The sequence below is a fragment of the Castellaniella sp. MT123 genome, from assembly GCF_039614765.1.
GTDB lineage: Bacteria > Pseudomonadota > Gammaproteobacteria > Burkholderiales > Burkholderiaceae_B > Castellaniella.
The window spans coordinates 2,397,085-2,622,523 of record NZ_CP154879.1; the positions used below are offsets into that span (position 1 = coordinate 2,397,085).

Genomic DNA, 225,439 nt, shown 5'->3' on the forward strand with positions numbered 1-225,439 from the left:
GCACTGAACGGTCCCGCTCCCGGGGTGCCCTCCCCGGATCCGGATTCCCGGACCGCGAACGGCCGGATCTGGTCAGTGCATACCCTTGACTGACTGTATTCCCCCTGGCGGATCAATACAGCGTCAGTGAAATTGTGGCAACATATGATGTTGAGTGGGTCGATGTCCGGCCCCATCCCGTAGAACCCCATGAGCCACGATTGTCTGTTCTGTAAAATCGCCCGGCACGAAATCCCTGCCCGCATCGTGCACGAAGACGACGAATTCCTCGCCTTCCACGACATCAACCCGGCAGCTCCCGTGCACCTTCTGCTGATGCCCAAGCATCACGTGGCGTCGCTGGCAGCCGTCGGGTCCACCGATGACGCCTGGCTGGCCCGGATGCTGCTGCTGGTCCCGAAGCTCGCCTTTGCCAACGGCTGCAATCCGCTGCCCGACGGCGGGTTCCGGCTGGTGGCCAATGCCGGCACCGAAGGCGGCCAGGAAATCGACCACCTGCACTTTCACATTCTGGGCGGCGCACGCCCCTGGTCAAAACGCGCGGCACCCGCCGCCTAAGGAGAACTCATGGGTAGCTTCAGCATCTGGCACTGGCTGATCGTATTGGTCATCGTGGCGCTGATCTTCGGCACGAAGAAACTGCGCAACATGGGCGAAGACCTTGGCGGTGCCGTCAAAGGCTTCAAAAAAGGCATGAAGGACGCACAAGACGAGGCGGCCGAATCCAAGCCGGCCGTCACGCAGAAAGTCCAGGATTCCAACACGGTGGATGTCCAGGCACGCGAGAAGACCGACGCCTGATCCCGCGCACTGAACCGGAACCGCCATGTTCGATGTCAGCTTCAGCGAACTGATGCTGATCGGCGTGATCGCGCTGATCGTCATCGGTCCCGAACGCCTGCCAAAGGTCGCCCGCACCGTCGGACACCTGCTCGGGCGCGCCCAACGCTATGTCAACGAGGTCAAGTCCGACATCCAGAAGGAAATGGACCTGAAGGAAATCGGCGACATCAAGAACCAGATGGAGGACGCCGCCCGTTCGGTGCAGTCCTCCATGACCTCGTCGGTCGAGGATCTGAAGGCAGCTGTCACCCAACCGACGCAGGCGATCAAGGATTCCCTCGACGAAGCCCGTCAGGCGCTGGACATCAAGCAGCCGGTCACCGAAGAGGCTCCGGTGAAAACTGACGCGCCGTCCCTGCCTGCGCAGGATCCGGCTGCCGGCATACCCGCCCCGGCGGACGGCAACCCGGCCCCCGCGGCGCCGCTTGGCACCACCGTACCGACGACATCCGTCCCCAGCGGCACGCCCCAGCCTGTCCGGGCGCCAGCCCCCACCGAATCCAGCCACTGAATCCCGGCATGACTGACGCATCCGACGCCTCGTCCCAGGACACCTTCATCTCGCACCTGATCGAGTTGCGCACCCGTCTGCTGCGCGCCGTCATGGCTGTGCTGGGCATTTTCGTCGTGCTGTTCCTCTATCCGGGGCCGTCCACGATATACGATATCCTGGCCCAGCCCATGCTGGCGTCCCTGCCCACAGGCACACGCATGATCGCCACCGGGGTGATCACCCCCTTCATGGTGCCGATCAAGGTCACGCTACTGGCCGCCTTTGTCCTGGCGCTGCCCGTCGTGCTGTACCAGGCCTGGGCCTTCGTCGCGCCCGGTCTGTACCGTCATGAACAGCGCCTGGCACTGCCGCTGATCATCTCCAGCACCTTCCTGTTCCTGCTGGGGATGGCCTTCTGTTATTTCGTGGTGTTCCACACGGTCTTTCGCTTCATCGCGAATTTCGCGCCGCATTCGATCACACCCGCGCCGGACATCGAGGCCTACGTCAATTTCGTGCTGACGATGTTCATGGCCTTCGGGGTCACCTTCGAGGTCCCGGTCGCCGTGGTTCTGCTGGTCAAGACCGGCATCGTATCCGTGAAGAAACTGCGCGAGGTTCGCGGCTACGTGGTCGTGGGCGCTTTCGTACTGGCGGCCGTGGTGACACCGCCCGATGTGCTCAGCCAGGTGCTGCTGGCCACGCCGCTATGCGTGCTCTATGAAATCGGAATTCTGGCGGGGGCCGCGATCGAGAAACGGAAAGCCGCGCCTGAAACCGAAGACCCGGCAGCCGACACCAACGCCCTGGTCTCCCAGGACGATCCCCCTCAGGACAAATGATCAGTCGGGCAGGTCGTGCGGTGCCGGTTGGCGGCCGCATCGGCCACCGACTTGCACCGTCATGAAGCGCCCAGTACCCGGTCCTGGATCCGCAGGAAGGCATCAGCCTTCTTGAATCCCACGACCCGGGCATCCGCCAGGAACCGGCCCTGGCCGTCAAAAAACAGGATACCGGGCGGGCCGAACAGATCGAAGCGGGCCAGAAGCGCCTTGTCTTCGGCGGTCATCCGGGTGACATCAGCCTGCAGCAGCTTCATTCGGCCCATTCGGGCCGCCACCCGAGGGTCGCTGAAGGTGAATTTTTCCATTTCCAGGCAGGACACACACCAGTCCGCGTAAAAGTCCAGCATCACCGGCCGGTCAGTGGATGACAGCTGCGACTCGAGTTCAGCCAGCGACGCCACGCGAGTGAACTGCGCCTGGATCGCCTGCGGACCTTGTCGGGCACCGGCGATGCCTGGCGGAGGCGCGAGGGCGCCAGAGGTTGTCGCCAACCCGGAACCGGATACCACCTGGTTCAAGGCCCCGCCGGCGGCAGTGAACGGCGCCAGGGGCCGCAGCATGTCGTGCCCCCCCGCCAGCAGCCCCGCCCCCTGGGCCAGCCCCCACAGGGCCAGCATCGAGGCCAGGGCGCGGGTCAGAAGACGCAGAGGGCCGGCATGTGCGGCGTTCGCCGTCAAGACAGCCTCCCCGGCGCCGGATGACGCCGTTGGCGCGCGACCGCCATCCGTCGCCCCCCATAATAGCAGCGCCGCCCAGATCGCCAGCAGAATCCAGCCCATGACATACAAGGTATCCGGCAGCAGCGGTCGCGCCATCCACCAGGCGGTGGCCAGCAAGAGCAAGCCGAAGGCGGCCTTGAGCGGCGTCATCCACGCCCCGGCGCGCGGCAGCAGGGCGCCGGCGCCCGCGCCGACCACGAGCAGCAGCACACCCTCGCCCCACGCCATCGCGAACAATGCCGAACCGCCTGTCACGAGATCCCCAGTCTGGGAGATGAACAGCAGCACCCCGGCCAGGGGCGCGGCCACGCAGGGGCCGACAATCAGGGCCGACAACATCCCCATCAGAAAGACACCGCCCACCTGGCCGCCAGGCAGGCGCTGCATCCATGTCTGCACCCGTGACTGCAGGCCAACCGGCGCCTGCAGCGCGAAGACATCCAGCATGGCCAGCGCGAACGCCGCCAGCAACACGGCAAAGGTGCCCAGCACCCACGGCGACTGCAGCCACGCCGCCAGACCCGCCCCCAACAAGCCGGCGGCCACCCCCAGTACGGTATAGACCAGCGACATGCCCAGCACATAGACCGCGGCCAGCCCAAAGCCGCGCGCACGACTGACGGACTGATGGTCGCGTCCCGCAATGACCGCCAGCAGAATCGGCACCATCGGCAGCACGCACGGTGTAAAGGACAGCAGTAATCCGAATATCAGGCTCAGTCCCAGGATCTGCCACAAGGGCGCCTGATGCAGCCAGGCCGCCATCCCCACGTCCCCCAGATCCAGCCAGGAGCTCCCGGACCCGGCTTGCGAGGGATCCCGCAGCGCCGGCGCTTGGCCGGCGACAGCGGACGTTGCACCCGCCAGCAGGTCCGGGCGCCCGGCCTGCCCTGCGCCATTCGACCGGACCGAGCCGTTGACCGCGGATGTGCCGATCTCGTCCTGCGGCGCCGGCACGCTGGCGCGGACCAGAGGACCCTGCGCCTGATAGCCATCCCCACCGCCAGCCAGTGTGAGTGTCCGGGTCATTGGTGGATAGCACAGGCCCTGGTCCGAGCAGCCCTGCCCCGTGAGTGTCACCTGCAGTGGAGCCGACGCTCCTGCCTGCAGCGGCACCCGCAGCGTGACCCCTTTGTGAAAGACCTCCATGTCGCGCTCGAAGGTCGGGTCGTATTTGACCTGACCCTTGGGCAACTGCAAGGTCCCGGGCCAGGCCGGCGTGCGGGTTTCAGCGTCGGCGGGGGTCAGATCCGAGCGGCGAAAAAACATCAGTTGGCCCGACGCATCCTCGACACGCACTTCGAAACGATCCTGGTACATGTAGTAGCCCGGTGCGATCGCGTAATGCACGTCCAGCGTCCGCGGATCCCGCATCGCCACCGTGGTGACGAAGGCCTGCTCGGGCTCGAGGAAATCACCGGCGGCCTGGACCGTACCCACCAGGCCCAGCCCCGCCGTGACCGCGAGCAGCAGCCCCATGAGTGCCTGCACCATCTTCCTGCCTGTTGCCGACAGCCCCATCCGCACATCAACCCCCTTCTGACGGGACCGGGATTGAAGAAACCAGACCGGAATCAGCGGACACGGGAAATTCATCATCGGAACATTACTCGAGTGAGGACTGGACATCGGGCCGACCCGGTGTCGATTCGCGGGCCGATTCGGCGACCCAATCCAGATAGGCGGTGCTGCCGGCCGCCACGCCCAGCACCAGGAACTCGGGGATCTCATACGGATGCAGCTCGTACAACCTCGCATACAACGCCGGCAGCTGTGCGGCCGTTGTCTTGAGGCAAAGTGGTGATTCTTCCGTGCCTTCGAGCTGCCCCTGCCACAGATACATGGACGTCACCAGGGGCCCGACCTGGGCACAGGCCACCAGGGACTCTTCCACCAGCAGATGGGCGATGCGCTTGGCTAGCAGGACATCGGGCGCGGTACTGAGCACTACGACCGTATCGGTGGGCGCGCCGCCCTGCCGCCGCAATCCCGGGATCGACCCCGAGCCCTCCTGCGAGACAGGACGGCCTTCTGTGGGGGCGTGGTCTGACATGACGGATCCGGGAAGAGAAACTCTTTGATTTTACACGGTATTTGAAATGCTGCGAGCCAATGGCGGCACGCATGAAAAAGGTCCGGACGCGTGAGCGCTCCGGACCCGGCAGACTCGATCACTGGAAGGCGTCACATGCGTCCGCCCCGGTGTCAGTCTTATTCAGCAGCGGCGCCTTCCACTTCAGGACGGTCCACCAGTTCCATAAAGGCCATGGGGGCGTTGTCACCCTGGCGGAAACCCATCTTCAGCACGCGGGTGTAACCCCCATTGCGGGCCTGGAAGCGCGGGCCAATTTCGTTGAACAGCTTGGTGACCGCGTCGCGGTCGCGCAGGCGGGCGAACGCCAGACGGCGATTGGCCAGCGTGGGGTTCTTGCCCAGCGTGATCAGGGGCTCGACCACCCGGCGCAGTTCCTTGGCCTTGGGCAGCGTGGTCTTGATGGCTTCGTGCGTCAGCAGGGATACCGCCATGTTGCGGAACATGGCCAGACGATGGCTGCTGGTGCGGTTCAGTTTGCGAAGGCCGTGACGATGGCGCATTTCGATTTCCTTATTGAATCTATTGAAACCCAGATCTTCTATCGGCAGCTGACAGGCAGACGCCGCGGTCCGGATGTTGGCGTAAATCCCGGCCGAAGAATCGACCGGGTCGGAATGTTACCACGCTATCGGCGCCTTTCAGCCCGGCAACGGGTAACATGCCCGGTATCCCGGCGACGACACCCGATCAGGCATTCGTCGCACGGGATACCGGATGCGATCAGGGACGCTCCAGCCCCACGGGAGGCCAGTTCTCGAGCTTCATGCCCAGGGTCAGGCCACGCGCAGCCAGAACTTCCTTGATCTCGTTGAGCGACTTGCGACCCAGGTTCGGGGTCTTGAGCAGCTCGTTTTCAGTGCGCTGAATCAGATCGCCGATGTAGTAGATGTTCTCGGCCTTCAGGCAGTTGGCCGAACGCACCGTCAGTTCCAGATCGTCCACCGGGCGCAGCAGCACCGGATCGATCGGCGTGGACTGGCCGCCCATCGGCACGCTGGTGGTCAGCTGACCGGCATCCTTGTCGGCGAGCGACACGAACACAGCGACCTGATCCATCAGGATGCGGGCCGACTGGCGCACCGCTTCTTCGGGGCTGATCACGCCATTGGTCTCCACGTCCAGCACCAGCTTGTCCAGATCGGTCCGCTGTTCCACACGGGCGTTCTCGACGGCGTAGCTGACGCGGCGCACCGGGCTGAATGAGGCATCCAGCACGATCTGGCCGATCGTCGCCGAACGGTCGTCCGCCAGCGCGCGCACATTGCCCGGAACGTAGCCGCGGCCCTGTTCGACCTTGATCTGCATTTCGATGCGGCCGTTGTCGGTCAGCGTGGCGATCAGGTGATCCGGATTGACGATCTCGACGTCATGCGGCAAATCGATGTCGCGCGCCCGGACTTCACCCGGCCCCTGCTTGTTGAGCTGCAGCGTGACTTCCTCGCGATTGTGCAGCTTGAACACTACACCCTTGAGGTTCAGCAAGATGTCGACGACGTCCTCGCGAACACCGGCGATCGTGGAGTACTCATGCACGACCCCGCTGATCTGGACTTCCGTCGGCGCGTAGCCTGTCATCGAAGACAGCAGGATGCGGCGCAGCGCGTTACCCAGCGTATGGCCATAGCCGCGCTCGAACGGCTCCATGATGACCTTCGCGTGGTAGGTGCCCACGGATTCCACCGTGATCGAACGCGGTTTCAGAAAACTTTGTGCAGACATGAACTTTCCTTTTCAATACCCTCGGCTCGTTACACCGATAAGGCTGATGGGAATGGCGAACCGGCGGCAAACCGGGACATGACCACAGCCCACCCGGCCAGAAGGCCTGCGGTGGGCTGGCTTGCGCAGCCTTGCCACCAGGGCAAAGGCAGCGCGATGGCGCGAAGCCAGATGAATCGATCAGCGGGAATACAATTCCACGACCATGGATTCGTTGACGTCGTGAGCAACGTCCGCGCGATCCGGGGCCTGCTTGAAAACACCCGACAGCTTGGTGGCATCGACCTCGACCCACTGGGGCAGGCCGTTGCCGGTCGCCAGATCCAGCGATTCCTTGATGCGAATCTGGCTCTTCGCCTTTTCGCGCACGGCCACGACGTCACCGGCCTGCACCAGCAGCGAGGCGATGTCGGCCGTGTGGCCGTTGATCTCGATGGCGCGGTGATTCACCAGCTGGCGCGCTTCGGCACGCGTGGAGCCGAAGCCCATGCGATACACGACGTTGTCCAGACGGGATTCCAGCAGCTGGATCAGCGTTTCGCCCGTGTTGCCACGACGACGCTCGGCTTCCTGGAAGTAGCGGCGGAACTGCTTCTCCAGCACGCCGTACATGCGCTTGAGCTTTTGCTTCTCGCGCAGCTGCAGACCGAAGTCGGAGGTGCGCATGCCCGAGGTACGGCCGTGTTGGCCGGGCTTGGATTCAAGCTTGCATTTGGAGTCCAGCGAGCGGCGGGCGCTCTTCAGGAACAGGTCGGTGCCTTCGCGACGCGAAAGCTTGCATTTGGGTCCGATATAACGAGCCAAGATGTTCCCCTTAGATACGACGACGCTTGGGCGGACGGCAGCCGTTATGCGGCACCGGCGTGATGTCCGAAATGCTGGAGATCTTGATCCCCAGGGCATTCAGCGCACGCACGGAAGACTCGCGGCCGGGGCCGGGGCCCTTGATGCGGACTTCCAGGGTCTTGATGCCGTATTCCTGCGCCACACGTCCCGCGGACTCGGCGGCGACCTGGGCGGCAAACGGGGTCGATTTGCGCGAACCCTTGAAGCCGGCCCCACCGGACGTGGCCCACGACAGGGCATTGCCCTGACGGTCGGTGATCGTGATGATCGTGTTGTTGAAGGACGCGTGGACGTGAGCGATCCCGTCGGACACGTTCTTCTTGACTTTCTTGCGGACGCGAGCGGCGCCGGCTTGTGCTTTGGCCATGTTGATTCCTCGTTATTTCTTCAGGGACGCTGCTGCACGACGCGGGCCCTTGCGGGTACGCGCATTCGTACGGGTGCGCTGACCGCGCACCGGCAGGCCACGCTTGTGACGCATGCCACGATACGTGCCCAGGTCGATCAGACGCTTGATCGACAGTTGTACTTCGCGACGCAGATCGCCTTCGACAGTGAAGGAGTGAACCTGCTCGCGGATCTTCTCCAGATCAGCGTCGCTCAGATCTTTGATCTTCTTGGAATATTCGATGCCGGTCGCTTCGCAGATCTTGCGGGCGCGCGAGCGTCCAATACCGAAAATCGCGGTCAAGCCGATCTCGGCGTGTTGGTGCGGCGGAATATTGATGCCAGCAATACGGGCCATGACTGTTCCTCGTGAAATCCGTGATGCCCGGCCTTAGCCTTGGCGTTGCTTGTGACGCGGGTCGGTGCAAATGACGCGCACCACGCCGTGACGTTTGATGATTTTGCAGTTGCGGCAGATCCGCTTTACCGATGCCATTACCTTCATGGTGATCTCCTGGTTTTTGACCGGCCGCCTATTTGGAGCGGAAAACTATCCTGGCGCGCGACAGGTCATAGGGCGTGAGCTCCACTGTGACCTTGTCGCCCGGAAGGATCCGGATATAGTGCATACGCATCTTGCCCGAAATATGGCCCAGCACCATGTGACCATTTTCCAGCTTGACACGAAACGTTGCGTTGGGAAGGTTCTCGATGACCTCCCCTTGCATCTGGATGACGTCGTCCTTGGACATGATTGTTAACGCATGGGAAGACCCGCACCCTTGAAGTTGGCCTTCCTGAGCAGCGAATCATACTGTTGAGACATCATGTAGGCCTGGGCCTGAGCCATGAAATCCATGGCGACGACGACAATAATCAGCAGCGAAGTACCGCCAAAATAAAACGGCACATTCCAGCGCATCTGCATCAGCTCGGGCAACAGACAGACCAGCGTGATATAGACCGCCCCTGACAGCGTCAGCCGCATGAGGATCTTATCGATGTAGCGCGCCGTCTGTTCGCCGGGACGGATCCCCGGCACGAAGGCACCGCTCTTTTTCAGGTTGTCCGCCGTCTCACGGCTGTTGAACACCAGAGCCGTATAGAAGAAACAGAAGAAAATGATCAGACCGGAATACAGCGTCACGTACAGCGGTTGTCGCGGCGACAGGGCCGCGGCCAGATCACCCAGCCAGCGCATGTTGGGATTGCTGGCGAACCAGCTCGTCACAGTGGCCGGCAGCAGGATGATGGACGACGCGAAGATCGGCGGAATCACCCCGGACATGTTCAGCTTCAACGGCAGATGCGAGGACTGGCCACCATAGAGCTTGTTGCCCACCTGGCGCTTGGCGTAGTTCACCGTGATGCGACGCTGGCCGCGCTCGACGTAGACCACGAAATAGGTCACGGCGACCACCACGGCCAGGATGAACAGCACCGACAGGATGGACATCGAGTCGGTCCGTACCAGATCCAGCATCCCGCCCAATGCATTGGGCAGACCGGCAACGATCCCGGCGAAAATCAGCAGGGAGATGCCATTGCCCAAGCCGCGTTCGGTGATCTGCTCGCCCAGCCACATGAGAAACATGGAGCCGGTGACCAGCGTCACGATCGTGGTGAAGCGGAACAACAGGCCCGGATCGATGACCAGCCCCGGTTGCGATTCCAGCGCGACGGAAATACCCACCGCCTGAAACAGTGCCAGGAAGACCGTGCCGTAACGGGTGTACTGCGTGATCTTGCGTTGGCCGGACTGGCCTTCCTTTTTGATGGCTTCCAGACTGGGCACCACCACCGCCAGCAGCTGCATGATGATCGCTGCCGAAATATACGGCATGATCCCCAGCGCGAGCACGGAGAACCGCTCTAGCGCGCCGCCCGAGAACATGTTGAACAGCCCCAGGATACCGCCCTGATTCTGCTGGAACAGTTGGGACAGCGCGTCCGGATTGATGCCGGGCACAGGGATGTGCGTCCCCATGCGGTAGACGATCAGGGCCAGCACAAGGAACAGGATACGGCGCTTCAGATCGCCATATCCCGCGCTGGGCTTGTTTGCCTGAGCTTTGGCCACTGCTGCCCCTTAAGCCAGCGAACCGCCGGCGGCTTCGATCGCGGCACGCGCGCCGGCCGTCGCATTGAGGCCCTTCAGGGCGACCTTGCGGGTCAGCTCGCCGGTCTTGATGATCTTGGCGTAGCGCACCAGATCACCGACCAGGCCGGCGGCCTTCAGCACCTGCAGGTCGATTTCATCGACGGGCAGGGCCTGCAGGTCCGACAGGCGGATCTCGGCGTACAGGTGACGGCCCAGCGGCGTGAAGCCGCGCTTGGGCAGACGACGCTGCAGCGGCATCTGGCCACCTTCGAAGCCGACCTTGTGGAAACCACCGGCGCGGGACTTCTGACCCTTGTGGCCACGACCCGCGGTCTTGCCCAGACCGGAACCGATGCCACGGCCCACGCGGCGACGCGGGCGCTTGGCGCCTTCGGCGGGAGCGAGCGTATTCAGTTGAGTTTCGGACATCTGAATTCCTTTGTTCAGGCTTCCGAGACGGCGACCAGATAATCCACTTTGCGGATCATCCCACGCACCTCGGGAGTATCGATCAGGACGCGGCTGCTGTTGACCTTGCCCAGACCCAGACCGCGCACCGTGGCGCGGTGGGACTTGTGCGTACCGATCACGGAACGCACGAGCGTGACTTTGATTTGCTTCTGTGCCATGTCTTACCCCAGAATTTCTTCGACGGTCTTGCCGCGCTTGGCAGCGATTTCCGACGGGGTGGAGCAGGCGCGCAAACCGTTCAGCGTGGCGCGCACCATGTTGTAGGGATTGCTCGAGCCGAGGCTCTTGGCCACGACGTTGCGCACACCCATGACTTCGAAGATCGCGCGCATCGGGCCGCCGGCGATCACACCGGTACCTTCGGCGGCCGGCGAAATCAGCACCGTGGAGGCACCGTGTTTGCCAACCACCGTGTGGTGCAGCGTACCGTTCTTCAGGGCGACCTTGAGCAGACCGCGACGGGCCTGTTCCATGGCCTTCTGAACGGCGACCGGCACTTCGCGGGCCTTGCCCTTGCCCATACCGATACGGCCGTCGCCATCACCGACCACGGTCAGTGCGGCGAAGCTCATGGTGCGACCACCTTTGACGACCTTGCTGACGCGGTTGACCGCGATCATCTTTTCGCGCATGCCGTCGTCGCGTTCCTGCTCGGCGGCGTGCTTGCCTTGTGCTTTAGCCATGTGATTCCCTTAGAACTTCAAGCCGGCTTCACGCGCGGCTTCGGCCAGCGCCTTGACGCGGCCATGGTAACGGAAGCCCGAACGGTCGAAAGCGACGAGTTCGATACCGGCAGCCTTGGCCTTCTCGGCCACACGCTTGCCGACCAGGCTGGCGGCGGCGGCATTGCCCCCGGTCGCGTTCTGGCTGGCGAGTTCCTTGCGAACTTCGGGCTCGAGCGTGGAAGCGCTGACGAGCACACGATCGCCTTCCGGCGAAATGATGTTGGCGTAGATGTGCAGATTCGTGCGATGCACCGACAGGCGGTGCACACGCAGTTCGTGAATCTTGCGGCGGGTGGCCGCAGCACGACGCAAACGGGAGAGTTTCTTGTCCATGATTCGTCCTTGCCTGCGTGCTTATTTCTTCTTCGTTTCCTTCAGGATGACGCGTTCATCCGCGTAACGCACGCCCTTGCCCTTATAGGGTTCGGGTTCGCGATAGGCGCGAATGTCGGCAGCCACCTGACCGACGGCCTGCTTGTCGGCGCCCTTGACCACGATTTCGGTCTGAGACGGGCACTCGATCTTGATCCCCTCGGGGATGTCGTGCAGGATGTCGTGAGAGAAACCCAGCTGCAGTTTCAGTGCATTGCCCTGCAATTGAGCGCGGAAACCCACGCCCACCAGCGTCAGACGACGCTCGAAACCCTTGCTGACCCCGGTGACCATGTTGTTCACCAGGGCGCGCGTGGTACCCGACATGGCATTGGCCTGGCGGGAATCGTTGGCGACGCCAAAAGTCAGCTGGCCGTCTTCCTGAGCAACGCGGACGTTGCCGTCCAGTGCCTGGGTCAATGTGCCCAGTGGGCCCTTGACGACGATCTGACCGGCGCTGATCGTGGTTTCGACGCCCTTCGGCAGCGCGACGGGGTATTTTGCGATACGTGACATAGTGTGATACCCCCTTATGCCACGTAGCAGAGCACTTCGCCGCCGACGCCGGTGGCACGGGCCTTGCGGTCCGTCATGACGCCACGCGGAGTCGATACGATCGCCACGCCCAGGCCGTTCATGACCTGAGGAATGGAGGCGCTGCTCTTGTAGATACGCAGGCCGGGACGCGAGACGCGGTCGATGCGCTCGATCACCGGACGGCCGGCATAGTATTTTAGGGTGATTTCCAATTGCGGCTTGGCGGCTTCGCCGGCCAGACGGAAATCCTCGATGTAGCCTTCGTCCTTGAGCACGGCCGCGATGGCGGCCTTCAGCTTCGAGGAGGGCATGGAAACCGACGTCTTGTTGACCATCTGCGCATTGCGCACGCGGGTCAGCATATCGGCGATGGGATCGCTCATGCTCATGTGTAATTCTCCTACCAGCTGGCCTTGGTCATGCCCGGGACTTCCCCGCGCATGGCCATTTCACGCAGTTTATGACGCGTCAGCCCGAACTTGCTGTACACGCCGCGGGAACGGCCCGTCACCACGCAGCGGTTGCGCTGGCGAGTGGGGTTGGCGTTGCGCGGCAGTGCCTGCAGGGCCAGGCGGGCCTGATAGCGTTCTTCGTCGGATTTGGACTGATCGGCAATGATGGCCTTCAGTGCAGCACGCTTGGCGGAGAATTTCTCGGCCAGTTTGGCGCGCTTGATGTCGCGATTGATGAGGGAAAGTTTTGCCACGTCAGCCCCTTAGTTGCGGAAGGGGAAGCTGAATGCGCTCAAGAGCGCCTTGGCTTCCTCGTCGGTCTTTGCGGTGGTGGTGATGCTGATGTTCATCCCGCGCACGGCATCGATCTTGTCGTATTCGATTTCCGGGAAGATGATCTGTTCCTTCACCCCGATGTTGTAGTTGCCACGGCCATCGAAAGCACGGCCGGACACACCACGGAAGTCGCGCACACGCGGCAGGGCGACGGAGATCAGACGATCCAGAAATTCGTACATGCGCTGACCACGCAGCGTGACCATGCAACCGATCGGATAGTCTTCACGGATCTTGAAGCCGGCGATGGCCTTGCGGGTCTTCGTGACCACGGGCTTCTGGCCGGCGATCTTGGTCAGGTCGCCCACGGCATTTTCGATGATCTTCTTGTCGGACACCGCCTCGGACACACCCATGTTCAGGGTGACCTTGGTGATGCGCGGCACTTCCATGATCGACTTGTAGCCGAACTGCGCCTGCAGGTCGGCGGCGACCTTGGTGCGGTAGAAATCTTGTAAACGAGCCATTTCGCTTCGCCCCTTATGCCTTCGCGCCAACGACAGCGCCGTTGGAGCGGAAAATGCGGACCTTGGCCCCGTCGACGACCTTGACGCCGACGCGGTCGCCCTTGCCGGTTTCGGGGTTGTAGAGCGCGACATTGGAGATGTGGATCGGCAGGGTCTTGTCGACGATGCCACCAGGCGTGCCGGCCATGGGATTGCCCTTGGCGTGTTTCTTCACGACATTGATGCCTTCGACCAGCACGTGATCGTCATCGACACGAGCGATGACGGTGCCGCGACGGGTGCGGTCACGACCGGACAGCACGACGACTTCGTCGCCTTTGCGAATGTTTTGCATGATCTGTTCCTTACAGCACTTCGGGCGCCAGGGACACGATCTTCATGAACTTTTCGGTGCGCAGTTCGCGCGTGACCGGTCCGAAGATACGCGTGCCGATGGGCTCGAGTTTGGCGTTGAGCAACACGGCCGCGTTGCCGCCGAAGCGGATCAGCGAGCCATCTTTGCGGCGCACGCCCTTGGCAGTACGCACCACCACGGCGTTGTAGATTTCGCCTTTTTTCACGCGCCCGCGAGGTGCTGCGTCCTTGACGGACACCTTGATGACGTCGCCAATGGCGGCGTAGCGGCGCTTGGAGCCGCCCAACACCTTGATGCACATGACGGAACGTGCACCCGTGTTGTCGGCCACGTCCAGCGTGGTCTGCATTTGGATCATGATTTTTCCTGTTCCAACTTAACAACGAAACCCCGGGGCCTTACCCCGCGGCTGCGCAGCCAGTTTTGGTCCCGTCAAGCCGGCGCGGTGAACCACGCACAAGCTCTGGGTTGAAATTCCTGTTAGTGCGAATGATCCGCACATAAACGAGATTACCAACTCAGCCCATCCATATGAACCACATGCGATCCGGCTGGAAGCGCAACTGCAGCTGTCTTGGATGGACCAAGAACGCAATTATATACACAACCGCCCGACATAAGCAAACGTTTTCAGTTCACGGCTCGCGAGGCAAGGCGCCGTACTCGACGACCATCCGGCGCGTGGCTTCGTCATCGGCATCGTCCACGTAGACACGCATGCCCATGCCGATGGCGGTCTCGGTCACTGCCACCATCATCTGCACCCCCCCCGGGCTGGAGAGCAGTTCGCGCACGAAGGCGCCCCCCAGCTTCACGTACGCGAAATCCACCTCGTGAATCTTGCGCAGGGCGTCGGGCTGCTGGTCCAGACCACGCAGTCCCACCGCCATGCCGGTCTCGATGAGCCCTTCGCAAAAGGCCTTGAAGGCGTCCAGGTGGCGGCTCAGGCCATAAGCATCGAGCTCGACCACGACCCGGCACAGCAGTGCCCGGTCCGCGTATTCGCACACCCGGCGCACCTCGGCCAGATACTGCGCATCCAATAGAGAGGACATCGACATGCGCACCACCAGGACCCCGGGGTGCTCGCCCAGCCAGCTCAATGCCAAGGCCAACGTGCGCATGTCGCAATCGGAGGACAGACCCAGCCGCGACGCGGCCGGCATGAACAGGTACCCCGACATCGGCGGCTGGCCGGGGTCGTCTTCCTGCAGACTGAGGGACGCCTCGTAGCGTTCGGCAATGTCGTCGCCCTCGTATCCTACCCTGCGCACGTCCAGCGACAGCCGGTCATGATCAAGCGCCTGGGAAATCAGGGTGCGCCAGGATGCTTCCCCCATGCGCAGATCGCCGGTTTCGCGATCGGCATGCGACAGGAATTCGACTTCCGAGTGTCCGGCGCTCTCGGCGCACATGAGCGCCAGATCCAGCCGCGTCAGCACGTCCTTGGGTGTGCACTGCACGGTATAGTCGGTCAGGGCGAAAGCCCAGCGCGACAAGTTATGGCTGTCGAGCTTTACCCGCAGGGTCTCGAACAATTCATGCAGCCGCTGGACCGGGCGCATGACCTCCGGCCCGCCGCCCACGGGAAACAGAATCGCGAAGTCCGCGCCAGTCAGACGCGCCGGCAAAGCGCGCGCCTGAGGGTAATCGGCCAGCACTTCGGTCAGGCGCCCCCCAAGGAGACGCAGCCAGTCATCGATTTCCTGGCGATCGCTCTGGTTTTGCAGACGCGCCATGTCGCGCTGGCGCACCAGCAGCACGTAGCCGCTGACAGCCCCCTGCCGGGAATCGTCGCGCAGCACGCGTTTGAGTTCATTGAGAAAGTAAGCGCGGTTGGCCAGGCCAGTGACCGGGTCGCGGTTGAGCTCGATCTCCAGTTGCTCGATGCGAGCCATCTGTTCGTCCATGGACGGAGACACCCGCTCGCGGACCTCGTCGAGCAATTCGGTGTTCTCGACCGTCTCGGTCTGTTTGACCTTGATCTCGGGTGCCTCGTCGGCCGGCGCTTCCCGCAGCACCCGACGCAGCCGCGACAGCAGAGCCGCCAGAAACAGCGCCCAGAACGCCCCGATTCCCAGAGCCAGCCAGAGCCACTGCATCACATGCGCCCAGAGCGCGTCGCGCGCGGGCGTGGCATCCAGAACCAGAGCCAGTTGACCAACATCGGGAATCTGGCGCTGAGCCCGGTGCGGCTGAATATCGGACCAGGCGCTGAACCATGCGGGGGCATCGGCCACGGACGATACACGGCGGCGCGCCTGGAACAACGTGCCGCCATCCGCGGAATGCAGGGCCAGCTCGGCAAAGCGCCCCTGCTGAAACGCCGCGTCCAGGACCCGCTCCCGGGCAGCCGGATCCGGCTGGGCGCTGACCAGCAACGCCAGAGTGGCAGCCGCATTCTCGCCATCGATCTGCATCTGGGCATCGAGCTGACGATCCATCAGACGCGTTCCGACCGCCAGCATGCCCACCAAAATGCAGGCGATGACCAGAGACGAGATCACCAGCAGCTGCCGCACGGATGCCATCATGCCCTCATTTATCACTTTGAAACGAATGCCCGAAGTGTATCCTTTACCCAGCAAATCCCCAAGAAACGCACAGATCACCGTCCTCCCGGACATCCGGCCGCAGCACAACAGATCGCAGGGCTCAGCACCCCTCCGGAAACACGAGCACCTAGGGGTAACACGGATGTCGGGTCCCGATCCTTTGTGTATAGTTTTAAAACAAACGTTTGAATTACACATGACCATATCCCGTTCGACCCTCACCCGCGATGCCATCCTCGATGCCGCCGAACGTCTGTTCGCCGAGCAGGGGCACGACAAGACCTCCATGCGCCAGATCACCCGGGCAGCGCAGGTCAACCTGTCCGCGGTCAATTACCACTTCGGCTCGAAAGACGCGCTGATCGAAGCCGTCTTCGAGCGACGGCTGGATGCCCTGAACGACGAACGTCTGCGCATCCTGGACACGCTGGAATCCGAGGCCAAGGGTCAGGCACTTAAACCCTCGGCCATCGTCGAGGCCTACTTCGGCCCGCTGGTGCGCCACGCTTGCAGCGCCGGCGCCGAACGGCGCGCGTTCATGCCGCTGCAGACCACCAGCCTGTCCGATCCGAATGGCGCCATCAGCGCGCTATTCCAGGCAGAACGTTCCATGGTTGCCCATCGTTTCACACGCGCCCTGCTCACCTCGTTGCCAGGGGTTCCAGAAGCCGAGATCGTCTGGCGTTTTCACTTCATGCTGGGCGCCACGGCCTACGCGATCATGGGCGCCGAGAGCTCCAGCCAGGTCCTGAACCTGCAAGGCGACAGCAGTCCGACCGCCGACGCGCTGCTCAGCCGCCTGATGGCGTTCCTGCTGGGCGGCCTGCGTGCTCCATTGCCGACTCAGACTCCATCTCTGCCCGACCTTCCGGACGGACAGAGCCAATCGCAGACCGGACGCGTCGGGGGAATGACGGCCGGCCGCAACTCAGCCGTACCGGCACAGGGGGACTTATGACACCAGACGATGGGTAACCCGATTCCCGCGCCGGACTGATCCCGGCCCTTTTCTGATCTTCGTCCAACGCTGTGCCTCGTGGCACAGCGCGGGTTTTTGCACGCCTGAATTTTGCGGGGCTCCAGGCCCCAGTCCGTTTCATCCAGGAGGAGACATAATGAAATTGCACCACCCGATCAAGACTCTGTCGGCCGTGATCGTCGGCCTTGGCACCGTCGGCGCAGCCCATGGCGCCGGCTTCCAGCTGCTGGAGCAGAACGGTAGCGGCCTGGGCAGCGCCTACGCCGGTTCGGCCGCTATCGCCGAAGACGCCAGCACGGTGTATTACAACCCCGCCGGCATGACGCTGCTGCCTGGCATGAATGCATCCGCCGGCGCCGTGGCGATCAAGCCAAGCTTCAAATTCTCGAATGGCGGCAGCACCAGCCCCACCGGTCAGCCCGCGACCGGCGGCAACGGCGGCGATGCCGGTTCATGGGGCGCGGCTCCGAACGCCTATTTCACTTGGGAAGTCACCCCGCGCTGGTGGCTGGGCCTGGGCGTGGGTGCGCCCTTTGGCCTGATGACGGACTACCAGCAAGGCTGGGCCGGCCGCTATCATTCCGAGAAATTCTCGATCGAAAGCATCAACATCAACCCGTCCATCGCCTTCAAGGCCACCGACACCCTGTCCATCGGCGCGGGCCTGAACTGGATGCAGCTGGATGCGGACTATCGGAAAGCAGTCCCCGGAATCATGCAGCCTGGCGGCGGCGGGGTACCAGGTTACTACGGTGACCTCAGTGCCCGAGTCAAGGCGAAAGGGGATGCCTGGGGCTGGAATGCCGGGATCCTCTGGCAGGCTACGCCAGATACCCGTTTCGGTTTGTCCTATCGATCCAAAATCAAGATAGATGCGGACGGCACGACGACGATCGCCAACCGGAACATCAACCCAGCGGCAGGCTTTGGTACCGGCGGCGGCATCATCAACGCCCTGAGCGGCGCCTATTACGCGGAAACTTCCGTTGAACTGCCTGATACCGCCATTCTTAGCGTGGTACATAGCCTGAACGACCGCTGGACGTTGCTCGGTGATGTCTCCTGGACCGGATGGAGCAGCATCCCCAATCTGACGATCGACACCGCGCATCCAAATCCCGCCGCTCAGAAGAGCAAACTCGACCTGCGCTTCAAGGATGCCTGGCGCGTGGCCCTGGGCGCCCACTACAGGTACAGCGACAGCTGGACCTTCAAGGGCGGCGTGGCTTGGGATCAGTCGCCCGTGCAAAGCGACACCTATCGTCCCGCATCCCTGCCGGACAACGACCGCTACTGGGTCTCGATCGGCGCGAAATACAACTTCAGCAAGAGCACGAGCATCGATCTTGGCTACGCCCACCTGTTCGTCAAGAGCACCTCGGTGAACAACACGTCGGCGCCGACAGCCGGTACGCTGAGGGGCGACTACAAGAGCAGCGCCGATCTGATCGGCCTGCAGTTCTCGCACCAGTTCTGATGAATCGGGCGGGACACTAGCATGAAGTTGTCGCAGCTGTCCCGCCTGCCGCCCCGGTGGCGGGCCCGGGCCATGCGCGCGGGCTACAACCTGCATCCGGCCTTTCGCGCCACGGGCGGCCGGGTGATTCATGTCTCCCCTGATCTGCTGCACATTCGCGTGCGCCTGGCGCTGACACGGCGCACGCGCAATCTGGTGGGCTCCATCTACGGCGGATCCCTGTTCGCCGTGACCGACGGAGTCCATGTCGGCATGCTGATGGCACGACTGGGACGCGAGGCCATCATCTGGGACAAGGCCGCCACGATCCGCTACCGCAAACCGGCATTCTGCACGCTGACCGGCGATTTCACGCTATCCGAGGCCGATCTGCAGGACATCCGCGAGGCACTGGACCGCGACCATGAGACCGAACGCACCTACCCCGTCGAGCTGAAGGGACCGGACGGCACGGTCTACACCGAAGTGTGGCGCACCATCTACCTGGCCGACAAGGCCTGGTACAAACATCACAAGCTGCGCCTCGGCGCGGCAGGAGACGCATCATGATGACTTATTTGAAAACGCGGGCGGCGGGCGCCGCACTGGCCGCGATCGGCCTGTGCACGGTCCCGGCCACCCAAGCCATGACGGTCGGCAAGATCAATGTGCCCGAGCAGCAGTCCGTGGCCGGCCAGAACCTGGTGCTCAATGGTGCCGGCCTGCGCCAGCGCTTCGTCTTTCAGGTCTACGTCGCCGCGCTGTATCGTCCGCAACCGACCCACGATGCCCAGGCGATCGTGAGCAGCCAGGAACCGCAGATGCTGCGCCTGACGCTCTTGCGCGACATCAACAGCAAAGCGCTGACGGACGCTCTGAACGACGGGCTGAAAGCCAATAATACAGAGATCGAACTGGCCGCAATGGGCGGCACGATCAAGGCGTTCGAAACCTTCATGGCAACGGGCGGCGAAGGGAAGTCCGGCGACTTGGTGGACATCACGTTCAATCGGGGCAAGGTCTCGGTATCATTCAAGGGCAAGGCATTAGGCGAGGTCGACGACCCCCGCTTCGCCGCTGCGCTCCTGAAAGTCTGGCTGGGTTCCTCCCCGGCGCAGGAATCGCTGAAATCGGCCCTGCTGGGCCAAAAAACCACAAACTGATTTTCCCCGATTGGCTATAAGGAACCGCATCATGGAACGCATCTGGCTGGAACATTACCCGGAAGGGGTGCCGGCTGACATCACGGATCAGGCCGCCGCCTATTCATCGCTGGCCGACCTGTTCGAGACAAGCTGCCGGCAGTACGCCAGCAACACGGCATACATCAGCATGGGTGCGTCCATGACTTATGCGCGGACGCACCAGAAGGCGCAGGCCTTCGCGGCCTGGCTGCAATCCCAGGGCGTGGTCAAGGGCGATCGGGTCGCCCTGATGATGCCCAATCTGCTGCAGTACCCGATCTGCCTGTTCGGCACGCTGATGGCCGGTGCAGTCGTGGTCAACACCAACCCGCTGTACACCACGCACGAACTGCACCATCAGCTGGCGGACTCGGGCGCCACCACCGTTGTCGTGGCGGAGAACTTCGCCCATACGCTGCAGGAGGCCCTGCCGGGCACGGCCGTGACGCGCATCGTAGTGACCTCGCTGGGCGAGATGCTGGGCTTTCCGAAAGGCTCGATCACCGACCTGGTGGTCCGTCACGTCAAGAAGCTGGTGCCAGCCTGGCAGATTCGCGGGGCGCTGCGCCTGCGCGACGTGCTGGCCGCCGGTGCGCAGCAGGCCTATCGGCGCCCGGCACTGGCGCACAGCGACCTGGCGGCACTGCAATACACCGGTGGCACCACGGGCGTGGCCAAGGGCGCCATGCTCAGCCATGGCAACCTGATTTCCAATGTCTGCCAGGCCTACAGCTGGGTCAAGCCCTTCTGCCAGGGCGAACGCGAATGCGTGGTCACAGCCCTGCCCCTCTACCATATCTTCGCGTTGACGGCGAACTGCCTGACCTTCATGAAACTCGGCGCAAGCAACCTGCTGATCGTCAACCCGCGCGACATCCCCGGCTTCGTCAAGGAACTGGGCACGGTGAAGTTCACGGCACTGACGGGGGTGAACACCCTGTTCAACGCCCTGCTGAACAACCCCGACTTCGCCCGGCTGGACTTCAGCAGCCTGCGGATCGCGCTGGGGGGCGGCATGGCGGTCCAGGAAGCCATCGCCACCCGCTGGCTGCAGGTCACGGGCAAGCCCATTGCCCAGGCTTATGGTCTGACAGAAACGTCACCGGCCGTCACCATCAACCCGCTGGACAAGATCGACTTCAATGGCTCCATCGGCCTGCCGGTGCCATCCACCCTGGTCGCCGTGCGCAACGACAACCGCACCATGGCCATTGGCGAATCCGGCGAGATCTGCGTGAAAGGCCCGCAGGTCACCGCCGGCTACTGGAACCGCCCCGAGGAAACCGCACAGGTTTTCGATGCCGACGGCTGGCTGCTGACGGGCGACATCGGCTACATGAACGACAAGGGCTACGTCTTCCTGCTGGATCGCAAGAAAGACATGATCCTGGTGTCCGGTTTCAACGTCTACCCGAACGAGGTCGAGGCCGCCGCCATGGAACACCCCGGCATCCGCGAGGCCGCCGCCATCGGTGTTCCCAGCGAGCATTCGGGCGAAGCAGTCAAGCTCTATGTGATTCGCAAGGATCCCGCACTGACGGAGGCCGAGGTCATCGCCCATTGCCGCACGCTGCTGACGGGCTACAAGGTGCCCAAGTTCGTGGAGTTCCGCGATGATCTGCCGCGCAGCAACGTGGGCAAGATCCTGCGCAAGGAACTGCGCAACGAGGTGCTCGGCCAACAGACGACACACCAGAGGACCGCCCGGAAGGCCTGATCCGGCCCGCCGGACACAGGCCGTTGTGTCCGGCGAAAGCCCGGCCAGGGTGATCAATACCCCAGCGTGCGCCCGTCGGGGTTGCGCGGATCCGATGCGCCATACAGCACACCATCACGCACCTGGATGGTCTGGGTACGACCCATCGTGGGCTTGAGCGCAATGTGATGACCGTAGCTGCGCAGCAGTCTCAGCGTATCCGGACTGAAGCCCTTTTCCACCCGCAGCTCGTCTGGCCACCACTGGTGGTGAAAACGCGGTGTCGCGGCGGCCTCGGCGGGATTCATACCAAAGTCGATCGCATCGGTCACGGTTTCCAGCACCGTGGTGATGATGCGCGCGCCGCCCGGACTGCCCGTCACCAGCCAGGGGCGCCCGTCCTTCAGCACCAGGGTCGGGGTCATCGAGGACAGTGGCCGTTTGCCCGGCTGGATGGCGTTGGCCTCGCCGCCGATCAGTCCGTAGACGTTGGCCACCCCAGGTTTGGCCGAGAAATCGTCCATCTCGTTGTTCAGCAGGATCCCGGTGCCATCGGCCACAATGCCGGACCCGAAATTGGTGTTCAGCGTGTAGGTCACGGCCACGGCGTTACCGGCGGCGTCCACCACGGAAAAATGCGTGGTCTGGTCGCTTTCGTAAGGTTGCGGCTTGCCCGGGTGGATCTGTGACGACGGCCGCGCATGGGTGGGATCGATGGTCGCCGCCAGATGGCGCGCATATGTCTTGGAGGTCAGCCCGGCCACGGGTACCTTCACGAAATCGGCATCGCCGAGATACTCCGAGCGGTCCGCATAGGCCAGCTTCATGGCCTCGGCCATGTGATGAATCGTCTGCGCGCTGCCAGCCCCCCAGTCGGCCATGGGCCAGCCTTCCATCATGTTCAGGATCTGCACCAGATGGATACCGCCCGAGCTGGGTGGGGGCATGGTCACGACCCGGTAGCCACGATACGTCCCGACGATGGGTGCGCGTTCGACGACACGGTAATTGCGCAGGTCATCGGCCGTGATGAGGCCGCCGTGCTTGCTCATCTCGGCCACGATCCTGTCGCCGATCGACCCCCGGTAGAAAGCATCCGCCCCCTGTCGGGCGATCAGACGCATGGAGCGGGCGAGGTCACGCTGCACCAGCGGGGCGCCCTCGGGTAGCGGCTTGCCATCACGCCAGAAGATGGCCCGCGTCGCCGGCCACTGGCCCATGGATTTTTTCGTATGCACCAGGGTTTCCGCCAGCGTCTGGCTGACCGGATAGCCGCGTTCGGCCAGGGCGATGGCCGGCGCCATGACGCGAGACAGCGGCAGGCTGCCCCAGCGTTTCAGCGCGTGAGTCAGACCCGCGACCGTCCCCGGGACGCCCACCGCCAATGGCGTGTAGAGCGATCGGCCTTCCACCACTTTGCCTTTGGCATCCAGATACATGTCGCGGCTGGCACCGGCCGGTGCCATCTCGCGGAAATCCAGGGCGAAGTCCTGGCCGGTACGGGCTTCGTGGACCATCATGAAACCGCCGCCGCCCAGGTTGCCCGCATTGGGCAGTGCAACCGCCAGCGCAAAACCCATCGCCACCGCCGCATCCACCGCATTGCCCCCAGCCTGGAGGACCTGAAGCCCTGCCTGGCTGGCCAGCGCCTGTTCGGATGCGACCATGCCGCGCCGCGCAACGACCGGATGGAAGATATCCATGTCGAAGTCGTAGGCTGCCGCGGCGGCCCGGTTCACGGCCGTGGTGGCCGGGGCCGCTGCGGGCGCCGGCGCAACCGCGGTGTTTTTGGGGGGAACGGCGGCGCACGCCGTCAGCAGGCTCAGCGCAAGCAGGACCGCATGTAATCTGAATTTCATGGCGTCACGCAGCCCCGAATATCAACGGATCGCCGTCGCGATCGAAGGCCAGCAGGGACCCGATCGTGCCGTATTTGATCATCTGGGTCATGCGCTGAAAGGCCAGATCGACGTCCTTGTTGTCAGGCAGATAGGCGGACTGATCGGCCATGGCCGCGACGAACACGACCTGCCAGTCCTGCCCGGTCCGTTGCGATTCCTGGACCAGCGTCGCGAAATCGATGAGTTCGGCAGGCGTCTTGTCCACACACAGGATCGGCGCTAGTTCACCACCCTCGCCGCGTGCGTGGCTATCCTTCTGCGCCGCTGTCGCATCGTCCGGCACACCGCTGGACGCGAAAACGAACAGCAGACGCTGCGGTTCCGGCTGCTGGCGCGCCGCCTGGAGCAGATCATCAAAACAGGTGATTTCCATGGATCGGGATCTCGCAAATGAGGTTGGGCTTCATCCTAACCCATCTCCGCGCCCACTGATGTGCAGGCCGGCGGCACGACGCAGCACGGAGGCAGCGGGCCGCTACCCCCGATGTCTCTTTCATGGTTGTCTCCCGGAGAATGTTTGTTGATCCGACGCCAGTACAATCCGCCGTATTTCGACGTCCGCGATAAAGCGCCAAAACGACAAACCCCGCCGGATGGCGGGGTTTGAGAACCACGGCGCGAACCGTGGCCAAGACTATGTGGCATCCGACTGGGATGCCACCCGCATCATCAGATGACGCGCACGGCCTCGATCAGGCGAACCACGGTCCAGGACTTGTCCTTGGAGATGGGACGGCCTTCGGCGATCTCGACGGTGTCGCCCTGGTTGTACTGGTTGGCTTCGTCATGCGCCTTGTACTTCGCGGTGCGGTTGACGAATTTCCCCAGCACGGGGTGCTTCACGCGGGTCTGGACGCTGACCACGACGGTCTTGTCCATCTTGTTGCTGACGACCTTGCCGACCAGCGTCCGCTGACGCTTGGTGGTGTCTTTCTGGGTTTCGGTGGTCATGTTACTTTCCTGCGTTCTCAGTCATGATGGTGCGGATGCGCGCGATGTCGCGGCGCACCTTGCCCAACTGGCTGGTGTTGGAAAGCTGCTGGGTGGCACGCTGCATACGCAGGTTGAAATGTGCCTTCAGCAGGCTCTCGAGCTCGGTCTGGAGCCCGGCGGCGTCTTTTTCGCGCAGTTCACTGGCTTTCATATCGACTCCTAGGCGCCCACGCGGCGCGACACGAAGGTCGTGCGCAGGGGCAGCTTGGCGGCGGCCAGACGGAATGCTTCGCGTGCGACTTCTTCGGACACGCCTTCCATTTCGTACAGCACCTTGCCAGGTTGAATTTCGGCGACCCAGAATTCCGGGTTGCCCTTCCCGTTACCCATCCGGACCTCGGCGGGCTTCTGGGAAATGGGCTTGTCCGGGAAAATCCGGATCCAGATACGGCCACCGCGCTTGATGTGACGGTTGATGGCACGGCGGGCGGCCTCGATCTGACGGGCCGTCAGGCGGCCGCGATCGGTGGCTTTGAGGCCGAACTCACCAAAGGACACATTGGCGCCGCGCGTCGCCAGGCCGGTATTGCGGCCTTTCTGCTCTTTGCGGTATTTCCTGCGAGAGGGTGACAGCATGGTTATTCTCCTTCAGGCGCCGGCGCTGCCGAAGCGGCGTCACGACGCGGGCCACGGCCACGGCCACGGTCACCCGGGCGGCCCGGGCGATCGCCACGCGGGGCGCGACGAGGACGACGCTCTTCGTCACGTGGGGCGGCGGTTTCCGGGGGCATTTCGCCGTTGGGCAACATGTCGCCCTTGTAGACCCAGACCTTGATCCCGATGATCCCGTAGGTCGTCTGGGCTTCGGAAAAGCCGTAGTCGATGTTGGCGCGCAGCGTGTGCAGAGGCACACGGCCTTCGCGATACCATTCGGTACGGGCGATTTCGATGCCGTTCAGGCGGCCGGAGGACATGATCTTGATGCCCTGGGCACCCAGGCGCATGGCGTTCTGCATTGCGCGCTTCATGGCGCGGCGGAACATGATGCGCTTTTCGAGCTGCTGGGCGATCGAGTCGGCGATCAGCTGAGCGTCGGTTTCCGGCTTGCGGATTTCCTCGATGTTGACGTGCACGGGCACGCCCATCAGGCGCTGCAGATCAGCCTTCAGCGTTTCGATGTCTTCGCCGCGGCGACCGATCACCACACCCGGACGGGCCGAGTAGACGGTGATGCGGGCGTTCTTGGCGGGACGCTCGATGATGACGCGACCGACGGAAGCCGATTTCAGTTTCTTCTTCAGGTATTCGCGCACACGGATGTCTTCGGCCAGCATGCTGCCGTAGATCTTGTCGTTGGCGTACCAGCGGGAAGTCCAGTTGTGGTTGACCGCCAGGCGGAACCCGATTGGGTGAATTTTCTGTCCCATTGCGACTCCTTAGGCCCCGACCTTGACCACGATGTGGCAGGTCTGCTTTTCGATGCGGTTGCCGCGGCCCTTGGCGCGAGCCGAGAAACGCTTCATCGACTGTGCCTTGTCGACATAGATCGTGGTGACCTTCAGTTCGTCGATATCGGCCCCGTCGTTGTGCTCGGCATTGGCGATGGCCGATTCGAGCGCCTTTTTCAGGATGCCGGCAGCCTTTTTGGGGCTGAACGTCAGGGTGTTGAGTGCGTGCGCCACGGACTTCCCGCGGATCAGATCCGCCACCAGGCGGGTCTTCTGCGCAGAAATATGGACGCCGCGAATGACTGCGGTGGTTTCCATGGCTTACCTCTTGGCCTTTTTGTCCGCCGCGTGACCCTTGAAGGTACGCGTCAGCGCAAATTCACCGAGCTTGTGGCCGACCATGTTCTCGTTGATGTACACGGGAACGTGCTGGCGGCCGTTGTGCACGGCAATCGTCAACCCGATGAATTCGGGCAGGATGGTGGAACGACGCGACCAGGTCTTGATCGGCTTCTTTTCTTTGCCCCCGACGGCGGCATCGACCTTCTTGATCAGATGCGCGTCGACGAACGGGCCTTTCTTGACAGAACGTGACATAGTGCTCGCCCCTTATTTGCGCTTGCGGCGCGAGACAATCATATTGTCCGTGCGCTTGTTACGACGGGTCCGATAGCCCTTGGTGGGAGTCCCCCACGGGCTGACGGGTACGCGGCCTTCGCCGGTGCGGCCTTCACCACCACCGTGCGGGTGATCCACCGGGTTCATGGCAACGCCACGAACCGTCGGGCGGATACCGCGCCAGCGCACGGCACCGGCCTTGCCGATCTGGCGCAGGCTGTGGTCACCGTTGCCGACTTCACCGATGGTGGCGCGGCAGTCGATGTGCACGCGGCGGACTTCGCCGGAGCGCAGACGAACCTGCGCGTAGACACCTTCGCGGGCCAGCAGCACGGCGGAAGCGCCGGCCGAGCGGGCCAGCTGGGCACCCTTGCCCGGCTGCATCTCGATGCAGTGGATCGTGGCACCGACGGGGATCGCACGGATCGGCAGCGTGTTGCCGGAGCGGATCGGGGCATCGGAACCGGAGACGACGGTGGCACCGACTTCCAGGCCGCGCGGCGCGATGATGTAGCGACGCTCGCCATCGGCATAGCACAGCAGGGCGATGTGCGCCGTGCGGTTCGGGTCATATTCCAGACGCTCGACCTTGGCGACGATGCCGTCCTTGTTGCGACGGAAATCGACGACGCGGTAGTGCTGCTTGTGACCGCCGCCACGGTGGCGGACGGTGATATGGCCGTTGTTGTTACGGCCCGAGCCGCGCGACTGCTGCTCGAGCAGGGGCGCGTAGCCAGGACCTTTGTGCAGTTCGGGGTGCACGACTTTGATCATGCCCCGACGGCCGGCGGACGTGGGTTTGACTTTAACCAGCGGCATCTTAGTTCACCTCCGTAAAGTCGATTTCCTGCCCAGCCTTCAGCGAGACAAAGGCCTTGCGCTCGTTATTGCGACGGCCCATGAAACGGCCGAAGCGCTTTTGCTTGCCCTTGCGGTTCGTCACCTGGACGGACTCGACCTCGACCTTGAACAGCAGCTCGACGGCGGCCTTGATCTCGGGCTTGGTGGCGTCGGCGACGACACGGAAAGCGACCTGGTTGTTCTTTTCGGCGATCATCGTGGCCTTTTCGGTGACCACGGGCGCCAGAATGATTTGCATCAGACGTTCGGCATTCATCCCAGCAACTCCTCGAGTTGGGCGACCGCCGACTTGGTGATCAGCACTTTCTTGTAGTGGACCAGCGACAGCGGATCGGCGTAACGCGTTTCAATGACCGCCACATTCGGCAGATTGCGCGTTGCGAGATAGACGTTCTCGTCCAGGGCATCGGTGATGATCAGGACGGACTCGGCAATCCCCAGATCCTTCAGCTTGGCCTGGGCCAGCTTGGTCTTCGGGGCCTCGAGGGAGAAGCTTTCCACCACGGCCAGACGGTCTTCGCGGACCAGCTGCGAGAAGATGGCGCGCAGACCGGCGCGATACATCTTCTTGTTGACCTTGTGGCTGAAGTTCTCGTCGGGCGAGTTCGGGAACGCACGACCACCCCCACGCCAGATCGGCGAGGAAGTCATCCCGGAACGGGCACGGCCGGTGCCCTTCTGGCGCCACGGCTTCTTGGTGGAGTGCTTGACGGATTCGCGATTCTTTTGTGCGCGGTTGCCCATGCGAGCGTTGGCCTGGTAGGCGACAACGATCTGGTGCACCAGCGCTTCGTTGAATTCGCGACCGAAGATATCGTCGGTGGCGGCAACGGTGGCCGTGGACTGACCCTGATCATTCAGGAGCTTGAGTTCCATGATTAGGCTCCTTTCTTGGGCGTCGCCTTGATGGCGGGAAGCACGACGATGTCGGCGTTCTTGTGGCCGGGGACGGCGCCCTTGACCAGCAGCAGACCACGTTCGGCGTCCACGCGCACCACGTCCAGGTTCTGGACGGTACGGGTGACGTCACCCAGATGGCCGGACATGCGCTTGCCGGGGAAGATACGGCCCGGATCCTGTGCCTGGCCGATGGAGCCGGGAACACGGTGGGACCGCGAGTTGCCGTGCGAGGCGCGCTGCGAACCGAAGTGGTGGCGCTTGATCGTGCCCGCAAAGCCCTTGCCGATGGTGCTGCCCGTGACGTCGACCTGCTGGCCGACCTCGAATACGGATTCCACGGCCACGACGGCGCCGGCCGTAAATTCGGCTGCGCGTACGGGATCCAGACGGAATTCCTTCAGGGCGGAGCCGGCTTCGACGCCGGCTTTGGCGAAATGACCGGCCTGAGCCTTGGTCACACGCGAAGCGCGACGCTCGCCATAGGCAAGCTGCACTGCCGCATAGCCGTCGATTTCAGGCGTCTTGACCTGGGCGACGCGGTTGTTGGACACGTCCAGCACCGTGACCGGGATGGATTCACCTTCCTCGGTAAAGATGCGGGTCATGCCGACCTTGCGTCCCACGAGCCCGAGGCGCCAGGCCGCGGGCGTAGGTGTCGAATTCGACATTGTTTTCTCCGGGGTATTGAAACCCTCAGTTTTCATTCCCGACTGCGATTGGCCGGGGCTCGGGTACCGCGTATCACGCGGGTTGGCCGCCACACAACTGCATAGACGGCCATTCGCCATCTGAAGATACAAATGGCGAAGCTTTGCATTCTAGCATGAAAAAGCCGCCCTGCCTAGAAGGACAGGACGGCTTTCAGGCAAGACACCCCGTCAGGGGTGCCAGCCGGATTACTGCAATGCGATCTCGACGTCCACGCCAGCCGGCAGATCCAGACGCATCAGAGCGTCCACGGTCTTGTCGGTGGGATCGACGATGTCCATCAGGCGCTGATGAGTGCGCATTTCGAACTGATCGCGAGAGGTCTTGTTGACGTGCGGCGAACGCAGCACGTCATAGCGACGGATACGGGTAGGCAGCGGCACCGGGCCACGAACCACGGCGCCCGTGCGCTTTGCCGTATCGACGATCTCGGCAGCGGACTGATCGATCAGCTTGTAGTCGAACGCCTTGAGGCGGATGCGGATTTTCTGGCTTTTCATGGGTATCCCTAAAGAACGAATCTCGGCGGGGGCTCGCGCCCCCGCGCATCAGCAATTACTTGATGATTTTGGCGACGACGCCGGCGCCCACGGTACGGCCGCCTTCGCGGATGGCGAAGCGCAGACCTTCTTCCATGGCGATCGGAGCAATCAGGTTCACCGTCATCGAGACGTTGTCACCCGGCAGCACCATTTCCTTGTCGGCCGGCAGCTCGATGGTGCCCGTCACGTCGGTCGTGCGGAAGTAGAACTGCGGACGATAGCCCTTGAAGAACGGCGTGTGACGACCGCCCTCTTCCTTGGACAGAATGTAGACCTCGGCCGTGAAGTTCGTGTGCGGATGGATCGAGCCGGGCTTGGCCAGCACCTGGCCGCGCTCGACTTCCTCGCGCTTGGTGCCGCGCAGCAAAATGCCCACGTTATCGCCCGCCTGACCTTGGTCGAGCAGCTTGCGGAACATCTCCACGCCCGTGCACGTCGTCTTGACCGTGTCGTGGATCCCGACGATTTCGATTTCCTCGCCGACCTTCACCACGCCGCGCTCGATACGACCCGTCACCACCGTGCCGCGACCCGAGATCGAGAACACGTCCTCGACGGGCATCAGGAACGTGCCGTCCACGGCGCGCTCGGGCGTCGGGATGTACGTGTCCAGCGCCTGCGCCAGCTGCATGATCGCCTGCGCACCCAGCGGACCTTCGTCGCCTTCGAGCGCCAGCTTGGCCGAGCCCTTGATGATCGGCGTGTCGTCGCCCGGGAAGTCGTACTTCGACAGCAGTTCACGCACTTCCATCTCGACCAGCTCGAGCAGTTCCTCGTCGTCGACCATGTCGCACTTGTTCAGGAACACGATGATGTAAGGCACACCCACCTGGCGCGCCAGCAGGATGTGTTCGCGCGTCTGGGGCATCGGGCCGTCAGCGGCCGACACCACCAGGATCGCGCCGTCCATCTGCGCCGCGCCCGTGATCATGTTCTTCACATAGTCGGCGTGGCCCGGGCAGTCAACGTGCGCATAGTGACGGTTGGCCGTCTCGTATTCCACGTGCGAGGTGTTGATCGTGATGCCGCGCGCCTTTTCCTCGGGCGCGTTGTCGATCTGGTCGTAGCCCTTCGCTTCGCCGCCCGATGCCTTGGCCAGCACCGTCGTGATCGCCGCCGTCAGCGTCGTCTTGCCGTGGTCAACGTGCCCGATCGTCCCCACGTTCACGTGCGGTTTGGTCCGTTCAAACTTGCCTTTTGCCATGATGATTCCTGTAATTTCCTAGGAAATAAAGAGGGAGTGGTCCGGCCTTCCGGCCGGACCGTACTGATTACTTGCCGCGTGCGGCGATGACTTCTTCGGCCACGTTGCGCGGGGCCTCGGCGTACTGCTTGAATTCCATCGTGTAGGTGGCGCGACCCTGGGTCTGCGAACGCAGGCTGGTCGCATACCCGAACATCTCGGCCAGAGGAACCTCAGCCTTGATGACCTTGCCACCGCCCGGGAGGTCGTCCATACCCTGCACCATGCCACGGCGGGACGACAGATCGCCCATCACCGTTCCGGCGTAGTCTTCCGGTGTTTCGACTTCCACGTGCATCATGGGTTCGAGCAGCACCGGGCTGGCCTTGCGCATGCCGTCCTTGAACGCCATGGAAGCAGCCATGCGGAACGCGTTTTCATTCGAGTCCACATCGTGGTACGAACCGAAGAACAGCGTGACCTTGACGTCCACGACTGGATAGCCCGCGACCACACCGGCCGGCAGGGTTTCCTCGATACCTTTGTTCACCGCGGGGATGAACTCGCGCGGCACCACGCCGCCCTTGATGGCATCGACGAATTCGTAGCCGCCGCCCGGTTGCAACGGTTCGAGCTTGAGCACGACGTGACCATACTGGCCGCGACCGCCGGACTGCTTGACGAACTTGCCTTCGACTTCCTCGCAAACCTTGCGGATGGTCTCGCGGTAGGCCACTTGGGGCTTGCCGACGTTGGCTTCGACGCCGAATTCGCGCTTCATGCGATCCACCAGCACTTCCAGGTGCAGTTCGCCCATCCCGGCGATGATGGTCTGGCCGGATTCTTCGTCGCTGCGCACGCGGAACGACGGGTCTTCAGCGGCCAGGCGCGACAGGGCGATGCCCATCTTTTCCTGGTCAGCCTTGGACTTGGGCTCCACGGCCTGCGAAATCACGGGCTCGGGGAATTCCATCTTTTCCAGCAGAATGTGATCGCCCACATCGCACAGGGTTTCACCTGTGGTGACTTCCTTCAGGCCCACGACGGCGGCGATGTCGCCCGCAACCACTTCCTTGATTTCGGAGCGGTTGTTGGCGTGCATCTGCAGAATACGGCCGATGCGTTCCTTCTTGCCCTTGATCGGGTTGTAGACGGTCTCGCCGGACTTCAGCACGCCGGAATACACGCGGATGAAGGTCAGTTGGCCGACGAACGGATCGGTCATCAGCTTGAACGCCAGCGCCGACAGCTTCTCGCTGTCATCGGCCTTGCGGATGATCTCGTTGCCTTCGTCATCCGTGCCATGCACCGGGGGAATGTCCACCGGCGACGGCAGGTAGTCGATGACCGCGTCCAGCATGCGTTGCACGCCCTTGTTCTTGAAGGCGGTGCCGCACAGCATCGGCTGGATCTCGCAGGCGATCGTGCGCAGGCGGATGCCCTTGTCGATTTCCTGTTCGGTCAGCGAGCCAGTCTCGAGGTACTTGTTCATCAGTTCCTCGTTGGCCTCGGCGGCGGCTTCCATCAGATTTTCGTGCCACTTATCGGCATCGGCTTGCAGTTCGGCCGGGATTTCGTGGTATTCGAACTTCATGCCCTGGGAAGCCTCGTCCCAGATGATGGCCTTCATCTTGGTCAGGTCCACGACGCCCTTGAAGGTGTCTTCCGCGCCGATCGGGATGACGATGGGCACGGGATTGGCCTTCAGGCGCAGCTTCATCTGGTCATAGACCTTGAAGAAGTTCGCGCCGGTGCGGTCCATCTTGTTGACGAAGGCCAGGCGGGGTACGCCGTACTTGTTGGCCTGGCGCCATACGGTTTCCGACTGCGGCTGCACGCCACCCACAGCGCAATACACCATGCAGGCGCCATCGAGCACGCGCATGGAACGTTCGACTTCGATGGTGAAGTCCACGTGTCCCGGGGTGTCGATGATGTTGATGCGGTGCTCGTCGTACTGGTGTTCCATCCCGCGCCAGAATGCCGTCGTGGCAGCCGACGTGATGGTGATGCCGCGTTCCTGTTCCTGTTCCATCCAGTCCATGGTGGCCGCGCCCTCATGGACCTCGCCGATCTTGTGGCTGACACCGGTGTAGAACAGGATGCGCTCGGTCGTGGTGGTCTTGCCGGCATCGATGTGCGCGGAAATACCAATGTTGCGATAGCGCTGGATAGGGGTTTTGCGGGACATTTTGTGAGTCCTAATGAATAGCCGGCCGGATTACCAGCGGAAGTGGCTGAATGCCTTGTTGGCTTCCGCCATCTTGTGGGTGTCTTCACGCTTTTTCATGGCGCCGCCGCGGCCTTCGGCTGCGTCCATGAGCTCGCCTGCCAGGCGCAGGTCCATCGATTTTTCGCCACGTTTCTTGGCGGCTTCACGCAACCAGCGCATGGCCAGGGCCAGGCGGCGCACGGGGCGCACTTCGACCGGCACCTGATAGTTGGCACCACCCACGCGGCGGGACTTGACCTCGACCACGGGCTTGATGTTGTTGATGGCGGCGTTGAAGACTTCGATGGGCTCCTTGCCCGTTTTGGCCTGGATCTGGCCCAAAGCGCCGTACACGATGCGTTCCGCCACGGCTTTCTTGCCGGACAGCATGACGACGTTCATGAATTTGGCCAGCTCGACACTGCCGAACTTGGGATCAGGGAGAATTTCGCGTTTCGGTACTTCGCGACGACGAGGCATTTTGAATTCCTTGTGACGATTCAGTTGGGCCGCCTGGGCGACCTCGGCCTCCGATCAGGAGAGCCACTTACCTGCCAAAGCCGGACGACTTTGGCTGCACGTTTCCGATCGACGAGCGATCGAGGGGGTACTGCGACAAAGCGGTCGATTACTTCTTCGGACGCTTGGCACCGTATTTCGAACGGGATTGCTTGCGGTCCTTGACGCCTTGCAGGTCGAGGGAACCGCGAACGATGTGATAGCGCACACCCGGCAAGTCCTTCACACGGCCGCCACGCACCAGAACCACTGAGTGTTCCTGGAGGTTGTGGCCTTCGCCGCCGATATACGAGATGATCTCGAAACCGTTGGTCAGGCGCACCTTGGCGACCTTACGCAGTGCGGAGTTCGGCTTTTTCGGGGTGGTGGTGTACACACGGGTGCAAACGCCGCGGCGCTGGGGGCAGTTTTCCAGCGCCGGGCTCTTGCTGTTCTCGCGACTGACTTGGCGCGGTTTGCGCAGCAGTTGAGCAATGGTAGGCATGACCTTTACGCATCCTTTGTACTTGCGTACGTTTACGTCGGTGTTCAGGTGACATGTACAAAATCCGCCTGAAACGAGTGACGTAAAAGAGCGGGTCTTGCACGAAATATCGGGCAGCTTGGGGTTCGATGACTTGCCGCCCGATGACTTACCCGCGATGAATCAACAGCGCATACTGTGACCCACCGCTTTTATCCGGTAAGCTCTTGAGTGTAGCATAGGCAGCTTTTCATGGGCAAGAGGCCCCGCATTCAGGCCCAATCAGCGGGCAGCGGTGAAAGCAAGGGGCCAGCTAATTTCCCTTTCGGGACAGCGAAAATAGAACCGCATTCGGTTATCATAGTTTCTTTCTCGATACCCTTCGAATCCGAACCTCAAGAGGGCGACTGGCCATGACCCGTGAAGGCGTTGCTGCAGTGGATCGCGCACTGACCATACTGGATGTATTCATGGAAGGGGGGGAAAGCCTGACCCTGACCGATATCTCGAAACGCTCGGGATTCTACAAAAGCACGACACTGCGGCTGGCGGAATCCCTGGAAAAGTTCGGCTATCTGCGCCGCCTGGAAGACGGCACCTACCGGCTCGGCCCCAAACCCCTGTATCTGGGGTCGCTCTATCAGCGGCATTTCCGCAGCGCGGACATCGTCGTGCCGGTGCTACGCAAGATCGTGGACGAACTCCAGGAAGGCGCGTCTTTCTTCATTCAGGACAACAACGCCCGGATCTGTCTGCACCGGGTCGATGCGCCGCGCTCCGTACGGGACTCCGTCCACGAGGGGGACGCACTGCCGCTGGGGGTAGGCGCCTCGGGTCACGTCATGCGCGCATTCGCTGGCGAGACCGGCGAGAAATACGACCGGATCCGACAGTCTCTTTATTCGATTTCCCTGGGCGAACGCGATCCCGAGATCGGCGCCGTCGCCTGTCCGGTGTTCGGCATCGGCCAGAAACTCGCCGGCGTCGTGTCCACCTCCGGTCCGAAATACCGCTTCAGCGACGAAAAGGTCGCCCAGATCATCCCCATCCTGAAACACCACGCCGCCGACCTGACCCAGGCCTTGGGCGGCCGCTGGCCCGATGACGGCGCGGGACCCGCGGCATGACCTCCCAGGCCCCCGACACCGAGGCCAATCCGCTGGCAATCCGTGGGATCGAATTCGTGGAGTTCGCCTCCAGCCGCCCCGAGGAACTGGGGGCCGTGCTGACCCGGATCGGATTCCAGCTGCTAGCCCGGCATTGTTCTCGCCAGGTGTTCCTGTACCGGCAGGGCGACATGAACATCATCGTCAACGCCGACCCGACCACCCTGAGCGGCATGTCTCGGGACGATGAAGACCATCAGATCAGCGCCCTGGCCCTGCGGGTCGATGACGCCAGCCGGGCCTACGACCGCTGCCTTCAATGGGGCGCATGGCCCATTCCCACCCGGGCGGGCGCAATGGAATTGAACATCCCCGGCATCCACGGCGTCGGGGACACGATCGTTTATCTGGTCGATCACCGCCGGCTGTTTCCCATCTACGACGTCGATTTCGTTTACCTGGGCGCCCAGCGTCAGGTGGCCCCCATCATCCCCGGCCTGCATTTCTTCGGTCTGGTGCAATACGTCGGCCTCGGGCGCAGCGCCGAATGGATCGACTTCTATGGCCAGCTATTCGGTTTCAAGGCACTGCCCACAGCAACCCATTTCGGCATTCTTCCGCACGGCACCATTCTGGCCAGCCCCTGCGGCGGTTTCTACCTGCAATTGGTCGAACCGATGGGCGACGCTCTGTACGACACTGAATGGTATGAGCAGTTCGCCAGGCTGGCCTTCGGCGCGCCGGACGTCCTTGAAGCCGTGCGCGCCCTCGCCGCGCGGGGTGTCCCCTTCCAGGACAATGCCTTCATCCACACGGATGCCCACGGCGCCATCACGGCCGCCATGTCTTATGACGTGACATTCGAACTGGTGCGCCACGTGGCCCCCCGCCAGGATGGCGCTGAGGCGGCGCCTTGAACCGGGAACGCTTCAGCATCGATCTGGCCTGCATGGCGGGCCCCCTGGAAGAACGCCTGGCGGCCGCTGAGGCCGCCGGGTTTTCCCAGGTAATGCTGTGGGCCCGGGATCTGGCCGATCACCCCCGGGGCTACGAAGCAGCGCTTCGCCTGGTGCGCGACAGCCGGCTGGAAGTCACAGGGCTGCAGCTGATGAGCAACTACGAGGGCATGAGCGGACCGGCGCACGAATACAAACTGGATATCGCCAAGGCCCTGCTGGACGTCTGTATCGACGTCGGGGCGCCGTTGCTGGTCGTTTCCGCCCGCGCCGATATTTCGCACGAACAGGATGCCCGCCAGCAGGCCGTACACGACCTGCGCAAGCTCGCAAACCTGGCGGTACCGACCGGGGTGCGCATCGGCTTCAAGGCCATCCCGTGGGGCGGCGGCATCTCGGATGACCAGGGCGCATGGGATCTGGTCATCCGCGCCCGCCATGCCAATCTGGGGCTGGTGCTCGATGCCTTCAATTTCATCGCCAGCGGCCACTCGCTGGATTCTTTGGATGAAATCGCGCCGGACAAGATCATGCTGGTTCAACTGGCGGATTTCAGCTCGCCGGCCTTCCAAGAACTCCGGCGTCACGACACCGACCCAATGCCGGTGTTTCCCGGCAGCGGCGTATTCTCCGACCAGGTCGCGGCGTTCGTGCGGCATCTGGACCGGATGGATTACGACGGGGACTACAGTCTGCAGGTTGCCAACGAGGACTACCGCCAGCTTCCGGCGCGGGCTGTGGCCGCGCTGGGGGCGCGATCGATGGCCTGGGTGCACCAGCAGATACTGCGCCGCCGCCTGCCGATCCGCCGGACTTAGCGCCGGATGAACGGATTGGGAACGTCCAAATCCGTGGAGATCCAGACGCTCTTGGTGTTCAGGTATTCGTGGATGGCGTCCGAACCCGACTCGCGCCCGATGCCCGAACGTTTATAGCCACCAAATGGCGTCGTGAAACTGGTGGCGCGATAGTTGTTCACCCAGACCGTCCCGGCTTTCAGGCGTTCGGTCACATACATCGCTCTATGCAAGCTGCGCGTCCAGACAGCGCCGGCCAGGCCATACAGAATGTCGTTGCCGATGCGGATGGCGTCGTCCTCGTCCTTGAAAGGAATGATGCACACCACAGGACCGAAAACCTCTTCCTGGGCGATCCGCATGCGATTGTTCACGCCCGTGAAAATCGTGGGCTCGACAAACTGACCAGCCCCCAGATCGCCACGGGCCTTGCCGCCCATCACGCAGCGGGCGCCCTCGTCGCGCGCGATCTGGATGTAATCGAGGATCTTCTCGAACTGAGGCCGGGTCGCGATCGGGCCGATCTGCGTATCCGGCAAGGTCGGATCGCCCAACTTGGCCTGGCTGACGAAATCGACCAGCCGTCGCACCAGTTCGTCGTGGATATTTTCCTGTACCAGCACGCGCGAGCCCGCCTGGCAACTCTGGCCGGAAGCGGCGAAGACACCGGACACCACGCCCTTGACTGCCTGATCCAGATCCGCGTCGTCGAAAATGATGTTGGGCGATTTGCCTCCCAGTTCCAGCGTGACGGTTTTCAGATGGCGCGCCGCCGCTTCATAGATGCGCTTGCCGGCCAGTTCACCGCCGGTGAATCCGACGTGGGCCACGTCGGGATGCGCAACCAGCGGTTCCCCGACCTCGGGACCGAAGCCGGTCACGACATTGACCACCCCCGGCGGAAAACCGGCCTTTTCAAACAACGCGGCGAATTCCAGCATCGAAGCCGACGTGAATTCGGAAGGCTTGATCACGGCGGTGCAACCGGCGGCCAGGGCCGGAGCAAGCTTCCAGCTGGTCAGCGTCAGAGGTGAATTCCAGGGGGTGATGATTGCCACCACGCCCTTGGCCTCGTAGCGGGTGTAGGTGAACACACCCTGTTTGTCCGTAGGGATGACCTTGCTTTCAACCTTGTCTGCCAAGCCCGCGTAATAGTGGAAATAATCCCCCATGTAGCGCACCTGCGCCACGACCTCGGACGACAGCTTGCCGTTGTCGCGCTGCTCGACTTCCGCCAGGCGCGGCGCCTGCTCGATGATGAGATCGGCCAGGCGGCGCAGCAACTGGCCGCGCCGCGTCGCGGTCAGCCCGCCCCAGGGGCCTTCGAAGGCCGTCTTCGCCGCCAGCACGGCGGCATTCACGTCCTGGGCATCGCCCCGGGCGATACGGGCCCAGGCCTGGCCGGTGTAGGGATTGTCGGTATCGAAATAGTCGCCGCGGGCCGGGGGCGCATAGGCGCCGTTGATGAAGTGATCGTAATGGGGAAGAGACATGATGGTATCTACTCTTTGGATCAAAAGGTCGGGAATCTCAGACGGGCAGCGGAATGCTGACGGACCGGCCGCTGGCGGAGGCCTGGCGAATAGCTTCGACGACGCGCAGGTTCTGCACCCCGTCGCGCACGCCGACCAGCGGCCGGACCCGGCCCCGGATCACGGCGGCGAAATGCTCGATCTGGCGGGCCAGAGGATCGGCCCGCCGCAGTTCCAGGACCTGCGTGCGGAACGGCTTCCACCAGGAACGGTCCGCATCGTTTTCATAGAACCGCAGACGCATGGTCGGGATGGACAGGGACCCGACCGTACCCGCCAGCACGTAGCAATCCTCGTCGGGATACGTGCTGTAGGCCTCGTTTTCCTGGGAGGTCTGTTCCCAGCTGCGCGGTGACGCAGCGGTATCGGACAACAGGAAGGTTCCCAGCGCGCCGCCCTGGAATCGCAGGCCGAGCGCGACGGTGTCCTCGACCGGGAAGCCGCGAGCGGCATTCGAGGCTATGGCCTGGACCTCGACGATCTCGCCGCACAGGGCGCGCAGATTGTCGATTTCATGGATCATATTCAGCAGAACCGGGCCACCGCCCGGCTGGGTTCGCCAGGGCGCCTCGGTGAAGTATTTATCTGGCTTGCAGAACATGGCGCTGCCCATGACGGCCACCACCTTGCCCAGGCGGCCTTCGCGCACGACACCGCGCGCCAGCGCCATGATGGGGCTATGCGCCCGGTGATGACCGACCAGGAACGGGACAGCGGACCGCTCGACGGCGTGGAGGAGCCGTTCGCCGTCTTCCAGGATGTGGGCCACGGGCTTTTCGATGAGCGCGGGGATCCCGGCGGCCAGGCATTCCAGCGCCTGATCAACGTGCATGGCATTGGGCGTGCCGATGATGACGCCGTCCGGTCGGGCCGTCTCGAACAACTGCGTCAGACTCTTAAAACAAGGGACGCCCGCATCGGCGGCCACTGCCTGAGCGGCTGGGGCGGGATCAACCACTGCGGAAAGGGCGCACGAGGCACTGGACTGAAGGCGCCGGATATGCTGACGCCCGATAAGACCAGCGCCCAGCACGGCGATCTTGAGTTTTTGAGTCATGGTCGGTCAGCCATCAACTATGGTTCTTTCTGACAGAATCGTATTCTATTACGCAGAATATCACAAGCTCGGGTAAGTCCCTAGGGAATTTTGTTTGACGTCACATGAAACAGGATTCTATTCTATTCATACCTAATATGTACTAAACGGTACATAACACACGGAATGACCCCGCATGCGCCCCAAATCCGAAACTCCCGCTTTGCTGCTTGGCCTGATCGGCGAGGGCATTGGCGAATCCCTCAGCCCGACGCTCTATGAGAACGAGGCCGCCCAGCACGGCATCCTCTGCATCTACCAGCGGATCGATCTGGACGAGCTCGGCCTGACCGCCGAACACCTGCCTGAACTGCTTACCGCCGCCGAACGTTTCGGCTTCGCTGGCCTGAACATCACCCACCCCTGCAAACAGGCCGTAATCCCTCATCTGGACGAACTGTCCGACGAGGCGCGCGTCCTCGGCGCAGTCAACACCGTCGTCCTGCGCAACGGCCTGCGCATCGGCCACAACACCGACCACTACGGGTTCTCGCAAAGCCTGCGCGAAAAGCTGGGTACCCGTGAACCGGGTCACGTGGTTCAGCTGGGCGCGGGCGGGGCCGGCGCCGCGGTGGCCGACGCCATTCTTCGCCTCGGCGCCCGCAGCCTGATACTGTTCGATCAGGCGGCCGAACGCGCCGAACACCTGGTCCGGTCGCTGCGGACGCGCTTCCCCGGCATCCCGATCCAGGTCGGCACCGACGCCGCTCAGGCCATGCGCCAGGCCGACGGTCTGATCAACGCGACGCCGGTGGGCATGCGCAAGCATCCCGGCACACCGATCCCGCCGGCACTGCTGGAAACGCGCCACTGGTTCTCCGAAATCATTTATTTCCCGCTGGAGACGGAATTGCTGCACATCGCGCGCGAAAAGGGCTGCCACACGATCGACGGATTGGGCATGGTCGTGCACCAGGCGGCCCGGGCCTTCGAACTGTATACGGGCGGCCTGACGGCGGATGCGCGGCGCATGACGGCGCACGTGGCCGACGTGCTGCGGCAACGGGCCCAGGCCTCACTGGGCGGATGAATCCCCTACTCATGACAAAACGAACACATCATGAATAATCTCCTCGATCCATTCACGAAGTTCCTGGGCTTGCTACTGGTCGCCATGATGGTGGTCATGGTCGCCCTGGTCTTCGGCAACGTCGTCCTGCGCTACGGCTTCAACTCGGGAATCATCCTGTCGGAGGAAGTCTCCCGCTCGCTGTTCATCTGGGTCACGTTCCTGGGCAGCATCATCGCCATGCACGAGAACGGCCACCTGGGCTCGAATTTCATCGTCCGCCGCTTCCCGCCCTCGATCCGCCGCCTCAGCCTGTTCGCCGGGCGCCTGGCGATGCTGTACATCTGCTGGCTGGTGTTCTCGGGCGCCCTGACCCAGACGCAGATCAATCTGTCCGTGGCAGCCCCCATCACGGGCATGTCAATGGCCTGGTTCTACGCCAGCGGGGTCGTCTTCAGCGCCGCGGGCGCGCTGATCCTGCTGGGCGACCTGTACAGAATCGCCACCGGATCCATGGAAACCGTGGACCGCTTCGTGGACGGCACCGGAGAAGACGCATGATCCTGACGACCTTCCTGGGAGCCCTCCTGGGCGCCATGGCGATCGGCATTCCCATCGCCTTCGCGCTGCTCATCTCCGGCACCGCCCTGATGTGGCAGCTGGACATGTTCGATCCGCAGATCCTGGCGCAGAACCTGATCAACGGCGCTAACAGTTTTCCCCTGCTGGCAGTACCCTTCTTCATGCTGGCCGGCGAGATCATGACCGTGGGCGGCCTATCCCGGCGCATCGTCGACTTCGCGCTGGCCCTGGTGGGCCACGTCAAGGGTGGCCTGGGCTACGTCACCATCATCACCGCCTGCGTGATGGCGGCACTGTCCGGGTCGGCCGTCGCCGATGCCGCGGCGATGACGGCCCTGCTGCTGCCCATGATGACGGCGGCGGGCCACGACCGCCGGCGCTCGGCCGGACTGATCGCCTCGGCCGGCATCATCGCCCCGGTGATTCCACCCAGCATCGGACTGATCATTTTCGGCGTCGCGGCCAACGTCTCGATTTCCAAGCTGTTCCTGGCCGGCATCTTCCCCGGCCTGATGATGGGCACGGCGCTCTGGATGACCTGGGCTTACGTCGTCCGCAAGGAAGACGTCAAGCCACTGCCCCGCAAGAACCGTCAAGACATCCTGCGGGCCGCGCGCGAAAGCATCTGGGCGCTGGGCATGCCGGTGATCATCGTCGTGGGGCTGCGCTTCGGGGTCTTCACTCCCACCGAGGCCGCTGTGGTGGCCGCGGTGTACGCGCTGTTCGTCTCGACGGTCATCTACCGTGAAATGACGTTGAGCAGTCTCTATCAGGTCTTCTTCAACTCGGCGAAGGTGTCCGCGATCATCATGCTGCTCGTGGCGGCCGCCATGGTCAGCGCCTGGCTGATCACCGTCGCCGGTCTTCCGGACATGGTCATTGACCTGCTCGAGCCGCTGATCGACCAGCCATTCCTGCTGATGCTCGTCACCATGGCCCTGATCGTCCTGGTCGGCACGTCCATGGACATGACGCCGACCATCCTCATCCTGACCCCCATCCTGATGCCGGCCATCAAGGCAGCCGGCATCGACCCGGTGTATTTCGGCGTCATGTTCATCATCAATACCGCCATCGGCCTCATTACGCCACCGGTCGGAACCGTGCTAAACACCGTGGCCGGCGTCGGCCGCCTGAGCATGGACGACACGGTGCGCGGCGCCTTCCCCTTTCTGCTCGCCCAGCTTGCCATCCTGGCTCTGCTGATCCTGTTTCCCGACCTGGTCCTGGTACCCGCCAAATGGCTCTACTAGCTCACCTCCAAAGGAGAAAACCATGAAACGCCGTCTCGTACTATCCACCCTCGTGGCCCTGGGCCTCTCGTCGCTGGCGCCCGCTCACGCGGCCGACATCCGCGAGCATTCCATCAAGTTCGCCTCACAGAACAATAAGGGCCACCCGCAGGTCATGGGCATGCAGAAGTTCGCCGACCTGGTGGCCCAGAAGTCCGGCAACAAGATCCGCGTCCGCCTGTTCCCGGGCGGCGTGCTGGGCGGCGATCTGGAAACCGTGTCGTCCCTGCAGGGTGGCACGATCGAGATGACCGTGCTGAATTCCGGCATTCTGCAGGCGCAGATCAAGGACTTCGCAGCCTTCGACTTCCCCTTCCTGTTCAACAACGACAAGGAAGTCGACGCGCTGATCACCGGCCCCTTCGGCCAGGCGCTGCACCAGAAACTGCAGGACAAGGGCCTGGTGGGCCTGGCGTACTTCGACCTGGGCTTTCGCAACATCACCAACGGCAAGCACCCCATCACCAAGCCCGAGGACATCGCGGGCCTCAAATTGCGCGTGATCCAGTCCCCGATCTACGTGGATGTCTTCAAGGCGCTGGGCGCCAACCCCACGCCCCTAGCCTGGCCCGAGGTCTACAACGCACTGGAGCAAGGCGCCGTCGACGGCCAGGAAAACCCCTTCACCGTCATCCTGAACGCCAAGCTCGACGAAGTGCAGAAAAACCTCGCCATCACGCGTCACATCTACAACCCACAGTCCGTGCTCATCAGCAAGAAATTCTGGGATAAACTCAATCCGGACGAGCAAAAGCTGATTCAGGATGCCGCCACCGAAGCGGCGGCCTATCAGCGCCAGGTCTCGCGCGATGCCGCCACCACGGCCCTGGCCACTCTGAAGAAGCACGGCATGCAGGTCACCGAACTTTCGCCCGCGGATCTGGACAAGATGCGCGCCATGGTCAAACCGGTGGTCGAAAAATATACCCAGGAAGTCGGCGAAGACACCGTCAAGTCGATGTACGCGGAAATCGACAAGGTCCGCCATCCTTCTTAATCGCGTCCGGCGCGGGCCGCCCCCCGGCCCGCGCCAGCCCTCTGATCCAGACCACAACTCAAGACAGGAAGCGTCGTATGAAAATCCTCATGTTGCATGGCATCAACCACAATATGTTCGGCAAGCGCGACCCCAAACAATACGGGACGATCACGCTGGAGCAGATCGACGCGCAACTGGCCGGCCTGGCCAAGGAGCTGGGCGTCACGATCGACAGCTATCAGACCAACTGCGAAGGCGCGATGTGCGAACGGATCCACCAGGCCTATCAGGACGGTGTGGACGCCGTCCTGATCAACGCCGGCGCCTGGACGCACTACAGCTATGGCCTGCGCGATGCCCTGGCGATCCTGACGGTGCCCATCGTCGAACTGCACATGTCCAACATCCACGCCCGCGAAGAATTCCGCCACAAGTCCGTCTTTGCAGAAATCGCGCTGGGCCAGATCTGCGGTTTCGGGGTGGACAGCTATCTGCTCGCCCTGCGCGCGGCCGTATCCGCCGCAAAGGCGAAGTAGGACTGAATCCGAACCACGTCCCGGACGGAAGCCGGGCACATCGAAAGGGGCGCCTCACGGCGCCCCTCGTCTTTCCGGCATGGCCGCCGCGCGGGCGCACCGCCTCAGGTCTCCCGGCCAGCGACGGCGGCTTCCTGGTACAGCACACCGTCCCGCATCATGGCATCGATGTCTCCAGACTCGTAACCCAGTTCCTCCGCGATCCACCGGTTGTGCTGACCCATGAGGGGCGCCGCTTCGTGGATAGTGGTGTCGCAGCCCGAAAACCGGAACGGCGTATTCAGCAGCTCCACGTCGCCCAGAATCGGGTGATGCTGGCGCACCAGCATGCCGCGCGCCTGGATCTGCGGATCATTGAGCACGTCCTGGATATCCTGCACCTTGGCGCACGGCACGTCGACGGCGTCCAGCGCAGCCAGACACTCGGCCACCGTGCGGACCTCGGTCCACGCCCGCACCACCGGAAGGATGTCCAGGCGATGTTCGTTGCGGCCGGCCGCCGAATGGAAACGGGTGTCGGCCGCGAAGGCCTCTCCGCCCACCAGCGGCGCCAGACGCTTCCAGGCGGCATCCACCTGCGCCGCGATGACCAGGTAGCCGTCCGTGGCGGTGAAGACCCCATAGAGCGTCGAATCCGGCAGGTCGTGGCCCGTCTGCCTGGGAACGACGGTCCCGCCCGACAGGGTATAGCATTGCGCCGCGTACTCATGCATGGAGACTAGGCAGTCATACAGGGACAGATCGATATGCTGCCCGAGGCCGGATTTCACGCGCCCCAGCAGCGCGGCGTTGATGGCGGCCACGCCGTGGATGCCCGTGTACATGTCGCCCAATGCAATGCGCAGCAAGGGTGGCGCCTCTCCCGGCATGCCGACCATGGCCATGATGCCGCTCTTGGCCTCGGCGATCAGCCCGAAGCCGGCCCGGTGGGATTCCGGGCCGGTGTGGCCATACGCGGACACCGAGCAATAGACCAGGCCGGGGTTGGTCTTCGACAGATTCTCGTAGCCCAGCCCCAGGCGGGTCAGGGCGCCCGGACGATAATTTTCAACGAAGACATCCGCGGTCGCCACGAGTTTCCGCATCAGTTCCTGGCCGCGCGCATCCTTCAGATTCACGCACAGCCCCTTCTTGCCCATGTTCTGCTGCAGGAAGTAGCCGCTCTGGCCTTTGATGAAGTAGGGGTGATGCCGCCCGGCGTCGCCTTCTGTGGGACGTTCGACCTTGATGACCTCGGCCCCCAGGGCGGCCAGACAGCGCGACAGATAGGGGCCGGCCAGGAAATGGCTGTAGTCGATGACCCGGATGCCTTCCAGGGGGCGTGCTTGCATCGTCATGTGGAGCCTCTTTTGGTCAATGCGTGAAATCGGGGCCGCAGGGGATCATGAGCCGGTGTTCACCGCGCTGCACGACCTCGCCATGCTGATTGCGCAGTTCGGAGGGCAGCACCAAAATGCCCCAGCCCGGCCGGCTGCGCGACAGCCGGGCGCTGGACACGTGGAAGCGCACCTGCACGATGTCGTCGATCTTGATCGGGCCAACGAAATCCCAGGTCCATCCCAGTGACATGCCAGGCACGAAACGCAGGTCGGACTGGCTCTTGAGGCCGTCGGTCAGGGACAGGCCGAGCAGGCCGTGGGCCACGCGCGTGCCGAAAGGTGTCGTGCGGGCATAAGCCTCGTCGGTATGGACAGGGGTGTGATCTCCGGTCAGATCGGCAAATGTGTTGATGTGGGCCTCGGTCACGGTCAGCATGGGCGAGACGCCTCGCACGCCGACCTCGACCTCGTCGAAATAGAGTTCTCTCACAGCGCGATCCCCTTCAACAATCCAACAATTCGAGCGCGATGCCGTCGGGCGTGCGCAACCAGTTCGGCCCCTGCGGCAGGACGGTCACAGCCCAATCCGCAGCCCTCGCGAGCGCCGTTTCCAGATCCCGCACGCGGATCGCGACGTGAGCGATCCAGGGCCGGGTCCGGGCGTCTTCGGCGGCTACGCCGGGCGTATCGATGAGCTGGATTCCGCCTTGCAACCAGACCTGACGGGGTGCTTCGCGCGAGCCATCGACCTCGCGCACCGGCATGTCCAAAACTTCCTGGAAGAAACGGATGTGCCAGCCGATATCCGCCACCCGCACGGCGACATGATCGACGCCGGGCTGGCATGCCGGCGCGGTCTTGCCCAGCATGGCTTCGAGTCCCTTCACGCAGGCGGCCAGGGTGGCATTGACCGGTGCCGCGATGCCGAGCCCCAAGCCACGCTCGACCACGGCGCCATTGATGTAATCGATCTCGGTCACACTCCCCTTGTCGAGACTCTGCAGCATCGAGGCGCGGAAATCGGCCGGCAGGCCGGCACCCGCCTTGCGCCAGGCCTCGACAGGATCGGTGATGGACAGACGCACACCGCAGGCATGGGCGATTTCCATTGCCTCACGCACCGCCGCCACGCCCACAGCTTCCAGGGGCCCGATCTCGAACAAGGGCCCGTAGGGCATGCGCGTGATGGCGCTGACTGCCCCGGTGGCCACATTGATCAGCAGCTTGTCCCAGATCGTGCCCATGATGTTGTCGCTGACCTCGATCAGCATGCCGGCGCGCTCGAACTCGCGGGCGACCACGCGCACACGGTCGGTGACGCGGCCGTCGAGTTCGCCGATCACGGTTTCCTTGCCCCGCACACCCGAGATGATGTGGCCCGGGCCCAGCAGCGTGCCGCCAACATAGGTCTTGCCGGCCAGTACGCGGCCACGCCCCACATATTCGGCCAGGACGTCCTCGTGGCCCAGGCCGTTTTGCAGGGACAGCACCAGCGTGCGCGGCGCCAGCAGCGGCCCGGCCTGTTCCATCGCTTCGCGCGTATGGAAGGACTTCACCAGCACAATGACCAGATCCACCGGACCGACCCGCGCCGCCGAGAGTGCCGCCCTGATGCGCACCCGGCGTTCGCCACCGTGGTCGCGCAGCCGCAGACCCTCGGCATTGATGGCATCGACGTGGGCGGTATTGCGGTTGAGCAGCGTCACATCGGCGCCGCCCTCGGCCAGACCCGCACCGATGGCGCATCCCAGCGCCCCCGCCCCCAGTATGCAGATCCTCATGAGACGCGACTCCTTGTGCCAATACAGTCCATGGCCATCATTCTAGGCAGGAGACAATCTAAATTAAATGCAATAATCCAAATTCAATACATTGTCTATTTCAATACTATGCCGGATCCCCTGCTCGAACGGCTGCCGGAAACCAAGCTCCTGAGGCTGTTCGACGCCCTCTATGCCCAAGGCAGCGTCACCGCGGTGGCGCAGCTGCTGGGCCTCAGCCAACCCACCATCAGCATCTGGCTGGCCCAGTTGCGGGAACAGTTGGGCGATCCGCTGTTCGTCCGCACCTCCGGGGGCATGAGCCCGACGCCGCGCGCAGAGGCGCTGATCGGCCTGGTGCGCGAGACGCTTGACGCCCTGCGACAGATCGGCGGGGCCGCCCCCGACTTCGATCCGATGCGATCGGAACGCCGATTCTGCGTCGCCATGAGCGACGCCAGCCACGTCAATCTGCTTCCCCACCTGCTGGGCCACTTGCGCCGCACGGCTACCGCCTGCGGCCTCAAGGCGGGCCCCATCGACAGCACCCTCGCCGAGCGCCTGCAATCCGGTGCCGCCGACCTGGCCCTGGGCCTGATTCCGGGGCTGGGCGCGGGCTTCTATCAGCAGACCCTGTTCACCCAGGACTGGGTCTGTCTCGCCCGGGCCGGCCACCCCCGCATCCGCGCCGCCCTGGATCTGGCGGACTATCGGCGGGAGGGGCACATCGAAATCGCATCCGGAACAGGCCACGAGCTGCTGGAAAACGCCCTCCGGCGTGCCCGCCTCACACGCGAGGTCGTGCTCGAGCTGCCCGGTTTCCTGGGTCTTTCGGCTGTGCTCGAAACAAGCGACCTCCTCGTGACCGTGCCGCGCCAGACGGGCGAGACCCTGTCCAGCCGCAAGACCATCCACCTGCACGCCTGCCCCTTTCCGATCGCGCCCTTCAGCGTGAAGCAGCACTGGCACGCCCGCTTCCACCAGGATCCGGGAAACCGCTGGCTGCGCCAATCCTGCATGGCCCTGTTCGGCGATCCCCAGGCTCCGACACACCCCGCCACGACGAACCCGACATCATGACCGCCAAAACCCCTACCCGCAGCCGCAGCAACGATCCAGCAGCCACCCGCCGGGACATCCTCGAGGTGGCCATCCGTGAATTTTCCCGGAATGGTCTGGCGGGCGCCCGCATCGACGAGATCGCGGCCCGGACAGCCACCAGCAAGCGGATGATCTACTACTATTTCAAGAACAAGCAGGGGCTGTATCTGGCCGCGCTGGAGAAGTCCTATCACGACATCCGCCAGATCGAAGGCACCCTGCGCCTCGAAAGCATGTCGCCGACGGAGGCCGTACGCACGCTGGTCGGCTTCACCTTCGACTACCAATCCAGCAATCCGGACTTCGTGCGCCTGGTGATGAACGAGAACATGCTCCATGGTCAATACCTGGCTCAATCGGCGTCGATCAAGGAACTGAACATTCCCGCCATCACCGGCATCCGCGAGATCTACGCGCGCGGCTGCGAACAGGGCGTGTTCCGCAAGGGCCTGGACCCGATCGACCTGCATGCGTCCATCAGCGCGCTGTGCTTCTTCAATGTCGCGAACCAGCACACGTTCTCGCTGATCTTCAAACGCGACATGACCGCGCCGGAAACCTATGCCCAGCGGCGCCGCAACGTGATCGACATGATCCTGCGCTACATGCTGGCCTGACTCAGACCGCGGCCGGCTGCGTCTCCGCCGGCAGCCCGGCCCCCAGGAACAACCGTTCGATATGGGGATCGAGCAGCAGCTCCGCCGCCGGCTTGTGCAGGACGCAAGTCCCCGAGGCCAGCGCGATCGCGTCATCCGAGATCTTCAGCGCACTGTTGACGTTCTGTTCCACCATCAGCACGGTCATGCCCTGCGACACGAGCTGGCGCAACAGATCGAACACGCCTGCAATGATCTGCGGCGACAAACCAATCGAAGGCTCGTCGATCAGCAACACGCTGGGGCGCAGCAGCAAGGCCCGACCGATTTCGAGCTGCTTCTGCTCGCCGCCCGACAAGGTGGACGCCTGGGAATGAAGACGTTCCTTGAGCCTGGGGAAACGGTCCAGGACCTCCGGGATGCGTTCATGGGTCGTCTTCATGCCCAGCGTGATACCGCCCAGTTCGAGGTTCTGGAAAACCGTCAGCTGGCCGAACAGATTGCGCCCCTGGGGCACGAAGGCGATCCCGCGTGCCAGCAGCGAGCGGGCGCCCGCGTTCGTGATGTCCTGACCATGCAGCAGAATCCGGCCCTGGCGCACCTTCAGCAGGCCGAACAGGGTCTTCAGCACGGTGGACTTGCCGGCCCCATTGGGCCCCAGTAGCAGGGTGATGGCCCCCTTGCGCGCCTTGATGGACAGCTCGTTCAGGATCATGAGGTCCTTGTAGCCCGCCACGACCCCCTGAAATTCAATCGCAATTTCGGACATTTCTTTCAGCTCCCCAGGTAGGCGTCGAGCACGCGCTTGTTGGACCGGACCTCGGCGGGCGTGCCCACCATCATCACCTCGCCTTCGACCATCACCAGGATGCGATGGCAGAGGTCCATGACGAAGTCCATGTTGTGCTCGATCACGACGAACGAACTGCTGCGCTTCTGGTTCAATTCCTTCAGCATTCTCGAGATGCCGCCCACGAGCCGCGGGTTGACCCCCGCGCAGGGTTCATCCAGAAGGACGAGCGCCGGGTCGCTCATGAACGCCATGGCGATGTCGACCAGCTTCTGCTGGCCGTAGCTGAGCGAGCCCGCAAGCTTGTCCTTGACGTGGGTGATGTTGAAGAATTCCATCAGCTCGTCGGCCTTGGCCCCCAATCCCGAATCGGTCGGCGCGAACAGCCGGCTCAGCATGGAGCCCTTGTGTTCCTGCGCCGCCACGATCAGGTTGTCGCGCACCGTCATGTTGCCGAACACCTGCAGGGTCTGGAACGTGCGTCCCACGCCCTGCATGCTGAGCTGCTGAGGATTCAGGCCGGTGATCCCCCGGCCATCCAGGAAAACCTGGCCATCGTCCGGCCGGATCTGTCCCAGCATGCTGTTGAACATTGTGGTCTTGCCCGAGCCGTTGGGCCCGATCACGCCGAAGATTTCGCCCGGCATGACCTCGAAGGACACTCCGCGCACGGCCTGGATCGCTCCATAGGACTTCCGGAGTTCCTTGACGCTCAGGATCGGATTCATGCGCATCTCCTTTGAGTCGCCGCCGTGACACGCGCCGCCTCGTGCGCCCTGGCCTCGCAGCGGGCACTCAACGCCCGGCGTAGGGACAGCAGCCCGCCCGGCAGCCAGACCATCAACACCACGATCACGGCGCCGAACAACAACAGATACCAGCCATCGGTGAAGCGCAGCCACTCCGGCGCGAACACGCCGATGAAGGAACCAAGCACCGGTCCCAGCAGATAGCCCGGCCCCCCGAGGATCACCATCAGGAACATCAGAATGGAGATCTGCACGTCGAAGGGCGCCGGATCGATGAACTGCACGAGCGAGGCGAACAGCACCCCGGCCACGCCCGCATAGACCCCGCCGACGGCAAAGGCGACGAGCGTGTAGCGCTGGATATTCACACCCAGGCTCTCGGCGCGGATCGGATTGTCGCGCAGCGCCGTGAATGCCTTGCCCCAGGGTGACCGGATCAGCCACCACGACAGGGCGAATGCGATGAGCGCGAACACTAGCACGAAGTAGTAATACGGGATCGCGCCCTTGAGGGCATAGCCGAACAGGCTGGGCCGCGCGATGTTGGAAATCCCGAAGGTGCCACCGGTGAGCCATTCCTCGTTGCGCAGGATGAGGGTGATGATCTCGTTCAGTCCCAAGGTGGCGAAGGCGAGATAATGCATCTGCACGCGCAGCGCGGGAAAGCCCACCAGCAAACCGAGCGCGAAGCACAGCACCATGGCCACCGGCAGCGCCAGCCAGAAGTTCACGCCCGCCTGCATGAGGATGGCGGATGTATAGGCGCCGATGCCGAAGAAGGCGGCGTGACCGAGGGCTTTCAGGCCCGCATAGCCGACGATCAGGTTCAGGCCCAGGTTCGCCACGACATAGACCAGCCAATACGTCAGCATGTAGACGCCGTAGGTCTTGAAAAAATGTGGCGCGACGATCAATGCGACCACACTGACGGCCACCAGGATCAGATGGATTTTTTTCATGTCGGCCTCCTCAGACCTTGCGCTCGGTGGGCAGCCCCAGGAGACCGTTGGGTTTGAACAGGATCACCAGCAGGAACAGGGCCAGCGCCACCCCGTCCCGGTAGGAGGAAGACACATAGGTGCCGGCGAGGTTCTCGCTCACGCCGATGATGATGCCGCCCAGCAGCGCGCCGCGGGAATTGTTGAATCCGCCAATGATCGCGGCCAGAAAGGCCTTCAACCCCAGGGAGATGCCCATGTCGAACTTGGCCAGGTACAGCGGCGTGACCAGCAGGGCGGCCAGGCTGGCAAGAATGGCGTTGATCGCGAAGGTGTAGAAGGTCATCCGGCTGACGTTGATCCCCAGCACCTCGGCCGATTCGGTGTTCTGCGCTACGGCCTGCATGGCCCGGCCCGTGACGGTCCGTTGCAGAAACACCTGCAGACCGAACACGACGACCATGGCCACCACCAGCGTGCCCAGGTCGCTGGCCGAAACCTTGACCCCGGCGAAATCGAACACCTCGTAGCCGAAGATGTTCGGAAACGGCAGCGCCTGCGCGCCGAACGCGATCTGCGTCCCGCTGCGCATGATCAGGGAGAGGCCGATCGTCGCCACCACCAGCGGCATGACGCCGAACTTGCGCATCGGGTCCACAATCGTGCGCTTGAAGCCCCACCCCAGCACGAGCGTCGCGACCGCCAGGGTCAGAAAGAAGCTGAGGATCAGGGGAGCGCCCAGCGACATGAAGGCCAGCATCGAAAACGCGGGCAGCATCACGAACTCGCCCGTGGCGAAGTTGATCGTGCCCGAGGCTTGCCACAACAAGGTGAATCCCAATGCCGCCAGGGCATAGATAGACCCCGTTGCCATCCCCGAAATGACTACTTGAAAAAAATCAACCATGTTGGCTACCGCCCGTCGGTCATATGCGCATCTTGGAACCCCCGGCGTCCCCCACTGCGCAGTGACGGACGCCGGACGGACAGCGTCTTACTTGTGGGACAACGGCGGCAGCACGCCGATGACTTTCTGCTTGCCGTCCACCACCTGGACGAGGAAGCTCTCGCGGTCCAGGTCGCCCTTACCGTCGATCGTGACGTCCATCAGCACGCCCGGGTGCTCCTTGGCCGAAATGTGCATGCCGTGCAACGCGGCGGCAACGGCCTGGCGGTCGAATTTGCCGACTTTCTCGATGGCGGCCTTGAGCATGTACACGCCCGTGTAACCCTTGATGCCATTGTGATCGGGCGCATAGCCATTGGCCGCATGGAAGTCCTTGCCGAACTTTTCCATGCCGGGGACCGGCGCACCCACGGTCAGGCCGACGTGCGCGATCGCGCCATTGGCGGCTGGCCCGGCCAGTTCGATCACCTTCTGGCCGGCGATGGTCGTCTCCCCGATGATGGGCTTGTCCCAACCCTGCTTTTTCAGCTCGCGCAGCAGGCGGGCGGACTCTTCTTCGTTCGTGTAGGAAAACAGTGCGTCGGCATGGCTCTGCTTGAGCTTCACCACGGCCGAGCTGAAATCCACCTGGCCGGAAGCCGTGGAGATGTCTTCGACGACCTTGACGTGGGTGCTCTTGAGCGCCTTGAGGATGGCATCGCGCCCCCCCTTGCCGAAGTCGTTGTTCACGAACAGCACGGCCAGCGTGTTCACGTCCTTGCGGCCATCGAGATAGCGCGCGACCTTGGGCATCGCATCGGTCTGCGTCAGGCTGGTGCGGAACACATACTTGTTGCCCTGCTGGGTGATTGCCGCGCCCTCGCCGCCCACGAAGTTGGGGACTTTCGCGTCCTCGGTCACAGCCATGCTCACCATGATCGAACCGGTGAACACCGGACCGAACACGGCGAAGACGTCATTGTCGACCGCCTTCTGCACCAGGCCCTTGGCAATGCCCGGGTTCGACTGCGTGTCCACCACCGTCGTCTCGATCTGGCGCCCCAGGATGCCGCCAGCGGCGTTGATTTCCTTGACGGCCAGATTCACGCCGTCCTTGAAGTTGGTGCCGGACGTCGTGCCCGGACCGGTCAGCTCCATGATTTCAGCGATCTTCACGGTGTCGGCCGCGACGGACGGCACCGCGAAACCCACCGCTGCCGCGCCCAGCGCGGCAGCCAGGGCGTACTTCTTGAAAATGTGCGCCTGCATATTGTCTCCTTGGACGAAACTCCGAGACTGGAGCTCGATTTGTTTTATAAATGAAATAGATGTCGTCAATCCACGACTACGTGTGACACGTTTCCTCCTGGCGAATAAATGTCCAGAATATTCCAGAATCCCGAAGTGGGCACCGGGCTGTTGCGCATGGCGACGTCCAGCACGAACGGCCGCCCGCTGCCGATCGCGCGTTCGAGCGCCCCCTTGAACTGGGCGGCCGATTCGACGCGCTCGGCTTCCGCGCCATAGGCCCGAGCCACCGCAGCATAGTCCGGCGTGTAGGGCTTGCCGTCCTTGGCGAATACCGTGCCGGTAGTCGTGCCGTAGTGGGCCTTCTGCAATCCCGCAATTGTGCCAAAAGCGCAGTTGTTCATCACAACCCACACCACCGGAATGTTTTCTTCGACCGCGGTCGCCAGAAGGGCGGGATTCTGGCCGAAGCCACCGTCCCCGACCAGGGACACCACCACGCGGTCCGGGCAGGCCAGCTTGGCGCCCAGGGCACCGGGCGCGCCGAAGCCCATCGTGGCGTAGCCGCCGGGTGTCAGGATGCTGCCGGGCACGTAAACGGGGAACTGCTGCCCCACGCCGTTCTTGTTCCAGCCCACGTCGGTCGTGATGATGGCGTCGCGCGGCAGCACCTCGCGCACCTCGGCGAGAATGCGCTCAGGCTGCATGGGATAGCGGCGCTCATGGATGAGCGCCTGGTTGCCGGCGGCGAATTCCTTGCGATATTGGGCGATCCGCCCGCGCATCGCCTCGTTGCGGCGCGCTTCCGGCAGCATCTCCCGGGCGACCCGGTTTAGTGCGACCAGCGCCTGACGAAGATCCGCAACCGCGCCGATCTCGGCCGGATAGTTCCGGCCGATCTCGCTCGGGTCAATGTCGATGTGGATCAGACGCGTCGGGGGAAAGCTGAAGGTATAGCGGTTGTCCCAGGAACTGCAATCCGCCTCGGCGAAACGCGTGCCCAGACCGATCACCACATCCGCGGTGCGGCACATGTCGTTGACGAACTGCGTGCCCCAGAATCCCGTCATGCCCAATGTCAGGTCATGATCGTCGCGCAGCACGCCCTTGCCCATGAGGGAGTGGGCGACCGGGATCCCCAGATGGTCGACCAGATCCTCCAGTTCGCGCGCCGCGTCGGCCAGCATGACGCCCCCGCCCGCGTAAATCACGGGCTGGCGCGCATCGATCAGGGTCTGGATGATGCGTCGCGCGACGTTCTCATCCAGGGAGGGCTTCTCCAGGCGCCGGGTGTGCGGACGCAGGCGATCGAACAGCGCGGTATCGATTTCCTTGGAAAAAATGTCCATGGGCACGGAGACCAGCACCGGTCCCGGACGGCCGCTTTCGGCCAGTTGAAAGGCCTTCTCGATGATTTCGGGAAACAGGTCCGGACGCTCGACGCGCCAGGCTCGTTTCACGAAGGGGCGGTAGACCTCCCACTGCGCGGCATCGGCATGCAGATTGATTTCCTGGTGCGGATGTTTGCCGTAGTAATGGCTGGGGATGTCGCCGGCGATCACGACCATGGGAATGGAGTCGAGCGAGGCGTTTGCGACGCCGGTCGCGGCATTCGTCAGACCGGGGCCAAGATGGCTGAGGACCACCGAGGCCTTTCTGGTCATCCGCGCGTAGCCATCCGCCGCATGAGCGGCAATCTGCTCATGACGCGTATTGACGAAGCGGATGGAGCTTTTGCCCAGTTCCGTCAACACAGCGATGTTCGTATGACCGCACAGGCCAAAGACGTGCTCGACCCCTCGTTCCTCGAGGTAGCGGACCAACTGCCGGGAAATGAGTTCTTGCATGAGACTTGTCTCCTGAGTGTTCATTCGGGAAGTTCGGCGCGGGCCGGACCGGTGTAGGCGTACGGGATGGAGGGCGGCATCGGCCCCTTGATCCGTCGTCCCTCGCGCATCTGTTCCCAGGCATGGGCCAGGATGCCGACCGAACGCGACAGGATGAAAATCCCCCGCCCCAGTTCCGGCGCAAATCCCAGCTCGGAATAGATCACTGCGGTCGCACCATCGATATTCATGGGAATGTGGCGGCCTTTTTCCTGTTCCAGAACGACCTCGACCTGGCGCCCGATCCGGGCGAATTCCCCCGAAACGACCCCCTGGGACACCGCCTCGTCGACCAGGGCCAACAGTCGTTTGGCCCGCGGATCGCGTGGATGGAAACGATGTCCGAAGCCGGGCACGATCTTGCCGTGTTCGGCCCGATACGCGTCCAGTGCGGCTTGAACCGGTTGCGGCTCGCCACGTCCGCCCCGCGCGCGGCTGTCCTGGTAGATCTCCATGCACTGCTGGCCCGCGCCGCCGTGGATGTCACCCAGGACGTTGACCGCCGATCCCATGGCGCCGTTCAGGCCCACGCCGCAACTGATCGCCATGCGCGAGATCGCGATGGACGGCGCGTGTGGACCATGATCCACCGAAGAGACCAGAGCCGCTTCGAGCAGCGCCGCCTGGGCCTTACCCGGCAACTCGCCCCGCAGCATGAGCCAGATCATTTCCGGAAAGGAGATCCGGCCGATCAGATCCTGGATCGCATGCCCGCGAATGCGGATCTCGCCGGGATGAATGTCGATGATGCTGGTGGACCACCACTGGCTGGCCTGGTCCAAACGATCGTCGCGCTGTGCCGTCATGATCCCCATCCCCCTCTTTCTATACCACATGTTCATCATGCATCCTGGCGATCTCGGCTTGCGTATAGCCCAGATCCGCCAGAATCAGATCCGTATGCTGGCCCAGCACCGGCGGCGGTGCTTCGACGTCGGGGCTGCCCCCGGCCATCTTGAATCCCGCCCGGGCCAGTTTGATCGGCCTGCCTACACCCGGCACGTCGTCGAACTGCCGGAGCAGCGCCCGTTCGATGATCTGCGGATGATCGAGCGCATCCGGCACGCTCAGGACCCGCCCGGAGGGGACGCCGATCCCGGAAAGGACGGTCTCCCAATCGCGGGCCGATTTCCGGCTCAGGGCCTGTTCGATCTCGACTGTCAGCGCGGCCCGGTTCTGCTTGCGGCTCTCGCGTCCGGCGAACCGTGGATCGGCCTTCAGTTCGGGCCGGCCGATCGCATCCATCAGCGCTTCGAACTGCTCCTGCTTGTTGGCGGCGATATTCAGCGGGCCATCACCCGTCCGGAAAGTGCCAGAGGGCACGGCGGTGAAATTTTCGTTTCCCATGGGGCGCGGGGCCACGCCCGCGATCAGGTAATTGGAAACGACCCACCCCATCGTGACAATGGTGGAATCCAGCATGGACACGTCGATGAAATCGCCCTCGCCGGTGCGCTGCTGCCGTACCAGGGCGCTGGCTACCGCGAATGCCGCGGTGATTCCGCCAATCGTATCGGCCATCGGATAGCCCACCCGCAGCGGCGCCGAGTCTTCGGTGCCGGTGATGCTCATCACCCCCGACAGCCCCTGGACGATCTGGTCGTACGCGGGCGCATGGCGCATCGGCCCTCCCTGGCCGAATCCGGAGATCGCACAGTAGACGAGTCTGGGATTGACCTTCTTGAGAGCATCGTAGCCGACGCCCAGACGGTCCATCACGCCAGGACGGAAGTTCTCGATCAGGGCATCCGCGGATTCGACCAGCCGACGCAGGACGTCCCGGCCGGCTGCGGATTTCAGGTTCAGGGTGATGGAGCGCTTTCCGCCGTTCTGAGCCAGAAAGGACGCCCCCATGCAGCGGCTGTTCAGCTCGGCGTCGGCGCCCAGCTGGCGCGCCAGATCCCCCGACCCCGGCACCTCGACCTTGATGACGTCGGCGCCGAGCAGCGCGAACTGATAAGCGCAGAACGGCCCTGCCAGGACATTCGTCAGATCCAGTATGCGGATACCCGCCAGGGCCTTTGCCATTCTGTTCCTCGCCTCATTCTGGTAATAGAATGACTATACAAAATATCAGAACAGAATTCTATTGTTCATAACTATTTTTTAGAATTCGGTTTTATTTATTGCGCAGTAATTCCATTGTCTCGGAGATGTCCGGGCGCACGCCCCGCCACAGCAGGAAGCCCTCAGCCGCCTGGCTCACCAGCATGCCCAATCCGTCGGAGATCCGCGCCGCGCCGCCCTGCGTGGCATCCTCCATGAAAGCGGTATGTCCCTTGTTGTATGCCAGTTCGTAAGCCAGGGAGCCCTCGGCGAAGATCCCCTCGGGTAGCGGCAGGCGGTCGCCCGTCAGGCTGACCGAGGTGGCGTTGATCACCACATCGAATCGCCCCCCCTCGGCGAGCCGGATCGGCCCGGCCTCGACCTTGCCCGGCGCGGCATGGTCGCCGACGATCGCGCGCGCCTTGCAATCCGTGCGATTCACCACGAGGAAATACGCCGGCCCGGTCTCGAGCAGAGGCAGGAAAATGCCCCGGGTCGCTCCCCCTGCGCCGATGATCAACAATCGCCGGCCTTTCAGGGGAAAACCCAGGCGCTCCTGGATGTCGTTGACCAGCCCCGCGCCATCCGTGTTGTCACCGTACACGCCCGCATCGCCGAATTTCAGCGTGTTGACGGCCTGCGCGGCCCGGGCGCGGTCGGACAGCGTGTCGACCAGATCGAGCGCATCGAGCTTGAAGGGCGCCGTGACATTCATCCCCTTCCCGCCCTCGCGGATGAACCGGCGCACCGTCTCATGAAACGTATCGGCGGTTGCGAGAATGGTCTCGTAGCTCATGTCCTGCCCCAACTGGCGCGCAAAGGCCATTTGCAGGATGGGGGACTTGGATTGCGCCACGGGGTTGCCGATGATGGCATAACGGTCGGTCATGACAAGGCCTATGAGTATGAGGGAAGGAGGCCTAATCTTAAGATGGTTTTCTATCCAACACAACAGAGTTCTATTATTTCGATCTATGCATCGTCAGCTTCCGAACCCGAACAACCGGAGTGGAGTTTCCCACATGACCCGGCGCCGCACCTGGGAATCGGGCATCAGGTCCTGCGCAAGCAGGAGCAGAGGACCGTAATCCAGACGCTCGGGGGCCTTCAGGTGTGGCCAGTCCGAGGCCCACAGACACCCTTCGGGACCGAAGGCGTCGAGCAACGCCCGCTGATAACGCTGCGCATCGGCGAAGGGATAGGCCATGGTGGAAAACTTGGACATGCCTGAGAGCTTGACGAACGTCCGCCCGGTGTCGGCCAGGCGCAGCAGCGCCTGAAACCCGGGCTGATTCAGGCCCGCCGCGGCGTCCGGGCGCCCCGAATGATCGATGAGCAGCCGGACGCGGGTGCGTCCGATCAACGGCAGCAATCCGACCAACTGGTCTTTTTCGTATTGGAGCTGGGCGAACATGTCCAGGTCCGCCAGTCGATTGAACAAGGTATCGGCATGACTGAAATACTCGACCCCCTCGATCGAGACATTGACCGTCACCCCAAGAACGCCCTGCGACTTGAGGTCGGCGAGCCGTGCCGCCGATACATCGTTGGGGACGACCCCGATCCCCTTGAACCTGCCCTCGCCATGGGCGATCGCATCGAGCATGCAGCGGTTGTCGAACCCATAGCCAGAATTCGGACCCACCAGCAGCGCATGCCGCACACCATACGCCTGCATCACGGCGCGAAACTGGATCGCGGTGCCGATTTCCTGGCCGGCCGGCCGATAGGGCGTATCCTCGCGATAGGGGAAACGCTGTGGATCGATGATGTGGTTATGGCAATCGATCTTGGGTTCGTCGAAGATGGTCACGGCGTTTCGCCCTATTTCAGAACTGAGTTCTGATAGTGTATGGGGCGGCGTGAAACCACGCAAGACGACGGAGCCAGGCGAGCCCCTTCTACCTCAGCATGGCGATGACCGGCCCCACATCGGGCCGGCATCCGAACCACAAACGATAGGACTCCGCCGCTTGCCCCACCAGCATGCCCAGGCCGTCGGATATCCGGCCGGCGCCCAGGCGCCGCGCGTCGCTCATGAACGCCGTGTCGCCTCTGCCATACACCATGTCGTAGGCCAGGGCGCCCGGGGCGAAGGATCCGCGCCCCAGCGGCAGGTGAACATCGCTCAGGCTGGCGGAGGTGGCATTGATCACGACGTCGAACGCGCCTTCCGCCATCGCGTCCAGCGGACCGGCTGCGGCGCCCGCCGCCGGCCCGCACGCGTCCAGCAATTCATGCGCCTTGCTCTCGGTGCGATTGACCAGCAGCAGATGGGCCGGCCCGGCCTCGATCAGCGGCTGCAGAATGCCGCGCGCTGCGCCGCCCGCGCCGATGATGAGGATGCGACGATTCTCCAGGACGACTCCCAGGTGGTCCCGGATGTCGCTGACTAGTCCGACGCCGTCCGTGTTGTCGCCCTGGACGCCACCGGGCCCGAACTTGAGGGTATTGATGGCTCGGGCAGTCCGCGCCCGGGCTGACAGCGTGTCCGCGAACGCCATGGCGGCGAGCTTGAACGGCGCCGTGACATTCATCCCCTGGCCGCCCTCGTCGATGAACCGCCGCACGGTCTCGACGAAGTTTTCATGTGTGGCCAGCAATTTCTCATACTGCATGGCGTGACCGAACTGGCGCGCGAAAGCCGTGTGCAGGACCGGAGACTTGGATTGGGAGATCGGGTTGCCGATGACGGCATAGCGGTTGGTCATCGCGGATTCCTGCGAGTGCGGAAAGGGACCAAGGATACGGTGCCTGCTTCCCGGTGTAAACCTGGCCTCTTTAACAGAACTTGATTTTATTTCAACGTTGCATCAGTCAGAATATAGTTCTATATTAATTGGAATTTGGCTTTCAGGACTTCCGCAATGGCCCTCCAGTTCTCACTTGCCCACCTCACGGTGCTGACCTGCTCGCCCATGGACATGATCCACATCGCCCATCGCACCGGTTATAACTTCGTCAGCCTGCGCCTGACCGCCGTCACACCCAAGGAACACGTCTTTGCACTGCAGAACGACCGCGCCATGATGACCGAGGTGAAGGCGCTGCTGAAGGACACCGGGGTGCGCGTGCTGGACATCGAGCTTGCCCGCATGCCGCCCGAGGTCGAACCCGAAACCTATGCCGCCATCCTCGACGCGGCGGCGGAACTGGGTGCACAGCACATACTGGCCCAGTTGCCGGATCCCGACCGCGCGCGCGCCACGGCCCGTTTCGCGCGCCTGTGCGACATGGCCCTGCCCCTGGGCCTGTCCATCGGACTGGAATCCCCCACCTGGACGGCGACTCCGGATCTTCGGTCCGCGGCGGATGTGGTGCGCGCGGTCGGCCGATCCAATGCGGGCATTGTTGTCGATACCCTGCACTTCAACCGCTCCCGCGACAGTATCGACGAATTGCGCACGATGCCTCGCGAATGGTTTCGCTTCGCCCAGGTCTGCGACGCGTCGGCCGGGATTCCGGATACCACCGAAGGCCTGATCCACACTGCGCGCAGCGAGCGCCTGGTCCCGGGTGAAGGTGGCATCGACATCCGCGGGATCCTGGACGCCTTGCCAGCCATCCCCTATTCCCTCGAGATCCCCAACGACCCGCAGGTCCAGACCCTCGGCCACGAGGAATGGGCGCGCCGCTGCATCGAGGGCGCGCGCCGCTACCTGGCCTGAGGCCCCTCCGGGCCCGCCGGCATAGGGCGCCCGCAATCCTCAAGCCGTACCGTACAGCACTTCACCCTGCTTGCGCAGGGCGCGCGCCACGACGCTTCGGTGAACCTCCGAGGTGCCGTCGAAGATCCTGAAAATGCGGGCATCCCGGTACAGACGCTCGACCGGCAGGTCCGCACAATAGCCCATGCCGCCATAAACCTGGACCGCACGGTCGGCCACACGGCCCAGCATCTCGGACGCGTAGACCTTCGCCATGGAAATCTTTTCCCGGGGATCCTTACCGTTGTCGATGTCCTGGGCCGCATCCCAGACCATCCAGCGGGCCGCATTGATCTCGATGGCGCTGTCGGCCAGCATCTGCTGGATCATCTGGAAATCGCCGATGGCCTGGCCGAACTGTTTGCGCTCGTTGGCATAGGACACCATCAGGTTCAGCAGGCGCGTCGCCTTGCCGACGGCCCGGGCGCAAACCTGCGCGAGCCTCACCCGGCCGAGGGTCTGGAGAATCTGTCCGAAACCGGAACCTTCCGCACCCAGCAGGCTGTCCGGATCCAGGATCACTTCATCAAAATGCAATTCGACGTGGCTAGTGCCGGTCAGTCCCATCATCTTCTGATTGCGGCCCACTATCAGGCCGGGCAGATCCTTGTCCACCAGGAACAGGGATATTCCGCGCCCGCCCGCGGCTGGATCGGTCACGGCCGACACGACGAAAAAGTCCGAAAATTCCCCGTCGCTGATGAAGTGCTTGTTGCCGCTGAGCATCCAGCCTTCACCGCGCCGCACCGCGCGCGTCCGAATCGATGCTGCATCCGAGCCCGCACCCGGCTCGGTGATCGCGAGCGAGCAGGTCCGATCGCCTCGCACGGTCGGCAACAGCCAGCGTTCGCGCTGCACTGCATTGGCGCCCAGAAGGACCTCGTACACATTGCCGAAGGCGCGCCGGATGAGGATGTCCTTGGCGTGTCCGAACTGTTCCTCCACCAGCATGGTGTCCAGCGCGGAAAGCCCTCCGCCGCCGAATTCCTCCGGGATGTTCATCGCGTACATGCAGTTGTTCCGCGATTTTTCGAACAGCGCCCGCGCCAGCCCGGGCTCCAGATGGCCCTTTTCCTCGATGCCCTCCTCCAGTGGCAGGAGTTCCTGCTCGACGAACTTCCTGACGGTATCGACGAGCATGACCTGCTCGGGACTGAGATTTAGATCCATTGGAGCTCCTTGAAGGTATACAGAGGATCGACGCCCATGACTGCACCGGGATAATCCATTGATAGAGTCGGGGAGAGACTTACCTACAGAATAGAACTCAGGTCTATTTATTGACTATGCAATGAAGTCTATTGCATTTATTTATATTTTCAATACGACAAGAATACGCACTGATCGGCACACCGAAAAAAAGCCCGTTCCCGGACAAATCCGGAACGGGCTTTTCAATGCGCCGGGCGGAGTGCCAGGCTATCGGCCTGGCACTCCGCCCCCAGCAACCGCTTACTCGTCGGTCGGCTTATCCGCATCCGCCGCAGGCGCGGCATCCGCATCGCCTCCATCGGAGCCGACATGCGCCACTTCCGACGAATCGCCGAAGGGGTTGGCCTGTTCACGCGCCGCTGCACGCTCGGCGGCCTCGAAGACCTCTCGGTCGTGCCGCGCCAGGTGGTAGGCCATCCCGGTACCGGCCGGGATCAGACGACCCACGATCACGTTTTCTTTCAGACCGCGCAGCTCGTCGCGCTTGCCCATGATGGCAGCCTCGGTCAGCACGCGGGTGGTTTCCTGGAAGGAAGCCGCCGAAATGAACGAATCGGTCGACAACGATGCCTTGGTGATACCCAGCAACACGTTCTCGTAGTTGGCGGGGATCTTGCCTTCGGCCTCCATGCGGTCGTTCTCGTTCAGCAGTTCGGAGCGCTCGACCTGTTCGCCCGTGATGAACGAAGTGTCGCCGGCGTTGGTGATGTTCACCCGGCGCAGCATCTGGCGAACGATGACCTCGATGTGCTTGTCGTTGATCTTCACACCCTGCAGGCGGTAGACGTCCTGCACTTCGTTGACGACGTAGGACGCCAGCGACTCGATGCCCTGCAGGCGCAGGATGTCGTGCGGATCGGCCGGGCCGTCGACGATCAGTTCGCCCTTGTTGACCACCTGACCATCGTGGACCAGCACCTGTTTTTCCTTGGAAATCAGGAACTCGTGGCCCACGCCATCCATGTCGGTGATGACCAGGCGCTGCTTGCCCTTGGTGTCCTTGCCAAAGGACACGGTCCCCGTGATTTCGGCGAGCACGCCGGCGTCCTTGGGGGAACGAGCCTCGAACAGTTCGGCCACGCGAGGCAGACCGCCCGTAATGTCGCGGGTTTTCTGCGATTCCTGTGGAATCCGGGCAAGAAAATCGCCCACGCCGACCGCCTGACCGTCGCGCACCGTGATCAGCGCGCCGACCGGCAGCGAGATCGCCACCGCGTGGTCGGTGCCGGCCACCTTGATTTCCTGACCCTGCTCGTCGAGCAACAGAATCTGCGGACGCGCGGCGGCACCCTTCGTACCACGCGTCTTGGGCGTGATGACGACCAGCGTCGACAGACCGGTAATCTCGTCGACCTGACGAGCCACCGTGACGCCTTCTTCGACATTGGCGAAGCGGATGGCGCCCGAGTACTCGGACACGATCGGGCGCGTCAGCGGATCCCAGGTGGCGAGCTTCGTGCCGGCCTTGATGGCATCGCCATCGCCCACCAGGATCGTGGCGCCGTAGGGCACCTTGTGGCGCTCGCGCTCGCGGCGGTTATCGTCATAGACGACGATTTCGCCGGAACGGGACACGGCAATGCGGTCGCCCTTGGCGTTGGTCAGATAACGCAGACCGATGGCAAAGCCCACTGAACCGGCGGACTTGGTCTCGACCGAACTGGCCAGGGACGCACGCGAGGCCGCACCGCCGATGTGGAAGGTCCGCATCGTCAGCTGCGTGCCGGGCTCGCCGATGGACTGGGCGGCAATCACGCCGACGGCTTCGCCCTTGTTCACCAGAGAACCACGGCCCAGGTCGCGGCCGTAGCAATGTGCGCAAAGGCCGTGACGGGTCTCGCAAGTCAGCGGCGTGCGGATCTTGACCTCGTCGATGCCCAGCTCGTCGATGAGCTCGACCTTGTTTTCATCCAGCAGGGTGCCCGCCGGAATCACGGTTTCCTGAGTTTCCGGGTTGACGAGATCGATCGCCGTCACGCGGCCCAGCACGCGGTCGCGCAAGGCTTCGACGACTTCGCCGCCTTCGAGGAGGGCCTTCATCACATAGCCGTGCGACGTGCCGCAATCATCGGTGGTGATGACCAGATCCTGCGTTACGTCGACCAGACGACGAGTCAGGTAGCCCGAGTTTGCCGTCTTCAGGGCGGTATCGGCCAAGCCTTTACGCGCACCGTGCGTCGAGATGAAGTACTGCAGCACGTTCAGGCCTTCACGGAAGTTTGCCGTGATGGGGGTCTCGATGATGGAGCCGTCCGGCTTGGCCATCAGGCCGCGCATCCCCGCCAACTGACGGATCTGGGCTGCGGAACCCCGGGCGCCGGAATCGGCCATCATATAGATGGAGTTGAACGATTCCTGACGCACTTCCTTGCCGTGACGGTCGATGACCGGCTCGGTGGACAGCTGTTCCATCATGGCCTTGCCCACGCGGTCGCCAGCCTTGCCCCAGATGTCCACCACGTTGTTGTAGCGTTCCTGGGAGGTCACCAGACCGGAGGAATACTGCCGATCGATTTCCTTCACTTCGCTGGAGGCCTGCGCCAGAATGTCGCGCTTGGCGTCCGGCACCACCATGTCGCCCATGGCGATGGACACGCCCGCACGCGTCGCCAGACGGTAGCCGGACTGCATCAGCTTGTCGGCGAAGATCACTGTGGCACGCAAGCCGCAGCGACGATAGGACAGGTTGATGAGCTTGGAGATTTCCTTCTTCTTCAGCGCCTTGTTCAGCACCGTGAAGGGCAGTCCCTGCGGCAGGATCTCGGACAGCAGCGCGCGGCCCACCGTCGTTTCATAACGCTGGATCCGTTGCTGCCATTGGCCGCCCTCGCCCATCACGTAGTCAGGCACGCGGGTCGTGATGCGGGTCTGCAGTTCGACTTCGTGGTTGTCGTAAGCGCGCTGGACCTCGGCCAGATCGGCCAGGAACATGCCCTCGCCCTTGCCGTTGACGCGTTCGCGGGTAGCGTAGTACAGACCCAGCACGATGTCCTGGGACGGCACGATGGCCGGCTCGCCGTTCGCGGGGAACAGCACGTTGTTGGACGCCAGCATCAAGGTGCGGGCTTCCAGCTGGGCTTCCAGCGACAGCGGCACGTGGACGGCCATCTGGTCGCCGTCGAAGTCGGCATTGAACGCGGCGCAGACCAGCGGGTGCAGCTGGATGGCCTTGCCCTCGATCAGTTGCGGCTCGAACGCCTGGATCCCCAGGCGGTGCAGTGTCGGGGCGCGGTTGAGCATCACCGGATGTTCGCGGATCACTTCTTCCAGGATGTCCCAGACCACCGGTTCCTGGCTTTCGACCAGTTTCTTCGCGGCTTTGATGGTCGTAGCCAGCCCCATCATTTCCAGGCGATTGAAGATGAACGGCTTGAACAGTTCCAGCGCCATCAATTTCGGCAGACCGCACTGGTGCAGGCGCAGCTGCGGGCCCACCACGATCACGGAACGACCCGAGTAGTCGACGCGCTTGCCCAGCAGGTTCTGACGGAAGCGGCCGCTCTTGCCCTTGATCATGTCGGCCAGGGACTTCAGCTGGCGCTTGTTGGCGCCCGTCATGGCCTTGCCGCGACGACCATTATCCAGCAGCGAATCCACGGCTTCCTGCAGCATGCGCTTTTCGTTGCGCAGGATGATGTCCGGGGCCTTCAGTTCCAGCAGGCGCTTGAGGCGGTTGTTGCGGTTGATGACCCGACGGTACAGGTCGTTCAAATCGGAGGTGGCGAAGCGCCCGCCATCCAGCGGCACCAGCGGACGCAGGTCCGGCGGCAGCACAGGCAGCACTTCCATGATCATCCAGTCGGGCTTGATGCCCGACTTCTGGAAGCCTTCCAGGACCTTCAGACGCTTGGAGATCTTCTTGATCTTGGCGTCGGAGCTGGTCGCCTTCAGTTCGGCGCGCAGCTTCTCGACTTCGGAATCGATCTCGATGGTGCGCAGCAATTCGCGCACGGCTTCGGCGCCCATCAGGGCGTGGAAGTCGTCACCGTATTCCTCGGTCTTGGCCAGGTAGTCGTCGTCGGACATGATCTGGCCGCGCTTGAGCGGCGTCATGCCGGGTTCGATCACGCACCAGGCTTCGAAGTACAGCACGCGCTCGATGTCGCGCAGCGTCATGTCCAGCACCATGCCCAGACGCGACGGCAGGGACTTCAGGAACCAGATGTGCGCGACCGGGCTGGCGAGTTCGATGTGGCCCATGCGTTCGCGGCGGACCTTCGCCACCGTGACTTCCACGCCGCACTTTTCGCAAATGACGCCGCGATGCTTCAGGCGTTTATATTTGCCGCACAGGCACTCGTAGTCCTTGATCGGTCCGAAGATCTTGGCGCAAAACAGACCATCACGCTCGGGTTTGAACGTGCGGTAGTTGATGGTCTCGGGCTTGCGGACCTCGCCAAAGGACCACGAGCGGATCTTTTCGGGCGAGGCGATACCGATCTTGATGGCGTCGAACTGCTCGTCCTGGGAGACTTGCTTGAAGAGATCGAGTAGCGCTTTCATTATTTACGCTCCAGATCCATGTCCAGGGACAGGGATCGAATTTCCTTGACCAGCACGTTGAAGGACTCGGGCATGCCCGCGTCGATCACATGATCGCCCTTGACGATGTTCTCGTAGACCTTGGTACGGCCGGAGATATCGTCGGACTTCACCGTCAGCATTTCCTGCAGGGTGTAGGCGGCGCCGTAGGCTTCCAGGGCCCAGACTTCCATTTCCCCGAAACGCTGACCGCCGAACTGGGCCTTGCCGCCCAGCGGCTGCTGGGTGACCAGGGAGTACGGACCGGTCGACCGGGCGTGCATCTTGTCGTCCACCAAGTGGTGCAGCTTCAGGAAGTGCATATAGCCCACCGTCACCGGACGTTCGAATTCCTCGCCGGTGCGGCCGTCGGTCAGCCAGGCCTGGGTGCGGCCGCTGGTGAGCTTCAGACGCTCGGCGACCTCATCCGGATAGGCGATCTCCAGCATGCGGGTAATGTCTTCCTCGGCAGCCCCGTCGAACACCGGTGTAGCCAGCGGCACGCCGCGACGCAGGTTGTTGGCCAGCGACATGATCTCGTCATCGGTCAACTGATCGAGCTTGACCACGCTACCGCCGGAGTTATAGACGGTTTCCAGCGCCTTGCGCACGGACTTCACCTGCACGCCGCGTTCTTCGTCGAGCATGTCGGCGACCCGCTGGCCCAAGCCCCGGGCGGCCCATCCCAGGTGGACTTCCAGCACCTGGCCGATGTTCATCCGTGATGGCACGCCAAGCGGATTGAGCACGATGTCCACAGGTGTGCCGTCGGCCATGTGAGGCATGTCCTCGATCGGGGTGATGCGCGAGACGACACCCTTGTTGCCGTGACGACCGGCCATCTTGTCGCCCGGCTGCAGGCGACGCTTGACGGCCAGATAGACCTTGATCATCTTCAGCACGCCCGGCGGCAGTTCGTCGCCCTGCGTGAGCTTCTTGCGCTTTTCCTCGAAGGCCAGATCGAACTGGTGGCGTTTCTGCTCCAGCGCGTCCTTGACCTGCTCCAGTGCGACGGCGGCGTCCTCGTCGGCCAGGCGGATGTCGAACCACTGCCAGCGATCCAGATCGTCCAGATAGTCGGCTGCCAGCTCGGTGCCCTTGGCCAGCTTGCGCGGACCGCCGTTGGCGGCCTTGCCCAGCAGCTGCTTGCGCAGACGGTCGAACGCGTCGTTCTCGACGATACGCAGCTGGTCGTTCAGGTCCTGGCGATAGCGGCGCAGTTCGTCGTCGATGATCGACTGGGCGCGCTTGTCGCGCTCGATGCCCTCACGCGTGAAGACCTGCACGTCGATGACGGTGCCGACCATACCGGACGGCACGCGCAGCGACGTGTCCTTCACATCGGAGGCTTTCTCGCCAAAGATCGCGCGCAGCAGCTTTTCTTCCGGCGTGAGCTGGGTTTCGCCCTTGGGCGTGACCTTGCCCACCAGCACGTCGTCGGCGCGGACTTCGGCGCCAATGTGCACGATGCCGGAATCGTCCAGACGGTTGAGCTGAGTCTCCGCGAGGTTGGAGATGTCGCGTGTGATTTCCTCGGGTCCGAGCTTCGTGTCGCGCGCAACCACCGTCAATTCCTCGATGTGGATCGAGGTATAGCGGTCATCGGCCACGACGCGTTCGGAAATCAGCACCGAGTCTTCGAAGTTGTAGCCGTTCCAGGGCATGAACGCGATCAGCATGTTCTGACCCAGCGCCAGTTCGCCCAGATCACTGGAGGCGCCATCGGCCAACACATCGCCGCGCGCGACGATGTCGCCGCGCGACACGATCGGACGCTGGTTGATGTTCGTGTTCTGGTTGGACCGTGTGTACTTCTTCAGGTTGTAGATGTCCACGCCCACTTCGCCGGCGACGTTCTCGTCGTCATTGACGCGAATCACGACCCGCTCGGCATCGACGAAATCCACCAGCCCGCCGCGCACGGCCTGCACGGTCGTGCCCGAGTCCACCGCCACGGTGCGCTCGATGCCGGTACCGACCAGCGGCTTTTCCGGCCGCAGGCAGGGCACGGCCTGACGCTGCATGTTGGCACCCATCAGGGCCCGGTTCGCGTCGTCGTGCTCCAGGAACGGGATCAGCGAAGCCGCCACCGAAACGATCTGCGACGGCGCCACGTCCATGTAATGGACATTGGCGGGTGCCGTCATGATGGTTTCGCCGGCCTCGCGGCAGGCCACCAGGTCGTCGACGAAATGGCCGTTATCATCCAGATCGGCATTGGCCTGCGCGATCACGTATTTGCTTTCCTCGATGGCCGACAGGTATTCGATCTGGTCCGAGACCCGCCCGTCGACGATCTTGCGATACGGCGTTTCCAGGAAGCCGTATTCGTTCAGACGCGCGTACAAGGCCAGCGAATTGATCAGACCGATATTCGGGCCTTCCGGCGTTTCGATCGGGCAGACGCGGCCGTAATGGGTCGGGTGCACGTCACGGACTTCGAAGCCCGCGCGCTCTCGCGTCAGGCCGCCCGGTCCCAGTGCGGAGACACGCCGCTTGTGCGTGATTTCCGACAGCGGGTTGGTCTGGTCCATGAACTGCGACAGCTGGCTGGAACCGAAGAATTCCTTGATGGCAGCCGAGATCGGCTTGGAATTGATCAGGTCGTGCGGCATCAGGTTTTCGGTTTCCGCCTGACCCAGACGTTCCTTGACGGCGCGCTCGACACGCACCAGGCCGGCGCGGAACTGGTTTTCCGCCAGTTCGCCCACGCATCGCACACGGCGATTACCCAGGTGGTCGATGTCGTCGATCTGGCCACGACCATTGCGCAGATCCACCAGGATCTTGATCGTATTCAGGATGTCGTCGTCGGTCAGTGTCAGCGGGCCGGCGTTGCCTTCGTTGAGGCCCAGGCGGCTGTTGACCTTCATCCGGCCCACGCGCGACAGATCGTAGGTTTCCTCGGAATAGAACAGACGCTGGAACAGAGCCTCGACCGCTTCTTCGGTCGGCGGCTCGCCGGGGCGCATCATGCGATAGATGGCGACGCGCGCAGCCATCTGATCGGTCGTCTCGTCGGTGCGCAACGTCTGGGGGATGTAGGCGCCTTCGTTCAGCTCGTTGATGTAGAGCGTTTCGATGTCGCGGATCCCGGCGGCGCGGAATTCGGCCAGTACGGATTCCGTGATCTCGTCGTTGGCCTGGGCCAGGACTTCGCCGGTGTCCGGACTGACGACGTTTTTCGCCAGTACGCGGCCCAGCAGGAAGTCTTCCGGCACCGAGATATGGTCGACCTTCGCGTTGGTCAGGTCGCGCAGATGCTTGGCATTGATGCGCTTGTCCTTCTCGACGATGACGTTGCCTTGCTTGTCGCTGATGTCGAAGCGGGCGACCTCGCCTTTCCAGCGCTCGGGCACGAACTCCAGCATGCCGCCTTCGCCGTGCAGGGCGATGTGGTCGAAACTGGAAAAATACGCCAGAATCGCCTCGGGCGTCATGCCCAGGGCCTTCAGCAGGATCGTCACGGCCATCTTGCGGCGGCGGTCGATACGGAAGAACAGGACGTCCTTCGGATCGAACTCGAAATCCAGCCACGAGCCGCGGTAAGGAATCACACGGGCGGAAAACAGCAGCTTGCCCGAACTGTGGGTCTTGCCGCGGTCGTGTTCGAAGAACACACCGGGCGACCGGTGCAGCTGAGACACGATGACGCGCTCGGTCCCGTTGATGACGAAGGAACCCGTGTCCGTCATGAGCGGAATCTCGCCCATGTAGACTTCCTGTTCCTTGACTTCCTTGACCGTCGGTTTGCTGACCTCGCGATCCATCAGCACCAGACGCACCTTCGCGCGCAACGGCGAGGCATAGGTCAGCCCCCGCAGCTGGCATTCCTTGACGTCAAAGACCGGCGTGCCCAGTACATAACTGACAAATTCCAAACGGGCCATCTGATTGTGGCTGACGATTGGAAAAATCGAATTGAAGGCCGCCTGCAGACCTTCGTCCTTGCGTTTCGCTGCGGTGGTGTCTGCTTGCAGGAAGGTCTTGAACGAATGCAGCTGCGTCGCCAGCAAGTACGGCACGTCCTGGACGTCCGCTCGCTTGGCGAAGCTTTTGCGTATGCGCTTCTTTTCGGTGTACGAATAAGGCATGAGCACTCCGACTCGAGGGTTACTTAGGCCGTTCACCACGGCCATGGTTTACGACTCCAGAAAACCCGGCTCCGGATGATGCCTCGGGGACATCGAACGCGGGTTTTCTGGAAACGCAAAAGCCCGGGAAGGCTCGATGGCTTCCCGGGCGCGGCGTACCGGGTCTTACTTCAGTTCGACCTTGGCGCCGGCTTCTTCCAGCTTCTTCTTGGCGTCTTCGGCACCAGCCTTGTCCACGCCTTCCTTGACGGGCTTCGGGGCGCCATCGACCAGGTCCTTGGCTTCCTTCAGGCCCAGACCGGTGATTTCGCGGACAGCCTTGATGACGCTGACCTTGTTGGCGCCGACTTCGGCCAGAACGACCGTGAACTCGGTCTGCTCTTCAGCAGCGGCGGCAGCGCCACCAGCGGCGGGGGCCGCAGCCACGGCGACAGCGGCCGCAGCGGCGGACACGCCGAATTTCTCTTCCATTTCCTTGATCAGCTCGGACAGTTCGAGCACGCTCATGGCGGCGATCGCGTCCAGGATTTCAGCTTTGGTTGCCATTTTTAAGAACTCCAGATAATTAAATAAGCCAGGTTTGGTTGTCGCTCGTCACAACGGACGCGCCGACAGGACGCTTACGCGGCCTGCTTCTGGTCGCGAACGGCCGCCAGGCCGCGCACGAACTTCGTGGGCACTTCGTTGAGCGTACGCACAAACTGAGCGATGGGCGCCTGCATGGTGCCCAGCAGCTTCGACAGCAATTCCTCGCGCGACGGCATGGTGGCCAGAGCCTTCACACCGTCCTGGTTCAGCAGGCTGTTGGGCAAGGCCCCGCCTGTGATGACCAGTTTGTCGTTGGTCTTTGCGAAATCGGCAAGCACCTTGGCGGCGGCCACCGGATCAGCGCTGATCCCATAGATCAGCGGACCGGAGAGCTGCCCCGACAACCCCTCGAAGGGGGTGCCGGTCAAGGCACGGCGCACCAGCGTGTTTTTCAACACACGCAGGTACACACCCGATTCACGCGCAGTTTTGCGCAATACGGTTACGGAGGCGACGTCCAGACCACGGTACTCGGCGACGATGATCGATTGGGCGCGGCCGATCTCGGCAGCGACTTCTTCGATGACGACCGCCTTTTCTTGGCGATTGAGACTCATGGTTGAACACTCCTTCTAACGATGCCGGGGAGACCCCCAACATCAACCGAATGCGGCGCACCTGGTCGAGTTCATGAATGAAATCTTCCTGGGCGCCGTCTACGCTGGATCCGGTGCACTACCCGGGATTAAGCCGATCCTTCGGTGCGGCATGAAGGATCGGCTCCAGCGGTCTTTGACAGCGGCGTCCGGCAAAAAAACCGGACACAGCCCAAAGTTCTGTATGCCTCAGGCAGCCAGCGAGGCCACTTCGACGCGCGCACCGCCACCCATGGTGGAGGACACGGCGACTTTGCGCAGATAGATGCCCTTCGCGGCAGCGGGACGCGCCTTGTTCAGGGCGTCGATCAGGGCGCTGAGGTTGGTTTGCAGTTTTTCCACGTCGAAGGACGCGCGGCCGATCGTGGCGTGGATGATGCCGGCCTTGTCGGTCCGGTACTGAACCTGACCTGCCTTGGCGTTTTTCACGGCGGTGACAACGTCCGGCGTCACGGTGCCGACCTTGGGATTGGGCATCAGGCCGCGAGGACCCAGCACCTGACCCAGGGCGCCGACGACACGCATGGTGTCGGGCGAGGCGATGACCACGTCGAAATCGATGTTGCCGGCCTTGATGCTGTCGGCCAGGTCTTCCAGACCGACGATGTCGGCACCGGCGGCCTTGGCGGCCTCGGCCTTTTCGCCCTGGGCGAAAACGGCCACGCGGACGGATTTCCCGGTACCGGCAGGCAACACGACCGAGCCGCGAACCAGCTGGTCGGATTTTTTCGGGTCGATACCGAGCTGGACTGCCACATCGATGGATTCATCGAATTTGGCGGTCGCGGTTTCCTTGACCAAGGACAGAGCCTCGACCACCGGATAGAGCTTGGTGCGATCGATCTTGGCAGCGATGGCTGCGGAGCGTTTGCTGAGCTTTGCCATGATTAAACCACCCCTTCCACGTCGATACCCATGCTGCGGGCGCTGCCGGCGATCGTGCGCACGGCGGCGTCCATGTCAGCCGCGGTCAGATCGGGCTGCTTGGTCTTGGCGATTTCCTCGGCCTGTGCACGGGTCAGCTTGCCGACCTTGTCCGAGTTCGGGCGAGCCGAAGCCTTCTGGATGCCTGCGGCCTTCTTGATCAGGATCGTGGCCGGCGGAGTCTTCATGATGAACGTGAAGCTCTTGTCGGCGAACGCGGTGATCACCACCGGAATCGGCAGACCGGGTTCCATACCCTGGGTCTTGGCGTTGAACGCCTTGCAGAATTCCATGATGTTCAGGCCGCGCTGACCCAGCGCCGGACCGATCGGGGGAGAGGGATTGGCTTTACCAGCTGGCACTTGCAGCTTGATGAAGCCGACGATTTTCTTCGCCATGCGATGCTCCTGTCGGGTGATTGCGCCAGCCACGGATGCGGCCGGCTCCCCGGGTTAAGAATGCCACCGACCGTCGCGCGGCCAGGTGGTCATGAAATCAGACCTTTTCGACCTGACTGAAATCCAGCTCGACCGGCGTGGCGCGACCGAAGATCGTGACCAGCACCCGGACCTTGCTCTTTTCGTAGTTGACTTCTTCGATGTTGCCGTTGAAGTCGGCAAACGGACCTTCCTTGACGCGGACGGTCTCGCCCACTTCGAAGAGGACTTTCGGGCGCGGCTTTTCGACGCCCTCTTCCATTTGCGATAGAATCTTTTCGACCTCGCGCTCGGAAATCGGAGCCGGCCGGTTACCCGACCCCCCCAGAAACCCGGTAACGCGGTTGGTGCTTTTCACCAGGTGCCAGGTCTCGTCCGTCAGATCCATCTCGACCAGGACATAGCCCGGGAAGATCCGGCGTTCGGAAATGGACTTGCGGCCGTCCTTGATCTCGACGACTTCTTCGGAAGGCACGAGAATACGGCCGAAGGCATCCTGCAAGCCTGCGCGATCAATGCGCTCTACCAAAGCCTTGTGAACGCTTTTTTCCATGCCCGAATAGACATGGACGACATACCAGCGTTTGCTCATGCGGAGTTTATTCCTTAGTTCCAGCCCAGCAGCAGACCGTAGATGATCCAGCCCAGCAGCTTGTCAGCTACCCACAGCAGAACCCCCATGGCAACCACAAAGGCGAACACGACGGCCGTCATGCGCGTGGTTTCCTGGCGCGTGGGCCAGACGACGCGCCGCGTCTCGCTGTAGGATTCGCGACCGAATGCCAGCGTACGCCGCCCTGTTTCGCTGAACCAGACGATAATGGCTGCGATGACCAGGCCGGCGACAAAGGCACCGACCCGTACATAGCCTGGCTGATTGACCAGAACCGAATACGCGACGATACCCGCGGCGACGACCACCACAGCCAGACCGAGCTTGACCCGATCGGCGGTTCGGTTGACTGTTTCTACGTTCTGATGCGACATAATCTGGCGGCTGACGCCGCAACCGCGGCGATGAAATCGGTGGCAGGGGCAGAAGGAATCGAACCCTCAACCTTCGGTTTTGGAGACCGACGCTCTGCCAATTGAGCTATACCCCTAAACCCGGAAGCGGTGGTGTGTTGCCACACCCCCGTTTTTGAAAACGCAATGGCGGACAACTAGCCCACCATTGTACATCAATTACTTGATGATTTTGGCGACGACGCCGGCGCCCACGGTACGGCCGCCTTCGCGGATGGCGAAACGCAGGCCTTCTTCCATGGCGATCGGAGCAATCAGGTTCACCGTCATCGAGACGTTGTCACCCGGCAGCACCATTTCCTTGTCGGCCGGCAGCTCGATGGTGCCCGTCACGTCGGTCGTGCGGAAGTAGAACTGCGGACGATAGCCCTTGAAGAACGGCGTGTGACGACCGCCCTCTTCCTTGGACAGAATGTAGACCTCGGCCGTGAAGTTCGTGTGCGGGTGGATCGAGCCGGGCTTGGCCAGCACCTGGCCACGTTCGACTTCCTCGCGCTTGGTGCCGCGCAGCAAAATGCCCACGTTATCGCCCGCCTGACCTTGGTCGAGCAGCTTGCGGAACATCTCCACGCCCGTGCACGTCGTCTTGACCGTGTCGTGGATCCCGACGATTTCGATTTCCTCGCCAACCTTCACCACGCCGCGCTCGATACGACCCGTCACCACCGTGCCGCGACCCGAGATCGAGAACACGTCCTCGACGGGCATCAGGAACGTGCCGTCCACGGCGCGCTCGGGCGTCGGGATGTACGTGTCCAGCGCCTGCGCCAGCTGCATGATCGCCTGCGCACCCAGCGGACCTTCGTCGCCTTCGAGCGCCAGCTTGGCCGAGCCCTTGATGATCGGCGTATCGTCGCCCGGGAAGTCGTACTTCGACAGCAGTTCACGCACTTCCATCTCGACCAGCTCGAGCAGTTCCTCGTCGTCGACCATGTCGCACTTGTTCAGGAACACGATGATGTAAGGCACACCCACCTGGCGCGCCAGCAGGATGTGTTCGCGCGTCTGGGGCATCGGGCCGTCAGCGGCCGACACCACCAGGATCGCGCCGTCCATCTGCGCCGCGCCCGTGATCATGTTCTTCACATAGTCGGCGTGGCCCGGGCAGTCAACGTGCGCGTAGTGGCGGTTGGCCGTCTCGTATTCCACGTGCGAGGTATTGATCGTGATGCCGCGCGCCTTTTCCTCGGGCGCGTTGTCGATCTGGTCGTAGCCCTTCGCTTCGCCGCCCGATGCCTTGGCCAGCACCGTCGTGATCGCCGCCGTCAGCGTCGTCTTGCCGTGGTCAACGTGCCCGATCGTCCCCACGTTCACGTGCGGTTTGGTCCGTTCAAACTTGCCTTTTGCCATGGCTGACTCCTGACTGTGGAATGAGATCCGGTCTAGAAAATTGTGGTGCCCATGATGCGGATCGAACGCATGACCTCTCCCTTACCAAGGGAGTGCTCTACCACTGAGCCACATGGGCGGTATTCGTATGACACCGTCAATAAAAACCCGCTGGAGCGGGTGAAGGGAATCGAACCCTCGTCGTAAGCTTGGAAGGCTTCTGCTCTACCATTGAGCTACACCCGCGATTCGGTATCCCTATCGACCTGATCCCCGTCATTCAGCCAGGGGAAGTGTCGTCGCTTGGTGGTGGGGGTTGGATTCGAACCAACGTAGGCGCAAGGCCAACAGATTTACAGTCTGCCCCCTTTAACCACTCGGGCACCCCACCGAAGCGAATTTCGAATTATGAAGATGTTTTAGGATGATGTCAAGCGTTCTGGTCCTGCTGGTCCATGACCCGCCCCATTCCCTGGCGATCCAGCAGCGCGTCCAGGTGTTCCCAGTCGACGAATTCGATGATCAACTGGCCGCCCTTGCGCGCCGCCGCCTTGATCCTGACTTTCGTCGCCAGATGGTCGGACAGGCTCTTTTCCAGACGCTCCAGATCGCCGTGACTGGGCTTGGGCTCGGCCTTGGCGACACGGCCGGCGGGCGTGGCCACGGTTTCGTCGTCCTCGCGCAGGGCCCGCGCGACCCGCTTCTCGGTTTCGCGCACCGACAGGCGGCGGGCGACGACTTCGTGGGCCAGCAGAATCTGACGCGCGGCATCGGTCGCCAGCAGGGCTCGGGCGTGGCCCATGTCGATGTCGCCAGCCAGCAACATCGTCTGCACCGGACCCGCCAGATTCAGCAGGCGCAGCAGGTTGGTGGTCGCGGATCGGGACCGGCCGATGGCCGAAGCGGCCTGTTCGTGCGTCAGGCCAAACTCATCGAGCAGACGGCGCACACCATGCGCCTCTTCCAGGGGGTTGAGATCTTCGCGCTGGATGTTTTCGATGAGCGCCATGGCGGCCGCGTTTTCATCGGCGACCTGACGCACCATGACGGGGATTTCATCCAGCCCGGCGATCTGCGCAGCGCGGAAACGGCGTTCGCCGGCAATGATCTCGTATTGCCCGGGATCCGTCTCCAGGGGACGGACCAGGATGGGCTGCATGACGCCCTGCGCGCGGATCGAATCGGCCAGGTCATTGAGGGCGCCCTCGTCCATGCGGGTACGTGGCTGATAGCGACCAGCGCGCAGGACCTTGATCGGAAGATGACTGGGCGCGTCATGCGCACCGCGGGCGCCCACCGCATCGAGGGCGCCATGATCGGCGCCCAACAGGGCGTCCAGGCCGCGGCCTAAACCCTTCTTTCGTGTTGCCATGAGGAAATTCCTTTTCGTTGACGCGGGGCCGGATCAGGCGGCCCGCCGACGGGCTTGCCCGCCAACCCGGCGGATCAGCTCTTCGCCGAAGTGCAGATACGCCTTGGCGCCACGCGACGATTTGTCGTAGACCACACCTGGCATCCCGTGGCTGGGGGCTTCCGCCAAACGCACGTTGCGGGGCACGATGGCCTTGAAGACTTTGTCCCCGAAGTGGGACTCGAGCTGGGCCGAGACCTGTTGCTGCAGTGTGACCCGGGTGTCGAACATGACGCGCAGCAGGCCGATGAGTTCCAGATCCGGATTGAGGTTGCGATAGACGCGTTTGATCGTATTGACCAGATCGGACAGCCCTTCCAGCGCGAAATATTCACACTGCATGGGAATGATGACCCCATGCGCACCCGCCAGGCCATTGAGGGTCAGCAGGGACAGGGTCGGCGGGCAATCGATCAGAATGAAATCGTATTCCTGGGCAACCTGTTCCAGTGCGCTTTTCAGCTGGGTTTCCCGGCTTTCCATGCCGACCAGGTCGATTTCCGCACCGGATAGTTCGCGGTTCGAAGGCAGCACGTCGTAGTTGCCGGAATCCGAGTGGATTCTGGCATCCGCTACCCGGGCTTCACCAATCAGCACCTGGTACAGGTTGATCGTTGCGCCGTTTTTGTCGATCCCGCTACCCATGGTGGCGTTACCCTGCGGATCCAGATCCACCAGCAGCACGCGCTGGCCATGCATGGCAAGAGATGCGGCAAGGTTGATCGCGGTGGTCGTCTTGCCGACACCGCCCTTCTGATTCGCAATACAGAACACGCGGGCGGATGGCTTTGGGCTATCGACAGTCATGGGATTCCTTCAATCCGAGTTCCAACAGACAACGCTGCGCGGTCATTTCCGGCACCCGCAGTTCCACATGGGATTTGACGCGCCAGTCCGTGGAGGATTCCAGCGCGGTTCGTTCGTCTTGCGGGTATTGACCTTTCATGGCCATCAGGACACCTTCTGGCGCCCGATGATGCGCGGCGACCCGGACGAAATCGCTCAGTGAAGCGAAAGCCCTGGAAATGACGATGTCGGCCTGCAAACTGTCCATGGATTCGATTCGACCATGGACGGCCTGTACGTTCGTCAGCCCCAGCACCCCGGCCGCCTGGCGGATGAAAGCTGTTTTCTTCCCAACGGCATCCACGCAAAAGACCGTCCAGTCCGGCTGGCAGATAGCCAGAATAATACCCGGTAAGCCTGCCCCCGAACCCATGTCCGCGATCCGGGTGTCACGCCCGGCTCGTCGAGCCCGCAGGGGTGGGACGACCGAAAGGCTGTCGAAGACATGTTGGACCAGCATGTCTTCGGGATCACGGATGGCAGTCAGGTTGTAGGCTTTGTTCCAATGCTGCAATTGCTGCAAATAAGCCAGAAGGCTATCCACGAGACGCGGATCCTGGGTTATTCCAAGCATCTGGAGCGCAGAGCCAAGCCGATCCCGAAACTGTGGAAAATACCCGTTCATGCGGTTCTACGCCCCCGTTGCACCCGCTTCAGGTGGACCAGCAACAGCGAGATCGCGGCAGGCGTAATACCGGAAATCCGCCCGGCCTGACCAACTGTGGCCGGGCGCGCAGCGCCCAGCCGCTGGCGGACTTCCGCCGACAGGCCGGGAATTTCGGTGTAATCGAAATCATCAGGAATGCTTTGCCCTTCCTGGGCTCGCTGACGTTCGATCTCCAGCCGTTGGCGTTCCACATAGCCGGCGTATTTCACCTGGATGCCCAATTGTTCGACCCGATCCGCTTCCACGAGACCGGGACCCGCAAGGAGTGACCCCTGCGCATCCTGCAGACGCATAAGCTGTTCATAGCCCACGTCCGGACGCTTGAGCAAATCCAGCAGACTGGGATGGCGATCCTGATGCTGCAAAGCCAGGAGTTCACGGTCATGAGCTCCCAGTACGGCAGGATTGATACGTGTTTCCTGCAGGCGTTGGATCTCCGTGGCCACAGCATCGCGTTTGCGACTGAACGCGTCCCATCGTATGTCGTCGACCAGACCGAGCGCACGGCCAATGTCGGTCAGACGCTGATCCGCGTTGTCTTCGCGAAGACTGAGTCGATATTCCGCCCGCGATGTAAACATTCTGTATGGTTCTGTAACACCTTTTGTTACAAGATCATCCACCAGAACACCTAGATACGCGTCCTGCCGGGGAACGATCCAGGGTTCCTTTCCCTGGACACGCAAGGCAGCATTGGCTCCGGCAAGCAAACCCTGAGCCGCTGCCTCTTCGTATCCTGTTGTGCCATTGATCTGCCCGGCGAAGAACAACCCGTGAATGGATTTGGTTTCCAGCCAGGCATGCAGATGGCGCGGATCAAAATAATCATATTCGATCGCATAGCCTGGCCGCATGATGCGGGCATTTTCTAAGCCAGGCAGACTTCGCACCAACGCAAACTGAATGTCAAAGGGCAAACTGGTAGAAATACCATTGGGATAAATTTCGCACGACGAGGCCCCTTCCGGTTCTAGAAAGACCTGATGACTTGTCTTGTCGGCAAATCGATGAATCTTGTCTTCAATGGAGGGACAATACCGAGGACCGACCCCTTCAATAGTCCCTTCGTCGCTATACAAGGGAGAACGATCCAGACCGGATCGGACAATATCATGGGACCGTTCGGTCGTGTGGGTAATCCAGCACGGCACCTGACCCGGGTGCATGTCCGCCCGTCCCAGAAAGGAAAAAACCGGCACAGGATCCAGATCGCCTGGTTGTACCTCTGTCTTCGAAAAGTCGATGCTCTTGGCATCGATGCGCGGTGGCGTCCCTGTTTTCAGGCGCCCCTGAGGAAGATTGAGTTCCTTCAGCCGTTGCCCGAGACTCGTGGCTGGCGGGTCCCCCGCGCGACCTGCCGCGTAATGAGACAAACCAACATGCATCAGACCATTGAGGAAGGTTCCGGCCGTCAAGACAACCGTCTTGGCACGAAATACCAGACCGATTTGTGTTTTCGCACCGACTACCAGATCCCCGTCCAGAATCAAATCTTCTACTGCCTGTTGAAAGATCAGCAGATTTTTCTGTTCCTGCAGAATCATCCGGATCGCCCGGCGATAGAGGGAACGATCAGCCTGAGCGCGCGTAGCGCGGACAGCAGGTCCTTTCGACCGATTTAGAATCCGGAACTGGATGCCGGCGTGATCAGTTGCCCAAGCCATCGCACCACCCAAGGCATCCACCTCTTTGACCAGATGCCCTTTACCAATTCCTCCGATCGATGGATTGCAGGACATCTGACCCAAGGTATCCATATTATGGGTCAGGAGTAGCGTTGAAGCACCCATCCGGGCCGCTGCTAATGCGGCTTCAGTTCCCGCATGGCCGCCGCCAATCACGAGAACGTCGAATTCATCGGTATAGTTCATGAGAAATAACAAGAGGGAATCTGGACATTATACGTCTCGCCCGGTCACCGACCGGATGTTCCACGTGAAACATCCATTCTGAATGTGACCGGTACAGCAAGCCAAAAGCTAGACGCAGTCGCATTCAATGTAAAACGATTGACGATGACATCGGCCCCGGCAATCCCGGCCATAATCACCCAATCATGTCGTAATTTCTGTCATATCCTGGCCCCCGGCGTGATCAGTCGCAACATCAGTTGTCGCTGACGAAAACACCGTATGAAGGACGCCTACCCAGGGGACTGGGCAAATGGACAGATGTTCGAATTACACTGACTCGACCACAGACACCGAAGACGATCATTGCTGTTCTGAAGCAGCACCACGCATGACCAACGAAACCCCTAACTCCGCCGTCTCACATTCAGCGATGCCAAAATTTTAGGGAACACTGGCGCGCCACCAGAAACCGGATAGGCGCACTATCGTGATAGACGAAACAATACCAGACGGGAAACGGCGATGCCAGTATGAACTAGCCTCAACAGAAGAGGAGGGTAGGCAAGCTTGGTTGGAAGTTATGATGTTTCACGTGAAACATCCAAAATGTAGCTTTCAACCCTGAATGGGGACAACCCTGTGGACAACATCGGGAAAACCACGTACAACGTATCCGATGTCAGACGTCTCTGTGCTCACGGAAAACACGCATGCAATTTCACAGCCGCATGACGGATATGAAAAAAGGCACTCTACGAGTGCCTTTTTGATCAGCCATGCACCTTACAGCGGGCGGATCTCGGCAGCCTGAGGACCCTTAGGGCCGTCTTTGACTTCGAATTGCACCGCCTGGCCTTCGTTCAGGCTGCGATAACCGCGGCCCTCGATGGCGGAGAAATGCGCGAACACATCGGAGCCACCAGCGTCCGGTGTAATGAAGCCGAAACCTTTTTCAGCGTTGAACCACTTGACTTTGCCCGTTTGAGCCATGATCAGGAACGTCCTAATAAATGTGAGAAAACAACAATGAATCAAGAACGCGGAAACGAAACAGATCGTGCCTGAGTAGCGGAAAGCGACAGGGCAAGCCTACTGCGAGACGTGCGTACTGCTTGAATTGCATTGCAACAAAGAGAATAACCATGCCCGGATAAAAGTCAAATCATAGTTTTCCCTTAGATTCGATTGTATCCACAGCGGCAATTTTGTGCAGAACAATTCAACAAAAACAAGCCAAAACACCCTTTAAACAACGAAAAACATGATCAATCTCATATCCAAACTTCCGCTGGTCGGCGACACCATCTTCAATGAAATGAGCACACTGGCCCGGGAACACCGGGCCATCAACCTGGGACAAGGCTTTCCAGACTACCAGCCACCTGATGGTTTGATCCAGGCGGTGTGCAACGCCATGCAAGAAGGCCCGAATCAATACGCCCCTATGGAAGGCATTCCAGCATTACGCGGGGCCATCGCGGATAAAGTCCAGGGACAGCACGGCCGCGCCTATGACGCCAATACCGAAATCACCGTGACCTCGGGCGCAACAGAAGCTCTGATGAGCAGCATTCTGGCGCTCGTTCATCCGGGGGACGACGTGTTGTTGATTGATCCGGCTTACGATCTGTATGCGCCGGCGATCACCCTGGCGGGCGGCACGCCACAGCGTGTCGCGTTGCGGACATCCACCAAACCGCACTCTGGATTCCTGCTGGACTGGACTGCCGTTGAAGACGCGCTGACGAAAAAAACACGTCTGATTGTCTTGAATTTTCCGCACAATCCAACCGGCCTGACCCTGAAGGAGGCGGATCTGGATGCACTGGAACAGATCGTCGCTCGTCACGATATGTTGCTTTTGTCGGATGAGGCGTACGAGCACATTGTCTTTGACGGCGATACCCATCGAAGCCCGGTTTCGCGCCAGATTCTGGCCGAGCGTTGTGTCCTGATCTCGTCATTCGGGAAGACCTTTCATGCCACAGGGTGGAAGGTCGGCTACTGCTGCGCTCCGGAAAAAATCAGTCGCGAGATCCGGAAGGTGCATCAATACACCGTCTACTCGGTCAACACCGCCGTCCAAGCCGGCATTGCGACGTATCTGAAAACCGAAGCGTCCCTTGGGGCGTTGTCAGGGTTTTACCAAAAGAAACGAGATCGGCTCGTCGAAGGTTTGAACCAGACGGTGCTAAGACCGCTGCATTCCGAAGGGACGTTTTTTCTGCTGGTGGACACCCGTGCCCTGGGAAAACACCAAGAAAAAACGCTGGCACTCAGAATTTTGCAGGAATGCGGTGTCGCGACCATCCCGGTATCGGCGTTCTATGCGAACCCGCAAGCGGCTGAAGCCAATCACCAGTTGTTGCGCCTGTGTTTTGCAAAACAAGATTCTACGCTGGATTCCGCAGTCGAGCGATTACAGTCGTTGAAAGCCTGCTGAAAGCGGGCGTGGCTTGCTGGTGATCCTTTTGTTTGTTCCTTATCTTCTATATTTAACTGATAAGAATAATGGGTGCCTGTGGATAACTCGTATAAGTCAGATTTCAATTTAAATTCAAATACTTAACCTATTTTTTGAAGTGTGGATCTCTGTGACTCGAAGGGGGATGATTTGGGGACGGTTTTGGTAACCAGGTTCAAAACCCGCTTTTTGAACAAAACTTCCACAAGTCATCCACATACCCCCACCCAGGGGCTATCCACAGGCCTGGATCCGTTCATCGTGTCGGACATGACCAGTTGGTGATGAACGACGCTCGTTGACCGAGCTTCAAAGTCGGTATCCGATCCAGATCCACAGCATCAGTGATTTGCTCGACCCAAAGGGCGGATTTCAGCCCGCCGCCGCATGGCACTGTCTTTTTTAATAATTTTCTTTATTAAGATAGTAAAGATAATGGAACCTTGTGGATAAGTCTAATAAGTAGTTTTCTATAATGAAATCAAGTACTTGAATCGATAATTTCTGTGGTCTTCAATGTTAAAAGACACAGGATGGATTGTGGACCGATTCCGGGAATTGAACTTCAAGGTGGTTTATCAACATCTTGTGCACATGAAATGCACGCCAGAGATCTCCTGTGCTTGTCCACAGGCGAGGAATCCTCTGAACAAGGTCAGCTTGTCGGAATCTGATCGCCGTTGTCGAACACCAGCTGGCGTTCCGGCCATAACATCGCAGCCAGTCGAAAGCGGATGCCGTCGGATGAACCGTGGGCGGTGCGTTCGCTCCAGCGTGCACCTACGGAATAATCGATGCAGTATGCCTGCCGATGCAATCCGTGCCAGGCGGTGGGGCCAATGCCGCGGAACAGCCGGCTGTAGCGCCAGGTGTTGGGGTTGGCGGGGTTGAACAGGCGCCAGTAGTGGCCGATGATGACCGGGCTGGGATCCGGGTCCTGGTCCCACCAGGCGATCCGGTCCGAATACCGCCAGCGGTGTCCGGAATAAAACGGTTGCGGGCTGCGGGCTTCGATACCGGATGTCATGCGTTTGACGGGATTGAGGCGCTGTTGCAGCGATTCAAAGTCCGCCACTGCATCCAGATAGGGTGGGGGATCATTGGGATCTTCCAGCTGACTGGCCCAGCGTTCGCGTTCTGCGAGATAGCGGGCCCCCAGGTCGTTTCGACGGGCTTCATGCTGTACCTTCAGATCCCAGTCATGGATCAGTTCCAGGATGTGCCCGCAGGGGACGGCCGCCACCGATTCGATACCGGCGGAATCCCAGGCCGCATGCACGATGCGCAGATCCGGCAGGCGGATTGCCAGGGGCAAGCTGGACAGAAAATCGCGGATATCCGGCCGCTGGATTGCCGTGGCGCGCGTAAAGGGTGCATAGTAAGGCGCGTCCGAATGTTCCCGGCTATCGAAGAACCAACCCGATCCGTCCTTGGCGTCGTTGGCCAGCAGATTGATTTCGTGGTTGCCCAGGATGGCCAGGGCGCGCCCTTGATCGATCAGGTCGCGGACCCGCGCAATGACACCCACGCTGTCGGGGCCCCGATCACAGAGATCGCCGATGAAGATCAGAAGGCGGTTGCTCGTGGCCGGGTCGTGTTTCAGTTTTTCCAGCAGTGCATCGAGCGCCTGCAGTTCGCCATGGATATCGCCGATGATCGCCAGCGGCTGTTCCGGAAGGGTATGGACAAGTGTCTGGTTCATGTCCCTATTCTCCTTCCGGACAGGATTGGGGACAATGGGCGCAGACCCGTGGCCTGAATCTCCTTGCAGGAGGGCATCCATGAACCGGTATGACGTCAGCGGATGGCAGAACAGCTACCAGGAGGGCTCTGGCGGCGAGGTTCTGAAGAACAAGCAGGGAATTGTGTCGCGCGACGATATGAATCATGCGGAACTGATGTTGCTGCGCAAGCTTTATGTGTCGGTCCTGCGGGAACGTCTGCCGGCCGGTGCGATCACGGTTGCGCAGATTCGCGAATGGCACCGGCGCTGGCTGGGTAACATCTATGCCTGGGCGGGGCACGAGAGGTCGGTGAACATGAGCAAGGACGGGTTTCCGTTCGCGGCCGCCGACCGTATTCCAGCGCTGCTGAAGGAGTTCGGGCAGCGGTACCTGGCGCGTTATACCCCGTGTTTTGCCATGGATCGGAGGACTTTGATCGAAGCCATCGCCCTGACCCACGTGGAATTCATCCTGATTCATCCGTTTCGGGAAGGCAATGGCCGGATTTCGCGGCTGCTTGCGGATGTCATGGCGGTACAGGCCGGTGTGGGGCCGCTGGACTACAGCGCCTGGGAATCGGGGCGGCCGCGATACATTCAGGCGATTCAGATGGGGCTGACGGGAGACTATGAGCCAATGAAGACGTACGTCGATCTGGCTCTACCCGGCGAGCGCCAGGCAGGCGGGGCATCGGCCCGATGATCAGCCCGGGGCCGGGCCTGCCAGGTCGAGCGCGGGGAAACGGCAGTCGGATTGCAACTGCAGTTCGATTTCCTGGATGGGTTGCCCGGTTTCGATAGCGGTCGAGCTGGCGACTGCCCGAACGATACGCTGCATGTCTACGGCAGGTGCCGCAGCGAGCAGATCAGGGACGATGGGAAGGGTGCAGGAGAGCATGCTCCATTATACTGCGCAGTGGTTCGAAATGCCTGATTTCAGAAGGAAAAAGCCAAGTTTCGCCTGGGTCTGCGGGAATTTGGCGACGTTCTTTCCCCCTGCAGCCGATCCATTGAAATCCGCATCGGGCGGAGCATCCCCTGGATTGGCGGATGCGGATGAAAATTCATTCAAATACTAAGTGATATCTAAGTCTTTCAGTGTAAGCTGTGCGCCACCCGCCATTTTTGGCCTTTGCTTGAACGGAATATCCGTATGTCGCAAACATCTCCCGATCAGGACGCATCGTCCAAATCGTCGCTCGACGCTACCTGGCAGCGCCTGGCAAAGGCGCAGGTTCTGCGACGCCGGGCGCTGGGGGTGCTGGCAGTCGTGGCGGTCTGCGTTTTGCCATGGATCGGTTCGGCCTGGCCCGAGCACGGCTGGGTGCATCAGGGGCTGGAATGGCTTGGTCTGGCGTTGATCGTGGTGGCTTTGCTGGGACGCTGCGGCTGCATGTTGTATCTGGGCGGACGCAAGGGCGCGAACCTGGTTGCCGAGGGGCCGTATTCGATCAGCCGCAATCCCTTATACGTATTTTCCATCCTGGCGGTTCTGGGCATCGGATTGCAAACGGGCAGCCTGACCGTGGGCATTGTGCTCGCGCTGCTTGCGGGGCTGATCTTTCACTGGATCATCGGCGAGGAAGAGCAATTGCTGCGTCAGGCGTTCGGCACATCATTCGACACATATTGCCAACGCGTTCCCCGGTTTTTCCCGAAATGGTCGTTGTGGCAGTCTCCCCAGCACGTCGACGTCGACTTGCAAGGGGTCTGGAAAACGGTGCGTGACGCGCTGCCGTATTTCCTGGCGATCCCTGTTTTCGAGGCCATCGAGATGGTTCAACAGGCAGGTTGGCTGCATGTATACTGGTCGCTGCCCTGACGACCTAAGTCACATCTAATCCTGTCTTTGTAGTCTCTTGATTGTCAGCCAACTGGAGACCCGCATGCTGAAAAACAAAAACATCCATGCAATCCCGCTGGTGCAGAACTTGCGGGGCTACCAGGCCCGTTATCAGGCTGACATTCATCGGCTGGTGGGGTTGGTGCATGGGGCTTCGCCAAGTCTGTTTCTACGGGAACTGGCTATCCGGCCCAAGACCGTAGGGGCCATCTGGCCCAGTTCCCGACAGCTGGCTGGTCATATGGCCGCGGTGGTTTCCGCCCATGGGGATGGACTGGTGGTCGAACTGGGCGCAGGCACCGGTTCGGTAACCCAGGCGTTGCTCGATCGCGGGGTTTCCGCCGATCGGCTTTGGGTGGTTGAACGTTCCCCCGCTTTCGTTCGGCATCTGCGCCGTCGTTTTCCCGGCCTGACAGTCATCAAGGGCGACGCCGCCGATCTGGGATCCCTGCTGCCGGCCAACCGGCCTGTGGACACAATCGTGTCCAGCCTGCCGCTGCGGTCGTTGCCCAGTGATACCGTGACCGACATTCTGGCCCAGTGTCGCCAATGTCTGCGGGCTGACAGCCAATTCGTGCAATTCACCTATGCTGTGTGGGATCGCGATACGGGGATGTTCGACGGTTTCGTCGAAGACGACAGCCGGTGTGTCTGGCTGAACCTGCCACCGGCCAGGGTCCGGGTGTTCAAACGCGCCTTTTCAGCGGAATCCTGACGGTCACCTTCAGCCCTGCGTGGGCTTCGGTGTTCGAATAATCCAGGTGGATACTGGCGCCCAGACGGGTGACGATGGTTTTCACGATGGCCAGCCCCAGGCCGGAACCAATCTGTTCGTTGCCAGGCACCCGATAAAATGGGTCAAAGACCCGTTCCCGCTCTTCCGCAGGGATCCCGGCGCCCGTGTCGGAAATGCACAGTTCGATGGTTTGCGCTGTGGCTCGCGCCGAGAGATCGACATGACCTCCAGCAGGGGTATAGCGGATCGCATTGTCGGCTAGATTCCTGACCAGGGTCGTCAAATCCAGCTCGTTGACATCGATGCGTATGTCCTGCGCCTGTGTCACGCCGATATCGACCTGGCGGGATTCGGCCAGAGGCATGAGGACCTCCAGGGTGCGGCGGTAAAGGTCGAGGATGGAAACCGGCGATGTCTGGGTGTCGGCAGGCGATTGTGCCTTTGCCAGGCTCAGGAGTTGGTCGAGCAGATTGCGGTTTCGCCGGATGCCTTGGCGCAACGCCGCCAACCGTTCCCGCGTCGAAGCGGGCAGATCCGAATCATCGAGGTGTTCCGCCTGCAACGACAGGGCGGTCATGGGTGAGCGCAATTCGTGGGCGGCATCCACCACGAAACGGCGCTGATTTTCCTGGGCCTGGGCAACCCTGGCAAGAAGACGATTGATGGCGATGACGAAAGGGCGGACTTCGGTGGGTAGATGGTGATCGGGAACCGCACGCAGGTCCTCGTCGGAACGCCTGTCGATCTCGCGGGATAATGCCGTGATCGGCTGGAACATTTTCTGCACGAGGTTGGTCACCATCAGCAGCAGGACCGGTACCAGGATCAAAAATGGCATCAGGGTGCGCAGCGCGCTATTGCGAGCGATTTCATCGCGAAAAGCGGTTTCCTGGGCGATGGCGATCCGTTCTCCGGTGGTCGAGGTCCTGATCAGGACACGATACATCCCGCCATTGGACTTCAGGGTATGCAGTCCGTCGGAAAGGCGATCCGGCAGGACCAATGTGCTGTTGGCGTCCCTTCCTGACCCGTCAGGTCGGGTATTGGTCAGCCGCTGGATGAGCACATGGGAATCGTTGTCGCCGTCCACGAGATGAGTGTCGTTGATCTGGGGCAACGGTGACAGGTGCTGCTGATCCACCAGCCCTGCAATCTGGTGCAGCACGTCGTCCTGAAGTTCGTGCGCTTCATCCAGAGCCGAAAAGAAGGAAAAGATCCCTGCGATCACGGCAACGACGATGATCACCACGGAGAGGGTGAAGGACAACCTGAACCGCAGCGAAGTCTTCAGGTGTCTTTTGAGACCATCCATCCCAGCCCCCGGACATTGCGGATTACATCGTGCCCCAGCTTGCGTCGTAGGGCATGAATCAGGAATTCGACGGCATTGCTTTCGACTTCTTTTCCCCAGCCGTAGATGCGGTCTTCCAGGTCGGCGCGTGACAAAATGGCGCCTGGTCGGATCAGCAGCGCCTGTAGCAGTGAAAATTCCCGGTTGGACAACTGTGTGGATGGGCCATCGAGCACCGCCGCTTGTTTTGTGGTCAGGTCGAGACTGACGATACCGTTGCCGAGCATGGAGGCTGCCTGTCCATGCTTGCGCCTGATGACTGCGCGCATTCTGGCGAGCAGTTCGGCCATGTCGAAAGGTTTGAGGATGTAGTCGTCAGCCCCCCCATCCAGGCCGCGCAGACGATCATCCAGACTGTCCCGGGCCGTGATGATCAGCACGGGAATCGGATTGTCGTGGGACCGCAGGGTACCGAGGACGTCCAGGCCGTCCTTGCCTGGCAGCCCCAGATCGAGCAGGATCAGGTCGTAATGCTGGGCAGCTACCGTGGTGAGAGCGGTCTGGCCGTTTCGGACCCAGTCGGCTGCGTAGGATGCGTCCTGCAATGCATCCTGGACGACCTGACCGATCATGGCATCGTCTTCGACCAGTAGTACCCGCATTCAATGTCTCTGTCGTCTGGATGGGATGATGAGTCCAATGATGCCTGAAACTATCGGAACGGTCAGCAGCCGGGACTCCAGGGCCGGCATTCAGGATTCCCCCTGTTCGATGGAGTTGCTGTCCATGCTGAACTGTTCGATGGTCACCAGCATCATGATGACAGCCAGGAACAGGGCGCTGGTCCACATGACGCCCATTCCCAACCCGCCGTCGGCCTTGGCCTGCGTGAGCAGATCACCCAGTGCGGCACCGAAGGGGCGGGTCAGGATATAGGCGATCCAGAACGTCAGGACCGCGTTGCCGCCCAGGCGCCAGGCACCATAGGAGATCGCAATCAGTGTGCCAAACGCGACGGCCCCCCAGACGTAGCCCAGGTTCAGCGCCTCGGTCGCCAGGTCCCCCGCCGCCGTGCCCAGCGCGAAGGTGCACAGGATGGCCGTCCAATAGAACAGTTCCCGGCGGCGCGACACGATGTCGTGGATGGACAGCGTGTGTTCAACCCGGTGCCAGATAACAAAGATCGCGACCAGCAGGACGGCGAAGACCGAGGTACTGAGATATAGACTGACCCCCAGACCATCCGTGAGCAGATCGGTGATTTGCGTGCCGACGATACTGACCAGCACGACGGTGAGCCAATAGATCCAGGGGGTGTAGCGCTGCCTGTGCAGCTGGATGACGAGCGCGGCAATCAGTAGCGCGGCCATGATCGTGCGGGTGACGCTTTGGCCCCATCCGGCGTCGATGGCAAGGAAATCTGCCGCCGTTTCACCGACGGTGGTGCACATGATCTTGACGATCCAGAAAGCCAGCGTGATTTCCGGAACTTTGATGAACCAATCGTCCGATCTGGCCTCGGATGGGTCGAAGGTGGGCTGCATGTTGAATCTCCAGGGATTCGCAGGGATTTGCGTAAAGGAGATGCTACACATGCCGACTTAGAAGAGACTGAGGATGCGCTACAGTGAGTTTTCGTGAACGTGACGGAGAATTTCATGGCAAAGAATATCGTGCTGGCAAGTGATGGGTCCTCGTACAGCCTGCAGGCTGCGCGTTATATCGTCGAGGCGCACCTGCTGCCCGAGGGTGGGGCCGTCCATGTCGTTCATGTCGCCGCCAATCTGCCGAACAATGTGGTGCGCTTTATCGACCAGCAGGTGATCCAGGACTGGTATCGGGAAGAGGCCGACAAGGTCCTGACGCCGACGGTGGGGATCCTGCGCGAAGCGGGGGTCCCTTGCGTCACGGTGCCGCTGACGGGGTTTGCACCCAAGGAAATCGCGCGCTATGCGGACGAAATCGATGCCCATATGATCGTGATGGGCGCGCATGGCCGCGGCGTCCTGTTGGAGGGAGTGTCAGATTTTTTGTGGGCGGGGCGGTTTGACATCGTTTAATCCCTCGCCTCGGTGAACCGTTCACCGAACAGGATGGCGAACTGATTCATGGCTGCTTTCCACGTATGAACCGATCGTGACGGCTTGGCCAGCACGTTTCGCAGCGCCAGCCATAGGAGTTTGACGGCCGCCTCGTCGCTGGGGAATTGGCCCCGGTTCTTGATGATTTTACGCAGCTGCCGATTCATGTTCTCGATGGCGTTCGTGGTATAGATCACGCGCCGGATATCGGGTGGGAAGATGAAGAACGGCACCACATGTTCCCAGGCCCGCTCCCAGGCGGCCACGATCGTCGGATATTTCGTGCCCCAAGGGCCAGCCGCGAAGGCGGCCAGCGCCTCTCTGGCCTGTTGCTCATTGGCGGCGGCATAGATGGGCTTGAGGGCGGCGGCGACCAACTTACGGTCCTTCCAGCCGGCGTAATCCAGGCTGTTGCGCATCAGATGCACGATGCAGGTCTGCACCGTCGTTTTCGGGAAGACCACGTTGATGGCCTCGGGCAGGCCCTTTAAACCATCGACCACGGCAATCAGAATGTCCTGGCAGCCCCGGTTCTTGAGCTCGTTGAAGACCTTGAGCCAGAACTTCGAACCTTCGGTCTGCTCAATCCACAGCCCCAGCACGTCACGCTCCCCGTTAGCGTCGATCCCCAGGGCCAGGTAGACCGCCTTGTTGACCACCAGCCCGTCGGTGCGGATCTTCACGCGCAGGGCATCGAAGAACACGACCGGGTACATGCGCTCCAGGGGCCGATTCTGCCAGGCCACCGTCTCGGTCATGACCTCGTCAGTGACCTCGCTGATGAGCTCGGGCGAGACATCCGTGCCATAGGTCTCAGCCAGGAATGCCTGGATCTCGCGCACGCTCATGCCTCGGGCGTACAGGGCGATGATGCGTTCATCGAACCCGGCGAAATGGCGCTCATGCTTGGGGATCAAGACCGGCTCGAAGGTACCGTCCCGGTCGCGGGGCAACTGAACACGCATCGAGCCGTGTTTGGTCAACAGCGTCTTGGCGCTCACGCCGTTGCGTTCGTCGGCTTGTTGGGCCGGCTTGTCTTCGCCGGCACGGTAGCCAAGGTGGGCGTTCATCTCGCCAGCCATGGCCCGCTCGATCACCGCCTTGCCAAAGGCATCAATCAGATCCTCGACCTCCATGGCCGACATCGGACCTTCGACCAGGCCGTCCAGCAAATGCTCAGGCAGCTTCGGAAATCGGGCCGTACGGGCGGCCGCCTGGGCCGCAATAGATGGCTTCTTGTGTTTCACGGGCATATCCATGATCGTTTTCTCTCATGTTATGCCTCGCCCACAAAATTCTGGACACTCTCCTGTTGGACGCCGTTCTGGGTTCCGTGGCTGGACGGGTGCTGTCCATGACGCGGCGGCCCGTGCTGCTGATTCAGCAGGCGGGGGCCGCCGCCCGGCCCGACTAACGCTCCAGCCCGGCATCCTTTGACCGGTACGTGTTATAAGTCGCTTCGAACGCAGCAACCCGAACAGTCCACCCCACCACACTGCCATGTCCCTACCCGCACGTTCCGCCGGGTCTACCCTCATTTCCCGTATGGGTCAGCGCTACGCTTTCGTGGTGGTCGGCGTCATCTTCTTTTGTCTGCTGTTCTCGGCGGGGCTGCGCGCCACGCCCAGCGTGCTGCTGGACCCGCTAGAGCAGTCCTTCGGCTGGAGCCGGTCCGTCACCTCGCTGGCAGCCGCCATCGGCATTTTCTTCTACGGCATGGCGGGCCCCTTTGCCGCTGCGGCGATGGACCATTTCGGTCTGCGGCGCGTCCTGCTGGCCGCTTTGGCTGTTATGGCGGCCTCTTCCGCCGCCAGCGCCTATATGACTCAGGCCTGGCAGCTCATCGCGCTGTGGGGCGTTTTCTCGGGGATCAGCTCCGGTGCTGTGGCGACGGTGCTGGCCGCCACCATCGCCAATCGCTGGTTCAAGCAGCATCGTGGCCTGGCCATGGGCATCCTGACCGCCAGTACGGCAACTGGCAACCTTATCTTCCTGCCGGTGCTGGCGAGTCTGGCCTCGTCCACGGACTGGCGGCGCGCCGTCTGGGCCGTGGCTGCGGCCATGGTGCTCATGGTGCCGCTGGTCTGGCGGCTGGTGCCTGATCGGCCGGCCGATGTCGGCCTGCGGCCCTACGGCGATGATTCGGCACATACGCCTGCAGCGACCGAGCCGAAGACCGGTCTGCTCGCCGCCGCCTTTGGGGCGCTCAAGCGCGCCAGTCGCACTCGCGCCTTCTGGCTCTTGTTCGCCACTTTCTGGGTCTGTGGGTTCACCACCAACGGTCTGGTGGGCACACACATGATTGCCATGTGCGGTGATCACGGCATCCTCCCCGTCCAGGCCGCGGGCCTGCTCGCGCTGATGGGGGTCTTCGATCTGGTGGGCACCACTGCCTCGGGCTGGCTCACAGACCGCTATGACCCGCGCAAACTGCTCTTCGTCTACTACGGGTTGCGCGGCATCTCGCTGATCGTGCTGCCCTACACCGATTTTTCGTTCTACAGCCTTGCCATCTTTGCCGTGTTCTACGGCCTGGACTGGATCGCCACCGTGCCACCCACGCTGCGCCTGGCCACCGATGTCTTCGGTGATCGCGACGCGCCCGTGGTGTTCGGCTGGATTGTCGCCGGCCATCAGATCGGCGCCGCCACAGCGGCGTGGATGGGCGGCTATGCGCGTGAAATCACCGGCAGCTATCTGACGGCTTTCGTGCTCTCTGGTGCGACCGGCATCATCGCCGCCGTGATCGCGCTGATGATCAGCCGCCAGCGCGCGGCGGGTGCGCTGGCGGCGGTTTGACCCTTTTCCTGCAAGATGGTTTATCTTTGTATGGTGCCGTGCGCGGCTGGCTGGGTATTTCAGCATCTTGGGAATCATCCATGAAACGTATCAAGATTTCTTTCCTGGCCATCCTGATCGTGCTCACGGTGCTGTGGCTGGCGGCCGATACGTTGGTGCCGATCCCATTCACCTATTTTTCGTTCCGCACGGTATTCGTGCAATACAGCGGTGTGATCGGTATTGGCGTGATGAGTATCGCCATGATGCTCGCACTGCGCCCGAGGTGGCTGGAACCTCACCTGGACGGGTTGGACAAGACATATCGGCTACACAAATGGCTGGGCATCACGGCCTTGGTGGTGGCTGCCGTTCACTGGTGGTGGGGGCAGGGCACCAAGTGGATGGTGGGCTGGGGCTGGCTGGAAAAACCCGCGCACGCGTCTGAAGCGACGGAAACCCTGGGCGTTGTCGAGGGTTGGTTTCGCAGCATTCGGGGATTGGCGGAATCCGTGGGCGAATGGGCGTTCTATGCCGTCGTCTTGTTGATCGTTCTGGCGCTGGTCAGACGATTTCCCTATCACCTGTTCGTCCGGACGCACAAATGGATCGCCGTGGCTTATCTGGCATTGGTCTTTCATTCCGTGGTGCTCGCCGACGTGGGTTATTGGGCGCAGCCGGTGGGTTGGCTGCTGGCGGTCTTGCTGGCAGGCGGCTTCGTCGCGGCGCTGTTGACCTTGACGGGGCGGATCGGCGCAGGTCGCAAGGTGCAGGGAACGATCGCCGCCCTGACCGACTACCCGGCGCTGCGGGTGCTGGAAACCACCCTCGTGCTGGAGCCAGGCTGGCCCGGCCACGCGGCAGGGCAGTTCGCATTCGTCACCTCGGATCGCCACGAAGGCCCGCATCCCTACACCATCGCGTCGGCCTGGGATCCAGGCGACCGGCGCGTCGTTTTCATCACCAAGGCGCTGGGCGATCACACGGCCCGCTTGCGGGAACATTCGCGCGTCGGCATGCCGGTGACGGTGGAAGGCCCCTACGGCTGCTTCGACTTTCGCGACGAGCAGCCCAGGCAGATCTGGATCGGTGCCGGCATCGGCATCACGCCTTTCGTGGCAAGGCTGCAGCGGCGCGCCGCCAAACCAGAGGCAAGGGCGGTTGACCTCTTTCACCCGACATCCGAGTTCGACCAGGATGCCATTGGCCGTCTCACGGCGGATGCCGCAGCCGCCGACGTGCGTCTCCATCTGCTGATCAATGGCAAGGATGGACGCTTGAATGGCGAGCGCATCCGCGAGGCTGTTCCGGAATGGCGGACAGCGAGCATCTGGTTCTGCGGGCCGCCGGGGTTTGGTCAGTCCCTGCGCCAGGACTTCCTGGCCCATGGACTGGCCCCCGAACACTTCCACCAGGAATTGTTTCAGATGCGGTGATGATGGTGTGCGGCTGCGCCGGCGACGTTCATCCTGCTTGAACCACGTTGATCATCCACGGCGTGCCGAAGCGATCTTTAGTCATGCCGAAGCCCGGCGACCAGAAGGTGCCGGAAAATGGCATGACGACCTGTCCTTTTTGCGCCAGCGCGTCGAACAGGCGCTGGCCTTCGGCCACGTCGGCGGCCTGGATGGATACCCAAAGTCCTTGCGGTGGCTGATAGCCACCACATGTGGTGTCCGCGCCGGGCATGGCGTCGGAACCGAACAGCGATTGGTCCCCCATCTGCAGATGCACGTGCATGATGCGATGCCTGGCCGATTCGGGGATGGGCGGCGCGCCGGCTGACGGCGGCATCTCGCCGAAGGTACCCTGGTAGACGATCGTGCCGCCGAACAGTTTGGCGTAGAAGGCAAAGGCTTCGGCGCAATTGCCGTCGAAATTGAGGTAGGGGGTGAGCTGCATCAGGATCTCCTGGGGTTGTCGTGAACGATGAACCGGAATGAGGACGCTGTACACTTATCGACAATATGAAAGTTTAAGTGGACACTGTCCACATATAAATTGTTTCCAGATGTCGGATGACTCCTTGCTCCCCGCCCGTCGTGTTCGTCGACGCGGAAACTTGCGCGCCGCGCTACTCGATGCGGGCGTTGCGCTGGCGCGCGAGGGCGGGCCGAGTGCTGTGGTGCTGCGTGAAGTCACGCGGCGCGCCGGCGTGGTGCCGAACGCGGCGTATCGCCATTTCGAGAACCACCAGGCATTGTTCGAAGCGGTGCGCGGGGTTGCCTTGGCGCAGTTGGCGCACGCCATCGAGGCCGAGATCGAGGCGGTGCAATCGGACGACCTGCGCCTGCACGCCCGTGCTACGTTTCGTGGCGTGGGTCTGGGCTATCTGCGCTTTGCGCGCCGGGAACCCGGTCTGTTTCGCACCGCATTCGCCGCCCGGCCGTTTGATGTGAACGAGTCCCACGGAGACCAGGAGTCGGCGCGCGGCGCCAGCGGCATGGATCCATTCCAGTTGCTGGCCAGCGCACTGGACGGGATGGTCCATGCCGGCCTGATGTCCCCCGAACACCGCCCGGGGGCGGAGTGGATGGCCTGGTCGGCGGTTCATGGCATGGCGTTCCTGGTGCTCAACGGCCCCTTGCGGGGACAGGGGGAAGCCGAGTGCCAAGTGCTGGCCGAGCGGCTGGTCGCCATGGTCGAGCGTGGGCTGCTGGCGGAAACCCCTGCTCGTGGGTAGAGGTCAGGAGGGTGTCGGGCGCCGATGTGCATAATGATGAATTTCAGCCATCCATCGCCCGGTGTCTTCCCCATGTTGATCTACGACGCGCATAGTCCCGCCCCCCGCTGCCTGCGGATGTTTTTGCTAGAGAAGCGGCTCGAGATCCCGGCCGTAAGGGTCGATGTGATGACGGGAGAAAATCGCGAACCGGGATATCTTGCGGTCAATCCGACGGGTCAGACGCCTACGTTGCGGCTCGACGACGGTTCCACTCTGTCCGAGGCGGTTGCTATAGCGGAATACCTGGAGGAACTGCATCCGACGCCGGCGCTCGTCGGCCATACTGCCGAGGAACGCGCGCAGACGCGTCAATGGTGGCGCCGTGTGGAGCTGAACGTGACGGAGTTCATCCACAATGCCTACCACTATGCGGAGGGGCTGCCGCGTTTCGAATCCCGTATTCCGGTCGTTCCGGAAGCAGCCGCCGGGTTGAAGCGTGTGGCCCAGGATCGTCTGCGCTGGCTGGATGGCATGTTCGGGGACGGCCCTTATCTGTGCGGTGACCGCTTTACCGCCGCCGATATCTGGCTGTACGTCTGGCTGGATTTCGGCAATGGCGTGGGCCAGGCATTCGATCGCGGCCTGCCCAGGATCGGGCCGTGGTTCAATCGGATGGAAAGCCGGCCGAGCGCTGAAGGCAGCCGGGCGCTCCTGGCCTGAAGCGCAACGGCAAGCATTATCGTGGCGTGGATAATGGCAGGACGGCTTGTTCAAGCACTCGGAACTCGATGCCAAAGTGCCCAGACAATACAAAATCGGCCTTTTCACAAGGAATCAACATGACTATTTCCATGTATGCGGCATCGGTACCGGTGCTGAAGCAAATGCTGCACAGCCTCGATGCCATCCTGAGCAAGGCGGAGGCCCACACCGTGAACAAGAAAATTGATCCGGCGGTGCTGCTGCAGGCGCGTCTGTATCCCGATATGCTCCCCTTGGTCGTGCAAGTGCAAATTGCCAGCGACAACGCCAAGGGCATCGCCGCGCGCCTGGCGGGAGTCGACATTCCATCGTTCCAGGATACCGAGCGCACGTTTGAAGAGCTGCGTGCCCGCATTGCGAAGACGATCGACTTCATCGATACCGTCAAGCCCGAACAGGTGAACGGCAGCGAAGGGCGTGACGTCGTCGTGTACAAGGGTGCGCCGTATGAAATGCAATTGCGGGGGCAGACCTACCTGATTCATTTTGGCTTGCCCAATTTCCTGTTCCACGTGACAACCGCTTATGCCATCCTGCGGCATAACGGCGTTGAACTCGGCAAGAGCGATTTCATCGGGAAATTCTGACGTCGGCACGCTTGGCCATTGCGCCGCAGAACAGGTCGTGCCGCCTTCCCCAACTCGAAGCAAACACGCCAGCTACCGCGATCACTGAGGCGTTGTTGCTGGCGTTTCGGCCGACAGGCGCTGGAGGCGATACAACCGTTCGCGCTGCAAGGTCTCGGACAGCGGCTCGGGCGTGCGTCCCAGCGCAACAGAATCGGCGGCCATGGCCTGCACGGCGGCTTCCAGGCGCGATGATCCTGCCCGCCACCAGTCGGCCAGCAACTGATCGGGGGAATACACATCCAGCCCTTGGCGTCGCAATTCGGATCGATTGAAGTCCTTCAGGTTCCACGTCATCACCTGCACGGTGGGAGAGCCTTGCAAGCCGCAGCGCGCGCGCCGCGCCAGGCCGGTCGCGATCACGTGAAAATCTTTCGGGTCGCTGTAGCGCAACCCGGCTTCGTAGGGGGCGGTGTTGGTCTCCATTGCGCCGGGGAAGCGCTGGTTCATGGCATTCCATTGTGCCGCCAGTTTTTCAGGCGAAATCTGCCACACGCGCGCCGCGTTGCGGCGCCATTCCTCGCCGATGCGTTCGGTCCAGACCGGCTGGAATACACCCTGATCGGCCACACGCAGCAGCAATTGGCGCTGCAGCGTGGACATCAGCACGCAGGCATCCAGGATGACGAAAGAAGGGGTGTGGCAGGACATGGGGGCGGTTTATGCTGGCGTAGCCCGGAGGTGCCGGTCAGATTTTCTGTACAGAATTTTCACGGTCCTTGCGCCACCCGGCCACCGCACTGTATATCGTCGTGCGCGAGACGTCGTACGCCCGTGCAATGTCCTCGATCCGCATTTTTTTTGCGTCGACCTTCGTAACCACTTCTTTGATTTGAGCTGCTGTCAGTTTGGGGCGACGCCCCCCCGTGCGGCCACGCGCGCGTGCCGCGGCAAGCCCTGCCTTCGTGCGTTCGCGAATCAGGTTGCGTTCGAATTCCGCCAAGGCGGCAAACACATGAAACACGAGCTTGCCGGAAGCGCTGCGGGTTTCAATGCGTTCAGTCAGGCTCTCAAAGGCAACGCCCTCGTGTTCAAGGTCGCCAATGATGCGAACCAGATCCGGAAGGCTGCGTGGGAGTGTCAGATTTTTTGTGGGCGGGGCGATTTGACATTGGTTAATCCCTGGCCTCAGTGAACCGTTCACCGAACAGAATGGCGAACTGGTTCATCGCCGCCTTCCAAGTGTGAACGGATCGGGATGGCTTGGCCAGGATGTTTCTGAGCGCCAGCCACAGCAGCTTCACAGCCGCCTCATCGCTGGGGAACTGGCCCCGGTTCTTGATAATTTTACGCAGCTGCCGGTTCATGTTCTCGATGGCGTTGGTGGTGTAGATCACTCGCCGGATATCGGGCGGGAAGATGAAGAACGGCACCACATGCTCCCAAGCCCGTTCCCAGGCGGCCACAATGGTCGGGTAGCGGGTACCCCAGGGGCCATCGGCGAAGGCCTGCAGGGCCTCTCGGGCCTGCTGTTCGTTGGCGGCGGTATAGATGGGCTTGAGCGCGGCAGCGACCAATTTACGGTCCTTCCAGCCCGCGTAATCCAAGCTGTTGCGCATCAGGTGCACGATGCAGGTCTGCACCGTCGTCTTCGGGAAGACCGCGTTAATGGCCTCGGGCAGGCCCTTTAAGCCATCCACCACGGCGATCAGGATGTCCTGGCAGCCTCGGTTTTTCAGTTCATTGAAGACCTTGAGCCAGAATTTTGAGCCCTCGGTTTGTTCGATCCACAGCCCCAGCACGTCGCGTTCCCCGTTGGCGTCGATGCCCAGGGCCAGGTAGACGGCCTTGTTGACCACCAAACCATCAGTGCGGATCTTCACCCGCAGTGCGTCAAATAAGACGACCGGGTACATGCGCTCCAAGGGGCGGTTCTGCCAGGCGACGGTCTCGGCCATCACCTCGTTGGTCACCTCGCTGATGAGCTCGGGCGAAACGTTCGTGCCATAGGTCTCGGCGAGAAAAGCCTGGATCTCGCGCACGCTCATGCCACGGGCATACAGGGCAATGATGCGCTCATCGAACCCGGCGAAATGGCGTTCATGCTTGGGGATGAGCACCGGCTCGAAGCTGCCGTCGCGGTCTCGGGGCAGCTGTACCTGCACCGAACCGTGCTTGGTCAGCAGCGTCTTGGTGCTCACGCCGTTGCGCTCATCGGTCTGCGCGGCGGGCTTGTCCTCACCGGGGCGGTAGCCCAGGTGCACGTTCATCTCCGCACCCATGGCCCGCTCGATGACCGCGCGGCCGAAGGCATCGATCAGGTCCTCGACCTCCATGGCTGACATCGGGCCTTCGACCAGGCCGTCCAGTAGGTGCTCAGGCAGCTTGGGCAGCCGCGCCTCGCGGGCGGCCGCCTGCGCCGCGATGGATGGTTTCTTGTGTTTCACGGGCATATCCATGATCGTTTTCTCTCATGTTATGCCTCGCCCACAAAATTCCGGACACTCTCGGCTGCGTCCGAGCCGGTCCAGCCGCCAGACCACAAGCGTGTCACCGTGGCGCAGTGCCCGGAAGCATGCTTCCAGCCGCTTCCGCTGCACGTTCTTGCCACTGGCGACATCGGTATAGATTCGTTTCTCCGCGACTCCCGCCTTCATGAGCGCGTCGAGCTGTAGGTCCAGGTGTTGTTCTTCTGTGGAAACCCGCGCATAGCCCACGCGCCTCCCAGCCCCTGATGTTGGATGTGTCATAGTGGGCGGCATTGTATGGTAAACGGAGGTTTCCTGTACCTTTCCAGGAAGTCTCAAAATACTAGCATGAAACAGATATTTACAGTGATTTTCGGAGCAATCTGCCACCATCTCGTTATGGTCCCTGAAACCTCCGTTTCATGGACTTCGACACCATGTCACTTCTGCGCACGAACACCGCCACCGACAAACAAGGGTTCGACCGGAAAGAAAAAAAATCACACTTCGGAAAGTCGGGGTTCGGTTCAAACGCACCCGATTGCAAGGAAACGTGGTTCCACGCAGTTTTCAACCAGATGACGGTGGGAATCGCTCTGACCGACATTCGGACGGGACGCTGGCTGCAGGTCAATCAAAGGTACTGCGACATCGTCGGATATTCGCCGGACGAGCTGCGCATCATGAACTTTCAGGACCTGACGCATCCCGACGACCTAGCGGCCGACCTCGCACAAGTGGCGCGGATGCGCGCCGGGGATATCACGAGCTTCTGCATCGAAAAGCGCATGTGTCGTAAGGATGGCCGGATCGTGTGGGTCAGCCTTTCCGCTTCCGCGGCGTGGGACACTGAAGAGCCCTTCGGTTTCTACATCGCCACCATCCAGGACATCACAGCTCACAAGCTCGCGCGGGAACAAGCCAAAGAAAATGAACAGACGCTGCGTAGCAGCCTGGAACATCTTCCCGTCGCTGTTGCCCTGGTCGCGGACAATCAAACAATCATTTATCGCAATCGGCGTTTCGAGTCTCTGATCGGGTATACCGCCAGGGATGTCCCCGATATGGAAAGCTGGTGGCGGGCCGCATACCCCGAGCACACTGCTCGGGATCAGGCCCGCAGGTTCTGGACCCAGCGGCGCGAGCGCGCACGCCAGGGCAATGGCACGATCGAACCCTATGAAAAAAAGGTATTGTGCCGCGACGGAGAGATGCGCCACGTCAAGATCGGCGGTGCGCTGACCGGCGCCGGTTACCTCATGACGCTGGAAGACCTCAGCAGCCACAAGGCGGTTCAGCAGCGCATCGAGCGGCTCTCCTACTATGACCCGCTGACCCAGTTGCCCAATCGCCGCCTGCTCCTGGAACGGGCGCCAAAGACACTGGCGGACAGCCGGTCCAACGACCGGTGGGGCGCCGTATTGCTGCTGGATGTAGACCGTTTCAAGCTCCTGAACGACACGCTGGGACGCGACTATGGCGATGCATTGCTCCAGCAAATTTCGCAGCGTCTGCTGAGCTTTACGGAGAACCGTTACCTTGCCGCTCGTCACGGAGATGACGAGTTTGTGGTTGTTCTCGACAACCTGGCCCAGCGATCAGAAGACGCCGGCTCGGGGGCCGCCGAAAGAGCGCGGCAATTGTTGCGGACCCTGCACGCGCCCTACGAGCTTATGGGCATACCCTACCAGGCATCGGTCTGCGCAGGAGTCGCGCTGTTCCATGGCGAACAGGATGACGTGGACGAACTGCTCAAGCGCGCCGGCCTGGCCGTCAGCCAGGCCAAGGCCTTCGAGCGTGGAACGTTTCGCTTCTATGATCCGCAAATCCAGCTGGCCGTCAACGACCGGGCGCAACTCGAAGCCGACATCCGGACGGCCCTTGAACAGCATCAGTTTGAGATTTTCTATCAACCGCAAATGCATCAGGACCGCGTGGTTGGCGCCGAAGCCCTGGTGCGCTGGCGCCATCCCGAGAAAGGTTGCGTATTGCCGGCCTACTTTATATCGGTAGCCGAGGAGTCAGGCTTGATCCTGCAGCTGGGGACCGAAGTGCTTTACGGCGCCTGCCGACAGCTCGCCGCCTGGGGGCACCAGCCGGTGCTGAACAAACTGACACTATCGGTGAATGTCAGCCCTCGCCAGTTCTACCAGAATGATTTCGTGTCCCAGGTGTTACGCATCCTGGCGCAGACGGGCGCGAAGGCGAAACGGCTGAAACTGGAACTCACCGAGCGCCTTTTGCTGCGCGACGTTGAAGGAACGATCCAAAAAATGGCGCAATTGCACACGCACGGTGTGCGGTTCTCTCTGGACGACTTCGGAACGGGGTATTCGTCGCTTGCCTATTTGAAGCGGCTCCCCCTGGATGAGGTGAAAATCGATCAGAGCTTCGTGCATGGCGTGCCGGGCAACTGCAACGATGTGGCTATCGTGCGCAGCATCATCTCGCTGGCCCAAAGCCTCGGGCTGTCTGTAATGGCCGAAGGGGTGGAAACCGAGGAACACAAGCACTTCCTGGAACAACATGGCTGCGAGAGATACCAGGGGTACCTGTTCGGCCGGCCGGCTCGCGTGGATGTGTTCGAGGCGCTTGTAAAGGACTTGTAGCAGGTTTCATACCGGGCGCGGCGGATGCTCCGGGCGAAGAGGGGGGCATCCGCTGGCTGACCACGCCTTCGTCAATACCCCACCGTGAAACGCCGGCGACTGTGCTTGGGCGTTTCCAGCTCATCGACGAGCGCGATCGCGAAGTCTTCCATCGAGACCCAGCTCTTGCCGTCCGATCCTACCAGCAGCTGGTCCAGTCCCAAGCGAAACTTGCCGGTACGCGTGCCGGGGACGAATTCGGCGGATGGGGAAAGAAACGTCCAGTCCAGTTCCGTCTCTTTGCGCAAGACTTCGAGAAACGTGCGTGCGGCGGTCGCTTCCGGTTTGTAGGCATCCGGAAAACCCGGGGCGTCCAGCGCCTGCACCCCCGGGGCGACTTCCAGCGTGCCCGCACCGCCCACCACCAGCAGGCGGGGGACTGCTGCCTGCTTCACGGCGGCAATCAGCGTCACAGCATCGGCCGTGGCGAACTTCAGGGCGCTGAACACCGCATCGCAGCCTTTCAACAAGGGCACCAGTTGGTCTGGCTGATTGGCATCGGCGTTCTCCAGCACCAGTTCCGGCTGGCGGGGGATTTTACTGACGTCGCGGGCAATGCCCGTGACCTGGTGCCCGCGCCGTAAAAGTTCGGCGAGCAGACGCGAGCCGACGCGGCCCGTGACGCCGATCAAGGCAACTTTCATATCGATCTCCAAAAAATCATTTGCGCAAAGAGGGCCTGATTGCGCCGGCGCCGCCATGGCCCAGTAGGATCAGTGCCAGGGCGGCAACCGCGAGGAACACCGGATATTCGCAGCCCGGCGATCCTGCGCGGCAAAGCACCCAGGATCAGCATAACGCCGCCGAGCAACCGCACATCAAGGAACTTGTCACCTCGCTCAAGGACGGCAACGTGTAGGGTTGGTGTCGAAACGATCGATCTGTTGTATCCGCATCGCGTGGGTCCGAACGTGCCGATTGAGGATGTGGCCGGCACCGTCAAGGCGCTCATCGCCGAGGGTATGTTCGCCGGCAATAATTGGCCCCATCCAGCTGAATCCTTTGCGTTCGTAGAGCGAGACAGAAGTAGGCTTGGCATTCACGACCTTGGGAGGAGAGGAAGTCACTTACTTTTCTTACGTCTGCCACTCAATTGCTTTTCGACCTGCTCCAGTTCCCGCATTTCTGCCAGATCGGCCTCCAGCGCTTCTGTATGGCGTCGCGCCGAATCGAACTGCTCGTAACGCTCGTGCGCAATCGTCGTCATGGCCTGATGGCTCATACGGCCCGAACCCCGCAGTACAGGCTGTTCATTGAAGGTCATGAAGCTGTTCACATAGGCTCGCCAGTCGGCCATGTGTAGATCTTTACGCTGCATGGCACGAAGTTCGGCAAAATCCAGGAACATGCTGACGATACGGTTGAGTTGGTCCAGTTCTTCAGCGTTCAAGTAGTTTTTGGCCACGGTCACATCGCCTTTGCGCACACGGCCACCTTTCCATGAGGTGAGCGCCATATTCGGTTGGGTTGGGTCGGCGCGCTGCACGATCAATTCGGCGGCGGTGTGGCCAGTCACGGCGAAGAACATCTTGTTCTGTACCTCGGCGAAGAAGAGGCCAGTGACCTCGCCGTCGTCCGCGTAATCTACCGACAGCGCAAATAGATCGCGCACTTTTTGGTAGAAGCGCTTTTCCGATGAACGTATGTCGCGGATGCGCTGGAGTAGCTCGTCAAAGTAGTCCCAACGTTCGCTACCCTTCAGGCGTTCGTCATCCATGACGAAGCCCTTGATCAGATATTCCTTGAGATGAGTGGTGGCCCACTGGCGGAACTGCGTACCGCGGGGTGACTTAACCCGATAACCAATGGCAAGGATCATGTCAAGGTTGTAAAGTTTGACCGTTCGACGAACCTGGCGGCTGCCTTCGGGTCGAACTATTAAGTCATCTTTAATAGTTCGAACTTCTTTTAACTCCCCCTCTTCAAGCACGTTTTTTATGTGAATGTTGATGTTTTGGACGGAAGTCTGGAACAGCTCAGCTAGTTCAGCTTGGCTGAGCCAGACAGTACGGTCCTCGGCACGCAAGAAGAACTGCGCCGAGCCATCTTCAGTCGCATAGAGCACTAATTCGGCGTGAGGGAGTGTTGTTGAAGTGGTGGTCGGGCCAGTGGTATTGCGCATGAGCGGTCCTCCTCAATAGGGGGCGATGAGCATCGCTTCGATGAAAAAATGACCGCTGATCAAGCGGCCATTTTTTCTGCTCCTATGACTGGCCAACTTTTCTCGCAACACTTGGCCAACTTTTCCGAAAACTAACAAACCTTATACGTCGATATTTCCCGCCTGCAGCGCATGCGCTTCGATGAAGGCGCGGCGCGGTTCGACGTTGTCGCCCATCAGCGTGACGAAGATCTCGTCGGCGGCGATGGCGTCCTCGATCTGGACGCGCAGCAGGCGGCGCACGGTGGGGTCCATGGTGGTTTCCCACAGCTGCCCGGGGTTCATTTCGCCCAGACCCTTGTAGCGCTGTTTGCTGATGCCGCGCTCGGCTTCGCCGCGTAGCCATCGCATGATCTCGCGGAAATCCGCCACGGGTTTTTCCTTCAGTTTGTCGCCAGTGCCGCGACGCACGACGGCGCCTTCGCCCAGCAGGCCCATGAAGGTCTTGGCGGTGCGGGCCAGGACGGCATAGTCGCCGCCGCGCACGAAGCTGCGATCGAATACGCTGACGCGCATGTTGCCGAAGTGCGGGCGGATGACGGCCAGGCGCCAGCTCTCGTCGGTGTCGTCGAATTGGGCTTCGACGTGCACGCCATGGGGGTCGGCCGGGTCGTGCAGCGCTTGTTCCAGCGCGGCGGCGCTGGCGCGGGCTGCCGGCTCGTCGGCCAGGCTGATCTGCACGCCTTCGGCCATGGCCGACAGGGCCTCGGTGTCGAGTGTGCGTGACAGGCGCGCAATGACGCTGTCGGCCAGGACGTACTGACGGGCCAGGTCCATCAGGGCGTCGTCGCGGATCGGTGTGGCGCCGGCGCGGGGCACGAGTTCGGTGTCCTTCAGGGCCAGCTGCAGCATGAACTGGGCTTCCTCGGCGTCATCCTTCAGGTAGCGTTCGTCGCGGCCAACCTTGACCTTGTAGAGGGGGGGCTGGGCGATGTAGACGTAGCCGCGCTCGATCAGCGCGGGCATCTGGCGGTAGAACAGCGTCAGCAGCAGGGTGCGGATGTGCGCGCCGTCCACGTCCGCGTCGGTCATGATGATGATGCGGTGATAGCGCAGCTTGTCGACGTTGAAGTCGGGGCCGATGCTGGTGCCCAGGGCCGTGATCAAGGTGGTGATCTGTTCGCTGGACAGCAGCCGGTCGAAGCGTGCCTTTTCCACGTTCAGGACCTTGCCGCGCAGCGGCAGGATGGCCTGGAACTTGCGGTCGCGGCCCTGCTTGGCGGAACCCCCGGCCGAGTCACCCTCGACGAGGTAGAGTTCGCACAGCGCGGGATCTTTTTCCTGGCAGTCGGCCAGTTTGCCGGGCAGGCCGGCGCCTTCCAGGATGCTCTTGCGGCGTGTCATTTCACGCGCCTTGCGGGCGGCCTCGCGAGCGCGGGCGGCTTCCACGATCTTCCCGCACAGGGCACGGGCGTCGTTGGGATTTTCCAGCAGCCAGGTTTCCAGGGTGCGGCTGACGGCGTCCTCGACAGCCGGGCGCACCTCGCTGGAGACGAGCTTGTCCTTGGTTTGGCTGCTGAATTTCGGTTCGGGGACCTTGACCGACAGCACGCAGGCCAGGCCTTCGCGCATGTCGTCACCGGTGGTGTCGACCTTGGCTTTCTTGGCCAGTTCGTTGTCGGTGATGTATTTGTTCAGCACCCGGGTCATGGCGGCGCGCAGACCCGTCAGGTGGGTGCCGCCGTCGCGTTGCGGGATGTTGTTGGTGAAGCACAGCACGGTTTCGGCGTAGCTGTCGTTCCATTGCATGGCGACTTCGACGCCCACGCGCACGCCGCCGGCGTCGGATTCTGTAGAGACGGCGAAGACGTTGTCGTGCAGGACGGTCTTGGCGCGGTTGATGTACTGGACGAAGCCCTTGACCCCGCCCAGGAAGGCCAGGTTTTCGTCCTGGCCGGTGCGCTCGTCCACCAGGCGGATCTTCACGCCATTGTTCAGGAAGGACAGTTCGCGCAGGCGCCGGGCCAGGATTTCGTAGACGTAGTCGATGTTGTTGAAGATTTCCGAATCGGCCAGGTACTGGACCCGGGTGCCGGTGCGGTCGGATTTCCCGGTGACGGCCAGCGGGGCGACCCGGTCGCCGCGGTGGAATTCCATCTGGTATTCCTCGCCATTGCGCCAAATGGTCAGGCGCAGCCATTCGGACAGGGCGTTGACGCAGGAAACCCCCACGCCGTGCAAACCGCCGGACACCTTGTAGGAATTCTGATCGAATTTGCCGCCGGCGTGCAGTTCGGTCATGACGATTTCGGCCGCGCTGCGGTGCTGCTCGTCGTCCTTGTGGATGGCGGTCGGGATGCCGCGGCCGTTGTCCGTGACGGAGATGCTGTTGTCCGCGTGGATGGCGACGACGATGTCGTCGCAGTAGCCGGCCAGTGCCTCGTCGATGGCGTTGTCCACCACCTCGAAGACCATGTGGTGCAGTCCGGTGCCGTCGGAAGTGTCGCCGATGTACATGCCGGGGCGCTTGCGGACCGCCTCCAGGCCCTTGAGCATCTTGATCGAATCGGCGCCGTAGCCGGAGGACGGTGTATTCGGGGTAGTGGGTTCTGTCATGAAAATCCTGTCATTGAGTCCGTGGGGCGCAGGTGCGATCAGATGCGCATCGGCATGACGACGTATTTGAATTCGTCGTCGTCGGGCAGGGTGATCAGCACCGAGGCATTGACGTCGGGCTGCACCGACCAGCGGATGTTGTCTGTCTTGACGTTGGCCAGCACATCCAGCAGATAGCTGACGTTGAAGGCCACGTCCAGAGGTTCCTGGGCGTAGTCGACCTCGAGTTCCTCGCGGGCTTCTTCCTGTTCGGCGTTGGACGAGGAGATGCGCAGCAGGTTGTCGCCCAGTTGCAGGCGCACGCCCTTGAGCTTGTCGGTGGTCAGGATGGCGGCGCGTTGCAGGCTGGCCTGCAACGATTCGCGGGAGATCAGGATATGGCGCGTGTAGCCGCTGGGGATGACGCGGCGATAGTCGGGGAACTTGCCTTCGACCAGTTTGGAGACGAGCTCGATCTGACCGAACTGGAAACGGATCTGGCCGGCCGCGAGGTCGATGCGCACCGGGGTGTCGTCATCGGCCAGCAGGCGCTGCATTTCATGGATGGTCTTGCGCGGGATGATCGCGTCGAGCTGCGCATCCAGCCCCTCGACGGCCACGCCACTGTGCGCCAGACGGTGGCCGTCGGTGGCGACGGCGCGCACCAGGCCGGGTTCCAGCACCAGCAGCAGGCCATTCAGGTAGTAGCGGATGTCCTGCTGCGCCATGGAGAAGTGCACCATGTTGAACAGGTGCTTCAGGTCCTTTTGCGGCATGGAAAAGGATGCGTTCCACTGTTCGGCCTGGGATACCGTGGGGTAGTCGGCGGCGCTCAGGGTCTGCAGGGCGAAGCGGCTGCGGCCGGCCTGGACGGAGAGCTTGGCCTCGTCCAGGGACAGCCGGACGTCGCCGAAGTCCGGCAGGGCGCGCAGAATGTCCAGGAACTTGCGGGCTGCGACGGTGGTGGACTGCGTGTCGTCGCCCACCCCGAAGTCAGCCTGCGTGGTGATCTGAACTTCCAGGTCGTTGGCCACGAAGTCCACCCGGTTGCCTTGCTTGCGGATCAGCACGTTGGCCAGGATCGGCAAGGTGTTGCGCCGTTCGACGATCCCCACCACGGTTGTCAGGGGCTTGAGCACGGCATCGCGGGTTGCTTGTATCAGTAGCATGTTTTTATCCTTTGAGGGTTTGCTCGAGTACGTGAAGTGCGTGATTCAGTTCGGTCTGCTTTCCCCGCAGATCGGTGATCTTGCGCACCGCATGCAGCACGGTGGTGTGATCGCGCCCGCCAAACAGGTCGCCGATTTCCGGCAGGCTTTTCTGAGTCAGTTCCTTGGCCAGGTACATGGCGATCTGGCGCGGCAATGCAATATTGGCAGGCCGACGTTTCGAATACATGTCGGCGACCTTGATTTTATAGAAGTCGGCAACCGTCTTCTGGATGTTCTCGACCGTGATCTGGCTATTGGAGACCGACAGCAGGTCCTTCAGGGCTTCTTTGCAGACCTCGACGGTCAGGACTTCCCGGCCGTGGAAGCGTGCATAGGCCGAGACCTTGCGCAGGGCGCCTTCGAGTTCGCGCACGTTGCTGCGCAGGTGTTTGGCGATGAAGAAGGCGACTTCCTCGGGCATGGTGATGCCTTCGGTCTGCGCCTTGCGCAGCAGGATGGCCACGCGCATTTCCAGTTCAGGCGGCTCGATGGCGACGGTCAGGCCCGAATCGAACCGGGAAATCAGCCGGCTGTCGATGTTCGCCAGTTCTTTGGGGTAGGTATCCGAGGTAATGATGATCTGCTTGCGCTGTGCGACCATGGCCTCGAAGGCGTAGAAGAATTCTTCCTGGGTGCGGTTCTTGCCGGCGAAGAACTGGATATCGTCGATCAGCAGCAGATCCAGCGAATGGTAGAAGCGCTTGAAGTCGTCGAAGGCGCGGCGCTGGTAGGCCTTGACCACGTCAGAGACGTACTGGTCGGCGTGGACGTAGCGGATGCGGGGGCTGTTGCCGCCGGCCAGCAAGGCATTGCCGATGGCGTGGATCAGGTGGGTCTTGCCCAGGCCCACGCCGCCATACAGAAACAGCGGGTTGTAGGACACACCGGGGTTCTCGGCCACCTGCATGGCGGCTGCGCGGGCCAGCTGGTTGGCCTTGCCGATCACGAAGTTGTCGAAGGTCAGGTCCAGATTCAGGCGTGAGCGATCCTGGATGGCCTCGTCGGTGGCCGTGTGGACAGGCGACGGCGTGGCCACCGGAGCAGGGCTCGGGACGGTGGTCGAGGGGGCGGTCGATGTAGCGGCCAGCCGGCCGGGTGCGGGTGCCGGTGCCGGTGCCGGCCGCGCCGGCGTGGCGGCCAGTTCGAACTGCACCTGTACCGCCTGGGAGAACCAGTCGGCGGCCAGGGTTTCGAGGCGGGTGGCGAAGTTCTTGCGGACCCAGTCGAGCTTGAAGCGATTGGGCGCGCCGATTCTCAGGATCGCGAGTTCCTCGTCGTAGCCGAGCGGAACCAGCGGTTTGATCCAGGCGCTGATCTGTTGGGGGGGAAGTTCCTGTTCCAGCCGCTGGAGACAGGCCTGCCAGAATTCATTCATAACGGTCATCGTGCGAAACCTCGATTCTACCCTGTCCCGTGGTGAGTTATCCACAGGCCGGCGCGTCGTTTGGGTCACGCAAACGGGGATAAGTCGCCAAGTGATTGACGACACGTCAAAAATTTGTTGAAATAGTGGGCTTTTCGATGCTTAGGGTGAATTGGGTCTGGATGATCCATCCGTGATGACGCCCGACGATCGAGCCCTTTGCGGTGTTGATCCGGGTTTCAGCCCAGGTTTCACCCAGCTACTTTTACCAAAAGCTCTTTTGGATTCGCCATGAAACGCACTTTCCAGCCTTCTGTTACCCGCCGCAAGCGTACCCATGGGTTTCGTGTCCGCATGAAAACGCGTGCCGGCCGCGCCGTCCTGAGCGCTCGTCGCGCCAAGGGTCGCAAGCGCCTGGCCGTCTGATTGCCATCCCCAGAGCCGGATCCTGGATCCGGTCTCGGATCTGACTGCCATGCCCTCCGATTTTCCTTCGGCGGCCCGGCTGCATCGCCCCTCGGAATACGCGGCGGCCCTGAAGGGGCGGCGTATCGCCCGAGGGGCTTTGTTCGTGGTGTCGAGCCCTCGTGAACCCGCCAGCCAGGGTGCCAGGCTGGGTCTGATCGTGCCTAAACGTCACGCACCGCTGGCTGTCACCCGCAATGCCATCAAGCGGGTCCTGCGCGAGGCCTTCCGCCTGCATCGGCAGACTTTGCCGGCGGGCGACCTGGTCTTTCGCTTGGTGAACCGTCCGGCACCCGCCAGCCTGACCGCGCTCAAGCGCCAGGTCCGGGCCGAGGCGGACGCTTTGCTGGGCAGGATTGCCAAATGCTGATCCGATCCTTGTTCATTGCCCCGATCCGGTTCTATCGGTATTTCCTCAGCCCCTGGGTGGGCCAGCAGTGCCGGTTCACGCCGACCTGTTCTGCCTACACGATCGAGGCGATCGAAACCCATGGTGTGTTGCGGGGCGTCTGGCTTGGCATCCGTCGGATTGCCCGATGCCACCCCGGCTGCCCTGGGGGGCACGATCCGGTGCCGCCGGCGGGACGGCATTCGCATGACCACTGACATGCCATGACGCGCGGCTGACCGCCGATCAAGTCCGTGTCAGCATCCCTACGTTAAACTGGTGAGCTTTTGCTCCGACCCTATCCGAAAAAACAGGCGCCAATGGACATTCGACGCACCATCCTCTGGATGATCTTTTCTTTTTCGCTCCTGCTGTTGTGGAACAACTGGCAGGTGTATCAGGGTCAGCCGTCCCTGTTTTCCCTGACGCCGCCGGCTGCCGAGAAGGCCAAGACGGCCAGCGCGCCGACGCCGGCGCCGCATCCGTCCGGCTCGACGACAGTACCTGCCGGTGCCGCCCAGAATGCTCCGGGTGGGGTGGGCGCGCCAGCCGCGTTGGCGGCGGGACAGAAGGTTCACGTCAAGACCGACGTCTTTGACCTGACGTTCGATACGCTGGGCGCGCAGCTGGTCCAGGCTGACCTGCTGGGATACAGAAACCAAGAGGCCACCACCGGCATCCTGCCCTGGTTCAAGGGCCTGATGGGTAAGGCGCCGCCCAAGGACGCGCATGGCGCGATGTACTTGTTGAATGATCAGCCGGGCGACATGTATGTGGCCCAGACCGGTCTGGTGGGCGCGCCCGCGGGCGCCACCTACCCAACGCACCTGACGCCGTTCACGCTGGTGGGCTCGGGGCCTGTGGTCAAGGGCAACACGACCGAGGTCTCGTTCGAGGCAACGTCCGATCAGGTCCGGGTGGTGAAGACCTTCATCCTGACCCAGGGCAGCTATGACATCCGCGTGCGCAACGATATCTACAACCTCGGGGATCAGCCGATCGACCCGTCGCTGTATCTGCAGCTGACGCGCGATGGCCACGAACCGTCCAATACGACGGGCTTCTACAGCACCTTCACCGGCGCGGCTGTCTATTCGGCGGAAGACAAGTTCCAGAAGGTCAAGTTCGACGAGATCACCAAGGGCAAGGCCAGCTACATCACGCAGGCCGACAATGGCTGGATCGGGATCGTGCAGCATTACTTCGCCTCGGCCTGGGTGCCGAAGCAGGGCGTGGTGCGCACCAACCAGGCGCTGGCGCTGCCGGACGGGCTGTTCGCGGTCCGCTCGATCGAGGCAGTGGGGTCGATCGCGCCGGGCGCGCAAAAATCGGTGGAGTCGCAGTTGTGGGTCGGTCCGCAGGACCAGCTGGCGATGAGCGCTGTCGCACCGGGGCTGGACGTGGTGGTCGATTACGGCTGGGTGACGATCATCGCCAAGCCGATGTTCAAGTTCATGATCTGGCTGCACAGTCTGGTGGGCAACTGGGGCTGGACGATCGTGCTGCTGACGCTGCTGATCAAGCTGGTGTTCTACCCGCTGTCGGCGGCCAGCTACCGCTCGATGGCGAAGATGAAGCTGGTGTCGCCGCGCATGCAGCACCTGAAGGAAAAGTTTGGCGACGACAAGGCGAAGCTGAACGCGGCGATGATGGAGATGTACCGCACGGAGAAGATCAATCCCCTGGGGGGATGTTTGCCGATGGTGGTGCAGATTCCGGTGTTCATCGCGTTGTACTGGGTGTTGCTGGGCAGCGTTGAAATGCGCGGCGCGCCGTGGATTCTGTGGATCCATGACTTGTCGGTGGCCGATCCGTGGTTCATTCTGCCGGCCTTCATGATGCTGACGATGTTCCTGCAGATCAAGCTGAATCCGACGCCGCCGGATCCGACGCAGGCGAAGATCATGATGATCATGCCGCTGGTGTTCGGGGGGATGATGTTCCTGTTCCCGGCGGGGTTGGTGCTGTACTGGTGCGTGAACAATACGGTGTCGATCATTCAGCAGCGGGTGATCATGCGCCGGCTGGATCGAGAAAAGGCGGCGTCGGCGTCGAGCTGAGCGATTCTGCTGATGTGATCGGACGGCGCTCTTTCTGGGGCGCCGTTTCTTTTTTGCGGCTTGAGTTTGTTGGGTTCTTGAGGGGCGCGCTGGATGAAGGTGCCTGGGCGAGCAGTCGGCCGGTGCCGGATGCTGCCGAAGGGAAGGCGGAGGAAGTCGGCGGGCACTGTCTGAGGCGCGAAGCGCCGAGTTTGCCCGCCGTCCGCCTGGACGAGGCAGATCCGGGAAGCCCGAAGGGCCACCGGCTGGCGAGCCCAGGCACCTTCATCCAGCGCGCCCTGGCGCTGGTGGACCAGAGGCCGACGCCGTCGAGTCATGTCTGGCGTGATTTCCCGATATCATGCGAATGGATCATTTCCGCAGTGCCTCGATCGTGTCGCACTGCCTGTTCATCTGATTTCTTCACATTTTCCGAAATGAGCGCACTGTCCACCGATCCCATCATTGCCATTGCCACCGCCCCGGGCCGGGGCGGGATCGGGGTGGTCCGCGTGTCGGGGCCGGATCTGCTGGCCTGGGCGCAGTCGCTCTGCGGGCAGGCGCTGCGGGCGCGCCATGCGCACTATCTGCCGTTCCGGGATGGGCAGGGTGAGGTGCTGGACGAGGGGCTGGCGCTGTTCTTCCCCGGACCGCATTCGTACACCGGCGAGGACGTGCTGGAGTTGCAGGGGCATGGCGGGCCTGCCGTGCTACGGCGCGTGCTGGAAGACTGTCTGGCGCGTGGGGCGGCCATTGGCTTGCGGCTGGCGCAGCCGGGGGAATTCACGCAGCGCGCGTTTCTGAACGAGCGGCTGGACCTGGCGCAGGCGGAAGCGGTGGCGGATCTGATCGAGGCCAGTTCGGCGGCGGCGGCGCGTAGCGCCATGGCATCGTTGTCGGGGGTGTTCTCCGCCGAGATCGATGCGCTGAGCGAACGGATCGTGCAGCTGCGCATGCTGGTCGAGGCAACGCTGGATTTTCCGGAAGAGGAGATCGATTTTCTGGAAAAGTACCAGGCGGCCGATCGCCTGGATGCCGTGACGGCGACGCTGGATGGCGTCTTGCGCACGGCCCGCCAGGGGTTGGTGCTGCGCGAAGGCCTGCACGTGGTGCTGGCGGGGCAGCCGAACGTGGGTAAATCTAGTCTGCTGAATGCGCTGGCGGGCGAGGACGTAGCCATCGTGACGCCCATCGCGGGCACGACGCGCGACCGGGTGATCCAGCAGATTCATATCGACGGCATCCCGCTGCATATCGTGGATACGGCGGGCTTGCGGGAAACCGAGGACACGGTCGAGCGCATCGGTATCGAGCGCAGCTGGGCGGAAATCGCCCGGGCGCAGGTGATCCTGCACCTGCAGGATGCGCGGCATCCGGATGATCCGCTGGATGCGGAGATCGTGCGGCGCCTGCCGGCGGGGACGCCGGTGCTGCGGGTGTTGAACAAGGTGGATTTGATTGGGGATCACACCGCTGCGTTGGGTGATCCGGCCCGTGTTCCAGCTGGAGTCCTGGCCTCTGGCGGGGCCGGACATGCCGAGGTGTTGCGGATTTCCGCCCATACGGGCGCGGGGCTGGACGCCCTGCGTGCCCGGCTGCTGCGGATCGCCGGCTGGACACCCGGGGCCGAGTCCCCCTGGCTGGCTCGCGAACGCCATGTGCGGGCGCTGGAAGCCACCCGTGAGCATCTGCTGTTGGCGCGTGAACATGCGTCGCACAGCGACCAGGTGCTGGACCTGTTCGCGGAGGAACTGCGGCTGGCGCATGAGGCGCTGTGCGAGATCACCGGACAGTTCACCAGCGATGATTTGCTGGGAGAGATTTTCTCGCGGTTTTGTATTGGGAAGTGAATCGATGTCCAAGGACATCCACTGACGTCTTCAGAATGACTTTAAGTTAGCGTAGATAAAGGAATTTTTGTCTACTGACAAGTTCGGTGATACAGTCGAAGCCACTCACTGATATGTCCAAGTTTGGTACCAAGTAGCGGGATTCTTGCTCTCCATCCCTCTGCTTGGACATACGGAGGATGAGATGGCACTGACCGACACTGCGCTCAAGGCACTCAAGCCCAGGGACAAGACCTATACGGTCACCGACGACCGGGGGCTGTATGTGGAGGTCTTCCCGACCGGAGGCGTCGTCTGGCGCTACCGCTACCGGTTGAATGGCAAGTACGAGAAGCTGACGCTGGGCAAGTACCCGGCGCTGACGCTGAAGAACGCGCGCCTGAAGCGGGACGAGGCGGCCCACCAGGTGGCGATGGGGGAGTCACCGGCAAAGAAGAAGCAGCAGGAGAAGGTGGCCGGCGCAGAAGACGCCACCGTGGCCGACTTCGCCGAACGCTTCTTCAAGGACATCCAGTCACGCGACCGCAAGAACGTGACCATGCCGCGCCGCTACCTGGAAAAGGACATCCTGCCGCACATCGGCAGCAAGCCGATCAGGGACATCACCGCTGAGGACGTGCGCAGCGTCATCTGGCGCAAGAAGGAGCAAGGCTTCGATGCCGCCGCCGGCCAGGTGCGCGGCCTGCTCAAGCGCATGTTCGACTACGCGCTGACCTGCGGCCTGATCCAGGCCAACCCGGTCATGGCCCTGCCCATGCGGCACGTCTACCGCGCCGCCGCCCGCGACCGGGCGCTGACGCCGGACGAAATCCGGCAGTTCCTGCGCGCCATGCAGACCTCCAACATCCGCCGCCAGTTCAAGATTGCCTTCCAGTTGATCCTGATGACCCTGGTGCGCAAGTCGGAGCTGATGCTGGCGCAGTGGAAGGACGTGCATCTGGACGAAGGCGAATGGCACATCCCGGTCGAGAACTCCAAGACCGGCAAACCGCACATCGTCTATCTGTCCACCCAAGCGCAGACGCTGTTCAAGGAACTCAAGCCGCTGGCCAGCAGCAGCGTCTGGGTGTTGCCGGGCCGTGGCGCCCTGGCCAAGCCCTTCGCCAGCAACGCGCTGAACCAGGCGCTGAAGGTGTCATTGCAGGGGCAGGAGATCCCCGCCTTCACCATCCACGATCTGCGGCGCACCGCATCGACGCTGCTGCACGAGCAGGGCTGGCCTTCGGATGTGGTGGAAAAGGCGCTGAACCACACCATCGGCGGCGTGCGAGGCGTCTACAACAGGGCCGAGTACGCCGAACAGCGGCGGGAGATGTTGCAAGCGTGGTCGGACTACATCGACAGGCTGGCGCCGTCGGGGAATCTGGTGATCGGTGCCGGCTAGACGTGACGGTGGCCTTTTCCTTTTCCGGGTAGGGCCATTGTCCCTCGGGCACCATTCCCTTATCGCCTTTTCATCTTCCCTTTGGCCGGGCCAAGCCCGGCAATTCATTTTCTCTTCCTGCTGCTTTTGCCCGGCTTGGGCAGCGCCTTGGCGGCGTCCTCCAACGCTCGCACATTGGCATCTGCACCTTCGGCCTCCAACAAGGCCCGCCGCTGGACGGCGAATTGCTCATATTGGTTCTCAGCGTGGGCGTCGGCCTGCTTCTTGGAGATGCGGCCTGCGCCGGTGAGCACATCGCGTTCGTTGAAGGTCAGGAAGGCATCGAGCCGCTCCGCCCAGTCCTTCAGGAACACCTCCTTGCGCCGACGAGCCTGATCCTCGGCAAAGTCCAGCCACATCGTGACGATGCGGTTGAGTTCGCTGATTTCCGATTCCCGCAGGTAGTTCTTGGCAACGGTCACATCGGCCTTCTGTACGCTGCCGGATTTCCAGGTCGTCAGCCCCATGTTGGGCTGTCGGCTGTCGGCACGCTCGGCAATCAGTTCGGCGGCGGTCTTGCCTGTGACGGCGAAGTGCAGCTTGTTCTGGATAAAGCGGAAGAACTGGGTGGTTTCCGGCAGCGTGGGCGAATAGTCCGCTGCCATCGAAAATATCTCGCGCACTCGCAGGTACATCCGGCGTTCGCTGGCCCGGATGTCGCGGATACGTTCGAGCAGCTCGTCGAAACGGTCGGGAACGGCGGAACCGGCGACGGGCGGATTCTTCAGGCGTTCGTCGTCCAGCGTGAATCCCTTGACCAGGTACTCAGCCAGGCGCTCCGTAGCCCAGCGGCGGAATTGGGTGCCGCGTGGCGAGCGCACCCGGTAGCCGACCGCCAGAATCGCTTCCAAGCTGTAGTAAGCCACCCGGTAGTTCTTGCCGTCAGAGGCAGTTGTCAACCATTGGTTGACAACTGCCTCGGGCCGCAACTCCCCCTCGGCAAAGATCGCCTTCAGGTGCTTGGCGACGTTCTGCTTGCTGGTCTGGAACAGCTCGGCCATGCCCGCCTGCGCCAGCCACAACGTATCGGCCACGAAGCGGCATTCGACGCGGGTACGTCCGTCTTCGGTCTCGTAGAGCAGGAATTCGCCGGGTAGAGGCTGAAGTTGATCGGTCATGAGCAATACCCGTGCGAAATTTGCAGGAGAGCAGGAAGATCCGTCATCCATCTGCTCCCTAAACCCACCCGGCCGACAGTGCTTCCGCCTGCTGCAACACTGTCTGGACGGCGGCATCCTGCAAATCAGGCGGATAGCCATACTTGCGCAAGATACGCTTGACCAACACGCGCATCCGGGCGCGCGCCGAATCGCGATGTGCCCAGTCAACCGAGACATTGCTTTTCAGGCTGACCAGCAATTCATGGGCGATTACTTTGAGATTGTCATCGCCAATTACTTGTACTGCCGACTCATTTTCAGCCAGCGCGTCATAAAAGGCGATTTCTTCGTCGCTGAGCCCGGACTCCTCTCCGCGCTGTCGCGCCGCTCGAATGTCTTTCGCCAACTGGATGAGCTGCTGCAACACCTCGGCGGTGGTGATGGCGTTAGCGTGGTAGCGCGCAACGGCCTGCTCCAGCCGTTCCGAGAAGGTCCGCGTTTCGACAATGTTGGCCTTGCTACGCGAACGGATGCCATCGTTGATGAGCTTGCGCAGGGCTTCAAGCGCAAGGTTCTTCTTCTGCATCTGCTGCACTTCGGCAAGAAACTCGTCGGACAGAATGGAAATGTCCGGCGACTGTATGCCTGCCGCTTTCAGGATGTCCACGATCTCGGTGCTGACCACAGCACGGCTGACGATCTGCTGGATGGCGAAGTCACGCTCCTGCGAGGTCACACCGGAGCCAGTACTCGACTTGACCAGTGCGGCGCGAATAGCTTGGAAGAAGCCGACTTCCTCGCGGATGCCGCGCGCCTCGTCGGAGGCCGATGCCAGCGAATACGCCTTCGACAAGGCCAGCACGGAGTCCTGATAACGCCGCTGAGCGTTCTTCTTGCCTTCCTCAGTGGTCTCCGCCGCCGCCCATTGTTGTTGCTTACCCAGAATCCACTCGATGGCTCCGGCCATCATCGTCAGACGTTGCTGAGGTGTGCCGTTCAGAGCCGTTGCGTAATCGAAGCCGTGGTACATGTCATGCACCACTTCGTACTTCTCCAGCAGCACGGCCACAGCCTGGGCTTCATCGACGCCCGTGGTTTCCTGGTCGCGCGCCGAATACTGCGCCAGTGCCGACTTCAAACTCTGAGCAATGCCGATGTAGTCCACGATTAGACCCGCAGGCTTGTCACGGAACACACGATTAACGCGAGCGATGGCTTGCATGAGCCCGTGGCCCTGCATCGGCTTGTCCACATACATCGTGTGCATGCACGGGGCGTCGAAGCCGGTCAGCCACATATCGCGCACGATGACCAGCTTGAGCGGGTCTTTGGCATCGCGGGCGCGCTTGGCGAGTAGGTCGCGTCGCGTCTTGTTGCCGATATGCTGCTGCCATGCGGGCGGGTCGCTTGCCGCGCCCGTCATCACGATCTTGATAGCCCCGGCATTGTCATCGGTGCTGTGCCAGTCCGGCCGCAACTTGACGATCTCGTCGTACAGCGCCACGCAGATGCGGCGGCTCATGCACACTACCATCGCCTTGCCATCTAGCGCTGCCAGCCTGTCTTCGAAGTGCGCCACCAAGTCCTTCGCCACCAGCGCGACGCGCTTTTCGCTGCCGACCAGTTGTTCGACGGTCGCCCATTTCGCCTTCAGCTTTTCCTGTTCGGTGACCGCCTCGTCCTCAGTCAGTGCTTCCACCTCAGCATCGAGCTTGGGCTTCTCGTCCTCGTCCAGTTCAATGCGCGCCAGCCGCGATTCGTAGTAGATCGGCACAGTCGCGCCGTCCTCCACCGCGCGGCTGATGTCGTAGATGTCGATGTAATTGCCGAACACCGCCGGGGTGTTCACGTCGGTGGCCTCGATGGGCGTGCCCGTGAAGCCGATGAAGGAGGCATTGGGCAGCGCATCGCGCATGTGCTTGGCGAATCCGTAGGAGAATTCGCCGGTCTTGGCATCCACTTTGGCACGAAAGCCATATTGCGAACGGTGCGCTTCGTCGGCGATGACCACCACGTTGCGGCGTGTGGTCAGCGGCTCATTCACTTCTCCAAACTTCTGCAAGGTGGTGAAGATCACGCCGCCCGAAGCCCGAGCCAGAAGTTGCTGCAAATGTTCGCGGCTTTCGGCCTGCACCGGCGTCTGGCGGATCAGGTCGCGGCACATGGAAAAGGTGGCGAACAACTGGTCGTCCAGGTCGTTGCGGTCGGTCAGCACGACAAGCGTCGGGTTCTCCATCGCCGGGTGTTTCACCAGTCGCCCGGCGTAGAACGCCATCAGCAGACTCTTGCCGGAACCTTGCGTATGCCAGATCACCCCCGCGCGCCTGTCGCCCTGGGGCTGCGTCGCCACACTGGGCAGCCCGTAGGATGCCGGTTCCTCGGCTACGCCGTGCCGTGGGTCGGAGGCGCGAATCGTGGACTCGATGGCGCGGTTGACCGCGTGGTACTGGTGATAGCCCGCCACGATCTTCGCCAGGCCGCTGCCGGTTTCGCCGAACACGGTGAAGTGGCTCAGCAGATCGAGGAACCGCTGCTGCTCGAATACGCCCTCGATCAGCGTCGGCAGTTCTGGCAGGCCCTTTTCCAGAATGGACTTGCCATCCGTGGTGCGCCACGGCATGAAGCGTTCCAGGTCGGCAGACGACGAACCCACCCGCGCTGTGATGCCGTCGCTCGTCACCAGCAGCGCATTGGTGTGAAACAGTGCCGGAACTTGCTGCTTGTAGGTTTGCAGTTGATTGAACGCGCCAGCCAGGTGCGCGCCCGCGCTGCCCGGCGCCTTGAGTTCGATCACCGCCAGCGGCAGGCCGTTGACGAACAGCACGACGTCCGGCCTGCGGTTGACCTGGCCGTTGATGACCACGAACTGCTGCACCGCCAGCCAGTCGTTGCGTTCAGGCGAATCGAAGTCCAGAAGCTGAACCTTGCCCGCTGTCAGCACGCCGTCGTCGCCGTAGTATTCAACATCTGCGCCTTCGGTCAGTAGCGCGTGGATGCGACGGTTCTCTTCCAGCAGAGCGGGAAAGACGGATTGGGTGAGCTTGCGGATGGCATCCGCCCGCGCTTCCGGCGGAAGCTGAGGATTGAGCCGCAGTACGGCATCCTCCAGCCGCTTTCTCAGGATGACGACATCGTGGCTGTCGCGTTCCGGCGCGCTGCCGTCCGGGCCGATAACGTCGTCCGAAGCAATCGCATAGCCCAACCCTCGCAACTGCTCCAGCAGCGCCAGCTCCACGGCTGCCTCTGACAGGAACGCCATTACAGTTCTCCTTGTTCATCGCTGGGCTGAATAGCCACCAGCTTCAACAGCCCGACGTAATGCTCACGGTCGACAGCCATCATCATTTCGAGTGTGTCGCGCAACACGGGTTGGGTTTCTGCAAGTAGAGAAAGATCGTGCCCCGGATCAGCGATCGCGCCAGCATGTGAGTACGTGTTGAGCAAACGGAGGATGCGGGTCTTTTTCGCGCTGTCGAAATCCACGCGCTCGAGTCGTGGACCGAGATCTCCGCTCATCTCGGGGAAGCGGAATGCGAGAAAGGCCTCAATCAACCGACGCGCGACGTTGGGCAAACCGTAGTGGTGCTCCAGTTGGATAACGTCATTGCGGTGAGCCTCCTCGTGGACGCGCTTGAACAGGTATTGGTACTCCGATTCGTACTCCTCAAGCAGAGGATCAAGATGGCCTAACTCGCTGGTGCGCGATCCGTCCGCGTGACGCCGGGTACGAAGCAGGAAGAACCGACCGGGCCGGTCTTCGATCTTTTTCCTTCGTTGCCCAGGCAGGTGATGGAACCAGTTCTTCACCAGCCGGAAAAATGAGAAGCTGTGCGTCAAGATGAAAAGCTGCCCGGCTTCCCTGGTGCGATCCTTCATGTAGCCGAAGGCCGAGAACAGCGCGTTGTCATCGAGGCTCGACACCGGGTCATCAATGACGATAATCCCATTCTTCAAGTCGAATGCTCTGTCCTGCAACGACTTGAGGAAATAGAGGAATGCAATCGCCGTGCGCTCTCCATCGCTCAAATGCGCTACGTACTGGCCACTGCGGGTCAGCGCGTAGCCAGTGCCCTTCACCTCGAAGCGCAACTCGTCGCGCCCCAGGTAGGCGCATAGCTCGGCAGTCAACTCGTCTGCGGGGCGGCGATGTTCGAGTATCGCGCGTTCAAGCTCATTGATCTGCGTCTGGGTTCCAGCCTGCGTAGCCTTGATGCCATCCAGTTCGGCAGTCGCGGTTTTCACAGCACCGGAGAGCTGGACGAACTCGGTGTGTGCCTCGGCGACATACGAGGCCTCAAGCTTCTTGCACGCACTATCGACCGACGCTGTGAACTCCGCAGAGATGTGGTTGTGCTTCTCCACGATCCCGTTGAATGCGGCAACTGAGTCGGTGATCGAGGAAGGTTTTGCAGTAGCAGGTGTCAGCGTGGTGGTGGGTGCGAACGGCTGATCACGCTTGGTCTCGACACGTGCGATGAGAGCATCGAGCGTGGCCTGGGTCTCTGACTGAGCCGTCAACACCATTGCGCACGCGGGGGGCACTTCGGACGTTAGTGCCTCATAGAAACGCGAAATATCCGGCAGCGATAGCGAGGCCACTACCTGCTTGGCCGCCTTCAGCTTCGTGAGAAGAGCGGACAGGTCTTTCTGAAAGCCCGCGAAGGCATCGTTGAAGTGAGCTTCGAGTGCGGCGCGACGCGCGGCCTGAAGCGGTTGCTGGCAGAAGCGGCAGGTGTCGGGGGAGTGTCAGATTTTTTGTGGGCGGGGCGGTTTGACATCGTTTAATCCCTCGCCTCGGTGAACCGTTCACCGAACAGGATGGCGAACTGATTCATGGCTGCTTTCCACGTATGAACCGATCGTGACGGCTTGGCCAGCACGTTTCGCAGCGCCAGCCATAGGAGTTTGACGGCCGCCTCGTCGCTGGGGAATTGGCCCCGGTTCTTGATGATTTTACGCAGCTGCCGATTCATGTTCTCGATGGCGTTCGTGGTATAGATCACGCGCCGGATATCGGGTGGGAAGATGAAGAACGGCACCACATGTTCCCAGGCCCGCTCCCAGGCGGCCACGATCGTCGGATATTTCGTGCCCCAAGGGCCAGCCGCGAAGGCGGCCAGCGCCTCTCTGGCCTGTTGCTCATTGGCGGCGGCATAGATGGGCTTGAGGGCGGCGGCGACCAACTTACGGTCCTTCCAGCCGGCGTAATCCAGGCTGTTGCGCATCAGATGCACGATGCAGGTCTGCACCGTCGTTTTCGGGAAGACCACGTTGATGGCCTCGGGCAGGCCCTTTAAACCATCGACCACGGCAATCAGAATGTCCTGGCAGCCCCGGTTCTTGAGCTCGTTGAAGACCTTGAGCCAGAACTTCGAACCTTCGGTCTGCTCAATCCACAGCCCCAGCACGTCACGCTCCCCGTTAGCGTCGATCCCCAGGGCCAGGTAGACCGCCTTGTTGACCACCAGCCCGTCGGTGCGGATCTTCACGCGCAGGGCATCGAAGAACACGACCGGGTACATGCGCTCCAGGGGCCGATTCTGCCAGGCCACCGTCTCGGTCATGACCTCGTCAGTGACCTCGCTGATGAGCTCGGGCGAGACATCCGTGCCATAGGTCTCAGCCAGGAATGCCTGGATCTCGCGCACGCTCATGCCTCGGGCGTACAGGGCGATGATGCGTTCATCGAACCCGGCGAAATGGCGCTCATGCTTGGGGATCAAGACCGGCTCGAAGGTACCGTCCCGGTCGCGGGGCAACTGAACACGCATCGAGCCGTGTTTGGTCAACAGCGTCTTGGCGCTCACGCCGTTGCGTTCGTCGGCTTGTTGGGCCGGCTTGTCTTCGCCGGCACGGTAGCCAAGGTGGGCGTTCATCTCGCCAGCCATGGCCCGCTCGATCACCGCCTTGCCAAAGGCATCAATCAGATCCTCGACCTCCATGGCCGACATCGGACCTTCGACCAGGCCGTCCAGCAAATGCTCAGGCAGCTTCGGAAATCGGGCCGTACGGGCGGCCGCCTGGGCCGCAATAGATGGCTTCTTGTGTTTCACGGGCATATCCATGATCGTTTTCTCTCATGTTATGCCTCGCCCACAAAATTCTGGACACTCTCGGTGTCGGAGGCGTGCTCGCCCGAGTGCAGATGAAGCCCTTCTTGCACCCACGCGGCAAGCCTGGAATTGCTGGTCAGTTCTTCGAGCGTCTGCGCGACGACGGAGCGACCGACCAGCGTGCCGACCTCATTCGTCAGCGCATCAAGTTCGATGGATGGCGCAACAACTTTCTCGACAAGGGGCTTTGGCTGGGCATTCTTCTGGCTATGGAGCTGTGTTTTCTGCTCGTCGGTCAGAGTCGCGGCCACCGCCCGCCGCGCATCCATTGCCTCAACGGCACGCCTGAAATTTCGCTTGTCGTAGTTGTTGTAGGTCTGGCTGTTTGCGGTGGTCAACAGCTCCTTGATGAGCTTCGCCTTGTCCTTGCAGACATCGTCCAGCTTCGACTCTGCTCTTGTCTTGTCGGCCTGAGCAGTCCGCAACTTGATGTCGGTCGTGGCAAGCTCCTTCTTGAGCTGCTCGACCTGTGCCTGCTTCTCGATGCTGTCTTCGCCGAGAAAGTAGATCGGTGCAATGCCGCCGCCCGTTTGCGACAGGGTTGCATTGATGAAATCCCGGTTGAATACGCGCACTTGGGGCAGTTGCGCCGAACCGAAAGCGGAACCTGCCACCTTCGTCGTTCCGTCGATCTCCAGTGCCGCCTCACCCTCTAGGAGCGCGGTTTTCTTCTCGACGAGCGAAAGCAGCCATGACAGCGTTGTCTTCCCGCTGCCGTTCCATCCATAGATGACATTGAACTGCGCGAATGGGTGCAGTTCTGTTGGCCATGCAAAGTCGCGGAACACTCGGAGCCGTAGCTTGGCGATGCGAGTCAACTTCATGCCGACTCTCCTTGTTCTGCGATGGGCTCCACAGCCGGAACCGGTACGCCACGCGCGGCGTTCAGGGCTTCGATGTAGGCATCCCGGTCGAGTTGATAGAGCAAGCGACTGACGGGAATGTTGAGGGAAAGATATTCGCCGCCGGGCAGCAGAACCCGAAGTTCCGGGTTGGCGTCATCGTCCGTCACTAACTCCAGCCCTACGTTCGCGTCGATCAGTTGATTGAACGGGAGTGTCAGATTTTTTGTGGGCGGGGCGATTTGACATTGGTTAATCCCTGGCCTCAGTGAACCGTTCACCGAACAGAATGGCGAACTGGTTCATCGCCGCCTTCCAAGTGTGAACGGATCGGGATGGCTTGGCCAGGATGTTTCTGAGCGCCAGCCACAGCAGCTTCACAGCCGCCTCATCGCTGGGGAACTGGCCCCGGTTCTTGATAATTTTACGCAGCTGCCGGTTCATGTTCTCGATGGCGTTGGTGGTGTAGATCACTCGCCGGATATCGGGCGGGAAGATGAAGAACGGCACCACATGCTCCCAAGCCCGTTCCCAGGCGGCCACAATGGTCGGGTAGCGGGTACCCCAGGGGCCATCGGCGAAGGCCTGCAGGGCCTCTCGGGCCTGCTGTTCGTTGGCGGCGGTATAGATGGGCTTGAGCGCGGCAGCGACCAATTTACGGTCCTTCCAGCCCGCGTAATCCAAGCTGTTGCGCATCAGGTGCACGATGCAGGTCTGCACCGTCGTCTTCGGGAAGACCGCGTTAATGGCCTCGGGCAGGCCCTTTAAGCCATCCACCACGGCGATCAGGATGTCCTGGCAGCCTCGGTTTTTCAGTTCATTGAAGACCTTGAGCCAGAATTTTGAGCCCTCGGTTTGTTCGATCCACAGCCCCAGCACGTCGCGTTCCCCGTTGGCGTCGATGCCCAGGGCCAGGTAGACGGCCTTGTTGACCACCAAACCATCAGTGCGGATCTTCACCCGCAGTGCGTCAAATAAGACGACCGGGTACATGCGCTCCAAGGGGCGGTTCTGCCAGGCGACGGTCTCGGCCATCACCTCGTTGGTCACCTCGCTGATGAGCTCGGGCGAAACGTTCGTGCCATAGGTCTCGGCGAGAAAAGCCTGGATCTCGCGCACGCTCATGCCACGGGCATACAGGGCAATGATGCGCTCATCGAACCCGGCGAAATGGCGTTCATGCTTGGGGATGAGCACCGGCTCGAAGCTGCCGTCGCGGTCTCGGGGCAGCTGTACCTGCACCGAACCGTGCTTGGTCAGCAGCGTCTTGGTGCTCACGCCGTTGCGCTCATCGGTCTGCGCGGCGGGCTTGTCCTCACCGGGGCGGTAGCCCAGGTGCACGTTCATCTCCGCACCCATGGCCCGCTCGATGACCGCGCGGCCGAAGGCATCGATCAGGTCCTCGACCTCCATGGCTGACATCGGGCCTTCGACCAGGCCGTCCAGTAGGTGCTCAGGCAGCTTGGGCAGCCGCGCCTCGCGGGCGGCCGCCTGCGCCGCGATGGATGGTTTCTTGTGTTTCACGGGCATATCCATGATCGTTTTCTCTCATGTTATGCCTCGCCCACAAAATTCCGGACACTCTCGATTGAACGCCTCGAATCGTTCCCATGGCTCACGCGAATTGACTGGATCGCGCTGCGCCTCAAGATAGGCTTGGTGCAGAAACATCACCAGCGCGTCTGCCGACAAGACCGCCGAGCGCCGATGATGGACAGACAGCTTGGCGAGGAATCCGTCCCGACCGTGGCTGACTGGCCCGGATTCGTTCCGCAGATCGCCTAGGGCTGTCGTCAGCTTATGGTGCTGCGATACCAGCCTCAGGAACTTGTTGTTCTGGTTCTCGCCAAGTTTCAGCACCCGCACTGCCGCGCCGACCCATTCGCCGAAGTCTGGGGCCGCAGCTTTGGGCTTGACGGGTTGGGTGGGTGAATCCAGTTCGTCCACAACGATGCGGCAGAACACTTCGACAATGGACTTCGCGCAGTCGATGCACGCGTCGTTGTTCTGCTCCAAGGTACGCTCCAATGCCTCAAAAGTCTGCTGCAACATCGGCGCGTCGCGCCAATGCCCGCAGGCTTCGCGGATACCGGGGCACCAATCCAGACTCATTGGTTCACCCGCAGTTGGCCGGAGATGAGGCGCGGCAGCAATGTGTCACGCAACGCGGAGATCGTGCGAGATTCACGCTCGTTATGTGCAATGCTCTTGAGCATTGGAAAGACATGCTGAGAGAACTTGGCGATGGTTTTCTCGTCAGCAACGGCAATATTCGTTGACACGACGATTTCAGGTCGAACAGCAGGATAAGCACCGCCATCTGCCAGATTTGCCAGTCTGTCAATGTTGTCCGGTGCCGTTGCTGCTATGTAGACGAGAGCGGCGTATTCCTCACGTTTCGGACGAAGCACTGCAAAGCCGGTGCTGCCAGTCAATCCTTCCTCGTCGATGAAAGCGTATGAACCGTTACCCGGACGAACCGTGCCGACAATCGTGTCGTTCGGGCGCAGCACGCGCTGTGCGCGGCTTGGTGCGTCTTCCGCCACATATGGCGTGATGCTTTCGATGCGTCCCCACTTCGTGCTCGACAAATCGACGTAGAAGATTTCATCGGGACGTGTTTGCTTTGTCCACGTTTCGGGATTCAGTGCAGCGAAATCCGCAAGCGTCCCAGCCCGCCACCCCTTCGGAATCAAGCCCAACTCCGATTCCTGCATGTCCTCTTGCGGCACGCCGTCGAAATCCACGAACCATGATCTGAACAGAGCACGAGCCATCGCTTCCAGCGTCTGGTTCATGCGCCGGTTGAGTTCGATCTTGTCGTCCAGCGCCCCGAGGATGCGAGCGATGGCGCGTTGTTCTTCGATAGGCGGAACTGGCACTTCAACTTTACGAAGCTCGGCCTGTCGTATTCCAACGACGGTCGTTCCAGATGACCGAGCAATCAGGCTGTCACGCACTTCTGGAGTTGAGAGCGCGTAATAAAGAAATCTGCCACTCAAAACATTGGCCCGTGGTCTGATGGCAAATAGTCTTTGTCCAAGAACCCAATCAACATCGTGATCGAGATATGCCAATTCTCCCAGCGGGGCTTCCGAAGTCATTACTACATCATCAGCGCGTAGTGGGTTTTTCATCCACTTCTTGTAAATATCCGCGTTAACGAATCTGGCCTCATCCGCGTTCAGGTCAATGCGTCCATCCTTGACGACTTTTGCCGAGATAACACGATGCCCTTCGCTCGTAAAATCTCCACCAAGCTTGAGAGGGGTCACGCCGCGCCTATCTAAGATGTCATCAACTACATCCTGAAGTGCCCGCCACTCTTGCCCCGAGTTCTGCAGCGGCTCCTGCACAACAACCTTGTCACGCTCAATCACTTTACGGAACGATTCGCTGGTTGCAGCCCAATCCACCACATCCACTTTCCATGGCAGGTTTGATTCTGAGAAGTCATCGGCCAGCGCCGCGCTGACAGAGAGCGGCAAAGACTTGTCGGTGATGATGGCCAAGTCCAGATCAGAATGCGGTTTCGCAGTCCACTTGGCGCGCGAACCGAAGGCCCATACGGCGTATTGGGGCACATGCAGGCGCAGGATGTGCCGCACGATCTGCCAATGGTCGGGCCGGATGTCGATTGCAGAAGTGGACATTTTTTGACCTGTCACGCCTGCGCGGCCTGTAGCTTTTGGTGCAGGTAGGTCGCTTCTCCCTGAAAGCCGGGAATGCAGGCCACAACTTCCAGCGCGATGTCCTCATCATAGGTGTGGCTGGTTTTGGCGCGCATGTCGCGGTAGTTGCGCCATTCCGGCCATCCGCCCAGGAGCAAGCCACGTTCATTGCCCATGCGAATCAAGTCCTGAAAGCTCATGTCGTCGAACTCCGCAGGGTTCGCCGATGTAGCTTCCAAGTGGCGCTTCAGCATCTTGTGACTGATTTCGTAGGTGAACTCGAAGCGTTGAATCAGGCCGTCCCGAATCTGGGTGTCGCTGATGTCCTGCTGATAGCGCGTCCAACCTTCATTCAATCGCTCGATAGCTCGTTCCAATGGAGAAAGGTCTAGTTTTTCGTCTGCCATTACTGTGCTCCAGTCAAAAGCCAAGTTTCTTCAAATTGCCTTCGATGGCAACATCCATTTTTTCCGCTTCTTGCTGCTGTTCGCGCCACTGTGCAGCGAGGCGCTGCATCTTTTCCTCGAACGGTTCGCCGTCGTTTTCCTGCTCCGCCGCGCCGATGTAGCGACCCGGTGTCAATACATAGTCATGTTTGCGGATCTCTTCGAGCGTGGCGGATTTACAGAAGCCTGGAATGTCCGAATATTCTCCCGCGTCGGTTTCACCTCGCCACGCGTGATAGGTAGAGGCAATGCGCTCGATTTCAGCATCGGTGAGTTCGCGCCGCGTGCGATCCACCAGCACGCCCATCTTGCGCGCGTCAATGAACAGTACTTCGCCGCGCCGATCGCGCAGCTTGGTTTTTTTCACCAAGCCGTTACTGCGGCCCTTCGCCAATATCCATAGGCAGGCCGGGATTTGCGTGGAGTAGAACAACTGGCCGGGCAGCGCGACCATGCAGTCCACCACGCCAGCACTGTCGGCGGCTTCGAGCATGGCTTTGCGGATCTCGCCTTCACCGCTTTGTTGGCTACTCATGGAGCCGTTGGCCAGCACCACGCCCGCGACGCCGTGCGGCGCAAGGTGATGGAAGATGTGCTGCAACCACGCGTAGTTGGCGTTGCCCACGGGCGGAGCGCCAAATTTCCAACGCACATCTTCGCGCAAGCGCTCCCCACCCCAGTCTGAAATATTGAACGGTGGGTTGGCGAGGACGAAGTCGGCCTTGAGGTCGCGCAGTTCGTCCTTGTGGAAGCTGCCCTCGTTGTTCCAGCGGATGTCGCTGTCGATGCCGCGCACGGCGAGGTTCATCTTCGCTAGCCGCCAGGTGGTGTAGTTGCTTTCCTGGCCGTAGATGGCGATATCGCCAGTGCGCCCGCCGTGTTCGGTGACGAACTTCTCACTCTGCACGAACATGCCACCGCTACCGCAACATGGGTCATACACGCGGCCGTTGTACGGCTCCAGCATTTCCACCAATGTGCGTACCACGGAGCGCGGGGTGTAGAACTCGCCACCACGCTTGCCTTCCGCACCCGCGAACTGGCCAAGGAAGTACTCATAGACGCGACCCAGTACGTCTTTCGATTTGTTGTTGCCCTCGTTCAGAGCGATGCCGGAGATCAGGTCGATTAGTTCGCCCAGCATCACCTTGTTGAGCGCGGGGCGGGCGTAGTCTTTGGGCAGCACGCCTTTCAGCGATTCGTTGTCTTTCTCGATGGCGCGCATGGCGTCGTCGATCAGCGTGCCGATGCTGCTTTGCTTGGCGTTGGCTTGCAGGTGCGACCAGCGCGCTTCCTTCGGTACCCAGAAGATGTTGTCGGCGAGGTATTCGTCCTTGTCCTCGGCGGCAGCGGCGTCCTCGGCCAGCAATTCAGCATGACGGGACTCGAAGGCATCGGAGATGTACTTGAGGAAGATCAGGCCCAGCGCAACGTGCTTGTAGTCACTGGGTTCCATGTTGCCGCGCAGCTTGTCGGCGGCTTTGAACAGCTCCGCCTCGAAGCCGAGATTGCCGCCGTTGTTGTCGTTCTGTGCCATTGTTTCCTGTCCTATGTGCGTGCTGGGCCGCTCAGTACGACCAGAAGTTTTTTGCCATCGCTATTCATGAGCAAGCACCGCTAACAGGCTGGCGATGGCGGAGCGTGCCTGCTCCTTATCTGGGCTGGCCAACGTGGTGCGCACCCTCTGCGCCAAGTCGTCAGCCGATGGCGCCGATATCCCGTTGCCGATATGCGCCTCCCGCATACAGGCATTGATCACCTTGGCGGGCGGGTCGTATTCCCCCCGCTCATACCGGCTCAACTGGGACTGCGAAACGCCCAGAACAGTGGCGAACTCCGCCTGGGTTCGCCCATTGCGGGCGGCCCGAATGAGATCAGCGACGCTGTTGACCATAGGGTATCTTAGTGGCGTAAATATGCTTATAAAGCATAATACATAAGTTTAATGCTTACAGAGCATTTTTCATCGAGGGCATCCGAGCCAATAGCTCACTCTCCAGCCGCAAGGCTGGCGCCAAGAGAATCAATTCATCGACCCAGGTACACCGTCGTGATTTGCAGTCGCTCATGTCCCAATTCGCGGCTGATCGTCTGTCGCGCAACTTGGTCCTGGCTGTGTTGCGCGGGTGTCAGTTGTTGTGTCGAAGGACCGCCTGCCGCCGGAGCCTTCCAGCCTGTCAGCACCTGATAGCGCGCTTGGGCATAGCCATGCCGCAGTCCGTGCATGTTGCTCAGGCCCGCTGCCTTGCATTGCCCGTCGTAAACGTGCCGCTGCTGGATGTAGGTCTTGTCCGCGGGGATCAGCGAGCCCAGCCCTGCTAACCGGTGCGCTTCGTCCAGCACCGCCCGCTGCTCCGGCGTCGTGATCGGTACCGTCCGGTCGCGCCCGCCCTTGGCCCATGACCCCTTGATGGCGATGTGGTCGCCACGGTCGGCATGGCGGGGCTGGAACTTGATGGATTCCTCCCGCCGCAAGCCGAAGGCGGCTTGCAGGCGCAGGCTCATGCGAACGTGTGGATCGGTGATTCTGTTCAGCCCGTCGCCCAGTTCCTTGGCCTTGCTCTCGTTGGTCACATAGCGGCGGTCTGGGATGCCCAGCTTGGTGTTGTCCGCTGGCAGGATGCCTGCCTTGCCGACCTTCTCTGCCCACCAGCGCAGGTGGGCCATGCGGTTCTTGAGCGTGCCAGCCGACAGGCCTTCGGCCTGCCAGCGCTGCAACAGAGTTTCGACATGCTTGCCCTTGAGCGAGGTGGCCCGCATCTGGCGGAATCCGGCCTCGCGCAGTTGGCGAGCGGCCAGGCTCAGGGACCGTTGCCGGTCGGCCTGGGTGGCGTGGCTGCCGTCGCGGTTGCGCAGGCAGAGCTGGCGCAGGGTATAGGTCAGGTCGTCCATCGCGGTGTTGTTCCATCGGTTGTCGGGGCTGAGAAGCAAACGGTCAGTGTTTTTGCCAACTCTCGCCAAGGCGAGATCCCCGAAGGGCAAGGGCCAGGCGCTCAGTTCACCTGTGGCCTCGAATGAGGCGTCCGCCTTGCTTCCTGTGGGAGGGCCGGGCGGAAGAGTTGCAAGGGACGACAACGCGATGTGCTGGGATAGGTGCCTCCTGTTGTGCAGTGGTGGAAAGAAGCCGGCAGGTCGGGCGACCCGCGACGAGTGCCTGGAACGGCGGATGCGTGCGGCGACGATGGCGCGATGAACCACGCCGAGGATGAGAAAGGCTCTACCCATGGTAGGGCGGCACACAGAGCGAGCCGGGGTGTGCCTGGGATGGTTCCGCCCGGGGCGGCGCTTGCAGGAACCTGCGCCAGGGTTCCGGTGTTCATACCCACCGGCAGGTCGTTGCTGGGCCAGTGTGCCGGGGCATCGGCATGTGCGCAGCCATCAATGCGATGCTGCGCCAACCCGCATTGCTGCTGCAGTTCGGCGGGCCGTCACTGCGGCGGGCAGTGACGGCCCGCATCTGTTTCACGCCGAGCCCTGTGGCTCCAGCTTTGCAGCAGCGGGCGTGTTCACCGGGGCTGTTGGCAGCATTCCGCTGTCAGCCATGCTCCCGATGATTTGCCCGATGGGCAGCGATGGTGTCTTCAACATGCGCCTGATCTGATCCAGATGCCGCTGCGCCACCTCGCGCGACGCAGGCTTTGTGGCTTGGCTGCTGAACGATGGCGAAGGAGCGGGCGGCGAGCCATGCTGGCTGTTGCTGACGGCCTGCACGGGTGTCTGCTGCGGGGTGGATTTGCGCGCCGCCCAGAGCTTGAACACGCCTTCCACGGCCTTCTTGATCAACCCGTAGAGGTAGGCGATGGCGTTGTGCACGCCACCTGATTCGCAGCGCACGTCCCACTCGGCCAGTACCGCTAGGCGTTGCTCCAGAGGCAAGCCCCTGAGACGAACGGTGAGAATCTGCTGCTGATCCTGCGGCAGTTGCCGGAAGCGGATGGGCACATCCGACCGCGATGCCTGGACTTCGGTTGGTGAGCGGTACGTACGTACTTCTTTTAATACTTCTTTTTCTACAGTACGTACTGCTGTCGCAGATGCCGGAACGGGTTTCGGAATGCCGCCGCTGGCTTCGGGCACGAGGGCATCGCGCGCAGTTGAGCCACCAGGACTGCCCGGGTCATGGTCGTCGTCACGGTGCTGTAGGCGCCTGATCCGCTCTTGCATCGTTGCAGGCAGCTTTTCCAACCTGTCCGGATGGCGCATGGCCTCATCGAGAATGGACTGAGCCAGTTGGCGAATCGTCGCACTGGCATGGCCGAGCGCCCGTTCCAGCAGGGGCAGGTAATCCTCGTCCTCCATGCAGGCGTCGTCGAACGCGAGGGGCTGATTCCGCACCGCGTAGCGGCTGGCCATCGAGAAGCCGGTCATCGGATTGCGGCGGTATTCGACCAGCGCAATCCACGTGGACAGCCGCAGGCACAGCACGGCCCTGGACACGGTTTCCAAGGCAGCCCTCTTGCTGCCCGGTGCGCTGGGAAGGTATCCCCGCGGCGCGTCGTAGCTGAGAACCACGGTGCCGTCGTTGCTGGCCAGCGAACGGAAAGTCAGCCAGGCGTTGCGCTCCAGCGGCGTCAGCCGCTCATCGAGCAACAGGGCTTTCGGAGTGATGATGTCTGAAGTTTGGTGTGACATGGCGAGGCTCCCATCGGTATCGGCCAACTGGCCAAAGGAGCCGCCATCTCACTTCGGCATCACCGCTGCCGCAGCCATCAATCCGAACTGCGCGCCTCCCTTTTTTTCGGGCTGAAGCAGGGCGTAACATCCTTGGCGTTCCGGATCAGGAGGTGGGAAAATGAGCCCGTTGCAGCGCATTGGACGTTGGCGCACGTCGATGGCCGGTTTCGCTACCACTGATCAGGTCGTCCGCTGACGCATCGCATCAGTAATGGGAGCGCGGGAAGTGTCCAGGGAGGGTCATCTACCGCTACCAAGGGACACGCTTGGTTTTTGGGTCCAAGAATAGATCCAAGCGCGTCGATGGGGTTCAAAAACTCCCTTGCAAATCAACAGCATGCGGCGAAAACGCCACTTCTGTATCGGGAAGTGACATGCGCAGTGCGATTGATCTTCTTGAAGAGCTCAACTCCATTGATGAATCGACCCGCATCGAAGCCAAGCGCGCCAGCGAACTGGGCAAATCTGTGATGCAGACAGTCATCGCCTTCGCCAACGAGCCAGGGCTGGATGGCGGCTATTTGCTGCTGGGAGTGGACTGGTTCGTCAATGACAAGGGCGATACGGTGTACCATGCTGCCGGCCTGCAGGATCCAGACAAGGTGCAGCGCGACCTGGCCAGCCAGTGCGCGTCTGCGCTCAATGTTGTCCTGCGGCCGGAGATGCAAACCGGGACTGTGGATGGCAAGACGGTGTTGGTGGTATACGTACCCGAGACTGACGTCACGCAGAAGCCCATCTACCTCAAGGCCACTGGCTTGCCGCGTGGTGCCTATCGGCGCATTGGCTCCAGCGACCAGCACTGCGTGGATGAAGATCTGTGGGTACTGCGCGGCGAAAGCCAGCCGCTGCATGGGCCGGACTCCAGCATCCTGCCCGACGCCCGGCTGGATGACTTCGACCCCGCCGCTGTGGCCGCCTATCGACGCGAACGTGCCCGCATCAACCCTCAGGCCGAGGAACTAGATTACAACGATGAGGACCTGCTCGAAGCCTTAGGCGCATTGCGCCGCCTGGATAGTCAGTCGCAGCCGACGCTTGCCGGCATTGTGCTGTTCGGCAAACCACTGGCTCTGCGTCGACTGTTGCCCATGGTGCGCATCGACTACATTCGCGTGTCGGGCAACGAATGGGTGGAAGACCCGGAAAACCGCTTCCAGTCCATCGACATCCGCAAGCCGTTGCTGTTGGCGTTGCCGCAGGCCGAGTCTAGTATCATCGACGAGCTGCCCAAGGGCTTTCGTCTGCCGGAAGGGCAGTTGCAGAGCGTGCAGGGACCGGCATGCCAATGAGTTCCGCCTCACGCTGTTCCTGCATAACCTGCTGACCGAGGACGACCATGCCTGGCTGCGCGGTTTTGCCGGCCCGACAGTCAACGCCGACGAAGCGAAGGTGTTGATCTACGTTCGCGCTACCGGCGCTGTGGACAATACGGCCTGTCGGGATTTTTGTGGGCTGGATACGTTGGCGGCCAGCCTGGTGTTGCGTCGCCTGCGTGACCGGGGACTGCTGGAGAAGCGGGGATCGGGCAGCCGTACCTACTATATTCTGGTTGGGATCATGGAACAGCCTGACAGAAATCCAGAGCAGTCTGAGCTGCCTCTGGAGCAATTCTCAGGCCTTCCTGTTGGCGGCCGCGCAAAGGAGGGGCCGAACCAGGAGGGATCTGGTCCGCCCCCACATGGTCAGGTTCAGATGGATGCTGCTTGCAACCCTGAGCTTGCAACCTTTCCCCCTGAGCTTGCAACCTTTCCCCCTGAGCTTGCAACCTTGCTGGGGGGCCTGAAAGGCCGTGTCAGCGCAAAAGCCTTGCGTGAAGGGATTTGTCGTTTGTGCACCTGGGCGCCGCTGACGGGCGACCAGCTTGCAATCTTGCTGAAGAAAGATCGGCACTATTTGCGTAACAAATACCTGATTCCAATGGTGCGGGATGGCCTGCTGCGCTTTCGATACCCCGAAAGCGCCAAACACCCGCATCAGGCTTATGTGACCGCCAAGCCGGGAGAACATTGACATGCGAGCCCTGATCGTTTCCCAGCAAGTCAGCTATCCTGGCCTTTTACCGCAGCGCAAAGCGCTATGCCGAGCCTGTCGCCATGACGAGGAGTGACGCGTGACTTCCTCCGACCATTTTTCCCCCGTCGCCCGCACCTACGCTCAGGCGCGCCCTCATTATCCGGCAGCCCTGTTCGCCTGGTTGTCGGGGCTGTGCGACCGGCATGACCTGGCCTGGGATTGCGGCGCTGGCAGTGGTCAGGCATCGGTGGCGCTGGCGCAGCATTTCGCTTCGGTGATCGCCACGGATTTCAGTGCCGCGCAGATCGTTCAGGCGGCGGCGCATCCCCGGGTGGATTACCGGGTGGCTCCGGCCGAGGCCAGCGGGCTGGAAGCCGGGGCCGTGGACTTGGTGACGGTCGCCCAGGCGCTGCACTGGTTCGACGTCACCGCGTTCTTCGATGAGGTTCGGCGGGTGCTGCGCCCTGGCGGTGTGCTTGCCGTCTGGACGTATGGTATCCAGACCGTGGCCGGTGACGAAGTGGATCGCCTGGTGCAGTCGTTCTATCGCGATGAGGTCGGGCCGTACTGGCCGCCGGAGCGGCGGCATGTGGAGGACGGCTATCGGTCCATTCCGTTTCCTTTCGACCCCATCGATGCGCCCGTATTCAGCATGTCGGTCGACTGGACGCTCGACCAGCTGCTGGCGTACTTCCGCAGCTGGTCGGCGACGGCGCGCTATACGCGTGAGCGGGGTGTTGATCCCGTGGCCGACCTGGCGGTGCGGCTAGCACGGGTTTGGGGCGATCCGTTGGCCAGGCGGCGGGTGGAATGGCCGCTGTCGGTGTTGGCGGGGCGGGTGTAGGGCCCGCAGGCCGGGGGGCCTGGGCCGGTTTATTCGCCGATGACCTGGGTATGGACGACGTTGGGCGCCTTTTCGAAGAATCCGCCCACAATCCCGCGCCAGGCCTGGAAGTCTTCGGATTTGCGGAAATGTTCGATATGGTCTTCCAGCGTCTGCCAGTGGATCTGCAGGACGTATTGTTCCGGGTGCTCGATGACGTGGTGCAGCTCCAGGCGGTGGAAGCCGTGAGCGCGCTGGAACAGCGGCAGTGCCTTTTGTACGCCGGCTTCGAAGTCGGCCTGGGTACCGGGTTTTACAGTGATATGGGCCATTTCGCGGATCATGTCGGGTTCCTTGTGCAATCGTGAGGGATAAAGCCTGATTATGCCGCCGGATGGCCTGCGGCCGCATCTTGGACGACTTCCTGGGCGATGGCCAGGCAGGACGTCAGTCCGGGTGATTCAATGCCATATAGATTGATCAGCCCCGGCACGCCGTAGCCGGTGGCGTCCTGGATGACGAAGTCCGCATCCTGGCCGGCGGGCACCACCAGTTTGGGGCGGATGCCGGCGTAGCCGGGATGCAGGGCGCCGTCGGGTAGATCAGGCCAGTAGCGGCGGATGGCGGTGTAGAAGCTATCGGCCCGCGCAGGGTCCACCGTGTAGTCGATGGCGTCGATCCATTCGACATCTGGGCCGAATCGGGCTTGCCCGCCCAGGTCCAGGGTCAGGTGCACACCCAGGCCGCCGGGTTCCGGTACGGGATAGATCAGGCGGGTGAACGGGGTTTTGCCGGACAGGGCATAGTAGTTGCCCTTGGCATAGCGTCCCGTCGGGATGCTGGCGGGTGACAGACCGTGGATGCTCGCCGCGACAGTCTGGGCACGAAGCCCCGCGCAGTTGATGACGTGGCGGGCGATGATTTCCATGGGCTCGCCGCCGCCGATGCGCAGCAGGATGCCAGGTTCGCCCCTGGGCTGCGCCTGTCCGCCCAGAACGGGCGAGCGCAGCGCCAGCAGGCCGCCCGCCTGTTCCAGGTCGCCCCGCAGGGCCAGCATCAGACCATGGCTGTCGATGATGCCGGTCGATGGGGACTCCAGCGCGGCGACGCAGCGCAGCTCCGGTTCCCGGGCCTGGGCCTGGCTGCGGTCCAGCCAACACAGGTCGTCCACGCCGTTGACGGCGGCGGACGTGGCGATGCGGCGCAAGGTGTCGATCTGGCTGTTGTGGGTGGCGACGATCAGCTTGCCGCAGCGGCGGTACGCTACACCGTGGGATTCGCAGTAGTCGTACAGCAGAGGACGTCCTTGCACGCATAGCCGGGCCTTGAGCGACCCCTGCGGATAGTAGATGCCGGCGTGAATGACTTCGCTGTTGCGCGAGCTGGTGCCGGTGCCGATGGCGTCTTGCGCCTCGGCCACGAGTGTCTCCAGGCCTGCCTGCGCGCAGGCGCGTGCCACGGCCAGGCCCACGACGCCCGCGCCGATGACGAGGCAATCGACTGTGTCGGTCATGAGAATTCCTTTGTCCGGGTGATCCGATGTCCTGATCCAGCATCCTGTTTTCCCGCGGATGGCCTGCGAAAGGCTGTCAGCGGATCGGAGCATTGACCGGGATGATACGACGAAGCCCATCCTTGGGTTTTCGAGGCCACCATCCGGTTTTATGTCCTCATTTGCGATTTAGATATCTTGCTATTCAATAGCGCGCTATGTATTATGAAGATATGAGTCTGCCCGTACCTAATCTGCCCGAACCCTCCTTCGATGCGCTGACGCTGGATGCTCAGTTGTGCTTTGCCCTGTATTCGGCGCATCTGGCCATGGGCAAGGTCTACCGCCGCCACCTGGCCGGCCTGGGGCTGACGTATCCGCAGTACCTGGTCATGCTGGTGCTGTGGGAATCGGACGGTCTGACGGTGACTGCGCTGGGGGATCGCCTGTATCTGGATTCGGCCACGCTGACGCCCTTGCTCAAGCGGCTGCAGGCCATGGGTCTATTGCGGCGTGACCGCGCGCACGCCGATCAGCGCCAGGTTCTGGTGACACTGACCCAGTCAGGCCGCGCGCTGCGGCAACGGGCGCACGATATTCCCCAGGGGGTTCTGTGCGCGACTGGCTGCGCGCCCGCGCAAGCCCGTGTGCTCAAGGCCGAACTGGAAGAATTGCGCACGCATCTGCTGGGTGCGCATCGGATGCCGGATCATCCAGCGGATCGGTGACGCGGATGCGATGCCGGGCGGCTGCCGGGCATCGCATCCGGTCGATGGGTCCGTTTGCGGGAAGCCGCCGTTTGTGGTGCCGGGGCTTTCTTTCGAATCGCGCCACGAGGAGTCCCATCATGACAGTCGAAAACGTTCTCTATACCGCCCATGCCACCGCGACCGGTGGCCGTGACGGCAGCGCCAAGTCCTCGGACAACCGGCTGGACATCAAGCTGTCCGTGCCGAAGGAACTGGGCGGAGACAACGGGGCCGGCACCAATCCGGAACAGCTGTTCGCAGCGGGATATTCGGCGTGCTTCCTGGGTGCGCTGAAACTGGTTGCCAGCAAGGAAAATGTCAAACTGCCCGACAATACGCACGTGGCGGGCTCCGTGGGCATCGGCCCGATCCCCACGGGTTTCGGCATCGCCGTGGAACTGAAGATTTCCGCGCCGGGCGTGGACCACGCCAAACTGAATGACCTGGTCCAGAAGGCGCACGTGGTCTGCCCCTATTCCAACGCCACGCGCAACAACATCAAGGTCACTCTGACCGTGCAGTAATTCGGGGACGGCGAAGATCTCCTGGGGGACTCGGGTTTCTACTGATCCAGGTCATATGCCAGTACATTCGGTGTGGTTATGATCAGTCCCGAAGGCATTGGCCTTACCACGGGAGATCTTCATGTCATTGAATGCTACATCCCCATCGGCGTCCGCCTCGGGAAAAGCCTTGTCAGTGCTGTTTGCCAGCACGTTCGCGTTCACTGTCTGCTTTGCCATCTGGACGATGTTTTCCGTCCTGGGGGTGCCGCTGAAGACCAATCTGAACCTGAACGAAACCCAGTTTGGCCTGTTGATTGCCACGCCGGTCCTGACGGGCTCGCTGGTTCGCGTGCCGCTGGGCATCCTGACCGACCGGTTCGGCGGGCGGATCGTGTTTTTCCTGGTGCTGCTGATCTGCGTGCCGCCGCTGTATCTGATGTCTCGTGCCACGACCTACACGCAGTTCCTGGTGCTGGCTCTGTTCGTCGGTCTGGCGGGTGGCACGTTCGCGGTGGGCACCCCCTACGTGGCGCGGTGGTTTCCGCCACATCGGCGGGGATTCGCCATGGGGGTGTTCGGCGCGGGCAATTCGGGTTCCGCACTGAACATGTTCGTGGCGCCACTGGTCATCGGCGCCTTCGGCTGGACGATGCTGCCCAAGGCTTATGCTGCGTTGATGCTGGGTACCGCCATCCTGTTCTGGCTGTTCAGCCATTCCGATCCCGGCCACCGGGTGTCGTCCGGGACGAGCATGCGGGAACAGTTGCGCGTGCTGAAGGATCCGCGCGTTTGGCGCTACTGTCAGTATTATTCCGTGGTGTTCGGCGGGTATGTGGCGCTGGCCTTGTGGATGACGAAGTACTACGTGGCCGAATACGGATTTGATCTGACGCTGGCGGCTTTCCTGGCGATGGTGTTTTCCTTGCCAGGCGGCGTGTTGCGTGCCCTGGGCGGCTGGGTTTCGGACCGTTTCGGGGCGTACACGGTGACCTGGTGGGTCATGTGGGTATGCTGGGTGTGCTTCTTTTTGCTGTCCTATCCGCAGACCCAGATGACGATCCAGACCATGCAGGGACCGGTATCGCTGCACATTGGCCTGAATGCGACGCTGTTCACGATCCTGTTGTTCGTGGTCGGCGTGGCCATGGCGATCGGCAAGGCCTCGGTCTTCAAGTTCATCAGCGACGACTATTCGGACAATATCGGTGCGGTGTCCGGGGTGGTGGGGCTGGCCGGCGGTCTGGGTGGATTCATCCTGCCGATACTGTTCGGGGCCCTGCTGGACATCACCGGGGTGTATTCCAGCGCGTTCATGCTGCTATATGGCACGGTCTGCGTGGCGCTGGTGTTCATGCACTATTCGTATCGCCGCGCGCCGCGCGCCGGAACCGAACTGCTGGATCCGACGCTGGGGTGACGGTTGTTTTACCCTCCGCACCCGCCACAGCAGTTGCCGTCCTGGCCGTGGACCGGCTTCAGGGCTTCGTAGCCAGCGTCGGCCACGGCAACCTGCAGGCGCTGGGTCGAAACCTGTGCTGTGTCGAAGGTGATGGTGGCCTTTTCGTCGGCCAGCGAGACGCTGACCTGGCTGACGCCAGGGACGGCGGCCAGTGCTCGGTCGAGCTTGTCGGCGCAATCCGGGCCGCGAAGGCCCACCAGGCGCAGGGTTTCGGTTTTCTGGGAAGATCGTTTCAGGGTTTCGGCTTGCATGGATCCTCGCGGACGAGAAAAGCCCCTGGTTAGGGCTGGGTTATAGATACATTTTAAATGTATCTTAAGAGTCGGCTAGTATAGCAGTGCCAGGCGGGGCAAGGAACGGGGCTGATCCCGCTTTCGGGCCGCGTTGGTGGCACATACCGCCCCTCGGGGGCGGAACGTCGCAATGTCCGAATCACCCATCCGCCGAATCGCCCATCTGGACATGGATGCGTTCTACGCATCCGTGGAATTGTTGCGCCATCCTGAATTTCGCGGCCAGCCCGTCGTCATCGGTGGGCGGGCGGTGTCTCCGCGCGAAGGCGATCACGTGCGATTGCGGGACTACGTGGGCCGCGGGGTGATCACGACGGCCACCTACGAGGCGCGCGCCCTGGGCGTGCATTCGGCCATGGGCATGATGAAGGCTGCCAGGCTGGCGCCGGACGCAGTTCTGCTGCCGGTGGACTTTCCGGCCTACCGGCATTATTCGCGGCTCTTCAAGGCGGCGGTGGCGGAAGTCGCACCCCGCATCGAGGATCGCGGCATCGACGAGATCTACATCGACCTGACGGCCCTGCCGCAGGATTCGGAGACGCTGGCCAGGCGCCTGAAGCAGGCCGTGCGCGACGCGACCGGCCTGAGTTGCTCGATTGGCATCTCGCCCAACAAGCTGCTGTCCAAGATCGCTTCGGATCTGGACAAGCCGGACGGCATCACCCTGATCGGGCCCGGCGATCTGCAGCGCCGCATCTGGCCGCTGTCGGTGTCGAAGGTCAACGGTATCGGCCCCAAGGCCACCGTCCGCTTGCAGTCCATGGGAATCGACACCATCGCGCAGTTGGCGGGCGCGGCGCCGGACCGTCTGCAGGAAGCCTTCGGTCTGGGCATGGCGCAGTGGTTGCTGGACGTGGCGCACGGTATCGATGATCGTCCGGTGGTCATGGAGTCCGAACCCCGATCGATCAGCCGGGAAACCACGTTCGAGCGCGATCTGCATGTGGTGCGGGATCGGGCGTCGCTGTCGAGGGTCTTTCTGGAATTGTGCGAGCGCCTGGCTCAGGACCTGGCCCGCAAGGGCGTGCGTGGGGCCACGGTGGGCATCAAGCTGCGGTTCGATGATTTCCGCGTGGTGACGCGGGATCTGACGCTGGACGAGGCGGTCAGTGACTCCGATTCGATTCATCGCGCGGCCGGCCAGTGCCTGAAGCGGGTCACGCTGGATCGGCGCCTGCGCCTGCTGGGCGTGCGCGTCAGCAAGCTTGAGCCGGCGGATGACGCCGGCTCGGGGCGTCATCCGGTCCAGTTGTCCCTGTATTGAGCCTGGGCCGTGCGGCGGGTGCGGGAGCCCTGCGCCGCCGTGTTCACGTTCATAGTATGCTCGTCGGCAGCCCCCGATTTTCCTTTTCATCCAGACCATGCAAGATATAGCCTCCCTGCTCCCCACAGACGCCGACCGGGCTTTGCTGATCGGGCGTGTCCATGACCCCCGCGATGGGGGTCCCAGCGTCGTTGCGATCCGGCAGCGCACGCTGTTCGACCTCACGGCGCGGTGTCCGACCGTGGCCGACCTGCTCGAAGAGGACGATCTTCCGACGATCCTGGCCCAGGCCCCCGCAGCGCGCTGGGCCTTCGACGCGGTGGCCAGGGCCACGCTGGACCACGACACGGCGGCGGCCCGCTTCGTTGCGCCGTGCGACCTGCAGGTCATCAAGGCCTGCGGCGTGACCTTCGCCGGCAGCATGCTCGAACGGGTCATCGAGGAGAAGGCCGGCGGCGATCCGCAGCGCGCCGCGCGGATCCGTGACACGATCGGACAGGCCATCGGCGCGGCCATTTCCAGCATCCGGCCCGGTTCGCCGGAGGCCGACAAGGTGCGCCAGTACTTGGTTCGGGAAGGGCTATGGTCGCAGTACCTAGAGGTCGGCATCGGGCCGGACGCCGAGGTCTTCACCAAGGCGCCGGTGCTATCCGCAGTGGGGTGCGGGTCGCCGATCGGCATCCTGCAGGCTTCCCGTTGGAACAATCCGGAGCCTGAACTGGTCCTGGCGGTGAACTCGCGGAGCGAGGTGCGGGGCGTCACGCTGGGCAACGACGTGAACCTGCGCGACATCGAAGGCCGCAGCGCCCTGCTGCTGGGCAAGGCCAAGGACAACAACGCTTCATGCGCCATCGGTCCTTTCATCCGGCTGTTCGACACGCATTTCACGCTGGACGACGCTCGCCAGCTCGACATCGATTTGCGGGTGACCGGCGAAGACAGTTTCGCCCTGGAAGGCCATAGCTCGATCCGCAGGATCAGCCGCGATCTGACCGACCTGGTCGGCCAGACCTGCGGACGGCATCACCAATACCCGGATGGTTTCATGCTGTTCACGGGGACCCTGTTTGCGCCGACCGATGATCGGGATGCGCCGGGCCAGGGGTTCACCCACAAACTGGGCGACGTCGTGTGCATCAGCTCTCCCCGGCTGGGTGCGCTGATCAACCGGGTCACCCACAGCGAAACTGCGCCGGAATGGACGGGGGGCATCCGCTGGCTGATGCGCAACCTGGCCGGCAGGGGCTTGCTGACCTAGTGTCCTGTACGGATTAACCGAACAGGACACTCGCGCGCTGCCCGGCTCGACGTCGGCGCAGGCGTCGAGCCGGGCTCAGACCGTGGCACCGAGCTGCCAGGGGGCGAACTCGTTCTGCCCGTAGCCGTACAGCTCGCTCTTGCTGCGGGTTCCCGATGCGGTGTCCAGGATCAGCCGGTAGATGCGCTCGCCCACGGTATCGACCGAGTCCTGGCCGGTGATGATGGTGCCGCAGTTCAAGTCGATATCCTCTTGCTGGCGCTCCCAGCAGGCAGTATTGGTGCTGAGCTTGAGCGACGGGGTAGGCATGCAGCCGTAGGCCGATCCGCGCCCGGTGGTGAAGCAGATCAGGTTCGCGCCCGATGCCACCTGCCCGGTGGCCGAGACCGGATCGAAGCCGGGCGAGTCCATGAACACCAGTCCGCGCGCGGTCACGGGTTCGGCATAGCCGATGACGTCGTTGAGGTTGGTGGTACCCGCCTTGGCGACCGCGCCCAGGGATTTTTCCAGGATGGTCGTCAGCCCGCCCGCCTTGTTCCCGGCCGAGGGGTTGTTGTTCATTTCCATCCGGTTGCGGGCGCAGTATTCGCGCCACCAGTCGATGCGCGCGATCAGCTTTTCGCCGACCGCGCGGCTGGCGGCCCGCTGGATCAGCAGATGTTCGGCCCCGTAGATCTCCGGCGTCTCGGAAAGAAGGGCGGTGCCGCCCACCTGCACCAGCCGGTCCATGGCCGCGCCCAGCGCCGGGTTGGCGGTGATTCCGGAATAGCCGTCGGAGCCGCCGCACTGCAGGCCGATCACCAGGTTCGAGGCGGATACCGGCACCCGTTCGACCTGATTGGCCGCCGCCAGCATCTCGCGCACATTCGCGATCCCCCGCGCGACGGCCTTGCCGGTGCCGCCGGCGTCCTGGATGGAATAGGTGTGCAGCTGCGGTCCTTCCCGCAAATCGCCGGCTTCCAGGACCCCGCTGATCTGGTTGGTCTCGCAGCCCAGGCCGATCAACAGCACGGAATGGAAATTGGCGTGCCGGGCATAGCCGGCCAGGGTGCGGCGCAGCGTGTCGATGGCCTCTCCCTGGGCGGCCATGCCGCATCCGGTCGAGTGCGTGAGTGCTACGACGCCGTCCACGTTGGGAAAATCTTCCAGGGCGGTCGGGTTGATGTCCCGCCTGAAGTGGTCGGCCACGGCGCGCGCCACGGTCGCCGAGCAGTTGACCGTCGTCAGGATGCCGATGTAGTTGCGGGTCGCCACCCGACTGCCGGGCCGGCGGATGCCCAGGAAGGTATCCCGGTCGGGATCGATGGGCAGATCTTTCGTGCGGGTGCAGAATTCGTAGTCGTGCCGCAGGTCGGCCATGTGAAGGTTGTGGACGTGCACGTGCTGGCCCGCCGGGATGTCGCAGCTTGCGGTCCCGATCACCTGGCCATAGCGGAAGACCGGGTTGCCGGCGGGAATCGTGCAGGCGGCCAGCTTGTGCCCGGGCGGAATCAGCCCTTGTACCCGGATTCCGTGGACCTCGTCGCCGGGCATCAGCTGCTCGATGGCGATCAGGACGTTGTCGCCTTCGTTCAGGCGGAGCGTGTTTTTCTGCATGAAAACCTCTGGTGTGATGACCCGGACGGGACGCTAACCGATGACCGCCATCAGGCGGGCATGCGCCCGCGTGAGGTGCCGGTACATGGCGGCCTGCGCCTGCAGCGGGTCGCGATCGGCGACCGCCTCGTAGATTTCCTGGTGTTCCCCCACCGCGTCCTGCCAGACCGATTCGGTGTCGAAGAGACGGTGCATGGAGCCCCCGATGGGGGTGTATCGCTGATCGAACAGGTTTTCCAGGGTCTGCGTCAGCAGACGATTGCTGGTCGTCGAGGCCAGGGTGACATGAAAGAGTCTATCGGCATCGGCCAGGGGCTGGTCGCCCGTGTCGTTCCGGCGTCCGACCGCCTGGCGCATGGCCTCGAGACTGGCGCCCAGCGTCTTGAGTTGGTCGCGGGAGATGAACCGGGCGGCATGCGCCGCCACTCCGCCTTCCAGGAAATACCGGGTCTGGCTTACGTCCTGCGGGCTGTATCCCATCAAGGCGTCGTCGTGACCGGGTTCGTCACGGATCGACGCCGACTCCGTTCCTTCATGCAGGGGGGGGGCCTGCTTCAGATAAATGCCCGAACCGACCCGGATTTCGATTTCCCCCTGCAGTTCGAGCACGATCAGGGCCTCGCGCAGGCTGGGGCGGGAGATCCTGAGCCGTTGGGCGAGTTCGCGTTCGGACGGCAGGCGGGTCCCTTCAGATACCTGCATGTCGCGAATTTCCCGCCGCAGGGCGTCGGCCACATGGATGTAGCCGCGCGTGCGATCCAGCGTATGGATCGATGAGCCTGATTTTTCCATGTTGAGTCCCCCGACGTGCCTTGCAGATCCAAGAGTCCATATTTTATCTGGTCAGACCGGTTTTACAAAAACTAGGGAAATCCATAACTGGTTTTACCGGTCAGTCCTTTTAGACTATCACCAGCCATCGAACCAGTACCCAGTCCCGCCAGATGACAAGGCCAGACCATGACCTACCAATTCGATTTCAGTGCCGTATTGCAGTACTGGCCGCTGTTCCTGCAGGGGGCCGAAACGACGCTCGTGATGTCCTTCTGGTCCACGCTGGCCGGTTTCGTCATGGGGGTGGCTTGCGCCATTGCGCGCAGCTCGGGCGGGCCGCTGACGCGCCGCATCGTCGGGGGCTACGTCGAAGTCATCCGCAATACGCCGCTCATCATCCAGAGCTATTTCCTGATCTTCGGCCTGTCCAGCGTCGGGCTCACGATGTCGATCCTCGCCGGGGCCATCCTGGCCCTGGTCATCAACATCACGGCCTACACCTGCGAAATCGTCCGCGCCGGCATCGAGTCGGTGCCCCGCAGCCAGCGCGAGGCCGGTGAATGTCTGGGCCTGTCGCCGCTGCAGGTCTACTGGCACGTCATCCTGGTGCCGGCACTCGAGCGCGTCTATCCCGCCCTGACCAGTCAGTTCGTCCTGCTGATGCTGGTCACCAGTCTGTTGTCGGCGGTGGGCACAGAAGACCTGTTCGGCATTTCGGGCAATGTCCAGGCGCTCACCTTCCGCAATTTCGAAGTCTTCATCGTGCTCTGGGTGGTGTATCTGGCCATGTCGGCGCTGGTGCGCGGGGCCTTTGCGCTGGCCGGCAAGGCCTTGTTCGTGCGTAAGCGCAGACTCGGTACGCCGCTCTGAGAGGCCTGTCATGAATCATGAACAACTGCTCTATCTGCTGCTGGGTGCCTGGGGCACAGTGCTGCTGTCCGCGCTGACCTTCATCTTTTCGGCGCTGCTGGGGCTGTCCATCGCGCTGATGCGGGTGTCCGACCACCCGCTGGTGAGGGGCGGCGCTTTCGGCTATATCAATATCATCCAGGGCACGCCGCTGTTGGTCATCATGGGCATCTGCTTCTATGGTCCGTCCATTCTGGGTTTTTCCGACACGTCGCCACTGTTTGCCGCCGTGTTGGCCCTGACTGTGCATGCCGCGGCCTTCCTGGGTGAAATCTGGCGCGGATGCATCGAGTCGGTGCCGAAAAATCAATGGGAAGCCGCGGAGTGCCTGGGCCTGAACCGCATCCAGCGCATGTTCAAGGTCATCCTGCCGCAGGCTTTCAAGATCGCGGTGCCACCGACGGTCGGTTTCATGGTGCAGATCGTCAAGAACACCTCCTTTGCGTCGCTGGTGATCGGCTTTGCCGAACTGTCCTACAACGCCAAGATCCTGAACAACTCCACCTTCAAGCCTTTCCTTTATTTTGGCGCGGCCGCGGTCCTGTATTTCCTGATCTGCTATCCGCTGTCCTGGTTCAGCCTGCGGCTGGAACGCAAACTGACGGTGGCCCGCTCATGAACAGACACGGCATGGTCCGGCCGATCGCCCAGGGAGTCCTCGCATGACAGAAGTCGTCCGTCTCACGAATGTCCACAAACGGTTCGGCGAGAACCATGTCCTCAAGGGTATCGATCTGAGCGTCGCCAAGGGCGAGATTGTTGCCATCATCGGCCAGAGCGGCTCGGGAAAGAGCACTGCGCTGCGCTGCATGGATCATCTGGAAATCATCGACGAGGGCGAGATCACGGTCTGCGGCCACACTTTTGGCGCCGGCATCTCCAGTGGCGATCTGAAAAAACTGCGCCAGGACGTCGGCATCGTCTTCCAGAGCTACAACCTGTTCCCGCACCTGACCGTCGAACAGAACATCACGCTGGCGCCCCGGTCCGTACGCAAGATCCCGGCCGAGCAGGCGCGCCGCATCGCCGCCGATGTGCTCGCCCAGGTCGGCCTGAGCGAGAAGGCGGGCTTTTATCCGGAACAATTGTCTGGTGGCCAGCAGCAGCGCGTGGCCATTGCCCGCTCGCTGGCCATGGACCCCAAGCTCATGCTGTTCGACGAAGTCACCTCGGCCCTCGATCCGCAACTGACCGGCGAGGTCCTGCGTGTCATCGAGAAACTGGCCGCGGGGGGCATGACCATGGTGCTCGTCACCCACGAAATGGCGTTCGCCATGAAGCTCGCCCACCGTGTGATCTTCATGTACGAAGGCCGTATCCACGAACAGGGCGGCGCCGATATCCTGCGCCAGCCCCAAACCCCGGAATTACAACAATTCGTCAGCAACGGGCTTTGAATACCAGGGCATCCGCCCGACAGAGTCCGATATTTCACAGGAGACCCACCATGAAGCGCTTTCCCCTGAACCGCAGCCTGGCCGTCCTGGCCGTTTCGGCCACCACCCTGTGTGCTGCCCTGGCGCCAGCCCACGCCGCCACGCTGGATCAGGTCATGCAGCAGAAGGCCCTGCGCGTGGCGATCGATCTGAACGCGCCGCCCTATGGCATGAAGGACGCCAATCTGAAGGAAGTCGGCTCTGATGTCGAAACCGCACGGCTGCTGGCCAAGGATCTGGGGGTCAAGTTCAACATCGTGCCCACCACGCAGGCCAACCGCATTCCGTTTCTGCTGACGGACAAGGCCGACGTCGTGATCTCCAGCCTGACGATCACCCCCCAGCGCAAGGAAGTCATCGACTTCACGATTCCGTATGCGGTCATCCAGTCCGTGATCGCGGCGCCAGCCAGCGAAAACATCAAGACAATCGGAGATCTGGCCGGCAAGACAGTGGTCACCGCGCGCGGCACCACCAATGATGCCAATGTGACCAAGATGGCCCCCGCCGACACGAACATCGTGCGCTTCGAGAATGACGCCACCGCCATGACGGCGGTCACCAGCGGGCGCAGCAACATCTATTCCGGGGCACCGGCCATCATTGCATCGCTGAACAAGCAACTGGCCGAAAGCGGCAAACCGCCGCTGGTCACCAAGATCGTCATGGCCACGTCCATGCTGGGCCTCGGGGTGGCCAAGAACAATCCGCAGTTGCTCGACAAGATGAACGAGCTGATCCGCAAGAACCTGAAAAACGGCGAGCTGAACACCATCTACAAAAAGTACCACGGTGCCGATCTGCCGGCGGAAATCGTGGTCGAAGGCAAGTAAGGCAGGCGAGACCATGACCATCATTCAATCCATCGAAGTCCTGGACGTCCGTTTTCCCACTTCCAAAAATCTGGACGGTTCGGATGCCATGAACCCGGATCCTGATTATTCGGCGGCCTATGCGATCCTGCATACGGATACCGAAGGGTTGGAAGGTCATGGTCTTACCTTCACGATCGGCCGTGGCACGGAAATCTGCTGCACGGCGATCGAGGCGCTGAAACCCCTGCTGATCGGTCTGGATCTGCAGTGGATCACTCAGGACATGGGCCGCTTCTGGCGCCATATGACGTCCGACAGTCAGCTGCGCTGGATCGGCCCCGACAAGGGGGCCATCCACCTGGCCACGGCCGCGCTCGTCAATGCGGTCTGGGATCTCTGGGCCAAGGCCGAGGGCAAACCGGTCTGGCGCCTGGTGGCCGACATGACGCCGGAGCAGCTCGTCAGCCTGATCGACTTCCGCTACATCACCGACTGCATCACGCCCGACGAAGCGCTGCGGCTGCTGACGCAACGCGCTATGGGCAAGGCCGAACGGCGCGACGACCTGGAGCGCAACGGCTATCCCTGCTACACCACCTCGGCTGGCTGGCTGGGCTATAGCGACGACAAGCTGCGCCGGCTCGCCACCGAAGCGGTCGATGCGGGCTTTTCGTACATCAAGCTCAAGGTCGGCCGGGATCTTGACGACGACATCCGCCGGGTCCGCATCGCGCGCGAGGTGCTGGGGCCGGACCGCCATCTGATGATCGATGCCAATCAGGTCTGGGAGGTCGATCAGGCCATTCCCTGGCTGGAGCAACTGGCCTTTGCCCGGCCCTGGTTCATCGAAGAGCCCACCAGTCCGGACGATATCGCCGGGCATCGGCGTATCCGCCAGGCCATGCTGGGCCGGATGCAGGTCGCCACGGGCGAAATGTGCCAGAACCGGATCATGTTCAAGCAGCTCATCATGGAATCGGCGGTGGATGTCGTGCAGATCGACGCCTGCCGGCTGGGCGGGGTCAACGAAGTGCTGGCGGTCATGCTGATGGCGGCCAAGCATGGCCTGAAGGTCTGCCCGCATGCGGGCGGCGTCGGTCTGTGCGAGTACGTGCAGCACCTGTCGATGATCGACTATCTGTGCTTTGCCGCGACCCGCGAAGGCCGCGTGATCGAATACGTCGATCACCTGCACGAGCACTTCGTCGATCCCTGCCGGATCCGCGACGCGGCCTACATGCCGCCGACCCGACCGGGTTATTCGATCGAAATGAAGCGCGAGTCGCTGGAGCGCTATCGGTTCCGTCCGGCCCGGTAATTCAGGATCCCTTCGCGGCCCCTCCCGGCCTTGGGGTGCCGGGAGGGGCCGCGGATCCGGCCCGCCATGCGGCCGGCATCCATGCGCCGCAGCGCGGGCTTATTGGCCGGATTGGGTGACCGATTGGGGCAGGGGCTTCTTGAGCCACTGCTCGAACAGGGTGTTCAGCTTGCCATTGGCCAGGTCGGCCGCGATGAAGTCGTTCATGGCCTTCAGCAGTTCGGGGCGGTCCTTGCGCATGGCGATCGCCATCAGCTGCTCGTTGACGACGTACAGCACCTTGTATTTGCCCGGATAGCGCTTCTGCACGTCGGCCGCGATCACCGACGAGGTGCCCACGGCATCGATCTGGCCGACCAGCATGGCCTGCAGGGCGGAGGCGTCATCATCGAACCGGTGCAGCTTGGTTCCCTCGGGGGCCACTTTGGTCACGCCGAGATCGGTCGTGCTGGCGCGGGGGACGCCGATCTTGTACTTGGGGAAATCGGCGGGCGTCGAGATCTTCACGTCGGCGGGTCCCAGCAGGACCATGCTGGCCGCCGAGTAGGGGCGGGAGAACTGGACCTGCTTTTCACGTTCCGGGGTGATCGCCAGGGAAGCGACGAGCACGTCGGCCTTGTCGGTCAGCAGGAACGGAATGCGGTTGGGGCCCGTCATGACGACATATTCCAGTTTCAGGTCGTAGTGGTCGGCCAGCAGCTTGGCCACCCCGCCGTCGTAGCCGCTGGGCTGGTTCTTGGCGTCGACCGCCGCGTAGGGCGGCCAGTCGACCAGCACGCCCACCTTGAGGGTGCCGCGATCCTTCACCTGCTGCCAGTAATTGTCGGTGGCGATGGCCGAGCCCGCCGACGCCGCCAGCAGCGTACCCAGAACTGGGACGAGCAGTTTTCTCAGAAACTTTGACGCGATGAGTCCTTGCATGGATGTCTCCTCCTAGTGAGTGTTGGGCCAGCGCAGGATCGGCTGGCCTGCTTGACGCTCAGTCGAGCAGCGCGGCGTCCCAGGACAGCACCTGCTGGCGCTGTTCGCCCAGCCCTTCGATGCCCAGCCGGACCGTATCGCCTTGCTTGAGATAGACCGGCGGTTTCTGACCGAGCCCGACGCCCGGTGGCGTGCCCGTGGAAATGACGTCGCCCGGATACAGCGTGGTGAAGCGGCTGATGTAATGCACCAGTGTGGCCACGTCGAAAATCATGGTCTTGCTGTTGCCGTTCTGGTAGCGCTTGCCGTTGACTTCCAGCCACATGGGCAGATTCTGCGGGTCGGCGATTTCGTCGGCGGTCACCAGCCAGGGGCCGATGGGCCCGAAGGTGTCGCAGCCCTTGCCTTTGTCCCAGGTGCCCCCGCGCTCGAGCTGGTATTCGCGTTCGGACACGTCATTGATGACGCAGTAGCCGGCCACGTGCGACAGGGCATCCGCCTTGGACACATAGCGGGCCTTGCTGCCGATGATGACGCCCAGTTCGACTTCCCAGTCGGTCTTGACGGAGCCTTGCGGCAGGACGATGGGGTCATTGGCGCCCGAGGGACGCGACCACTTGTTGAACAGGATCGGTTCCGCAGGGACTTCCGCGCCAGTTTCGGCGGCGTGGTCGCTGTAATTCAGGCCGACGCAGAGGAACTTGCCCGGATTGCGCAAGGGCACGCCGATGCGACCGGGCGTTTCGACCACGGGCAGCGATTGCGGATCGACCGAGCGCAGCGCGGCCAGCATGGCGGGCCGTAGGGATTCCGCCGTGATGTCGTCGATTACGGAGGACAGATCGCGGACATGGCCCCGAGCATCGATCAGCGCCGGTTTTTCCTGGCCCACGGGGCCATAGCGCAATAGTTTCATGTGTGTTCTCCTAGACGATGGGTGTCAGTTGGTCCAGCCGCCGTCGATGATATTGACGGTGCCGGTCGTGTAGCTGGATTCCTCGCTGGCCAGATAGACGGCCAGCGCGGCGATTTCCTCGGGGGTGCCCAGGCGGCCGATGGGCTGGCGGGCGACGAAGGTGCCGCGCACTTGGTCGATGGAGGCGGCCTGTGCCTGGGCCTGCGCCTGCATGCGGTCGCGCAGCGAAGGCGACTCGACCGTGCCGGGGCAGATGGCGTTGCAGCGGATGCCGCGGCCGACGAAGTCTGCTGCGATGGCCTTGCTCAGGCCGATGACCGCCGCCTTGGTCGTGCCGTAGACGAAGCGGTTGGGCACGCCCTTGATGCTGGAGGCGACCGACGACACGTTGACGATCGATCCCGCGCCCTTGGCCAGCATGCCCGGCAGCACGGCGCGGCACATTTCGTACATGGACGTGACGTTCAGCCCGAGCGAGAAATCCCAGGCCTGGCGGCTGCATTCGAGGATGGATCCGCTGTCGACGTAGCCGGCGCAATTGAACAGCACGTCGACGGGGCCGACGTCGGCCACCAGCGCGGCGATGGCCGACGGGTTCGTGACGTCGAGTTTTCGGATTTCGCAGCCCGAAAGGGTACGCAATGCCGCTTCATCGATGTCGGTGGCGATGACCCTCGCGCCCTCGCGCTGGAACTGCTGCGCGGTGGCCTTGCCGATGCCATTGCCGGCAGCGGTAACCAGGGCGACTTTGCCAGAAAGACGACCAGCCATGGTGCTGACTCCTTGTGTGACCCGGACAGAGGGGTTTCGATAGGGCAATTGACCTGCTGACCGGCCAGGACAACTGTTGAATTCCTTATATGAAAATTAATTTCTCGTTTGATATGAGTGGGATGATACTGATGAATCTTAATGAAAACAAAGGGATGTGCTGAATATAAAACTCAGTATTTACCCTGAATTTTGTAAAAATACGCTTGATGAAGTTAATATCGTTTCTTATATGAATGTAGAATTTCACAAAAGAAATTAAATTCGCTTTACCCGATTCGTTTTTACGGTTGCAAAAGCCCATGAGTGTTCCCACGGCCTCCCCGGAAACCCCGATCGATTCCCAGGAAGTGGTGCGCTACAACGCCCCCGCCCTCGACAAGGGTCTCGACATCCTCGAAGTCCTCAGCGACTCGCCGGACGGCTGCACGCTCAAGCAGCTGGCCGATGCGCTGAATCGCAGCGTCAGCCAGATCTTCCGCATGGTGGTGGCCCTGCATCGGCGCGAATACATCCAGGTCGATGACAATGACCGCTACACACTGACCCTGAAGATGTTCCGCCTGGCACACCGCCAGCCGCCGATCAAGCGTCTGGTGCGGACGGCATTGCCGTTGCTCAACGAGCTGGCCGAACGGGCGCGGCAATCGTGCCATCTGGCGGTATACGAACAGGGCCGCAGTGTGGTCATCGCCCAGGTCGATAGCCCCGAGCGCTGGTCCTTTGGCCTGAAGACCGGCGCGTTCATGGGTCTGACGGACACCTCGTCAGGGCATATCCTGCTGGCGTACCAGGATGAGATCGGCCGGGCGCGCATGCTGCGCAACCATATCAAGGTCGAAGGCGAACTCGACATTGACCCGGGGCATCTGTTTTCGATGCTGGCCGAGGTCCGTCAGGCCGGGTGTTCGCTGATGCCCAGCAAGCAGATTCAGGGCGTGACGAACATCGCCTTTCCCGTGCATGGGCTCAATCACCAGGTCGTCGCGGCGGTCAACGTGCCGTACATTGCGCGCATCGACGCCGCGGCCGCGCCTTCGATGGACGTGGTGCGTCAGACTCAGGCCGATATCTGCGCCCGACTTTCCCGGCTGCTGGGGGCCGACGAAGCCATTTGATCGCCCGGTGTCAGAAATCGAATTCAGGCTCGATGGTGTCACCTACGCTGAGCCACTGCTCGCCATCGGGCAGCGCCGCAATGGCGTTTACGCCGAACAGGACTCCCTGCTCGAACTGGCGGTGGCGGGCCAGCGTGCGGCCTGGCTCGGGAGCGGTCCGGCCCGTCAGCGGGTCGACATTGGGAATTGGGCAGCGGGCGCAGGGCTTGACGAAGGCAAACCCCAGATCGCCGGTCCGGAATCCCGCCAGGTGGTCCTCGTCGTAGGGTTCCAGCCCCTGCAGCACAATGTTGGGCCGAAAACGGATCATGTCCACAGGGGTGTGACCATCCTCTTGCAGCTGGCCGTTCAGCTGTTCCAGGGAGTGCTGGTTGGCGACCAGAAACGGGAACCCGTCCGCAAACGCAAAGGCATGACGGTCCACCGGCAGGAAGGACTGCGGCCAGTCGGGGTGCGTCTGGATCCAGTGGGTCACGTGCCGCATGCTGGCCAGGCGGTGAGCCTGGGGGTGGACGCGCAGCAGCCGGCAGGCAATCCCCAGGAAGCCGCTGAGCCACCGGGCGGCCTCGTCGCCCTGATCGGCGCCCAGGGTGTCGGCGCTGAAGATCGTGACGGGAACGGGAGAAAGCTCCGTACCGGTGATCGGGACGAAGCAGTCGGACTGTCCGGGCGCCCGCAGCCACAGGCCATTGGCCTGGGGGTCGGGTTGAATCAGCACCATGCGGGGGTGCTGGCGCTGGGTCATGAAGATCCCCTGCGCATCGACAATGACCCACTGGCGGTCGTGTTCCAGGCCTGATCCCGAGACACGGACCCGGTCGTGGCGGATGCCGGCGCAGGATTTGACGGGATAGCTGTAGAGGCTGTGGATGGCCAGGCGCATGGTGGTGGGTGGGCTGGACGGCGAAGCGCCCATTCTATGCCGACACATGGCACCACGAGAGGATCTCGACTCGGCAGGCCGGGAAAATACCGTAGCATGACGGGATTGCCGCACACTCACCACACACGCGCAAAGCGAGACACCCCATGCCTTTGAAAGATGTCCTGGCCGCCATGATCGTCATCATGGTCTGGGGCGCCAACTTCGTCGTCATCAAGTTCGGCATCGACGAGTTTCCTCCCATGCTGCTGGGGGCGCTGCGGTTTTTCTTCGTCGCGTTTCCGGCGATCTTCTTCGTACCACGGCCGGCGGTGCACTGGCGGTATGTCGTGGCTTATGGGGCGACCATCTGCCTGGGGCAGTTCGTCTTCCTGTTCCTGGCGATCTATCTGGGCATGCCGGCGGGCCTGGCTTCGCTGGTCCTGCAGGCTCAGGCGTTCTTCACGGTGGCCATCGCCGCCCTGGTGCTGCATGAGGCCATCCGCGCGCATCACGTGCTGGGCATGGGCTTGGCCGTTGTCGGGCTGGTCATGCTGGATGCAGGGGCGGACTCGACCGCCGTACCGCTGGTGGGTTTCCTGCTGACGCTGCTGGCGGCCTTCAGCTGGGCCGGCGGCAATATCGTGTTGAAGAGCGCGGGCCAGGTGCGCATGCTGTCGATGGTGGTGTGGGGGGCGTTGCTGCCGCCGATCCCGTTTCTGCTGCTGTCGGCCGCGTTCGAAGGGCCCGACCGCATCGTCGATAGCCTGGCGCATTTCAGCTGGCGCGGGGTGGGGGTGGTGTTTTATCTGTCGGGGGTCGCCACCCTGGTGGGCTATGTGTTGTGGGGGCGGCTGCTGGCGCGCCATCCGGTGGCCCGTGTGGCGCCGCTCAGCCTGCTGATCCCGGTGGTCGGGCTGCTGTGCGCCGACTGGATTCTGGGCGAGCGTCTGGGCCTGTGGCAGTGGCTGGGCGGCGCTGTGGTATTGATCGGACTGATGGTGAACCTGTTTGGCGCCCGGTGGGCCGCGGGTCTTCGGCAACGTCTGCAACGGACTTAGAATAAGCGTTTGGCGACGCTGCAGCGTCAGGTTTCTTTCTGGAATAGGTACCCATGACCATCGATCGTGCAGGGCTCAATGCCTTGATGGAAATTACTTCGCGCCCCGAACTGGTGTTCGTCGGCGGCCAGGGCTCCTGGCTGCAGGACAATACCGGCAAGCGATATCTGGATTTCATCCAGGGGTGGGCAGTCAATTGCCTGGGCCATAATCCGGCCCCCATGATCGATGCCCTGGCGCGCCAGTCCCACGCGCTGATCAACCCGTCGCCCGCGTTCTATAACCAGCCGTCCATCGACCTGGCCCGTCGTATTGTCGAGTCCTCATGCTTTGACCGGGTGTTCTTCGCCAACAGCGGCGCGGAAGCCAACGAGGGCGCGATCAAGCTCGCCCGCAAATGGGGCCAGCTGCACCGCAAGGGCGCCTACAAGATCATCACCTTCGATCACAGTTTCCATGGCCGCACGCTGGCGACGATGTCGGCGTCCGGCAAGGCCGGCTGGGACCGCAAATTCGCGCCGCAGGTCGATGGCTTCCCGAAGGCTGAACTCAACGATCTGGAATCCGTGCGTGCCCTGATCGACGACCAGACGGTCGCCGTGATGCTGGAACCCGTCCAGGGCGAGGCCGGCGTGGTCCCGGCCACGCGCGAATTCCTGCAGGCTCTGCGCACCCTGACGCGTGAACAGGGGCTGCTGCTGATCGTGGACGAGGTGCAGACCGGCATGGGTCGCACGGGCCGCCTGTATGCCTATCAGCATGCCGGGATCGAGCCGGACATCATGACGCTGGGCAAGGGCATCGGCGGCGGCGTACCGCTGTCGGCGCTGTGCGCGCGCGAAGCGGTCAGCTGTTTCGAACATGGCGACCAGGGCGGCACTTACAACGGCAATCCGCTGATGACGGCGGTGGGCGTGGCGGTGTTCGACGCGCTGACGGCCCCCGGCTTCCTGGATGCGGTCAACGCCCGCGCGGCTCAGTTGTCGTCCGGGTTGATAGCCCTGTCGGACAAATGGGGCATGCAAGGCGAACGCGGTGTGGGTCTGCTGCGCGCGCTGGTCATGGACCGCGACGACGGCCCGGCGCTGGTCGAAGCAGCCCGCAACCGCGCCCCCGAAGGTCTGCTGCTGAACGCCCCGCGCCCCAATCTGCTGCGCTTCATGCCGGCCCTGAACGTCTCGGCCGACGAGATCGACACCATGCTGGCCTGGCTGGATGCGCTGGTGGCGCAGGTGCGCCGGTAATCAGCGCTGCGCCGGCACCTGGATCAGGAACCGGAACAGCGGCCCGTGCTGTTCCACCGCCAGGCAGTCGTAGCCCTTGGTGCGAGTGTCTTCCGGGATGCCGTGCAGCGACTGGGCGCAGTCGGTGACGACCTCCAGCAATTGGCCCGCCTGCATGGTGGCCAGGGTTTCCAGGGTGGCGATCGCGTTGTAGGGGCAGTGTTCGCCCCGCAGGTCCAGGGAAAGGTCGGGTTGTGCTTGGGTACTCATGCGGCGGAACTCCGGGAAACAGTAAAGCGGCGGGCGTTCAGGGACACCAGCAGCAGGGCCAGGACCAGACCGGCCACGCTGATCAACAGGCCCAGGACCGGCCCCAGGCTGTCCAGCAGGTTGATCTTGGGGTACGGGGTGGCCAGGGCGGTGCCCAGGCCGTCCCACCAGAAGGCCAGCAGCGTGCCGCCGATGATGTTGCCCAGCCCCACAACCCAGAAGTGCATCTGGCCTTCCATGGCGCGGTACATCCAGCCGGTTTCGCAGCCGCCCGCCAGCACGATGCCGATGCCAAACAGCAGGCCGCCCAGGATGGCGTTGGGACCCATCCAGTAGATCTTGGGGGCGACCCCCAGCGCGATGGCGCCAAATGTTCCGAAGCACGCCACGATCATGCCCAGCAGGATGCCGTGGGCAATTTTCGTGCGCCCGGTCGTCCACAGGTCGCGGGCGGCGCTGGTGAAGCAGATCTGCGCGCGTTCGATCACACCGCCGAAGAACAGGCCGAACACGACCGCCAGCCCCAGCACGGCGGAGGCTTCAAAGCGCCAGGCGGCGAAGGCGACCGCCAGGGCCGCGACGAGCAGCCCCAGCCGACCCTGCAAGGCGGCGCGGCGTTGCAGCGCAGCCGGGTCGGAAAACAGCGGGCTGGCCTGGGCCCTGAGGCGCAAGGGAGTGCGCAGAAACGGCAGCAGGCACAGTTTCACGCCGATCCAGGCACCGCCGACGGTGGCCAGCATGAAGGCCCAGGCATGCAGCGAGAACATGGGGATGCCGGTGAAAAAGGCCGCCAGATTGCAGCCCATGGCAAGGCGCGCACCGAATCCGGCGATGATGCCGCCGACCAGGCCCTGGGCCAGGCGTCGCTTGCTGACGGGGCTGCGTAGCTGGAAGTTGTTGGCCCACAATGTGGTGCACAGCGCGCCCAGCAGCATGCCGATGATCATGACGCCGTCGATGCGCGTCAGCGGAGTGCCTTCCAGGCCGATCAGGTGAAAGTAAGTCCACTGTTCCGGATGCAGGCCGAACCAGGACGCGACATGGCCGCCCCAGCGGGTGAATTCGCCGGTGACGGCCCAGAAGGTGTGGGTGATGGCAAAGTAATAGGCGGAAGCGACGCCCAGCGCGATCAGGGCGGGAATGGGCGACCAGAAGCGCACCAGATAGCGGTCGCGGAATTCGGACAAGGACATGGATGTGGAATCGTCAGGAGGGAAACGGCCGGGCTTGGCGGCCAGGCGGCGATTTTACTCCTGGCGGCAAGAAGCCGCCGGTGCGGTTGCCTCCGGCGACTTCTTCTTCGGTCCCGGGCTATCTGGGGCTGTGATGCCCGGCCGTAGGGCCGGGCACGCGGCTGATGCGCGATCAGGCCTTGGCGGCCTGTTCAGCCTTTTTCAACTGGCGCCAGTGGTGCAGCAGCGGCTCGGTGTAGCCGTTGGGTTGTTCCAGGCCCTTGAAGATCAGGTCGCTGGCGGCCTTGAAGGCGCAGGACGTGTCGAAGTGGCCGTCCATGGGCTCGTAGGCGGCGTCGCCCGCGTTTTGCTTGTCCACGATGGCGGCCATGCGGCGCAGGGTGGATTCGACCTGGGCGCGGTTGGTGATGCCGTGCAACAGCCAGTTGGCGATGTGCTGGCTGGAAATACGCAGTGTGGCGCGGTCCTCCATCAGGCCCACGTCATGGATGTCGAGCACCTTCGAGCAGCCCACGCCCTGATCGATCCAGCGCACCACGTAGCCCAGGATGCCCTGGCAGTTGTTGTCCAGCTCCTGCTGGACCTGCTCGGCGCTCCAGTTTGTGTCGCGGGCGACCGGCACGGTCAGGATGCGGTCGGTGTAGTCCTCGTGGTGGCCTTCCAGGGATTTCTGCACCTCGACCACGTCGACCTGATGATAGTGCAGGGCATGCAGCGTGGCGGCGGTGGGCGAGGGCACCCAGGCTGTGTTGCCGCCGGCCTTCACGTGATTGATCTTCTGTTCCAGCATGGCGGCCATCAGGTCGGGCATGGCCCACATGCCCTTGCCGATCTGGGCGTGGCCGCGCAGGCCGCATTCCAGGCCGGTTTGCACGTTGTTCAGTTCGTAGGCCTGGATCCACGCCTGGTTCTTCATGTCGCCCTTGCGCACCATCGCGCCGGCGCGCATGGACGTGTGCAGTTCGTCGCCGGTGCGGTCCAGGAAGCCGGTGTTGATGAACGCCACGCGCTCGGCGGCGGCGGCGATGCAGGCCTTCAGGTTGATGCTGGTGCGACGCTCCTCGTCCATGATGCCCATCTTGATCGTGTTGGGCGCCAGGCCCAGCAGCTTCTCGACGCGCGCGAAGATCTCGCTGGCGAAGGCGACCTCGTCGGGGCCGTGCATTTTCGGCTTGACGATGTAGATCGAGCCGGTGCGCGAGTTCTTGCGGTTTTTCAGGTCGGGGATGGCGGTGAGTGCCGTGCACACGGCATCCAGGATGCCTTCGGGCACTTCGTTTCCGTCGCGGTCCAGGATGGCCGGAGTGGTCATCAGGTGGCCGACGTTGCGCACGAACATGAGCGAGCGGCCGTGCAGAGTGCCCGTGCCGCCGTCGCGCGCCGTGTAGGTGCGGTCGTCGTTCAGACGACGGGTGACGGTCTTGCCACCCTTGAGCAGGTCCTCCGTCAGGTCGCCCTTCATCAGGCCCAGCCAGTTGCGGTAGGCGAGAACCTTGTCGTCGGCATCGACGGCAGCCACCGAGTCTTCGCAGTCCATGATGGTGGTCAGCGCCGCTTCGATCAACACGTCCTTGATGTGGGCGTCATCGGTCTTGCCGATGGGCGAGTTGGCGTCGAACTGGATCTCGAAGTGCACGCCGTGGTGGCGGAACACCAGCGCTTCCGGGCTGGCCGCGTTGCCGCGATGGCCCAGGAAGACCTGGCCGTCGGCCAGGCGGGTCGTGGCGCCGTTTTTCAGGGTGACCTGCAGGTCTCCGTTGACGACGGCATAGCCGGCGGCGTCGCGGTGCGAACCCTGAACCAGAGGGATGCTGTCGTCCAGGAACTTGCGGGCAAAGGCGATGACGCGGGCGCCACGCACCGGGTTGTAGCCGCCGGCGCGGGTGGCGCCGTCCGTTTCGGGGATGGCGTCGGTGCCGTAGAGCGCGTCGTACAGGCTGCCCCAGCGTGCGTTGGCGGCGTTCAGGGCATAGCGGGCGTTCATGATGGGCACGACCAGCTGCGGGCCAGCCTGGGATGTGATCTCGGTGTCCACGTTGGCGGTGGTGACCTTCACCTGGGCAGGTGCGTCCTTCAGGTAGCCGATTTCGCGCAGGAAGGCGCGATAGGCGGCCGGGTCGGCGACGGGGCCCGGGTGTTTGCCGTACCAGTCGTCCATGGCGGCCTGGATGCGGTCGCGTTCGGCCAGCAGGGCGCGGTTCTTGGGGGCCAGGTCGTGCATGATCGCAGCCAGGCCTTCCCAGAAGGCGGCGGGCTGCACGCCGGTGCCCGGCAGTGCTTCCTGTTCGAGGAATTGATGCAGCACGGCCGCGATCTGGAGGCCATGGCTGGAAATGCGATCGGTCATGATGGTCCTTGAGAGATAAACAGGAACGCGGTGCCGGCACGCGCAGTCCGGCTGAACTGGGCAGCGCACGCGCGGGCGCCCTGTCGCGTTGCAATCTGGCGTAATCCTCTGATTATAGGCAGTCTTGTATAAGAGTTAAAGCGCCGGCCCGATCTGAATCTCGGCCCCGGAAGTCTCGCAAGCTACCGCCCCATAAAGAAAAAAGCCCGCTTCACAGGAAGCGGGCTGGCTATATGCCGGTTCAGATACTGCTTATTTCTTTGGCACCTGGGCGATATGCAGCAGATTGGTGCTGCCGCTGCGCCCGAAAGGCAGGCCGGCGATGACGATCAGGCTGTCGCCCGGCGCCGCCAACCCCGCGCGCAGGGCGGCGTCGGTGGCGCGCTCGATCATCTCGCTGGCTTCGCGCAGCTGTTCGGGGAAGTGGACGGGTCGCACTCCCCATGCCAGGGTCAGACGGCGCGCGGTGCGTTGTTCGGGCGTCAGGGCCAGGATCGGCGTGGTGGGCCGTTCCCGGCTGGCGCGCAGGGCGCTGAAGCCGGAGGCGGTATAGGCGACTGTGGCCGCGGGTTCCAGCAGGCCGGCCACGCGGCGCAGCGCACAGCAGATCGCGTCCGGGATGTTGGCCTCGGCAGGACCGTGGGTGGCGTCCAGGTTGGCGCGCCAGGACGGATCGGCTTCCACCTCGTGGATGATGCGCGTCATGATGGAGACGGCCTCCACAGGATACTGGCCGGATGCCGATTCGGCCGACAGCATGACGGCATCGGCGCCGCTGTACACCGCCGTGGCGACATCCGAGGCTTCCGCGCGGGTGGGAACCGGGGCGCTGATCATGGATTCCAGCATTTGGGTCGCAACCACCACCGGCTTGCCCGCGGCGCGGGCGTGGCGCACGATGCGCTGTTGCAGCACGGGGACGCGCTGGGGCGGCAGTTCCACGCCCAGATCGCCGCGCGCCACCATGATCCCATCGGCCTGTTCGATGATCGCATCCAGATGTTCGATGGCGGCCGGTTTTTCCAGCTTGGCCATGATCCAGGCGCGATCGCCGATCAGGCTGCGCGCTTCGGCGATGTCTTCCGGGCGCTGGACGAAGGACAGAGCCACCCAATCCACACCCAGGGACAGGCCGAATTCCAGGTCGGCGCGGTCCTTCGCGGTCAGGGGCGAGATGGGCAGGATGACGCCGGGCACGTTCACCCCCTTGTGGTCGGACAAGGGGCCGCCGACCATTACGGTCGTGTCGGCGAAGTCCGGGCCGTGGCGATCCACGCGCAGGCGCAGCTTGCCGTCGTCCAGCAGCAGGTCGGTGCCGTCTTCCAGCGCCGCGAAAATTTCGGGATGAGGCAGGTTGGCGCGCTGCGCATCGCCTTCGGTGGCGTCCAGGTCCAGACGAAAGGCCTGGCCGGCCTGCAGGGTGGTCTTGCCGCCGGCGATCCTGCCGACCCGCAGCTTCGGCCCCTGCAGATCCATCAGGATGCCGATGGGGCGACCGATGTCCTGTTCGATCCGGCGGATGGTGCGATAGCGCTCGGCATGGTCTTCATGGCTGCCGTGGCTGAAGTTCAGGCGGAACATATTGGCGCCGGCGTCGACCAGCGCACGGATCTGTTCCGCCGTGGAGCTGGCGGGGCCCAAGGTCGCCAGGATGCGGGCGCGGCGCTCGGGGGTCATGCCTGTTTTCCCTGGGTTGCCTGATCGGATCCGTCGAGGGCGGCCACGCCGGCGCGGGCAACCTGGGCATCCTGGCTGGCCTTCACGCCCGAGACGCCGATGGCGCCGATGATCTGGCCGTCATGGATGATGGGTTCGCCGCCTTCCAGCGGCATGATCGGCATGGACAGGGCGGCGAAGCGGCCCTGGTTGACCATGTCCTCGTAGACCTTGCTGGGTTTGCCGCCCACAGCGCTGGTGTGCGCCTTGCCGGGGGCGACCTGGGCGCTGTTCAGGGGGGCGCCGTCCATGCGCTGCAGCCACAGGGCGTGGCCGCCGGCGTCGCAGATGGCGATGCTGACGTTCCAGCCGTTGTTCCGGGCCTCGGTTTCTGCCGCGGCAGCCATGCGGCGGGCATCTTCCAGGGTCAGGGCGCGAATCATTTTCATGGGGTATCTCCTAGGGACCGCCATCCGTTCACAGGACCAGGATGGCGCGAAAGTCGTTGACGTTGGTCAGTGTCGGGCCGGTGATCAGGGAATCGCCCAGCCGCTCGAAAAAGCCATGACCATCATTGTCGTCCAGATGGGCGCGCGGCGGCATGCCGGCCGCCCAGGCGCGAGCCAGGGTGTCCGGGGTGATCAGGGCGCCGGCGATTTCCTCCTGGCCGTCCACGCCGTCGGTGTCGCCCGCCAGACCGTAGATGCCCGGCGCGCCGTCGAGCGTGATGGCGGTCGACAGCAGGTATTCCACGTTGCGGCCGCCGCGTCCGTGGCCGCGCACGGTGACGGTGGCTTCGCCGCCCGACAGCAGCACGCAGGGTGTGGGCGACGGCTGGCCGTGTGCGCGCACCTGCAGGGCGATGCCGCCCAGCACCTTGCCCACGTCGCGGGCTTCGCCTTCGATGCGGTCGCCCAGCAGCACCGGCGTGACGCCCGCGTCGCGCGCCACCGAGGCGGCGGCCTCCAGGGCCATCTGCGGGGTGGCGATCAGATGGGTCTCAACCCGTGTCAGCCGGGCGTCGCCGGGTTTCAGGGTTTCGCCTTCGCCGGATTCCAGCAGCCGCCTGGCTTCGGCGGGCAGATCGATGGCATAGCGGCGCACGATATCCAGCGCGTCGGCGCAGGTGGTCGGGTCGGCCACGGTCGGGCCCGAGGCAATGTCGCAGGGTTGATCGCCCGGGACGTCGGAGATCAGCAGGTTCACCACGCGGGCCGGGGAGCAGGCGGCGGCCAGGCGTCCGCCCTTGATGCCCGACAGGTGCCGGCGCACGCAGTTCATTTCGGCAATGGTGGCGCCGGATTTCAGCAGGGCGCGGTTGATGGCCTGCTTGTCGGCCAGGGTGACACCGGCGCCCGGCATGGGCAGCAGCGATGAGCCGCCACCCGAGATCAGGCAGATCACCAGATCGTCGGCGCTCAGGCCCCGGACTTGCTCGAATAGACGTTGCGCCGCGGCTTCGCCCGCCTCGTCGGGGACGGGGTGGGCAGCTTCCAGGATCTGGAGCCGCTCGCAGGGTACGGCATAGCCGTAGCGGGTGACCACCACGCCCTCGATGGGGCCGGGCCAGTGTTTCTCGAAGGCCTGAGCCATGGCGGCCGAGGCCTTGCCTGCGCCGATGACAATCGTGCGGCCCTTGGGGCGCGCGGGCAGGAAGGCGGGGATGCAATGTTCCGGCTGGGCCGCACGCACCGCGGCCTGGAACATGCGGGTCAGAAGCTCGCGGGGCTCGGTCATGGGGGGTCTCTCGATGGCCAGTTTACTGGCCGATTTCGTGGTTGGCCATGATTTCCAGGGCGCGGACCATGCCCGAATGGTCCCAGCTCGCGCCGCCGTGGGCGACACAGCTGTTGAACAGTTCCTGGGCGACGGCCGTGCTGGGCAGGGACAGCCCCAGCTGGCGGGCGGTGGTCAGGGCCAGGTTCAGGTCCTTCTGGTGCAGATTGATGCGGAAGCCCGGGTCGAAGGTGCGCTTGACCATGCGCTCGCCATGCACTTCCAGGATGCGCGAGCTGGCAAAGCCGCCCATCAGCGCCTGGCGCACCTTGGCCGGGTCGGCGCCGGCCTTCGAGGCCAGCACCAGGGCTTCGCCCACGGCTTCAATGGTCAGCGCCACAATGATCTGGTTGGCCACCTTGGTGGTCTGGCCGTCGCCGTTTCCGCCCACCAGCGTGATGTTCTTGCCCATCAGTTCGAAGATCGGCTTGCATTGAGCGAAGGCCGCTTCGCTGCCGCCGATCATGATGGTCAGACTGGCGGCCTTGGCGCCGACTTCGCCGCCGGACACTGGCGCGTCCAGGTATTCGCAGCCCAGGGCATTGATCTTGCTGGCGAATTCCTTGGTCGCCACGGGCGAGATCGAGCTCATGTCGATCACAGTCTTGCCCTTGGACAGGCCGGCCGCCACGCCGTTCTCGCCGAACAGCACGGCTTCGACGTCGGGGGTGTCGGGCACCATGACGATGATGATGTCGGACGCTTTGGCGACCTCGGTGGCGCTGCCGAGCGCCTTGGCGCCGGCGTCCAGCAGGCTTTGCGGGGTCTTGCCGTGGGTGAATGTGGCGAGCGCGTGGCCGCCCTGGATCAGGTTGGCGGCCATGGGGGTGCCCATGATGCCCAGACCGATGAAACCGATGTTAGCCATGTGAATGCTCCTTGATCTAGTGTGATGGTTCGGGCGGCCCGCGACTGCGCAGCCGCCTGCAAAGCGGGTGGGTACCAGTGCCGATCAGGCCAGCGCCTGGATCCAGCCCAGACCGTCCTCGGTACGGGCGGCCGGCTTGTATTCGCAACCGATCCAGCCGGTATAGCCCACCTTGTCGATGTGGCGAAGCAGCCATGGGTAGTTGATTTCGCCGGTGCCCGGCTCGTTGCGCCCCGGGTTGTCGGCCAGCTGGATATGCCCGATCGACTTCAGATGCGTGCGGATGGTGTTGGCGAGTTCGCCTTCCATGCGCTGCATGTGATAGATGTCGTACTGGATGCGGAGATTGTCCGAACCGACTTCTTCGATGATGGCCAGCGCCTGGTCGGTGCGGCTCAGGAAGAAACCCGGGATGTCGAAAGTATTGATGGGCTCCATCACCAGACGGATGCCGGCTTTCTTCAGTTCGGCGGCGGCGTAGCGCAGGTTCTCGACGAAGGTCCGGTGCGCGGTCGCATGATCGACGCCGGCCGGGACTTTCCCCGCCAGGCAGTTCACCTGCGGACAGTTCAGGGCCTGGGCATATTCGATGGCCGTGGCCACGCCCTGCTTGAATTCACCGACGCGGTCCGGGTGGCAGGCGATGCCACGCTCGCCCGCGTCCCAGTTGCCGGCCGGCAGATTGTGCAGCACCTGGACCAGCCCGTTGTCCTTCAGGCGCTGGGCCAGGTCTTCCTTGGCGTAGGCGTACGGGAACAGATATTCGACGCCTTTGAAGCCGGCCTTGGCAGCCGCTTCGAAGCGGTCCGGAAAGTCGACTTCGGTGAATAGCATCGAGAGGTTGGCGGCGAATTTTGGCATGTGTGATTCCTTGAAATGCTTCCAGACAGCCCTTCCGCAGGGAAGGGCCGCAATGTTCTGCTTCAGTCCAGCAAGGTGATGGCGGTGGGTGCGTCGCCGCCGTGCTCGGCCAGTTCCTCGAACTCGTTGATCGCGTTGATGTCGTTGCCCATGGAGATATTGGTGACGCGTTCCAGGATGAATTCGATCACGACCGGCACCTTGAATTCCTGGATCCAGGCGCGGGCCTGCGCGATGGCCGGCTGGATGTCCTCGACCTTCTTCACGCGGATCGCCTTGCAGCCCAGGCCCTCGGCGACCTTGACGTGGTCCACGCCGTAGCCGTCGGTTTCCGGCGAGTTGATGTTGTCGAAGGCCAGCTGCACGCAGTAGTCCATGTCGAAGCCGCGCTGCGACTGGCGGATCAACCCCAGATACGCATTATTGACCACAATGTGGATGTAAGGCAGGTTGAATTGCGCGCCGACGGCCAGTTCCTCGATCATGAACTGGAAATCGTAGTCGCCGGACAGGGCCACGACCTCGTCGCCAGTATTGGCGGCGACCACGCCCAGGGTGGCGGGCACGGTCCATCCCAGTGGGCCTGCCTGCCCGGCATTGATCCAGTGGCGCGGGCCGTAGACGTGCAGCAGTTGCGCGGCGGCAATCTGCGACAGACCGATGGTGGTGACGTAGCGCGTGTCGCGGCCGAAGGCCTTGTTCATTTCCTCGTAGACGCGTTGCGGTTTCAGCGGCGATTGGTCGAAGTGCGTCTTGCGCTGCATGGATTTTTCGCCCTTGCGCGCGCGGCATGCCAGGGCCCAGGCGCCGCGGTCGCGTAATTGGCCGGCAGCCTGCAGGCGCCTGGCTTCCTCGATCATCAGACGCAGGGCGGCGCCTGCGTCGGACGCGATGCCGTAATCCGGGCCGAAGACCTTGCCGATCTGCGTGGGGTCCACGTCGATGTGCACGAAGGTGCGGCCTTCGGTGTAGACGAGGGTCGAACCCATGTGGCGGTTGGCCCAGCGGTTGCCGATGCCCATCACGAAATCCGCGGCCAGCAGGCTGGCATTGGCGTAGCGATGCGCGGTCTGCAGGCCCACCATGCCAGCCATCAGCGGATGATCGTCGGGGATCACGCCCCAGCCCATCAGCGTCGGAACCACCGGTACGCCGGTCAGTTCGGCGAATTCCCGCAGCAGATCGGCGGCGTCGGCGCTGAAGATCCCGCCGCCGGCCACCAGCAGAGGCCGCTCGGCGGCGTTGAGCATGGCGACGGCGCGGGCGGCCTGGGCGGGCGTGGCGGCTGGTTTGTAGACCGGCAGCGGTTCGTAGGTCTCGATATCGAACTCGATTTCCGCCATCTGCACGTCGAAAGGCAGGTCTACCAGCACCGGGCCGGGGCGCCCCGATCGCATGACGTGGAAGGCTTGTTGCAGGATGCGCGGCACCAGTTCCGGTTCGCGCGCCATCACGGCCCATTTGGTCACAGGCTTGGCGATGGTCTCGATGTCCACCGCCTGGAAGCTTTCCTTGTGCAACTGCGCGCGCGGCGCCTGGCCGGTAATGCACAGGATGGGGATGGAGTCGCCCAAGGCCGAATACAGGCCGGTGATCATGTCGGTGCCGGCCGGGCCGGATGTCCCCAGGCACACGCCGATGTTGCCCGGATGGGCGCGGGTGTAGCCTTCGGCCATGTGCGAGGCGCCCTCGACGTGGCGGGCCAGCACATGCTTGAAGCCGCCGTTCTTGCGCAGGGCCGAGTACAACGGGTTGATGGCGGCGCCGGGCACGCCGAACAGGGTGGTGATGCCTTCCTTTTGCAGGACCGCCGCAGCGGCGTCTACTGCTCTCATCCGAGCCATGGTTGCTCCTTGATCTGATCCGATGGGTCTGGGATCAGAATAAAGAAAGGCCTTCGGGTCTGGAATCCCAGCGGTTCTCGTTTCTGCCGATACTATAAGTATGTAGTCGTGGATCAGTAGGGTAGAATTTCCGCACGTTGTTGCAGGAGACTTCCTGTGGGCCGCTATACCGACATTAGCAGTTTTGTATTGATTGCCGAAAAGGGCAGCTTCGCTTCGGCTGCTCTGGTCGAAGGGGTGACCCCGGTGGTGATGGGGCGGCGTCTGACGGCGCTGGAAAAGCGTCTGGGGGTGCAGCTGATGCACCGTTCGACGCGCGGCCTGGTGCTCACCGAACTGGGCGAGCGCTATCTGGAACAGTGCCAGCAGCTGGTTCAGGACTTCGACGCCGCCGAGGCCGGCATCATGTCCCGGCGCCGTTCCCTGGCCGGTCATCTGGTCGTGTCGGCACCGGCGTCGTTCGGGCGCCTGCACGTGGCGCCGCACGCCCTGGCGTTTCGGGCCCGCTATCCGGATCTGGCGCTATCCTTCAATTTCACCGACAGCGTGGTGGATCTGGTGCGCGAGGGCTACGACATGGCCATCCGCATCGGCGAGGTCACGGATCCCAATTACGTGGCGGTGCGCCTGTTCCCCAACCGGCGCGTGGTGTGCGGCACGCCCGCGTATTTCGAATCGCACGGCTTGCCGCGCGTGCCGGAAGACCTGGTGCGGCACAACTGCCTGGCCTTCAACCTGCAGGGCGGACAGCACCGGGGCTGGACCTTCGTGCGCGACGGCAAGCCGTTCGCGGTGCGCGTGCGCGGGGATCTGGCCTGCAACGATGGCGAACTGCTGTACCAGTGGGTGCGTCAGGGGCTGGGCATCGGCTGGCGTTCCACCTGGGAGATCCAGCGCGAACTGAAGCGCGGCGAACTGGTCACCGTGCTGGAAGAATTCGCGCTGCCAGCGTACGACATCCAGGCGGTCTATCCGCAGCAGCGCTACCTGCCGGCGAAGATCCGCTATTTCATCGACGAGCTGAGAAACCATTATCATGAGCCGGGCTATTGGGAAGGACCGAGAAAATCTTGAAGGCTGAAGAACATATCTCTGCGGCATCGAAACAGGATGCGGGCGCGCGCGCGGGAATACCGGCACAGAACCTGGCCGATGCCGCCCGACAGGGCGCCGCCGCGCGCCGCAACGAACGCCTGGCCCTGATCGCCCTGGCCGGCATGGCGCTGGGCTGGGGATACAACTGGGTCATCATGAAATCCGTGCTGTCCTATGTCGGGCCCTTCGATTTTTCGGCGTTGCGCACGCTCTTTGGGGCGGTGCTGCTGCTGGCGGTGCTGGCGGTGCTGCGCAAGCCGATGCGCATCCGCGCCTGGCCGCGCGTCGCGCTGCTGGGGGTGCTGCAGACCGGGGCGTTCTCGGCCCTGATCCAGGTCGCCCTGCTGCACGGTGGTGCCGGCAAGACCTCGATCCTGGTGTATACGATGCCGTTCTGGGTCATTCCCATGGCCTGGGTGGCATTTGGTGAACGGATCCGCGGGCTGCAGTGGCTGGCGCTGGCGCTGGCGGCCGCCGGCCTGGTGCTGATCCTGGAACCGTGGACCCTGCATGCGGATTTTCTCAGCGAACTGCTGGCGGTCATCGCCGGTCTGTGCTGGGCGCTGGCCACGATCGTCGCCAAATGGATCAAGCGCGATCATCCGATGGACGCACTGCCCCTGACGGCCTGGCAGATGCTGTTCGGCGCCCTGGCCTTGTGTCTGGTGGCCTGGTTCGTGCCCGAACGGCCGATCGATCCGGCGCCGTATTTCTACGGTGCCCTGTTCTATAACGCCGTGATCGCCACGGCCCTGGCCTGGTACTTATGGCTGTTCGCGTTGCAGCACCTGTCGGCGGGCGTGGCCGGGATGTCGGCGTTGGGTGTGCCAGTGGTCGGCGTGCTGGCGGGCTGGCTGCAGCTGGGCGAGCAGCCGGGCGGGATGGAACTGGCCGGGATGGTGCTGATCGCCGTCGCGCTGGTGGTGATCAGCCTGAGATCGATGGGTAAGCGATCATAGGGGTTCCGGGATCACGCTGGGGGCTTCCATTTGCACGATGTCGCAGTTGTCTCCCGGGCCGGCGCGGTCGATGATCAGGAAATCGGACACCGCATCCAGGCCCAGCAGGGGGTGGTGCCAGACCCCGCGCGCGTAGTTCACGCCCTGATGTCCCTGGCACAGGAACACGCGCAGGTCGTCGACGGTCGGCGTCGATTCGGGTGCGGCCACCACCACCAGGTAGGGGCGCCCGGACAGCGGGATGAAGGCTTGGCTGGCCTTGGGGTGGCGTTCCATCATCGTGACTGTGAAAGGCAGGGTGCGCGGCAGCCCGCGAAAGATCGACACGATTGCCCGGCCATCCGCCCCCGGATCGAGGTTCGCCAGGTCGTGATAGCGTTCGGTGTTGCCCTCGTTGATGGTGAAATGGCGCACCGAATCGTCCACCTGGATCACGTCGCCGAAGCGCGCGAAGGCGTTGCGGGTCAGGGGTTCGATGGTCAGGCGGGTGGGGGTGGTGGTGTTCATGGACTGGTTCCGTCGGTGCCTGGTGCCGCGCACCGGGCCGGTGCGCGGGTCGGCGGTATGGATATCAGGCTGCGAATTGGGCGTCGAGCCGGAAGCGGGCGATCTGGCTGATCTGATCCAGGCAGGTGGCGAACTCGGTGGCCTGGTCATTGTGCAGCCGTTCCTCGATGGCGTCCATGATCTGGTAGCGGTTGCGACCCTTGACCGCGATCACGAACGGAAAGCCGAAGCGCTCGCGATAGCTGGCGTTCAGGCTGCGTAGCCGCCGCAGTTCGTCGGCGCTGCACTGGTCCAGGCCGGCCCCGCGCTGCTCTCCGGTGGACGCATCGGTCAGGGTGCCGGCGGCGGCTTCCTTGCCGGCGAGTTCCGGGTGGGCTGCGATCAGGGCCAGCTGTTCGGCGGGGTCGGCCTGCTGCACGACACGCACCATGGCGTGATGCAAGGCGTCGACGTCGGCGAAGGGCCGGGCCGTCCAGGCGCGTTCCGGGATCCAGGGGGAATGTTCGAAAATGGCCCCAAGTTCCTGGGAAAAATCGGCCTGTGACAGAGCGGACAGTTCGGGGAGGGTCATGGTGAGGGTCGTTGAGTGCATCATGATGAAAAGTCTACGGGGTATCGGGGGTCAAAAGAAGGGTGTGACAACGTATAAGTGGTATAAGCTGAACCGCATTCACACCACAGGAACCCGTCACGATGCCCATACGACGCAGCAGCGCAACGCTGGATACCTATCTGCTGAAAGTGTTCTGCATGCTCATGACCGAGCGCAGTGTGTCGCGCACCGCCCTGAAACTGAACCAGTCCCAGCCCGCCATCAGCGTGGCGCTGAAGAACCTGCGACTGATCTTCCAGGATCCGCTGCTGGTGCGCGAGAAGGGCGGCATGGTGCCGACCGACCGGGCGCTGACCATCCTGGAACACGCCCGGTCGGCACTGAATTCGATCGACACCATGCTGGAAACGGGCGAAGCCTTCGAGCCGGCCAGCAGTCGTCAGACGTTTCGGATCGGTTCGCCGGACTATCTGGCGCCGGCGTTTGCGGCGTCGGTCGTGGCGCGCTTCCGGCGTGAGGCGCCCCACGCGCGGCTGGTGCTGCATTCCCTGGGGCCGGACTTCGATTTCGAGCAATCCCTGGCCGAGGGGAATCTGGATGTCGTGATCGGCAACTGGCCGGAGCCGCCCGACCGCATGCACCTGTCGGTGCTGCTGGAAGACCCGATCGTCTGCCTGATGGCCGCTGATCACCCGCTGGCCAACCGCCAGCTGTCGATCGACGACTTTCGCCGCATCCAGCACGTGGTGCCGACCCCGTATTCCATGACCCAGCGCGGCATGATCGACACGATGCTGACGTCCCTGAGGATCCAGCGCGAGGAGTGCGTCGAGGTGCAGTCGTTCATGCTGGCGCCCTATCTGCTGCCAGGCACCGACCTGGCCTTCACCACGACCCGGCATTTCGCCCGTTATTACGCGGGCCTGTTGCCGCTGGCCATCGTCGAGTCGCCCATCGACTTCCCGCCGATGCGCTTTTATCAGCTGTGGCATGCGCGCAATCATCATGCATCCTCTCATCAGTGGTTGAGACACCTGCTGGGGGACTGTGGCCGGGCCCTGCTCGCGCGGCCCTGAGAGCTGCGGCGTCGTTTCAGGCGGCGCCGCGCCGGTGCATCCGGACGGGGCCGTGCGTCAGATCGCCCAGCCGCCCAGGTAGAACACCGCCAGGGCTGTGGCGATGGAGACCGTGCCCGCGTTCAGCTTGCGCCATTCGCCGGCGAACACGCGGCCGATCACCAGCGTGCAGAAGCCCAGCATGATGCCCGTGACGATGTTGCAGGTCAGCACGATGAAGACGGCGCAGACCATGCCGGCCATGGTGTCCACCGTGTCGTCCAGGTGCAGTTTGCGCACGCCGCCCAGCATCAGCAGGCCCACGTACATCAGGGCGGGCGCGGTGGCATAGGCCGGCACCAGGGACGCCAGAGGCGATAGGAAGATCAGCGCCAGAAAACCCAGGCCGACGATGGTGGCGGTCAGCCCCGTCTTGCCGCCCGCCGCGGTGCCCGCCGCCGATTCGATGTAAGCCGCCGCCGGTGCCCCGCCCAGACCGGCCGAGACGATGGAGCTCACCGAGTCCGCCGTCAGGGCGCGGCCGCCGTTGATGATCTGGCCGCTTTCATCCAGCTGGCCGGCCTGGCCCGCCACGGCGCGGATCGTGCCGGTGGCATCGAACACCGCCGTCATGACCAGGGCGAGCACGCTGGGGATGACCACGGCGCTCAGCGCGCCGCCGACGTCCATGGCGCCGATCAGCGAGTGGCTGCCGCCCAACGAGGGCAGGGCGAGCAGCCCCTTGTAGGTGACGGTGGGGTCCCAGATCAGCCCGACGGCCGACAGCGCCAGGATCACGAGCAGGATGCCGCCCGGCACCCGGCGGCGCTCCAGGCCGAAAATGGCGGCCAGCCCCAGGATCGACAGCAGCGCCGGCAAGGCCTTGATTGCCCCCAGCGAGACCGGCAGGCCAGGGCCGGGATTTTTCACGACCAGGCCCACTTCGTTGGCCGCGATCAGCAGCAGGAACAGGCCGATCCCGATGCCCGTGCCGTGCGCGATGCCGGCGGGCAGGTTGCGCAGGATCCAGGTCCGCACGCCGGTGACGGAAATGGCGGTGAAGATCACTCCCATCAGGAAGATGGCGCCCAGGGCGACGGCGGGCGACAGGCCCTGGCCCAGCACCAGGTCGAAGGCGGTGAAGGCCGTCAGCGAGATGGCGCAACCCACGGCGATGGGCAGGTTGGCCCACAGGCCCATCAGCAGCGAGCCGAAGGCGCTGGTCAGGCAGACGGCGATGAACACCGATGAAGTGTCGAAACCCGCCTTGCCCAGCATGCCCGGCACGACGAAGACCGAATAGACCATCGCCAGAAAGGTTGTCAGTCCGGCCAGCGTTTCCTGGCGCACGCTGGTGCCGCGCGCGCCGAGCTGAAAGCGTCGCTCCAGCCAGCTGGAGGCTGCGGGGGTGAGATGAGGTCCGGTGTGGGTGGCTGCTGCGGTTGCCGCGGTTTGGAATCCTGCGGGCAAAGCCTGTTCCTGCTCGCTCATGAGCCTTGTCTCCTGAAAAATTTGCCGGCTCGTGGGCCGGTGTCTTATGGTGGCGCCCGATCGAAACAGTGGCCGGGCCGATTCATTCTAGGGACAAGGATTTCCGCTGTGAGCGGTCCGTCATGATGACGATTATCAATCGGCGCTGATGTTCCGCTGGCTGGCCTGCAGCATCGCCGCGACCCGCGTGATGCAGTGCCGCAGCCAGGTGACTTCCGGCGCGCCATGGCAGCGGCGGTGCCACAGCAGGTAGAAACGCATGGGCGGGAAGGCGAAGGGCGACGGCAGGATGGTGATGGGCAGATAGCGGGCGTAATGCTGCGCGAACTGCCGTCCGGTGGTGAAGATCAGGTCGGTGCGCAGCAGCATGCCGGCCACCTGCCCGAAATAGGGGATCGTCATCTGGATGTTGCGCCGCAGGCCCTGCGCGGCCAGATAGCCGTCGATGAAGCTCTGGCGTTCGGACACATAGGGAAACGGCGCCAGATGCGGCAATTCCAGGTAGTGCTTCAGGCTGAGTTCTCGGTTCGAGACCGGATTCTGGCTGCCCACCATACAGACGACTTCGTCGTCGAAGAGCCGGGCCATGTGCATCTGTGGGGGGGGTTCCAGCCAGTTGCCGATGACCACATCCAGACCCCCGTCCTCCAGGCCGCCGGCATAGTCGTAATCCGAGTTGATCGGGTGTACGATGAATTTGGCCTGGGGCGCTTCTCGGCGCAGGATTTCGGCGATGTTCGGCAGGAACATCGCATCCAGGTAGTCGGGCGCGCCCAGGTGAAATTCCCGCGTCGACTGGGCTGGGTCGAAGGCCCCCGGCGGCTGCGTGATGCGATCGATCGCCGCCAGCGCCGAATTCGCATAGGCCAGCAGTTCCAGGCCGCGTTCGGTCGCGACCATGCCGGTCTTGCTGCGCACCAGGATCGGGTCGCCGGTGATGTCGCGCAGTCGTCGCAGCGAATTGCTGATGGCGGGCTGCGACAGCCCCAGCTTGATCGCGGCGCGCGAGACGCTTTGTTCGATCAGCAGGATCTGCAGGGTGCGCAGCAGATGGGTATCCATGGATTCGCGGGGTTTGTGCATGCGGGCCATTATTCCCGGCCTTGGCGTCCGCGTCTACGGACCTGTGCGCGATCGCCGCGCGGATGGCCGGGGACGTCGCACAGCCACCGGGGGTCACTGCGGCGGAATCACCCGCCCTGATAATCGCCATCATGAAACGTGAATGCTCTGGCTTGCGGCTTGATGCTATCTTGGATCGAAACACCCGGCATCATTAGAAAAGGTATCACGATGGAGACAACCGCCATTCGCTTTCAGTATCGTGGCCAGGTCCACGAGGTCACGGATCAGCCCACCACCCGCACGGTCCTGCAATACCTGCGCGAGGACCTGGGCTGCATGGGCACCAAGGAAGGCTGCGCCGAAGGCGACTGCGGCGCCTGTACCGTCATGGTGGCCGAGCCCGACGGGCACGGCGGTGTAGCGATGCGCGCGGTCAATGCGTGCATCCAGTTTCTGCCCACCCTCGACGGCAAGGCGCTGTATACGGTGGAAGACCTGCGCCAGCCCGATGGCGCCCTGCACCCGGTGCAGCAGGCCATGGTGGATTGCCACGGCTCGCAATGCGGCTTCTGCACGCCGGGCTTCGTCATGTCGCTGTGGGGCATGTATCTGGCCCATGGGCCACAGGATCCGGCGCCCACCCGCACGCAGATCGACGATGCGTTGTCGGGCAACCTGTGCCGTTGCACGGGCTATCAGCCCATCGTGCGCGCCGCCGCTGAGATGTACCAGTACCCGGCGGTCGAGTTCGATCGGGACGCGCTGGCCCATGTCCTGGCGTCGCTGCGGCGCGACGATGTCTTCTCGTATACGCACGACGGGCACACCTTCCACGCGCCGCGCACGCTGGCCCAGCTGGCGCGGCTGCGGCTGGATTACCCGGACGCCCGCATCCTGGCCGGCAGCACCGACGTCGGCCTGTGGGTGACCAAGCAATACCGTGATCTGCCGCACCTGATCTACATCGGTCAGGTCCGGGAACTGCGCGACATCCGCCAGGACGGCGACGACCTGGTCATCGGCGCCGGCGCGCTGCTCAACGATGCGTTCGACGCCCTGATCCGTCATGTCCCTGAACTGGCCGAGCTGCGCCAGCGCTTCGCCTCGTATCCGATCCGCAACGCCGGTACGCTGGGGGGCAATGTCGCCAATGGCTCACCGATCGGTGATTCCATGCCGGCCCTGATTGCGCTGGGCGCGCGCATTGTGCTGCGGCGCGGCGACCGCGTGCGTGAAATGCCGCTGGAGGACTTCTATCTGGGCTACCAGAAAAACGCCGCCGAAGCCGGCGAGTTCGTGCAGGGCCTGCGGGTGCCCGTGCTGGTCCCGGGGCGCCAGTTCCGCGCTTACAAAGTGTCCAAGCGTTTCGACCAGGACATCTCGGCGGTGTGTGCCGCGTTTGCGGTGACGCTGGATGCGTCCGGCGTCGTGCGGGACATCCGCACCGGTTTTGGCGGTGTGGCCGCCACGCCGGCGCGGGCCTGGGCAGCCGAATCCGCGCTGCAGGGACAACCCTGGGACGAAGCCCACGCGCGGGCGGCCATGGACGCCGTCGGCCAGGACTTCAAGCCGCTGACCGACATGCGCGCCAGCAGCGAATACCGGCGGCTGGCCGCGCGCAATCTGCTCTATCGCTTTTATCTGGAAACCTCCCCTGGGGCGCCTTTGGCGACGCATCAGGTGAATGTGGCCAATCTGGCCGAACTTGCCTGAGGAGCCCACCATGAACATGCGCGTCAATCTTCCGCCCGAGCTGGATCGGCTGGCCGTCAGCAATGACAGCATTCCTCGCCCCGTGGCGGGCGAACCGTCGGCGGGTGCATCCAGCCCGCACGAATCGGCCGTGCTGCACGTCAGCGGCGAGGCCGTCTACACCGACGACATCCCGGAGCTGCGTGGCACGGTCTATGCCGCGCTGGGCCTGTCGTCCAAGGCCCATGCGCGGGTGCTGGGGATGGACCTGGATGCCGTGCGGGCCGCGCCCGGCGTGGTGGCTGTCTTCACGGCCCAGGACATTCCGGGGGAAAACAACTGCGGTCCCGTCCTGCATGATGATCCGCTGCTGGCCGACGGCCTGGTGCAATACGTGGGCCAGCCGATGTTCGTCGTGGTGGCTCGTTCCGTGGATGCGGCCCGCCATGCGGCGCGCCTGGGGCGCATCGACTACCAGGATCTGCCGCATCTGCTGACGCCGCAGCAGGCCAAGGCCGCCGATTCGCGCACCCTGCCCGACATGCGTCTGGTTCAGGGCGACGTGCGGGCGGCGCTGGATGCCTCCGCGCACCGGCTGCACGGCACGTTTTCCTGCGGCGGCCAGGAACAGTTCTACCTGGAAGGCCAGATCTCGTACGCGGTCCCGCAGGAAAAATCCGGCATGGTGGTGCATTGTTCCACCCAGCATCCCACGGAAATGCAAAGCATCGTGGCCCACACCCTGGGCTGGCAGGCGCATCAGGTGCGGGTGGACTGCCGGCGCATGGGTGGCGGCTTTGGTGGCAAGGAATCGCAATCGGCGCTCTTTGCCTGCCTGTCGTCGGTGTGCGCCTGGAAGCTGGGCCGCCCAGTGAAGTTGCGGGCCGACCGGGACGACGACATGATGATCACCGGCAAACGCCACGGCTTTCATTATGAATATGAAGTCGGCTACGACGACGCCGGGCGCATCCAGGGCATGCGCCTGGACATGACGCTGCATTCCGGCTTTTCCGCCGATCTGTCGGAAGCTGTGGCCAGCCGCGCCGTGTGCCACTTCGACAACGCGTATTACATCCCGGCGGCCGATGTGCACGCCATGTGCGGCAAGACCCACACCCAGTCCAACACGGCCTTCCGGGGTTTCGGCGGCCCGCAGGGGGCGCTGCTCACCGAGGTAGTGATCGAACGCATCGCCCGGCAGCTGGGCAAGGACGCGCTGGACGTGCGGCAGGCCAATTTCTACGGCATCGACACGCGCAATGTGACCCCCTACGGTCAGAAGGTCGAAGGCAACCTGATCGAACCCCTGGTGGGCGAACTGGTCGACAGTTCCGGCTACCGGGCCCGCCGCGAGGCGGTGCGCGCCTTCAATGCCGGCAGCCCGATCCTGAAGAAGGGCCTGGCGATCACGCCGGTGAAATTCGGCATTTCCTTCAATGTTCCGGCCTTCAATCAGGCCGGCGCACTGGTGCACATCTACCGGGACGGCTCGGTGCTGGTGAATCATGGCGGCACGGAAATGGGCCAGGGTCTGAACACGAAGGTGGCGCAGATCGTTGCCAACACCCTGGGCCTGGATCTGGATTGCGTGCGCGTGACGGCGACCGATACCAGCAAGGTCGCGAACACCTCGGCGACCGCGGCGTCCACGGGGACTGACCTGAACGGCAAGGCCGCCGAGGATGCCGCGCTGCGGCTGCGCACGCGTCTGGCCGATTTCGCCGCCCGCCACTACGGCGGCAAGCCGGAAGACGTCGTCTTCGCCTGGCGCCAGGTCAGCGTGAACGGGCAGACCGTGCCTTTTGCCCAGCTGGCCGACGAGGCCTACTGGGACCGCGTCCAACTGTGGTCCGACGGCTACTACTGCACGCCCGGCATCACCTGGGACAAGGCCACCATGCATGGCAGCCCCTTCTACTACTTTGCGTACGGCGCGGCGGTGTCGGAAGTCGTGGTCGATACGCTGACGGGCGAATGGAAGCTGCTGCGCGCCGACATCCTGCATGATGTGGGTGCCTCCATCAATCCGGCCATCGATCTGGGACAGATCGAAGGCGGCTACATCCAGGGTACGGGCTGGCTGACCAGCGAAGAGCTGTGGTGGCGCGAGGACGGGCGCCTGATGACGCATGCGCCGTCCACCTACAAGATTCCGGCCATCAGCGATTGCCCGCGCGACTTTCGCGTGCGCCTGTTCAAGGCCGCCAATCCGAAGGACACCGTGCATCGCTCCAAGGCCGTGGGCGAGCCGCCGTTGCTGCATGGCATCAGCGTCTTCAATGCCATCACGGATGCCGTCGCTTCGCTGGGCGACGGGCACGAGTCTCCGGACCTGTGCGCGCCGGCCACGCCCGAGGCGATCCTGAAGGCCGCCGAGGGCCTGCGGCAACGCTGTGCGGCCAAGGGGTCGCGGCAGCCTGGCGGACGCTAGAGAGGCCCGATATGACGGCATGGATCGATCAGGCGCTCTGGTGCCTGGATCGCCAGCAGCCGGTGGTGCTGATCAGCGTCGCGTCCGTGCGCGGGTCGGCCCCCAGAGAGGCCGGCGCCAAAATGCTGGTGTCGGCCGCCGGACAATGGCTGACCATCGGCGGAGGTCAACTGGAATGGCAGGCCGAGCGGCTGGCACGCGACCACCTGCGGGATGGGGCTGGGCCCGACCGCTGGGTGCATGACATGCCGCTGGCGGCGTCCCTGGGGCAGTGCTGCGGCGGTCTGGTGACCCTGCTGTTCGAGCGCTTGCGTGAATCGGACGGGGTCTGGTTGCGGCAGGCGTACGACCGGCTGCGGCGTCAGGAGTCCTTCGAGCGGGAAGTCGGCATCGGCGGCCCGGGAATCGCGCCCTGGGTGCGCCTGCGGGATCCTTCGGCGGCCTCGCATCCGGCCAACCGGTTTCAGGCCAGCCGCCTGCTGGATCCGGCCGACCCCCGGGGTTGCCCGGTGCTGACCGAGCCCCTGTGCCCGGACGCGATGAACGTCGTCGTGTTCGGCGCCGGTCACGTCGGCCAGGCGCTGGTGGCCATCCTGGGGACGCTGCCGTGCCGGGTGACCTGGGTGGATGCGCGCGAGGATCTGTTTCCCGGGCAGGTCGCCCCCAATGTCACCCTCGAGGCGACCGATACGCCCGAGGCCGTGATCGACGAGGCGCCGCCCGGCAGCTGCTATCTGATCATGACGCATGACCACGCCCTGGACCAGCGTTTGTGCGAACAGCTGATGAAGCGCGATGACGTTGCCTATTTCGGTCTGATCGGTTCGCGCACCAAGTGGCAGAAATTCCGGCAGCGCTTCGCGGCCAAGGGCATCGCGCCGGAACGCTATGCGCGCATCCGGTGTCCGATCGGGGAACCCGGCATCGCGGGCAAGCAGCCCGCCGTGATCGCGGTGGCGGTGGCGGCGCAGCTGTTGCGGCTGCGTTCGGAAGGCGCGATGGTGGCCGCGCCAGCCGCGCATCTGGAAGCCGCGCAATCCTGATTTTGACGATTGTTGAACGTCCCCTTTTCCGGGGGACTGGATGGTCCTGTGCCGGCACCGGGGCGGTGCCATCTGAAATATCATACGAAGCCCCGATCGGGGCCAGCGAGGAGAGACTGATGACTGTGAATCAAAACGCCGATCCGGGTGCCACCCGTTCCACAGGGGCGGGTGACATCCAGGCCTATCGTGCTCAGCTGCTGTATTTCCGGGATACGCCCAAAGCCGAGGACGAGGCCTGCGAGTGGATCCGTGACGGCCTGCTGGTGGTGCGCGATGGGGTCATCGAGCAGTGCGGCGAGCACGATCGCCTGATCGGTGATCTGCCCCCCGGTACGTCGGTCCACGACTGGCGCAATCACCTGATCACGCCGGGTTTCATCGACACGCATATTCATTATCCGCAGACCGACATGATCGCGTCGCCCGCGCCGGGCCTGCTCCCCTGGCTGGAAACCTATACTTTCCCCACCGAGCGGCGCTTCGAGAACCCGGAATACGCGCAGGACGTCGCCAAGTTCTTCCTGGATGAACTGCTGCGATGCGGCACCACCACCGCACTGGTGTATTGCACCGTGCATCCGGGTTCGGCCCAGGCGTTCTTTGCGGAGAGCCACGCCCGCAACCTGCGCATGGTGGCCGGCAAGGTCATGATGGATCGCAACTGCCCGGAATACCTGCGCGACACGGCGGAATCCGGCGCGCGCGACAGCGAAGACCTGCTGCGCCGCTGGCATGGCACGGGCCGCCAGATGTACGCGTTGACCCCGCGCTTCGCTCCCACGTCCACGCCCGAACAGCTGGGCCGTTGCAGCGAACTGGCGCAGCGCTATCCGGACGTTTTCATCCAGTCGCATGTGGCGGAAAATCGGGATGAAGTGAAGTGGGTGATGGATCTGTTTCCCGGCTACCGCAGCTACCTGGACATCTACGACCGGTATGGGCTGCTGCGCCCACGCGCGGTGTACGGCCACTGTGTCTGGCTGGACGACGATGACTGGCGGCGCCTGCGGGATTCAGGCGCGGTCGCGGCCCATTGCCCGACCTCGAACCAGTTCCTGGGCAGTGGCCTGTTCGATCACGCCACGGCCCGCAACTTCGGCACGCCCGTCACCCTGGCGACCGACGTGGGTGGGGGCTCGTCTTTTTCCATGCTGCAGACCATGAACGAGGCGCACAAGATTGCCCGCCTGTCGGGCCACCACCTGACCGCGCGGCGCATGTTCTGGCAGGCCACCCAGGGCGCGGCCAAGCACCTGGGGCTCACGGGCCGGATCGGCACCCTGGAAGCCGGCGCCGAGGCCGACTTCATCGTGCTGGACCCCAAGGCCACACCGCTGCTGGCGCGGCGCAGCGCCTATGCCGAATCGCTGGAGGAGCTGCTGTTCGCCCTGGCGATGCTGGGCGACGATCGGGCCATCGCCGCCACGTACGCGGCGGGACGGGAAGTCCATCGGCGCGCGCGGACGGCCGCGCATCCGTAGGCCGGTGGCGGCCCGCACAGGGGCGCCCTTAGGCTTCCTGGGTATTGCGGGGCTGGCACTCCCTCTTGTCATGGAGACCTGCCATAATCAGGTGCATGGACAAATTCATGGATACCACCCGCCCGACCCGGTTGCCGCCGCTGGTCCCGTTCGCCAGCTACGACGATGCCGAAGCCGCGGTGGATCAGCTGATCCACCTGTATCAGCGCAACACGGCCTTCATCCGCGACGCCTTCCGGGAATACGGCGCCGGTACCCTGGAAGTCGGCCAGCGGGTACGCGCCTGCTATCCGGCCATCCGCATCCGCATCAATACCTATCCGGACGTCGACAGCCGCCTGTCGTATGGGCACCTGGTCGAGCCCGGCACTTACTTGACGACGGTCACACGTCCCGCGCTGTTTCACGACTATCTGCGCGAGCAGGTGCGGTTGCTGCTGCGCAACCATCATGTGCCCGTGGAGATCGGCGAATCGGACTTGCCGATTCCCCTGCATTTCGCGTTTCCGGAGGGCGAATACGCCCAGGGAGAATATTCCGAAGTCCCCGGCCACACTCTGCGGGATCACTTCGACGTGCCCGATCTGGCGGTGACCGACGATGCCATCGTCAACGGCACCTGGCGCGGCCGCGCCAACCAGCCGCGGCCGTTGGCGCCCTTCAGCGGCCCGCGGATCGATTATTCGTTGCAGCGCCTGCGGCACTACACCGGGACGTCGCCGGCGCATTTCCAGGATTTCGTGCTGTTCACGAACTATCAGTTCTATGTGGACGAGTTCGTGAAGTGGGCTCGCGCCACGCTGGCCGCCGGCACGGGCGGCTATACCGCGCTGGTCGAGCCGGGCAACCACATCGTGACGCAGGATACCGCCGCGCAGCCCGCGCCGCCGCTGGCCTTCAACCCCCAGATGCCGACCTACCACCTCAAGCGCGAGGGCCATGCCGGCATCACGCTGATCAACATCGGGGTGGGGCCTTCCAACGCGAAGACGATCACTGACCACGTCGCCGTGCTGCGGCCCTCGGCCTGGCTGATGCTGGGCCATTGCGCCGGCCTGCGCACCACGCAGCGCCTGGGCGACTACGTGCTGGCGCACGGCTACGTGCGTCAGGATCATGTCCTGGACGACGATCTGCCCCTGTGGGTGCCGGTGCCGCCGCTGGCCGAGGTCCAGGTCGCGCTGGAAGACGCCGTGGCCGAGGTCGCGGGCCTGTCGGGTTGGGAACTGAAAAAGATCATGCGCACCGGGACGGTCGCCACCATCGACAACCGCAACTGGGAGCTTCGCGACCAGCAGGAACCGGTGCAGCGCCTGTCGCAGTCGCGCGCCATCGCCCTGGACATGGAATCGGCCACGATCGCGGCCAATGGGTTCCGCTTCCGCGTGCCGTACGGCACGCTGCTGTGCGTGTCCGACAAGCCCCTGCATGGCGAATTGAAACTGCCCGGCATGGCCAGCGCCTTCTACCGCACCCAGGTCAACCAGCACCTGCACATCGGCATCCGCGCACTGGAACGTCTGCGTGAAATGCCCAGCGAACGGCTGCATTCGCGTAAACTGCGCAGCTTCATCGAGACGGCATTCAAATAACATGGCCCTGCGCGCCACCATCTACAAAGCCGAACTGCACGTTGCCGACAATGATCGTGGCTACTATGGCAGCCATGCCGTCACCGTGGCGCGGCATCCGTCCGAGACCGACGAACGATTGATGGTGCGGTTGCTGGCCTACGCGCTGTGGGTGGATGCCGACGAACGGCTGGTGTTCACGCGCGGCCTCAGCGATACGGACGAACCCGACCTGTGGAACCTGGACCTGACCGGCGCCGTGCGGCAGTGGGTCGAAATCGGCCTGCCCGACGATCGCCGGTTGCTGAAGGCCTGCGGCAGGGCGGAACAGGTCATCGTCCTGGCCTATGGCCGGGGAGTGGACGTCTGGTGGGCGGGTGTGCGCGACAAGGTCGCCCGGGCGGGCAATCTGCAGGTTTACGCCCTGGATGCGGATGCGACGAAGGCACTGGCGGCGTTGGCTGCACGCGGCATGAGCCTGAGCGTGAACATCACGGACCGCAGCGCCTGGGTGTCCTGCGAGCGCGGGGACGTCACCCTGGACGTGCAATGCCTGCGCGAGGCCGTTTAAACCGCCAGTCTTCCCAGCGTCTCGAATTCCGTATCGCCCAGTTCGACCCCGGCGGCAGCCACGTTCTGCGCCAGATGCTCGGGGCTGCACGTGCCCGGAATCGGCAGCATCACCGGTGATCGTTTCAACAGCCAGGCCAGCGCGATGGCGCTGGCCGTCACCCCATGGCGCTTGGCAACAGCGTCCAGTTCGGATCCCGGGCCGGCCAGGCGCCCCGCGTTCAGCGGATACCACGGAATGAAACCGATGCCGTGCCGCGTACAGTAATCCAGCACGGCTTCGCTCTTGCGGTCGCCCAGGTTGTACTGGTTCTGGACCGTGGCCACCGGAAAATACGCCTGGGCCTCTTCGATGTCTTCGGGATGGACCTCGCTCAGACCCACGTGGCGGATCAGGCCTTCCTTGCGCATCGCGGCGATGACTTCGAACTGCGCGGTGCGCGGCACGTCGGGGTCGATGCGGTGCAATTGCCACAGATCGATGCGCTCGACGCCCAGCCGGCGAAGGCTCATCAGCACGCATTGGCGCAGATAGTCCGGGTCGCCCAGCGGCACCCATTTGTCCGGGCCATGTCGCAACAGCCCGCCCTTGGTGGCGATCAGCAGGCCGTTGTAGGGGTGCAGCACCTCGCGGATCAGGTCTTCGCTGACAAACGGCCCGTAACTGTCGGCCGTATCGATGAAATTGACCCCCAGATCCGGCAATTTTTTCAGTGTCGCACGGGCGGCGTCCGGGTCTGACGGCGCCCCCCAGATGCCAGGCCCTGTGATGCGCATGGCGCCGAAACCCAGGCGGTGCACGGGGATGTCGCCGCCGATCAGAAAGGTGCCGGATACGGTGGCGTTTGGAGTCTGGGACATGGGGATCACCTCGGGAAGGAAACTGCCAGGAGTTCATGATAGGACGGTCTGGCCGAAGATGCCATGCGGCGGGCCGGCCTATCGATCCAGCAGCATCTTCACCGACACGATGACGGCCATCGTCACCATCAGGATGCGGATCAGCTGATGGCCGCGCGTCACGACCAGCCGGGCGCCGATCGTGCCGCCCACCCATTGGCCGGCGAGCATCGGCAGACCGAAGGCCCACAAGATGTTGCCGTTCAGGGCGAAGAAAATGACCGATGCCAGGTTGCTGCACAGGTTCAGCAGTTTGGCATGCGCTGTCGCCTTGACCAGATTCATGCCCAGCAGCGTCACGAGCGAAATCGCCAGGAACGTCCCGGTGCCGGGGCCGAAGAAGCCATCGTAGAAGCCGATCATCGGCGCCAGGCTGGCAGCGTAGACCGCCTGGGTGATGCGCTGGGTGCGATCCTGCGCTCCGACCCGGGGCGACAACAGGAAATACAGGGCAAATCCGATCAGCAGGAACGGAATGATCTGCTTCAGGATGCCGCTGTCGATGCGGGTCAGTGCAATCCCGCCCACCAGGGATCCCAGGAAAGCCCCCAGCATCATCCAGCGGCTGCGCTTCAGGTCGATCTGGCGCATGCGCAGAAAATGCAGGGTCGCGGCCGTGGACCCGGCGATGCCGCCGATCTTGTTGGTGGCGATCGCCACCCCCGGCGGCAGGCCGACGGCCAGCAGCGCGGGGATGGTGATCAGACCGCCACCGCCCGCGATGGCGTCGATGGTACCCGCCAGCATGGCGACGAAGAACAGCAGCGTGGCGATATCGAAGGTGATTTCCATGGGCGGCGAGAGGCGGGTGTGCTGTCAGCCGGCCATGATACGCCTTACCGCTTCGCGATATCCGCCTGCGCCTGCTTCACCAGATCCGGCCCGATCTGCTTGGCCCATTTGTCGAACACCGGCTGCGTCACCTTGGCGAAGGACTGGATCTGCTCGGGCGACAACACGGTCACCGTCACCCCGTGGCCTTCGATTTCCTTCAGCAGCGAATTGTCGGTGTTGGTCACGCCTTTGCGAGCGATCACGATCTCGCGCCGGCCGGCTTCGATGGCCGCTTCGCGCACGATCTTCTGGTCATCCGGCGACCAGGAACTCCAGACGTCCTTGTTGACCACGAAAATCAGCGGATCAGCCACGTAGTTCCACAGGCTGAGATATTTCTGCCCCACGTCGTAGAGCTTCGCGCCGGCATAGATGGACAGTGGATTTTCCTGGCCATCCACCGCGCCGCTGGCCAGCGCGGGCTGCGCATCCGCCCAGCTCATTTGCGTTGGGTTGGCGCCCAGGGCTGTGAACGTGTCGATGTACAGCGGCGAGCCGACCACGCGCAGCTTCATGCCTTTGATGTCTTCCGGGGCCTTCACCTCGCGCACCGAATTGCTCAGCTGCCGGTAGCCATTTTCGCCCCAGGCCAGCGGCACCACGCCTTTCTTCGACAGGATGCCGAACAACTGCTCGCCGACCTTGCCGTGGGTCAGCGCGTCGATGGCCGGGTAGTCGGGCATCAGGAATGGCAGCGAGAACAGATTCAGTTCCTTGACCTGCGGGGACCAGTTGATGGTCGACCCGACCGCCATGTCGATTACGCCCTGACGGATGGCGGTGAATTCGCGGGTCTGGTCGCCCTGCACCAGGGAAGTGCCCGGGTAGACCTTGATGTTGATGCGCCCGTTGGTGCGTTCGCGCACCAGATCGGACCAGATCACCGCCCCCTGCCCCCAGGGGAAATTGGTGCCGACCACGATGGACAGTTTGTATTCGGACTTGTAGTTGGCGGCCTGAGCCGGCAGGGCGGCTGCCAGGGCCGTGAAGGCCAGCGCGGCGGCGCCGATGAATCGTGTGAAACGCATGAGTCAGTCTCCTCTGTGAAAATTCAGTATCCCAGATAATGTGGCAGCCAAAGCGCGATCTGCGGGAAGATCACCACCAGCACCAGCGTACTCATCATCCCGGCCACCAGCCACAGCACCCAGGGCACCGTGCTTTCTATGGGGATCCGGGCGATCTTGCTGGACACCATCAGGTTCACGGCCACCGGCGGCGTGAACTGGCCCACCGCGACCATCAGGGTCAGCACCACGCCCAACCACACCAAGTCCCAGTGAAAGGCCTGAGCCACCGGCTGGATCAGCGGCACGAAGATCAGGAAGATCGAAATGCCGTCCAGAAACATGCCCGCCACGATCAGCAGCAGGATGAGCAGCGTCAGGACACCGTATTCCCCCAGCCCGGAATGCACGATGGCGTTGGTGATCGGGTCGATGATGGACAGCGTGGACAGCGACCAGGCGAAGATGCCCGCCAGCGTCACGATCAGCATGATGACGGCCGACAGCTCGCCCGCCTCGCGGAAGATCGGGAACAGGTCGCGCCAGCGCATGGTGCGGTGGACGAACATGCCGATGAACAGGCCATAGAACACGGCCACTACGGCGGCTTCCGTGGGCGTGAAATAGCCCATGCGCATGCCGCCCAGGATGATGACAGGCGCCGCCAGCCCCGGGATGGCCTCGAACAAGCTGCGCCAGAACGGTGGGCGCGGTTCCTTGCGGGCCTGGGCGCCCATGTTGTGCCGCCTGGCCAGCCAGACTGCCGGAATGATCAGGCCGATACCGGCCAGGATGCCCGGCAGCATCCCGGCGGCGAACAGCGCAGGGACGGACGCCTCCGGCACCAGGATCGAATACACGATCATGGCGATGGACGGCGGGATCAGGATATCGGTGGCGGCGCCCGCCGCCACCACACTGGCGGAGTACGCGCGCGGATAACCGGCGCGGTTCATGGCGCCGATCATGATGGCGCCCACCGCCGCCGCGCAGGCGGGACCGGACCCCGAGATTCCGCCCAGGAACATGGCCACGCTGATGGCCACCACCGCCAGCATTCCCGGGCCATTGCCCGTGATGGACTGGGCCAGGCGCACCAGCTTGGCGGCCACGCCCGACCGGTCGAAGATCGATCCCACCAGCACGAACATGGGGATGGCGAGCAACGGATATTTGGCGAGCCCGGCATAAAAGCTTTGGGACACGGCCATGAGCCCGAACCAGTGTGTGTCGGGGTTGGCCAGAGCGATGGCCAGCGTGCCGGCGCCGCCCAGAGCGACGCCCACCGGCACGCCCGCCACCATCAGGACAACGAAGATCGTGAACAGCAGGGTGGCGATCATGGCCGCTGCCCCCAGGTGCGCTGCAGCATGCCGGCCAGCCGCAGGGTGATGACCGCCGACAGAACGGGCAGCCACATGGAATACCACCAGGTCGGGATCCCGATGGCGGGCGAAGTGTCCCCCCAGTTGTATTCGTCCAGGGCCATGCGCCCCAGCAGAACGGTCAGGCCGATGAAGAACAGCAGGCAGGCCCCGTCCGATATCAACGCGAAGCGTCGCTGGCGGGTGGCCGAGCCGCCGTCGGCGAGCATCTCGATGCGGATGTGCAGCCTGCGCACGAAGGCCGAGGACCCGGCGCTCATGGTCAGTACTACCAGAAGGAAGATGGAGATTTCCTCGGTCCAGGCAAAGGATTCGGCTGTCAGGTAGCGCACGATGACGTTGGCCAGCGTGATGCAGGCCAGGACCCCCAGGCTGAGCACGGTCAGCCAGTCTTCGAAACACAGGGAGATACGGGTGGGAGGGTCGGCTGGTGGGCCGAGGTGCGTGGGGGACGTGTCGAGGGCGTGATCGTCGGGCATGAAATCAGGGGGTGTGATGAAAGTCGAACAAGCCGCAGCGCGTCGTGACGCGCAGCCTGGTTGTCTGGATCACAGAAACCTCTGCATGCTACAGCGGAACGGCGGGTTTGCCAGTCCGGGACATCCCGTGGTGCGGTCCGTCAAAGGCCATGGCGGAATCAGCCATGGCGTGCAGGGCCTAAAGTGTACAGAACGCGACTGCGTGACGGGAAGGGCAGGCGCATGAAAAGGGATAAACTCAAAGATTGTCCCCGCGTGGCTCCTTTTGTTCAGGTTCCTTCCGTGAATGCCCCCACTCCCGCGCCCCTGCGCGCCACCGCCGCCACCCACCCACCCGCTGCCGGCCGCAATGGCGCCGAAGTCCTGCTGGACACCCTGATCGCCCTGGGGGTGGATACGGTGTTCGGCTACCCGGGCGGCGCGGTGCTGCCGCTGTACGACGCCCTGTACGCCGAACCGCGCATCCGCCATGTGCTGGTACGCCACGAACAGGCCGCCATGCACGCGGCCGAAGGCTATGCCCGCTCCACGGGCCGGCCGGGCGTCGTTTTGGTGACCTCCGGGCCGGGGATGTCGAACACGACGACGGGGCTGCTCGACGCCCTGTGCGATTCGATCCCCGTGCTGTGCATCAGCGGCCAGGTGGCCACCAGCGCCATCGGCACGGATGCCTTCCAGGAATGCGACGCGGTCGGCATTTCGCGCCCGGTCACCAAATGGAATGCCCAGGTGCGCCGCATCGAGGACGTCGCCGATCTGGTGGCAAAGGCCCTGCGCCTGACCCGCTCCGGGCGTCCCGGGCCGGTTCTGCTGGACTTCCCCAAAGACCTGCAGATGGCGCTGGTGCCGCCTGAAAACACTGTGCCGGCGCCCGAACCCGAGGCCGGGGTCGAAACCCTGTCCCCCGCGACGGAAGCGTCCATCAAGCGCGCCGCCGCCCTGATCGCCCGGGCGCGCCGGCCCGTGTTCTACGGCGGTGGCGGGCTGATCAATTCGGGCATCGATGCCTGCCATGCCTTCCGGTCACTGGTGCAGGCCACAGGGGCCCCCTGCACGCTGACCCTGATGGGGCTGGGCGCCTATCCGGCAGGCGATGCGCAGTTCCTGGGCATGCTGGGCATGCACGGCACGCTGCAGGCCAATCTGGCCATGCACCACGCCGACCTTATCGTCTGCGTAGGGGCGCGTTTCGACGACCGCATCACGGGCCGCCTGTCGGACTTCTGCCCGCACGCGGACAAAATCCATCTGGACATCGACCCCGCGTCGATCAACAAGGTCGTGCGCGCCGATGTGGCGCTGGTGGGCGACTGCTATCCGCTGCTGCGCGCACTGCACAAGGAACTCGGCCAGTATCCGCTGGAATCCGGCCGGTTGGACGAATGGTGGCAGCGTATCGGCGTCTGGCAGGCGCGCGACTGCCTGAAGGTCGAACCGTCAGCTGACGTCATTCTGCCGCAGGACCTGATGCAGCGGGTCAATCGCGTGCTGGCAGGGCGCGACGCTGTCGTCTCCACCGACGTGGGCCAGCATCAGATGTGGGCGGCGCAGTACATCCAGCTCGATCGCCCCAACCGCTGGCTGACCTCGGGCGGGGCGGGCACGATGGGCTATGGGCTGCCTGCGGCCATCGGGGCGCAGATCGCCCACCCGGACAAGCTGGTGGTGTGCGTCAGCGGCGATGCCTCTGTGCTGATGAACATCCAGGAACTCGCCACCGCCATGCAGCATCGGGCGCCGGTCAAACTCATCCTGTGCAACAACGGCCACATGGGCATGGTGCGCCAGTGGCAGGAACTCATCCACGAGGGGCGCTACAGCCATAGCTACAACGCCTCGATCCCGGATTTCGTCGCCCTGGCCAGGGCTTTCGGCTGGGGCGCGGCGCGGGTGGACCATCCGCGCGACCTGGACGCGGCGCTGGCCGCCTGCATGGCGCATGACGGGCCATATTTCCTGGACGTGGCCGTCGTGCCCCTGCAGAACTGCTTTCCCATGATGCCGGCGGGCTACGGGCATCAGCAGGTGATGCTCTCCGAGGACACCTGGTACGTCGAAGAATAGGTCACACGCAGCGCCCGCCGTCGACCTCCAGGCAGGCGCCGGTGATGAAGGACGCCTCGTCGCTGGCCAGATACAGGCAGGCGTTGGCGACGTCGTCAGGGGTCGAGAATCGCCCCAGCGGGATGCTGGCCGTGAATTTCGCGCGAGCCTCCGGGGTGTCGGGCACCCCCATGAACTCGGACAGCAGCCCCGTGGCGCCCACCACCGGGTTGACGCAGTTCACCCGAATGCGGTCCGGGCCCAGTTCGGCCGCCATCGAACGGCTGGTGGTCAGCACGGCGCCCTTCGTTCCGTTGTACCAGGTCAGGCCGGGGCGCGGCCGGATCGCCGCCGTGGAGGCGATGTTCACGAACACGCCGCCGCCACGCTGGCGGAAATGCGGCACGAAGGTCTGGGCGCTGTGAAAAATGCTTTTGACGTTGATCGCATAGATGCGATCGAATTCGGCTTCGCCGACTTCCAGCATCGGCCGGTTGCGGTGGGTCGCCCCCGCGTTGTTCACGACGATGTCCACACCCGGATAATGAGCCAGCGCACTGGCCAGAAGCGTGTGCATGCTGGCCGCGCTGGCAACGTCCACGTGGGCGAACTTGGCCTGCCCCTGGGCGGCGCGGATCTGATCGACGGTTTCCTGGCCGGCGGCGTCGTTGATGTCGGCAACGAGAACCCGGGCGCCCTCGCGGGCGAAGGTCGCGGCGATGCCACGGCCAAACCCGGATCCGGCCCCGGTCACGATCGCGACTTTGTTTTCCAGACGCATGCTGTTTCCTGTGGATTGAATGGTTTTTCGATGAAGAGGGGCGGGTGGATCGACCGGGCGGCGGGTTAATCGATGGTGCCGTGCCGGATGGCCACGGTTTTCAGGGTCGTGAATCCCAGCAGCGCCTCGAAGCCTTTTTCGCGCCCGTAGCCGCTGGACTTGACCCCGCCGAACGGCAGTTCGACCCCGCCGCCCGCGCCGTAGTTGTTGATGAAGACCTGGCCGCAGCGCAGCTGCCGCGCCAGCCGCAACTGCCGGCCGCCATCGCGGGTCCAGACGCCCGCGACCAGGCCGTAGGGGGTGGTATTGGCCATCGCCAGCGCCTCGGCTTCCGTGCGGAAGGGCTGCGCCACCAGAATCGGGCCGAAGATCTCTTCCTGCACCAGCACACTGTCCTGCGGCACGTCGCGAAACAGCACGGCCTCCTGGTAGTAGCCAGCCGCCGGCGCATCGGCCAGGACCTGTCCGCGCGCGGCCTCGGTCAGCCCTTCGGCGCGCGCCGAGGCCAGGATCTGGCGTACCCGTTCGTGTTGTTTCTGGTTGACGAGCGGGCCCAGATCTGGATCGGAGGCCGCCGGCCCGGCGCGCAGCGCGCGAAAACGCTCGGCCAGTTGGGCGACAACCGCCTCGTAGCGGCCTTCCTGCACCAGTAGCCGGCTGCCCGCCGAGCAGGTCTGGCCGCTGTTCTGGATGATCGCATTGACGATCACCGGCAGGGCGGCGTCCAGGTCCGCGTCGTCGAACACGATCTGCGGTGATTTGCCCCCCAGTTCCAGCACGGCGGGGCAGTGATGGCGGGCGGCGGCTTCGGCCACGCGCTGGCCGGTGACAGTCGAACCGGTGAACGAGATGTGATGGATGCCCGGATGGGCGGCGAGCGCGGCGCCGGCCTCGTGGCCGTAGCCGGTCACGACGTTCAGCGCACCGGCGGGAAAGCCGGCCTGGGCGGCCAGGTCGGCCAGATACAGGGTGGACAGGCTGGCATCCTCGGCGGGCTTGACCACGCAGGCATTGCCCGCCGCCAGGGACGCGCCCACGCTGCGGCCGAAGATCTGCACCGGGTAGTTCCAGGGGATGATGTGGCCGGTGACGCCGTGGGGTTCGCGCACGGTCATGACCGTGTAGCCGGTTTCGTAGGGCAGGGTGTCGCCGTGCAGCTTGTCGCAGGCCCCCGCGTAGAACTCCAAATAGCGCGCCAGGGCCAGCACGTCGTTGCGCGCCGTGTGCAGGGTCTTGCCGGTGTCGCGGGCTTCGACCCTGGCCAGTTCGTCGGCGTGTTCCAGGACCGCGCGGCCCCAGTCGGCCAGCAGCCGGCCGCGATCGCGAGCGCAGGTCCTGGCCCAGGGGCCGTCCAGGCTGTCGCCCATCGCGGCGCAGGCTGCCTGCACGGCACGATCGATGTCCGCGGCGGTGCCGCGCGCGATGTGGTCGAAGACCTGCCCGTCGGACGGATCGATGACGGGGATGGTCTGGTCGTCCCGGGTCGGCTGGCGTCGGTTGGCGATGAAATGATGCGTGGGCATGAGGTCGATTTCCTGGTCTGGTGTGTCCCGCCGTGCGCGATGGTCGGCCCGAACCATCATAAGACAGGAACCAGAGGCCCACGGCGGGGCAGCCTTCCTGGATTTCCCTAGGGACCATCCATATTGGCCATCGCGGGGCGTACCTGCGTTGCGGGCCGGGACTTCTTCGTGTTAGAACACTACGGGGCCAAAACCCGGCGCTTGTCCGGATGGCGACAATAAATCATCATGTTCGGGAGACGGCATCATGCATCACGGAAAGAAACTGGCCGGCTGGATTGCGGCTGCGGCGCTGGCGGGCCTGACGGCGGCCACGCCGGTGCTGGCCCAGACCACCCTCAAGATGGCCTATGCGCTGTCCGAAACCTCGCATTACGGCGCGGGCGCGGCGGCCTTCGCGAAGGCGCTGGAATCCAGCGAGCCCAATTTCAAGATCCAGCAGTTCCCCAACAGCCAGCTGGGCGGCGAGCGCGAGGTGATTGAAGGCCTGCAGCTGGGCACGATCGATCTGGCCATCGTCTCCACGGGCGCCACGCTGAATTTCGTGCCACAGACCGGGGTGTTCGATATCCCCTTCCTGTTCCGTGACCTGGCTCATGCTCGCAAGGTCCTCGACGGCAAGATCGGCCAGGACATGCTGGCCGAATTTCCCAAACGAGGCCTGGTGGCCCTGGCCTGGGGTGAACAGGGTTTCCGCCATCTGACCAACAACGTCCGCGCCGTGAAGGAACCGGCTGACATCAAGGGCCTGAAGATCCGCACGACGGAAAATCCGATCCACATCGCCGCCTTCAAGCAGCTGGGCGTGCTGGCCACCCCGATGGCCTGGCCCGAAGTCGCCACCGCCTTGCAGCAGGGCACCATCGACGGCCAGGAAAATCCCCTGTCCGTGCTGGTGTCGGTGAAGATCTGGCAGCTGCAGAAATACCTGTCGCTGACGGCTCACGTCTACGGTCCGGCGCTGATCCTGATGTCGCCTTCGGTCTATAACGGCCTGCCCGACGCCGACAAGGCCAAATTCAAGGATGCCGCCCTGGCCGGCGCGCAGGCCATGCGCCAGTTCGTCGACAAGATCGAGACGGATGGCGTGGAAACGCTCAAGGCCAACGGCATGCAGGTCAACACGGTGGATCACGCAGCCTTCGTGAAGGCGGTGGAACCCGTCTACCCGCAATACTACAAACAGTTCGGCAAGGACCTTGTCGAATCCATCCGGAATACACAATAAATCATGAGCGCGCCGGGCCGTCCCAAGCGCGAATTCCCCCTCGGGGGGACGGCGCGTAGCGCCAAGGGGGTATCATGCGAGCGCTGGGTCTGATCGACCGGGGCCTGTTCCGGCTGGTGTCCTGGGTGGCCCAGGCCCTGCTGTGGTCCGCCGTCGCGGCGGGCTTCTATCAGGTCCTGGCCCGTTTCGTCCTGCAGTCCCCCTCGGCCTGGTCCGAGGCCTGGACGCGGGCCTCGATCATCTGGGCCGTGATGCTGGGCATGGCACTGGCCTTCCGCCACGGGGCCATGCTGGGCGTGGATCTGCTGCATAACCTGCTGGCCGCGCATCGCGCCCGCCTGCTGGAACACGTCGTGCTGCTCATCGTCGTGGGCTTTCTGGGCTTTCTGGTCTGGATCGGATTCGACATGACCTGGCGGGTGCGCTTCCAGACCACCCCCAGCCTGGGTGTGTCGATTTCCTGGATCTACCTCTCCATTCCCGTCGGCGCGACACTCGCGCTGATTGGCGCATTGGCCTATTGGGCCGAGGGCCCGCGCCGTCTCCATATCGAACCTGTATAGGATCCCTGACCATGTCGCAACTGATGGTCGTTTCCATGCTGCTGTTCTTCGGCCTGACCGTGCCGGTGGCCGTGTCCATCGGGCTGGCCACCATGGTCGGGGTCGGGTTCGACGGGCACATGACGTGGCTCGTGATCGCCCAGCAGCTCTACGCCGCGCTGGACAAATACCCGCTGATGGCTGTGCCTTTCTTCATCCTGGCGGGCAACCTCATGGAGGCCGGCGGGATTTCGGAACGCATGGTCGAGTTCGCCAAGAGCGTGGTGGGTGGCGTTCAGGGGGGGCTCGCCTGCAGCTGCGTGCTGACCTGCATGATCTTCGCCGCGGTCGCCGGCTCCAGTGTGGCGACCACCTTCGCGGTGGGCTCGATCCTGATCCCGGCCATGGTCAAGCACGGCTATCCCGCGCCCTTTGCGGCGTCCCTGCAGGCCTCGGCGGCCGAATTGGGTGTCATCATCCCGCCGTCGATCCCCATGATCCTGTTTGCCGTGTCCACCGACACTTCGGTGGGCGAGGTCTTCATTTCGGGGATTGGCCCGGGGATCCTGATCGTGGTGGGGCTGATGCTCTACGTCTGGCTGTATGCCAGGCGAAATGGTCTGGGCACCCATGACGGCGACGGCCGTCTGCCGGTCTGGGCCGCCTTCCGGAAGGCCTGGTGGGCGCTGCTCATGCCGGTCATCATTCTAGGCGGCATCTATGGCGGCATCTTCACGCCCACCGAAGCCTCCGCCGTGGCCGTGGTCTACGCCCTGTTCGTGGGGGTCTTCATCTATCGCCGGCTGAACTGGGCCATTCTGGGGCGCACCTTCCACAGCTCCGTGATGTCCACGGCCATCATCATGTTCATCATCGCCAACGCCGGGGTGTTCGGGTTCCTGCTGAACCGCGCCGGCGTGCCGATGGCGCTGGGCGAATGGCTCAGCCATTTGTTCGGCAGCGAAGTCACCTTTCTGTTGGGGGTGAATGTCGCGTTGTTCATCATCGGCATGTTCATTGAGACTTCGGCCTCCATCGTGGTGCTGGCGCCCTTGCTGCTGCCCGTGGCTACCCAGTTCGGCGTGGATCCGGCGCACTTCGGGGTGATCATGGTGGTGAACCTGGCGCTGGGCATGGTGACGCCGCCTTTCGGCGTGAACCTGTTCGCCGCCTGCACGGTGGCGAAAGTCCCCATCGAGCGGCTGATCCGGCCGCTGCTGCCCTTCGTGGGCGTGGTGCTGACCTGCCTGATGGTCATCACCTATTGGCCGGGCTTGTCGCTGTTCTTCCGGGATCTGGTGTATCGGTGACGCGTCTGCGGCGTGGCGGGGTTGCCGTCGCGCCGGCATGACGCGGCCAGGCCTGGTTTCCCGAGCCTGGCCGCGTCATGTTATCGACGGACCGCCGTCCTGGATCCGGGGCCAGGACCTGGATCAGGCACCCTTGCGGATTTCCTTCAATTGGTCCTGCACCGCGTTCCATAGGTCCGGCCCCACGGACTTCTTGATCTGCGCGTTGACCGGGGTGATCGTCTCGCGCATGCGCTGCACTTCCTGTGCGCTGACGGTGTTGACCTGCATGCCGTCCGCCTTCAGCTGACTCAGCGCCTTGTCGGCTTCCGCGCGGGTGTCTGTGCGTTCGAAGTCGCGGCTGGCCTGGGCCGCCTGCATCAGGATGCCGCGCTCGTCGGCGCTCAGGCCGTCCCACCACTTCTTGCTGGCCGTGACGATCCAGGGGCTATAGACGTGGTTGGTGACGCTCAGGTACTTCTGGACCTCGTAGAACTTGCTGGACAGAATGGTGTTGAAAGGATTCTCCTGGCCGTCGACGGTCTTGGTTTCCAGCGCGGTGAACAGTTCCGAGAAAGGCAGGGGCACGGCGTTGGCGCCCAGCCGCTGGAAGGTGTCCAGGAAGACGTTGTTCTGCATGACGCGCAGTTTCAGGCCGCTGAAATCCTCGGCACGCTCGACCGGCTTCTTGCTGTTGGTCAGGTTGCGGAAACCATTCTCCCAGTAGACCAGGCCGACCATGCCCTTGTCTTTCAGCTTGTCCATGATGTCCTGGCCCGTCTTGCCATCCAGCACCTGGTCGGCCTCGGTGCCGGAATTGAACAGGAAGGGCGTGTCCCACAAGGCCATCTCCGGCGTGATCCCTACCAGGGTGGCGGTCGAGCCCACCATCATTTCCTGGGCGCCGCCGATGAGCGCTTGCTGCATCTGGATGTCCGAGCCCAGGGCCGCCGCGCCAATGGCCCGGATCTTCATCTTGCCGCCGGACAGTTTGGCGACTTCATTGGCAAAGACCTGGACGGCGCGGCCCTGGTTGGAATCCTGGTTGAGGCCGTAGCCGAAGCGGATCAGGCGGGTTTCGGCGGCGTGGGCCGACAGGCCCATGGCGCCCGCCGCCAGCGTGGCGACAAGGAACAGCATCTTGATTTTCATGGGACTTCTCCTTGGGTAAAGGGGTTCGCCGTTTTGGGGCGGTTGCCGACGTCTCAGCCCAGCCAGCGGACTGGAGCGGTGACGATCTGGGGGAAAGCAACGAGCAGCACGAGCAGGAGCACGTAGACCAGCAGGAAGGGGGCGACGCCTTTGACGACGGCTTCCATCCGGACGCCGCCGACGCCGCCCACCACGTTCAGCACCGTCCCCACCGGCGGGGTGATGAGGCCCAGACAGCCGGTGAAGACGAACATGAAGCCGAAATAGATTGGATCGATGTGCGCCTTCAGGGCCAGCGGCAGGCAGACGGGAGCGAAAATCAGGATGATGGGCGTCAGATCCATGGACGTGCCGACCAGCAGCAGGAAGATCACCATGCAGGTCATGAACAGTTTGGGGTGGGCCAGGATCGGTTGGAACAAGGCGGCGAGCTGGTTGGGCAGGTCCGCCAGCGTAATCATGTAGGCCGCCACCGTCGCGGCGCCGCACAGGAACATCACGACTGCCGTGGTGATGCTGGAGGTCACCAGCACCTCATAGGCGGCTTTCCAGGACAGCGCCTTGTAGATAAAACGCGACACCAGAAATGCATAGACGGCCGCGACCACGGCCGCCTCGGTCGGGGTGAAGACACCGAAGCGGATGCCGCCGAGGATGATGACCGGCATGAAAATCGCCCACGTGCTGTCGGCGATGGCCTTGCGGCGCTGCGCCGGGGTGGTGCGCTGGGCAGCGGGCAGGTTGCGTCGGCGGGCCACCAGCCGCCAGGCGATCAGCAATGCCCCGCCCATCAGAATACCGGGCACTACACCGCTGATGAACAGCTTGCTGATGGACGTATTGGTGGTGACACCGTAGATAATGAAGGGCAGCGAAGGCGGAATGATCGGACCGATGATCCCGCCCGAGGCCAGCAGGCCGGAGCTGTAGTCCAGCGGGTAATTCTGCTGGCGCATCATGGGCAGCAGAATGGTGGCCAGGGCTGCTGTGTCGGCAATGGCCGAGCCGCTCATCGAAGCCAGCAGCACCGAGGCGAAGATGGTGACGTAGCCCAGCCCCCCGGGGATATGGCCGACAAAGGTGCGCGCCATGTCGATGATCCGCTGGCTCAGACCGCCGGCATTCATCAGTTCGCCCGCCAGCACGAAAAATGGCACGGCCAGCAGCGGGAAACTGTCGAATCCGGCCTGAAGATTTTGCGCCAGCAGCTGGGTGTTGAAAAAATCCAGCTGCCACATCAGCGCCACACCGGACACCAGCAGGGCGATGGCGATGGGTATCCCGATCGACATGGAGCCGAACAGGACAGCGAGGAAAAGCAGGGTGATTTCCATGACAGTGTCCTTGCTTCACCCGCGCAGGCGGTCCAGGATGCTTTGCTTGAAGAGAATGACCACCATGGCGGCGGCCATGAATAGCGTCGCGGCAGCTGCGATCGACAGCGGATATCCGATCACGGGGCTGTAGCTGTGCATGCCGGCGATGACCTGGTCCCATGCTCCCTTGATTACCATGGACAGGACGACAAAGCCGATCACGCCGGCCAGCGCATCCAGGACAGGGCGCGTGCGGGGGCCGGCGCGGTCCACCAGCAAGTCGAAACTCAGGTGCCGCTTCTCATAGGCGGTAACGACCGTGCCCATGCATACCAGCCAGATGAAGAGCAGGCGGGACAGCTCCTCGTAGATCACCAGGCCCGTGCCGAAGGCATAGCGCAGCACGACGTTGCTGAAAACGGCAATGACCATCAGCGCCAGAGTGATGGCCATGAAGGCTTCAGCCGTCTTGCGGATCAGGGGCTTGCCGGTCCGACCGGATTCCGGTTCAGCGGGATGCATGTGGTCTCCTTTGCAGCCAGTCGCATGCGCTGGCAAGAATGTGGTCCAGCGGCTGTTCGCTATCCAGATGCAGCAGTCCGGCCTCGTCGACTGGCGGCTCCAGCGCGGCAAACTGGCTGTCGATCAAGGTGGCGGGGAAGAAATGGCTGGCACCTCGTCCAGCGACACGCTGCGCCGCCGCATCGCGCCCGACGTCGAGCCAGATGAAGGCCAGGTCCGGCACGTGGTCCCGCAGCCGCTGGCGGTAGGTGCGCTTCAGGGCGGAGCAGCTCAGGACGACGCCGTCTGGCGCGTGCCGGGCAAGTTCCCGGCCTAGAGACTCCAGCCAGGAGTGGCGGTCTTCGTCTGTCAACGGGATGCCGGTGCGCATCTTGGCGTGATTCTGTTCGCTGTGAAAGGCGTCGCCTTCCACGAAGGTCCAGTGCTGGCGACGGGCCAGGATCTCGCCGACCGTGGACTTGCCGCTGCCGGAGACCCCCATGACGACGACCGCCTGAGCCGGCGGCGCATGGCTGTCTTCCTGATCGCCGGCAGACAAAGATAGCGCTATCTTTTGCATTGAAAAAAATGACCTTGCGTGAAGTTATCCCTGGTACACCCTGGCGCGGCGCGACTGTCGGGATGCTGCTGCGAATCAGGTCTTGATGAGGCGCTAAGATAGCGCTATCTTCTGCATGACGACATTAGGGAATTCCTCTATGAAACATGACGCCACGTCCCGTGACGGTTCAAGGCGGGACCGGGGGACACGGGCCCGCAGTCGGGCGACGGGCCGGGTGACGCTGGCGGACGTCGCCGCCCTGGCTGGGGTCAGCCCCATCACGGCGTCGCGCGTGGTGGCCGGCAAGACGACGGTGCGGCCTGAACTGGCGGATCGGGTGCAGGATGCCGTCGCCCGACTGGGCTACCGCCCGGATCCGTCCGCTCGGGCGCTGGCATCGGCCAAGAGCGGCCACATCGTGGTGCTGATTCCCCTGCTGTCCAATACGCTGTTCACCGAACTGCTGGAAGCGATCCAGGATGTCATGTGGGATGCCGGTTACCCCATTTTCGTCGGCATCACGCAATATCAGCCGAGTCGCGAGGCGGCCTTGCTGGAAAACTACTTGTCGCATCGGCCAGCGGGCCTGATCTTGACTGGATTTGATCGCAGTGACGTCGTGCGCCGCCTGATCGCGGACAGTCGCACACCGTGCGTGCATGTCATGGAGCTTAGCGACGAGCCTGGCGTACATTGTGTCGGGTTCTCCCAGGTCGACGCGGCCGAGACGGTGGCCCGGCATTTGCTGGACCGGGGGCGGCGGCGCATCGCGTTTGTGGGCGCCCAGCTGGACCCCCGCACGCTGGAGCGTGCCGATGGTTTTCGCCGCGCCCTGAGCCTGGCGGGCCGCTACGACCCGCGTCTAGAGGTTCTCGATGCGAGACCGTCCTCCGCCGCCTTGGGGGCGGAGGCCTTTCGCCGATTGCTGACCGCGCATCCCGACGTGGATGCCATGTTTTTCTGTAATGACGATTTGGCCCATGGCGCGTTGCTGGAGGCTTTGCGGCTTGGCATCCCGATTCCCGATCGTGTCAGCGTGGTGGGTTTCAATGACCTGCCGGGCAATGAGCAGATGCTGCCCCCGTTGACCAGCCTGCGCACGCCGCGTCGCGAAGTCGGCGATGCGGCGGCGAAAATGCTGCTACGGCTGATCCGGGACGAAACCGTGCCAACCCCGGTGATCGATCTGGGATTTGCCCTGAAAATTCGCGAGAGCAGTTAAGTTCGGTTCACCCGCGGGTTTGAATCGCGCCCCGAGGGTGAACCGAACCGCGCGTCAGAACGCCGGGCTGTCGTCGTCCTGCGATTCCGCTGCGGCCTTCCTGGCCGTGGTGGCGCCGGTTTTGGCGGCGGACTTGGAACTGGCCGCCGCACGGGTCGATTTGGCGGTCTTGCCGGCGGATTTGGTGGTTTTTGCCGCGCTGGCCTTGGCGGTGGATGACGCTTTTGCCGCCCCCGCCTTGGCCGTCGCGGCGGTCTTGGCAGCCGGCTTGCCCGCTGCGGCCTTGGCCCCCGGCTTCGGTGCCCGTGCCTCGAATTCGAAGCCGATCTTGCCGTCGTCCTGGCGCACCAGATAGGCCTTGAATTTGCGGTTGGTGCGGCTGGATACGAAACCGTCGAATAGTTTCGTCTTGCCGGTGGCCAGCAGCTGGCTCATCTGCTCGGCCGGGATTTCCTGCTGCAGGATGACCTTGCCGCTGCGGAAATCACAGGTCTTGGCCGGCCCCACCGAATGTTCGCAGACGTAGTTCATGCCGTGCTCGAAGACGCGGCCGCCGCATTTCGGGCAGGCGCCCAGCGGCGTCTGACCGGAAAAATCGACGGCTTCGGCGTCCTCGTCTTCCTTCTGGCCGAAGTCGAACTCCAGCTTGAATTCGTCGGTGATGCGCAGCACGGCAGCGAATGGCCGGCCCATCTTGCTGATGAATCCGGTCAGCGGCCCGAGCGTGCGTTTGGCCAGCAGTTCCTCGACCTCGGGGACTTCGAAGGTGCGCCCGCCCGGGTGTTTGCCGATGGAAAAATCGCAGACCGTGCAGGCGTAACGGCGGTAGTTTTCCTTCACGACGCCGCCGCATTTCGGGCAGGGTGTCTTCAGGGTCGCATAGTCGCCGGGGACGGTATCGCGCTCGTATTCCTTCGCGCGTTTGACGATCACCTGCGTCATCTGCGCAATCTCGCGCATGAAGGTCTCGCGGTCCAGCTGGCGCTGCTCGATCAGTTTCAGCTGGTGTTCCCATTCGCCGGTCAGTTCCGGCGAGGTCAGTTCGTTGACCCCCAGGCCGGCCAGCAGCGTCATCAGCTGGCGCGCCTTGGCGCTGGGGATCAGGTCGCGGCCTTCGCGGCGCAGATAGCCTTCGTTCAGCAGCCCTTCGATGATGGCAGCGCGCGTAGCCGGCGTGCCCAGCCCGCGCTCGGACATGGCTTCGCGCAGCGCCTCGTCGTCCACCAGTTTGCCGGCGCCTTCCATGGCGGACAGCAGCGTGGCTTCGTTGAAGCGCGCGGGTGGTTTGGTGACCAGCGCGCGGGCCTCGATGTCTTCGGTGCGTACGCGCTCGCCCTCGGCCACGGCAATCAGGGATGCGTCGTCACCCTGTGCCTCGCGGCCGTAGATGGCCAGCCAGCCCGGCGATACCAGGACCTTGCCGTCGGTCTTGAAATGGTGGCCGGATACCTGGGTGATGCGCGTGGTGATACGGAATTCCGCCGCCGGGAAGAACACGGACAGGAACCGCCGCGTCACCAGTTCGTAGATCTTGAATTCGGCGTCGCTGAGTTCGCGCGGCACCTGCAGGGTCGGGATGATGGCGAAGTGGTCGGAGACCTTCTTGTCATCGAAAATCCGGCGATTGGGCTTGACCCAGTCCTGGGCCACGACCTGGGCGGCAAAGGGCCGCACGGAACGGGCCACGCCCGATTCGCTGTCGGAGAGCCCCTGCATGGTCTGCTGCACGGTGCTCACGTAATCCTGGGGCAGATAGCGCGAATCGGTTCGGGGGTAGGTCAGGGCTTTATGGCGCTCGTACAAGGTCTGGGCCAGGGACAAGGTGGTCTTGGCCGAAAAGCCGAAGCGCGAATTGGCCTCGCGCTGCAGCGTGGTCAGGTCGAACAGCGCGGGCGACATCTGGGTACTGGGTTTGGATTCCTCGGTCACCGTGCCGGGTTGTTCGCGGCAGGCCGCGACGATGGTCTGTGCCGCACTGGCCGACCACAGGCGCGAATCCCGGGCGTCCGGGTCCTGTTCGTTCTTTTTGAAGGCCGGGTCGAACCAGCGGCCTTCGTACAGGCCGGCGGCGGCGACGAACGTGGCGTGGACCTCCCAGTAGTCGCGGGTGATGAACTGGCGGATGCGGTCCTCGCGCTCCATCACGATGGCCAGCGTCGGGGTCTGCACACGGCCCACGGGCGTTTTGAAGAAGCCGCCGTCCTTGCTGTTGAAGGCGGTCATGGCGCGTGTGCCGTTGATGCCCACCAGCCAGTCGGCCTCGGCGCGCGAGCGGGCGGCGGCCTCTAGTGGCTTCATCGTCTCGTCGTCGCGCAGGTTGGCGAAGGCCTCGCGGATGGCCGCCTGGGTCATGGATCGCAGCCACAGCCGCTGGATGGGCTTTTTAACCCCCGAATACTGCACGATATAGCGGAAGATCAGCTCGCCCTCGCGGCCCGCGTCGCAGGCGTTGATGATGGCACCCACGTCCTTGCGCTTGAGGAGTTTGACCAGCAGCTTCAGGCGTTCGGTGGATCGCTTGTCGGCAGGGCTGAGTTCAAACTGTGGCGGGATGACCGGCAGATGCGCAAAACTCCATTTGCCGCGCACGGGGTCGTTGGGCGCCACCAGGCCAAGCAGATGGCCGACGCTGGAGGACAGCACGAACTGCTCGCTCTCGAAGTAGTCCCCCTCGCGGGTGAATCCCCCCAGGGCCCGGGATATATCCAGGGCAACCGACGGCTTTTCGGCAATGATCAGAGTTTTAGTCATGTGGTTCCATTGGCGGCCATTTTATGACCACGATAGCGCGGATCATACGAGGGGGCATCCCACCATGCAAGTCACCGTGCCTGGGCGCTGTCCGTTGGCGGGGGTGTTGGATGACTGGCGGCAGCCGCTTTGGTGCGAGCGTGACGTGCGGTTAATTCCGGCCGAACCGCTGCCTCCATTGCGCCATGGCCTGCGGCCAGAACGCCGCCAGTGCGGTGGCTGGCAGGCGATCGAATCCCAGGGCCGCCCAGGCCTGTTGCAGGCACTCCAGCGGCTGTCCCAGGTTCAGGGCGGGGGCGTGATTCTGCTTGGACAGTTTGCGCCCGTCGCGGTCGCGGATCAGCGGGGTGTGCAGCACGCGCGGGCAGGGCAGGCCCAGGGCCCGGGCCAGCTGGCGCTGACGGGCCGTCGAGTCCAGCAGATCGGCCCCACGCACGATGTCGGTGATGCCCTGCAGACCATCGTCCACCACCACGACGAGTTGGTAGGCCCACAGGCCGTCGGCCCGGCGGATGATGAAATCGCCCACTTCGCCGGCCACGTCCTGGGATTGCTCGCCCAACCAGCGGTCCTGGAAGGTTTCGATGCCCGGCTCGACCAGAAAGCGCCAGGACGACGGACGGGCAGCGGGTTGCCGCTGTGATGCCGTTGCGTCCGGGGGGGCCAACGTCTCGTCATGTGCGAAGTCTGGTGCGATCGACCGAGCTAGTGGGAATCCGATGTGATCGTGCGGTGGGGTCTGGGGCGCTTGGGGATTGGGCCGGGGACGACACGTGCCCGGATACGGCCCGGGCGGCAGTTCGCGCCGGGTGCAGGTGCAGCCATAGACGCGGCCCGCTGCTTGCAGCCGGGCGAAGGCTTGTTCATAGAGCGCATGCCGCCGCGTCTGCCAGACCGGCTCCTCGTCCCAATGCAGGCCCAGGGTCCGCAACTGGTGCAGGATCGTCCGGTCCGCGCCCGGGACGGTGCGGGGTTCGTCGATGTCCTCGATGCGCAGCAGCCAGCGGCCCTGGTGGACCCGGGCGTCCAGAAAGCTGGCCAGCGCCGCCACCAGGGACCCGGCGTGCAGCGGACCGCTGGGGCTGGGGGCGAAGCGGCCGACGTAGGGTTCGGGATCAGGCAGGATTGGCATGCGGATCCGGGGGCGGTCGGGAACCGGGCCCGGGCGTTTCGTCAGTGGCTGGGCCGCTGAGTTTCGTCGGCCAGCAGTTCCTCGAAGACCAGATGGTCGACTTCGGCCTCCTGGCTCCAGAGCACCATCAGCGCCAATACTTTGATCTCGGACAGCGACAGCGGTGAATGGTCGGCCACCTGGGCCGTTTCGATCAGGATTTCGCGCAAGGCTGTGGGCAGGCTGCCGGAATTTTCCAGGAATACGATGAAGCCGATGGCCTCGCTGCCAAGTGCTTGGTATTCATTGTCAGTGTAGATGCGGGACGCCTGGCCGGCGGTTTCCTGGACGGTGCCCAGGGCAAGGCAGCGTTCGGTTGTGCTGGCCAGGCCCCGTAGCCAGTTCAGGGCATCGTCGATGTCCTCGTGTTCGAACCCGGCGGCCGCCAGCTTGCTGGCCAGGATCTCTGCGCGCGGGCAGGCCTGGGGCGTGTAGTAGTTTTCAAACAGGTAGACCAGAATATCGTACATGGTGGGTGGTGAGGCAGGGTTCTCCGATAGTGTACTTGGGTTCCCCCGGCTGGATCGTACGTCCTGCCCGGTTCGTCCGGATTCGTGCGATCAGTCGGCCACCGTGTCCCGATACAGCTGATCCCGCCGCCACAGCCACAGCAGGGCCATGGCGACCAGCGCCAACGCGGGCAGCGCCCCGATATTGAGCCAGGCCCAGCCGCCGGTGGTGGCGACGGCGCCTGATGTGAACGAAGTCAGTGCCATGGTGATGAAGACCCAGAAATTGATGGCTGCCTGGGCGCGGTCCTTTTCTTCCGGGCGGTAGGCGCCCAGTGCCAGTGTCGTGCTGCCGGTGAACAGGAAGTTCCAGCCGACCCCCAGCAGGGCCAGGGCCGCCATGAAATGCCCCATCTCGGAGCCCGAGAGCGCGATGGCCACGCACAGCGCCATCAGCAGTACCCCCAGCCCCATGACCAGCGGCGTGGCGGCCATGAGCAGGTTCATGACGCCGTACCCGATCGCTGCGCCCAGCGTCGCGATGAAGAACACAGGCTGGCGCAGGATCTGGCGCATGGGGCGCCCTGTGGATGTGTGGCGCTGCCGATGCGGCTCGTGCGGGAAATCGATCAGAGCCATCAGGCCCATGGCCAGCAGCGCCACCACGGCGAGGGCCAGATAGGCGCCGACGAAGGGGACGGGAAGCACCAGGCGGGTCCAGCTGGCGAGGTTGGGCCCGACCACGCCGCCCAGCAGCCCGCCGGCCAGCACCAGGGACACGGCCTTTTCATGCCAGTCGGGGCGGGCCAGCTCGGTCGCGGCAAAGCGGTAGAGCTGGCCGTTGGCGTTGTAGTATCCGGCCACGACGGTAGCCAGCATCAGTAGCCCGAAAAGCCGGTACTGCGCGGCCAGCGCGGCCAGCAGCGCCGAACCCAGCGCCACGATCAGGCCGATCTGGAAGGAATTGCGTCGGCCATATCGTGTCTGTGTCTGTGACACCAGTGGGGCGGCCAGCGCGCCGCCCACTACGTAACCCATGATCGGCAGCGTGGCCATCCAGGGATAGGGCGCCAGTTCGAGCCCGACCAGGCCATTGATGGCGATGAAGGTCACGTTGTTGACCAGGAACAGTCCCTGGCAGATGGCCAGCAGCAGAAGATTGCGGTTCATCGGGGTTCGAGCTTCAAGGTGGCTGGCGTGCTCAGAAGTGTACGGTAACTCGGTGGGTCATCGAGCATTTCCGCCGATTCCCCGTATTGCGCCTATTGCCCGCCGGTCCCGGAACAGACGTCCGTCCAGACGCAGGGTCTCGATGCTGAGCGTGATCTGTTGCGCCAGCGGGTGCAAGGGATTAAGCAGCCAGTTGTGCGTATGCGGCATGATAGCGCTGGGCACCCGCAGGAGCGCGGTGCCTTGATCGTGCAGCCATGTGTCGCCGATGTGTCGGGTCAGCGCGTCATCCTCGAACCAACTGGCGGGCAGGTCTGGGCTTTGGACGCTGGCAGCGACGGCATCCGGAATATCGACGCGCATCAGACGCAGCTGTTCCGGCAGGTCTTCCGGATCCACCTCCAGGTGGACCAGGATTTCCAGCATGGCGCTGGCTGGGCTTTCGGACAGATAGACGACCGGATTCCCCGCGTGGTGCCACCGGCCGGAGGCGAACAGGCCGCCGCGCCCCGTCAGGTCGGGAAACGCACTGATGCGCCACAGGATCAAAACGAATACCCTTCAGCCAGCTGGATCAGCATTTCCTCGACCTGGCGCGTGCCTTGCAGGCTGGACAGCATCGTCATGGGGCTGTGCCCTTCGAACCGTTCCTTGGGCTTGTCCAGCCAGCGCTTGGCCTTGTCGCGGCCGCCAAAGATGGTTTCAGCCATGGCCGTGATGTGCGCAGCACGGAAGAGCCGGTCGCTTTCGGTCACGGTCAGGGGCTGGTCCTTGGCCAGGCGATGCTTGAGGGTGCGCAGCGGGATGATCTGGTCGCGCTCCACCGGCGTCATGTCGCCCCTTTCGCAAAGTTCGATCAGCCGGCTGGCGGGAAAGCCGTCCACGATGCAGTCGTGGATCTGGATCTCGCTGGCATCTTCGGGGATGCCCAGCAAGGCTTTCAGTCGGCCACGGTAGGCGGCGTAGCCGGTTTCGCGCAGGATTTCAGCGTACATGTCGGCGCTCCCGAATAGGCCCGGTGTTTACCGCATTGTACAAGGCATATGCCGGGTAATGTTGTATTTTTCGTTTTAGTTCGCAGAGGGCCGGCGTTTTTCGATGAGCGAGGGTTATATCGGCGAACTGTTTCGGGTGCTCGCCAAAGCTGCTGCGCATGCAGTCGGATCAGGCATTGAGCGAGTGAACGGCAAAGTCCTCGACCAAATTAACTGGGTCTCGCCATCTGATCGCAAGCGCCAGATCGATCGGGCGATCTGATATGGACAGCGAGCGGTTGAGGCCTGCCCATCCACAACCGTACCCCGGCAAACTGTTGTCGTCCTGGTTTGTGCGCGTGGCCCACACCAACGGACTGAAGGTGCAGACGTCCTGTAGGCTTGCGTCGGCAACGATAGGCGCGTCTGGAACCGCGATATCGACCAGCTCGCTCCAGCCTGGTTGGTCGAGACAATGAGTGCCCGAACCGGAACGTTGATGCCAACTAAGTAATCCATCACGCTGTTCTGCTTGTTTGATGCTCGCCCGATCTCAATGGATGGTGTTTAGGTGATCTACAATACGGCATCTGGCGCAAGTATGCGGTTGAAAAAACAAGATGGCGCATCCTCGGAGGAGAAAGATGGCGACAGATGCTGGCTCGCAGCAGTCCAAGGTAATTCATGCCGATCCAACCAAGGACTTCTTTGTAAAGATGATCACGAGAGATATCGAGTTGCGCGATTGCCTGTTCGATCTCCTCGATAACTCCATCGACGGGGCCAGGAGGGCTGTTGATAGCTCTGCGCAGAGACCCCTAGCAGGGAAATTTGCTCATATCACCTTAGACCGCGACGGTTTTCTGATTACGGATAATTGTGGCGGCATTAGGCTTAGCGACGCGATCAGCTACGCGTTTCACTTCGGCCGCCGTGCCGGCAGTCCTACCGATGTATCAGGAGGGATCGGCCTTTACGGCATCGGCATGAAGCGAGCTATCTTCAAAATGGGCAACAAGGCAGCTGTTCTGAGCGAAGCTGAGGACGCGTGCTTTCGTGTGACCATCGACGTTCCCACTTGGGAGGCCAGCACTAGCTGGGATTTCGAGTACGAGGATGCTACACGGACTGGCGTCAATGGGACATCGATTTCGATTACATCCTTGAATCCGGGCGTTGCGGCCGCTTTCGAGGATCCCGTATGGCGCAACCGACTCATTACCCGCATCGCTCGAGACTACGCATTTTTCCTCTCCAAAGGTTTCGAGATCAAGATCGGCGACCAGCCGGTCCCTTTGTATAGCTATAACCTTCGTGAGAACGAGAATCTTCAGCCGGTCACCGCTGCCTATATGGACGAAGGTGTTCACGTGCGAATCGTAGCAGGGTTGATCGACGACCTTCCCGACGATATTCCCGCTGAGCTGGCACAGAAGGATGTGGACCGTTTCGGTTGGACGGTTATCTGCAATGACCGGGTCGTTCTTGCGGGCGATAAGACCGAGAGGACGATCTGGGGACGCGACGAATTCAAGATGTGGCACCCGCAATACAACGGCTTTGCAGGGTTCGTGTTTTTCGAAGCCGAAGATCAGCGGCTGTTGCCGTGGACCACAACAAAGCGCGAGGTGGATAGCTCGCACCAGCTGTATCGGAGAACACTAGTCAAGTTAAGGGAAATTACGGAGGATTTTACGGCTTACACGAATCGGCGGAAGGAAGACCTTGCAGCTGCGAAGGAGGCCGAACGCCCGCGACTGCAAGTCGATGTCTATGCCGCTCGCGATGTAAAGCCGCTGCGTCTACCCGGTGTCGCTACAGCGAAGCCGGCCGATCCATTAGTCAACATCACATTCAAAAGAAAGCTTAGTGAGGTGGATGATATTCGACGGCACCTCAGCAATCTTGCGATGTCCTATAGGGATGTTGGGATCGCGACCTTCGACTACTACATGGAAGTGGAACTCGGAAAATGACATCGAGCCCTTCCTTCGAGCGCATCGACTATCAGCTTCGCTACAACAAGCACATTGAACGCAAGATGATCTTCGATCTGCTGTTGCGTGCGCATCAGCACGTTGGGCTAGTGAATCATCGATACCTTGGTCTGGGATCGATTTGGTTTGCGGATTTCCGTCTCGCCCATCGGATGCTTGGAATGCACAACATGGTGTCGATGGAACATGAACCATATGCCGACAGAGCTAGGTTCAATTCGCCATATCACTCCATCGACGTGAAAGGCGGAGATAGTTCTACAACTCTCGATGAGCTCGACTGGACCACGCCGACGATCTCGTGGCTGGACTATGATGGCGCGCTCACGCCAAGTATGTCCTCCGATATCCGCAAAGTTCTGGAAAAGTCGCCGGTCGACTCGATTCTGATCGTTACCGTAAATGCAGCTCGCGGAACGTATCGTCCGCGCCAGGGACCGGCACAGCGCAAGAGAAGCGATACGGCGCTCGGGCAGATCGAAGCCATACTAATGCAAGGTGTCGTGTCGCAGCGCTTCGAACCGCCCGAGGGCGGCGCTTCGCATGGTGATGTTCGCGAGGCGGAATTCCCCGAGTTTCTTGCGGAGGCCATTCTCGCGTTCATGATGCATGTGGCTGGAAATGCCGGTCATACTACAGTGGACAAGAGTAGGGACGCTGTGCCGGTCGTATTTCTGCCGCTATTCAACTTTTGCCACAAGGACAACGCCGACATGGTTACGGTCGGTGGAGCTCTCATTCCTTTGGGATCGTCGGTTTGGTTAGAAGGCGTTGCCGCTGACGTTCTCGTGGATTCAGTCACTGCATTGCCTCGCCACCTCCGCTTGGACCTTGTGCCTCTGACGTTGAAGGAGAAGCTCGTCCTTGATTCGTGCCTGCCGGCTGCGGAAACGGGCAACTTCGTCGAACGCGCGAAGGCCCACGGAATTTGCATCGATGATGCCGACCTGGTCAAGTACTGGCAGCACTATCACCACTTTCCTGTGTTTTTCGAAACACCGATTTAACGCCATCACGTGTACAGTTCCCTCTTTCGTCGAATATGAGCAAAACCTCCGTCCAAAAAATCGAAGTAAGGCAGGGTATTGATCCGGAGTATTTTTCCAATATTCTTACCAAGGATGTAACGACACTCGAATGTATTCTCGAGCTCGTCGACAATGCGGTCGACGCTGCCCGTGACAAGATACTCCGGCGGAAATCTGTAAAACTGGACCGCTACGGTCTACCCGCTGACTATAGCGGCTATACAATTAACGTGGACTTTGAGGACGGTAGTATCAAGTTCACGGACGATTGTACCGGCATCCCGGAAAGTACCTTGCGAAATAGTGTGTTCGTTGTTGGAGCAATGTCATCCCATTCGTTCGGTATCGGTCGATTCGGTATCGGTTTGAAGCGTGCTCTCTTTGGTCTCGGCACAAGGTATATCGTCGAGAGTGATACCGGCAGATTCTCCGCGCGATTGGATCTCGACATCTCTGAGATGCGCGATTTTAAGGCGCCGCTTATAGCAACGCGTCGCCCAAGCAACGGTAAGTCGCGCATGTTCATTCATGTTACACAGCTACATGAACGTGTAAAGAGCGAGATCAAACAGGCTGGTTGGGATGGTTCGATTTCCAAGCAACTTTCCAGGCGCTATGGCCTGCTTATTGACAAGGGTTTCCAAATTAGAGTCAATGGTAATTCGATTTCGCGATTTGGCCCCGGGCTGCGCGATATCGCAGGGGTAAAGCGGAAGTCAAGCGACGTTCGCTTGGTCGATGGCGTGGATGTATATATCGACTCCGGCATGCATGAGGACTATCGACTAACGTCCGAGGCTGACCATAGAACGAAAGCCAATGCGTCTTTAACGGATCAGTTCGGTTGGTATTTTGTTTGCAATGATCGTATTGTTGAAGTCGCAACCCGAGAGAATAGTCTTGGGTGGACTGCTCGTTGGCATCAGGAATACTACGGTTTCGTCGGGTGGGTGAGATTCGTTGCGAGGAATCCGCAGAACCTGCCCTGGGATACGAAAAAATCACGGATTGATCCGTATTCCACAGTCTTTATGGCGATAAGCGAACGATTGCAATCCTTCGCGGAGCACTACAAGAAGCAGAATAAGAAAGAGCGCATCTCGCCGTCCGGGGGTGACAGGAATTCGCCTCCCTCCAATGAGCCGAACGATAGGCCTGTTAGGGGGGCGACCGATAAACCCGTCAAGTCTACCCCGAAGCCATTGCCCCCCCACTCTCACAACGAGAATTGGAAAACGCTACTACCGCCGCTAGGATTCGAAGTCAAGAATCGGAAGCTTGCAGCCTTGGTCTTTGAAGCCGAGCAACTAAGCCTAACGCACTGCTATGCGGGCTCGATGCTCTTGCGTACTCTCATGGAGATGGCTTTGTTGGCACACTTGCGTTCTCGGCGCAAGCTTGGCCAAGTTATCGAGGAGGTGCGGAAGAAGGCGAATGATTCGACGGAGAAATCCGAGACAGCGGCCACTTCGATGGATCGATTGACGCTCAATGAGATGTTGCGCTGGCTAGCAAACAATGAAATCTACTTCCCGGAGGAGGTGCGCAGGGACTGCGTGTTCTCACGCAAGAAATTCGCCACCAACCTCAAGGAATTGAATGGCATTGTGCACGACGGGGATCTAACCAACAGCGATAAATTGCGCTCGGCCCGAGACGACGCCATGCCGCTTCTCGAGTTTCTGTTGGCTAGTTTTGCTGGCTGACAAGTCGATTGTTGGCGCCCCTTGGCTCCGATGCGGCTTGTGATTGGGTGCAGCACTGCTAGCGGAGTGCTGCATAAAGCTTGGACAAGATCGCTTCCGCTATGATCGGACTCACGCTGTTGCCGATTTGGCGGAAAGCGTGCCACTTCGTCGCATCGAATTGAAACCAGTCCGGAAATCCTTGCAGGCGGGCAGCTTCGCGCGGGCAGATCACCCGCGGGTCGCTCGGGTGAATTGGACGAACCGCCTGATAGCTTCCGCGTTCCGGTCCCGTGCCGGCGCGCAGCGTCGGGCAATAGCCGTCGGGGTTCAATCGCACGCTCTTTGAGACATCGTCCTGCATGCCGACCGCGAGCTTGTTGAAGCGCTTCACCGTTTGAGGTGTGTGAATCGTCGACAGGAAACCGGATACGATGCGTTTGCTTTGGAGCAATTTGATCGACTCTTCGTGTCCCACCCCTGTCGGAATGCAGTCGTGAAGTCTCGTCCCGAAATGGGTCGAACTTGATGCGCGCACCTCCCTTCGTCCGTCGCCGCTATCCCACGTGGCTCCAAGGTTGGGTATTCCCAACAGGGCGTGCGACACGCGAACGTCCTCGGTGTCTTGATCCGCTGCGAAATCGTCCTTCGACAGAGGGCGCACGCGCTCGGGATCGTAGCCGATGAAGAACATGCGGGTACGGGTAGTGGGCGCGCCGTACTCGTTGGCCTTAACTTTGATGGGATCGAGCAGCACGTAGTTGTCGGGTACCAACGCAAGAGCGCTATTGCGCACCTCATCGTTTCGTTCGTGGAGGATGCCCGGAACGTTTTCGGCTAAGAAGAAGGCGGGTCGCATGTCTCTCACCAACTCGAAGAATGTGCTAAACAACGAGTTGCGCGGATCGCCTGCCGCACGTTTCCCGATGGAGCTAAAACCCTGGCAGGGCGGCCCCCCAATGAGACCCGTGAGTCCCCCCATCTTCAAGCCGGCTTCCTTCAACAAGTCCACGCCGGGTACTTGCGTGATGTCTTTGTTGATCGCTTTGGTCTTGGGGAAGTTCAAGTGGTGTGCGGCAATCGCGTGCTTGTCGATTTCTACGGCCGCAGCCACGTTAAAGCCGGTACGCGCCGCACCAAGGCTGAGTCCGCCGACACCGGCAAAGACATCAATTACGCTGGGGACCGACTTTCTTGGCATCGTCTATGCTACGTTCTATAAGTGATCGGATTTTAGCGTGCTGAAGAGAAATAGTCGATCGGAGATTTTCACCTTTTTACTCAGATCGACTGAGAGGCCTTATAAATCGGCCAAGAGAGGCAACAAAATGGACAGGCTTACTCCGGATCGCCGAAGTCGTCTGATGTCCCGCATACGCAGCAAGGATACGAAGCCTGAAGTCGAGGTGCGATCAACCTTGCACAGAATGGGGTATCGGTACGTGCTCCACAAGCGTGGACTTCCCGGTACTCCTGATCTGGTATTTCCGGCACGAAGGAAGGTTCTTTTTGTTCATGGGTGCTACTGGCACGGGCACACATGCAAGTACGGCAAGGCTCAATCGAAAAGCAATGTCGAATTTTGGCACAAGAAGATGGATGCTAACCGTCGTCGCGACCGTCGCAACGCGCGCAAGCTACGTGCCGCAGGATGGAGCGTTGCGACGGTTTGGGAGTGCCAAGTTAAGCAGGGCAAGTGGCTAGATCGGATTGTTCTGTTTCTTGAAGGTTGACTGGGCCCTGTAGTAATCCCCAAGCTCATTCATCACTTCGCCGCCTCCAGCGCGATCAGCGTCACGCCTTCGGTGACCTGGTCACCTACCGCATAGAACACCTCTTGCACGACGCCGTCGTGCGGCGCCTCGATGGTGTGTTCCATTTTCATGGCTTCCATGACGACCAGGGCCTGGCCCTGCTTGACCACGTCCCCCGTGGCGACCGCCACGGACAGGATCTTGCCGGGCATGGGGGCGGTCAGGCCGCCGCCGGCATCGTCGGCGTCGGCGCGGGCCAGCGCGATCGGGTCGCGCCATTCCAATGTGCTGCGCCGGCCGTCGGTGAAGATGTCCAGACGCAGGCCCTGCAGGTAGACCTCGCCCCGGATCTCGCGATCCGCTAGCTGTATGCGCAGGTGCCGGGGGTGCTGTGCATCCGCCTGCCAGCTCAGGGGCTGAAAATCCCCCTGGTCGACGGCTAGAGACCAGGCTGCTCCGTCGCGGCGCAGGCGGATGTGCCGTTCGCCTTGTGCGTCCTGCAGGGGCAGGATGCGCTCATAGACGCCGCCGATACGCCAACCATCCACCTGCCGCCAAGGGCTTGCTGGATGCCGGGCAGCGGTTTCTGGCCGCGCGGCGCCACTGCCGGAGACCGCATGGCTACAGTCGCCTGAGCCATCCAGGCCGCTGTGGCGCAGCACCGCGACGGCCGCCAGCGCCAGCACGGCGTCCGCGGCGGCCTGCGCGGGTGGAAACAGTCGCTCGTGTTCCCGTGGGATCAGCCCCGTATCCAGATCGGCCGTCGTGAAGGCCGGGTCGTCCATCAACCGGGCGAGAAAGGCGATGTTGGTGTGCAGGCCGGTCGCCCGTACGGCCCCCAGGGCGTGCAGCATGCGACGGCGCGCCTGCTCGCGATCCGCCCCATGGACGATCAGCTTGGCGATCATGGGGTCGTAATAGGGTGTGATCATGTCGCCTTCGCGCACGCCGCCGTCCACGCGCACGGCGCCGGCCTGGAAGGCGACATGAGGCGGCCATTGCAGAATGTCCAGGTGGCCGATGCTGGGCAGGAAATCCTTGTCCGGATTTTCCGCATAGACGCGGGCCTCGATGGCGTGGCCCTGGATGCGCAGCTGATCCTGGCGCAGCGGCAGCGGTTCGCCGGCGGCCACGCGCAGCTGCCATTCCACCAGGTCCTGGCCGGTGATGGCTTCGGTAACCGGGTGCTCGACCTGCAGGCGGGTGTTCATTTCCATGAAGTAGAAACGTCCGTCCGGCTCGGCGATGAATTCCACGGTGCCCGCGCCCACGTATCCCACGGCCTGGGCAGCCGCGACGGCCGCCTGGCCCATGGCCTGACGGCGTTCCAGCGTCATGCCGGGCGCGGGCGCTTCCTCGATGACCTTCTGGAATCGCCGTTGCACCGAGCAGTCGCGCTCGAACAGGTGCACGCACTGCCCCTGGGTATCGGCGAAGACCTGGATTTCGATGTGGCGGGGTTTCAGCAGATAGCGTTCGACCAGCACCTGAGGATTGCCGAAGCTGCTGGCCGCCTCGCGCTGGCAGGATGCCAGGGCGGACGGAAATTCTTCGTCGGACTCGACGATGCGCATGCCCTTGCCGCCGCCGCCCGCGCTGGCCTTGATGAGCACGGGGTAGCCGATGGTGCGCGCCTGGTCCTGCAGGAAATCGGGCTCCTGGCGATCGCCGTAGTAGCCGGGGACCAGCGGCACGTCGGCGCCCGCCATCAAGGTCTTGGCGGCTGATTTGCTGCCCATGGCGGCGATGGCGCGGGCGGGCGGGCCGATGAAAACCAGGCCCGCGTCTTCGCAAGCCTGGGCGAAGTCCGCGTTTTCCGACAGGAAGCCGTAGCCCGGATGGATGGCCTGCGCCCCGGTGCGGCGGGCCGCGTCCAGGATGGCGTCGGCGCGCAGGTAGCTGGATTTCGGTTCCGCGCCGCCGATGGGCACGGCCAGGTCGCAGGCCTGTACGTGGCGGGCCTGGGCGTCGGCCTCGGAATAGACGGCAACGGTGCGGATGCCCAGGCGGCGGGCGGTGGCGGCGATGCGGCAGGCGATTTCGCCTCGGTTGGCGATCAGAATCGTGTCGAACATGCTGGTTTCCTTATCCTTACATCCGGAACACGCCAAAGCGTGTAGCTTCGACCGGCGCATGGCGGGCGGCGGCCAGGCCCAGGCCCAATACCCGACGGGTATCGGACGGCGCGATGATGCCGTCGTCCCACAGCCGTGCCGTGGAATAGTAGGGATGGCCCTCGTGTTCGTATTGCGCGCGGATCGGCGCCTTGAAGGATTCTTCCTCGCCGGGCGACCAGTGGCCGCCTTTGCGTTCGATGTTGTCGCGGCGCACCGTGGCCAGCACGCTGGCGGCCTGTTCGCCGCCCATGACGGAAATGCGCGCGTTGGGCCACAGGAACAGCAGCCGGGGACCAAAGGCGCGTCCGCACATGCCGTAGTTGCCCGCCCCGAACGAGCCGCCGATCAGCACCGTGAATTTGGGCACGGCGGCGGTGGACACGGCCGTGACCATCTTGGCGCCGTGACGGGCGATGCCCTCGTTCTCGTATTTGCGGCCCACCATGAAGCCGCTGATATTCTGCAGGAAGACCAGCGGAATGTTGCGCTGGCAGCAGAGTTCGATGAAGTGCGTGCCTTTTTGCGCCGCTTCGGAAAACAGGATGCCGTTGTTGGCGATGATGCCCACCGGCATGCCGTAGATTTTCGCGAAGCCGGTGACCAGGGTCGTACCGTAGCGCGTCTTGAATTCCTCGAAGTCGGATCCGTCCACGATCCGCGCGATCACCTCGCGCACATCGTAGGGTTTGCGGGTGTCCTGCGGGATGATGCCGTCGAGTTCCGCCGGGTCGTGCAAGGGCTCGGCCCAGGCTCCGGGTTCCGGCGGGGCCGGGAGGTTCAGGCGCGCGACCGCGTCGCGCGCCAGGCGCAGGGCGTGGGTATCGTTTTCCGCAAGATGATCGGCCACCCCCGAGAGCCGGGTGTGGACGTCGCCGCCGCCCAGGTCCTCGGCGGAGACTTCCTCGCCGGTGGCGGCCTTCACCAGAGGCGGCCCGCCCAGGAAGATCGTGCCCTGGTTGCGCACGATGATGGATTCGTCGCTCATGGCCGGCACGTAGGCGCCGCCGGCCGTGCACGACCCCATCACGACCGCCAGCTGGGCGATGCCCATCGACGACATCACCGCCTGGTTGTAGAAAATTCGCCCGAAGTGATCGCGATCGGGAAAGACCTCGTCCTGATTGGGCAGGTTGGCACCGCCCGAATCCACCAGGTACACGCAGGGCAGGTGGTTCTGCTGGGCGATTTCCTGGGCGCGCAGGTGTTTCTTGACGGTCAGCGGATAGTAGGTGCCACCCTTGACGGTGGCGTCGTTGCAGACGATGACGCATTCGGTGCCGCTGATGCGTCCGATGCCGGTGATCAGCCCCGCGCCCGGCGAGGCGTTGTCGTAGACGTCCTGCGCCGCCAGAGGAGATAGTTCCAGAAACGGCGTGCCCGGATCCAGCAGCCGTTCCACCCGCTCGCGCGGCAGCAGCTTGCCGCGCGCCAGATGCCGGGCGCGCGCCGACTCGCCGCCGCCCTGGGCTGTGTGCGCGAGGTGCGCGCGCAGGTCATCGATCTGCGCGCGCATGGCGCGCGCATTATCCTGAAACTCTTGTGACCGTGGATTGATGCGGGATTCGATGACCGCCATGACGTATCCTGGAAAGATGAATCGGACCGCGGGCGCCCGGGTGGGATGGTGGCCGCGGGGGTGGCGTGGCCGGCCGCTCGTGGCAGCCGGCCCGCCGTAGCGATCAGAGCATTTCGATCGCCACGGCGACCGCTTCGCCGCCGCCGATGCACAGGGAAGCGATCCCGCGCTTGCCGCCTGTCTTGCGCAGTGCGCCGATCAGCGTGGTCAGCAGGCGTGCGCCCGATGCGCCGATCGGGTGGCCCAGGGCCGTCGCGCCACCGTGGATGTTGACGCGGCCGTGCGGCAGGTTCAGTTCCTTCATGGCGGCCATGGTGACCACGGCGAAGGCCTCGTTGATTTCGTACAGATCGACGTCCTGCGCCTTCCAGCCGGTCTTGTCGAAGAGCTTCTGGATGGCCCCCACCGGCGCGGTGGTGAACCATTCCGGTTCCTGGGCGTGCTGGGTGTGAGCCACGATGCGTGCCAGCGGCTTGGCGCCGAGCGCCTTGGCCTTCGAGGCGCTCATCACCACCAGCGCTGCGGCCCCGTCGGAGATGGACGAGGAATTGGCTGCCGTGATCGTGCCGTCTTTCTTGAAGGCGGGCTTCAGGGTGGGGATCTTTTCCGGCATGGCCTTGAAGGGGGCCTCGTCGGTGTCGATCACGGTGTCGCCCTTGCGGCCCTGGATCGTGACCGGGGCGATTTCCCATTTGAAGCTGCCGTCTTCGGATGCCTGGCGGGCGCGCTTCAGGGATTCCAGCGAGAAAGCGTCCTGCTCTTCGCGGGTGAAGTGGTATTTCGAGGCGCAGTCCTCGGCGAACACGCCCATGGCCGTGCCGCGTTGATAGGCGTCTTCCAGACCGTCCAGGGCCATGTGGTCATAGACCGTCGAATGCCCGAAGCGGTAGCCCTGGCGCCCGCGCAGCAGCAGATAGGGGGCGTTGCTCATGCTTTCCTGGCCGCCGGCGACCACGACCTCGACCGATTCGGCCTTGATGATGTCGTGCGCCAGCATCACGGCCTTCAGGCCCGAGCCGCAGACCTTGTGCAGCGTGCTGGCGGGCACGCTCTTGGGCAGGCCGGCGCCGATGGCCGCCTGGCGGGCCGGCGCCTGGCCCTGGCCAGCCTGCAGCACGTTGCCCATGATGACTTCCTGGACGGCGTCACCCGCGATGCCGGCGCGTTCGACCGCGGCGCGGATCACGATGGCGCCCAGTTCGTGGGCCGACAGACCCGAGATGCTGCCCATCATGCCCCCCATGGGGGTGCGGGCGGCGGAGACAATGACGATGGGATCGGACATGATGAGCTCCTTCAAAGGGTGGGTAAGGCGGCATTCGGTGTGGATGCCGCCGGTTCGGGAAAGTGCAGGCGTCGTGCCTGGTCGTAGGGAAAGATGTCTTCGATCCGGCCCTGGGATGCGCGAGTGCGGCAGTCCTGCCACCATTGTGCATCCAGCAGCGCGGCATGGTGTTTCAGGAAGGCGGCGCGGACCCGGTCATCCCCCAACAGGAAGTGTCTGAATTCCTCGGGAAAGACGTCGTTGGCGCCGACCGGATACCAGGGTTCGCCGGACAGTTCGGCTTCCTCGTTGGGGGCGGGCGGAATGCGGCGGAACTGCATTTCGGTCATGCGCTGGATTTCGTCGTAGTCGTAGAAGACCACGCGGCCCAGCCGGGTGACACCGAAATTTTTGTACAGCATGTCGCCGGGAAAGATATTGGCGGCGGCCAGTTCGCGGATCGCTTGCCCGTACTGGCGCACGGCCGCTTCCAGCGCTGTGTCCGAGGCGCTGGCCAGGAAGATGTTAAGCGGCGTCATGCGTCGTTCGATGTAGACGTGCTTGAGCACCACCAGATCGTCGGTTTCCTCGAGCAGGCTGGGGACTTCGGCGCGCAGGCCGGCCAGCAGCCGTGGGGAAAACCGGCTGCGCGGCAGTGCCACCAAGGAATATTCCCAGGTGTCGGCCATGCGCCCGACCCGGTCGTGCTTTTTCACCATCTGGTATTTACGCCGTACGGTGGCCTCGTCCATGCCGTCCTTCGCGATGTGGTCGCGGATCAGCTTGAACACATAGGGGTAGGACGGCAGTGTGAAGACGGTCATCACCATGCCCTGGATACCGGGGGCGTAATCGAAACTGTCGCGCGAATGGGCCAGATGGTGCAGGAAGTCGCGGTAGAACAGGGTCTTGCCCTGCTTCTGCAGGCCGATGGTGGTGTAGATCTCGGCTTTGGGCTTGCGCGGAAACAGCGACGACAGGAAATCCACGTAGGCCGCGGGCGCTTCCATGTCGACCAGGAAATAGGCCCGGGTAAAGCTGAACAGGGTGCTGAGATCGTCGCTGGTGTGCAGCAGCGCATCCAGCTGTATATGGCCTGACGGCGTGTGCAGCAGCGCGATGGCAAAGGGGTGGATGGCTGTCTGGTTGATCAGGCGCCCGACGATGTAGGCACCCTTGTTGCGAAAGAACAGGGTGTTCAGCACCTGGAGCTGGCAGTCCGGCGCCAGGCGCTTGCCCAGTCCGCGCGGCAGGGTATGGCGCAGATGGCGCAGTCCCAGGCGGGCCAGCCGGCGGGTATCGGCCGGCAGATCCTGGTAGGGGGCGGCCAGGCCGAAGTCCGCCACCAGGCGGACCAGGCAGGGCAATAATCCTTCCGTCAGCGGGTAATAGGACCGGAACGTGGAGAGTGCGCCGTCGATGTATTCGGTGGCCACGGCGGGGCGCACGAACAGGAAATCGTTGTTGAAATAATTGCGGTGCAGGATGCGGCAGGACACCGAATTGAAGAACGTTTCCGCGCATTCCGGCTGCAGGTGGCTGGCCAGCAGTCCGATGTAGGAGGTCTTGGCCGCCTGCCAGAATTCCAGTTGTTCGGGGGTCAGCGCCGTGTCCGGGGCGGTCTGGGCGGGCGTCGTGCCGCGCAGCGCCTGGCCCAGCGCGGTGGCGCATTCGCGCACCCGCGTGTCGTAGTATTCGATGCGCTCGCGCGATAGCTGCTGGATGCCGTGCCAGTCGCCGGATTCGAATAGCGCCTTGGCGCGCTGCGCGCTGTAGCGAAATAGCGAATAGTGGCGGTCGAACCCCGCCAGGATCATGCGTGCCACCGCCTCGGGGGACTGGCCCCGGGGGGTGACGGGCTCGATGCGTCGGTGGTCGCCGTCGTCGCGCATGGGATGAGTGTAAACAGGCCCTAGGCCGTTTCGTTGAACAGTTCGCGGCCGATCAGCATACGGCGGATCTCGCTGGTGCCGGCGCCGATTTCGTACAGTTTCGCGTCGCGCCACAGGCGGCCGGTGGGATTGTCGTTGATGTAGCCATTGCCGCCCAGGATCTGGATGCCTTCGCCGGCCATCCAGGTGGCCTTTTCGGCACAGTACAGGATGACGCCGGCACAGTCTTTGCGCACCTGGCGCGCATGCTGCACGCCCAGGCGGTCGAGGTTCTTGCCCACGGTGTAGCAGAAGGCACGGCAGGCCTGCAGGGTCGTGTACAGATCGGCGAGTTTGCCCTGAATCAGCTGGAATTCGCCAATGGGCTGACCGAACTGCTGACGCTCGTGCACGTAGGGTACGACCACATCCATGACGGCCTGCATGATGCCCAACGGGCCGCCCGCCAGCACGGCGCGTTCGTAATCCAGGCCGCTCATGAGCACCCGGACGCCGCCGTTGACCTCGCCCAGGATGTTTTCCGCCGGGACCTCGCAGTCCTGGAAGACGAGTTCACCGGTGTGGGAACCGCGCATGCCCAGCTTGTCCAGTTTCTGGGCGACGGAAAAGCCCGGGAAGCTCTTTTCGACGATGAAGGCGGTGATGCCGCGTTGCTTGGCCTGGGGATCGGTCTTGGCGTAGACGACCAGCGTGTCGGCGTCGGGCCCGTTGGTGATCCACATCTTGGTGCCGTTCAGGACGTAGCGGTCGCCGTGTTTTTCCGCGCGCAGGCGCATGCTGACCACGTCGGACCCCGCCCCGGGTTCGCTCATGGCCAGCGCGCCGATCTGTTCGCCCGAAATGAGCCCCGGCAGGTATTTGCGTTTCTGGGCCTCGGTGCCGTTGCGGTGGATCTGGTTGACGCACAGGTTCGAATGCGCCCCGTAGGACAGCGCGATCGAGGCGCTAGCCCGTGAGATCTCCTCCATGGCGATCATGTGCGCCAGGTAACCCAGTTTGGACCCGCCATAGGTGTCGGACACGGTGACCCCCAGCAACCCCAGGTCGCCGAATTTGCGCCAGAGGTCCATGGGAAACTGGTCGTCGCGGTCGGCGGCGGCGGCGCGCGGGGCGATTTCCGACTGGGCGAAATCCCGCACCGCGTCGCGCAGCATGTCCAGGTCGGATCCAAGTTCGAAATTCAGGCCGGGTAAATCCATGGGGATGTCTCCTGAGGGCGCACGCCCTATTTTGCAATGAGATGGGGGTCGGGGGCGACCCCGGCGACCGCTGTGGGTGACGATGACGGCGCCCCTGCATGAACGGCGGAATCCAGCCGCGCGCGCAGCAGGGCTTCGCAATCGGCCTGCTGGCGGCGGATTTCTTTGAGGGTTTCGTCGAGGTCGCGGCGCTGCTGTTCGAGTTTGCGGCGGTGCGCGTCCAGGGTGTCGGCGTAGTGCCGCAGCTGCGCCGTGGTGCTGGCGTTGCTGCGGTCGTACAGATTGATGAGGGCGACGATTTCCGACAGCTGCAGTCCCAGGCGGCGCCCGCGCAGGGCCAGTTTCAGCCGGGTGCGGTCACGCGTCGTGTAAACGCGGTTGCGCCCGTCGCGCGCCGGGCTGACGATGCCTTGATCCTCGTAGAAGCGGATCGTGCGCGGGGTGACGTCAAATTCCCGGGCAAGCTCGGAGATGGTCCAGGTTGTTTGGCGCATGAGATCCGCGGAAGGAGTCTTCGAGAGGGATTTCATTATGCATGCAGTTTACGTTAACGTAAAGATGAGACTCTGACATAATGATGGGAAACACATTCAAGGAGACCCTGCATGAATCCGCAGGAACAGGAACTGGAATATCCCTGGGGCGAGACCCTGCCCGAGTCCGGCCATGCGCTGACCGTGGCCGATGGCGTGCGCTGGATCCGCATGCCGCTGCCCTTTGCCCTGGACCACATCAATCTGTGGCTGCTGCGTGACCGCGTCGATGGCCGCGAGGGCTGGACCGTGGTGGACTGCGGCATCGACCGTGGCGAGGTCCGTGAATGCTGGGAAGCCGTCTTCACCCAGGCGCTGGAAGGCCTGCCCGTGCTGCGCGTGATGGTGACCCACATGCATCCCGACCATGTGGGGCTGGCGCACTGGCTGTGCGACCGCTGGCAGGCGCCCTTGTGGATGACGATGACGGACTATGCGATGGCGCGGCTATGGGCCGGAGCCTCGGTGACCGACACGGCGGTGGAGGGCAGTGGTCCGGCCGGCGGGGCGGCGGCCCGGCATTTTGCCCGCCATGGCCTGGTCGATCAGGAAGCCCAGGCCCTGATCCGCAAGCGGCACGACTATTACGCAGGCCTCGTGCCTGCCATGCCGGCGCGCTTCCATCGCCTGATGGACGGCCAGGACGTGCAGATCGGCGGGCGGTCCTGGCGGGTCATCGTGGGCTACGGACATGCCCCCGAACATGCCTCGCTCTGGTGTCCGACCCTGGGGGTGTTGATCTCCGGAGACATGGTGCTGCCGCGCATCTCCACCAATATCAGCGTCTTCGATATAGAACCGGAGGCCAACCCGTTGCCCCTGTATCTGGATTCGCTCAAGGCCTACGACGATCTGTCGGCGGATGCCCTGGTACTGCCGTCGCACGGCAGGCCGTTCCGGGGCCTGCATCGGCGCATCGCCCAGCAGCAGGCGCATCACGCCGCGCGCCTGGACGATGTCCTGGCCGCGTGCGTCCGGCCACAGAGTGCCCATGATCTGCTGCCGGTGCTGTTCCGCCGCAAGCTCGACTTGCATCAGTTGGGCTTCGCCATGGGCGAATCCATCGCCCACCTGCACGCCCTATACTTCCAGGGGGCCCTGACGCGCACGCTGGATGACGACGGGGTCTACCGCTTCCGGCAATCCTGAACCAGACCGCTCAGGAAGCCGGGGTGCGCAGTCACCAGACAGGACGATGATCATGACGACAGATGCCGCAGGCTTTCCGAACGACCGTATCGACACGCTGCTGCAGCATATCGGCCAGGCGCCGCTGGATCCCGTGACCGGAACGGGGCCGGTGGCCATGCCGTCGATGCGTACCAGCACGGTGCGTTTCGCTTCCATGGACGTGCTGGATCGCGCCCAGGCAGCCAAACAGCGCGGCGAACGGGTGCCCACCTACGGGCGGGTCGGCCTGCAGACGCACGAGGCGCTGGAAACCCTGCTGTGCCGCCTGGAAGGCGGCCAGCGCGCCTTTCTGGCGCCTTCGGGCATGGCGGCGATCAGCATGACGCTCATGGCCTGCCTCAGCCAGGGTGATCATGCCCTGGTCGTCGATTGTGTCTACGGGCCGGTGCGCTACCTGCACAAAACGATCCTGTCGCGCATGGGCATCGCCATGGATTTCGTGCGCCCCGACCTGGACAGCCTGCAGGCCGCGCTGCGCCCTGAAACCCGCGTGCTGTACCTGGAATCGCCTGGGTCGCTGCTGATGGAAACGCTCGATCTGCCGGCGCTGTCGCGCTGGGCGCACGCCCATGGCCTGACCGTGGTGGCGGACAACACCTGGGGCTCGGGCTATATTTATCGGCCATTGGCGCTGGGCGCCGATATCTCGGTGATTGCGGCCACGAAATACATTGGCGGCCATTCCGACCTGATGCTGGGGGCGGCGGTGGCCCGGGATCCGGACCTGATCCACAAACTGCACGAAACGCATTATGCCCTGGGCAGTACGGTCAGCGCGGACGATGCCTGGCTGGCCTTGCGCGGGGCGCGCACCCTGGGCCTGCGCATGCGTACCTGCGCCGAACACGCCATGATGGTCTGTCAGTGGCTGGCCGAACAGCCCCAGGTATCGCACCTATTCTTCCCGGCCTGGCCGCAGGACGCCGGCCACGCGCTGTGGCAGCGTGATGCCACGGGATCGAACGGTCTGATGGCCGTGGCCGTGGATTTCAACGAGCACCAGGTACGCCGGGTGATCGACGGGCTGCGCCTGTTCGGGATCGGCTATTCCTGGGGCGGCTACGAAAGCCTGGTGACGCAGGTGGAACCTTCCGCGCTGGCGTCCAACGGCCATTGGGCGCAGGTTGCCAGCGAACGGATGCGTGCGGGGACGGTGCTGCGCCTGCACATCGGGCTGGAAGACCCGGCCGACCTGATCGCCGACCTGGCCCAGGCCTTCGCGGCGGTGTGATCCAGGTGTCACCTGCCGGTGACACCGTGCGGTCATTGACGGGTGCCGCCGCACCCGAGGCCTGCCGGAGAGCGCCGGCGGTACGGGATTACTTCCCTTGCGTCAGCAGCCGCTTGACCAGCTTGTCGGATTCGTCGATCGCGCCCTGATAGCTGCCAGTCTGCGCCGGTGAAGTCACGAAACGCCCACCAATCGCAAAGGACGGCGTGCCGTCGATATGGTAAGCCTTGGCCAGTTCGTCGGCCCGCGTGATCTTCGTCTGGACGCCGAACGAATTGAAGGCGTCGGTGAAGGACTTGCGATCCACGCCCTGGGCGGCGACCCAGTTGATGATGTCGTCAGCCTTGAAGAGCCGCTTGTTTTCCTCGTGGATCGCCTTGAATACGGCATCGTTCAGATCCAGCCGGCCCACGGCATCCAGTGCGTAGTACAACTTCTGCAGATCGCGCATGCTGGCGTTGAAGGCGACCGGCACGCCCTTGAACACCACGGTATCGGGCAGGGTTTTGCGCCAGTTGACCACCAGAGGCTCTATTTTTGCGCAATGCGGGCAGGTGTAGGCAAAGAATTCCAGGACTTCGATCTTGCCTGGGATGTCCGACGGCTGGGCGGGATCCAGCGTGGTGAACAGCGGCGCGGCCTGCGTGGGTGCCACGACCAGCGCGGCCAGACCCAGAAGCAGGCTTGAAGCGATACGGTAAATCAAGGTGCTCATGATGAGACTCCGAAGTTGATCTGAGAGTCTATGACTCTCGTGGCAAGGCACACGTTCCCCATCGAGCCGACGAACAAGTCGACCGGATGAGAAGAGGACGCTGGCGCATTGTGCAATCAGCCAAATGGCACACTAAGGGCGAACGACCGAGGATTCGATCTTCTCGTCGCCCAGTTTAGTGCGTGCCCGGTTCATGTCGTCGATGCCCTTGAAGGGACCGACCCGTACCCGGTTGATCGGGCTGCCGTTGGACTCGCCGGTCTCGATGCGCACCGGCAGGCCCAGCAGCACGACGCGGGCCAGCATGGTCTGCGCCTCGGACTTCGAGCGGAACGCGCCCGTCTGCAGGAAATAGGTCGTTTGTGTCGTCGCAGCCGATTTGGCGGGGGGAGGCGGCGGTGGGAACGGCAGGCTGGACGAGGTCGATTTGGCGGCGGATGCGGCCGGCGCCGGGGCCGGATGCGACGGCGCCTGGGGGGCGGGCGGCTGCGCCTTGGTCGCCGGCGCGGGTGTCCCCGGCTTGTCCAGACCGGCGATCAGCTGGCCGATGGCGTCGGACAGGGGGTTTTCCGGTTGGCCGGGTTCGGGGGCCGGTGCCGGCGGGTTGGTGGAACTGCCGCCCTGGTCCGGCGCGCGCGTGCCCGCCGGACCGTCCTTGCCATATAGGGCAATGTTCGGATCGGGGGCGTTTTTCACGTCCGGCAGCAGGGTGGTCGGGGCGTCGCGGCTGGCCTTGTCCTTGAAGGGCATGGGGGCCTTGGTGACGAACAGCGCGACGGCGACGGCGGCCGCCACCCCCAGCACCATGCCCAGCGTCAGGCCGAACCAGGTGCCGCCGGAGGATTTCTTTTTGCGTGTGGCCATGATCTACATCCGCTCGGGGGCGGTGACCCCCAGCAGGCCCAGTCCGTTGGCGATCACCTGGGCCGTGGCCTGGGCCAGGCGCAGGCGGGCCGCCAGCAGCGCGGCATCGTCCACCAGGATGCGTTCCGCGTTATACCAGGCGTGGAAATCGGCGGCGCAATCGCGCAGCCAGAACGCCAGCTGGTGCGGCGCGAGTTCCTGGGCCGCCTGGGTCAGCACGCCGGGGTATTCGGCCAGGCGTTGCAGCAGCGTGATTTCGGTGGGTGCGGTCAGCAGCGATGGATCGGCCGATCGGGCCTGTCGCGCCGCATCGTGCTGGCGCAGCAGGGAATGGATGCGGGCGTGCGCGTACTGGATGTAGTAGACCGGGTTTTCCTCGCTGTGCGATAGCGCCAGATCGATGTCGAAGACGAATTCCGAATCCGCGCGGCGCTGAGCCAGGAAGAAACGCACCGCGTCGCGCCCCACCCAGTCGATCAGGTCGCGCAGGGTGACGTAGCTGCCGGCGCGCTTGGAAATTTTGACTTCGGCGCCGTCGCGCATGACGCGCACCATCTT

Annotated in this window: 221 protein-coding genes, 4 tRNA genes and 4 pseudogenes (2 of these 229 running past the window's edge); 76 read left to right on the plus strand and 153 right to left on the minus strand. The window is 62.9% G+C overall.

What is annotated here, in order from left to right; translation table 11 throughout:
• The 5 genes from ABCV34_RS11260 to tatC form a co-directional block, all read left to right on the plus strand.
• Window positions 1-7 carry the 3' end of a phosphoribosyl-ATP diphosphatase gene (locus tag ABCV34_RS11260; RefSeq protein ID WP_345796313.1) on the plus strand. It extends 374 nt beyond the left edge of the window, so 7 of the gene's 381 nt are visible here — the last part of the coding sequence; its start codon lies beyond the left edge, outside the window; the stop codon is at window positions 5-7.
• 182 nt (window positions 8-189) lie between these two features.
• A complete protein-coding gene (locus ABCV34_RS11265; RefSeq protein ID WP_345796314.1) occupies window positions 190-558 on the plus strand; it encodes a histidine triad nucleotide-binding protein in 369 nt (122 codons plus the stop codon).
• 9 nt (window positions 559-567) lie between these two features.
• Complete coding sequence (gene tatA, locus ABCV34_RS11270; RefSeq protein ID WP_345796315.1) at window positions 568-801, plus strand: Sec-independent protein translocase subunit TatA; 234 nt, start codon at window positions 568-570, stop codon at window positions 799-801.
• A 25-nt stretch (window positions 802-826) separates the two neighbouring features.
• Window positions 827-1,354 carry a Sec-independent protein translocase protein TatB gene (gene tatB, locus ABCV34_RS11275; protein ID WP_345796316.1) on the plus strand — a complete coding sequence of 176 codons (528 nt, stop codon included), beginning with the start codon at window positions 827-829 and terminating at the stop codon, window positions 1,352-1,354.
• An 8-nt stretch (window positions 1,355-1,362) separates the two neighbouring features.
• A complete protein-coding gene (tatC, locus tag ABCV34_RS11280) occupies window positions 1,363-2,178 on the plus strand; it encodes a twin-arginine translocase subunit TatC (RefSeq protein WP_345796317.1) in 816 nt (271 codons plus the stop codon).
• 59 nt (window positions 2,179-2,237) lie between these two features.
• On the opposite strand, the gene dsbD is transcribed toward tatC, so the two are convergent.
• The 21 genes from dsbD to ABCV34_RS11385 all read right to left on the minus strand — a co-directional run bounded on the left by dsbD (window position 2,238) and on the right by ABCV34_RS11385 (window position 16,297).
• Window positions 2,238-4,394 carry a protein-disulfide reductase DsbD gene (gene dsbD, locus ABCV34_RS11285; RefSeq protein WP_345796318.1) on the minus strand — a complete coding sequence of 719 codons (2,157 nt, stop codon included), beginning with the start codon at window positions 4,392-4,394 and terminating at the stop codon, window positions 2,238-2,240.
• 112 nt (window positions 4,395-4,506) lie between these two features.
• A complete protein-coding gene (cutA, locus tag ABCV34_RS11290; RefSeq protein WP_345798772.1) occupies window positions 4,507-4,887 on the minus strand; it encodes a divalent-cation tolerance protein CutA in 381 nt (126 codons plus the stop codon).
• Window positions 4,888-5,111: 224 nt separating this feature from the next.
• A complete protein-coding gene (gene rplQ, locus ABCV34_RS11295; RefSeq protein WP_345796319.1) occupies window positions 5,112-5,495 on the minus strand; it encodes a 50S ribosomal protein L17 in 384 nt (127 codons plus the stop codon).
• Between the two features lie 220 nt (window positions 5,496-5,715).
• Window positions 5,716-6,714, minus strand: a complete 999-nt coding sequence (rpoA, locus tag ABCV34_RS11300) for a DNA-directed RNA polymerase subunit alpha (RefSeq protein WP_345796320.1) — start codon at window positions 6,712-6,714, stop codon at window positions 5,716-5,718.
• Window positions 6,715-6,894: 180 nt separating this feature from the next.
• Window positions 6,895-7,518: a 30S ribosomal protein S4 gene (gene rpsD / locus ABCV34_RS11305; protein WP_345796321.1), complete on the minus strand. Its 624-nt coding sequence runs from the start codon at window positions 7,516-7,518 to the stop codon at window positions 6,895-6,897.
• Between the two features lie 10 nt (window positions 7,519-7,528).
• Window positions 7,529-7,927 (minus strand): 30S ribosomal protein S11, encoded by a 399-nt coding sequence (rpsK, locus tag ABCV34_RS11310; protein ID WP_345796322.1) that lies wholly within the window; start codon window positions 7,925-7,927, stop codon window positions 7,529-7,531.
• A 12-nt stretch (window positions 7,928-7,939) separates the two neighbouring features.
• Window positions 7,940-8,305, minus strand: coding sequence for a 30S ribosomal protein S13 (gene rpsM / locus ABCV34_RS11315; protein WP_345796323.1), 366 nt, complete (start codon window positions 8,303-8,305; stop codon window positions 7,940-7,942).
• Between the two features lie 33 nt (window positions 8,306-8,338).
• On the minus strand, window positions 8,339-8,452 hold the full coding sequence (gene rpmJ, locus ABCV34_RS11320) for a 50S ribosomal protein L36 (protein ID WP_003805360.1): 114 nt from the start codon (window positions 8,450-8,452) through the stop codon (window positions 8,339-8,341).
• A gap of 28 nt (window positions 8,453-8,480) precedes the next feature.
• Window positions 8,481-8,699 (minus strand): translation initiation factor IF-1, encoded by a 219-nt coding sequence (gene infA, locus ABCV34_RS11325; RefSeq protein WP_043678924.1) that lies wholly within the window; start codon window positions 8,697-8,699, stop codon window positions 8,481-8,483.
• Window positions 8,700-8,704: 5 nt separating this feature from the next.
• Window positions 8,705-10,027, minus strand: a complete 1,323-nt coding sequence (secY, locus tag ABCV34_RS11330; protein ID WP_345796324.1) for a preprotein translocase subunit SecY — start codon at window positions 10,025-10,027, stop codon at window positions 8,705-8,707.
• A 9-nt stretch (window positions 10,028-10,036) separates the two neighbouring features.
• Window positions 10,037-10,477, minus strand: a complete 441-nt coding sequence (gene rplO, locus ABCV34_RS11335; protein WP_345796326.1) for a 50S ribosomal protein L15 — start codon at window positions 10,475-10,477, stop codon at window positions 10,037-10,039.
• Window positions 10,478-10,491: 14 nt separating this feature from the next.
• Window positions 10,492-10,677, minus strand: a complete 186-nt coding sequence (gene rpmD, locus ABCV34_RS11340; RefSeq protein WP_345796327.1) for a 50S ribosomal protein L30 — start codon at window positions 10,675-10,677, stop codon at window positions 10,492-10,494.
• A 3-nt stretch (window positions 10,678-10,680) separates the two neighbouring features.
• Window positions 10,681-11,202: a 30S ribosomal protein S5 gene (gene rpsE, locus ABCV34_RS11345; RefSeq protein WP_298014715.1), complete on the minus strand. Its 522-nt coding sequence runs from the start codon at window positions 11,200-11,202 to the stop codon at window positions 10,681-10,683.
• Window positions 11,203-11,211: 9 nt separating this feature from the next.
• Window positions 11,212-11,577: a 50S ribosomal protein L18 gene (gene rplR / locus ABCV34_RS11350; protein ID WP_345796328.1), complete on the minus strand. Its 366-nt coding sequence runs from the start codon at window positions 11,575-11,577 to the stop codon at window positions 11,212-11,214.
• Between the two features lie 21 nt (window positions 11,578-11,598).
• Window positions 11,599-12,132 (minus strand): 50S ribosomal protein L6, encoded by a 534-nt coding sequence (gene rplF / locus ABCV34_RS11355; protein WP_345796329.1) that lies wholly within the window; start codon window positions 12,130-12,132, stop codon window positions 11,599-11,601.
• Between the two features lie 14 nt (window positions 12,133-12,146).
• Entirely contained in the window at window positions 12,147-12,542 is a 396-nt protein-coding gene (gene rpsH, locus ABCV34_RS11360; RefSeq protein ID WP_345796330.1) for a 30S ribosomal protein S8, read from the minus strand.
• Between the two features lie 11 nt (window positions 12,543-12,553).
• Window positions 12,554-12,859: a 30S ribosomal protein S14 gene (gene rpsN / locus ABCV34_RS11365; protein WP_345796331.1), complete on the minus strand. Its 306-nt coding sequence runs from the start codon at window positions 12,857-12,859 to the stop codon at window positions 12,554-12,556.
• Between the two features lie 9 nt (window positions 12,860-12,868).
• A complete protein-coding gene (gene rplE, locus ABCV34_RS11370; protein ID WP_345796332.1) occupies window positions 12,869-13,408 on the minus strand; it encodes a 50S ribosomal protein L5 in 540 nt (179 codons plus the stop codon).
• A gap of 13 nt (window positions 13,409-13,421) precedes the next feature.
• Window positions 13,422-13,742, minus strand: a complete 321-nt coding sequence (gene rplX / locus ABCV34_RS11375; RefSeq protein WP_345796333.1) for a 50S ribosomal protein L24 — start codon at window positions 13,740-13,742, stop codon at window positions 13,422-13,424.
• A gap of 10 nt (window positions 13,743-13,752) precedes the next feature.
• The gene (gene rplN, locus ABCV34_RS11380; RefSeq protein WP_345796334.1) at window positions 13,753-14,121 is read right to left on the minus strand and encodes a 50S ribosomal protein L14; all 369 of its coding nucleotides are present in this window, start codon (window positions 14,119-14,121) and stop codon (window positions 13,753-13,755) included.
• Window positions 14,122-14,398: 277 nt separating this feature from the next.
• Window positions 14,399-16,297: a LapD/MoxY N-terminal periplasmic domain-containing protein gene (locus tag ABCV34_RS11385; RefSeq protein ID WP_345796335.1), complete on the minus strand. Its 1,899-nt coding sequence runs from the start codon at window positions 16,295-16,297 to the stop codon at window positions 14,399-14,401.
• Window positions 16,298-16,514: 217 nt separating this feature from the next.
• Between ABCV34_RS11385 and ABCV34_RS11390 the strand changes: the two genes are divergently transcribed.
• The 5 genes from ABCV34_RS11390 to ABCV34_RS11410 all read left to right on the plus strand — a co-directional run bounded on the left by ABCV34_RS11390 (window position 16,515) and on the right by ABCV34_RS11410 (window position 21,654).
• Window positions 16,515-17,276 (plus strand): TetR/AcrR family transcriptional regulator, encoded by a 762-nt coding sequence (locus tag ABCV34_RS11390; RefSeq protein ID WP_345796336.1) that lies wholly within the window; start codon window positions 16,515-16,517, stop codon window positions 17,274-17,276.
• A 157-nt stretch (window positions 17,277-17,433) separates the two neighbouring features.
• Complete coding sequence (locus tag ABCV34_RS11395) at window positions 17,434-18,774, plus strand: porin (protein WP_345796337.1); 1,341 nt, start codon at window positions 17,434-17,436, stop codon at window positions 18,772-18,774.
• Between the two features lie 21 nt (window positions 18,775-18,795).
• Window positions 18,796-19,323: a DUF4442 domain-containing protein gene (locus ABCV34_RS11400; RefSeq protein WP_345796338.1), complete on the plus strand. Its 528-nt coding sequence runs from the start codon at window positions 18,796-18,798 to the stop codon at window positions 19,321-19,323.
• Window positions 19,320-19,916, plus strand: a complete 597-nt coding sequence (locus ABCV34_RS11405; protein WP_345796339.1) for a chalcone isomerase family protein — start codon at window positions 19,320-19,322, stop codon at window positions 19,914-19,916. The genes ABCV34_RS11400 and ABCV34_RS11405 overlap by 4 nt, the downstream gene beginning before the upstream one ends.
• A gap of 31 nt (window positions 19,917-19,947) precedes the next feature.
• On the plus strand, window positions 19,948-21,654 hold the full coding sequence (locus ABCV34_RS11410) for an AMP-binding protein (RefSeq protein WP_345796340.1): 1,707 nt from the start codon (window positions 19,948-19,950) through the stop codon (window positions 21,652-21,654).
• A 53-nt stretch (window positions 21,655-21,707) separates the two neighbouring features.
• Here the strand turns inward: ABCV34_RS11410 and ggt are convergent, their stop codons facing one another.
• The 17 genes from ggt to rpsL form a co-directional block, all read right to left on the minus strand.
• The gene (ggt, locus tag ABCV34_RS11415) at window positions 21,708-23,492 is read right to left on the minus strand and encodes a gamma-glutamyltransferase (protein WP_345796341.1); all 1,785 of its coding nucleotides are present in this window, start codon (window positions 23,490-23,492) and stop codon (window positions 21,708-21,710) included.
• 4 nt (window positions 23,493-23,496) lie between these two features.
• A complete protein-coding gene (locus tag ABCV34_RS11420; protein WP_345796342.1) occupies window positions 23,497-23,907 on the minus strand; it encodes a ribonucleotide reductase subunit alpha in 411 nt (136 codons plus the stop codon).
• A gap of 296 nt (window positions 23,908-24,203) precedes the next feature.
• Window positions 24,204-24,485 carry a 30S ribosomal protein S17 gene (gene rpsQ / locus ABCV34_RS11425; RefSeq protein WP_345796343.1) on the minus strand — a complete coding sequence of 94 codons (282 nt, stop codon included), beginning with the start codon at window positions 24,483-24,485 and terminating at the stop codon, window positions 24,204-24,206.
• 1 nt (window position 24,486) lies between these two features.
• Window positions 24,487-24,678: a 50S ribosomal protein L29 gene (gene rpmC / locus ABCV34_RS11430; protein ID WP_066454649.1), complete on the minus strand. Its 192-nt coding sequence runs from the start codon at window positions 24,676-24,678 to the stop codon at window positions 24,487-24,489.
• An 8-nt stretch (window positions 24,679-24,686) separates the two neighbouring features.
• Window positions 24,687-25,103: a 50S ribosomal protein L16 gene (gene rplP, locus ABCV34_RS11435; protein WP_345796344.1), complete on the minus strand. Its 417-nt coding sequence runs from the start codon at window positions 25,101-25,103 to the stop codon at window positions 24,687-24,689.
• Between the two features lie 2 nt (window positions 25,104-25,105).
• The gene (rpsC, locus tag ABCV34_RS11440) at window positions 25,106-25,894 is read right to left on the minus strand and encodes a 30S ribosomal protein S3 (RefSeq protein WP_345796345.1); all 789 of its coding nucleotides are present in this window, start codon (window positions 25,892-25,894) and stop codon (window positions 25,106-25,108) included.
• A gap of 9 nt (window positions 25,895-25,903) precedes the next feature.
• Window positions 25,904-26,233 carry a 50S ribosomal protein L22 gene (rplV, locus tag ABCV34_RS11445; RefSeq protein ID WP_345796346.1) on the minus strand — a complete coding sequence of 110 codons (330 nt, stop codon included), beginning with the start codon at window positions 26,231-26,233 and terminating at the stop codon, window positions 25,904-25,906.
• A 3-nt stretch (window positions 26,234-26,236) separates the two neighbouring features.
• Window positions 26,237-26,512 (minus strand): 30S ribosomal protein S19, encoded by a 276-nt coding sequence (rpsS, locus tag ABCV34_RS11450; protein ID WP_298014773.1) that lies wholly within the window; start codon window positions 26,510-26,512, stop codon window positions 26,237-26,239.
• A 12-nt stretch (window positions 26,513-26,524) separates the two neighbouring features.
• Window positions 26,525-27,352, minus strand: coding sequence for a 50S ribosomal protein L2 (gene rplB / locus ABCV34_RS11455; protein ID WP_345796347.1), 828 nt, complete (start codon window positions 27,350-27,352; stop codon window positions 26,525-26,527).
• Window position 27,353: 1 nt separating this feature from the next.
• Window positions 27,354-27,650, minus strand: coding sequence for a 50S ribosomal protein L23 (gene rplW / locus ABCV34_RS11460; RefSeq protein ID WP_345796348.1), 297 nt, complete (start codon window positions 27,648-27,650; stop codon window positions 27,354-27,356).
• Window positions 27,647-28,270, minus strand: a complete 624-nt coding sequence (gene rplD / locus ABCV34_RS11465) for a 50S ribosomal protein L4 (RefSeq protein WP_345796349.1) — start codon at window positions 28,268-28,270, stop codon at window positions 27,647-27,649. The genes rplW and rplD overlap by 4 nt, the downstream gene beginning before the upstream one ends.
• A 2-nt stretch (window positions 28,271-28,272) precedes the next feature.
• Window positions 28,273-28,962: a 50S ribosomal protein L3 gene (gene rplC, locus ABCV34_RS11470; RefSeq protein ID WP_345796350.1), complete on the minus strand. Its 690-nt coding sequence runs from the start codon at window positions 28,960-28,962 to the stop codon at window positions 28,273-28,275.
• A 228-nt stretch (window positions 28,963-29,190) separates the two neighbouring features.
• Window positions 29,191-29,502: a 30S ribosomal protein S10 gene (gene rpsJ / locus ABCV34_RS11475; protein WP_043679008.1), complete on the minus strand. Its 312-nt coding sequence runs from the start codon at window positions 29,500-29,502 to the stop codon at window positions 29,191-29,193.
• Window positions 29,503-29,557: 55 nt separating this feature from the next.
• Window positions 29,558-30,748, minus strand: a complete 1,191-nt coding sequence (gene tuf, locus ABCV34_RS11480) for an elongation factor Tu (protein ID WP_345796351.1) — start codon at window positions 30,746-30,748, stop codon at window positions 29,558-29,560.
• A gap of 67 nt (window positions 30,749-30,815) precedes the next feature.
• Window positions 30,816-32,918, minus strand: a complete 2,103-nt coding sequence (gene fusA / locus ABCV34_RS11485; RefSeq protein WP_345796352.1) for an elongation factor G — start codon at window positions 32,916-32,918, stop codon at window positions 30,816-30,818.
• Window positions 32,919-32,948: 30 nt separating this feature from the next.
• Window positions 32,949-33,419: a 30S ribosomal protein S7 gene (gene rpsG / locus ABCV34_RS11490; RefSeq protein WP_345796353.1), complete on the minus strand. Its 471-nt coding sequence runs from the start codon at window positions 33,417-33,419 to the stop codon at window positions 32,949-32,951.
• A gap of 148 nt (window positions 33,420-33,567) precedes the next feature.
• Window positions 33,568-33,942: a 30S ribosomal protein S12 gene (gene rpsL / locus ABCV34_RS11495; protein WP_345796354.1), complete on the minus strand. Its 375-nt coding sequence runs from the start codon at window positions 33,940-33,942 to the stop codon at window positions 33,568-33,570.
• Window positions 33,943-34,334: 392 nt separating this feature from the next.
• Here rpsL and ABCV34_RS11500 point away from each other — a divergent pair, with 392 nt between their 5' ends.
• The 3 genes from ABCV34_RS11500 to ABCV34_RS11510 are packed head-to-tail and all read left to right on the plus strand — an operon-like array spanning window position 34,335 to window position 36,801.
• On the plus strand, window positions 34,335-35,048 hold the full coding sequence (locus ABCV34_RS11500) for an IclR family transcriptional regulator (protein WP_345796355.1): 714 nt from the start codon (window positions 34,335-34,337) through the stop codon (window positions 35,046-35,048).
• Complete coding sequence (locus ABCV34_RS11505) at window positions 35,045-35,944, plus strand: VOC family protein (protein ID WP_345796356.1); 900 nt, start codon at window positions 35,045-35,047, stop codon at window positions 35,942-35,944. Before ABCV34_RS11500 ends, ABCV34_RS11505 begins: the two co-directional genes overlap by 4 nt.
• Complete coding sequence (locus ABCV34_RS11510; RefSeq protein ID WP_345796357.1) at window positions 35,941-36,801, plus strand: sugar phosphate isomerase/epimerase family protein; 861 nt, start codon at window positions 35,941-35,943, stop codon at window positions 36,799-36,801. Before ABCV34_RS11505 ends, ABCV34_RS11510 begins: the two co-directional genes overlap by 4 nt.
• On the opposite strand, the gene ABCV34_RS11515 is transcribed toward ABCV34_RS11510, so the two are convergent.
• Together ABCV34_RS11515 and ABCV34_RS11520 are read right to left on the minus strand one after the other, a co-directional pair.
• A complete protein-coding gene (locus tag ABCV34_RS11515; protein ID WP_345796358.1) occupies window positions 36,798-38,273 on the minus strand; it encodes an aldehyde dehydrogenase in 1,476 nt (491 codons plus the stop codon). The genes ABCV34_RS11510 and ABCV34_RS11515 overlap by 4 nt on opposite strands.
• A gap of 37 nt (window positions 38,274-38,310) precedes the next feature.
• On the minus strand, window positions 38,311-39,369 hold the full coding sequence (locus ABCV34_RS11520) for a Gfo/Idh/MocA family oxidoreductase (RefSeq protein ID WP_345796359.1): 1,059 nt from the start codon (window positions 39,367-39,369) through the stop codon (window positions 38,311-38,313).
• Window positions 39,370-39,544: 175 nt separating this feature from the next.
• Between ABCV34_RS11520 and ABCV34_RS11525 the strand changes: the two genes are divergently transcribed.
• The 5 genes from ABCV34_RS11525 to aroQ all read left to right on the plus strand — a co-directional run bounded on the left by ABCV34_RS11525 (window position 39,545) and on the right by aroQ (window position 43,806).
• Window positions 39,545-40,438 carry a shikimate dehydrogenase gene (locus ABCV34_RS11525; protein WP_345796360.1) on the plus strand — a complete coding sequence of 298 codons (894 nt, stop codon included), beginning with the start codon at window positions 39,545-39,547 and terminating at the stop codon, window positions 40,436-40,438.
• A gap of 30 nt (window positions 40,439-40,468) precedes the next feature.
• Complete coding sequence (locus ABCV34_RS11530; protein ID WP_345796361.1) at window positions 40,469-40,978, plus strand: TRAP transporter small permease; 510 nt, start codon at window positions 40,469-40,471, stop codon at window positions 40,976-40,978.
• Window positions 40,975-42,252 (plus strand): TRAP transporter large permease subunit, encoded by a 1,278-nt coding sequence (locus ABCV34_RS11535; RefSeq protein ID WP_345796363.1) that lies wholly within the window; start codon window positions 40,975-40,977, stop codon window positions 42,250-42,252. The genes ABCV34_RS11530 and ABCV34_RS11535 overlap by 4 nt, the downstream gene beginning before the upstream one ends.
• A gap of 22 nt (window positions 42,253-42,274) precedes the next feature.
• A complete protein-coding gene (locus ABCV34_RS11540; protein WP_345796365.1) occupies window positions 42,275-43,288 on the plus strand; it encodes a TRAP transporter substrate-binding protein in 1,014 nt (337 codons plus the stop codon).
• A gap of 77 nt (window positions 43,289-43,365) precedes the next feature.
• Window positions 43,366-43,806 carry a type II 3-dehydroquinate dehydratase gene (aroQ, locus tag ABCV34_RS11545; RefSeq protein ID WP_345796366.1) on the plus strand — a complete coding sequence of 147 codons (441 nt, stop codon included), beginning with the start codon at window positions 43,366-43,368 and terminating at the stop codon, window positions 43,804-43,806.
• A 104-nt stretch (window positions 43,807-43,910) separates the two neighbouring features.
• On the opposite strand, the gene ABCV34_RS11550 is transcribed toward aroQ, so the two are convergent.
• The 4 genes and pseudogenes from ABCV34_RS11550 to ABCV34_RS11565 all read right to left on the minus strand — a co-directional run.
• On the minus strand, window positions 43,911-45,137 hold the full coding sequence (locus ABCV34_RS11550) for a CoA transferase (protein ID WP_345798773.1): 1,227 nt from the start codon (window positions 45,135-45,137) through the stop codon (window positions 43,911-43,913).
• 22 nt (window positions 45,138-45,159) lie between these two features.
• The gene (locus ABCV34_RS11555) at window positions 45,160-45,561 is read right to left on the minus strand and encodes a MaoC family dehydratase (RefSeq protein WP_345798774.1); all 402 of its coding nucleotides are present in this window, start codon (window positions 45,559-45,561) and stop codon (window positions 45,160-45,162) included.
• 67 nt (window positions 45,562-45,628) lie between these two features.
• A complete protein-coding gene (locus ABCV34_RS11560) occupies window positions 45,629-45,994 on the minus strand; it encodes a VOC family protein (protein ID WP_345798775.1) in 366 nt (121 codons plus the stop codon).
• A gap of 3 nt (window positions 45,995-45,997) precedes the next feature.
• Window positions 45,998-46,906 (minus strand): annotated as a pseudogene (locus tag ABCV34_RS11565) (ketopantoate reductase family protein); the annotation flags it as partial.
• A gap of 108 nt (window positions 46,907-47,014) precedes the next feature.
• On the opposite strand from ABCV34_RS11565, the gene ABCV34_RS11570 reads away from it, so the two are divergent.
• Window positions 47,015-47,965, plus strand: a complete 951-nt coding sequence (locus ABCV34_RS11570; RefSeq protein WP_345796367.1) for a LysR family transcriptional regulator — start codon at window positions 47,015-47,017, stop codon at window positions 47,963-47,965.
• Window positions 47,962-48,603 carry a TetR/AcrR family transcriptional regulator gene (locus tag ABCV34_RS11575; protein ID WP_345796368.1) on the plus strand — a complete coding sequence of 214 codons (642 nt, stop codon included), beginning with the start codon at window positions 47,962-47,964 and terminating at the stop codon, window positions 48,601-48,603. Before ABCV34_RS11570 ends, ABCV34_RS11575 begins: the two co-directional genes overlap by 4 nt.
• 1 nt (window position 48,604) lies before the next feature.
• Here ABCV34_RS11575 and ABCV34_RS11580 read toward each other — a convergent pair whose 3' ends face one another.
• The 11 genes from ABCV34_RS11580 to aroE (ABCV34_RS11630) all read right to left on the minus strand — a co-directional run bounded on the left by ABCV34_RS11580 (window position 48,605) and on the right by aroE (ABCV34_RS11630) (window position 59,836).
• Window positions 48,605-49,351: an ABC transporter ATP-binding protein gene (locus ABCV34_RS11580; protein WP_345796369.1), complete on the minus strand. Its 747-nt coding sequence runs from the start codon at window positions 49,349-49,351 to the stop codon at window positions 48,605-48,607.
• Between the two features lie 5 nt (window positions 49,352-49,356).
• On the minus strand, window positions 49,357-50,100 hold the full coding sequence (locus tag ABCV34_RS11585) for an ABC transporter ATP-binding protein (RefSeq protein ID WP_345796370.1): 744 nt from the start codon (window positions 50,098-50,100) through the stop codon (window positions 49,357-49,359).
• A complete protein-coding gene (locus ABCV34_RS11590) occupies window positions 50,097-51,080 on the minus strand; it encodes a branched-chain amino acid ABC transporter permease (protein WP_345796371.1) in 984 nt (327 codons plus the stop codon). Before ABCV34_RS11590 ends, ABCV34_RS11585 begins: the two co-directional genes overlap by 4 nt.
• 10 nt (window positions 51,081-51,090) lie before the next feature.
• Window positions 51,091-51,966, minus strand: a complete 876-nt coding sequence (locus tag ABCV34_RS11595; protein ID WP_345796372.1) for a branched-chain amino acid ABC transporter permease — start codon at window positions 51,964-51,966, stop codon at window positions 51,091-51,093.
• Window positions 51,967-52,053: 87 nt separating this feature from the next.
• Window positions 52,054-53,214, minus strand: coding sequence for an ABC transporter substrate-binding protein (locus tag ABCV34_RS11600; protein ID WP_345796373.1), 1,161 nt, complete (start codon window positions 53,212-53,214; stop codon window positions 52,054-52,056).
• Between the two features lie 65 nt (window positions 53,215-53,279).
• Window positions 53,280-55,040 carry a thiamine pyrophosphate-binding protein gene (locus ABCV34_RS11605; RefSeq protein ID WP_345796374.1) on the minus strand — a complete coding sequence of 587 codons (1,761 nt, stop codon included), beginning with the start codon at window positions 55,038-55,040 and terminating at the stop codon, window positions 53,280-53,282.
• Window positions 55,041-55,060: 20 nt separating this feature from the next.
• A complete protein-coding gene (locus ABCV34_RS11610) occupies window positions 55,061-55,885 on the minus strand; it encodes a citryl-CoA lyase (RefSeq protein WP_345796375.1) in 825 nt (274 codons plus the stop codon).
• 19 nt (window positions 55,886-55,904) lie between these two features.
• A complete protein-coding gene (locus ABCV34_RS11615; protein ID WP_345796376.1) occupies window positions 55,905-57,107 on the minus strand; it encodes a CoA transferase in 1,203 nt (400 codons plus the stop codon).
• Between the two features lie 91 nt (window positions 57,108-57,198).
• The gene (gene aroE, locus ABCV34_RS11620) at window positions 57,199-58,014 is read right to left on the minus strand and encodes a shikimate dehydrogenase (protein WP_345796377.1); all 816 of its coding nucleotides are present in this window, start codon (window positions 58,012-58,014) and stop codon (window positions 57,199-57,201) included.
• Window positions 58,015-58,107: 93 nt separating this feature from the next.
• Window positions 58,108-58,938 (minus strand): amidohydrolase family protein, encoded by an 831-nt coding sequence (locus ABCV34_RS11625; protein ID WP_345796378.1) that lies wholly within the window; start codon window positions 58,936-58,938, stop codon window positions 58,108-58,110.
• Window positions 58,939-59,026: 88 nt separating this feature from the next.
• Window positions 59,027-59,836, minus strand: coding sequence for a shikimate dehydrogenase (aroE, locus tag ABCV34_RS11630; protein ID WP_345796379.1), 810 nt, complete (start codon window positions 59,834-59,836; stop codon window positions 59,027-59,029).
• Between the two features lie 156 nt (window positions 59,837-59,992).
• On the opposite strand from aroE (ABCV34_RS11630), the gene ABCV34_RS11635 reads away from it, so the two are divergent.
• Entirely contained in the window at window positions 59,993-60,793 is an 801-nt protein-coding gene (locus ABCV34_RS11635; protein WP_345796380.1) for a TIM barrel protein, read from the plus strand.
• A gap of 39 nt (window positions 60,794-60,832) precedes the next feature.
• Here the strand turns inward: ABCV34_RS11635 and ABCV34_RS11640 are convergent, their stop codons facing one another.
• From ABCV34_RS11640 to ABCV34_RS11730, 19 genes are all read right to left on the minus strand, one after another.
• Window positions 60,833-62,002, minus strand: a complete 1,170-nt coding sequence (locus ABCV34_RS11640; RefSeq protein WP_345796381.1) for an acyl-CoA dehydrogenase family protein — start codon at window positions 62,000-62,002, stop codon at window positions 60,833-60,835.
• A gap of 282 nt (window positions 62,003-62,284) precedes the next feature.
• Window positions 62,285-66,547, minus strand: coding sequence for a DNA-directed RNA polymerase subunit beta' (gene rpoC / locus ABCV34_RS11645; protein WP_345796382.1), 4,263 nt, complete (start codon window positions 66,545-66,547; stop codon window positions 62,285-62,287).
• Window positions 66,547-70,659, minus strand: a complete 4,113-nt coding sequence (gene rpoB / locus ABCV34_RS11650) for a DNA-directed RNA polymerase subunit beta (RefSeq protein WP_345796383.1) — start codon at window positions 70,657-70,659, stop codon at window positions 66,547-66,549. The genes rpoC and rpoB overlap by 1 nt, the downstream gene beginning before the upstream one ends.
• Window positions 70,660-70,824: 165 nt before the next feature.
• Window positions 70,825-71,205 carry a 50S ribosomal protein L7/L12 gene (rplL, locus tag ABCV34_RS11655; protein WP_345796384.1) on the minus strand — a complete coding sequence of 127 codons (381 nt, stop codon included), beginning with the start codon at window positions 71,203-71,205 and terminating at the stop codon, window positions 70,825-70,827.
• A gap of 74 nt (window positions 71,206-71,279) precedes the next feature.
• Window positions 71,280-71,804 (minus strand): 50S ribosomal protein L10, encoded by a 525-nt coding sequence (rplJ, locus tag ABCV34_RS11660; RefSeq protein WP_345796385.1) that lies wholly within the window; start codon window positions 71,802-71,804, stop codon window positions 71,280-71,282.
• A 228-nt stretch (window positions 71,805-72,032) separates the two neighbouring features.
• The gene (rplA, locus tag ABCV34_RS11665; protein ID WP_345796386.1) at window positions 72,033-72,728 is read right to left on the minus strand and encodes a 50S ribosomal protein L1; all 696 of its coding nucleotides are present in this window, start codon (window positions 72,726-72,728) and stop codon (window positions 72,033-72,035) included.
• Between the two features lie 2 nt (window positions 72,729-72,730).
• Window positions 72,731-73,165 (minus strand): 50S ribosomal protein L11, encoded by a 435-nt coding sequence (gene rplK / locus ABCV34_RS11670; protein ID WP_345796387.1) that lies wholly within the window; start codon window positions 73,163-73,165, stop codon window positions 72,731-72,733.
• A gap of 97 nt (window positions 73,166-73,262) precedes the next feature.
• Window positions 73,263-73,796 carry a transcription termination/antitermination protein NusG gene (gene nusG / locus ABCV34_RS11675; RefSeq protein ID WP_345796388.1) on the minus strand — a complete coding sequence of 178 codons (534 nt, stop codon included), beginning with the start codon at window positions 73,794-73,796 and terminating at the stop codon, window positions 73,263-73,265.
• A gap of 14 nt (window positions 73,797-73,810) precedes the next feature.
• A complete protein-coding gene (gene secE / locus ABCV34_RS11680; protein ID WP_345796389.1) occupies window positions 73,811-74,191 on the minus strand; it encodes a preprotein translocase subunit SecE in 381 nt (126 codons plus the stop codon).
• Between the two features lie 40 nt (window positions 74,192-74,231).
• A tRNA-Trp gene (locus ABCV34_RS11685) sits at window positions 74,232-74,307 on the minus strand.
• An 82-nt stretch (window positions 74,308-74,389) separates the two neighbouring features.
• A complete protein-coding gene (gene tuf / locus ABCV34_RS11690; RefSeq protein WP_345796351.1) occupies window positions 74,390-75,580 on the minus strand; it encodes an elongation factor Tu in 1,191 nt (396 codons plus the stop codon).
• 43 nt (window positions 75,581-75,623) lie between these two features.
• A tRNA-Thr gene (locus ABCV34_RS11695) sits at window positions 75,624-75,698 on the minus strand.
• Between the two features lie 33 nt (window positions 75,699-75,731).
• A tRNA-Gly gene (locus tag ABCV34_RS11700) sits at window positions 75,732-75,805 on the minus strand.
• Window positions 75,806-75,863: 58 nt separating this feature from the next.
• Window positions 75,864-75,950, minus strand: a tRNA-Tyr gene (locus ABCV34_RS11705).
• 39 nt (window positions 75,951-75,989) lie between these two features.
• Window positions 75,990-76,931: a ParB/RepB/Spo0J family partition protein gene (locus tag ABCV34_RS11710; RefSeq protein ID WP_345796390.1), complete on the minus strand. Its 942-nt coding sequence runs from the start codon at window positions 76,929-76,931 to the stop codon at window positions 75,990-75,992.
• A gap of 33 nt (window positions 76,932-76,964) precedes the next feature.
• The gene (locus ABCV34_RS11715) at window positions 76,965-77,777 is read right to left on the minus strand and encodes an AAA family ATPase (protein WP_345796391.1); all 813 of its coding nucleotides are present in this window, start codon (window positions 77,775-77,777) and stop codon (window positions 76,965-76,967) included.
• Window positions 77,764-78,441, minus strand: a complete 678-nt coding sequence (gene rsmG, locus ABCV34_RS11720) for a 16S rRNA (guanine(527)-N(7))-methyltransferase RsmG (RefSeq protein WP_345796392.1) — start codon at window positions 78,439-78,441, stop codon at window positions 77,764-77,766. Before rsmG ends, ABCV34_RS11715 begins: the two co-directional genes overlap by 14 nt.
• On the minus strand, window positions 78,438-80,354 hold the full coding sequence (mnmG, locus tag ABCV34_RS11725; RefSeq protein ID WP_345796393.1) for a tRNA uridine-5-carboxymethylaminomethyl(34) synthesis enzyme MnmG: 1,917 nt from the start codon (window positions 80,352-80,354) through the stop codon (window positions 78,438-78,440). The genes rsmG and mnmG overlap by 4 nt, the downstream gene beginning before the upstream one ends.
• Window positions 80,355-81,119: 765 nt before the next feature.
• Window positions 81,120-81,326: a cold-shock protein gene (locus tag ABCV34_RS11730; protein WP_345796394.1), complete on the minus strand. Its 207-nt coding sequence runs from the start codon at window positions 81,324-81,326 to the stop codon at window positions 81,120-81,122.
• 271 nt (window positions 81,327-81,597) lie between these two features.
• On the opposite strand from ABCV34_RS11730, the gene ABCV34_RS11735 reads away from it, so the two are divergent.
• Window positions 81,598-82,779 (plus strand): methionine aminotransferase, encoded by a 1,182-nt coding sequence (locus ABCV34_RS11735; protein ID WP_345796395.1) that lies wholly within the window; start codon window positions 81,598-81,600, stop codon window positions 82,777-82,779.
• A 676-nt stretch (window positions 82,780-83,455) separates the two neighbouring features.
• Here the strand turns inward: ABCV34_RS11735 and ABCV34_RS11740 are convergent.
• Window positions 83,456-84,502 (minus strand): metallophosphoesterase, encoded by a 1,047-nt coding sequence (locus ABCV34_RS11740; RefSeq protein ID WP_345796396.1) that lies wholly within the window; start codon window positions 84,500-84,502, stop codon window positions 83,456-83,458.
• A 79-nt stretch (window positions 84,503-84,581) separates the two neighbouring features.
• Here ABCV34_RS11740 and ABCV34_RS11745 point away from each other — a divergent pair, with 79 nt between their 5' ends.
• Window positions 84,582-85,226: a Fic family protein gene (locus ABCV34_RS11745; RefSeq protein WP_345796397.1), complete on the plus strand. Its 645-nt coding sequence runs from the start codon at window positions 84,582-84,584 to the stop codon at window positions 85,224-85,226.
• Here the strand turns inward: ABCV34_RS11745 and ABCV34_RS11750 are convergent, their stop codons facing one another.
• Window positions 85,227-85,421: a hypothetical protein gene (locus ABCV34_RS11750; RefSeq protein ID WP_345796398.1), complete on the minus strand. Its 195-nt coding sequence runs from the start codon at window positions 85,419-85,421 to the stop codon at window positions 85,227-85,229.
• 255 nt (window positions 85,422-85,676) lie between these two features.
• Between ABCV34_RS11750 and ABCV34_RS11755 the strand changes: the two genes are divergently transcribed.
• Together ABCV34_RS11755 and ABCV34_RS11760 are read left to right on the plus strand one after the other, a co-directional pair.
• Window positions 85,677-86,345: an isoprenylcysteine carboxylmethyltransferase family protein gene (locus ABCV34_RS11755; protein WP_345796399.1), complete on the plus strand. Its 669-nt coding sequence runs from the start codon at window positions 85,677-85,679 to the stop codon at window positions 86,343-86,345.
• 64 nt (window positions 86,346-86,409) lie between these two features.
• A complete protein-coding gene (locus ABCV34_RS11760; protein ID WP_345796400.1) occupies window positions 86,410-87,081 on the plus strand; it encodes a methyltransferase domain-containing protein in 672 nt (223 codons plus the stop codon).
• On the opposite strand, the gene ABCV34_RS11765 is transcribed toward ABCV34_RS11760, so the two are convergent.
• The 3 genes from ABCV34_RS11765 to ABCV34_RS11775 form a co-directional block, all read right to left on the minus strand.
• Window positions 87,053-88,414, minus strand: coding sequence for an ATP-binding protein (locus ABCV34_RS11765; protein ID WP_345796401.1), 1,362 nt, complete (start codon window positions 88,412-88,414; stop codon window positions 87,053-87,055). The two genes, ABCV34_RS11760 and ABCV34_RS11765, sit on opposite strands and share 29 nt — an antisense overlap.
• Entirely contained in the window at window positions 88,390-89,055 is a 666-nt protein-coding gene (locus ABCV34_RS11770; RefSeq protein WP_345796402.1) for a response regulator, read from the minus strand. The genes ABCV34_RS11765 and ABCV34_RS11770 overlap by 25 nt, the downstream gene beginning before the upstream one ends.
• Window positions 89,056-89,145: 90 nt before the next feature.
• Window positions 89,146-89,937 carry a hypothetical protein gene (locus tag ABCV34_RS11775; RefSeq protein ID WP_345796403.1) on the minus strand — a complete coding sequence of 264 codons (792 nt, stop codon included), beginning with the start codon at window positions 89,935-89,937 and terminating at the stop codon, window positions 89,146-89,148.
• Window positions 89,938-90,051: 114 nt separating this feature from the next.
• Between ABCV34_RS11775 and ABCV34_RS11780 the strand changes: the two genes are divergently transcribed.
• The gene (locus tag ABCV34_RS11780; protein WP_345796404.1) at window positions 90,052-90,453 is read left to right on the plus strand and encodes a universal stress protein; all 402 of its coding nucleotides are present in this window, start codon (window positions 90,052-90,054) and stop codon (window positions 90,451-90,453) included.
• Here the strand turns inward: ABCV34_RS11780 and ABCV34_RS11785 are convergent.
• Entirely contained in the window at window positions 90,450-91,727 is a 1,278-nt protein-coding gene (locus ABCV34_RS11785) for an IS256 family transposase (protein ID WP_275162860.1), read from the minus strand. The genes ABCV34_RS11780 and ABCV34_RS11785 overlap by 4 nt on opposite strands.
• Window positions 91,728-92,019: 292 nt before the next feature.
• Here ABCV34_RS11785 and ABCV34_RS11790 point away from each other — a divergent pair, with 292 nt between their 5' ends.
• Both ABCV34_RS11790 and ABCV34_RS11795 read left to right on the plus strand, forming a co-directional pair.
• Window positions 92,020-93,273 carry an MFS transporter gene (locus ABCV34_RS11790; RefSeq protein WP_345798776.1) on the plus strand — a complete coding sequence of 418 codons (1,254 nt, stop codon included), beginning with the start codon at window positions 92,020-92,022 and terminating at the stop codon, window positions 93,271-93,273.
• A gap of 80 nt (window positions 93,274-93,353) precedes the next feature.
• A complete protein-coding gene (locus ABCV34_RS11795) occupies window positions 93,354-94,688 on the plus strand; it encodes a ferric reductase-like transmembrane domain-containing protein (RefSeq protein ID WP_345796405.1) in 1,335 nt (444 codons plus the stop codon).
• 28 nt (window positions 94,689-94,716) lie between these two features.
• Here the strand turns inward: ABCV34_RS11795 and ABCV34_RS11800 are convergent, their stop codons facing one another.
• Complete coding sequence (locus ABCV34_RS11800; RefSeq protein WP_345796406.1) at window positions 94,717-95,154, minus strand: VOC family protein; 438 nt, start codon at window positions 95,152-95,154, stop codon at window positions 94,717-94,719.
• A 109-nt stretch (window positions 95,155-95,263) separates the two neighbouring features.
• Here ABCV34_RS11800 and ABCV34_RS11805 point away from each other — a divergent pair, with 109 nt between their 5' ends.
• The 3 genes from ABCV34_RS11805 (at window position 95,264) to ABCV34_RS11815 (ending at window position 97,266) form a co-directional block, all read left to right on the plus strand.
• The gene (locus ABCV34_RS11805) at window positions 95,264-95,935 is read left to right on the plus strand and encodes a TetR/AcrR family transcriptional regulator (RefSeq protein ID WP_345796407.1); all 672 of its coding nucleotides are present in this window, start codon (window positions 95,264-95,266) and stop codon (window positions 95,933-95,935) included.
• Window positions 95,936-96,007: 72 nt separating this feature from the next.
• Entirely contained in the window at window positions 96,008-96,637 is a 630-nt protein-coding gene (locus ABCV34_RS11810; RefSeq protein ID WP_345796408.1) for a glutathione S-transferase family protein, read from the plus strand.
• A 119-nt stretch (window positions 96,638-96,756) separates the two neighbouring features.
• Window positions 96,757-97,266, plus strand: coding sequence for a DUF1993 domain-containing protein (locus ABCV34_RS11815; protein ID WP_345796409.1), 510 nt, complete (start codon window positions 96,757-96,759; stop codon window positions 97,264-97,266).
• A gap of 81 nt (window positions 97,267-97,347) precedes the next feature.
• On the opposite strand, the gene ABCV34_RS11820 is transcribed toward ABCV34_RS11815, so the two are convergent.
• From ABCV34_RS11820 to ABCV34_RS11835, 4 genes and pseudogenes are all read right to left on the minus strand, one after another.
• Window positions 97,348-97,956 (minus strand): PIN domain-containing protein, encoded by a 609-nt coding sequence (locus ABCV34_RS11820; RefSeq protein WP_345796410.1) that lies wholly within the window; start codon window positions 97,954-97,956, stop codon window positions 97,348-97,350.
• A gap of 37 nt (window positions 97,957-97,993) precedes the next feature.
• Window positions 97,994-98,449: a recombinase family protein gene (locus ABCV34_RS11825; protein WP_345796411.1), complete on the minus strand. Its 456-nt coding sequence runs from the start codon at window positions 98,447-98,449 to the stop codon at window positions 97,994-97,996.
• Window positions 98,421-99,698: an IS256 family transposase gene (locus ABCV34_RS11830; RefSeq protein ID WP_345798665.1), complete on the minus strand. Its 1,278-nt coding sequence runs from the start codon at window positions 99,696-99,698 to the stop codon at window positions 98,421-98,423. Before ABCV34_RS11830 ends, ABCV34_RS11825 begins: the two co-directional genes overlap by 29 nt.
• A gap of 57 nt (window positions 99,699-99,755) precedes the next feature.
• Window positions 99,756-99,995 (minus strand): annotated as a pseudogene (locus ABCV34_RS11835) (recombinase family protein); the annotation flags it as partial.
• Window positions 99,996-100,135: 140 nt separating this feature from the next.
• Here ABCV34_RS11835 and ABCV34_RS11840 point away from each other — a divergent pair.
• Complete coding sequence (locus tag ABCV34_RS11840; protein ID WP_345796412.1) at window positions 100,136-102,322, plus strand: EAL domain-containing protein; 2,187 nt, start codon at window positions 100,136-100,138, stop codon at window positions 102,320-102,322.
• A gap of 71 nt (window positions 102,323-102,393) precedes the next feature.
• Here the strand turns inward: ABCV34_RS11840 and ABCV34_RS11845 are convergent, their stop codons facing one another.
• The gene (locus ABCV34_RS11845) at window positions 102,394-103,005 is read right to left on the minus strand and encodes an NAD(P)-dependent oxidoreductase (protein ID WP_345796413.1); all 612 of its coding nucleotides are present in this window, start codon (window positions 103,003-103,005) and stop codon (window positions 102,394-102,396) included.
• Between the two features lie 213 nt (window positions 103,006-103,218).
• Here ABCV34_RS11845 and ABCV34_RS11850 point away from each other — a divergent pair.
• Window positions 103,219-103,323 (plus strand): annotated as a pseudogene (locus ABCV34_RS11850) (aldo/keto reductase); the annotation flags it as partial.
• A 101-nt stretch (window positions 103,324-103,424) separates the two neighbouring features.
• Here ABCV34_RS11850 and ABCV34_RS11855 read toward each other — a convergent pair.
• The 4 genes from ABCV34_RS11855 to dnaA form a co-directional block, all read right to left on the minus strand.
• On the minus strand, window positions 103,425-104,483 hold the full coding sequence (locus tag ABCV34_RS11855) for a virulence RhuM family protein (protein ID WP_345796414.1): 1,059 nt from the start codon (window positions 104,481-104,483) through the stop codon (window positions 103,425-103,427).
• A 141-nt stretch (window positions 104,484-104,624) separates the two neighbouring features.
• Window positions 104,625-107,078 carry a DNA topoisomerase (ATP-hydrolyzing) subunit B gene (gyrB, locus tag ABCV34_RS11860; RefSeq protein WP_345796415.1) on the minus strand — a complete coding sequence of 818 codons (2,454 nt, stop codon included), beginning with the start codon at window positions 107,076-107,078 and terminating at the stop codon, window positions 104,625-104,627.
• 38 nt (window positions 107,079-107,116) lie between these two features.
• Window positions 107,117-108,226 (minus strand): DNA polymerase III subunit beta, encoded by a 1,110-nt coding sequence (dnaN, locus tag ABCV34_RS11865; RefSeq protein WP_345796416.1) that lies wholly within the window; start codon window positions 108,224-108,226, stop codon window positions 107,117-107,119.
• A gap of 4 nt (window positions 108,227-108,230) precedes the next feature.
• Window positions 108,231-109,643 (minus strand): chromosomal replication initiator protein DnaA, encoded by a 1,413-nt coding sequence (gene dnaA, locus ABCV34_RS11870; RefSeq protein ID WP_345796417.1) that lies wholly within the window; start codon window positions 109,641-109,643, stop codon window positions 108,231-108,233.
• A gap of 279 nt (window positions 109,644-109,922) precedes the next feature.
• Here dnaA and rpmH point away from each other — a divergent pair, with 279 nt between their 5' ends.
• From rpmH to ABCV34_RS11900, 6 genes are all read left to right on the plus strand, one after another.
• Window positions 109,923-110,057: a 50S ribosomal protein L34 gene (gene rpmH / locus ABCV34_RS11875; protein ID WP_043679136.1), complete on the plus strand. Its 135-nt coding sequence runs from the start codon at window positions 109,923-109,925 to the stop codon at window positions 110,055-110,057.
• A 49-nt stretch (window positions 110,058-110,106) separates the two neighbouring features.
• The gene (locus ABCV34_RS11880) at window positions 110,107-110,466 is read left to right on the plus strand and encodes a ribonuclease P protein component (protein ID WP_345796418.1); all 360 of its coding nucleotides are present in this window, start codon (window positions 110,107-110,109) and stop codon (window positions 110,464-110,466) included.
• Window positions 110,463-110,702, plus strand: a complete 240-nt coding sequence (gene yidD / locus ABCV34_RS11885; protein WP_345798777.1) for a membrane protein insertion efficiency factor YidD — start codon at window positions 110,463-110,465, stop codon at window positions 110,700-110,702. The genes ABCV34_RS11880 and yidD overlap by 4 nt, the downstream gene beginning before the upstream one ends.
• Before the next feature lie 102 nt (window positions 110,703-110,804).
• On the plus strand, window positions 110,805-112,544 hold the full coding sequence (gene yidC / locus ABCV34_RS11890) for a membrane protein insertase YidC (RefSeq protein WP_345796419.1): 1,740 nt from the start codon (window positions 110,805-110,807) through the stop codon (window positions 112,542-112,544).
• Window positions 112,545-112,960: 416 nt separating this feature from the next.
• Entirely contained in the window at window positions 112,961-114,373 is a 1,413-nt protein-coding gene (gene mnmE / locus ABCV34_RS11895) for a tRNA uridine-5-carboxymethylaminomethyl(34) synthesis GTPase MnmE (RefSeq protein ID WP_345796420.1), read from the plus strand.
• A 184-nt stretch (window positions 114,374-114,557) separates the two neighbouring features.
• The gene (locus ABCV34_RS11900) at window positions 114,558-115,757 is read left to right on the plus strand and encodes a tyrosine-type recombinase/integrase (protein ID WP_345796421.1); all 1,200 of its coding nucleotides are present in this window, start codon (window positions 114,558-114,560) and stop codon (window positions 115,755-115,757) included.
• A 104-nt stretch (window positions 115,758-115,861) separates the two neighbouring features.
• Here ABCV34_RS11900 and ABCV34_RS11905 read toward each other — a convergent pair whose 3' ends face one another.
• From ABCV34_RS11905 to ABCV34_RS11970, 14 genes and pseudogenes are all read right to left on the minus strand, one after another.
• Window positions 115,862-116,914: a virulence RhuM family protein gene (locus ABCV34_RS11905; RefSeq protein ID WP_345796422.1), complete on the minus strand. Its 1,053-nt coding sequence runs from the start codon at window positions 116,912-116,914 to the stop codon at window positions 115,862-115,864.
• Window positions 116,915-116,972: 58 nt separating this feature from the next.
• A complete protein-coding gene (locus ABCV34_RS11910) occupies window positions 116,973-120,155 on the minus strand; it encodes a type I restriction endonuclease subunit R (RefSeq protein ID WP_345796423.1) in 3,183 nt (1,060 codons plus the stop codon).
• Window positions 120,155-121,573: pseudogene (locus ABCV34_RS11915) on the minus strand (AAA family ATPase); the annotation flags it as partial. The pseudogene ABCV34_RS11915 and the gene ABCV34_RS11910, both read right to left, overlap by 1 nt.
• A gap of 104 nt (window positions 121,574-121,677) precedes the next feature.
• Window positions 121,678-122,955, minus strand: coding sequence for an IS256 family transposase (locus ABCV34_RS11920; RefSeq protein ID WP_275162860.1), 1,278 nt, complete (start codon window positions 122,953-122,955; stop codon window positions 121,678-121,680).
• A 23-nt stretch (window positions 122,956-122,978) separates the two neighbouring features.
• Complete coding sequence (locus tag ABCV34_RS11925; protein ID WP_345796424.1) at window positions 122,979-123,833, minus strand: AAA family ATPase; 855 nt, start codon at window positions 123,831-123,833, stop codon at window positions 122,979-122,981.
• Window positions 123,830-124,021: a hypothetical protein gene (locus tag ABCV34_RS11930; protein ID WP_345796425.1), complete on the minus strand. Its 192-nt coding sequence runs from the start codon at window positions 124,019-124,021 to the stop codon at window positions 123,830-123,832. Before ABCV34_RS11930 ends, ABCV34_RS11925 begins: the two co-directional genes overlap by 4 nt.
• Before the next feature lie 82 nt (window positions 124,022-124,103).
• Entirely contained in the window at window positions 124,104-125,381 is a 1,278-nt protein-coding gene (locus ABCV34_RS11935) for an IS256 family transposase (RefSeq protein ID WP_345798665.1), read from the minus strand.
• A gap of 18 nt (window positions 125,382-125,399) precedes the next feature.
• Complete coding sequence (locus ABCV34_RS11940) at window positions 125,400-125,963, minus strand: abortive infection family protein (RefSeq protein WP_345796426.1); 564 nt, start codon at window positions 125,961-125,963, stop codon at window positions 125,400-125,402.
• A complete protein-coding gene (locus ABCV34_RS11945) occupies window positions 125,960-127,504 on the minus strand; it encodes a restriction endonuclease subunit S (RefSeq protein WP_345796427.1) in 1,545 nt (514 codons plus the stop codon). The genes ABCV34_RS11940 and ABCV34_RS11945 overlap by 4 nt, the downstream gene beginning before the upstream one ends.
• 11 nt (window positions 127,505-127,515) lie before the next feature.
• Window positions 127,516-127,929, minus strand: a complete 414-nt coding sequence (locus ABCV34_RS11950; protein WP_345796428.1) for a nucleotidyltransferase substrate binding protein — start codon at window positions 127,927-127,929, stop codon at window positions 127,516-127,518.
• Window positions 127,930-127,942: 13 nt separating this feature from the next.
• Window positions 127,943-129,505: a class I SAM-dependent DNA methyltransferase gene (locus ABCV34_RS11955; protein ID WP_345796429.1), complete on the minus strand. Its 1,563-nt coding sequence runs from the start codon at window positions 129,503-129,505 to the stop codon at window positions 127,943-127,945.
• A gap of 60 nt (window positions 129,506-129,565) precedes the next feature.
• The gene (locus tag ABCV34_RS11960; RefSeq protein ID WP_049328200.1) at window positions 129,566-129,862 is read right to left on the minus strand and encodes a helix-turn-helix transcriptional regulator; all 297 of its coding nucleotides are present in this window, start codon (window positions 129,860-129,862) and stop codon (window positions 129,566-129,568) included.
• A gap of 134 nt (window positions 129,863-129,996) precedes the next feature.
• Window positions 129,997-130,860, minus strand: a complete 864-nt coding sequence (locus tag ABCV34_RS11965) for a phage integrase N-terminal domain-containing protein (RefSeq protein WP_345796430.1) — start codon at window positions 130,858-130,860, stop codon at window positions 129,997-129,999.
• Window positions 130,861-131,430: 570 nt separating this feature from the next.
• Window positions 131,431-132,600: an STY4528 family pathogenicity island replication protein gene (locus tag ABCV34_RS11970; protein ID WP_345796431.1), complete on the minus strand. Its 1,170-nt coding sequence runs from the start codon at window positions 132,598-132,600 to the stop codon at window positions 131,431-131,433.
• A gap of 416 nt (window positions 132,601-133,016) precedes the next feature.
• Here ABCV34_RS11970 and ABCV34_RS11975 point away from each other — a divergent pair, with 416 nt between their 5' ends.
• The 3 genes from ABCV34_RS11975 (at window position 133,017) to ABCV34_RS11985 (ending at window position 135,502) form a co-directional block, all read left to right on the plus strand.
• Window positions 133,017-133,934: an RNA-binding domain-containing protein gene (locus ABCV34_RS11975; RefSeq protein ID WP_345796432.1), complete on the plus strand. Its 918-nt coding sequence runs from the start codon at window positions 133,017-133,019 to the stop codon at window positions 133,932-133,934.
• A 100-nt stretch (window positions 133,935-134,034) separates the two neighbouring features.
• Window positions 134,035-134,655 carry a hypothetical protein gene (locus ABCV34_RS11980; protein WP_345796433.1) on the plus strand — a complete coding sequence of 207 codons (621 nt, stop codon included), beginning with the start codon at window positions 134,035-134,037 and terminating at the stop codon, window positions 134,653-134,655.
• A 100-nt stretch (window positions 134,656-134,755) separates the two neighbouring features.
• Window positions 134,756-135,502, plus strand: a complete 747-nt coding sequence (locus ABCV34_RS11985) for a class I SAM-dependent methyltransferase (RefSeq protein WP_345796434.1) — start codon at window positions 134,756-134,758, stop codon at window positions 135,500-135,502.
• 29 nt (window positions 135,503-135,531) lie between these two features.
• Here the strand turns inward: ABCV34_RS11985 and ABCV34_RS11990 are convergent, their stop codons facing one another.
• Window positions 135,532-135,825 (minus strand): antibiotic biosynthesis monooxygenase family protein, encoded by a 294-nt coding sequence (locus ABCV34_RS11990; protein ID WP_345796435.1) that lies wholly within the window; start codon window positions 135,823-135,825, stop codon window positions 135,532-135,534.
• A 38-nt stretch (window positions 135,826-135,863) separates the two neighbouring features.
• A complete protein-coding gene (locus ABCV34_RS11995; RefSeq protein WP_345796436.1) occupies window positions 135,864-136,994 on the minus strand; it encodes an NAD(P)/FAD-dependent oxidoreductase in 1,131 nt (376 codons plus the stop codon).
• A gap of 212 nt (window positions 136,995-137,206) precedes the next feature.
• On the opposite strand from ABCV34_RS11995, the gene ABCV34_RS12000 reads away from it, so the two are divergent.
• The 3 genes from ABCV34_RS12000 (at window position 137,207) to ABCV34_RS12010 (ending at window position 139,645) form a co-directional block, all read left to right on the plus strand.
• A complete protein-coding gene (locus ABCV34_RS12000) occupies window positions 137,207-137,701 on the plus strand; it encodes a MarR family transcriptional regulator (RefSeq protein WP_345796437.1) in 495 nt (164 codons plus the stop codon).
• 119 nt (window positions 137,702-137,820) lie between these two features.
• The gene (locus tag ABCV34_RS12005) at window positions 137,821-138,246 is read left to right on the plus strand and encodes an organic hydroperoxide resistance protein (protein WP_345796438.1); all 426 of its coding nucleotides are present in this window, start codon (window positions 137,821-137,823) and stop codon (window positions 138,244-138,246) included.
• A 121-nt stretch (window positions 138,247-138,367) separates the two neighbouring features.
• Complete coding sequence (locus ABCV34_RS12010) at window positions 138,368-139,645, plus strand: nitrate/nitrite transporter (RefSeq protein WP_345796439.1); 1,278 nt, start codon at window positions 138,368-138,370, stop codon at window positions 139,643-139,645.
• A gap of 8 nt (window positions 139,646-139,653) precedes the next feature.
• Here the strand turns inward: ABCV34_RS12010 and ABCV34_RS12015 are convergent, their stop codons facing one another.
• The gene (locus ABCV34_RS12015; RefSeq protein ID WP_345796440.1) at window positions 139,654-139,938 is read right to left on the minus strand and encodes a heavy-metal-associated domain-containing protein; all 285 of its coding nucleotides are present in this window, start codon (window positions 139,936-139,938) and stop codon (window positions 139,654-139,656) included.
• A gap of 172 nt (window positions 139,939-140,110) precedes the next feature.
• Between ABCV34_RS12015 and dinB the strand changes: the two genes are divergently transcribed.
• Together dinB and ABCV34_RS12025 are read left to right on the plus strand one after the other, a co-directional pair.
• Window positions 140,111-141,244 carry a DNA polymerase IV gene (dinB, locus tag ABCV34_RS12020; protein WP_345796441.1) on the plus strand — a complete coding sequence of 378 codons (1,134 nt, stop codon included), beginning with the start codon at window positions 140,111-140,113 and terminating at the stop codon, window positions 141,242-141,244.
• Window positions 141,245-141,341: 97 nt separating this feature from the next.
• Window positions 141,342-142,502 (plus strand): fumarylacetoacetate hydrolase family protein, encoded by a 1,161-nt coding sequence (locus ABCV34_RS12025; RefSeq protein ID WP_345796442.1) that lies wholly within the window; start codon window positions 141,342-141,344, stop codon window positions 142,500-142,502.
• Window positions 142,503-142,577: 75 nt separating this feature from the next.
• On the opposite strand, the gene ABCV34_RS12030 is transcribed toward ABCV34_RS12025, so the two are convergent.
• Together ABCV34_RS12030 and ABCV34_RS12035 are read right to left on the minus strand one after the other, a co-directional pair.
• Complete coding sequence (locus tag ABCV34_RS12030; protein WP_345796443.1) at window positions 142,578-144,098, minus strand: altronate dehydratase family protein; 1,521 nt, start codon at window positions 144,096-144,098, stop codon at window positions 142,578-142,580.
• 33 nt (window positions 144,099-144,131) lie between these two features.
• Window positions 144,132-144,890, minus strand: coding sequence for a FadR/GntR family transcriptional regulator (locus ABCV34_RS12035; RefSeq protein ID WP_345796444.1), 759 nt, complete (start codon window positions 144,888-144,890; stop codon window positions 144,132-144,134).
• A 168-nt stretch (window positions 144,891-145,058) separates the two neighbouring features.
• Here ABCV34_RS12035 and ABCV34_RS12040 point away from each other — a divergent pair, with 168 nt between their 5' ends.
• From ABCV34_RS12040 to ABCV34_RS12060, 5 genes are read left to right on the plus strand one after another with little or no spacing between them, the layout of a single operon-like run.
• Window positions 145,059-145,742, plus strand: a complete 684-nt coding sequence (locus ABCV34_RS12040; protein ID WP_345796445.1) for an amino acid ABC transporter permease — start codon at window positions 145,059-145,061, stop codon at window positions 145,740-145,742.
• Window positions 145,743-145,752: 10 nt separating this feature from the next.
• Complete coding sequence (locus tag ABCV34_RS12045) at window positions 145,753-146,400, plus strand: amino acid ABC transporter permease (RefSeq protein WP_345796446.1); 648 nt, start codon at window positions 145,753-145,755, stop codon at window positions 146,398-146,400.
• A gap of 43 nt (window positions 146,401-146,443) precedes the next feature.
• Window positions 146,444-147,178 carry an amino acid ABC transporter ATP-binding protein gene (locus ABCV34_RS12050; RefSeq protein ID WP_345796447.1) on the plus strand — a complete coding sequence of 245 codons (735 nt, stop codon included), beginning with the start codon at window positions 146,444-146,446 and terminating at the stop codon, window positions 147,176-147,178.
• 50 nt (window positions 147,179-147,228) lie between these two features.
• Window positions 147,229-148,050: a transporter substrate-binding domain-containing protein gene (locus ABCV34_RS12055; protein WP_345796448.1), complete on the plus strand. Its 822-nt coding sequence runs from the start codon at window positions 147,229-147,231 to the stop codon at window positions 148,048-148,050.
• Between the two features lie 13 nt (window positions 148,051-148,063).
• Window positions 148,064-149,350, plus strand: a complete 1,287-nt coding sequence (locus tag ABCV34_RS12060; protein ID WP_345796449.1) for an L-fuconate dehydratase — start codon at window positions 148,064-148,066, stop codon at window positions 149,348-149,350.
• A 99-nt stretch (window positions 149,351-149,449) separates the two neighbouring features.
• Here ABCV34_RS12060 and ABCV34_RS12065 read toward each other — a convergent pair whose 3' ends face one another.
• The 3 genes from ABCV34_RS12065 to ABCV34_RS12075 are packed head-to-tail and all read right to left on the minus strand — an operon-like array spanning window position 149,450 to window position 151,958.
• Complete coding sequence (locus ABCV34_RS12065; protein WP_345796450.1) at window positions 149,450-150,271, minus strand: transporter substrate-binding domain-containing protein; 822 nt, start codon at window positions 150,269-150,271, stop codon at window positions 149,450-149,452.
• A gap of 58 nt (window positions 150,272-150,329) precedes the next feature.
• Window positions 150,330-151,187: a fumarylacetoacetate hydrolase family protein gene (locus ABCV34_RS12070; protein WP_345796451.1), complete on the minus strand. Its 858-nt coding sequence runs from the start codon at window positions 151,185-151,187 to the stop codon at window positions 150,330-150,332.
• A 24-nt stretch (window positions 151,188-151,211) separates the two neighbouring features.
• Entirely contained in the window at window positions 151,212-151,958 is a 747-nt protein-coding gene (locus tag ABCV34_RS12075) for an SDR family oxidoreductase (protein ID WP_345796452.1), read from the minus strand.
• A gap of 302 nt (window positions 151,959-152,260) precedes the next feature.
• Here ABCV34_RS12075 and ABCV34_RS12080 point away from each other — a divergent pair, with 302 nt between their 5' ends.
• Window positions 152,261-153,076, plus strand: a complete 816-nt coding sequence (locus ABCV34_RS12080) for an IclR family transcriptional regulator (protein ID WP_345796453.1) — start codon at window positions 152,261-152,263, stop codon at window positions 153,074-153,076.
• A 10-nt stretch (window positions 153,077-153,086) separates the two neighbouring features.
• On the opposite strand, the gene ABCV34_RS12085 is transcribed toward ABCV34_RS12080, so the two are convergent.
• Complete coding sequence (locus tag ABCV34_RS12085) at window positions 153,087-153,992, minus strand: MOSC N-terminal beta barrel domain-containing protein (protein ID WP_345796454.1); 906 nt, start codon at window positions 153,990-153,992, stop codon at window positions 153,087-153,089.
• 113 nt (window positions 153,993-154,105) lie between these two features.
• On the opposite strand from ABCV34_RS12085, the gene ABCV34_RS12090 reads away from it, so the two are divergent.
• Window positions 154,106-154,999: an EamA family transporter gene (locus ABCV34_RS12090; RefSeq protein WP_345796455.1), complete on the plus strand. Its 894-nt coding sequence runs from the start codon at window positions 154,106-154,108 to the stop codon at window positions 154,997-154,999.
• 53 nt (window positions 155,000-155,052) lie between these two features.
• On the plus strand, window positions 155,053-156,243 hold the full coding sequence (locus ABCV34_RS12095) for an acetylornithine transaminase (RefSeq protein ID WP_345796456.1): 1,191 nt from the start codon (window positions 155,053-155,055) through the stop codon (window positions 156,241-156,243).
• Here ABCV34_RS12095 and yedF read toward each other — a convergent pair whose 3' ends face one another.
• The 9 genes from yedF to gcl all read right to left on the minus strand — a co-directional run bounded on the left by yedF (window position 156,244) and on the right by gcl (window position 167,037).
• Complete coding sequence (yedF, locus tag ABCV34_RS12100) at window positions 156,244-156,492, minus strand: sulfurtransferase-like selenium metabolism protein YedF (RefSeq protein WP_345796457.1); 249 nt, start codon at window positions 156,490-156,492, stop codon at window positions 156,244-156,246.
• On the minus strand, window positions 156,489-157,685 hold the full coding sequence (gene yedE / locus ABCV34_RS12105) for a selenium metabolism membrane protein YedE/FdhT (protein WP_345796458.1): 1,197 nt from the start codon (window positions 157,683-157,685) through the stop codon (window positions 156,489-156,491). The genes yedF and yedE overlap by 4 nt, the downstream gene beginning before the upstream one ends.
• A gap of 172 nt (window positions 157,686-157,857) precedes the next feature.
• Window positions 157,858-160,032 (minus strand): malate synthase G, encoded by a 2,175-nt coding sequence (locus ABCV34_RS12110; RefSeq protein ID WP_345796459.1) that lies wholly within the window; start codon window positions 160,030-160,032, stop codon window positions 157,858-157,860.
• Window positions 160,033-160,284: 252 nt separating this feature from the next.
• Window positions 160,285-161,709 carry a pyruvate kinase gene (gene pyk / locus ABCV34_RS12115; protein WP_345796460.1) on the minus strand — a complete coding sequence of 475 codons (1,425 nt, stop codon included), beginning with the start codon at window positions 161,707-161,709 and terminating at the stop codon, window positions 160,285-160,287.
• The gene (locus tag ABCV34_RS12120) at window positions 161,706-162,137 is read right to left on the minus strand and encodes a heme-binding protein (RefSeq protein ID WP_345796461.1); all 432 of its coding nucleotides are present in this window, start codon (window positions 162,135-162,137) and stop codon (window positions 161,706-161,708) included. Before ABCV34_RS12120 ends, pyk begins: the two co-directional genes overlap by 4 nt.
• A 28-nt stretch (window positions 162,138-162,165) precedes the next feature.
• Window positions 162,166-163,425: a glycerate kinase gene (locus ABCV34_RS12125; protein ID WP_345796462.1), complete on the minus strand. Its 1,260-nt coding sequence runs from the start codon at window positions 163,423-163,425 to the stop codon at window positions 162,166-162,168.
• A gap of 22 nt (window positions 163,426-163,447) precedes the next feature.
• Window positions 163,448-164,332 carry a 2-hydroxy-3-oxopropionate reductase gene (glxR, locus tag ABCV34_RS12130; RefSeq protein ID WP_345796463.1) on the minus strand — a complete coding sequence of 295 codons (885 nt, stop codon included), beginning with the start codon at window positions 164,330-164,332 and terminating at the stop codon, window positions 163,448-163,450.
• Between the two features lie 84 nt (window positions 164,333-164,416).
• Window positions 164,417-165,193 (minus strand): hydroxypyruvate isomerase, encoded by a 777-nt coding sequence (gene hyi, locus ABCV34_RS12135; protein WP_345796464.1) that lies wholly within the window; start codon window positions 165,191-165,193, stop codon window positions 164,417-164,419.
• Window positions 165,194-165,255: 62 nt separating this feature from the next.
• Window positions 165,256-167,037, minus strand: coding sequence for a glyoxylate carboligase (gene gcl / locus ABCV34_RS12140; RefSeq protein ID WP_345796465.1), 1,782 nt, complete (start codon window positions 167,035-167,037; stop codon window positions 165,256-165,258).
• Window positions 167,038-167,193: 156 nt separating this feature from the next.
• Between gcl and ABCV34_RS12145 the strand changes: the two genes are divergently transcribed.
• Window positions 167,194-168,111: a LysR family transcriptional regulator gene (locus tag ABCV34_RS12145; protein ID WP_345796466.1), complete on the plus strand. Its 918-nt coding sequence runs from the start codon at window positions 167,194-167,196 to the stop codon at window positions 168,109-168,111.
• Window positions 168,108-169,091, plus strand: a complete 984-nt coding sequence (locus ABCV34_RS12150; protein WP_345796467.1) for an EamA family transporter — start codon at window positions 168,108-168,110, stop codon at window positions 169,089-169,091. The genes ABCV34_RS12145 and ABCV34_RS12150 overlap by 4 nt, the downstream gene beginning before the upstream one ends.
• Here ABCV34_RS12150 and ABCV34_RS12155 read toward each other — a convergent pair.
• Together ABCV34_RS12155 and uraD are read right to left on the minus strand one after the other, a co-directional pair.
• Window positions 169,086-169,598, minus strand: a complete 513-nt coding sequence (locus ABCV34_RS12155; protein WP_345796468.1) for an ureidoglycolate lyase — start codon at window positions 169,596-169,598, stop codon at window positions 169,086-169,088. The genes ABCV34_RS12150 and ABCV34_RS12155 overlap by 6 nt on opposite strands.
• Window positions 169,599-169,662: 64 nt before the next feature.
• Window positions 169,663-170,169, minus strand: a complete 507-nt coding sequence (uraD, locus tag ABCV34_RS12160) for a 2-oxo-4-hydroxy-4-carboxy-5-ureidoimidazoline decarboxylase (RefSeq protein ID WP_345796469.1) — start codon at window positions 170,167-170,169, stop codon at window positions 169,663-169,665.
• A 122-nt stretch (window positions 170,170-170,291) separates the two neighbouring features.
• Here uraD and ABCV34_RS12165 point away from each other — a divergent pair, with 122 nt between their 5' ends.
• Window positions 170,292-171,227, plus strand: a complete 936-nt coding sequence (locus ABCV34_RS12165) for a LysR family transcriptional regulator (RefSeq protein ID WP_345796470.1) — start codon at window positions 170,292-170,294, stop codon at window positions 171,225-171,227.
• 57 nt (window positions 171,228-171,284) lie between these two features.
• Here the strand turns inward: ABCV34_RS12165 and ABCV34_RS12170 are convergent, their stop codons facing one another.
• Together ABCV34_RS12170 and ABCV34_RS12175 are read right to left on the minus strand one after the other, a co-directional pair.
• The gene (locus ABCV34_RS12170) at window positions 171,285-172,697 is read right to left on the minus strand and encodes an NCS2 family permease (protein ID WP_345796471.1); all 1,413 of its coding nucleotides are present in this window, start codon (window positions 172,695-172,697) and stop codon (window positions 171,285-171,287) included.
• A 135-nt stretch (window positions 172,698-172,832) separates the two neighbouring features.
• A complete protein-coding gene (locus ABCV34_RS12175) occupies window positions 172,833-173,780 on the minus strand; it encodes a LysR family transcriptional regulator (RefSeq protein ID WP_345796472.1) in 948 nt (315 codons plus the stop codon).
• Between the two features lie 210 nt (window positions 173,781-173,990).
• On the opposite strand from ABCV34_RS12175, the gene xdhA reads away from it, so the two are divergent.
• From xdhA to ABCV34_RS12205, 6 genes are all read left to right on the plus strand, one after another.
• The gene (gene xdhA / locus ABCV34_RS12180; protein ID WP_345796473.1) at window positions 173,991-175,475 is read left to right on the plus strand and encodes a xanthine dehydrogenase small subunit; all 1,485 of its coding nucleotides are present in this window, start codon (window positions 173,991-173,993) and stop codon (window positions 175,473-175,475) included.
• Between the two features lie 10 nt (window positions 175,476-175,485).
• Window positions 175,486-177,888 carry a xanthine dehydrogenase molybdopterin binding subunit gene (xdhB, locus tag ABCV34_RS12185; RefSeq protein ID WP_345796474.1) on the plus strand — a complete coding sequence of 801 codons (2,403 nt, stop codon included), beginning with the start codon at window positions 175,486-175,488 and terminating at the stop codon, window positions 177,886-177,888.
• Window positions 177,889-177,899: 11 nt separating this feature from the next.
• The gene (xdhC, locus tag ABCV34_RS12190) at window positions 177,900-178,931 is read left to right on the plus strand and encodes a xanthine dehydrogenase accessory protein XdhC (protein ID WP_345796475.1); all 1,032 of its coding nucleotides are present in this window, start codon (window positions 177,900-177,902) and stop codon (window positions 178,929-178,931) included.
• Window positions 178,932-179,050: 119 nt separating this feature from the next.
• Entirely contained in the window at window positions 179,051-180,415 is a 1,365-nt protein-coding gene (guaD, locus tag ABCV34_RS12195; RefSeq protein WP_345796476.1) for a guanine deaminase, read from the plus strand.
• 107 nt (window positions 180,416-180,522) lie between these two features.
• The gene (locus ABCV34_RS12200) at window positions 180,523-182,007 is read left to right on the plus strand and encodes an AMP nucleosidase (RefSeq protein WP_345796477.1); all 1,485 of its coding nucleotides are present in this window, start codon (window positions 180,523-180,525) and stop codon (window positions 182,005-182,007) included.
• 1 nt (window position 182,008) lies between these two features.
• Window positions 182,009-182,557 carry a YaeQ family protein gene (locus tag ABCV34_RS12205; protein ID WP_345796478.1) on the plus strand — a complete coding sequence of 183 codons (549 nt, stop codon included), beginning with the start codon at window positions 182,009-182,011 and terminating at the stop codon, window positions 182,555-182,557.
• On the opposite strand, the gene ABCV34_RS12210 is transcribed toward ABCV34_RS12205, so the two are convergent.
• The 5 genes from ABCV34_RS12210 to ABCV34_RS12230 all read right to left on the minus strand — a co-directional run bounded on the left by ABCV34_RS12210 (window position 182,554) and on the right by ABCV34_RS12230 (window position 187,161).
• Window positions 182,554-183,417: an aldo/keto reductase gene (locus tag ABCV34_RS12210; RefSeq protein ID WP_345796479.1), complete on the minus strand. Its 864-nt coding sequence runs from the start codon at window positions 183,415-183,417 to the stop codon at window positions 182,554-182,556. The genes ABCV34_RS12205 and ABCV34_RS12210 overlap by 4 nt on opposite strands.
• Window positions 183,418-183,495: 78 nt before the next feature.
• Window positions 183,496-184,248 (minus strand): TSUP family transporter, encoded by a 753-nt coding sequence (locus tag ABCV34_RS12215; protein ID WP_345796480.1) that lies wholly within the window; start codon window positions 184,246-184,248, stop codon window positions 183,496-183,498.
• Window positions 184,249-184,292: 44 nt separating this feature from the next.
• Entirely contained in the window at window positions 184,293-185,318 is a 1,026-nt protein-coding gene (locus ABCV34_RS12220; RefSeq protein WP_345796481.1) for a DctP family TRAP transporter solute-binding subunit, read from the minus strand.
• A gap of 23 nt (window positions 185,319-185,341) precedes the next feature.
• Window positions 185,342-186,640 carry a TRAP transporter large permease gene (locus ABCV34_RS12225; RefSeq protein WP_345796482.1) on the minus strand — a complete coding sequence of 433 codons (1,299 nt, stop codon included), beginning with the start codon at window positions 186,638-186,640 and terminating at the stop codon, window positions 185,342-185,344.
• The gene (locus ABCV34_RS12230) at window positions 186,637-187,161 is read right to left on the minus strand and encodes a TRAP transporter small permease (protein WP_345796483.1); all 525 of its coding nucleotides are present in this window, start codon (window positions 187,159-187,161) and stop codon (window positions 186,637-186,639) included. Before ABCV34_RS12230 ends, ABCV34_RS12225 begins: the two co-directional genes overlap by 4 nt.
• 222 nt (window positions 187,162-187,383) lie before the next feature.
• Here ABCV34_RS12230 and ilvB point away from each other — a divergent pair, with 222 nt between their 5' ends.
• Window positions 187,384-189,225, plus strand: coding sequence for a biosynthetic-type acetolactate synthase large subunit (ilvB, locus tag ABCV34_RS12235; protein ID WP_345796484.1), 1,842 nt, complete (start codon window positions 187,384-187,386; stop codon window positions 189,223-189,225).
• A gap of 1 nt (window position 189,226) precedes the next feature.
• Here the strand turns inward: ilvB and ABCV34_RS12240 are convergent, their stop codons facing one another.
• Window positions 189,227-189,985, minus strand: a complete 759-nt coding sequence (locus ABCV34_RS12240) for a glucose 1-dehydrogenase (protein WP_345796485.1) — start codon at window positions 189,983-189,985, stop codon at window positions 189,227-189,229.
• A 65-nt stretch (window positions 189,986-190,050) separates the two neighbouring features.
• Window positions 190,051-191,508: an aldehyde dehydrogenase family protein gene (locus ABCV34_RS12245; RefSeq protein ID WP_345796486.1), complete on the minus strand. Its 1,458-nt coding sequence runs from the start codon at window positions 191,506-191,508 to the stop codon at window positions 190,051-190,053.
• Between the two features lie 247 nt (window positions 191,509-191,755).
• On the opposite strand from ABCV34_RS12245, the gene ABCV34_RS12250 reads away from it, so the two are divergent.
• The 3 genes from ABCV34_RS12250 (at window position 191,756) to ABCV34_RS12260 (ending at window position 194,588) form a co-directional block, all read left to right on the plus strand.
• A complete protein-coding gene (locus ABCV34_RS12250) occupies window positions 191,756-192,736 on the plus strand; it encodes a TRAP transporter substrate-binding protein (protein WP_345796487.1) in 981 nt (326 codons plus the stop codon).
• A gap of 74 nt (window positions 192,737-192,810) precedes the next feature.
• Window positions 192,811-193,299: a TRAP transporter small permease gene (locus tag ABCV34_RS12255; RefSeq protein ID WP_345796488.1), complete on the plus strand. Its 489-nt coding sequence runs from the start codon at window positions 192,811-192,813 to the stop codon at window positions 193,297-193,299.
• A gap of 11 nt (window positions 193,300-193,310) precedes the next feature.
• Window positions 193,311-194,588, plus strand: a complete 1,278-nt coding sequence (locus tag ABCV34_RS12260; protein ID WP_345796489.1) for a TRAP transporter large permease — start codon at window positions 193,311-193,313, stop codon at window positions 194,586-194,588.
• Window positions 194,589-194,711: 123 nt separating this feature from the next.
• Here ABCV34_RS12260 and ABCV34_RS12265 read toward each other — a convergent pair whose 3' ends face one another.
• From ABCV34_RS12265 to ABCV34_RS12280, 4 genes are all read right to left on the minus strand, one after another.
• On the minus strand, window positions 194,712-195,671 hold the full coding sequence (locus ABCV34_RS12265) for a TRAP transporter substrate-binding protein (protein WP_345798778.1): 960 nt from the start codon (window positions 195,669-195,671) through the stop codon (window positions 194,712-194,714).
• A gap of 101 nt (window positions 195,672-195,772) precedes the next feature.
• Entirely contained in the window at window positions 195,773-197,053 is a 1,281-nt protein-coding gene (locus ABCV34_RS12270; protein WP_345796490.1) for a TRAP transporter large permease subunit, read from the minus strand.
• 15 nt (window positions 197,054-197,068) lie between these two features.
• The gene (locus ABCV34_RS12275; protein WP_345796491.1) at window positions 197,069-197,557 is read right to left on the minus strand and encodes a TRAP transporter small permease; all 489 of its coding nucleotides are present in this window, start codon (window positions 197,555-197,557) and stop codon (window positions 197,069-197,071) included.
• A complete protein-coding gene (locus ABCV34_RS12280; RefSeq protein ID WP_345796492.1) occupies window positions 197,544-198,095 on the minus strand; it encodes a gluconokinase in 552 nt (183 codons plus the stop codon). The genes ABCV34_RS12275 and ABCV34_RS12280 overlap by 14 nt, the downstream gene beginning before the upstream one ends.
• Window positions 198,096-198,255: 160 nt before the next feature.
• Here ABCV34_RS12280 and ABCV34_RS12285 point away from each other — a divergent pair, with 160 nt between their 5' ends.
• The gene (locus ABCV34_RS12285) at window positions 198,256-199,320 is read left to right on the plus strand and encodes a LacI family DNA-binding transcriptional regulator (protein WP_345796493.1); all 1,065 of its coding nucleotides are present in this window, start codon (window positions 198,256-198,258) and stop codon (window positions 199,318-199,320) included.
• Between the two features lie 54 nt (window positions 199,321-199,374).
• Here ABCV34_RS12285 and ABCV34_RS12290 read toward each other — a convergent pair whose 3' ends face one another.
• From ABCV34_RS12290 to ABCV34_RS12315, 6 genes are all read right to left on the minus strand, one after another.
• The gene (locus ABCV34_RS12290) at window positions 199,375-202,071 is read right to left on the minus strand and encodes a DNA topoisomerase III (RefSeq protein WP_345796494.1); all 2,697 of its coding nucleotides are present in this window, start codon (window positions 202,069-202,071) and stop codon (window positions 199,375-199,377) included.
• A gap of 151 nt (window positions 202,072-202,222) precedes the next feature.
• A complete protein-coding gene (locus ABCV34_RS12295) occupies window positions 202,223-203,203 on the minus strand; it encodes a glutamyl-Q tRNA(Asp) synthetase (protein ID WP_345796495.1) in 981 nt (326 codons plus the stop codon).
• A 41-nt stretch (window positions 203,204-203,244) separates the two neighbouring features.
• Window positions 203,245-203,712 carry a DUF494 domain-containing protein gene (locus tag ABCV34_RS12300; protein ID WP_345796496.1) on the minus strand — a complete coding sequence of 156 codons (468 nt, stop codon included), beginning with the start codon at window positions 203,710-203,712 and terminating at the stop codon, window positions 203,245-203,247.
• Between the two features lie 90 nt (window positions 203,713-203,802).
• Complete coding sequence (locus ABCV34_RS12305; RefSeq protein WP_345796497.1) at window positions 203,803-204,861, minus strand: MFS transporter; 1,059 nt, start codon at window positions 204,859-204,861, stop codon at window positions 203,803-203,805.
• Window positions 204,862-204,918: 57 nt separating this feature from the next.
• Window positions 204,919-205,410, minus strand: coding sequence for an RES family NAD+ phosphorylase (locus ABCV34_RS12310; RefSeq protein ID WP_345796498.1), 492 nt, complete (start codon window positions 205,408-205,410; stop codon window positions 204,919-204,921).
• Window positions 205,407-205,856, minus strand: coding sequence for an antitoxin Xre/MbcA/ParS toxin-binding domain-containing protein (locus tag ABCV34_RS12315; protein ID WP_345796499.1), 450 nt, complete (start codon window positions 205,854-205,856; stop codon window positions 205,407-205,409). Before ABCV34_RS12315 ends, ABCV34_RS12310 begins: the two co-directional genes overlap by 4 nt.
• Before the next feature lie 103 nt (window positions 205,857-205,959).
• Between ABCV34_RS12315 and ABCV34_RS12320 the strand changes: the two genes are divergently transcribed.
• The 4 genes from ABCV34_RS12320 to ABCV34_RS12335 all read left to right on the plus strand — a co-directional run bounded on the left by ABCV34_RS12320 (window position 205,960) and on the right by ABCV34_RS12335 (window position 210,566).
• On the plus strand, window positions 205,960-206,118 hold the full coding sequence (locus ABCV34_RS12320) for a hypothetical protein (protein WP_345796500.1): 159 nt from the start codon (window positions 205,960-205,962) through the stop codon (window positions 206,116-206,118).
• A gap of 361 nt (window positions 206,119-206,479) precedes the next feature.
• Window positions 206,480-207,811, plus strand: coding sequence for an ATP-binding protein (locus ABCV34_RS12325; protein WP_345796501.1), 1,332 nt, complete (start codon window positions 206,480-206,482; stop codon window positions 207,809-207,811).
• On the plus strand, window positions 207,808-208,839 hold the full coding sequence (locus ABCV34_RS12330; RefSeq protein ID WP_345796502.1) for an O-methyltransferase: 1,032 nt from the start codon (window positions 207,808-207,810) through the stop codon (window positions 208,837-208,839). Before ABCV34_RS12325 ends, ABCV34_RS12330 begins: the two co-directional genes overlap by 4 nt.
• Before the next feature lie 35 nt (window positions 208,840-208,874).
• On the plus strand, window positions 208,875-210,566 hold the full coding sequence (locus ABCV34_RS12335; protein WP_345796503.1) for an ATP-binding protein: 1,692 nt from the start codon (window positions 208,875-208,877) through the stop codon (window positions 210,564-210,566).
• Window positions 210,567-210,624: 58 nt separating this feature from the next.
• Here the strand turns inward: ABCV34_RS12335 and ABCV34_RS12340 are convergent, their stop codons facing one another.
• On the minus strand, window positions 210,625-211,746 hold the full coding sequence (locus tag ABCV34_RS12340) for a DNA cytosine methyltransferase (protein WP_345796504.1): 1,122 nt from the start codon (window positions 211,744-211,746) through the stop codon (window positions 210,625-210,627).
• A 163-nt stretch (window positions 211,747-211,909) separates the two neighbouring features.
• Here ABCV34_RS12340 and ABCV34_RS12345 point away from each other — a divergent pair, with 163 nt between their 5' ends.
• Window positions 211,910-212,278, plus strand: coding sequence for a very short patch repair endonuclease (locus ABCV34_RS12345; protein ID WP_345796505.1), 369 nt, complete (start codon window positions 211,910-211,912; stop codon window positions 212,276-212,278).
• A 32-nt stretch (window positions 212,279-212,310) separates the two neighbouring features.
• On the opposite strand, the gene ABCV34_RS12350 is transcribed toward ABCV34_RS12345, so the two are convergent.
• From ABCV34_RS12350 to ABCV34_RS12375, 6 genes are all read right to left on the minus strand, one after another.
• Complete coding sequence (locus ABCV34_RS12350; RefSeq protein ID WP_345796506.1) at window positions 212,311-214,374, minus strand: acetyl/propionyl/methylcrotonyl-CoA carboxylase subunit alpha; 2,064 nt, start codon at window positions 214,372-214,374, stop codon at window positions 212,311-212,313.
• 16 nt (window positions 214,375-214,390) lie between these two features.
• A complete protein-coding gene (locus ABCV34_RS12355; RefSeq protein WP_345796507.1) occupies window positions 214,391-215,992 on the minus strand; it encodes a carboxyl transferase domain-containing protein in 1,602 nt (533 codons plus the stop codon).
• Between the two features lie 103 nt (window positions 215,993-216,095).
• The gene (locus ABCV34_RS12360) at window positions 216,096-217,277 is read right to left on the minus strand and encodes an acetyl-CoA C-acyltransferase (protein ID WP_345796508.1); all 1,182 of its coding nucleotides are present in this window, start codon (window positions 217,275-217,277) and stop codon (window positions 216,096-216,098) included.
• 11 nt (window positions 217,278-217,288) lie between these two features.
• Window positions 217,289-219,148 (minus strand): bifunctional isocitrate dehydrogenase kinase/phosphatase, encoded by a 1,860-nt coding sequence (gene aceK, locus ABCV34_RS12365; protein WP_345796509.1) that lies wholly within the window; start codon window positions 219,146-219,148, stop codon window positions 217,289-217,291.
• Window positions 219,149-219,168: 20 nt separating this feature from the next.
• Complete coding sequence (locus tag ABCV34_RS12370) at window positions 219,169-220,347, minus strand: isovaleryl-CoA dehydrogenase (RefSeq protein WP_345796510.1); 1,179 nt, start codon at window positions 220,345-220,347, stop codon at window positions 219,169-219,171.
• Between the two features lie 26 nt (window positions 220,348-220,373).
• A complete protein-coding gene (locus ABCV34_RS12375) occupies window positions 220,374-220,841 on the minus strand; it encodes a MerR family DNA-binding transcriptional regulator (protein WP_345796511.1) in 468 nt (155 codons plus the stop codon).
• Window positions 220,842-220,952: 111 nt separating this feature from the next.
• Between ABCV34_RS12375 and ABCV34_RS12380 the strand changes: the two genes are divergently transcribed.
• Both ABCV34_RS12380 and ABCV34_RS12385 read left to right on the plus strand, forming a co-directional pair.
• Window positions 220,953-222,029 (plus strand): MBL fold metallo-hydrolase, encoded by a 1,077-nt coding sequence (locus ABCV34_RS12380; protein WP_345796512.1) that lies wholly within the window; start codon window positions 220,953-220,955, stop codon window positions 222,027-222,029.
• Window positions 222,030-222,081: 52 nt separating this feature from the next.
• A complete protein-coding gene (locus ABCV34_RS12385; RefSeq protein WP_345796513.1) occupies window positions 222,082-223,302 on the plus strand; it encodes a PLP-dependent aspartate aminotransferase family protein in 1,221 nt (406 codons plus the stop codon).
• Between the two features lie 88 nt (window positions 223,303-223,390).
• Here ABCV34_RS12385 and ABCV34_RS12390 read toward each other — a convergent pair whose 3' ends face one another.
• The 3 genes from ABCV34_RS12390 to argS all read right to left on the minus strand — a co-directional run.
• The gene (locus tag ABCV34_RS12390; RefSeq protein ID WP_345796514.1) at window positions 223,391-224,017 is read right to left on the minus strand and encodes a thiol:disulfide interchange protein DsbA/DsbL; all 627 of its coding nucleotides are present in this window, start codon (window positions 224,015-224,017) and stop codon (window positions 223,391-223,393) included.
• A gap of 132 nt (window positions 224,018-224,149) precedes the next feature.
• Window positions 224,150-224,881, minus strand: a complete 732-nt coding sequence (locus tag ABCV34_RS12395; protein WP_345796515.1) for an SPOR domain-containing protein — start codon at window positions 224,879-224,881, stop codon at window positions 224,150-224,152.
• 3 nt (window positions 224,882-224,884) lie between these two features.
• On the minus strand, window positions 224,885-225,439 hold the final stretch of the coding sequence (gene argS, locus ABCV34_RS12400; RefSeq protein WP_345796516.1) for an arginine--tRNA ligase. 1,128 nt of this gene lie beyond the right edge of the window; only the last 555 of its 1,683 coding nucleotides appear in the window; the start codon falls outside the window, past its right edge; the stop codon is at window positions 224,885-224,887.

Coding starts and splice junctions, on each gene's coding strand:
- ilvB (WP_345796484.1), top strand. CDS start 187,384: ATGAAAAGGGATAAACTCAAAGATTGTCCCCGCGTGGCTCCTTTTGTT.
- ABCV34_RS11400 (WP_345796338.1), top strand. CDS start 18,796: ATGAAGTTGTCGCAGCTGTCCCGCCTGCCGCCCCGGTGGCGGGCCCGG.
- ABCV34_RS11820 (WP_345796410.1), bottom strand. CDS start 97,956: ATGTCCTGCCACACCCCTTCTTTCGTCATCCTGGATGCCTGCGTGCTG.
- ABCV34_RS12320 (WP_345796500.1), top strand. CDS start 205,960: ATGAGCGAGGGTTATATCGGCGAACTGTTTCGGGTGCTCGCCAAAGCT.
- ABCV34_RS11405 (WP_345796339.1), top strand. CDS start 19,320: ATGATGACTTATTTGAAAACGCGGGCGGCGGGCGCCGCACTGGCCGCG.
- rpsQ (WP_345796343.1), bottom strand. CDS start 24,485: ATGACCACCGAAACCCAGAAAGACACCACCAAGCGTCAGCGGACGCTG.
- yedF (WP_345796457.1), bottom strand. CDS start 156,492: ATGAGTACCCAAGCACAACCCGACCTTTCCCTGGACCTGCGGGGCGAA.
- ABCV34_RS11840 (WP_345796412.1), top strand. CDS start 100,136: ATGGACTTCGACACCATGTCACTTCTGCGCACGAACACCGCCACCGAC.
- ABCV34_RS12240 (WP_345796485.1), bottom strand. CDS start 189,985: ATGCGTCTGGAAAACAAAGTCGCGATCGTGACCGGGGCCGGATCCGGG.
- ABCV34_RS11970 (WP_345796431.1), bottom strand. CDS start 132,600: ATGTCACACCAAACTTCAGACATCATCACTCCGAAAGCCCTGTTGCTC.
- rplA (WP_345796386.1), bottom strand. CDS start 72,728: ATGGCAAAGCTCAGCAAACGCTCCGCAGCCATCGCTGCCAAGATCGAT.
- ABCV34_RS12085 (WP_345796454.1), bottom strand. CDS start 153,992: ATGGGCGCTTCGCCGTCCAGCCCACCCACCACCATGCGCCTGGCCATC.
- rpmC (WP_066454649.1), bottom strand. CDS start 24,678: ATGAAAGCCAGTGAACTGCGCGAAAAAGACGCCGCCGGGCTCCAGACC.
- infA (WP_043678924.1), bottom strand. CDS start 8,699: ATGTCCAAGGACGACGTCATCCAGATGCAAGGGGAGGTCATCGAGAAC.
- ABCV34_RS11780 (WP_345796404.1), top strand. CDS start 90,052: ATGGCAAAGAATATCGTGCTGGCAAGTGATGGGTCCTCGTACAGCCTG.
- ABCV34_RS11570 (WP_345796367.1), top strand. CDS start 47,015: ATGCCGGATCCCCTGCTCGAACGGCTGCCGGAAACCAAGCTCCTGAGG.
- rplR (WP_345796328.1), bottom strand. CDS start 11,577: ATGGACAAGAAACTCTCCCGTTTGCGTCGTGCTGCGGCCACCCGCCGC.
- aroQ (WP_345796366.1), top strand. CDS start 43,366: ATGAAAATCCTCATGTTGCATGGCATCAACCACAATATGTTCGGCAAG.
- ABCV34_RS11790 (WP_345798776.1), top strand. CDS start 92,020: ATGGGTCAGCGCTACGCTTTCGTGGTGGTCGGCGTCATCTTCTTTTGT.
- ABCV34_RS12200 (WP_345796477.1), top strand. CDS start 180,523: ATGGATACCACCCGCCCGACCCGGTTGCCGCCGCTGGTCCCGTTCGCC.
- ABCV34_RS11590 (WP_345796371.1), bottom strand. CDS start 51,080: ATGAAAAAAATCCATCTGATCCTGGTGGCCGTCAGTGTGGTCGCATTG.
- ABCV34_RS11390 (WP_345796336.1), top strand. CDS start 16,515: ATGACCATATCCCGTTCGACCCTCACCCGCGATGCCATCCTCGATGCC.
- ABCV34_RS11735 (WP_345796395.1), top strand. CDS start 81,598: ATGATCAATCTCATATCCAAACTTCCGCTGGTCGGCGACACCATCTTC.
- ABCV34_RS12315 (WP_345796499.1), bottom strand. CDS start 205,856: ATGTACGCTGAAATCCTGCGCGAAACCGGCTACGCCGCCTACCGTGGC.
- ABCV34_RS12120 (WP_345796461.1), bottom strand. CDS start 162,137: ATGAAAATGATTCGCGCCCTGACCCTGGAAGATGCCCGCCGCATGGCT.
- ABCV34_RS12375 (WP_345796511.1), bottom strand. CDS start 220,841: ATGCGCCAAACAACCTGGACCATCTCCGAGCTTGCCCGGGAATTTGAC.
- ggt (WP_345796341.1), bottom strand. CDS start 23,492: ATGAAATTCAGATTACATGCGGTCCTGCTTGCGCTGAGCCTGCTGACG.
- ABCV34_RS11505 (WP_345796356.1), top strand. CDS start 35,045: ATGACCTCCCAGGCCCCCGACACCGAGGCCAATCCGCTGGCAATCCGT.
- nusG (WP_345796388.1), bottom strand. CDS start 73,796: ATGAGCAAACGCTGGTATGTCGTCCATGTCTATTCGGGCATGGAAAAA.
- tuf (WP_345796351.1), bottom strand. CDS start 30,748: ATGGCAAAAGGCAAGTTTGAACGGACCAAACCGCACGTGAACGTGGGG.
- ABCV34_RS11815 (WP_345796409.1), top strand. CDS start 96,757: ATGACTATTTCCATGTATGCGGCATCGGTACCGGTGCTGAAGCAAATG.
- mnmG (WP_345796393.1), bottom strand. CDS start 80,354: ATGAACTATACCGATGAATTCGACGTTCTCGTGATTGGCGGCGGCCAT.
- ABCV34_RS11775 (WP_345796403.1), bottom strand. CDS start 89,937: ATGCAGCCCACCTTCGACCCATCCGAGGCCAGATCGGACGATTGGTTC.
- ABCV34_RS11845 (WP_345796413.1), bottom strand. CDS start 103,005: ATGAAAGTTGCCTTGATCGGCGTCACGGGCCGCGTCGGCTCGCGTCTG.
- secE (WP_345796389.1), bottom strand. CDS start 74,191: ATGTCGCATCAGAACGTAGAAACAGTCAACCGAACCGCCGATCGGGTC.
- ABCV34_RS11950 (WP_345796428.1), bottom strand. CDS start 127,929: ATGGCAGACGAAAAACTAGACCTTTCTCCATTGGAACGAGCTATCGAG.
- ABCV34_RS11940 (WP_345796426.1), bottom strand. CDS start 125,963: ATGAGTCTGGATTGGTGCCCCGGTATCCGCGAAGCCTGCGGGCATTGG.
- rpmD (WP_345796327.1), bottom strand. CDS start 10,677: ATGGCACAGAAGCAAATCAAAGTCACGCTCGTGCGTTCCGTGATCGGT.
- rplD (WP_345796349.1), bottom strand. CDS start 28,270: ATGGAACTCAAGCTCCTGAATGATCAGGGTCAGTCCACGGCCACCGTT.
- ABCV34_RS11710 (WP_345796390.1), bottom strand. CDS start 76,931: ATGGCAACACGAAAGAAGGGTTTAGGCCGCGGCCTGGACGCCCTGTTG.
- ABCV34_RS12370 (WP_345796510.1), bottom strand. CDS start 220,347: ATGGATTTACCCGGCCTGAATTTCGAACTTGGATCCGACCTGGACATG.
- rplO (WP_345796326.1), bottom strand. CDS start 10,477: ATGTCCGAAACTCAACTGAATACGCTCGCTCCCGCCGAAGGCGCCAAG.
- ABCV34_RS11955 (WP_345796429.1), bottom strand. CDS start 129,505: ATGGCACAGAACGACAACAACGGCGGCAATCTCGGCTTCGAGGCGGAG.
- ABCV34_RS11750 (WP_345796398.1), bottom strand. CDS start 85,421: ATGCTCTCCTGCACCCTTCCCATCGTCCCTGATCTGCTCGCTGCGGCA.
- aceK (WP_345796509.1), bottom strand. CDS start 219,148: ATGCGCGACGACGGCGACCACCGACGCATCGAGCCCGTCACCCCCCGG.
- ABCV34_RS11635 (WP_345796380.1), top strand. CDS start 59,993: ATGGCCCTCCAGTTCTCACTTGCCCACCTCACGGTGCTGACCTGCTCG.
- rpsH (WP_345796330.1), bottom strand. CDS start 12,542: ATGAGCATGAGCGATCCCATCGCCGATATGCTGACCCGCGTGCGCAAT.
- ABCV34_RS12175 (WP_345796472.1), bottom strand. CDS start 173,780: ATGCACAAACCCCGCGAATCCATGGATACCCATCTGCTGCGCACCCTG.
- ABCV34_RS11910 (WP_345796423.1), bottom strand. CDS start 120,155: ATGGCGTTCCTGTCAGAGGCAGCCGTGGAGCTGGCGCTGCTGGAGCAG.
- ABCV34_RS12330 (WP_345796502.1), top strand. CDS start 207,808: ATGACATCGAGCCCTTCCTTCGAGCGCATCGACTATCAGCTTCGCTAC.
- rplV (WP_345796346.1), bottom strand. CDS start 26,233: ATGGAAACCACCGCAGTCATTCGCGGCGTCCATATTTCTGCGCAGAAG.
- dinB (WP_345796441.1), top strand. CDS start 140,111: ATGTCCGAATCACCCATCCGCCGAATCGCCCATCTGGACATGGATGCG.
- ABCV34_RS12305 (WP_345796497.1), bottom strand. CDS start 204,861: ATGAACCGCAATCTTCTGCTGCTGGCCATCTGCCAGGGACTGTTCCTG.
- ABCV34_RS11965 (WP_345796430.1), bottom strand. CDS start 130,860: ATGGACGACCTGACCTATACCCTGCGCCAGCTCTGCCTGCGCAACCGC.
- ABCV34_RS12300 (WP_345796496.1), bottom strand. CDS start 203,712: ATGTACGATATTCTGGTCTACCTGTTTGAAAACTACTACACGCCCCAG.
- ABCV34_RS12005 (WP_345796438.1), top strand. CDS start 137,821: ATGACAGTCGAAAACGTTCTCTATACCGCCCATGCCACCGCGACCGGT.
- ABCV34_RS11805 (WP_345796407.1), top strand. CDS start 95,264: ATGTCGGATGACTCCTTGCTCCCCGCCCGTCGTGTTCGTCGACGCGGA.
- hyi (WP_345796464.1), bottom strand. CDS start 165,193: ATGCCAAAATTCGCCGCCAACCTCTCGATGCTATTCACCGAAGTCGAC.
- yedE (WP_345796458.1), bottom strand. CDS start 157,685: ATGTCCTTGTCCGAATTCCGCGACCGCTATCTGGTGCGCTTCTGGTCG.
- ABCV34_RS12395 (WP_345796515.1), bottom strand. CDS start 224,881: ATGGCCACACGCAAAAAGAAATCCTCCGGCGGCACCTGGTTCGGCCTG.
- ABCV34_RS12285 (WP_345796493.1), top strand. CDS start 198,256: ATGAAACATGACGCCACGTCCCGTGACGGTTCAAGGCGGGACCGGGGG.
- guaD (WP_345796476.1), top strand. CDS start 179,051: ATGACTGTGAATCAAAACGCCGATCCGGGTGCCACCCGTTCCACAGGG.
- ABCV34_RS12035 (WP_345796444.1), bottom strand. CDS start 144,890: ATGGAAAAATCAGGCTCATCGATCCATACGCTGGATCGCACGCGCGGC.
- ABCV34_RS12275 (WP_345796491.1), bottom strand. CDS start 197,557: ATGCATCCCGCTGAACCGGAATCCGGTCGGACCGGCAAGCCCCTGATC.
- ABCV34_RS11550 (WP_345798773.1), bottom strand. CDS start 45,137: ATGCAAGCACGCCCCCTGGAAGGCATCCGGGTCATCGACTACAGCCAT.
- ABCV34_RS12170 (WP_345796471.1), bottom strand. CDS start 172,697: ATGAGCGAGCAGGAACAGGCTTTGCCCGCAGGATTCCAAACCGCGGCA.
- ABCV34_RS12070 (WP_345796451.1), bottom strand. CDS start 151,187: ATGAAACTATTGCGCTATGGCCCCGTGGGCCAGGAAAAACCGGCGCTG.
- ABCV34_RS12010 (WP_345796439.1), top strand. CDS start 138,368: ATGTCATTGAATGCTACATCCCCATCGGCGTCCGCCTCGGGAAAAGCC.
- aroE (WP_345796377.1), bottom strand. CDS start 58,014: ATGACCGACCGTTATGCCATCATCGGCAACCCCGTGGCGCAATCCAAG.
- ABCV34_RS11760 (WP_345796400.1), top strand. CDS start 86,410: ATGCTGAAAAACAAAAACATCCATGCAATCCCGCTGGTGCAGAACTTG.
- ABCV34_RS11610 (WP_345796375.1), bottom strand. CDS start 55,885: ATGACGGCACAGCGCGACGATCGTTTGGACCAGGCCAGCCAGTGGTGG.
- ABCV34_RS12290 (WP_345796494.1), bottom strand. CDS start 202,071: ATGACTAAAACTCTGATCATTGCCGAAAAGCCGTCGGTTGCCCTGGAT.
- rpsC (WP_345796345.1), bottom strand. CDS start 25,894: ATGGGACAGAAAATTCACCCAATCGGGTTCCGCCTGGCGGTCAACCAC.
- ABCV34_RS11935 (WP_345798665.1), bottom strand. CDS start 125,381: ATGCCCGTGAAACACAAGAAACCATCCATCGCGGCGCAGGCGGCCGCC.
- ABCV34_RS11520 (WP_345796359.1), bottom strand. CDS start 39,369: ATGACTCAAAAACTCAAGATCGCCGTGCTGGGCGCTGGTCTTATCGGG.
- gyrB (WP_345796415.1), bottom strand. CDS start 107,078: ATGACAGAACCCACTACCCCGAATACACCGTCCTCCGGCTACGGCGCC.
- rplJ (WP_345796385.1), bottom strand. CDS start 71,804: ATGAGTCTCAATCGCCAAGAAAAGGCGGTCGTCATCGAAGAAGTCGCT.
- rpsK (WP_345796322.1), bottom strand. CDS start 7,927: ATGGCCAAAGCACAAGCCGGCGCCGCTCGCGTCCGCAAGAAAGTCAAG.
- ABCV34_RS11535 (WP_345796363.1), top strand. CDS start 40,975: ATGATCCTGACGACCTTCCTGGGAGCCCTCCTGGGCGCCATGGCGATC.
- ABCV34_RS12030 (WP_345796443.1), bottom strand. CDS start 144,098: ATGCAGAAAAACACGCTCCGCCTGAACGAAGGCGACAACGTCCTGATC.
- ABCV34_RS11770 (WP_345796402.1), bottom strand. CDS start 89,055: ATGCGGGTACTACTGGTCGAAGACGATGCCATGATCGGTCAGGTCGTC.
- ABCV34_RS12050 (WP_345796447.1), top strand. CDS start 146,444: ATGACAGAAGTCGTCCGTCTCACGAATGTCCACAAACGGTTCGGCGAG.
- ABCV34_RS12255 (WP_345796488.1), top strand. CDS start 192,811: ATGCGAGCGCTGGGTCTGATCGACCGGGGCCTGTTCCGGCTGGTGTCC.
- rplB (WP_345796347.1), bottom strand. CDS start 27,352: ATGCCGCTGGTTAAAGTCAAACCCACGTCCGCCGGCCGTCGGGGCATG.
- ABCV34_RS11395 (WP_345796337.1), top strand. CDS start 17,434: ATGAAATTGCACCACCCGATCAAGACTCTGTCGGCCGTGATCGTCGGC.
- ABCV34_RS11595 (WP_345796372.1), bottom strand. CDS start 51,966: ATGGTTGATTTTTTTCAAGTAGTCATTTCGGGGATGGCAACGGGGTCT.
- ABCV34_RS12345 (WP_345796505.1), top strand. CDS start 211,910: ATGTCCCGCATACGCAGCAAGGATACGAAGCCTGAAGTCGAGGTGCGA.
- ABCV34_RS11615 (WP_345796376.1), bottom strand. CDS start 57,107: ATGGCAAAGGCCCTGGCGGGTATCCGCATACTGGATCTGACGAATGTC.
- ABCV34_RS12015 (WP_345796440.1), bottom strand. CDS start 139,938: ATGCAAGCCGAAACCCTGAAACGATCTTCCCAGAAAACCGAAACCCTG.
- ABCV34_RS11540 (WP_345796365.1), top strand. CDS start 42,275: ATGAAACGCCGTCTCGTACTATCCACCCTCGTGGCCCTGGGCCTCTCG.
- ABCV34_RS12295 (WP_345796495.1), bottom strand. CDS start 203,203: ATGCCAATCCTGCCTGATCCCGAACCCTACGTCGGCCGCTTCGCCCCC.
- ABCV34_RS12380 (WP_345796512.1), top strand. CDS start 220,953: ATGAATCCGCAGGAACAGGAACTGGAATATCCCTGGGGCGAGACCCTG.
- ABCV34_RS12000 (WP_345796437.1), top strand. CDS start 137,207: ATGAGTCTGCCCGTACCTAATCTGCCCGAACCCTCCTTCGATGCGCTG.
- ABCV34_RS12390 (WP_345796514.1), bottom strand. CDS start 224,017: ATGAGCACCTTGATTTACCGTATCGCTTCAAGCCTGCTTCTGGGTCTG.
- ABCV34_RS11575 (WP_345796368.1), top strand. CDS start 47,962: ATGACCGCCAAAACCCCTACCCGCAGCCGCAGCAACGATCCAGCAGCC.
- ABCV34_RS12225 (WP_345796482.1), bottom strand. CDS start 186,640: ATGATCGCCACCCTGCTGTTCACGATCTTCGTTGTCCTGATGGTGGCG.
- ABCV34_RS12060 (WP_345796449.1), top strand. CDS start 148,064: ATGACCATCATTCAATCCATCGAAGTCCTGGACGTCCGTTTTCCCACT.
- rpsG (WP_345796353.1), bottom strand. CDS start 33,419: ATGCCTCGTCGTCGCGAAGTACCGAAACGCGAAATTCTCCCTGATCCC.
- ABCV34_RS11995 (WP_345796436.1), bottom strand. CDS start 136,994: ATGACCGACACAGTCGATTGCCTCGTCATCGGCGCGGGCGTCGTGGGC.
- ABCV34_RS11265 (WP_345796314.1), top strand. CDS start 190: ATGAGCCACGATTGTCTGTTCTGTAAAATCGCCCGGCACGAAATCCCT.
- rplK (WP_345796387.1), bottom strand. CDS start 73,165: ATGGCGAAGAAAATCGTCGGCTTCATCAAGCTGCAAGTGCCAGCTGGT.
- ABCV34_RS12270 (WP_345796490.1), bottom strand. CDS start 197,053: ATGGAAATCACCCTGCTTTTCCTCGCTGTCCTGTTCGGCTCCATGTCG.
- ABCV34_RS12355 (WP_345796507.1), bottom strand. CDS start 215,992: ATGGCGGTCATCGAATCCCGCATCAATCCACGGTCACAAGAGTTTCAG.
- ABCV34_RS11795 (WP_345796405.1), top strand. CDS start 93,354: ATGAAACGTATCAAGATTTCTTTCCTGGCCATCCTGATCGTGCTCACG.
- ABCV34_RS12040 (WP_345796445.1), top strand. CDS start 145,059: ATGACCTACCAATTCGATTTCAGTGCCGTATTGCAGTACTGGCCGCTG.
- rpoB (WP_345796383.1), bottom strand. CDS start 70,659: ATGCCTTATTCGTACACCGAAAAGAAGCGCATACGCAAAAGCTTCGCC.
- yidC (WP_345796419.1), top strand. CDS start 110,805: ATGGACATTCGACGCACCATCCTCTGGATGATCTTTTCTTTTTCGCTC.
- ABCV34_RS11900 (WP_345796421.1), top strand. CDS start 114,558: ATGGCACTGACCGACACTGCGCTCAAGGCACTCAAGCCCAGGGACAAG.
- xdhC (WP_345796475.1), top strand. CDS start 177,900: ATGACGGCATGGATCGATCAGGCGCTCTGGTGCCTGGATCGCCAGCAG.
- ABCV34_RS12090 (WP_345796455.1), top strand. CDS start 154,106: ATGCCTTTGAAAGATGTCCTGGCCGCCATGATCGTCATCATGGTCTGG.
- ABCV34_RS12055 (WP_345796448.1), top strand. CDS start 147,229: ATGAAGCGCTTTCCCCTGAACCGCAGCCTGGCCGTCCTGGCCGTTTCG.
- ABCV34_RS11730 (WP_345796394.1), bottom strand. CDS start 81,326: ATGGCTCAAACGGGCAAAGTCAAGTGGTTCAACGCTGAAAAAGGTTTC.
- tatC (WP_345796317.1), top strand. CDS start 1,363: ATGACTGACGCATCCGACGCCTCGTCCCAGGACACCTTCATCTCGCAC.
- rpmJ (WP_003805360.1), bottom strand. CDS start 8,452: ATGAAGGTAATGGCATCGGTAAAGCGGATCTGCCGCAACTGCAAAATC.
- ABCV34_RS11880 (WP_345796418.1), top strand. CDS start 110,107: ATGCCCTCCGATTTTCCTTCGGCGGCCCGGCTGCATCGCCCCTCGGAA.
- ABCV34_RS11800 (WP_345796406.1), bottom strand. CDS start 95,154: ATGCAGCTCACCCCCTACCTCAATTTCGACGGCAATTGCGCCGAAGCC.
- ABCV34_RS11420 (WP_345796342.1), bottom strand. CDS start 23,907: ATGGAAATCACCTGTTTTGATGATCTGCTCCAGGCGGCGCGCCAGCAG.
- ABCV34_RS11920 (WP_275162860.1), bottom strand. CDS start 122,955: ATGCCCGTGAAACACAAGAAGCCATCTATTGCGGCCCAGGCGGCCGCC.
- ABCV34_RS12065 (WP_345796450.1), bottom strand. CDS start 150,271: ATGCAAGGACTCATCGCGTCAAAGTTTCTGAGAAAACTGCTCGTCCCA.
- ABCV34_RS11810 (WP_345796408.1), top strand. CDS start 96,008: ATGTTGATCTACGACGCGCATAGTCCCGCCCCCCGCTGCCTGCGGATG.
- rplX (WP_345796333.1), bottom strand. CDS start 13,742: ATGCAAAACATTCGCAAAGGCGACGAAGTCGTCGTGCTGTCCGGTCGT.
- ABCV34_RS12155 (WP_345796468.1), bottom strand. CDS start 169,598: ATGAACACCACCACCCCCACCCGCCTGACCATCGAACCCCTGACCCGC.
- ABCV34_RS12025 (WP_345796442.1), top strand. CDS start 141,342: ATGCAAGATATAGCCTCCCTGCTCCCCACAGACGCCGACCGGGCTTTG.
- ABCV34_RS11905 (WP_345796422.1), bottom strand. CDS start 116,914: ATGACCGATCAACTTCAGCCTCTACCCGGCGAATTCCTGCTCTACGAG.
- dnaN (WP_345796416.1), bottom strand. CDS start 108,226: ATGCTACTGATACAAGCAACCCGCGATGCCGTGCTCAAGCCCCTGACA.
- ABCV34_RS11530 (WP_345796361.1), top strand. CDS start 40,469: ATGAATAATCTCCTCGATCCATTCACGAAGTTCCTGGGCTTGCTACTG.
- ABCV34_RS11640 (WP_345796381.1), bottom strand. CDS start 62,002: ATGGATCTAAATCTCAGTCCCGAGCAGGTCATGCTCGTCGATACCGTC.
- ABCV34_RS11740 (WP_345796396.1), bottom strand. CDS start 84,502: ATGAACCAGACACTTGTCCATACCCTTCCGGAACAGCCGCTGGCGATC.
- ABCV34_RS12250 (WP_345796487.1), top strand. CDS start 191,756: ATGCATCACGGAAAGAAACTGGCCGGCTGGATTGCGGCTGCGGCGCTG.
- ABCV34_RS12360 (WP_345796508.1), bottom strand. CDS start 217,277: ATGTCCGATCCCATCGTCATTGTCTCCGCCGCCCGCACCCCCATGGGG.
- ABCV34_RS11385 (WP_345796335.1), bottom strand. CDS start 16,297: ATGATGGCATCCGTGCGGCAGCTGCTGGTGATCTCGTCTCTGGTCATC.
- dnaA (WP_345796417.1), bottom strand. CDS start 109,643: ATGAATGAATTCTGGCAGGCCTGTCTCCAGCGGCTGGAACAGGAACTT.
- ABCV34_RS12265 (WP_345798778.1), bottom strand. CDS start 195,671: ATGGGCCTGTCGGCCCACGCCGCCGAAACCCGCCTGATCCGCTTCGGC.
- uraD (WP_345796469.1), bottom strand. CDS start 170,169: ATGACCCTCCCCGAACTGTCCGCTCTGTCACAGGCCGATTTTTCCCAG.
- ABCV34_RS11525 (WP_345796360.1), top strand. CDS start 39,545: ATGCGCCCCAAATCCGAAACTCCCGCTTTGCTGCTTGGCCTGATCGGC.
- glxR (WP_345796463.1), bottom strand. CDS start 164,332: ATGGCTAACATCGGTTTCATCGGTCTGGGCATCATGGGCACCCCCATG.
- ABCV34_RS11585 (WP_345796370.1), bottom strand. CDS start 50,100: ATGAATCCGATCCTGAGCGTCAAGGAACTCCGGAAGTCCTATGGAGCG.
- ABCV34_RS12125 (WP_345796462.1), bottom strand. CDS start 163,425: ATGACCGAGCCCCGCGAGCTTCTGACCCGCATGTTCCAGGCCGCGGTG.
- ABCV34_RS11945 (WP_345796427.1), bottom strand. CDS start 127,504: ATGTCCACTTCTGCAATCGACATCCGGCCCGACCATTGGCAGATCGTG.
- ABCV34_RS11755 (WP_345796399.1), top strand. CDS start 85,677: ATGTCGCAAACATCTCCCGATCAGGACGCATCGTCCAAATCGTCGCTC.
- ABCV34_RS12220 (WP_345796481.1), bottom strand. CDS start 185,318: ATGCGTTTCACACGATTCATCGGCGCCGCCGCGCTGGCCTTCACGGCC.
- ABCV34_RS12095 (WP_345796456.1), top strand. CDS start 155,053: ATGACCATCGATCGTGCAGGGCTCAATGCCTTGATGGAAATTACTTCG.
- rpsM (WP_345796323.1), bottom strand. CDS start 8,305: ATGGCCCGTATTGCTGGCATCAATATTCCGCCGCACCAACACGCCGAG.
- rplQ (WP_345796319.1), bottom strand. CDS start 5,495: ATGCGCCATCGTCACGGCCTTCGCAAACTGAACCGCACCAGCAGCCAT.
- rpoC (WP_345796382.1), bottom strand. CDS start 66,547: ATGAAAGCGCTACTCGATCTCTTCAAGCAAGTCTCCCAGGACGAGCAG.
- ABCV34_RS11785 (WP_275162860.1), bottom strand. CDS start 91,727: ATGCCCGTGAAACACAAGAAGCCATCTATTGCGGCCCAGGCGGCCGCC.
- ABCV34_RS11600 (WP_345796373.1), bottom strand. CDS start 53,214: ATGCAGGCGCACATTTTCAAGAAGTACGCCCTGGCTGCCGCGCTGGGC.
- ABCV34_RS12260 (WP_345796489.1), top strand. CDS start 193,311: ATGTCGCAACTGATGGTCGTTTCCATGCTGCTGTTCTTCGGCCTGACC.
- tatB (WP_345796316.1), top strand. CDS start 827: ATGTTCGATGTCAGCTTCAGCGAACTGATGCTGATCGGCGTGATCGCG.
- ABCV34_RS11925 (WP_345796424.1), bottom strand. CDS start 123,833: ATGAAGTTGACTCGCATCGCCAAGCTACGGCTCCGAGTGTTCCGCGAC.
- rplE (WP_345796332.1), bottom strand. CDS start 13,408: ATGGCTCGTTTACAAGATTTCTACCGCACCAAGGTCGCCGCCGACCTG.
- ABCV34_RS11830 (WP_345798665.1), bottom strand. CDS start 99,698: ATGCCCGTGAAACACAAGAAACCATCCATCGCGGCGCAGGCGGCCGCC.
- tuf (WP_345796351.1), bottom strand. CDS start 75,580: ATGGCAAAAGGCAAGTTTGAACGGACCAAACCGCACGTGAACGTGGGG.
- aroE (WP_345796379.1), bottom strand. CDS start 59,836: ATGACCAACCGCTATGCCGTCATCGGCAACCCGATCTCCCAATCCAAG.
- rsmG (WP_345796392.1), bottom strand. CDS start 78,441: ATGAACGGGTATTTTCCACAGTTTCGGGATCGGCTTGGCTCTGCGCTC.
- gcl (WP_345796465.1), bottom strand. CDS start 167,037: ATGGCTCGGATGAGAGCAGTAGACGCCGCTGCGGCGGTCCTGCAAAAG.
- rplW (WP_345796348.1), bottom strand. CDS start 27,650: ATGAATGCCGAACGTCTGATGCAAATCATTCTGGCGCCCGTGGTCACC.
- ABCV34_RS11580 (WP_345796369.1), bottom strand. CDS start 49,351: ATGTCCGAAATTGCGATTGAATTTCAGGGGGTCGTGGCGGGCTACAAG.
- rpoA (WP_345796320.1), bottom strand. CDS start 6,714: ATGTCTGCACAAAGTTTTCTGAAACCGCGTTCGATCACGGTGGAATCC.
- fusA (WP_345796352.1), bottom strand. CDS start 32,918: ATGTCCCGCAAAACCCCTATCCAGCGCTATCGCAACATTGGTATTTCC.
- rplC (WP_345796350.1), bottom strand. CDS start 28,962: ATGTCGAATTCGACACCTACGCCCGCGGCCTGGCGCCTCGGGCTCGTG.
- ABCV34_RS11990 (WP_345796435.1), bottom strand. CDS start 135,825: ATGATCCGCGAAATGGCCCATATCACTGTAAAACCCGGTACCCAGGCC.
- rplN (WP_345796334.1), bottom strand. CDS start 14,121: ATGATCCAAATGCAGACCACGCTGGACGTGGCCGACAACACGGGTGCA.
- rpmH (WP_043679136.1), top strand. CDS start 109,923: ATGAAACGCACTTTCCAGCCTTCTGTTACCCGCCGCAAGCGTACCCAT.
- rpsJ (WP_043679008.1), bottom strand. CDS start 29,502: ATGAAAAGCCAGAAAATCCGCATCCGCCTCAAGGCGTTCGACTACAAG.
- ABCV34_RS11765 (WP_345796401.1), bottom strand. CDS start 88,414: ATGGATGGTCTCAAAAGACACCTGAAGACTTCGCTGCGGTTCAGGTTG.
- dsbD (WP_345796318.1), bottom strand. CDS start 4,394: ATGGTGCAGGCACTCATGGGGCTGCTGCTCGCGGTCACGGCGGGGCTG.
- tatA (WP_345796315.1), top strand. CDS start 568: ATGGGTAGCTTCAGCATCTGGCACTGGCTGATCGTATTGGTCATCGTG.
- xdhA (WP_345796473.1), top strand. CDS start 173,991: ATGGAGACAACCGCCATTCGCTTTCAGTATCGTGGCCAGGTCCACGAG.
- xdhB (WP_345796474.1), top strand. CDS start 175,486: ATGAACATGCGCGTCAATCTTCCGCCCGAGCTGGATCGGCTGGCCGTC.
- ABCV34_RS12245 (WP_345796486.1), bottom strand. CDS start 191,508: ATGCCCACGCATCATTTCATCGCCAACCGACGCCAGCCGACCCGGGAC.
- ABCV34_RS11960 (WP_049328200.1), bottom strand. CDS start 129,862: ATGGTCAACAGCGTCGCTGATCTCATTCGGGCCGCCCGCAATGGGCGA.
- ABCV34_RS12340 (WP_345796504.1), bottom strand. CDS start 211,746: ATGCCAAGAAAGTCGGTCCCCAGCGTAATTGATGTCTTTGCCGGTGTC.
- ABCV34_RS11555 (WP_345798774.1), bottom strand. CDS start 45,561: ATGCTGACCGTGACCGAGGCCCACATCAACACATTTGCCGATCTGACC.
- rpsE (WP_298014715.1), bottom strand. CDS start 11,202: ATGGCTAAAGCACAAGGCAAGCACGCCGCCGAGCAGGAACGCGACGAC.
- rpsL (WP_345796354.1), bottom strand. CDS start 33,942: ATGCCTACCATTGCTCAACTGCTGCGCAAACCGCGCCAAGTCAGTCGC.
- pyk (WP_345796460.1), bottom strand. CDS start 161,709: ATGACCCCCGAGCGCCGCGCCCGCATCCTGGCGACCTTGGGCCCCGCC.
- ABCV34_RS12325 (WP_345796501.1), top strand. CDS start 206,480: ATGGCGACAGATGCTGGCTCGCAGCAGTCCAAGGTAATTCATGCCGAT.
- ABCV34_RS11410 (WP_345796340.1), top strand. CDS start 19,948: ATGGAACGCATCTGGCTGGAACATTACCCGGAAGGGGTGCCGGCTGAC.
- ABCV34_RS11515 (WP_345796358.1), bottom strand. CDS start 38,273: ATGTCTCTTCCCCATTACGATCACTTCATCAACGGCGCCTATGCGCCC.
- ABCV34_RS11560 (WP_345798775.1), bottom strand. CDS start 45,994: ATGCTGGGCAAGACCGCGCCGGCATGCCAGCCCGGCGTCGATCATGTC.
- rplF (WP_345796329.1), bottom strand. CDS start 12,132: ATGTCACGTATCGCAAAATACCCCGTCGCGCTGCCGAAGGGCGTCGAA.
- ABCV34_RS12350 (WP_345796506.1), bottom strand. CDS start 214,374: ATGTTCGACACGATTCTGATCGCCAACCGAGGCGAAATCGCCTGCCGC.
- rplP (WP_345796344.1), bottom strand. CDS start 25,103: ATGCTGTCACCCTCTCGCAGGAAATACCGCAAAGAGCAGAAAGGCCGC.
- ABCV34_RS11855 (WP_345796414.1), bottom strand. CDS start 104,483: ATGCGCAATACCACTGGCCCGACCACCACTTCAACAACACTCCCTCAC.
- ABCV34_RS12080 (WP_345796453.1), top strand. CDS start 152,261: ATGAGTGTTCCCACGGCCTCCCCGGAAACCCCGATCGATTCCCAGGAA.
- mnmE (WP_345796420.1), top strand. CDS start 112,961: ATGAGCGCACTGTCCACCGATCCCATCATTGCCATTGCCACCGCCCCG.
- ABCV34_RS11745 (WP_345796397.1), top strand. CDS start 84,582: ATGAACCGGTATGACGTCAGCGGATGGCAGAACAGCTACCAGGAGGGC.
- ABCV34_RS12075 (WP_345796452.1), bottom strand. CDS start 151,958: ATGGCTGGTCGTCTTTCTGGCAAAGTCGCCCTGGTTACCGCTGCCGGC.
- ABCV34_RS12210 (WP_345796479.1), bottom strand. CDS start 183,417: ATGTCCCAGACTCCAAACGCCACCGTATCCGGCACCTTTCTGATCGGC.
- ABCV34_RS12215 (WP_345796480.1), bottom strand. CDS start 184,248: ATGGAAATCACCTTCGATATCGCCACGCTGCTGTTCTTCGTCGCCATG.
- ABCV34_RS11605 (WP_345796374.1), bottom strand. CDS start 55,040: ATGCAAGAACTCATTTCCCGGCAGTTGGTCCGCTACCTCGAGGAACGA.
- ABCV34_RS12205 (WP_345796478.1), top strand. CDS start 182,009: ATGGCCCTGCGCGCCACCATCTACAAAGCCGAACTGCACGTTGCCGAC.
- ABCV34_RS11715 (WP_345796391.1), bottom strand. CDS start 77,777: ATGACTGTCGATAGCCCAAAGCCATCCGCCCGCGTGTTCTGTATTGCG.
- ABCV34_RS12230 (WP_345796483.1), bottom strand. CDS start 187,161: ATGCCCGACGATCACGCCCTCGACACGTCCCCCACGCACCTCGGCCCA.
- ABCV34_RS11500 (WP_345796355.1), top strand. CDS start 34,335: ATGACCCGTGAAGGCGTTGCTGCAGTGGATCGCGCACTGACCATACTG.
- ABCV34_RS12165 (WP_345796470.1), top strand. CDS start 170,292: ATGCCCATACGACGCAGCAGCGCAACGCTGGATACCTATCTGCTGAAA.
- rpsS (WP_298014773.1), bottom strand. CDS start 26,512: ATGTCACGTTCTGTCAAGAAAGGCCCGTTCGTCGACGCGCATCTGATC.
- ABCV34_RS12045 (WP_345796446.1), top strand. CDS start 145,753: ATGAATCATGAACAACTGCTCTATCTGCTGCTGGGTGCCTGGGGCACA.
- ABCV34_RS12335 (WP_345796503.1), top strand. CDS start 208,875: ATGAGCAAAACCTCCGTCCAAAAAATCGAAGTAAGGCAGGGTATTGAT.
- ABCV34_RS12385 (WP_345796513.1), top strand. CDS start 222,082: ATGACGACAGATGCCGCAGGCTTTCCGAACGACCGTATCGACACGCTG.
- ABCV34_RS12110 (WP_345796459.1), bottom strand. CDS start 160,032: ATGACCGATCGCATTTCCAGCCATGGCCTCCAGATCGCGGCCGTGCTG.
- ABCV34_RS11975 (WP_345796432.1), top strand. CDS start 133,017: ATGCGCAGTGCGATTGATCTTCTTGAAGAGCTCAACTCCATTGATGAA.
- rplL (WP_345796384.1), bottom strand. CDS start 71,205: ATGGCAACCAAAGCTGAAATCCTGGACGCGATCGCCGCCATGAGCGTG.